Annotated in this window: 224 protein-coding genes, 5 tRNA genes, 1 other RNA gene and 1 pseudogene (1 of these 231 running past the window's edge); 98 read left to right on the top strand and 133 right to left on the bottom strand. The window is 60.6% G+C overall.

The window, feature by feature from the left end:
- The first annotated feature begins 102 nt into the window (after window positions 1-102).
- The 3 genes from parA to THALAR_RS11825 all read left to right on the top strand — a co-directional run bounded on the left by parA (window position 103) and on the right by THALAR_RS11825 (window position 2,237).
- Window positions 103-744 (top strand): ParA family partition ATPase, encoded by a 642-nt coding sequence (parA, locus tag THALAR_RS11835; protein ID WP_021101800.1) that lies wholly within the window; start codon window positions 103-105, stop codon window positions 742-744.
- 96 nt (window positions 745-840) lie between these two features.
- Complete coding sequence (locus THALAR_RS11830; RefSeq protein WP_021101799.1) at window positions 841-1,596, top strand: SDR family oxidoreductase; 756 nt, start codon at window positions 841-843, stop codon at window positions 1,594-1,596.
- A gap of 80 nt (window positions 1,597-1,676) precedes the next feature.
- On the top strand, window positions 1,677-2,237 hold the full coding sequence (locus THALAR_RS11825; RefSeq protein ID WP_021101798.1) for a type 1 glutamine amidotransferase domain-containing protein: 561 nt from the start codon (window positions 1,677-1,679) through the stop codon (window positions 2,235-2,237).
- A 110-nt stretch (window positions 2,238-2,347) separates the two neighbouring features.
- Here the strand turns inward: THALAR_RS11825 and THALAR_RS11820 are convergent, their stop codons facing one another.
- Window positions 2,348-3,118, bottom strand: a complete 771-nt coding sequence (locus THALAR_RS11820) for a transglycosylase SLT domain-containing protein (protein ID WP_083483464.1) — start codon at window positions 3,116-3,118, stop codon at window positions 2,348-2,350.
- A 199-nt stretch (window positions 3,119-3,317) separates the two neighbouring features.
- Here THALAR_RS11820 and gatB point away from each other — a divergent pair, with 199 nt between their 5' ends.
- Window positions 3,318-4,871 (top strand): Asp-tRNA(Asn)/Glu-tRNA(Gln) amidotransferase subunit GatB, encoded by a 1,554-nt coding sequence (gene gatB, locus THALAR_RS11815; protein ID WP_021101795.1) that lies wholly within the window; start codon window positions 3,318-3,320, stop codon window positions 4,869-4,871.
- A gap of 302 nt (window positions 4,872-5,173) precedes the next feature.
- Here gatB and THALAR_RS11810 read toward each other — a convergent pair whose 3' ends face one another.
- Together THALAR_RS11810 and THALAR_RS11805 are read right to left on the bottom strand one after the other, a co-directional pair.
- On the bottom strand, window positions 5,174-7,210 hold the full coding sequence (locus THALAR_RS11810; RefSeq protein ID WP_021101794.1) for a calcium-binding protein: 2,037 nt from the start codon (window positions 7,208-7,210) through the stop codon (window positions 5,174-5,176).
- A gap of 5 nt (window positions 7,211-7,215) precedes the next feature.
- Window positions 7,216-8,214, bottom strand: coding sequence for a formylglycine-generating enzyme family protein (locus THALAR_RS11805; protein WP_040818464.1), 999 nt, complete (start codon window positions 8,212-8,214; stop codon window positions 7,216-7,218).
- Between the two features lie 864 nt (window positions 8,215-9,078).
- Between THALAR_RS11805 and THALAR_RS11800 the strand changes: the two genes are divergently transcribed.
- Window positions 9,079-9,513: a DUF4177 domain-containing protein gene (locus THALAR_RS11800; RefSeq protein WP_051153734.1), complete on the top strand. Its 435-nt coding sequence runs from the start codon at window positions 9,079-9,081 to the stop codon at window positions 9,511-9,513.
- Between the two features lie 3 nt (window positions 9,514-9,516).
- On the opposite strand, the gene THALAR_RS11795 is transcribed toward THALAR_RS11800, so the two are convergent.
- Entirely contained in the window at window positions 9,517-9,774 is a 258-nt protein-coding gene (locus THALAR_RS11795) for a BolA family protein (protein WP_021101791.1), read from the bottom strand.
- 74 nt (window positions 9,775-9,848) lie between these two features.
- On the opposite strand from THALAR_RS11795, the gene THALAR_RS11790 reads away from it, so the two are divergent.
- From THALAR_RS11790 to THALAR_RS11765, 6 genes are all read left to right on the top strand, one after another.
- Window positions 9,849-10,487, top strand: a complete 639-nt coding sequence (locus THALAR_RS11790; RefSeq protein WP_021101790.1) for a J domain-containing protein — start codon at window positions 9,849-9,851, stop codon at window positions 10,485-10,487.
- Window positions 10,488-10,598: 111 nt separating this feature from the next.
- Window positions 10,599-11,585 carry a cobaltochelatase subunit CobS gene (cobS, locus tag THALAR_RS11785; protein ID WP_021101789.1) on the top strand — a complete coding sequence of 329 codons (987 nt, stop codon included), beginning with the start codon at window positions 10,599-10,601 and terminating at the stop codon, window positions 11,583-11,585.
- Window positions 11,582-12,064, top strand: coding sequence for a hypothetical protein (locus THALAR_RS11780; RefSeq protein ID WP_040818461.1), 483 nt, complete (start codon window positions 11,582-11,584; stop codon window positions 12,062-12,064). The genes cobS and THALAR_RS11780 overlap by 4 nt, the downstream gene beginning before the upstream one ends.
- Entirely contained in the window at window positions 12,061-13,941 is a 1,881-nt protein-coding gene (cobT, locus tag THALAR_RS11775; protein WP_021101787.1) for a cobaltochelatase subunit CobT, read from the top strand. The genes THALAR_RS11780 and cobT overlap by 4 nt, the downstream gene beginning before the upstream one ends.
- 169 nt (window positions 13,942-14,110) lie before the next feature.
- Window positions 14,111-15,874 carry an aminopeptidase P family protein gene (locus THALAR_RS11770; RefSeq protein ID WP_021101786.1) on the top strand — a complete coding sequence of 588 codons (1,764 nt, stop codon included), beginning with the start codon at window positions 14,111-14,113 and terminating at the stop codon, window positions 15,872-15,874.
- Window positions 15,875-15,946: 72 nt separating this feature from the next.
- On the top strand, window positions 15,947-16,291 hold the full coding sequence (locus THALAR_RS11765) for a DUF427 domain-containing protein (RefSeq protein WP_021101785.1): 345 nt from the start codon (window positions 15,947-15,949) through the stop codon (window positions 16,289-16,291).
- A 61-nt stretch (window positions 16,292-16,352) separates the two neighbouring features.
- Here THALAR_RS11765 and THALAR_RS11760 read toward each other — a convergent pair whose 3' ends face one another.
- From THALAR_RS11760 to THALAR_RS11715, 10 genes are all read right to left on the bottom strand, one after another.
- Window positions 16,353-18,059, bottom strand: coding sequence for a chloride channel protein (locus THALAR_RS11760; protein WP_021101784.1), 1,707 nt, complete (start codon window positions 18,057-18,059; stop codon window positions 16,353-16,355).
- A gap of 65 nt (window positions 18,060-18,124) precedes the next feature.
- Window positions 18,125-19,768, bottom strand: coding sequence for a DNA repair protein RecN (gene recN / locus THALAR_RS11755; RefSeq protein ID WP_021101783.1), 1,644 nt, complete (start codon window positions 19,766-19,768; stop codon window positions 18,125-18,127).
- Between the two features lie 39 nt (window positions 19,769-19,807).
- Window positions 19,808-20,686, bottom strand: coding sequence for an outer membrane protein assembly factor BamD (locus THALAR_RS11750; RefSeq protein WP_021101782.1), 879 nt, complete (start codon window positions 20,684-20,686; stop codon window positions 19,808-19,810).
- A gap of 101 nt (window positions 20,687-20,787) precedes the next feature.
- A complete protein-coding gene (gene lpxC, locus THALAR_RS11745; protein ID WP_021101781.1) occupies window positions 20,788-21,708 on the bottom strand; it encodes a UDP-3-O-acyl-N-acetylglucosamine deacetylase in 921 nt (306 codons plus the stop codon).
- Between the two features lie 249 nt (window positions 21,709-21,957).
- On the bottom strand, window positions 21,958-23,553 hold the full coding sequence (gene ftsZ, locus THALAR_RS11740) for a cell division protein FtsZ (RefSeq protein ID WP_021101779.1): 1,596 nt from the start codon (window positions 23,551-23,553) through the stop codon (window positions 21,958-21,960).
- 374 nt (window positions 23,554-23,927) lie between these two features.
- Entirely contained in the window at window positions 23,928-25,262 is a 1,335-nt protein-coding gene (ftsA, locus tag THALAR_RS11735; RefSeq protein ID WP_021101778.1) for a cell division protein FtsA, read from the bottom strand.
- 20 nt (window positions 25,263-25,282) lie between these two features.
- Entirely contained in the window at window positions 25,283-26,170 is an 888-nt protein-coding gene (locus THALAR_RS11730) for a cell division protein FtsQ/DivIB (protein WP_021101777.1), read from the bottom strand.
- Window positions 26,158-27,072 carry a D-alanine--D-alanine ligase gene (locus tag THALAR_RS11725; protein WP_211264800.1) on the bottom strand — a complete coding sequence of 305 codons (915 nt, stop codon included), beginning with the start codon at window positions 27,070-27,072 and terminating at the stop codon, window positions 26,158-26,160. Before THALAR_RS11725 ends, THALAR_RS11730 begins: the two co-directional genes overlap by 13 nt.
- Window positions 27,073-27,155: 83 nt before the next feature.
- On the bottom strand, window positions 27,156-28,073 hold the full coding sequence (murB, locus tag THALAR_RS11720) for a UDP-N-acetylmuramate dehydrogenase (RefSeq protein ID WP_021101775.1): 918 nt from the start codon (window positions 28,071-28,073) through the stop codon (window positions 27,156-27,158).
- A 147-nt stretch (window positions 28,074-28,220) separates the two neighbouring features.
- Window positions 28,221-29,810: a hypothetical protein gene (locus THALAR_RS11715; protein WP_154666799.1), complete on the bottom strand. Its 1,590-nt coding sequence runs from the start codon at window positions 29,808-29,810 to the stop codon at window positions 28,221-28,223.
- A gap of 227 nt (window positions 29,811-30,037) precedes the next feature.
- Between THALAR_RS11715 and THALAR_RS18450 the strand changes: the two genes are divergently transcribed.
- Window positions 30,038-30,439: a VOC family protein gene (locus tag THALAR_RS18450; protein ID WP_154666798.1), complete on the top strand. Its 402-nt coding sequence runs from the start codon at window positions 30,038-30,040 to the stop codon at window positions 30,437-30,439.
- A 95-nt stretch (window positions 30,440-30,534) separates the two neighbouring features.
- Here the strand turns inward: THALAR_RS18450 and THALAR_RS11710 are convergent, their stop codons facing one another.
- The 5 genes from THALAR_RS11710 to THALAR_RS11690 all read right to left on the bottom strand — a co-directional run bounded on the left by THALAR_RS11710 (window position 30,535) and on the right by THALAR_RS11690 (window position 34,934).
- Window positions 30,535-31,794: a TRAP transporter large permease gene (locus THALAR_RS11710; protein WP_021101772.1), complete on the bottom strand. Its 1,260-nt coding sequence runs from the start codon at window positions 31,792-31,794 to the stop codon at window positions 30,535-30,537.
- Window positions 31,791-32,324, bottom strand: coding sequence for a TRAP transporter small permease (locus THALAR_RS11705; protein ID WP_021101771.1), 534 nt, complete (start codon window positions 32,322-32,324; stop codon window positions 31,791-31,793). Before THALAR_RS11705 ends, THALAR_RS11710 begins: the two co-directional genes overlap by 4 nt.
- Before the next feature lie 63 nt (window positions 32,325-32,387).
- Window positions 32,388-33,362 (bottom strand): TRAP transporter substrate-binding protein, encoded by a 975-nt coding sequence (locus THALAR_RS11700; RefSeq protein WP_021101770.1) that lies wholly within the window; start codon window positions 33,360-33,362, stop codon window positions 32,388-32,390.
- 35 nt (window positions 33,363-33,397) lie between these two features.
- A complete protein-coding gene (locus tag THALAR_RS11695; RefSeq protein WP_021101769.1) occupies window positions 33,398-33,940 on the bottom strand; it encodes a 3-hydroxyanthranilate 3,4-dioxygenase in 543 nt (180 codons plus the stop codon).
- A 40-nt stretch (window positions 33,941-33,980) separates the two neighbouring features.
- Window positions 33,981-34,934 carry a dihydrodipicolinate synthase family protein gene (locus THALAR_RS11690; RefSeq protein ID WP_040818571.1) on the bottom strand — a complete coding sequence of 318 codons (954 nt, stop codon included), beginning with the start codon at window positions 34,932-34,934 and terminating at the stop codon, window positions 33,981-33,983.
- A 207-nt stretch (window positions 34,935-35,141) separates the two neighbouring features.
- On the opposite strand from THALAR_RS11690, the gene THALAR_RS11685 reads away from it, so the two are divergent.
- From THALAR_RS11685 to kynU, 3 genes are all read left to right on the top strand, one after another.
- Complete coding sequence (locus THALAR_RS11685; protein WP_021101767.1) at window positions 35,142-36,086, top strand: LysR substrate-binding domain-containing protein; 945 nt, start codon at window positions 35,142-35,144, stop codon at window positions 36,084-36,086.
- A 103-nt stretch (window positions 36,087-36,189) separates the two neighbouring features.
- Complete coding sequence (locus THALAR_RS11680) at window positions 36,190-37,620, top strand: NAD-dependent succinate-semialdehyde dehydrogenase (RefSeq protein WP_021101766.1); 1,431 nt, start codon at window positions 36,190-36,192, stop codon at window positions 37,618-37,620.
- 35 nt (window positions 37,621-37,655) lie between these two features.
- Complete coding sequence (gene kynU / locus THALAR_RS11675; RefSeq protein WP_021101765.1) at window positions 37,656-38,912, top strand: kynureninase; 1,257 nt, start codon at window positions 37,656-37,658, stop codon at window positions 38,910-38,912.
- A 50-nt stretch (window positions 38,913-38,962) separates the two neighbouring features.
- On the opposite strand, the gene THALAR_RS11670 is transcribed toward kynU, so the two are convergent.
- The 8 genes from THALAR_RS11670 to THALAR_RS11635 form a co-directional block, all read right to left on the bottom strand.
- A complete protein-coding gene (locus THALAR_RS11670) occupies window positions 38,963-40,576 on the bottom strand; it encodes a sulfatase-like hydrolase/transferase (RefSeq protein ID WP_021101764.1) in 1,614 nt (537 codons plus the stop codon).
- A 30-nt stretch (window positions 40,577-40,606) separates the two neighbouring features.
- The gene (locus THALAR_RS11665; RefSeq protein ID WP_021101763.1) at window positions 40,607-42,109 is read right to left on the bottom strand and encodes a tripartite tricarboxylate transporter permease; all 1,503 of its coding nucleotides are present in this window, start codon (window positions 42,107-42,109) and stop codon (window positions 40,607-40,609) included.
- An 11-nt stretch (window positions 42,110-42,120) separates the two neighbouring features.
- Window positions 42,121-42,540, bottom strand: coding sequence for a tripartite tricarboxylate transporter TctB family protein (locus tag THALAR_RS11660; protein ID WP_021101762.1), 420 nt, complete (start codon window positions 42,538-42,540; stop codon window positions 42,121-42,123).
- A 59-nt stretch (window positions 42,541-42,599) separates the two neighbouring features.
- Entirely contained in the window at window positions 42,600-43,550 is a 951-nt protein-coding gene (locus THALAR_RS11655; protein WP_021101761.1) for a tripartite tricarboxylate transporter substrate binding protein, read from the bottom strand.
- A gap of 818 nt (window positions 43,551-44,368) precedes the next feature.
- Window positions 44,369-44,638 (bottom strand): DUF2484 family protein, encoded by a 270-nt coding sequence (locus tag THALAR_RS11650; protein ID WP_040818454.1) that lies wholly within the window; start codon window positions 44,636-44,638, stop codon window positions 44,369-44,371.
- Window positions 44,639-44,717: 79 nt separating this feature from the next.
- Window positions 44,718-46,130, bottom strand: coding sequence for a UDP-N-acetylmuramate--L-alanine ligase (murC, locus tag THALAR_RS11645; RefSeq protein WP_021101759.1), 1,413 nt, complete (start codon window positions 46,128-46,130; stop codon window positions 44,718-44,720).
- Entirely contained in the window at window positions 46,127-47,224 is a 1,098-nt protein-coding gene (gene murG, locus THALAR_RS11640) for an undecaprenyldiphospho-muramoylpentapeptide beta-N-acetylglucosaminyltransferase (RefSeq protein ID WP_040818451.1), read from the bottom strand. Before murG ends, murC begins: the two co-directional genes overlap by 4 nt.
- Window positions 47,225-47,227: 3 nt before the next feature.
- Window positions 47,228-48,397 (bottom strand): FtsW/RodA/SpoVE family cell cycle protein, encoded by a 1,170-nt coding sequence (locus THALAR_RS11635; RefSeq protein WP_021101757.1) that lies wholly within the window; start codon window positions 48,395-48,397, stop codon window positions 47,228-47,230.
- A 132-nt stretch (window positions 48,398-48,529) separates the two neighbouring features.
- Between THALAR_RS11635 and THALAR_RS11630 the strand changes: the two genes are divergently transcribed.
- Window positions 48,530-49,126, top strand: coding sequence for a DUF6151 family protein (locus tag THALAR_RS11630; protein WP_021101756.1), 597 nt, complete (start codon window positions 48,530-48,532; stop codon window positions 49,124-49,126).
- Here THALAR_RS11630 and THALAR_RS11625 read toward each other — a convergent pair.
- The gene (locus tag THALAR_RS11625) at window positions 49,123-49,308 is read right to left on the bottom strand and encodes a hypothetical protein (RefSeq protein WP_021101755.1); all 186 of its coding nucleotides are present in this window, start codon (window positions 49,306-49,308) and stop codon (window positions 49,123-49,125) included. The genes THALAR_RS11630 and THALAR_RS11625 overlap by 4 nt on opposite strands.
- A 278-nt stretch (window positions 49,309-49,586) precedes the next feature.
- Here THALAR_RS11625 and THALAR_RS11620 point away from each other — a divergent pair, with 278 nt between their 5' ends.
- Complete coding sequence (locus tag THALAR_RS11620; protein WP_021101754.1) at window positions 49,587-49,943, top strand: DUF1428 domain-containing protein; 357 nt, start codon at window positions 49,587-49,589, stop codon at window positions 49,941-49,943.
- Here THALAR_RS11620 and murD read toward each other — a convergent pair.
- From murD to THALAR_RS11570, 10 genes are all read right to left on the bottom strand, one after another.
- Entirely contained in the window at window positions 49,940-51,343 is a 1,404-nt protein-coding gene (gene murD, locus THALAR_RS11615; protein ID WP_021101753.1) for a UDP-N-acetylmuramoyl-L-alanine--D-glutamate ligase, read from the bottom strand. The two genes, THALAR_RS11620 and murD, sit on opposite strands and share 4 nt — an antisense overlap.
- Window positions 51,344-51,406: 63 nt before the next feature.
- Window positions 51,407-52,063 (bottom strand): SDR family NAD(P)-dependent oxidoreductase, encoded by a 657-nt coding sequence (locus tag THALAR_RS11610; protein ID WP_021101752.1) that lies wholly within the window; start codon window positions 52,061-52,063, stop codon window positions 51,407-51,409.
- Window positions 52,060-53,145, bottom strand: coding sequence for a phospho-N-acetylmuramoyl-pentapeptide-transferase (gene mraY / locus THALAR_RS11605; RefSeq protein WP_021101751.1), 1,086 nt, complete (start codon window positions 53,143-53,145; stop codon window positions 52,060-52,062). Before mraY ends, THALAR_RS11610 begins: the two co-directional genes overlap by 4 nt.
- Window positions 53,146-54,567: a UDP-N-acetylmuramoyl-tripeptide--D-alanyl-D-alanine ligase gene (locus THALAR_RS11600; protein ID WP_021101750.1), complete on the bottom strand. Its 1,422-nt coding sequence runs from the start codon at window positions 54,565-54,567 to the stop codon at window positions 53,146-53,148.
- On the bottom strand, window positions 54,564-56,045 hold the full coding sequence (locus tag THALAR_RS11595; RefSeq protein ID WP_021101749.1) for a UDP-N-acetylmuramoyl-L-alanyl-D-glutamate--2,6-diaminopimelate ligase: 1,482 nt from the start codon (window positions 56,043-56,045) through the stop codon (window positions 54,564-54,566). Before THALAR_RS11595 ends, THALAR_RS11600 begins: the two co-directional genes overlap by 4 nt.
- Window positions 56,046-56,084: 39 nt before the next feature.
- On the bottom strand, window positions 56,085-57,869 hold the full coding sequence (locus THALAR_RS11590; protein WP_021101748.1) for a peptidoglycan D,D-transpeptidase FtsI family protein: 1,785 nt from the start codon (window positions 57,867-57,869) through the stop codon (window positions 56,085-56,087).
- Window positions 57,866-58,240, bottom strand: coding sequence for a cell division protein FtsL (ftsL, locus tag THALAR_RS11585; RefSeq protein WP_021101747.1), 375 nt, complete (start codon window positions 58,238-58,240; stop codon window positions 57,866-57,868). The genes THALAR_RS11590 and ftsL overlap by 4 nt, the downstream gene beginning before the upstream one ends.
- Window positions 58,240-59,229 (bottom strand): 16S rRNA (cytosine(1402)-N(4))-methyltransferase RsmH, encoded by a 990-nt coding sequence (rsmH, locus tag THALAR_RS11580; protein WP_021101746.1) that lies wholly within the window; start codon window positions 59,227-59,229, stop codon window positions 58,240-58,242. The genes ftsL and rsmH overlap by 1 nt, the downstream gene beginning before the upstream one ends.
- Window positions 59,230-59,233: 4 nt before the next feature.
- Window positions 59,234-59,746, bottom strand: a complete 513-nt coding sequence (gene mraZ / locus THALAR_RS11575) for a division/cell wall cluster transcriptional repressor MraZ (protein ID WP_040818448.1) — start codon at window positions 59,744-59,746, stop codon at window positions 59,234-59,236.
- A gap of 606 nt (window positions 59,747-60,352) precedes the next feature.
- Window positions 60,353-61,411 carry an Mrp/NBP35 family ATP-binding protein gene (locus THALAR_RS11570; RefSeq protein WP_021101744.1) on the bottom strand — a complete coding sequence of 353 codons (1,059 nt, stop codon included), beginning with the start codon at window positions 61,409-61,411 and terminating at the stop codon, window positions 60,353-60,355.
- A 337-nt stretch (window positions 61,412-61,748) separates the two neighbouring features.
- Here THALAR_RS11570 and THALAR_RS11565 point away from each other — a divergent pair, with 337 nt between their 5' ends.
- Window positions 61,749-61,961: a DUF1127 domain-containing protein gene (locus tag THALAR_RS11565; RefSeq protein WP_021101742.1), complete on the top strand. Its 213-nt coding sequence runs from the start codon at window positions 61,749-61,751 to the stop codon at window positions 61,959-61,961.
- Between the two features lie 227 nt (window positions 61,962-62,188).
- On the opposite strand, the gene THALAR_RS11560 is transcribed toward THALAR_RS11565, so the two are convergent.
- On the bottom strand, window positions 62,189-62,641 hold the full coding sequence (locus THALAR_RS11560) for an Lrp/AsnC family transcriptional regulator (RefSeq protein ID WP_021101741.1): 453 nt from the start codon (window positions 62,639-62,641) through the stop codon (window positions 62,189-62,191).
- Window positions 62,642-62,714: 73 nt separating this feature from the next.
- On the opposite strand from THALAR_RS11560, the gene THALAR_RS11555 reads away from it, so the two are divergent.
- On the top strand, window positions 62,715-63,311 hold the full coding sequence (locus tag THALAR_RS11555; protein ID WP_040818565.1) for a LysE family translocator: 597 nt from the start codon (window positions 62,715-62,717) through the stop codon (window positions 63,309-63,311).
- Here the strand turns inward: THALAR_RS11555 and THALAR_RS11550 are convergent.
- From THALAR_RS11550 to betI, 5 genes are read right to left on the bottom strand one after another with little or no spacing between them, the layout of a single operon-like run.
- Window positions 63,308-65,704, bottom strand: a complete 2,397-nt coding sequence (locus THALAR_RS11550) for an ATP-dependent helicase (protein ID WP_040818446.1) — start codon at window positions 65,702-65,704, stop codon at window positions 63,308-63,310. The genes THALAR_RS11555 and THALAR_RS11550 overlap by 4 nt on opposite strands.
- A 58-nt stretch (window positions 65,705-65,762) precedes the next feature.
- Window positions 65,763-67,421: a choline dehydrogenase gene (betA, locus tag THALAR_RS11545; RefSeq protein ID WP_021101738.1), complete on the bottom strand. Its 1,659-nt coding sequence runs from the start codon at window positions 67,419-67,421 to the stop codon at window positions 65,763-65,765.
- A 1-nt stretch (window position 67,422) separates the two neighbouring features.
- Window positions 67,423-68,877, bottom strand: a complete 1,455-nt coding sequence (gene betB, locus THALAR_RS11540) for a betaine-aldehyde dehydrogenase (protein ID WP_021101737.1) — start codon at window positions 68,875-68,877, stop codon at window positions 67,423-67,425.
- A 26-nt stretch (window positions 68,878-68,903) separates the two neighbouring features.
- Window positions 68,904-70,412: a choline-sulfatase gene (gene betC, locus THALAR_RS11535; protein WP_021101736.1), complete on the bottom strand. Its 1,509-nt coding sequence runs from the start codon at window positions 70,410-70,412 to the stop codon at window positions 68,904-68,906.
- Complete coding sequence (gene betI / locus THALAR_RS11530) at window positions 70,409-70,981, bottom strand: choline-binding transcriptional repressor BetI (RefSeq protein WP_021101735.1); 573 nt, start codon at window positions 70,979-70,981, stop codon at window positions 70,409-70,411. The genes betC and betI overlap by 4 nt, the downstream gene beginning before the upstream one ends.
- Before the next feature lie 107 nt (window positions 70,982-71,088).
- Between betI and THALAR_RS11525 the strand changes: the two genes are divergently transcribed.
- Window positions 71,089-71,658 (top strand): exopolysaccharide biosynthesis protein, encoded by a 570-nt coding sequence (locus THALAR_RS11525; RefSeq protein WP_169788538.1) that lies wholly within the window; start codon window positions 71,089-71,091, stop codon window positions 71,656-71,658.
- On the opposite strand, the gene THALAR_RS11520 is transcribed toward THALAR_RS11525, so the two are convergent.
- Window positions 71,655-72,584: a DMT family transporter gene (locus THALAR_RS11520; RefSeq protein ID WP_021101733.1), complete on the bottom strand. Its 930-nt coding sequence runs from the start codon at window positions 72,582-72,584 to the stop codon at window positions 71,655-71,657. The genes THALAR_RS11525 and THALAR_RS11520 overlap by 4 nt on opposite strands.
- Before the next feature lie 9 nt (window positions 72,585-72,593).
- Window positions 72,594-73,196: a LysE/ArgO family amino acid transporter gene (locus THALAR_RS11515; protein WP_021101732.1), complete on the bottom strand. Its 603-nt coding sequence runs from the start codon at window positions 73,194-73,196 to the stop codon at window positions 72,594-72,596.
- Window positions 73,197-73,288: 92 nt separating this feature from the next.
- On the opposite strand from THALAR_RS11515, the gene THALAR_RS11510 reads away from it, so the two are divergent.
- Entirely contained in the window at window positions 73,289-74,170 is an 882-nt protein-coding gene (locus THALAR_RS11510; RefSeq protein ID WP_021101731.1) for a LysR family transcriptional regulator ArgP, read from the top strand.
- A 55-nt stretch (window positions 74,171-74,225) separates the two neighbouring features.
- On the opposite strand, the gene THALAR_RS11505 is transcribed toward THALAR_RS11510, so the two are convergent.
- Window positions 74,226-74,966, bottom strand: coding sequence for a YebC/PmpR family DNA-binding transcriptional regulator (locus tag THALAR_RS11505; RefSeq protein WP_021101730.1), 741 nt, complete (start codon window positions 74,964-74,966; stop codon window positions 74,226-74,228).
- Window positions 74,967-75,084: 118 nt separating this feature from the next.
- On the opposite strand from THALAR_RS11505, the gene THALAR_RS11500 reads away from it, so the two are divergent.
- Window positions 75,085-76,866, top strand: coding sequence for an SLC13 family permease (locus THALAR_RS11500; protein WP_021101729.1), 1,782 nt, complete (start codon window positions 75,085-75,087; stop codon window positions 76,864-76,866).
- 6 nt (window positions 76,867-76,872) lie between these two features.
- Here the strand turns inward: THALAR_RS11500 and THALAR_RS11495 are convergent, their stop codons facing one another.
- The 4 genes from THALAR_RS11495 to THALAR_RS11480 form a co-directional block, all read right to left on the bottom strand.
- Entirely contained in the window at window positions 76,873-77,316 is a 444-nt protein-coding gene (locus THALAR_RS11495; protein WP_021101728.1) for a hypothetical protein, read from the bottom strand.
- A gap of 101 nt (window positions 77,317-77,417) precedes the next feature.
- The gene (locus tag THALAR_RS11490) at window positions 77,418-79,202 is read right to left on the bottom strand and encodes an SLC13 family permease (protein ID WP_040818443.1); all 1,785 of its coding nucleotides are present in this window, start codon (window positions 79,200-79,202) and stop codon (window positions 77,418-77,420) included.
- Between the two features lie 137 nt (window positions 79,203-79,339).
- Window positions 79,340-80,161: a TIGR00282 family metallophosphoesterase gene (locus tag THALAR_RS11485; RefSeq protein WP_021101726.1), complete on the bottom strand. Its 822-nt coding sequence runs from the start codon at window positions 80,159-80,161 to the stop codon at window positions 79,340-79,342.
- Window positions 80,158-80,745, bottom strand: a complete 588-nt coding sequence (locus THALAR_RS11480) for a 5-formyltetrahydrofolate cyclo-ligase (RefSeq protein WP_021101725.1) — start codon at window positions 80,743-80,745, stop codon at window positions 80,158-80,160. The genes THALAR_RS11485 and THALAR_RS11480 overlap by 4 nt, the downstream gene beginning before the upstream one ends.
- A 65-nt stretch (window positions 80,746-80,810) precedes the next feature.
- Between THALAR_RS11480 and THALAR_RS11475 the strand changes: the two genes are divergently transcribed.
- The 8 genes from THALAR_RS11475 to hisH all read left to right on the top strand — a co-directional run bounded on the left by THALAR_RS11475 (window position 80,811) and on the right by hisH (window position 85,598).
- Window positions 80,811-81,434 (top strand): VOC family protein, encoded by a 624-nt coding sequence (locus THALAR_RS11475; RefSeq protein ID WP_021101724.1) that lies wholly within the window; start codon window positions 80,811-80,813, stop codon window positions 81,432-81,434.
- Window positions 81,431-81,922 carry a GNAT family N-acetyltransferase gene (locus THALAR_RS11470; RefSeq protein ID WP_021101723.1) on the top strand — a complete coding sequence of 164 codons (492 nt, stop codon included), beginning with the start codon at window positions 81,431-81,433 and terminating at the stop codon, window positions 81,920-81,922. Before THALAR_RS11475 ends, THALAR_RS11470 begins: the two co-directional genes overlap by 4 nt.
- A gap of 32 nt (window positions 81,923-81,954) precedes the next feature.
- Entirely contained in the window at window positions 81,955-82,644 is a 690-nt protein-coding gene (locus THALAR_RS11465; RefSeq protein ID WP_021101722.1) for a molecular chaperone DjiA, read from the top strand.
- Window positions 82,641-83,651, top strand: a complete 1,011-nt coding sequence (locus THALAR_RS11460; RefSeq protein ID WP_021101721.1) for an endonuclease/exonuclease/phosphatase family protein — start codon at window positions 82,641-82,643, stop codon at window positions 83,649-83,651. The genes THALAR_RS11465 and THALAR_RS11460 overlap by 4 nt, the downstream gene beginning before the upstream one ends.
- Window positions 83,652-83,689: 38 nt before the next feature.
- Entirely contained in the window at window positions 83,690-83,998 is a 309-nt protein-coding gene (locus THALAR_RS11455; RefSeq protein WP_021101720.1) for a hypothetical protein, read from the top strand.
- Between the two features lie 75 nt (window positions 83,999-84,073).
- Window positions 84,074-84,148, top strand: a tRNA-Gly gene (locus THALAR_RS11450).
- A gap of 180 nt (window positions 84,149-84,328) precedes the next feature.
- Window positions 84,329-84,916 carry an imidazoleglycerol-phosphate dehydratase HisB gene (gene hisB / locus THALAR_RS11445; RefSeq protein ID WP_021101719.1) on the top strand — a complete coding sequence of 196 codons (588 nt, stop codon included), beginning with the start codon at window positions 84,329-84,331 and terminating at the stop codon, window positions 84,914-84,916.
- Window positions 84,917-84,950: 34 nt separating this feature from the next.
- Window positions 84,951-85,598: an imidazole glycerol phosphate synthase subunit HisH gene (hisH, locus tag THALAR_RS11440; protein ID WP_040818441.1), complete on the top strand. Its 648-nt coding sequence runs from the start codon at window positions 84,951-84,953 to the stop codon at window positions 85,596-85,598.
- Between the two features lie 4 nt (window positions 85,599-85,602).
- Here hisH and THALAR_RS18445 read toward each other — a convergent pair whose 3' ends face one another.
- Both THALAR_RS18445 and THALAR_RS11435 read right to left on the bottom strand, forming a co-directional pair.
- A complete protein-coding gene (locus THALAR_RS18445) occupies window positions 85,603-85,758 on the bottom strand; it encodes a hypothetical protein (RefSeq protein ID WP_021101717.1) in 156 nt (51 codons plus the stop codon).
- A gap of 132 nt (window positions 85,759-85,890) precedes the next feature.
- Complete coding sequence (locus tag THALAR_RS11435) at window positions 85,891-86,277, bottom strand: DUF2147 domain-containing protein (RefSeq protein ID WP_021101716.1); 387 nt, start codon at window positions 86,275-86,277, stop codon at window positions 85,891-85,893.
- A 118-nt stretch (window positions 86,278-86,395) separates the two neighbouring features.
- On the opposite strand from THALAR_RS11435, the gene hisA reads away from it, so the two are divergent.
- Window positions 86,396-87,118: a 1-(5-phosphoribosyl)-5-[(5-phosphoribosylamino)methylideneamino]imidazole-4-carboxamide isomerase gene (gene hisA / locus THALAR_RS11430; protein WP_021101715.1), complete on the top strand. Its 723-nt coding sequence runs from the start codon at window positions 86,396-86,398 to the stop codon at window positions 87,116-87,118.
- A gap of 3 nt (window positions 87,119-87,121) precedes the next feature.
- Here the strand turns inward: hisA and THALAR_RS11425 are convergent, their stop codons facing one another.
- The gene (locus THALAR_RS11425; protein WP_021101714.1) at window positions 87,122-87,562 is read right to left on the bottom strand and encodes a DUF302 domain-containing protein; all 441 of its coding nucleotides are present in this window, start codon (window positions 87,560-87,562) and stop codon (window positions 87,122-87,124) included.
- A gap of 120 nt (window positions 87,563-87,682) precedes the next feature.
- Here THALAR_RS11425 and hisF point away from each other — a divergent pair, with 120 nt between their 5' ends.
- Together hisF and THALAR_RS11415 are read left to right on the top strand one after the other, a co-directional pair.
- Window positions 87,683-88,447 (top strand): imidazole glycerol phosphate synthase subunit HisF, encoded by a 765-nt coding sequence (hisF, locus tag THALAR_RS11420; RefSeq protein WP_021101713.1) that lies wholly within the window; start codon window positions 87,683-87,685, stop codon window positions 88,445-88,447.
- Window positions 88,444-88,752 carry a phosphoribosyl-ATP diphosphatase gene (locus tag THALAR_RS11415; RefSeq protein WP_021101712.1) on the top strand — a complete coding sequence of 103 codons (309 nt, stop codon included), beginning with the start codon at window positions 88,444-88,446 and terminating at the stop codon, window positions 88,750-88,752. The genes hisF and THALAR_RS11415 overlap by 4 nt, the downstream gene beginning before the upstream one ends.
- Window positions 88,753-88,756: 4 nt before the next feature.
- Here THALAR_RS11415 and THALAR_RS11410 read toward each other — a convergent pair whose 3' ends face one another.
- A complete protein-coding gene (locus tag THALAR_RS11410) occupies window positions 88,757-89,806 on the bottom strand; it encodes a hypothetical protein (protein WP_407638143.1) in 1,050 nt (349 codons plus the stop codon).
- 101 nt (window positions 89,807-89,907) lie between these two features.
- A tRNA-Tyr gene (locus tag THALAR_RS18440) sits at window positions 89,908-89,991 on the bottom strand.
- 94 nt (window positions 89,992-90,085) lie between these two features.
- On the opposite strand from THALAR_RS18440, the gene rlmB reads away from it, so the two are divergent.
- The 3 genes from rlmB (at window position 90,086) to THALAR_RS11395 (ending at window position 91,914) form a co-directional block, all read left to right on the top strand.
- Window positions 90,086-90,862 (top strand): 23S rRNA (guanosine(2251)-2'-O)-methyltransferase RlmB, encoded by a 777-nt coding sequence (rlmB, locus tag THALAR_RS11405; RefSeq protein ID WP_040818439.1) that lies wholly within the window; start codon window positions 90,086-90,088, stop codon window positions 90,860-90,862.
- Between the two features lie 60 nt (window positions 90,863-90,922).
- Window positions 90,923-91,153: a hypothetical protein gene (locus tag THALAR_RS11400; protein WP_322786915.1), complete on the top strand. Its 231-nt coding sequence runs from the start codon at window positions 90,923-90,925 to the stop codon at window positions 91,151-91,153.
- A 287-nt stretch (window positions 91,154-91,440) separates the two neighbouring features.
- Window positions 91,441-91,914, top strand: coding sequence for a CoA-binding protein (locus tag THALAR_RS11395; RefSeq protein WP_021101707.1), 474 nt, complete (start codon window positions 91,441-91,443; stop codon window positions 91,912-91,914).
- Window positions 91,915-92,040: 126 nt separating this feature from the next.
- On the opposite strand, the gene THALAR_RS11390 is transcribed toward THALAR_RS11395, so the two are convergent.
- Window positions 92,041-92,454, bottom strand: coding sequence for a VOC family protein (locus THALAR_RS11390; protein ID WP_040818552.1), 414 nt, complete (start codon window positions 92,452-92,454; stop codon window positions 92,041-92,043).
- 81 nt (window positions 92,455-92,535) lie between these two features.
- Between THALAR_RS11390 and THALAR_RS11385 the strand changes: the two genes are divergently transcribed.
- Together THALAR_RS11385 and THALAR_RS11380 are read left to right on the top strand one after the other, a co-directional pair.
- Window positions 92,536-93,828 carry an O-acetylhomoserine aminocarboxypropyltransferase/cysteine synthase family protein gene (locus THALAR_RS11385; protein WP_021101705.1) on the top strand — a complete coding sequence of 431 codons (1,293 nt, stop codon included), beginning with the start codon at window positions 92,536-92,538 and terminating at the stop codon, window positions 93,826-93,828.
- A gap of 133 nt (window positions 93,829-93,961) precedes the next feature.
- Window positions 93,962-96,415: a hypothetical protein gene (locus tag THALAR_RS11380; protein ID WP_021101704.1), complete on the top strand. Its 2,454-nt coding sequence runs from the start codon at window positions 93,962-93,964 to the stop codon at window positions 96,413-96,415.
- Here the strand turns inward: THALAR_RS11380 and mgtE are convergent.
- Window positions 96,412-97,797 (bottom strand): magnesium transporter, encoded by a 1,386-nt coding sequence (gene mgtE / locus THALAR_RS11375; protein ID WP_021101703.1) that lies wholly within the window; start codon window positions 97,795-97,797, stop codon window positions 96,412-96,414. The two genes, THALAR_RS11380 and mgtE, sit on opposite strands and share 4 nt — an antisense overlap.
- 115 nt (window positions 97,798-97,912) lie before the next feature.
- On the opposite strand from mgtE, the gene guaD reads away from it, so the two are divergent.
- Complete coding sequence (gene guaD / locus THALAR_RS11370; RefSeq protein WP_021101702.1) at window positions 97,913-99,208, top strand: guanine deaminase; 1,296 nt, start codon at window positions 97,913-97,915, stop codon at window positions 99,206-99,208.
- A gap of 20 nt (window positions 99,209-99,228) precedes the next feature.
- Here guaD and THALAR_RS11365 read toward each other — a convergent pair whose 3' ends face one another.
- The 4 genes from THALAR_RS11365 to THALAR_RS11350 all read right to left on the bottom strand — a co-directional run bounded on the left by THALAR_RS11365 (window position 99,229) and on the right by THALAR_RS11350 (window position 102,260).
- Complete coding sequence (locus tag THALAR_RS11365; RefSeq protein WP_021101701.1) at window positions 99,229-99,711, bottom strand: CAP domain-containing protein; 483 nt, start codon at window positions 99,709-99,711, stop codon at window positions 99,229-99,231.
- 16 nt (window positions 99,712-99,727) lie between these two features.
- Window positions 99,728-101,071: an 8-oxoguanine deaminase gene (locus THALAR_RS11360; protein WP_021101700.1), complete on the bottom strand. Its 1,344-nt coding sequence runs from the start codon at window positions 101,069-101,071 to the stop codon at window positions 99,728-99,730.
- On the bottom strand, window positions 101,064-101,861 hold the full coding sequence (gene hisN / locus THALAR_RS11355) for a histidinol-phosphatase (RefSeq protein ID WP_021101699.1): 798 nt from the start codon (window positions 101,859-101,861) through the stop codon (window positions 101,064-101,066). Before hisN ends, THALAR_RS11360 begins: the two co-directional genes overlap by 8 nt.
- Window positions 101,862-101,948: 87 nt before the next feature.
- On the bottom strand, window positions 101,949-102,260 hold the full coding sequence (locus tag THALAR_RS11350) for a helix-turn-helix domain-containing protein (protein WP_083483461.1): 312 nt from the start codon (window positions 102,258-102,260) through the stop codon (window positions 101,949-101,951).
- A gap of 148 nt (window positions 102,261-102,408) precedes the next feature.
- Between THALAR_RS11350 and THALAR_RS11345 the strand changes: the two genes are divergently transcribed.
- On the top strand, window positions 102,409-103,368 hold the full coding sequence (locus tag THALAR_RS11345; RefSeq protein ID WP_021101697.1) for an NADPH:quinone oxidoreductase family protein: 960 nt from the start codon (window positions 102,409-102,411) through the stop codon (window positions 103,366-103,368).
- Here THALAR_RS11345 and THALAR_RS11340 read toward each other — a convergent pair.
- The gene (locus THALAR_RS11340; protein ID WP_021101696.1) at window positions 103,358-104,242 is read right to left on the bottom strand and encodes a LysR family transcriptional regulator; all 885 of its coding nucleotides are present in this window, start codon (window positions 104,240-104,242) and stop codon (window positions 103,358-103,360) included. The two genes, THALAR_RS11345 and THALAR_RS11340, sit on opposite strands and share 11 nt — an antisense overlap.
- Before the next feature lie 123 nt (window positions 104,243-104,365).
- Between THALAR_RS11340 and THALAR_RS11335 the strand changes: the two genes are divergently transcribed.
- Window positions 104,366-104,566 carry a DUF1127 domain-containing protein gene (locus THALAR_RS11335; RefSeq protein ID WP_040818436.1) on the top strand — a complete coding sequence of 67 codons (201 nt, stop codon included), beginning with the start codon at window positions 104,366-104,368 and terminating at the stop codon, window positions 104,564-104,566.
- Between the two features lie 230 nt (window positions 104,567-104,796).
- A complete protein-coding gene (locus THALAR_RS11330; RefSeq protein ID WP_021101695.1) occupies window positions 104,797-105,519 on the top strand; it encodes a Bax inhibitor-1/YccA family protein in 723 nt (240 codons plus the stop codon).
- Window positions 105,520-106,199: 680 nt separating this feature from the next.
- Here THALAR_RS11330 and rpmG read toward each other — a convergent pair.
- Complete coding sequence (gene rpmG, locus THALAR_RS11320) at window positions 106,200-106,367, bottom strand: 50S ribosomal protein L33 (RefSeq protein ID WP_011454349.1); 168 nt, start codon at window positions 106,365-106,367, stop codon at window positions 106,200-106,202.
- A gap of 178 nt (window positions 106,368-106,545) precedes the next feature.
- Here rpmG and ggt point away from each other — a divergent pair, with 178 nt between their 5' ends.
- Complete coding sequence (gene ggt, locus THALAR_RS11315; RefSeq protein ID WP_040818427.1) at window positions 106,546-108,294, top strand: gamma-glutamyltransferase; 1,749 nt, start codon at window positions 106,546-106,548, stop codon at window positions 108,292-108,294.
- Window positions 108,295-108,423: 129 nt separating this feature from the next.
- On the opposite strand, the gene rnpB is transcribed toward ggt, so the two are convergent.
- The 6 genes from rnpB to THALAR_RS11290 form a co-directional block, all read right to left on the bottom strand.
- Window positions 108,424-108,808: RNase P RNA component class A (rnpB, locus tag THALAR_RS12260), an RNA gene on the bottom strand.
- 12 nt (window positions 108,809-108,820) lie between these two features.
- Window positions 108,821-109,510: an N-acetylmuramoyl-L-alanine amidase gene (locus tag THALAR_RS11310; RefSeq protein WP_021101693.1), complete on the bottom strand. Its 690-nt coding sequence runs from the start codon at window positions 109,508-109,510 to the stop codon at window positions 108,821-108,823.
- A gap of 4 nt (window positions 109,511-109,514) precedes the next feature.
- Complete coding sequence (locus tag THALAR_RS11305) at window positions 109,515-110,213, bottom strand: hypothetical protein (protein WP_021101692.1); 699 nt, start codon at window positions 110,211-110,213, stop codon at window positions 109,515-109,517.
- Between the two features lie 34 nt (window positions 110,214-110,247).
- A complete protein-coding gene (gene gatA, locus THALAR_RS11300) occupies window positions 110,248-111,735 on the bottom strand; it encodes an Asp-tRNA(Asn)/Glu-tRNA(Gln) amidotransferase subunit GatA (protein WP_021101691.1) in 1,488 nt (495 codons plus the stop codon).
- Entirely contained in the window at window positions 111,735-112,022 is a 288-nt protein-coding gene (gene gatC / locus THALAR_RS11295) for an Asp-tRNA(Asn)/Glu-tRNA(Gln) amidotransferase subunit GatC (RefSeq protein WP_021101690.1), read from the bottom strand. Before gatC ends, gatA begins: the two co-directional genes overlap by 1 nt.
- A gap of 51 nt (window positions 112,023-112,073) precedes the next feature.
- Window positions 112,074-112,547, bottom strand: a complete 474-nt coding sequence (locus tag THALAR_RS11290) for a nucleoside deaminase (protein WP_021101689.1) — start codon at window positions 112,545-112,547, stop codon at window positions 112,074-112,076.
- A gap of 52 nt (window positions 112,548-112,599) precedes the next feature.
- Between THALAR_RS11290 and THALAR_RS11285 the strand changes: the two genes are divergently transcribed.
- From THALAR_RS11285 to THALAR_RS11240, 10 genes are all read left to right on the top strand, one after another.
- Complete coding sequence (locus THALAR_RS11285) at window positions 112,600-113,388, top strand: pseudouridine synthase (RefSeq protein WP_021101688.1); 789 nt, start codon at window positions 112,600-112,602, stop codon at window positions 113,386-113,388.
- A 162-nt stretch (window positions 113,389-113,550) separates the two neighbouring features.
- Window positions 113,551-114,432: a 5-bromo-4-chloroindolyl phosphate hydrolysis family protein gene (locus THALAR_RS11280; protein WP_021101687.1), complete on the top strand. Its 882-nt coding sequence runs from the start codon at window positions 113,551-113,553 to the stop codon at window positions 114,430-114,432.
- Between the two features lie 3 nt (window positions 114,433-114,435).
- On the top strand, window positions 114,436-115,623 hold the full coding sequence (locus tag THALAR_RS11275; RefSeq protein WP_021101686.1) for a toxic anion resistance protein: 1,188 nt from the start codon (window positions 114,436-114,438) through the stop codon (window positions 115,621-115,623).
- 39 nt (window positions 115,624-115,662) lie between these two features.
- On the top strand, window positions 115,663-116,571 hold the full coding sequence (locus THALAR_RS11270; protein WP_083483472.1) for a DUF2927 domain-containing protein: 909 nt from the start codon (window positions 115,663-115,665) through the stop codon (window positions 116,569-116,571).
- A gap of 25 nt (window positions 116,572-116,596) precedes the next feature.
- Window positions 116,597-117,712 carry an SPFH domain-containing protein gene (locus THALAR_RS11265; RefSeq protein ID WP_021101684.1) on the top strand — a complete coding sequence of 372 codons (1,116 nt, stop codon included), beginning with the start codon at window positions 116,597-116,599 and terminating at the stop codon, window positions 117,710-117,712.
- A gap of 12 nt (window positions 117,713-117,724) precedes the next feature.
- Window positions 117,725-118,834, top strand: coding sequence for a hypothetical protein (locus THALAR_RS11260; RefSeq protein ID WP_021101683.1), 1,110 nt, complete (start codon window positions 117,725-117,727; stop codon window positions 118,832-118,834).
- Between the two features lie 11 nt (window positions 118,835-118,845).
- A complete protein-coding gene (locus THALAR_RS11255; RefSeq protein WP_021101682.1) occupies window positions 118,846-119,766 on the top strand; it encodes a carbohydrate kinase family protein in 921 nt (306 codons plus the stop codon).
- Window positions 119,763-120,206, top strand: a complete 444-nt coding sequence (dtd, locus tag THALAR_RS11250; protein WP_021101681.1) for a D-aminoacyl-tRNA deacylase — start codon at window positions 119,763-119,765, stop codon at window positions 120,204-120,206. Before THALAR_RS11255 ends, dtd begins: the two co-directional genes overlap by 4 nt.
- Window positions 120,207-120,263: 57 nt before the next feature.
- A complete protein-coding gene (locus THALAR_RS11245; protein WP_021101680.1) occupies window positions 120,264-121,907 on the top strand; it encodes an AMP-binding protein in 1,644 nt (547 codons plus the stop codon).
- The gene (locus THALAR_RS11240) at window positions 121,904-122,947 is read left to right on the top strand and encodes a succinylglutamate desuccinylase/aspartoacylase family protein (protein WP_021101679.1); all 1,044 of its coding nucleotides are present in this window, start codon (window positions 121,904-121,906) and stop codon (window positions 122,945-122,947) included. Before THALAR_RS11245 ends, THALAR_RS11240 begins: the two co-directional genes overlap by 4 nt.
- Here THALAR_RS11240 and THALAR_RS11235 read toward each other — a convergent pair.
- The 4 genes from THALAR_RS11235 to THALAR_RS11220 form a co-directional block, all read right to left on the bottom strand.
- A complete protein-coding gene (locus THALAR_RS11235) occupies window positions 122,944-123,558 on the bottom strand; it encodes an AAA family ATPase (RefSeq protein ID WP_021101678.1) in 615 nt (204 codons plus the stop codon). The two genes, THALAR_RS11240 and THALAR_RS11235, sit on opposite strands and share 4 nt — an antisense overlap.
- Window positions 123,555-124,331, bottom strand: a complete 777-nt coding sequence (locus THALAR_RS11230; protein WP_021101677.1) for an ATP-binding cassette domain-containing protein — start codon at window positions 124,329-124,331, stop codon at window positions 123,555-123,557. Before THALAR_RS11230 ends, THALAR_RS11235 begins: the two co-directional genes overlap by 4 nt.
- Window positions 124,331-125,371, bottom strand: a complete 1,041-nt coding sequence (locus THALAR_RS11225; protein WP_021101676.1) for an ABC transporter permease — start codon at window positions 125,369-125,371, stop codon at window positions 124,331-124,333. Before THALAR_RS11225 ends, THALAR_RS11230 begins: the two co-directional genes overlap by 1 nt.
- Window positions 125,372-125,437: 66 nt before the next feature.
- The gene (locus THALAR_RS11220; protein WP_021101675.1) at window positions 125,438-126,457 is read right to left on the bottom strand and encodes a sugar ABC transporter substrate-binding protein; all 1,020 of its coding nucleotides are present in this window, start codon (window positions 126,455-126,457) and stop codon (window positions 125,438-125,440) included.
- A 176-nt stretch (window positions 126,458-126,633) separates the two neighbouring features.
- Here THALAR_RS11220 and THALAR_RS11215 point away from each other — a divergent pair, with 176 nt between their 5' ends.
- From THALAR_RS11215 to THALAR_RS11200, 4 genes are all read left to right on the top strand, one after another.
- Window positions 126,634-127,827, top strand: coding sequence for an ROK family transcriptional regulator (locus THALAR_RS11215; protein WP_021101674.1), 1,194 nt, complete (start codon window positions 126,634-126,636; stop codon window positions 127,825-127,827).
- A gap of 66 nt (window positions 127,828-127,893) precedes the next feature.
- The gene (locus THALAR_RS11210) at window positions 127,894-128,661 is read left to right on the top strand and encodes a LamB/YcsF family protein (RefSeq protein WP_021101673.1); all 768 of its coding nucleotides are present in this window, start codon (window positions 127,894-127,896) and stop codon (window positions 128,659-128,661) included.
- Complete coding sequence (locus THALAR_RS11205) at window positions 128,658-129,314, top strand: 5-oxoprolinase subunit B family protein (RefSeq protein ID WP_021101672.1); 657 nt, start codon at window positions 128,658-128,660, stop codon at window positions 129,312-129,314. Before THALAR_RS11210 ends, THALAR_RS11205 begins: the two co-directional genes overlap by 4 nt.
- Window positions 129,311-130,324, top strand: coding sequence for a 5-oxoprolinase subunit C family protein (locus tag THALAR_RS11200; protein ID WP_040818422.1), 1,014 nt, complete (start codon window positions 129,311-129,313; stop codon window positions 130,322-130,324). The genes THALAR_RS11205 and THALAR_RS11200 overlap by 4 nt, the downstream gene beginning before the upstream one ends.
- Window positions 130,325-130,327: 3 nt before the next feature.
- Here THALAR_RS11200 and THALAR_RS11195 read toward each other — a convergent pair whose 3' ends face one another.
- The 9 genes from THALAR_RS11195 to THALAR_RS11155 form a co-directional block, all read right to left on the bottom strand.
- The gene (locus THALAR_RS11195) at window positions 130,328-131,815 is read right to left on the bottom strand and encodes an inorganic phosphate transporter (protein WP_021101670.1); all 1,488 of its coding nucleotides are present in this window, start codon (window positions 131,813-131,815) and stop codon (window positions 130,328-130,330) included.
- A 95-nt stretch (window positions 131,816-131,910) separates the two neighbouring features.
- The gene (locus THALAR_RS11190; RefSeq protein ID WP_211264801.1) at window positions 131,911-132,324 is read right to left on the bottom strand and encodes an NUDIX hydrolase; all 414 of its coding nucleotides are present in this window, start codon (window positions 132,322-132,324) and stop codon (window positions 131,911-131,913) included.
- 155 nt (window positions 132,325-132,479) lie between these two features.
- Complete coding sequence (hemN, locus tag THALAR_RS11185; protein ID WP_021101668.1) at window positions 132,480-133,829, bottom strand: oxygen-independent coproporphyrinogen III oxidase; 1,350 nt, start codon at window positions 133,827-133,829, stop codon at window positions 132,480-132,482.
- A gap of 487 nt (window positions 133,830-134,316) precedes the next feature.
- Window positions 134,317-135,162, bottom strand: a complete 846-nt coding sequence (locus THALAR_RS11180; protein WP_021101667.1) for a hypothetical protein — start codon at window positions 135,160-135,162, stop codon at window positions 134,317-134,319.
- 103 nt (window positions 135,163-135,265) lie between these two features.
- A complete protein-coding gene (locus THALAR_RS11175; RefSeq protein WP_021101666.1) occupies window positions 135,266-136,582 on the bottom strand; it encodes an HNH endonuclease in 1,317 nt (438 codons plus the stop codon).
- Between the two features lie 55 nt (window positions 136,583-136,637).
- Window positions 136,638-137,900, bottom strand: coding sequence for a DNA cytosine methyltransferase (locus THALAR_RS11170; protein ID WP_021101665.1), 1,263 nt, complete (start codon window positions 137,898-137,900; stop codon window positions 136,638-136,640).
- A 27-nt stretch (window positions 137,901-137,927) separates the two neighbouring features.
- Entirely contained in the window at window positions 137,928-138,731 is an 804-nt protein-coding gene (locus THALAR_RS11165; RefSeq protein ID WP_040818417.1) for a hypothetical protein, read from the bottom strand.
- Window positions 138,731-139,645: a hypothetical protein gene (locus THALAR_RS11160; protein ID WP_021101662.1), complete on the bottom strand. Its 915-nt coding sequence runs from the start codon at window positions 139,643-139,645 to the stop codon at window positions 138,731-138,733. The genes THALAR_RS11165 and THALAR_RS11160 overlap by 1 nt, the downstream gene beginning before the upstream one ends.
- A complete protein-coding gene (locus tag THALAR_RS11155) occupies window positions 139,642-141,339 on the bottom strand; it encodes a competence/damage-inducible protein A (protein WP_021101661.1) in 1,698 nt (565 codons plus the stop codon). Before THALAR_RS11155 ends, THALAR_RS11160 begins: the two co-directional genes overlap by 4 nt.
- A gap of 120 nt (window positions 141,340-141,459) precedes the next feature.
- Between THALAR_RS11155 and THALAR_RS11150 the strand changes: the two genes are divergently transcribed.
- Entirely contained in the window at window positions 141,460-141,696 is a 237-nt protein-coding gene (locus THALAR_RS11150) for a hypothetical protein (protein ID WP_021101660.1), read from the top strand.
- Between the two features lie 18 nt (window positions 141,697-141,714).
- Window positions 141,715-142,152: pseudogene (locus THALAR_RS11145) on the top strand (very short patch repair endonuclease); the annotation flags it as partial.
- A gap of 277 nt (window positions 142,153-142,429) precedes the next feature.
- Here THALAR_RS11145 and THALAR_RS11140 read toward each other — a convergent pair.
- On the bottom strand, window positions 142,430-143,263 hold the full coding sequence (locus THALAR_RS11140) for a DUF3883 domain-containing protein (RefSeq protein ID WP_021101659.1): 834 nt from the start codon (window positions 143,261-143,263) through the stop codon (window positions 142,430-142,432).
- Between the two features lie 781 nt (window positions 143,264-144,044).
- Between THALAR_RS11140 and THALAR_RS11130 the strand changes: the two genes are divergently transcribed.
- The 3 genes from THALAR_RS11130 to THALAR_RS11125 all read left to right on the top strand — a co-directional run bounded on the left by THALAR_RS11130 (window position 144,045) and on the right by THALAR_RS11125 (window position 145,974).
- Window positions 144,045-145,175, top strand: coding sequence for a tyrosine-type recombinase/integrase (locus THALAR_RS11130; RefSeq protein WP_245622425.1), 1,131 nt, complete (start codon window positions 144,045-144,047; stop codon window positions 145,173-145,175).
- Complete coding sequence (locus THALAR_RS18960) at window positions 145,172-145,294, top strand: hypothetical protein (RefSeq protein WP_281177790.1); 123 nt, start codon at window positions 145,172-145,174, stop codon at window positions 145,292-145,294. Before THALAR_RS11130 ends, THALAR_RS18960 begins: the two co-directional genes overlap by 4 nt.
- 314 nt (window positions 145,295-145,608) lie before the next feature.
- The gene (locus tag THALAR_RS11125; protein WP_021101655.1) at window positions 145,609-145,974 is read left to right on the top strand and encodes a helix-turn-helix domain-containing protein; all 366 of its coding nucleotides are present in this window, start codon (window positions 145,609-145,611) and stop codon (window positions 145,972-145,974) included.
- A 31-nt stretch (window positions 145,975-146,005) separates the two neighbouring features.
- On the opposite strand, the gene THALAR_RS11120 is transcribed toward THALAR_RS11125, so the two are convergent.
- From THALAR_RS11120 to THALAR_RS18585, 13 genes are all read right to left on the bottom strand, one after another.
- Window positions 146,006-146,596, bottom strand: a complete 591-nt coding sequence (locus tag THALAR_RS11120) for a poly-gamma-glutamate hydrolase family protein (protein WP_051153731.1) — start codon at window positions 146,594-146,596, stop codon at window positions 146,006-146,008.
- 237 nt (window positions 146,597-146,833) lie between these two features.
- A tRNA-Phe gene (locus THALAR_RS11115) sits at window positions 146,834-146,908 on the bottom strand.
- A 113-nt stretch (window positions 146,909-147,021) separates the two neighbouring features.
- The gene (locus tag THALAR_RS11110; RefSeq protein WP_021101653.1) at window positions 147,022-147,240 is read right to left on the bottom strand and encodes a DNA gyrase inhibitor YacG; all 219 of its coding nucleotides are present in this window, start codon (window positions 147,238-147,240) and stop codon (window positions 147,022-147,024) included.
- A complete protein-coding gene (locus tag THALAR_RS11105; RefSeq protein WP_021101652.1) occupies window positions 147,240-148,265 on the bottom strand; it encodes a ribonuclease E/G in 1,026 nt (341 codons plus the stop codon). The genes THALAR_RS11110 and THALAR_RS11105 overlap by 1 nt, the downstream gene beginning before the upstream one ends.
- Entirely contained in the window at window positions 148,262-148,831 is a 570-nt protein-coding gene (locus THALAR_RS11100; protein ID WP_040818533.1) for a Maf family protein, read from the bottom strand. The genes THALAR_RS11105 and THALAR_RS11100 overlap by 4 nt, the downstream gene beginning before the upstream one ends.
- A gap of 23 nt (window positions 148,832-148,854) precedes the next feature.
- Window positions 148,855-149,073 (bottom strand): translation initiation factor IF-1, encoded by a 219-nt coding sequence (gene infA / locus THALAR_RS11095; RefSeq protein WP_021101650.1) that lies wholly within the window; start codon window positions 149,071-149,073, stop codon window positions 148,855-148,857.
- A 126-nt stretch (window positions 149,074-149,199) separates the two neighbouring features.
- Window positions 149,200-149,667 (bottom strand): arsenate-mycothiol transferase ArsC, encoded by a 468-nt coding sequence (locus THALAR_RS11090; protein ID WP_021101649.1) that lies wholly within the window; start codon window positions 149,665-149,667, stop codon window positions 149,200-149,202.
- Between the two features lie 4 nt (window positions 149,668-149,671).
- A complete protein-coding gene (locus tag THALAR_RS11085) occupies window positions 149,672-150,142 on the bottom strand; it encodes a UPF0262 family protein (RefSeq protein WP_021101648.1) in 471 nt (156 codons plus the stop codon).
- Window positions 150,139-151,443: a histidinol dehydrogenase gene (hisD, locus tag THALAR_RS11080; RefSeq protein WP_040818412.1), complete on the bottom strand. Its 1,305-nt coding sequence runs from the start codon at window positions 151,441-151,443 to the stop codon at window positions 150,139-150,141. The genes THALAR_RS11085 and hisD overlap by 4 nt, the downstream gene beginning before the upstream one ends.
- A 31-nt stretch (window positions 151,444-151,474) precedes the next feature.
- Window positions 151,475-151,969: a GNAT family N-acetyltransferase gene (locus THALAR_RS11075; RefSeq protein ID WP_021101646.1), complete on the bottom strand. Its 495-nt coding sequence runs from the start codon at window positions 151,967-151,969 to the stop codon at window positions 151,475-151,477.
- Window positions 151,966-152,445, bottom strand: a complete 480-nt coding sequence (locus THALAR_RS11070) for a DUF2948 family protein (protein WP_021101645.1) — start codon at window positions 152,443-152,445, stop codon at window positions 151,966-151,968. The genes THALAR_RS11075 and THALAR_RS11070 overlap by 4 nt, the downstream gene beginning before the upstream one ends.
- A complete protein-coding gene (gene murA / locus THALAR_RS11065; RefSeq protein ID WP_021101644.1) occupies window positions 152,442-153,707 on the bottom strand; it encodes a UDP-N-acetylglucosamine 1-carboxyvinyltransferase in 1,266 nt (421 codons plus the stop codon). Before murA ends, THALAR_RS11070 begins: the two co-directional genes overlap by 4 nt.
- A gap of 3 nt (window positions 153,708-153,710) precedes the next feature.
- On the bottom strand, window positions 153,711-153,881 hold the full coding sequence (locus tag THALAR_RS18585; RefSeq protein ID WP_021101643.1) for a hypothetical protein: 171 nt from the start codon (window positions 153,879-153,881) through the stop codon (window positions 153,711-153,713).
- Window positions 153,882-153,976: 95 nt separating this feature from the next.
- Between THALAR_RS18585 and THALAR_RS11060 the strand changes: the two genes are divergently transcribed.
- Window positions 153,977-154,051 (top strand) — tRNA-Thr (locus THALAR_RS11060).
- Between the two features lie 119 nt (window positions 154,052-154,170).
- Here THALAR_RS11060 and THALAR_RS11055 read toward each other — a convergent pair.
- Window positions 154,171-156,051: an acyl-CoA synthetase gene (locus THALAR_RS11055; protein WP_021101642.1), complete on the bottom strand. Its 1,881-nt coding sequence runs from the start codon at window positions 156,049-156,051 to the stop codon at window positions 154,171-154,173.
- A 214-nt stretch (window positions 156,052-156,265) separates the two neighbouring features.
- On the opposite strand from THALAR_RS11055, the gene THALAR_RS11050 reads away from it, so the two are divergent.
- Both THALAR_RS11050 and THALAR_RS11045 read left to right on the top strand, forming a co-directional pair.
- Window positions 156,266-157,183, top strand: a complete 918-nt coding sequence (locus THALAR_RS11050; RefSeq protein ID WP_021101641.1) for a LysR family transcriptional regulator — start codon at window positions 156,266-156,268, stop codon at window positions 157,181-157,183.
- Between the two features lie 152 nt (window positions 157,184-157,335).
- Complete coding sequence (locus THALAR_RS11045; protein ID WP_021101640.1) at window positions 157,336-158,196, top strand: DUF481 domain-containing protein; 861 nt, start codon at window positions 157,336-157,338, stop codon at window positions 158,194-158,196.
- Between the two features lie 123 nt (window positions 158,197-158,319).
- Here the strand turns inward: THALAR_RS11045 and lysM are convergent, their stop codons facing one another.
- From lysM to THALAR_RS11030, 3 genes are all read right to left on the bottom strand, one after another.
- Window positions 158,320-158,745, bottom strand: a complete 426-nt coding sequence (gene lysM / locus THALAR_RS11040) for a peptidoglycan-binding protein LysM (RefSeq protein ID WP_021101639.1) — start codon at window positions 158,743-158,745, stop codon at window positions 158,320-158,322.
- A gap of 85 nt (window positions 158,746-158,830) precedes the next feature.
- Entirely contained in the window at window positions 158,831-160,618 is a 1,788-nt protein-coding gene (locus THALAR_RS11035) for an ABC transporter transmembrane domain-containing protein (protein WP_021101638.1), read from the bottom strand.
- A gap of 69 nt (window positions 160,619-160,687) precedes the next feature.
- Complete coding sequence (locus tag THALAR_RS11030; protein ID WP_021101637.1) at window positions 160,688-161,710, bottom strand: GlxA family transcriptional regulator; 1,023 nt, start codon at window positions 161,708-161,710, stop codon at window positions 160,688-160,690.
- A gap of 132 nt (window positions 161,711-161,842) precedes the next feature.
- On the opposite strand from THALAR_RS11030, the gene THALAR_RS11025 reads away from it, so the two are divergent.
- Window positions 161,843-163,444, top strand: coding sequence for a thiamine pyrophosphate-binding protein (locus THALAR_RS11025; RefSeq protein ID WP_040818410.1), 1,602 nt, complete (start codon window positions 161,843-161,845; stop codon window positions 163,442-163,444).
- Here THALAR_RS11025 and THALAR_RS11020 read toward each other — a convergent pair.
- Together THALAR_RS11020 and THALAR_RS11015 are read right to left on the bottom strand one after the other, a co-directional pair.
- On the bottom strand, window positions 163,441-164,268 hold the full coding sequence (locus tag THALAR_RS11020) for a nitroreductase family protein (RefSeq protein ID WP_021101635.1): 828 nt from the start codon (window positions 164,266-164,268) through the stop codon (window positions 163,441-163,443). The genes THALAR_RS11025 and THALAR_RS11020 overlap by 4 nt on opposite strands.
- Complete coding sequence (locus tag THALAR_RS11015; RefSeq protein ID WP_021101634.1) at window positions 164,261-164,875, bottom strand: glutathione S-transferase family protein; 615 nt, start codon at window positions 164,873-164,875, stop codon at window positions 164,261-164,263. The genes THALAR_RS11020 and THALAR_RS11015 overlap by 8 nt, the downstream gene beginning before the upstream one ends.
- Window positions 164,876-165,064: 189 nt before the next feature.
- Here THALAR_RS11015 and THALAR_RS11010 point away from each other — a divergent pair, with 189 nt between their 5' ends.
- Genes THALAR_RS11010 through THALAR_RS10980 form a run of 7 tightly spaced genes read left to right on the top strand, consistent with a single transcriptional unit; the run spans window position 165,065 to window position 170,935 of the window.
- Window positions 165,065-165,769: a succinate dehydrogenase/fumarate reductase iron-sulfur subunit gene (locus THALAR_RS11010; protein ID WP_021101633.1), complete on the top strand. Its 705-nt coding sequence runs from the start codon at window positions 165,065-165,067 to the stop codon at window positions 165,767-165,769.
- Window positions 165,766-166,095, top strand: a complete 330-nt coding sequence (locus THALAR_RS11005) for a succinate dehydrogenase hydrophobic anchor protein (protein ID WP_021101632.1) — start codon at window positions 165,766-165,768, stop codon at window positions 166,093-166,095. Before THALAR_RS11010 ends, THALAR_RS11005 begins: the two co-directional genes overlap by 4 nt.
- The gene (sdhC, locus tag THALAR_RS11000; protein WP_021101631.1) at window positions 166,092-166,433 is read left to right on the top strand and encodes a succinate dehydrogenase, cytochrome b556 subunit; all 342 of its coding nucleotides are present in this window, start codon (window positions 166,092-166,094) and stop codon (window positions 166,431-166,433) included. The genes THALAR_RS11005 and sdhC overlap by 4 nt, the downstream gene beginning before the upstream one ends.
- Window positions 166,433-168,190, top strand: coding sequence for an L-aspartate oxidase (locus THALAR_RS10995; protein WP_021101630.1), 1,758 nt, complete (start codon window positions 166,433-166,435; stop codon window positions 168,188-168,190). The genes sdhC and THALAR_RS10995 overlap by 1 nt, the downstream gene beginning before the upstream one ends.
- Complete coding sequence (locus THALAR_RS10990; RefSeq protein ID WP_021101629.1) at window positions 168,187-169,146, top strand: fumarate hydratase; 960 nt, start codon at window positions 168,187-168,189, stop codon at window positions 169,144-169,146. Before THALAR_RS10995 ends, THALAR_RS10990 begins: the two co-directional genes overlap by 4 nt.
- Window positions 169,143-170,273: a CaiB/BaiF CoA transferase family protein gene (locus THALAR_RS10985; protein WP_021101628.1), complete on the top strand. Its 1,131-nt coding sequence runs from the start codon at window positions 169,143-169,145 to the stop codon at window positions 170,271-170,273. Before THALAR_RS10990 ends, THALAR_RS10985 begins: the two co-directional genes overlap by 4 nt.
- A complete protein-coding gene (locus THALAR_RS10980) occupies window positions 170,270-170,935 on the top strand; it encodes a fumarate hydratase C-terminal domain-containing protein (RefSeq protein WP_021101627.1) in 666 nt (221 codons plus the stop codon). Before THALAR_RS10985 ends, THALAR_RS10980 begins: the two co-directional genes overlap by 4 nt.
- Here THALAR_RS10980 and THALAR_RS10975 read toward each other — a convergent pair.
- The 3 genes from THALAR_RS10975 to THALAR_RS10965 are packed head-to-tail and all read right to left on the bottom strand — an operon-like array spanning window position 170,932 to window position 173,707.
- On the bottom strand, window positions 170,932-172,065 hold the full coding sequence (locus THALAR_RS10975) for a mandelate racemase/muconate lactonizing enzyme family protein (RefSeq protein ID WP_021101626.1): 1,134 nt from the start codon (window positions 172,063-172,065) through the stop codon (window positions 170,932-170,934). The two genes, THALAR_RS10980 and THALAR_RS10975, sit on opposite strands and share 4 nt — an antisense overlap.
- Window positions 172,066-172,809 (bottom strand): sulfite exporter TauE/SafE family protein, encoded by a 744-nt coding sequence (locus tag THALAR_RS10970; RefSeq protein WP_040818407.1) that lies wholly within the window; start codon window positions 172,807-172,809, stop codon window positions 172,066-172,068.
- 4 nt (window positions 172,810-172,813) lie between these two features.
- Window positions 172,814-173,707, bottom strand: a complete 894-nt coding sequence (locus THALAR_RS10965) for a LysR family transcriptional regulator (RefSeq protein ID WP_322786914.1) — start codon at window positions 173,705-173,707, stop codon at window positions 172,814-172,816.
- Between the two features lie 176 nt (window positions 173,708-173,883).
- Between THALAR_RS10965 and THALAR_RS10960 the strand changes: the two genes are divergently transcribed.
- The 3 genes from THALAR_RS10960 to THALAR_RS10950 all read left to right on the top strand — a co-directional run bounded on the left by THALAR_RS10960 (window position 173,884) and on the right by THALAR_RS10950 (window position 176,910).
- The gene (locus THALAR_RS10960; RefSeq protein WP_021101623.1) at window positions 173,884-174,861 is read left to right on the top strand and encodes a Bug family tripartite tricarboxylate transporter substrate binding protein; all 978 of its coding nucleotides are present in this window, start codon (window positions 173,884-173,886) and stop codon (window positions 174,859-174,861) included.
- A 70-nt stretch (window positions 174,862-174,931) separates the two neighbouring features.
- Window positions 174,932-175,414 carry a tripartite tricarboxylate transporter TctB family protein gene (locus THALAR_RS10955; protein ID WP_021101622.1) on the top strand — a complete coding sequence of 161 codons (483 nt, stop codon included), beginning with the start codon at window positions 174,932-174,934 and terminating at the stop codon, window positions 175,412-175,414.
- Window positions 175,411-176,910, top strand: a complete 1,500-nt coding sequence (locus tag THALAR_RS10950) for a tripartite tricarboxylate transporter permease (RefSeq protein ID WP_021101621.1) — start codon at window positions 175,411-175,413, stop codon at window positions 176,908-176,910. Before THALAR_RS10955 ends, THALAR_RS10950 begins: the two co-directional genes overlap by 4 nt.
- Here the strand turns inward: THALAR_RS10950 and THALAR_RS10945 are convergent.
- On the bottom strand, window positions 176,907-177,770 hold the full coding sequence (locus THALAR_RS10945) for a LysR family transcriptional regulator (protein WP_021101620.1): 864 nt from the start codon (window positions 177,768-177,770) through the stop codon (window positions 176,907-176,909). The genes THALAR_RS10950 and THALAR_RS10945 overlap by 4 nt on opposite strands.
- A gap of 75 nt (window positions 177,771-177,845) precedes the next feature.
- Between THALAR_RS10945 and acdA the strand changes: the two genes are divergently transcribed.
- On the top strand, window positions 177,846-179,048 hold the full coding sequence (gene acdA, locus THALAR_RS10940; RefSeq protein WP_021101619.1) for a 3-sulfinopropanoyl-CoA desulfinase: 1,203 nt from the start codon (window positions 177,846-177,848) through the stop codon (window positions 179,046-179,048).
- Here acdA and xylB read toward each other — a convergent pair.
- From xylB to THALAR_RS10870, 14 genes are all read right to left on the bottom strand, one after another.
- Window positions 179,036-180,481: a xylulokinase gene (xylB, locus tag THALAR_RS10935; protein ID WP_021101618.1), complete on the bottom strand. Its 1,446-nt coding sequence runs from the start codon at window positions 180,479-180,481 to the stop codon at window positions 179,036-179,038. The genes acdA and xylB overlap by 13 nt on opposite strands.
- Window positions 180,478-181,170: an HAD family hydrolase gene (locus THALAR_RS10930; protein WP_021101617.1), complete on the bottom strand. Its 693-nt coding sequence runs from the start codon at window positions 181,168-181,170 to the stop codon at window positions 180,478-180,480. Before THALAR_RS10930 ends, xylB begins: the two co-directional genes overlap by 4 nt.
- Window positions 181,171-181,179: 9 nt before the next feature.
- On the bottom strand, window positions 181,180-182,232 hold the full coding sequence (locus THALAR_RS10925; protein ID WP_040818524.1) for an NAD(P)-dependent alcohol dehydrogenase: 1,053 nt from the start codon (window positions 182,230-182,232) through the stop codon (window positions 181,180-181,182).
- Window positions 182,233-182,315: 83 nt separating this feature from the next.
- A tRNA-Gly gene (locus THALAR_RS10920) sits at window positions 182,316-182,389 on the bottom strand.
- Window positions 182,390-182,764: 375 nt separating this feature from the next.
- Entirely contained in the window at window positions 182,765-183,679 is a 915-nt protein-coding gene (locus THALAR_RS10915; protein ID WP_021101615.1) for a DMT family transporter, read from the bottom strand.
- 3 nt (window positions 183,680-183,682) lie between these two features.
- Window positions 183,683-184,564, bottom strand: coding sequence for an NAD(P)-dependent oxidoreductase (locus tag THALAR_RS10910; protein WP_021101614.1), 882 nt, complete (start codon window positions 184,562-184,564; stop codon window positions 183,683-183,685).
- The gene (locus THALAR_RS10905; protein ID WP_021101613.1) at window positions 184,561-185,670 is read right to left on the bottom strand and encodes an NAD(P)/FAD-dependent oxidoreductase; all 1,110 of its coding nucleotides are present in this window, start codon (window positions 185,668-185,670) and stop codon (window positions 184,561-184,563) included. Before THALAR_RS10905 ends, THALAR_RS10910 begins: the two co-directional genes overlap by 4 nt.
- Window positions 185,667-186,557, bottom strand: a complete 891-nt coding sequence (locus tag THALAR_RS10900; RefSeq protein WP_021101612.1) for a phytanoyl-CoA dioxygenase family protein — start codon at window positions 186,555-186,557, stop codon at window positions 185,667-185,669. The genes THALAR_RS10905 and THALAR_RS10900 overlap by 4 nt, the downstream gene beginning before the upstream one ends.
- A 12-nt stretch (window positions 186,558-186,569) precedes the next feature.
- Complete coding sequence (locus THALAR_RS10895) at window positions 186,570-187,610, bottom strand: Gfo/Idh/MocA family protein (RefSeq protein ID WP_021101611.1); 1,041 nt, start codon at window positions 187,608-187,610, stop codon at window positions 186,570-186,572.
- Entirely contained in the window at window positions 187,610-189,112 is a 1,503-nt protein-coding gene (locus tag THALAR_RS10890) for a UxaA family hydrolase (RefSeq protein WP_021101610.1), read from the bottom strand. The genes THALAR_RS10895 and THALAR_RS10890 overlap by 1 nt, the downstream gene beginning before the upstream one ends.
- A gap of 11 nt (window positions 189,113-189,123) precedes the next feature.
- Window positions 189,124-190,053, bottom strand: coding sequence for a phytanoyl-CoA dioxygenase family protein (locus THALAR_RS10885; RefSeq protein ID WP_021101609.1), 930 nt, complete (start codon window positions 190,051-190,053; stop codon window positions 189,124-189,126).
- A 9-nt stretch (window positions 190,054-190,062) separates the two neighbouring features.
- Window positions 190,063-191,688: a TRAP transporter large permease gene (locus tag THALAR_RS10880; protein WP_021101608.1), complete on the bottom strand. Its 1,626-nt coding sequence runs from the start codon at window positions 191,686-191,688 to the stop codon at window positions 190,063-190,065.
- On the bottom strand, window positions 191,688-192,584 hold the full coding sequence (locus THALAR_RS10875) for a TRAP transporter small permease subunit (protein ID WP_021101607.1): 897 nt from the start codon (window positions 192,582-192,584) through the stop codon (window positions 191,688-191,690). Before THALAR_RS10875 ends, THALAR_RS10880 begins: the two co-directional genes overlap by 1 nt.
- 69 nt (window positions 192,585-192,653) lie before the next feature.
- On the bottom strand, window positions 192,654-193,676 hold the full coding sequence (locus tag THALAR_RS10870) for a TRAP transporter substrate-binding protein (protein WP_021101606.1): 1,023 nt from the start codon (window positions 193,674-193,676) through the stop codon (window positions 192,654-192,656).
- Between the two features lie 231 nt (window positions 193,677-193,907).
- On the opposite strand from THALAR_RS10870, the gene THALAR_RS10865 reads away from it, so the two are divergent.
- Window positions 193,908-194,567, top strand: a complete 660-nt coding sequence (locus tag THALAR_RS10865; protein WP_021101605.1) for a GntR family transcriptional regulator — start codon at window positions 193,908-193,910, stop codon at window positions 194,565-194,567.
- Window positions 194,568-194,679: 112 nt separating this feature from the next.
- Here THALAR_RS10865 and denD read toward each other — a convergent pair whose 3' ends face one another.
- Both denD and THALAR_RS10855 read right to left on the bottom strand, forming a co-directional pair.
- Window positions 194,680-195,648: a D-erythronate dehydrogenase gene (gene denD / locus THALAR_RS10860; RefSeq protein WP_021101604.1), complete on the bottom strand. Its 969-nt coding sequence runs from the start codon at window positions 195,646-195,648 to the stop codon at window positions 194,680-194,682.
- A complete protein-coding gene (locus THALAR_RS10855) occupies window positions 195,645-196,601 on the bottom strand; it encodes an NAD(P)-dependent oxidoreductase (protein ID WP_154666797.1) in 957 nt (318 codons plus the stop codon). The genes denD and THALAR_RS10855 overlap by 4 nt, the downstream gene beginning before the upstream one ends.
- A gap of 97 nt (window positions 196,602-196,698) precedes the next feature.
- Between THALAR_RS10855 and THALAR_RS10850 the strand changes: the two genes are divergently transcribed.
- The 6 genes from THALAR_RS10850 (at window position 196,699) to THALAR_RS10825 (ending at window position 202,878) form a co-directional block, all read left to right on the top strand.
- On the top strand, window positions 196,699-197,448 hold the full coding sequence (locus tag THALAR_RS10850) for an SDR family oxidoreductase (RefSeq protein ID WP_040818404.1): 750 nt from the start codon (window positions 196,699-196,701) through the stop codon (window positions 197,446-197,448).
- Between the two features lie 84 nt (window positions 197,449-197,532).
- Entirely contained in the window at window positions 197,533-199,320 is a 1,788-nt protein-coding gene (locus THALAR_RS10845) for an IlvD/Edd family dehydratase (protein WP_021101601.1), read from the top strand.
- A gap of 12 nt (window positions 199,321-199,332) precedes the next feature.
- Window positions 199,333-200,181, top strand: coding sequence for a fumarylacetoacetate hydrolase family protein (locus THALAR_RS10840; RefSeq protein WP_021101600.1), 849 nt, complete (start codon window positions 199,333-199,335; stop codon window positions 200,179-200,181).
- Entirely contained in the window at window positions 200,178-201,134 is a 957-nt protein-coding gene (locus THALAR_RS10835) for a 2-hydroxyacid dehydrogenase (RefSeq protein WP_021101599.1), read from the top strand. Before THALAR_RS10840 ends, THALAR_RS10835 begins: the two co-directional genes overlap by 4 nt.
- Before the next feature lie 80 nt (window positions 201,135-201,214).
- Window positions 201,215-202,303, top strand: coding sequence for a mandelate racemase/muconate lactonizing enzyme family protein (locus THALAR_RS10830; protein WP_021101598.1), 1,089 nt, complete (start codon window positions 201,215-201,217; stop codon window positions 202,301-202,303).
- Between the two features lie 146 nt (window positions 202,304-202,449).
- On the top strand, window positions 202,450-202,878 hold the full coding sequence (locus THALAR_RS10825) for a cupredoxin domain-containing protein (RefSeq protein ID WP_154666796.1): 429 nt from the start codon (window positions 202,450-202,452) through the stop codon (window positions 202,876-202,878).
- Between the two features lie 166 nt (window positions 202,879-203,044).
- Here THALAR_RS10825 and THALAR_RS10820 read toward each other — a convergent pair whose 3' ends face one another.
- A complete protein-coding gene (locus THALAR_RS10820; RefSeq protein WP_021101596.1) occupies window positions 203,045-204,619 on the bottom strand; it encodes a bifunctional metallophosphatase/5'-nucleotidase in 1,575 nt (524 codons plus the stop codon).
- A gap of 144 nt (window positions 204,620-204,763) precedes the next feature.
- Here THALAR_RS10820 and THALAR_RS10815 point away from each other — a divergent pair, with 144 nt between their 5' ends.
- Entirely contained in the window at window positions 204,764-205,102 is a 339-nt protein-coding gene (locus THALAR_RS10815) for a DUF952 domain-containing protein (RefSeq protein ID WP_040818517.1), read from the top strand.
- Window positions 205,099-206,157 carry a quinone-dependent dihydroorotate dehydrogenase gene (locus THALAR_RS10810; protein ID WP_040818402.1) on the top strand — a complete coding sequence of 353 codons (1,059 nt, stop codon included), beginning with the start codon at window positions 205,099-205,101 and terminating at the stop codon, window positions 206,155-206,157. Before THALAR_RS10815 ends, THALAR_RS10810 begins: the two co-directional genes overlap by 4 nt.
- On the opposite strand, the gene THALAR_RS10805 is transcribed toward THALAR_RS10810, so the two are convergent.
- From THALAR_RS10805 to THALAR_RS10795, 3 genes are read right to left on the bottom strand one after another with little or no spacing between them, the layout of a single operon-like run.
- Entirely contained in the window at window positions 206,154-207,461 is a 1,308-nt protein-coding gene (locus tag THALAR_RS10805) for an MATE family efflux transporter (RefSeq protein WP_021101593.1), read from the bottom strand. The genes THALAR_RS10810 and THALAR_RS10805 overlap by 4 nt on opposite strands.
- Window positions 207,454-207,945, bottom strand: coding sequence for a PaaI family thioesterase (locus THALAR_RS10800; RefSeq protein WP_021101592.1), 492 nt, complete (start codon window positions 207,943-207,945; stop codon window positions 207,454-207,456). The genes THALAR_RS10805 and THALAR_RS10800 overlap by 8 nt, the downstream gene beginning before the upstream one ends.
- A gap of 3 nt (window positions 207,946-207,948) precedes the next feature.
- On the bottom strand, window positions 207,949-208,410 hold the full coding sequence (locus tag THALAR_RS10795; RefSeq protein ID WP_021101591.1) for a PaaI family thioesterase: 462 nt from the start codon (window positions 208,408-208,410) through the stop codon (window positions 207,949-207,951).
- Between the two features lie 126 nt (window positions 208,411-208,536).
- On the opposite strand from THALAR_RS10795, the gene THALAR_RS10790 reads away from it, so the two are divergent.
- From THALAR_RS10790 to THALAR_RS10750, 9 genes are all read left to right on the top strand, one after another.
- Entirely contained in the window at window positions 208,537-208,908 is a 372-nt protein-coding gene (locus THALAR_RS10790) for a MerR family transcriptional regulator (RefSeq protein WP_021101590.1), read from the top strand.
- A gap of 251 nt (window positions 208,909-209,159) precedes the next feature.
- Complete coding sequence (locus THALAR_RS10785) at window positions 209,160-209,561, top strand: MerR family transcriptional regulator (protein ID WP_021101589.1); 402 nt, start codon at window positions 209,160-209,162, stop codon at window positions 209,559-209,561.
- A gap of 32 nt (window positions 209,562-209,593) precedes the next feature.
- Window positions 209,594-211,372, top strand: a complete 1,779-nt coding sequence (locus THALAR_RS10780) for an acyl-CoA dehydrogenase C-terminal domain-containing protein (RefSeq protein WP_021101588.1) — start codon at window positions 209,594-209,596, stop codon at window positions 211,370-211,372.
- A gap of 47 nt (window positions 211,373-211,419) precedes the next feature.
- A complete protein-coding gene (locus THALAR_RS10775) occupies window positions 211,420-211,632 on the top strand; it encodes a hypothetical protein (protein WP_021101587.1) in 213 nt (70 codons plus the stop codon).
- Window positions 211,633-211,715: 83 nt separating this feature from the next.
- Window positions 211,716-212,342 (top strand): glutathione S-transferase family protein, encoded by a 627-nt coding sequence (locus tag THALAR_RS10770; RefSeq protein WP_021101586.1) that lies wholly within the window; start codon window positions 211,716-211,718, stop codon window positions 212,340-212,342.
- A 73-nt stretch (window positions 212,343-212,415) separates the two neighbouring features.
- Complete coding sequence (gene yidD / locus THALAR_RS10765) at window positions 212,416-212,901, top strand: membrane protein insertion efficiency factor YidD (RefSeq protein WP_021101585.1); 486 nt, start codon at window positions 212,416-212,418, stop codon at window positions 212,899-212,901.
- A gap of 18 nt (window positions 212,902-212,919) precedes the next feature.
- Complete coding sequence (locus THALAR_RS10760; RefSeq protein ID WP_021101584.1) at window positions 212,920-213,258, top strand: hypothetical protein; 339 nt, start codon at window positions 212,920-212,922, stop codon at window positions 213,256-213,258.
- Window positions 213,251-214,462 carry an acetyl-CoA C-acetyltransferase gene (locus tag THALAR_RS10755; protein WP_021101583.1) on the top strand — a complete coding sequence of 404 codons (1,212 nt, stop codon included), beginning with the start codon at window positions 213,251-213,253 and terminating at the stop codon, window positions 214,460-214,462. Before THALAR_RS10760 ends, THALAR_RS10755 begins: the two co-directional genes overlap by 8 nt.
- Window positions 214,463-214,473: 11 nt before the next feature.
- Window positions 214,474-216,663, top strand: a complete 2,190-nt coding sequence (locus tag THALAR_RS10750) for a 3-hydroxyacyl-CoA dehydrogenase NAD-binding domain-containing protein (RefSeq protein WP_021101582.1) — start codon at window positions 214,474-214,476, stop codon at window positions 216,661-216,663.
- Window positions 216,664-216,769: 106 nt separating this feature from the next.
- On the opposite strand, the gene THALAR_RS10745 is transcribed toward THALAR_RS10750, so the two are convergent.
- The 3 genes from THALAR_RS10745 to THALAR_RS10735 form a co-directional block, all read right to left on the bottom strand.
- Window positions 216,770-217,390, bottom strand: a complete 621-nt coding sequence (locus THALAR_RS10745) for a Hint domain-containing protein (RefSeq protein ID WP_040818397.1) — start codon at window positions 217,388-217,390, stop codon at window positions 216,770-216,772.
- A gap of 107 nt (window positions 217,391-217,497) precedes the next feature.
- Complete coding sequence (locus tag THALAR_RS10740; protein WP_021101579.1) at window positions 217,498-218,142, bottom strand: sulfotransferase family 2 domain-containing protein; 645 nt, start codon at window positions 218,140-218,142, stop codon at window positions 217,498-217,500.
- Window positions 218,139-219,065 (bottom strand): DMT family transporter, encoded by a 927-nt coding sequence (locus tag THALAR_RS10735; protein WP_021101578.1) that lies wholly within the window; start codon window positions 219,063-219,065, stop codon window positions 218,139-218,141. The genes THALAR_RS10740 and THALAR_RS10735 overlap by 4 nt, the downstream gene beginning before the upstream one ends.
- Before the next feature lie 93 nt (window positions 219,066-219,158).
- Between THALAR_RS10735 and THALAR_RS10730 the strand changes: the two genes are divergently transcribed.
- Entirely contained in the window at window positions 219,159-220,784 is a 1,626-nt protein-coding gene (locus THALAR_RS10730; RefSeq protein ID WP_021101577.1) for an AMP-binding protein, read from the top strand.
- Between the two features lie 80 nt (window positions 220,785-220,864).
- Window positions 220,865-221,689: a CPBP family intramembrane glutamic endopeptidase gene (locus THALAR_RS10725; protein ID WP_040818395.1), complete on the top strand. Its 825-nt coding sequence runs from the start codon at window positions 220,865-220,867 to the stop codon at window positions 221,687-221,689.
- Here the strand turns inward: THALAR_RS10725 and THALAR_RS10720 are convergent.
- On the bottom strand, window positions 221,664-222,518 hold the full coding sequence (locus THALAR_RS10720) for a DUF6544 family protein (protein ID WP_021101575.1): 855 nt from the start codon (window positions 222,516-222,518) through the stop codon (window positions 221,664-221,666). The genes THALAR_RS10725 and THALAR_RS10720 overlap by 26 nt on opposite strands.
- Window positions 222,519-222,681: 163 nt before the next feature.
- On the opposite strand from THALAR_RS10720, the gene THALAR_RS10715 reads away from it, so the two are divergent.
- Window positions 222,682-223,695, top strand: coding sequence for a hypothetical protein (locus THALAR_RS10715; protein WP_021101574.1), 1,014 nt, complete (start codon window positions 222,682-222,684; stop codon window positions 223,693-223,695).
- Between the two features lie 29 nt (window positions 223,696-223,724).
- On the opposite strand, the gene THALAR_RS10710 is transcribed toward THALAR_RS10715, so the two are convergent.
- On the bottom strand, window positions 223,725-224,519 hold the full coding sequence (locus THALAR_RS10710; RefSeq protein WP_021101573.1) for a hypothetical protein: 795 nt from the start codon (window positions 224,517-224,519) through the stop codon (window positions 223,725-223,727).
- 68 nt (window positions 224,520-224,587) lie between these two features.
- On the bottom strand, window positions 224,588-224,674 hold the 3' portion of the coding sequence (upp, locus tag THALAR_RS10705) for a uracil phosphoribosyltransferase (protein ID WP_021101572.1). Its footprint extends 552 nt past the window's final position; only the last 87 of its 639 coding nucleotides appear in the window; the start codon falls outside the window, past its right edge; its stop codon occupies window positions 224,588-224,590.

The raw sequence follows: 224,674 nt of genomic DNA, 5'->3' as shown, positions 1-224,674 counted from the left end.
CCAAAAGTTAACCCTAGAGAACCAAACGAGATTCGGGGACGTGCAACCCGCGCCGATCTGTGACATGCTGCATCGCAGCACAGTATATGGACGGATAACGGCATGTCAGGCACGGCGATCACGATAGCACAGCAAAAAGGCGGCAGCGGCAAAACCACGCTGACGGCCAATCTGGCCGTGGCCTTCACCAAGCTCGGCAAGCGGGTGGCAATCATAGACACCGACCCGCAAGGCAGCCTTGGCCGTTGGTTCATGGCACGATGCGAAGCGTTGGAGGACCCAGGTATGGAGTTCTCGACCGCGTCGGCCTGGGGGATCGAATACGAGGTCGGCAAGATGCTGGGCGACGTCGATCTCGTGCTGGTCGACACCCCGCCGAAAGCCGACAGCGATCTGCGCCCCGCCCTGCGCAAAGCCGCGTTGACGCTGGTGCCGGTGGCAACCAGCCATGTGGACCTGTGGGCGACCGAAGGCGTGCTGGATCTGGCGCGGCGCGAGAATACGCCTGCGTTGATGGTTTTGAACCGCACCCGCGCCGGAACCCGGCTGGGCCGCGACATTGCCGAAGAGGCCGCAAAGATCGACGCCGGACTGGCGGAGGCGAGCCTTGCCAACCGCGTCGCCTATGCCGAGACCTTCGGCCAAGGTCGCGCGGTGATGGATGGCCCCGCCAAAAGCCCCGCCGCGCTGGAAGTCGCGGCACTGGCCGAAGAAGTGCTGGCCCACCTGTCCCGACAGGACTGATTGGGGGGCCGCCCCGCCCTACTGCGCGCGCCGCCATAAATCCGCCAGATTTCGACGATTGAACGCGCGTAACATATCGCACAAGGAGACGCTTCCATGGCCCGTGAAACCAAAACAGTGCTGATCACCGGCGCAAGTTCCGGCATCGGGGCGGCGACCGCCGTTCTAGCCTCAAAAAGCGGTTATGACGTGGGCATCCATTTCAACACGGACCTGAAAGGCGCACAGCTTGTGGCGCAGATGTGCGAGCAGGAAGGCGCGATCACCCACACGTTTCAGGGTGATTTGTCGATAGAGGAGGACGTCGAGCGCGTCTTCGTAGAGTTCGACGCCGCCTTCCCGCAAATGGACGCGCTGGTCAACAATGCGGGCATCGTGGACAAGCCACAGCGGGTTGAGGAGATGTCCTACGAACGCCTGCGCCGCATGGTGGACGTGAACCTGATCGGGGCGATGATGGTGGCTCAGCAGGGCGTCTTGCGCATGTCCAAAGCGTTTGGCGGCGATGGGGGCGTGATCGTCAATACCAGCTCTGCCGCGGCGCGGCTGGGCTCGGCGGGGCAATATGTGGACTATGCCGCGACGAAGGCGGGCATCGACATCTTCACCAAAGGATTAAGCGACGAGGTCGCGCCGGACGGTGTGCGCGTAGTGGCAATCCGCCCCGGATTGATCGAAACCGCAATCCACGCCAAGGGCGGCCTGCCCGACCGCTGCGATGATCTGGCCGACACCGTGCCGATGAAGCGCCCCGGCGAGGCGGAGGAATGCGCCCATGCCATCCTGTTCCTGATGGGCGAAGGGGCCAGCTACATTACCGGCACGACGCTGGATGTCACCGGCGGGCGTTAATTAATTTCGAAACCGGTGGAACTCACAGGCAGGGCACCCGTTGTATTCGCAGACCCAATGCGAATGCAAAGGAGCACAACATGCCAAAGATCGACACATCGAAAATCCTGATCCTCTCGACCGACGGGTTTGAGCAGTCCGAACTGGAATTCCCCCGCGACCAGCTGCGCGCCAAGGGCGCGACGGTTCATGTCGCGACGCCGGACGGCGAAAACATCAAGGGCTGGGAAGGTGACGGCTGGGGCCGTGAGGCCGAAGCCGACCTGTCCATCGCAGACGTCAAGATCGAGGACTATGACTGCCTTGTTCTGCCCGGCGGGCAAATCAACCCCGACCTTCTGCGTGTGAACAAGGACGCGGTAGAGCTGGTGCGCGGCTTCGTCAAACATGACAAGATCGTCGCCGCAATCTGCCACGCGCCATGGCTGCTGATCGAAGCAGGCGTCGCCGAAGGCCGCGAGATGACCAGCTACCATTCCATCCGCACCGACCTGAAGAATGCGGGGGCAAATGTCGTCGACAAGGAGGTCGCGATTTCCAACGGTATCATTACCTCCCGCAGTCCCGAAGACCTCAAGGCTTTCGTCTCGAAGATCGTCGAGGAGGTCGAAGAAGGCGAGCACGAACGCTCCGCCGCCTGAGACCCGACACGTTCTAAACCTCTTCCTCCCCAACTGACCCGCCTCACGATGGCGGGTCTTTTTTCGGGGTGGCAATTTCTATCCTCGGGGAGGATTTGACGCAGACCGGATCAGTCGGTCGTATCAGGGCGCGTGGCGGGCTTGATCGTGGCAATCCGTTGATCCAGCGGCAACCGCTGGACAATCTCTCGCGGGCGCGGTGTTGGCTTCACATCGCTGAGCAGCTTGCAGTATTTCTGCCCGCGTAGCCATCCCGCCATCTCTTGCCGTTTTGCGGCTTTGGTCAGCGGCCCCCAATCTGCCGCAACTCCGCCCAGACTGCCATTGGCCTTGCGGGCCACCGCCCCGTCCCGCGCTACCGTGTGCGCCATGATGCGCACGGCGCAGCTAAGATTGTCGGAGCCGTCTTTCAAAGCCTCCCCGGTCCCGACGCGGCAATCATAGCCCCGCGCCGTGCCGGGCAGGATCTGCGTCAAACCGAACCACTGCCCGCCACCGCCCACAGCGCGGGGCTTCCACGTGCTTTCGTGTTTGGCCAATGCGCTGAGAAACCCGTTCCAGAAGGCCGCGCGTTTCTCGATGCCGTTGTTCTCGTAATTCGGGCACCACTCCGCGATATCGCTTGGCACGATAGTGAGCAAAGGCAGGCCATGTCCTTTGAGTGCCTCCAAGGTAGTGCGGGTCCACAGGCGTCCCTCCGGACGGAAATCCCAACGGGCGCGGGGGACGTGGTCCTTGCGGGGGATCGGGCGGACCGTGTCGGGGGTCGCCTTATGCAAGGCAGCGGGCACGACGGCCTCGGGAGACCCGGAGCCTTGATCCTGAGCGAAGGCAGAACCGGCCGCAAGCAAGGCGGCGAAAAAGAGTGCGTGGCAACGCATGGGAAATATCATGTGCAGAGAAAACTGGCCCTGACAACACACATGCGCGTTGGCGCCCCTCGCCGTTTCCAAACCCGCAACAAACCGCTCAATTCGGTGTGACTTGCCGCGATACACCCCAGTGCCTGCACGCCGCTTTGCCACCTTGCCCGACCTTCGGAATTTCACTAGAACGCGAACGACCTACTGGAGTTCCCCGATGCTTGACCTGACCTACGAGACCCCGAAGCCCAAAGTGATCCCCGGCGCGAAGCAGGATTGGGAGCTGGTGATCGGCCTTGAGGTGCACGCGCAGGTGGCGACCAATGCCAAGCTTTTCTCCGGCGCGTCGACCAAATTCGGGGCGGAGCCGAACTCCAACGTGGCCTTTGTGGACGCTGGGATGCCGGGAATGCTGCCGGTCATTAACGAGGCTTGCGTCGCGCAGGCCGTGCGCACCGGCCTTGGGTTGAAAGCAGATATTAACCTTTATTCGGCGTTCGACCGGAAGAACTACTTCTACCCCGACCTGCCGCAGGGCTACCAGATCAGCCAGTTGTATCACCCCATCGTGGGCGAAGGCGAAGTGCTGGTAGACATGGCACCGGGCATCGCCCGCGTGGTGCGTATCGAGCGTATCCATCTGGAGCAGGACGCAGGCAAATCCATTCACGACATGGACCCGACGATGTCTTTCGTGGACCTGAACCGCACCGGCGTGGCGCTGATGGAAATCGTCTCCCGCCCCGACATTCGCGGCCCTGAAGAGGCTGCCGCCTATGTCTCCAAACTGCGCCAGATCATGCGCTATCTGGGTACCTGCGACGGCAACATGCAAAACGGCAACCTGCGGGCGGATGTGAACGTGTCGATCTGCCAGCCCGGTGCCTATGAGCGCTATCAGGAAACGCAGGATTTCTCGCATCTGGGCACCCGGTGCGAGATCAAGAACATGAACTCCCTGCGCTTCATCCAGCAAGCCATCGAGGTCGAGGCCAAGCGCCAGATCGCGATTGTCGAGGGCGGTGGAGAGGTCGTGCAAGAAACCCGCCTGTATGACCCCGACAAGGGCGAGACGCGGTCGATGCGCTCCAAGGAAGAGGCGCATGATTATCGCTACTTCCCCGACCCCGACCTGCTGCCTTTGGAGATCGAGCAGGACTGGGTCGACGCGCTGAAAGCCGACCTGCCGGAGTTGCCCGACGAAAAGCGTCTGCGTTTCATGGAGCAGTTCGGCCTGTCGGAATATGACGCGTCGGTGTTGACGGCAGATTTCGTAAACGCTGACTATTTTGAGAGAATTGTTCAAGAACTCGGATATTCTGCCAACGTAGACGGCGAAACATTTGAGACTATTCCGTTCAAGAGTGCTGCAAATTACGTCGTCAATGTCCTCTTTTCATATCTGAAAAACGACGACATTGGCATTGAAAAAAGCCCCATAGCGCCTTGGCAACTGGCTTCGATCCTAAAGCTGACTGATGGCGGCTCCATTTCTAGCAAGATCGCCAAGGACCTGTTCGAGATCGTCTATACCGAGGGCGGCGACCCCGCCCAGATCGTCGAGGCCCGCGGCATGAAGCAGGTCACCGATCTTGGCCCGATCGAGGCCGCGCTGGACGAAATCATCGCCGCCAACCCCGCGCAGGTTGAGAAGGCGAAGGAGAACCCCAAACTGGCAGGCTGGTTCGTGGGTCAGGTGATGAAGGCGACGGGCGGCAAGGCCAACCCGAAAGCGGTGAACGAGCTGGTGGCGAAGAAGCTGGCTGGGTAGTCGTTTTAGGGATGAGGAGTGGTTAGCCGAAAATGATGCCGAATGGCAGCTTCGAGCCCTTATTGACCGGTGCTGCAAATTGGACAGATGGCGGCGTCCCAACAGGAAGCGGGCCTTCGCGGTTATTGCATACAAACTATTGGATGTCGCTGAAGCGGTCATTCAAATGGTGTCGTTTGCAGGAGAGTGCGAAATCCCAGGGGTTGTTTGCGTTTGCGGGAGGAGGCGAAATGACACTCAGGAATATTACTTTCTGACGAGCTGCACAAATGACAGCTCGTCCCAACCATATTTCATTAAATCTAAAGCATGAAGAACTCGGCTTCAGTCACCCCTACAAGCGTTACTGAATGGATGCCTCCGTAGCTCAACACCAAGCTACCGTCCCCAGCGGCGCTGGTCGTGTAAGCGGAGGGCAGTTCCGCTAACGTAAGCCCTGACAACGTTTGACCGTCTATGATCAGAGCATCAATGCCGACTTCGAAGTCGGTTATGACCTCAATTGCAGCTTTCGTTCCACCTGTGTATGCAAACTCAAATGTATCGGCTCCTGCACCGCCGGTGAACGTGTGGTCGCCACCTTTGTTCAAGTTGGAAAAAAGGTGATCATCGCCGGCACCGCCGTCGACGATGCTGCTATCGATCACGTAGATCGTATCATCGCCATTTTCGCCATAGATAGTTTTGGAACCACGGTCGGGGTTGATAGTGTCGTTACCATCACCCGCGTAGATCGTATCATTGCCCTTTCCAGCATTGATAATATCATTCCCATCTAGGCCAAATATGGTTTCCGCTCCGTCTGAGACTGTATCACCCTCGGCGTCGACGAATGATGCATCGATGATGTCATCTCCAGACGTGCCTACCGTTGCCGATGCGGTGATACCTGTCTCAACAAAGAACTGTTCTTGTGTTACACCACTGAGAGTGACGGAGTGGATGCCACCATAGTTCAGCACAAGGCTTCCATCTGCACTTTGGCTGGTTGTGAACTCACTGGGCAGGTCATCTAGCAGCAGTCCGGACAGGGTGTGTCCCTCGACGATGAGTGTATCTATGCCCACTTCGAAGTCAGTGATCGTTTGCAGCGCCGCCTTACTTGCGCTTGCGTATGCAAACTCAAATGTGTCAGCTCCAGAGCCGCCGGTGAATGTGTGGTCTCCGCCCTTGCTTAGATTAGAGAACAGATAGTCATCACCCGCACCGCCATCCACAACGCTGCTGTCGATCACGTAGATGATGTCGTTGCCGGTTCCTCCATCAATGACCGCCGATCCGCGCCCGGCGTCAATTGTGTCGTTGCCGTCGCCACCGTAGATGATGTCAGCACCGTTGCCGGAGTTGATCGTGTCATCTCCGCCTAAACCGTAGATCGTATCAGCTACGTCAGTCACTGCGTCGCCATCGGCGTCAACGAAAGAGGCGTCAATTACGTCTGCTGACGATGTACCATCGACGATCCTGTCGCCTTCGTTTGTCCCAAAGTCAAACGAGTTATCAAACGCGGCCTGCACGGCACCCTCTGCATCTAATATGTACACAAGCCCATCGCTCCCTTCACCCGGCTGGGCATATCCGAATCCTGAGAGAACAATAAAGGGATCGAAGCTGCCTCGTATTTCCGATGCGAGGCTTGCAGCAGGAAATTCGGCAATTGACTCACCGTCGCGGTAATAGATTTCAGCTCTCTCAAAGGGGAGGTCTTCATCATAAACAACAGCAATATAGTTTTCACCATAGATTTCAATTCTATCAACTGTCGGAAACCCGCCGATAGCATTGCTGAATATTAGGAGACCCAAGTTATCGATAACTTCATCCGGTATTTCAACGACGTCCTCAAACTTAGCTGTAAAGGTCGGGCTGGGAGGCAAGGGAGTAGAGTTAACTACAAAAACTTTACCTATGAGATTCACGGCGTCCATGCCTGCTTCAATGATTTCAGCCGCTTTTTGTGCGGTCGCAGCGTAAGCATCGCTACCTACCTGTTCGGCAACTTCTGCGACAAGTCTTGTACCAATGTCCGCGCGGCCGAAGATAAATTCGGTGCCATTAATAGTGACTAAGACAGTTTCGCCACCAAACTTTACTTCTCCCAAAGTAATGCCAATGCCTTTGAGTTCTAATTCGACGTCTCGCTCCAGCTCCAACTCACTGTCAAAGTTCCGACCTTGAGGCCCAAAGCTCAACGTGATTGAGATGCTTCCTGCAAATGGTAAATCGGCTGCCATTTTGATGTCATATACATCAGCTAAGTCCGACTTCACACGGCCCGAAAGCGTGAATATGCCCGAACTCGCATCAAGCACTCCTACATTAGCATATCTTCCCGGCATTAAATTTATTCCTTCAACATTTCTCTAACAATACGAAAACCGGTTCTTCTTGATCGGTATGTTTCTGAACCAGCACCGCGATTAGCAGGGCGGGCATATTCTGCGCTCGATTGGTATGTGCCGCCTTTGGCGACACGGCGGCAGTTATCAACTTCGTTAGCTGCGGCCAGATAATCGCTGGACTTTGACAGGCCTAGATGCCGTTCGCTCCAGCATGACATTGTCCGTTCCCGCAAATTACCCGCCAGATGGCGCAACCCCCAAGCGTTGGCGGCGTCGAGTTCATCTACGATCACAGGGGTTTTGCGATTGTCAGGGTCCGCTTTCGAGCGCCCGTCTATCCGACGAAACACACCGACATTCGCCTGATCAGTCGTCAAGCTGTCACCTTGGGCAAACTTGCTGTTGGTGCCTGCGCGCGCCGCGTATTCCCATTCGGCCTCGGTTGGCAGCCGGTAAACATCCGCACCAGCTTTTCGGTTCAACCAAGTTATGTATTCCAGCATGTCGAAATATGAGACATCGAAGACCGGATGACGCGGGTCATCGGCGTAGTAATACCCGCCTCCAAATTTGAGTATTCTAGGGTCCGGCAGATGCGAGCACCCGTTCTCTGCGACACAGGCCAGCCACTCCTCACGGGTCACTTCGTTGCGCCCCATAGCGATTGGAATGTCGATGATCACCTTATGCTCCGGGCCTTCGGTTAGCATCCCAAGTGGCTCACCCGGCTTAGGCTTGTTCCACAGCAAATATATGGCTTCTGACTGCTCCAACGGTGCGCCCATAACAAAGCTGCCCATAGGCAAGACAATCATTTCAGGGCACACATCACATTCTTGAAAAGCGTCAAGTGGCGCTACCACAAGATCGTCTGACAGGATCAACGGTTCTTTGGCAGTGGCAGCTGACGTCCCCACAATAAGCATTAAGGCAATCGCATAGCGAAGTACTTGACCGATGAATTCGGTCCGGACTCGAGAGATAATCTTAATGAAACTCACAAAAGCCACGATCTTTCTAAAGCACTAAGGTGTGGGGTCGATGGGCCACCTACACTAAATATGTGTAGTAAGGACATAGCAGAAAGTAAGGTAAACCTTACCATCAATCTCTAACGTCTATGCGACCAGCCATTCGGGCTTTTCTGCTCAGCGCGTTACTGGCCATTTGTATTCCCCGGTATGCAAGATGTGTGCCCAGCCGAGTGGTGACGTGTGAGCTGGAAGTTCGGGAAGCCGTGAAAACGAGAGGCATTTATATGGTCGGTTTGTTCTCTTAGCGACGGAGTAGGCGAATGTCCGGCCAATGGGAAGTGCGACGCAGCGGTTGTCGGTGTGTTGGAGGTCGGTTGTTTGAAAAAACCAGCCCTTCAATCAGAGGTGGCCAAAGTCCGTTTCGTCCGCAAAGCAGCCATTTGCGCTTGAAATGAGTCTCAGCGCCGAAATCCTGCTGTACGGCTTCGAAACTTGACGCCCCAAACACCTCCACCCACCAACGGCTCTGGTACCGTGGCGGGGGAAAGCGTCTCGCATCTTATTAGCGAAAGGGTGGCGCCACCTTGGGTATGCGACCACGAGCCAAGCGGTTCCCCCGGAAGGTTTCCCCTCCAGCGGCCATTGTTTCGCGAAACTCTGGCAGCCCGAACGAACTGCCGCCTGTTTCATGTGTCTTGTCTGCGAAGGATGTCAGCCCTCCGCGCGGTACCGGAGACGGGGTTTACCCCTGAGGGGTTAGCAAAACCGAAACCCTGCGTGCGCTGGTCGCCGCGCACAAGTGGCGGGATCGCACCGAACGCTGCGTGCGCTCGCGCGGTCACTGGACACCGCCTGCGGGCTTTTGTAACAGAAGGCTTCTGCTGCAAGGGAATGCGTGCTGTGCAAAACTACGAATATACCGCCGTGCCGGCACCGCGTAAGGGCAAGGCCCCGCGCAAGATCAAGGGCAACGAGGCCAAGTTTGCCAGCATCATCACCGACCTGATGAACGAGATGGCGGCGGATGGCTGGGACTACCAGCGCGCCGAGACCCTGCCCTGCGAAGAGCGTCAGGGCCTGACCGGCAAGACCGTCAAATACCACACCCTGCTGATCTTCCGCCGCGAAGTTGTTCTAAAGAAGCCTGAAGAGGTTGCCTCGAAAGCGCCGCCCGTGGTCGCCGTTCCTGTCGCCAAGGAAGCGCCCGAGCCCGAGTTGCGCCCCGAGCCGGTATTCAAGCGCACAGAGCCCGAGAAGAAGGCGGAGCCCGCCTCGGAAGGGTTCATGACCGCTGACGCGAAAGAGGCAGAGACCTCCGAGAAGTAGCCGTCAGTCGGAGATGTCCAGCGCCAGCGCGTGAATGCGACCGATCAGTTCCGGCCCCAATGCGCTATGCACCGCGCGGTGCCGTTGCAGCCGCGACATGCCTGCGAATGCAGGGGCGCGGATGGCCACGTTGAAATGACTTTCACCCCCCTCTTGAAATCCGGCATGGCCGCGATGACTTTCACTATCATCAACCACTTCAAGAAAATCCGGCGCGAAGGCCGCACGCAGTTTGTCGTCAATCTGCTGTGTAATGCTCATAATTTTTCCAAACTGCCCTTCACCTCGCCGCTCAAAACTCTAAAGTGTTCGTTCCGAGTCGAAAAGGTTAAGTCATGGCCCGTCCCCCGTTTGATCCGTTTGAGTTCGATATCTCTGCCAAGAGCGACAAAGCCCGCCGCGCCAAGGGGCGCCGGGGCATGTCGGGTGCCGTGGAGACATCGCAACGGACCTGCGAGGTGCCTGAATGTCAGGAGCCGGGCAAGTACCGCGCCCCCAAGTCGCCGGACGTGCTGGATGACTATTACTGGTTCTGTCAGGCGCATGTGCGCGAATACAACCTGAAGTGGAATTTCTTCGAGACCCACACGCAAGAAGAGATGGAGCGCCAGATGTCCTCGGACAAAGTCTGGGAGCGCCCGACCAAGCCGATGAAGAAGGGCGAGGAGCAACGCGCCTGGTCGCGCCTTGGCGTCGATGACCCGATGGCCGTGCTGGGCGAGAACGCCACCCGCAACCCGGGCCGCAACCCCAACGGTGCCGGCCGCAAGCTGCCCGCCACCGAGCGTAAGGCGCTGGAGATCCTCGAAGGCACCGTTCACATGAGCAAGAAGGACCTGCGGGCCAAATACAAGAGCCTCATCAAGGACCTGCACCCCGACATGAACGGCGGCAACCGCGCCGACGAGGAGCAGTTGCAGCAGGTCGTCTGGGCGTGGGACCAGATCAAGGTCAGCCGCAACTTCTCTGGCTGACCCCACCCGCGCGCCGGATCACGCCCGAATTCCTCCGAACGCCGGGCCTTTCCCTTGCCCTTCCCCGCAATATGTTGCATCCCGTTGGGGTTATTCTGAGGGAACGAAAATATGGCCGACGGCAGCATCGACTTGAACGCGAAACCCACCGAGGACATCTCGGTCCGCGAGGTTTTTGGCATCGACAGCGACATGAAGGTCAAGGCCTTTGCCGACCGCACCGAGCGCGTGCCGGAGCTGGACAGCACCTACAAATTCGACCGCGACACCACGCTGGCGATCCTTGCAGGCTTTACCCATAACCGCCGCGTGATGATCCAGGGCTACCACGGCACGGGCAAATCCACCCATATCGAGCAGGTCGCCAGCCGTCTGAACTGGCCCTGCGTGCGGGTGAACCTCGACAGCCACATCTCCCGCATCGACCTGATCGGCAAGGACGCGATCAAGTTGAAAGACGGCAAGCAGGTCACCGAATTCCAGGAAGGCATCCTGCCTTGGGCACTGCGCAACCCGACCGCCATCGTGTTCGACGAATACGACGCGGGCCGCGCCGACGTGATGTTCGTGATCCAGCGCGTGCTGGAGGTGGACGGCAAACTGACGCTGCTGGATCAGAACAAGGTGATCGAGCCGCACAAGTATTTCCGCCTCTTCGCCACCGCCAACACGGTGGGTCTGGGCGACACCACCGGCCTCTATCACGGCACCCAGCAGATCAACCAGGGCCAGATGGACCGCTGGTCGCTGGTCGCCACGCTGAACTACCTGTCCCACGACGCGGAAACCGCAATCGTGCTGGCCAAGAACCCGTTCTACAACACGGAAAAAGGCCGCAAGACCATCAGCCAGATGGTCACCGTCGCCGACCTGACCCGCACCGCGTTCATGAATGGAGACCTGTCGACGCTGATGTCGCCGCGGACAGTCATCGCATGGGCACAAAACGCGTTGATCTTCAACGATGTCGGCTACGCTTTCCGCCTGAGCTTCCTGAACAAATGCGACGAGCTGGAGCGCGAAACCGTGGCCGAGTTCTACCAGCGCTGCTTTGACGAGGAACTGCCGGAGAGCGCTGCGAGTGTGAGCTTGGGGTGACCGGTCGCGGCAGGACATCCACCAACGGCTTCTTGATTGCCGCAACGCTCGCCGCTGTCGCGCCTCTTTCTGCCTTCGCCAGCCCACCACTGGCCTACCCGTTTGCGCCGATGACGGATCAGAACATGATACGGATGTCTCCGCATACGGTCTTGGTCAGATGTGCTGCACTCTTCAACGCCAAAAGCGAGTATTTCAGGCTTGGCACCCCCGAGGAGCAGAGTGCATCCAAAGAGTTCAAACTTGCCAGCACGGTGCTTAATCGAATTGCTAGTCGGCATGTGAGAGATGCCAACACCGCAGAGAAACGAGCAAAAACAGTGGACCGTTTCTATTGGTTTACCGAGTTATACAAGCGCGAACTTGTTAAGACAGGGAACGGCGTTTCGTTACCCGATTGGGACAAAAGCGAAACGCTAAAGGCGGATGAAGAAATCTGCGTGTCAGACCGGCTCGACGACGTCAGGTACAGAAAATGACAAAACCATCCGACAACCCCGCCGACCCGTTCAAAAAGGCGCTGGCCGAGGCAACCAAGACCCTCGCCAACGATCCCGATCTGGGCGTGGCTTTCTCGGTCGACCCGCCGGGCATGACCAATGATCAGGTGCGCCTGCCGCAAGTGACGCGCCGTATGACCAAGCAAGAGGTGCTGCTCGCCCGTGGCACCGCCGACGCCTACGCCCTGCGCCGCCGCTTCCACAATGACACCACCGCCAACCGCTACCTGCCGCAAGGCAACATGGCGCGCGAACTTTACGACGCCATGGAAACCGCCCGCTGCGAGGCAATGGGCGCGCGCTCCATGCCCGGCACCGCGGGCAATATCGACGCCAAGATCGGCGCGGAGGCGGAGCGCAAGGGCTACGGCCAGATCACCGAGGCGGGACAAGCGCCCTTGTCGGTGGCGGCGGGCTACCTGATCCGCCATCTGGCAACGGGCCGCGACCTGCCACCGGACGCGGCCAACGTAATGAATCTGTGGAAGGATTTCATCGAAGGTGCCGCTGGCGGCACGCTGGAAGACCTGCAGGATGTGCTGTCCGACCAGACCCGTTTCGCCAAGTTCGCCCGCCAGATCATTGACGATCTGGGCTATGGCGACCAGCTGGGCGACGACCCTGACGACATCAACGAGGATCAGGAAGACGAGGCCTCCGAGGACCAGCAGGAGCAGGACGAGACCGACGACGCGAACCCCGACAAGGAGGACAACTCCGAAGAGGAAGACGCCGCCGCCGAGCAGTCGCAGGACCAGCAGGACGACGCGTCGCAAGCGACGGTGCAGCTCGACGACATGGCTGACGCGGAAATGGGCGACGAGGCGGAATTGCCCGAGGGCGAGGCCCCGATGGACCCGCCGCCCCCCGCGCCTCATTCCGACGCCGACCCGAATTACACGGTCTATTCCACCGAACACGACGAGGAAATCCGCGCCGAAGATCTGGCCGAGCCTGCCGAGCTGGAACGTCTGCGCGCCTATCTCGACCAGCAGCTGGAGCCGCTGAAAGGCGCCGTATCGCGGCTCGCCAACAAGCTGCAACGCCGCTTGCAAGCCCAACAGAACCGGTCGTGGGAGTTCGATCTGGAGGAAGGCATTCTGGACGCTGGCCGCCTTGCGCGCGTGATCGTCAGCCCGACCACGCCGCTCAGCTTCAAGCAGGAAAAGGACATGGAGTTCCGCGACACCTGCGTGACCCTGCTGATCGACAATTCCGGCTCCATGCGCGGTCGCCCGATCTCCATCGCGGCGATCTGTGCTGATGTGATGGCCCGCACGCTGGAGCGGTGTCAGGTGAAGACCGAGATCCTCGGCTTCACCACCCGCGCGTGGAAAGGTGGCCTCAGCCGTGAAGGCTGGCTTGCCGATGGACGCCCGCAGCAACCGGGTCGTCTGAACGATTTGCGCCACATCATCTACAAATCCGCCGACGCCCCGTGGCGCCGGTCGCGCGACAATCTCGGCCTTATGATGAAAGAGGGCTTGTTAAAAGAGAACATCGACGGCGAAGCGCTGGAATGGGCGCACAAGCGCATGATCGGCCGGCCCGAGGCGCGCAAAATCCTGATGGTGATCTCCGACGGTGCGCCGGTGGACGACTCAACTTTGTCCGTTAACCCTGCGAACTACTTGGAAAAACACCTGCGCGATGTGATCGCCATGGTCGAGAAACGCCGCGCTGTAGAATTGATCGCGGTGGGCATCGGCCACGACGTGACCCGCTACTATGACCGCGCGGTGACTATTACAGATGTCGAACAATTGGCCGGTGCGATGACCGAACAGCTCGCCGCGCTCTTCGACAGCGACCCACGCGCCCGCGCCCGTGTCATGGGCATCAAACGGGCCAGCTGACCTACTACTTCTACTTCTTTTTTCTAAAAATACCTCGGAGGGGTCCGGGGAGGCAGCGCCTCCCCGGCGTGGCGACGCGCCGAAGGCGCGGCGCAAACCCTGCTTTTCCACTTGCGCCACACCCCACTTCCCGAGCACCCTCACGCCGACCCAGATCGAAGGCCGCTTCATGTTTCAAAGTTTCGACGACGCCACCTCCCCCGACCAGGGCCCGCCGCGCCTCGCAGCCCTGCGCGCGGAGCTTGAGAAAGACGGCCTCGACGGCTTCCTGATCCCCCGCGCCGACGCGCATAAGGGCGAATACGTGGCCCCCGCCGACGACCGGCTGGCCTGGCTCACGGGCTTCACCGGCTCGGCAGGATTCTGCGCGGCTTTGCGTGACATAGCGGGGATTTTCATCGACGGTCGCTACCGCGTGCAGGTCAAGACGCAAGTCGATACGGATCACTTCACCCCCGTGCCATGGCCCGACACCAAGCCCGGTCCTTGGCTAAAAGATCACCTGCCAGAGACCCACAAGATGGCCTATGATCCGTGGCTTCACACCAGCTCGGAGGTGGAGGCCATTGAAATGGCTGGCGTCTCACTGGTGACAAGTGACAATCTGGTAGACCGCATCTGGACACACAGACCAGAGCCGCCGATGGGCAAGATCATGGTGCACCCGTTGGAACTGGCAGGCGAATCCCATATCGACAAACGTGCGCGACTGGCGAAAACCCTGCGCGAGGCGGGCCATGACGCCGCCGTTCTGACCCTACCGGACAGCATCGCGTGGCTCCTGAACATTCGCGGCACCGACATTCCGCGCAACCCGGTGCCGCATTGCTTCGCCATCCTGCATGCCAATGCCAGCGTCGACCTGTTCGTGGCGGCAGCAAAGCTGAGCGATATCGGAGATCACTTCAGCGGCGACATACGGCTTCATGCCCCCGACGGCTTCCTGCCTGCGCTCGCAGCCCTCTCCGGCAGCGTGCGCATCGACAAATCCTCTGCCCCTGCAATAGTGGCGCAGACCGCCACAGCACAGGTGGCCTTCGATGACGACCCCTGCGTGCTGCCCAAAGCGCGCAAGAACGCGACCGAAATCGACGGGACCCGCGCCGCCCATATCCGCGACGCCCACGCCATGGTGAACTTCCTCGCGTGGCTGGACGACCAAAAACCCGGCCTGACCGAAATCGAGGTGGTGACCGCGCTGGAAAGTTTCCGCGCCCAGACCAACGCCCTGCGCGACATCAGTTTCGACACCATCGCGGGCGCAGGTCCAAACGGTGCGATCGTGCATTACCGGTGCACCGAACGCTCCAATCGCGTGGTGCAGGATGGCGAGTTGCTGCTGGTCGACAGCGGCGGGCAATATGTGGACGGCACCACCGACATCACCCGCACCGTCGTCATGGGCAGCCCCACCCGCGAGCAGCAAGAATGCTACACGCTGGTGCTGCAAGGGATGATCGCCCTGTCCACCGCTCGGTTCCCGCGCGGGCTGGCAGGGCGTGATATCGACGCCCTGGCCCGCGCTGCCCTATGGCGGCACGGGTTCGACTACGACCACGGCACCGGCCACGGGGTCGGCGCGTATCTGAGCGTCCATGAGGGCCCGGCTCGCATTAGCCGTCTGTCGGAGGTGCCGCTGGAGCCGGGCATGATCCTGTCCAACGAGCCGGGCTACTACCGAGAAGGCGCGTTCGGCATTCGCATAGAGAACCTGATCGTGGTGCAAGAGGCCCCCGCATTGGGCGACAATCGCGACCAGTTGAGCTTCGAGACGTTGACATGGGTGCCGCTGGATCGCCGGCTGATCGCGGTCGACATGCTGTCGCCATCGGAACGCATTTGGATCGACGACTACCATGCGCAGATTGCCCGAAAGCTGGACGTTCAGGGAAAAACTACCACCTGGCTGGCCGCCGCGACGTCACCGCTGTAACTGCCTACTTCCCAAAACGCGCGGAAAGTGCAAAGTGCAGCCTAGGTTTCAACAACAATGAAAGGGCGTCCCATGACAGCCAATGATATCACTTTGCGTAACGCATCCGGCACCTACTCCATTCGCGCAGCGGGGGCAGTGCTGGGTGAAAGCAGCAATGTGATCGAGTTGGTCGAGGGAAATGCCGCGCCGGTTTACTACGTGCCGCGCTCCGATCTCGCCATGGCGCTGTTCGACAAAACGGACACGACCAGCCACTGCCCCAAAAAGGGCGAGGCGTCATACTACACACTGGAGGCCAAAAGCGGCCCGATCAAGGACGCGGCGTGGTCCTACGAGACGCCAAACGCAGGGTTGGAGCAGATTGCGGGCCATCTGGCTTTCTTCGCCGACAAGGTCACCGTCGAAGAGGTCTAGGCACGCCAGACTTTCGTGGAAAGTCTGGACACAAATCCTCGGGGAGGATTTGGCGGCGGCGTCAGGAATGTTCCTCGGCCGCCGTGGCGGCCAGCGCGCGGTTGTATTCCCGTAGCGCATCGACCTGAAACAACGCGCCCAAAATTGTGGGCGGCTCGCCTTCCTTGCCCATAGTGGCGACGGGAATGAACACTGGGTTGTCTCGCTCGAACACGGGCATGGCGTCTTCTAGAGTGGCGTTCGGCCCGATATGCGTCCCCTGCTCGATCATTGCCCAGATGTCGTCCTCCTTGGCCGCTCGGGGGTGGTCGTCCGTGCGCATGACATTTCGCACCCGAAACATCGACAGCAGATAGGCTTGCGGCCCCGCTGCCAGATGCACCCCGCGCCGCTCCAGCTGCGTAAGGAAGAAAGACCGGTCCACCAGACGGCTGGAGAGCGCCGTCGAGAGCGATACCGCCACCATCACTGCAAGGCCTGTTTGCCAGTCGCCGGTCATCTCGAACACGATCAACGTGGTGGAAATGGGCGCACCCAGCACCGCTGCCGCGACCGCGCCCATGCCGGCGAGAGCGTAAAGCGTCTCGGCACCGGAGACGTTGGGAAACACGCTGGTGGCGATGCCGCCGAAGGCCAGCCCCGTCAGCGCACCCACCATGAGCGAGGGCGAGAACACGCCGCCGCCCATGCGGCCCGCCATGGTGATCGCCACCGCGGCGACCTTGAGGATGGCGAAAACGATCGCCTCATGCAGCAGCAACTCGCCGGTCAGGGCGGCGGATGTGGTGCCGTAGCCCACCCCGATGATATGCGGAAACCAGATCGCCATGACCCCCAGAAGCCCGCCTGAACAGGCCGGTAGCAGCCAGCGCGGCATTCCGGTCAGACGTTGCACATGCGTGCCGACATTCTCGGCCCAGAAGATTGACCGCATCATCGCAACCGCGACAAGACCGCAGACAATACCCAGCATCAGGAAGGCAGGCAGCTCGACATAGAAGTCGAGCGTGTTGGTCGTCGGCAAAACGAACTCGGTCACGTCCCCGAAAGCCAGCCGGTTGATAACGGTCCCGGCAACCGAGGCGATGACGATCGGGGCGAAGGCATGCACCGCAAAGTGGCGCAGCACGACCTCCAGTGCGAAGAGCGCGCCCGCGATGGGCGCATTGAACGACGCGGATACGGCAGCGGCCACAGCGCAGCCTAGCAAGTCGCGCCCGGTGATGCCGTTGGCCTTGATTAGCCCGCAGACCCAGCTTGAGATGACGGCGGCAAGGTGGACAACCGGCCCCTCCCGCCCAGAGGAGCCGCCGGTGCTGAGTGTGATGATCGAGGCGGCGGCGGAGGCCAGACCGGCGCGTTTCTCCACCCGTCCGTCATTCAGCGCCGCGCCTTCGATCACGTCGGCCACCGCCCGCACGCGGCCGTCGTCGGTGAACAGATGCAAAATCCAGCCGGTGATCAGCCCGCCCATGATGGGAATTAAAACGATCCAGTACCAGTCCACATCGGCGACGAATTCCTGAAGCGCACGTACGTCCTTGGCGTTGTAGACCACGCCTTGGATGGCCGAGATGCCCCACCGGAACAGCAAGGCCGCCACCCCCGCCGCGATGCCGACCATCAACGCAATGAACCAGAATTGCAGCTGCGACGGACCACGATGGCGCATCACGTGAAAAGCCCGCCGCAACTCGCTGACCGCGCTTGCAAATTGATCGCGGACAAAGCCGCGATCATCGTCCTGCTGTGGTGGTTGCCCGGCCATGTGTCCCCGACGCCTTACCCTGCGTCCCACAGTCTTAGGACAACGGGCGAGGCCGGTCTATAGGGCTACACCTTCAACAACGACCGCGCGGCGTCCTTCGCGGCGTCGGTCACGGTATCACCCGAAACCATGCGGGCGATCTCGTCTATGCGGGCGGCGGGATCGAGCGGGATCACGGTCGAGAACGTCTGCTCGTCACGCACCTGCTTTTCGACGCGCCAGTGATGCCCGCCCAGTGCCGCGACCTGGGGCGAGTGGGTGACGACCAGCACCTGCGCCCCGTCGGCCAGCGCCTTGAGACGGCGCCCGACGGCGTCCGCCGTCGCCCCGCCAACGCCCCTGTCTATTTCGTCGAAGATCATCGTCACGCCTTCGGTCGTGCCGGACAGGCAGACCTTGAGCGCCAGCAGGAAGCGTGACAGCTCCCCGCCGGACGCGATCTTGTTGAGCGGGCCGGATGGTGCGCCCGGGTTGGTGGCGACCGTAAACGACACGTCGTCCTGCCCTTCCGGCCCTGCGGTCTCCGGCGTTACGTCGGTTCTGAACACCGCACGCTCCATCTTCAACGGCGCCAGTTCCGCACCCATGGCCTTGTCCAGCTTCGCGGCGGCGGCTTGGCGGGCCTTGGTCACGCGGTCGGCTTCTTCCTGATAGGCCTCTGATGCGCTGGCGACCGCGCGGCGCAGGTCGGCCAGTTCCACCTCGCCGCCATCGAGCGCGGCAAGTCTGATGCGCAACCCTTCGGCAAACTCGGCCAGATCGTCGGCAAGGACGTCATGTTTACGGGCAAGGCCGCGCAGGGCGAAGAGTTGCTCCTCGATCTGCTCCAGCTCCATCGGGTCGAAATGCAGCCGCTCCAGCACGGTTTCCACAACTTGCTGCGCGTCGCTTAGCTCGTTGACCGTGCGCTCCAGCGCGGACAGGGCGTCATCCAACTGGCCCTCGGCTTGGTCAGCCACCCCGTCAAGCCAGCGGGTGGCATCATTCACCAGCCCTTCCGCCCCGTTCATCCCAAGCGCTTGCAGCGCCTTGGCGATATCGTCGCGGATACGCTCGCCCGCCTGCATCTGGCGGCGCTTCACGTCCAGTTCCGCCTCTTGGCCCGGTTGCGGGTCAAGGACGTCCAACTCGGCGACCGCGTGGCGGAGGAATTCTTCTTCGGCCCGGATCTCGTCCATCGCTTTTTCGGCCCGCTTCAACTCGCGTCTGGCGGCAGTCAGTGCCTGCCAGCGGGTGCCGAGCTTGCCAAGATCCAGCCCCGCAAAGCTGTCCAGCATGTCGCGGTGGGCCTTCGGGTTCAGGATGCCGCGATCGTCGTGCTGGCCATGCAGTTCCACCAGCGTTTCCGACAGCACCCGCAGTAATTCGCCAGAGGCGCGGCGGTCGTTGATATAGGCTTGCTTGCGCCCGTCGGGGTAGTTCGTGCGGCGCAGGATCATCTCGCCGTCATGCTCGAACCCTGCCTCGTCCAGCACCGCCCATGCGGCATGACCTGCGGGCAAATCAAATTGCGCGGTGACCTCGCCCTTGTCCGCACCGGCGCGGACCAGTTCGGCACGGCCGCGCCAACCAAGGACAAAACCGAGCGAATCCAATAGGATGGACTTGCCCGCCCCGGTTTCTCCGGTGAGCACGTTCAGGCCGGGCTGGAACTCAAGCTCCAGCCGGTCGATGATCAGCATGTCGCGAATTTCAAGCGTGCGCAGCATCAGACACCACCTGTGCGGCGGGGACTATCCCGCCACCTGTTACAACCACTGGCCGCGGATTACCTGACGGTAGATGTCCTGCAACCAGCCCTTGCCTGCGGCCTCCGGCTCCAGACCACGCCCTTTGAGAAGGTTGTAGCTGTCCTGATAAAAGCCGGTTGACTGGAAGTTGTGGCCCAGAATTGCGCCTGCGGTCTGCGCCTCGTCCGTCAGACCCAGAGACAGGTAGGATTCCACCAAACGGTGCAGCGCCTCTGCGGTGTGGGTCGTGGTCTGGAACTCCTCCACCACCACGCGGAAGCGGTTGATGGCTGCGGGGTAATGGCCGCGCTTGAGGTAGTAGCGCCCGATTTCCATTTCCTTGCCCGCCAGATGGTCGAAGGCAAGGTCGAACTTCAGCACCGAGGATTTCGCGTATTCACTGTCGGGATAGCGCTCGATCACCGTGCGCAGCGCCTGCAACGCCTGAAAGGTCAGGCCTTGGTCGCGGCCAACTTGGTCGATCTGGTCATAGTAGCTGATCGCCAGCAAATACTGCGCATAGGGCGCGTCGTCATCTGCGGGGTAAAAATCCAGGAACCGCTGGGCGGAAGCGCGGGAATTCTCATAATCCCGGTCAGCATGGTAGGAGAACGCCTGCATGATCAACGCGCGCTTGGCCCACTCGGAATATGGGTAGAGACGTTCCACTTCGCTGAAAAGCCGGACCGCATCGTCGACGTCGCCACTTTCCAGTTCGAACTCGGCGCGTTTGTAGATCTCTTCGGGACCGAAGGTCTCCAATGGTGCCTCTTCCTTGGAGCCCCAGAAGTTCGCAAAGAACCCATCGCCGCCGCCGCGGTTGCCGCACGCGGAGACACTCAAGACCAACGCAAGCGCCGTCGCCGTTTTCAGAAATACCCTGCTGCGCCCTGTCATTGACCGCCAACCTCATTGCTTGGCCGTACCGGTGTCCGGTTCACGGCCTCTTTGGGCTGGTCTAGCACAACTCTTTGCAGGGCAAAACGCCTTTATGCCGCTTAAGCGACCAAGGCCAGATCAGCCTTGCGCACGCCAACACCGGGCAAACGGGCCGCCTGCGCGGGGGTGCAGGGTACCAAACGGAAAGAATCCGGATTTGCGAACAGCTTGCGCAGCAGCTTGTTGGTCATCGCGTGGCCTGCCTTGATGCCTGTGTAGCGTCCAAGGATCGGCGCGCCTGCCAGAGACAGATCGCCCAGAGCGTCCAGCATTTTATGACGCACCGCCTCGTCCGCGTGGCGAAGACCACCCGGGCTGAGCACATCGTCGCCGTCGACCACGACTGCGTTTTCATATGTGCCGCCAAGGGCGAGGCCCTGTTCATGCATCATGTCGATATCGGCCTTGCGGCAGAAAGTCCGGCTGTCGGACAACTCGCGCACAAACGTGCCGTTGCGCATGTCCAGCGCCTTGTGCTGGCGACCGATTGCCGCGTCGGAAAAATCTATGTGGAAGTCTATCTCCAGACCGTCGGCGGGTGTCAGCATCGCCATGGCGCCGTTTTCCTCGACCATAACGGGGGACAGGATTTCGATCGCATAGAGGCGTGCAGCCTGCTTGCGCGCGCCGACTTCAACGATAGCCCGCGCGAAATCAACGGAGCAGCCGTCCATGATCGGCACTTCCGGCCCGTCCAGCTCGACCAGCGCGTTGTGGATACCGCAACCCGCAAGGGCGGCCATGATGTGTTCAACGGTGGAGACACCTACACCGGCGGCATTGGTCAACTCGCTGCACAGCGGCTTGGTGCCCACGGCGGTATAGATCGCGCGGATCATATTGTCCGCGTCGGTGATATCGGTGCGCTTGAACCAGATGCCGGAATTCGCCGCAGCAGGGTGCACGTCCATGCGCACCGGCTGGCCGGAGTGCAGGCCAACGCCCGTGAAGCTGATCGTCTGTGTCAATGTGGCTTGCATGCAAGGCCCCCGATAAAGCCGTCATCCGGCTTCGTTTGTTTCAGTCTTTGTCCGTCGGGCCGTGTCAGGCCTCTGGAATTAAACCTAAAATATGGGTCGGGGTTCCATGTCACAACTCACTCTTTATGACCGTTTGCAACATTAGCGGTGCATTTCGCTGCAACGCGGCAAGCCTTTTGAAACAAAAGGATAAAAACGAAAAAGGCCGGGACGGACCCGGCCTTGTGACGTTGCGTTACAGGTTGTGTATCAGTTGGCCTGACGGCGCAGGAAGGCAGGAATTTCAATCTTTTCCTGCTCCGGATCCGGTTGGGCGCGCTCTTGCTGCGGCTGCGGCGCGCGGGCTTGGGACACCTGTGGCTGCTGACGCTGCGGTGCTGCATGGCTTTCGCCTTCGCCGTGGCCTGTCATGCGACCGATCAGGGAATTGATCCCGAAGCGCGGCTTTTCGGCATGGGGCTCTGCGGCTTGGCGCTGCGGCTGCTGCTGCTGCGCAGGCGCGTCCTCAGCGGGGTTGCGGTTCACTGCAGCACGCAGGCGTTGCATGGCTTCCGGCGTGGGTGTGCCGGCTTGCTGGCGCGACTGAAAAACCGGTTGCGCAGGCTCGGCTGCGGCGGCTGGCTCGAAAGCGGGCTGTGGGGATGGCGTGTAGACCGGCTCCGGCAGACCGTCCTCGGTGACGGCTTCCTCTTCCTTCTGGAATTCCTCGAACAAGGAAGGTTCCGGCGCTGCTTTCGCGGCAGGCTGCTCGTAAGTCGGCGCGGCAGGGGCCTGGGCCGCCTGCTCTTTGGGCATCGGTTGCGGTGCCGCATCGCCACGATCCATCGTCAGGGGCGCTGCCAGAGACCGGCGCGTGACCGGCTGGGACAGCAACTCTTCGGATGCTTCAATACCGGTCGCGACGACGGAGACGCGCATTTTGCCGTCCATCGTTGTGTCCAAAGTGGAGCCGACGATGATATTCGCCTCTGGGTCCACTTCCTCGCGGATGCGGTTGGCGGCTTCGTCCAGTTCGAACAAAGTCAGGTCGTGACCGCCGGTGATGTTGATCAGCACGCCTTTGGCACCGCGGAGCGAGATTTCGTCCAGCAGCGGGTTGGCGATGGCTTTCTCTGCGGCTTGAACGGCACGATCTTCGCCCTCTGCCTCGCCGGTGCCCATCATGGCTTTGCCCATCTCGTCCATCACGGCGCGAACGTCCGCGAAGTCGAGGTTGATCAGGCCCGGACGCACCATCAGGTCGGTAACGCCTTTAACGCCTTGATACAGCACGTCGTCGGCCATGGAGAACGCCTCGGTGAAGGTCGTTTTCTCGTTGGCGAGACGGAACAGGTTCTGGTTTGGAATAATGATCAGCGTGTCGACAACTTTCTGAAGGGCTTCAACGCCTTCTTCAGCTTGCTTCATGCGCTTGCCGCCCTCGAACTGGAACGGCTTGGTGACGACGCCAACGGTCAGAACGCCAAGCTCGCGGGCCGCTTGCGCGATGATCGGAGCAGCGCCCGTCCCGGTGCCACCGCCCATACCGGCGGTGATAAAGCACATGTGAGCGCCAGCAAGGTGGTCGACGATTTCTTCGATGGTCTCTTCGGCGGCGGCGGCACCGACCGAGGGACGCGCGCCAGCGCCCAGACCTTCGGTGACCTTCACACCCATTTGGATTTTCGCGGGGGCCTTGCCTTGTTGCAGGGCCTGCGCGTCGGTATTGGCGACCACGAACTCGACACCATCAAGCTCTTTCTCGATCATGTTGTTCACGGCGTTGCCGCCTGCCCCGCCGACACCGAAAACGGTGATGCGTGGCTTGAGATCTGCTTGTTCTGGCATCCGAAGATTTAGTGTCATGTGCTGGTCCGCCCGTAAGAATAAGGTGTGTGTACTTTTCACGAATGGGCCATTCGGCCCTTGTGGTTATGCCTCGTTTGCGCAAAGCCTATCGGAGGTCGGCTTGGACGTCACGCAAAAAAGGCAATTTTACCACAAAATACGGCGAGAATCTGATCGATTTCGGCATCATCTTGCCAAAACGCCAATATCTGGCGGAAAGCGATACGCCAGACACAAGACAAAGCATAAACGCTCCACATGCAGCGGGTGCATGTGGAATCAGTTGATCGTTTCGGGGGCCACTGCTCGGCCTGTCCTGCCTCTTGCGGGCAGTAACTCGAATCTAGCTCGAAACGAGCGGTTTGTCACGGGTGAACTCGCCCCTTTTATCCCTACCAATTGTCCTTGAACCACTTTACCGCCCGCTTGAGCGAACGCGCGGGATAGCCGTCCACTGGAATGTCGAAATCCCACCATTCATCCTGCGGGTGCGCCGCGAAAAGGCATGTGCCAACGGCAGAGGCGAAGCCCGGACCGGTGACGGATTGCGGCAGGCCCTGCACCCGAAGCGGACGGCCAAGGCGGACCTGCTGGCCAAGAATACGCGAGGCCAGACCGTCGAGGCCAGGAAGCTGGGATGCGCCGCCGGTCAACACGATGCGCTGACTGGGCAAATGCTCGAAGCCTGCGGCGTCAAGACGGACGCGGACCTCTTCGAGAATTTCCTCCATGCGCGGACGCATCACGCCGATAACTTCGGCGCGGCTGACCGTCCGGCGGTCATGCTCCCAGTCACCGGTGTCGGAGCTAAGGTCGATCATGTCGCGGTCATCCATGCCCGTGGCCTGAACGCCGCCGTAGAAGGTCTTGATCCGCTCCGCCGTCGGCATAGGAACCTGCAAGCCTTGGGAAATGTCGGAGGTGACGTGATCGCCGCCCATGCGCACGGTGTCAGCATAGATCATGTGTTTCTTGATGAAGATCGAAATGCCCGTGGAGCCGCCACCAAGGTCGATGCAGGCCGCACCCAGTTCCTGCTCGTCCTCGACCAGCGAGGAAATACCGGCGGCGTAGCTGGACGACGCGATGCCCGCCAACTCCAGATCGCAGCGCTTTATACAATAGAGCAGGTTTTCGATGGGCGCGCGGTCGACGGACAGCATGTGCATGTCGACGGACAGGGAATTGCCCGCCTGCCCGCGCGGATCACCAAGGCCGGAGCGGTGATCCACCGCGAAGTTCACCGGCTGTGCATGCAGGATTTCGCGGTCCGCACCATAATCCGGCACATCGCAAGAGGACAGGACACGGGCGACGCAGTTGTCCGTAACGGTGCCGTCATGCAAATCGACCGTACCGGCCAGCCCGTAGGACCGCGGCTTGGCCCCCGCGAAACAGGCAATCACGTGGTCCACACGGACGCCCGCCATTTTCTGCGCGGCCTGAACGGCGGTGCGGATGGCACGCTCGGTTTCGTGCATGGCGTCGATTTCACCAAAACGCACCCCGCGCGAACGTGTCGTCGCAGCGCCGATCACCCGGAAAGACGATTGCCCCGCCATCGACCCGATACCGTCGCTTTCGCGGAAGCTGTCGGGCCCATCAAAGCGCAGCACAAGGCAGGCGATCTTGGAGGAGCCTACGTCCAGAACGGCGACCACCCCGCGCTGCATGGCAGCCTGGCGTTTGTTTCTCATGGCGCGTTGAGATTGATACAGATCTGTCATGGAACGCTCGTCTCTCGTTATCAGTTGCTGTTCACTTTGATGCCCTGCATTTCGCGCATGGTGGCCAGCGCGTCAGAGGTCATCCGAAGTGTCGGGCGGTCGGGGTTGCGAATGTCGATATGGGTCACGTCGCGCTTCAAGAGGTCCTGCGCCTCGTTCAGCGCCAGCACGCGGTCAAGCGCCGGCTCCGCCTCTTTCGGCGGCAGCATGATGCGTTGTGCGCGGTCGAGAACCAGATCCCAGCGGCGCTCGGATATGCGCACGATGCCGATAACGCGGTCCTTGATCGGTGCGGCGCGGTCCAGCAGGGCCAGCGCTTCGGGCACGGCGGCGTTCGCCCCCTCCCCCGCGATCAGCGGAAGGTCGGGGCGCGCGGCACGACTGTCGAGCGCGGAGACACGGTGGCCGTCCTGATCGAGCAATTCCAACCCACCGGGTCCGCGCCAGACAACAGCAGGCACGCGTTCTTCGACATTGATCTGTAACAGCCCGCCCGCGCGAACACGCACATCGACGCGCTTCACCGCGTCAAGGCTTTCGACCTGCTTGCGCATCGCCTCAAGGTCCAGATCAAAACTGGACAGCGGCAGGTCGACGGGCATGACCTCGCGGATCGCGCTGTTGAGGCCCGCAGAGGCCCCGTCGATTGCCATCAGCTTGACCATGAACTCGGGACGTTCTTCGACAGAGCGCCTGATCTCCGTGTATTTGTCGGCAATTGCTTGTTGGCGGTCGGCGTTCGAAAAGTAGACGCCGAGGGACGCTACGACCAGAAAGCTTGGCATTCCAACGCGCACGATCTTGCGGAACGACGGCGTCAACCAGAGGCGCTCCATCCGGTAGGACATGCGGCTTGGTGCCGGATCGCTGCTCGACTGTTTTTTGGAGAACCGATTTAGCGGTCGCATGACGCGTCCTCCACCATCCATTTGCACAGCTCGGCCATGGACATTCCGGTCTTTTGCGCCTGCTCCGGCGTCAGCGACGTCGGGGTCATACCGGGCTGGGTGTTGGTTTCCAGCAAGATCAGACCGGCGGCGCCTTTCGCCTCGTCCCACCGGAAATCGGTGCGGCTGACACCGCGACAGCCAAGGGCATTGTGCGCGCGCAGGGCATAGTCCATGCACAGCGCGGTGATCTCTGCGGGGATGTCGGCGGGGACCACGTGGCGCGAGCCGCCTTCGGCATATTTCGCCTCGTAGTCGTACCAGCCGTCGGTCAGGATGTCGGTCACGATCAACGCGCGATCGCCGACCACGGAAGTCGTCAATTCCCGACCCGGCGCGAAGGCTTCGACCATGACGATTTCGGGCATGTCGTCGGACAGTTTCGGAGGGCTGTTGGCGCCCTCATTGACCAAATAGACACCCACGGAAGAGCCTTCGTTATAAGGCTTCACGACATAGGGCGCGGGCATGACGTGGGATGCCATGACCTCCGCCTTGGAGGCCAGCACGCTGTCGACCACCGGCAAGCCTGCCTCGCGGTAAATCTGCTTGGTGCGTTCCTTGTCCATGGCGATGGCCGAGGCCAGCACGCCGGAATGGGTATAGGGGATGCGCATCCATTCGAGCAGGCCCTGCACGCAGCCATCCTCGCCCCAGCGGCCGTGGAGCGCATTGAACACGACATCGGGTTTCAGATCGGACAATTGCGCGGCCAGATCCGGACCCGCGTCCAGTTCCACCACATCATAACCCGCTTCACGCAACGCGGCGGCGCAATCACGCCCGGATGACAGCGAAACCTCCCGCTCTGCCGAGGGGCCGCCCATCAGTACCACCACTTTGCGAATTGTCCTGCTCGACATATCCGCCTCAAATGCCCCTTTTTGGGGCTTATTTTGTGCATGGGGTCTTTGTGACCCCTATATTTGGTTAGTGCCTGCTCAGATTAGCGTTTGCCGACCCGAAGCACCTCCCATTGTAGCTCTATTCCGGAGTGTTTGAGAACCCTTTTCCGCACCAGCTCGCCCAAATCTTCCAAGTCGGCGGCGGTTGCCCCGCCTGTGTTGATCAGGAAGTTGGGATGTTTCTCGCTCATCTGCGCGCCGCCGAGGGTTTGGCCGCGCAAACCGGCCTCGTCGATGACCTTCCACGCCTTCAACTCGTGGGTGTCGTCATCGCGGCCTGTGGAGGAGAAACCGGCGGGGTTGCGGAAGGTGCTGCCAGCGGTGCGGTCCTTGGTGGGCTGGGTCGCGTCGCGTTTGGCAAGCTGGTCGGTCATGCGTTGGTGCAGCGTTTCGGGGTCGCCTTCTGGGGCCTCCAGCACGACCTCGACGATCACCATGCCCTCGGGCAAGTCGGTGGAGCGGTAGGCGAAGTTCAGGTCGTCTGCCGTCAGTGTGATAGTTTCGCCTTGTCGCGTGACAGCGGTGGCTTCGACAAAAACGTCAGCAATATAAGAGCCATAGCAGCCCGCGTTCATCCGGACCGCGCCGCCGATGGCACCCGGAATGGTGCGCAGGAAGGTCAGGTCGAGGCCCTGATCAGCGGCCTTGCGGGCCACATGGGCGTCGAGTGCGGCGGGGCCGCAGGTGACGCGGGGGCCATCGATCGTGATGCCGTTGAAGCCGCGCCCGAGCCGGATCACCACGGCGTCAAGCCCGCCGTCGCGCACGATCAGGTTGGAGCCGACACCCATGGGGAACACGGGCGTAGCGGGGTCCAGATCGCGCAGGAAAGCGGCCAGATCCTCGCGGTCGGCGGGTTGGAACAGGGCCTTTGCGGGGCCGCCGACGCGCAGCCATGTGAGGTCCGCGAGGGGGCGATCAGGCGTCAGGGTGCCGCGCGGAGTGGGGAAATCGGTCATGGATTCCGTGCTACGGAAGCGGGGCTGGATGGGCAAGGGGAAAGGCAAAAACGGCGGTCTGCAAAGCGTCGGCATTGTGTCGGCAAAACGTATGGCACGTTTTCGGGCATGGGGTGGCGGGGTGAACCCCGCCCTACGCCACAATTTTCAGAGTAGGGTCAAGATGACTTTGAGTGCGTTCTCAAGCCAGAGTGGAGAGGTGACGGCAGCAGATGCTCCGACGATCTTTCCAGCATTGACCGTCAGTTTCACCCCGCGCTCCGACCACCATTCAATTTCGCCAACGACCGACTTGCTGCCTTTGTACGCCTCGATAACACCGACGCGCAAAAGACGCGCCGCACTGACGTAAAGCGCCTCGGCCTTTTCATCGTCGGAAGCCGACGGGTCTCGAATGACCTCTGCCAGTTCGGGCATTTGTGTGGCCAAAAGGCCCTCGGATATCTCAGCCAACTGCATATCTGCTTCTGCGATGATTTCGGCGCGGTCCCCATGCAGTTCAAACGAGACCTTCGCCTTGGCGATGACGGCTTGTTTGACCTTCTCGTTCTGGCTGACCAGGTCTGAGATCACCTCCTCTACCGACCCAAGAAGGTCGAGGGAATTGGCGTCTTCCTCGGGAGTGGGACAGACTTCGTTTTGAAATTTGACGCGGAGGCGTGCCCGAGCGCGGACGCAGGTTGAATGCAACATGCGCGGAGCATCGTCATGTGTTGCGTTTGCGTTACGCAACATGTCCAGTTCTTCGCGTAACGCCGTGTATTGGTTTTCCAACGGTTCCTGAAATGCGGGAAGGCTGAGGACCGCCGACAGCTTGCCGCGCGTTTCCGCGTAGAGTTCAGCAGTGTCGGCGACAGCAGGCGTGACGCGGTATCGCCCGTTCGCAGAGTTGACTGATAGCTCCTCGCCATTAGGCGCTGCCGCCGCAGAGTGCATTCTCCAAATCTTGTTGATCTCGTCCATCAGGACCGACGCTTCACCTTCCCAGACTTTGCTGTCGAGCAGGGCGATTTCGGTGAGCATGTCCCAGCGGTCCTCGGTGCCGGTGAGGGCGCGGTCGTACCAGTCGATCCAGAAGGACCAGTCGAGACCTGTTTCGCCGCGGGCTGTGGCCTCGGAGCCTGCGGGTTTGGAGAGGTCTTTCTTCAGGGCCTCCCAAACCTGCGCGAGTGGGTTGCCGTCGCCGGGCCAGAGATGGGCGGAGGTGAAATCCTCCCCCGCCAGATATGCGCTGCAGTCGCGGCGGATGTGGGGCCAGATATTGAGGTTAATGGACGTCGAGTATTCAGCTGCCGCGACGCGCGCGATGGCAACTAAGGTGGGTTCAGCGGCGGCATCGGCGGCACCGGAGACTTTAGCAGCGTGAGAGATAGCGGACGCGGCAGCACGAGCGGCGGCAGCATCGGCGCGTGCGACCGTATCGTCTCTCGCGGCGGCGGTATCGGCGGCGGTGCCAGCGTAAGTGACCGCGACGTCGGCCGCACGAGCAGCGGCGATGGGAGCGGCCACAAAAATGGTTGCGAAGCAAGCAACCTCAGAAGTCAAAGGTGCTCTTAAAACACGCAAAGTTGCCATATCAGATTTGTGTGTGACCTTTGAAAACCACTGCCACGCAATCGGCAAAACCCGCATCGCGGCGCGATGGGCGATTATCGCTGATACGGCTTTGGGATCGTCCTGCTCCAGCAGCCACGCCTCAAGGCTCTTGCGGTCGGTTATTTCGGAAATCTCTACCATTCCGGCCACCATGGCTTGACGCGGCATGGGTGGCAAGGTGGATGGGACCGCCCACCCTACGGGGCGCGCGTGGGGTGGCGGGGTGAGGCCCGTCCTACGGGGACTTGGCAGAGGGTGTGGGGATTTCAGATTGAAGGCGGCTCTGCGGACGATTCAGACCTTTGCGGCGCGTGGCTGAATAGGAGCTTTTGAAATTGGGCCCTCTTCGATGTAGAGAGATGAGGCGTGTGGCAAAGCAGGCAGCCAGACATGTCCACCCGCTTGACCTCATCGAATTTTCAGCAGTTTATCCGGCATTGGCTGTACCAGATGTGGCTGACGCCTGTCGCTGGTACGTCGAAAAGCCGGATTTTATGGTCAGGTTTCTTTCGGGACAGCCACCAAGTCATGGCGCAATTTTGTTCGGTGCCGCTTGCCTGCATTTCCAAACCGGGGTTCCGCAACTTGGCGAGAATTGGCTCTATTTCGGTATCAGCAATTTGGATGGGATGTATCAGCGTGCCAGAAGCAACGGTGTAAACATATCAACCCCACCAAAGAACTGTCCGTGGGGCATGCGAGAATTCGATGCTATTGATCTCAACGGTTGCAATATTCGTTATGGCCAGAACTTTGAGTTGGAACCGTGACGCCCTTTGTGCAAGGCACGCGTCAAAGAGGGTCACTACCCCCCATGAAACAAAAACAATCCTTTGCGATTAAGGGCTATTTCAGCTTTTGCCACCTAGATCAGAAACGTCGACAGACTGGCGAAATAGCTCAGCAGAACCAGAACCACAGCGACAGCGAGGAGAAATGGCCATAGGGCCCTGAGAATGGCACCCGCTGATGTGTCGCTCATCGACGACGCAATATAGAGCCCGATCCCGACTGGCGGTGTCAGAAGTCCAAGGACAAGGTTCAAACACACGACGACACCAAACTGGTGCGGGCTTATGTCGTAATTGCCCGTTGCAATGGGCAACAAAATCGGGGTGATGAGAATTATTGCGGCGATGCCGTCGATCACCATTCCGACCAACAGCAAAGCAAGATTGACGATCAGGAAGAACACAAACGGATCAGACGTGATTGATGTAATGAACCCTGCAAGTTTCTGTGGCAGCTCCCCGTAGATGATGACCCAGCCAAAAACGCTTGCGGCCGAGATCATGAAAATAATCATCGACGCGTTTACCGCTGTGCGTTTGAACATCTTCGCCAATTGGCGCGGCTTCAACTCTCGATAGAAGAGCCACCCCACAAGGAAAGCGATCAAGGATGCGATGGCGGCGGATTCTGTCGGGGTCGCGATGCCAAACAAGATGCCACCGATGATCGCCAGTGGGATAAGAAGGGCGGGCATTGCCTCGAGCAGCGCTCGGCCGGCCTCTTTGCGCGACATCCACACGTCCTTTGGAAACTGCTGTTGCAAGCCGACAAGTGTGATGACCAATGCAAAAGCACCTGTCAGCAATAAACCCGGAATAATTCCTGCGATGAACATCTCTCCAATCGGGACCTGCGCCAGAACCCCGAAGATCACAAACATCATCGACGGCGGAATAACAGGCGCCAACAAACCGCCCGCCGCAGTGGTGGCCGCCGCAAATCCGCGGTTGTACCCTTCTGCTTCCATTGCAGGAACCATTGCGCGCGACATCACGGCGATCTGGGCGGTTGCCGACCCGATGATTGCCGCCATAAACATATTGGCGAGGAGGTTGATATACGCCAACCCGCCCCGAAATCCGCCGACGAAAACACGCGCCATATTGATCAGGCGTTTGGTCATCCCGCCTTCGTTCATCAATTCTCCGGTGAGCATGAACAAAGGAACTGCGAGAAGGCCGTAGTTTTCCAGCCCACCGAACATTTTCTGGGCGAAGCTGTCGTACAGAACAGTGTTTCCGCTTTCCCAAATGTACCAAGCCGCAGTGATGACGAGGACAATAGCGACCGGTACGGATAGCAGCAGCGCCACCAGGAAGACGACAGGGCTCATGATTTTTCAATCTGTGAAGGCGCGGTCATCAGGTGCATTGTGGAATGCAGCGTCGCCCCCAAGGCGAACAGCCACATGACGCTCCAGAAAATGTACTTTGGAATGCCAAGCGTGGACGTTGGCTCGGCGTAGATAAAGTTAAACGTGTTGCCCTGAAATATCTTGGTGTCAAACCCTGCCCGCGCAAGCTCTAAGGGCATGAACCACCGCCAGCAGAACCACAGCATAGCCAATGCAAAACCGAAGACGATGATGTCCACGATTTTGACGATCACGGCCTTGGTGCGCAGAGAAACTGCGTCGGGCAACAATGTAATCACCACGGAATTGCGGTAATGCAGCGCGGCGGACGCACCGAGAAATGTCATCCAGGCCATTGCATAAATTGCGAGTTCATCGACCCAGAACAGGGCGTTACCTGTATTTCGTGTCACAACATTTAGAAGAACCAATAGCGTGACGCAGACAGCCAGAACCGCTGCCGCCCAAAGTTCCACGCGCGCCCATGTTGCTGAAATACGGTAGAGCATTGTCAGTTCCCTATCAGAAAGGCGCGAGATTGCCTCGCGCCTTTCCACACAAAACCAGACGCATTACCTGGTTTCTGCCGCAACAGCGCGCAAATCGTCAAGCGACGGAGCCTTTTCGGACCAGATCGCATTCCAGTCATCAATTGCGCTGCCAAAGAAAGACGCATCGACTTTGGTATATGTTTTTCCCGTATCGGCAATTTGCGCCAACCAGCCGGCTTCTTTTTCGATATAGCTGTCGATGGTGCTGTCCACATGTTTGGCCATAAGCTCACCGATCATCGCGCGATCCTCTTCGGACAATCCGGCCCAGACCTTCGCAGAGACAAGTCCAACCATCGGGAACATCATGTGATCCGATTGGACGATTGTGTCAGCGTGATCATAGTATTTCAGAACCCAGATCAGTTCCGCATCCATATCAATCGCATCCACCTGCCCATTTGCAAGCGCGTCATAAACGGCGGGCAATGGCATTGGCGTTGGGGCCGCACCGATCGCGTTATAGAAATCCAGAATTGGCGTGAATGGTGTGATCCGCAGTTTCAGGCCCGAAAGGTCTGCTGCACTGCTTATCTCGCCGCGCGACACGATCTGGCGAAGGCCCGCCATTCCATATCCGAGCCCGACAACACCAACTTCGCCAGGCAAAGGCGCGAGCATTGATGCTGCCTTGTCAGACCGCAAGATCCGGCCGGCATGTGCGATATCATTCGCCAGATAAGGCGCATAGAACGCCCCCAGATCGACGTATCGGTTCGACACCTCTGCTACGGTCATAAAGGCCATGTCCAGGGCACCGGTTTGGAGTTGTTGAAGCATCTCGGCTTCATTGCCGAGCTGGCGGGACGGGAAAACCGATACACTATGCGCGCCACCGCTTTTCTCAGCCAGTTCTTCTCCGAAAGCACCGGCGGCTTTTGTCCAGATATGTGGCGGAGGTGTGATTAGTCCCAGACGAAACTCGTTGGCCTGCACTGCGAATGCAGACGTCACAACCAGCGCTGCAGCGGCGAGAATTTTCTTAGCGTTCTTCATGTTTTCCCCAGTCGTTCAACTTCGTTATTGATTATTCAGATCTTCACCCAACCCTCTGGCGGCTCTTTGCCGGGATGGACCGCCTTGCAATTCGGACAGGTTCTGTCCTCCTCCGAGGCGTAGAACCTGTTATAGACAGGCGGCAGGTCGTCGACAATCGATGTAAGTTGCATCTCTGCGCGGTGAACCAGGGAGCCGCATTCGAAACAGTACCATTCAACCGCGTCCAGCTCTCCGGTTTGACGCTTTGGTTCGACAACAAGGCCAATGGACCCCTCTTCAGGTCGTTGTGGCGAGTGGCGGACATGCGGCGGCAGCAGGAAGATCTCACCCTCGCGAATGGGCACATCGTAGAATTCTTCGCCATCATAGATCTTCAGAACCATGTTGCCCTCCAGCTGGTAAAAGAACTCCTCAACCGGATCATCATGGTAATCGGTGCGCTTGTTGGGGCCGCCGACCACAGTGACCATCAAATCCGCATCCTCCCAGATTTGCTGGTTTCCCACTGGCGGCTTCAAAAGATGGCGATGCTCGTCAATCCAGGCTTTGAAATTGAACGCTTTTAGTTTGGACATTGTGATCTCCCGTTTCCGAAATTTTCTATGACGTTGCCTGTCAGCGCTTTAGCCCGCACCCCTCAAAGGCGTCGCGGATGGTTGCTTTTTCTGCCTCCGTCAGTTCCAGCATCGGGCGGCGCACGCGGCCGCCGACCTGGCCCAGAAGCTCTTGCCAGTATTTCCCGAACGCTGTCGGCTTGTCCGCAGGTCTTGAGTTTTTCATCGCGTCACGGACAGGCTCAAGGCTGTCACGCACCTTCCGGGCCTCTTCGAACTTACCTTCAAAGGCAAGCTGGGTATATTCATGCATCCGCAAATCGTTGGCCGTTTGAAGCTGGTACGGCGGCGAGGAGCAGAGGTATAGCCGCCAGCCAAGTTCTTCGATGTTGTCGAGCCATTCATCCTCAGCCGAGGTCGAAACCTGAATCTTATCACCAATCATGTGGTGCAATTTCACATACATCTCACGCGGAACCGAATATTTGATCGCGACGATGTTGGGCAACTCGGCGATACGGGCACATTCCTCAGGTTGCATCAGGTAGCCGCTATCGGGGTGGCTCCACATGGCGATGCCGATGTCCAACTGATCGCAAAACGTCTTGTAATACTGGTACAGCACTTCGCCGCGATCATGCACAAAGCTCAGAACAGGCGCATGCAGGACAATGTAATCCGCACCACAATCCTGCGCGAAATGTGCAAGTTCCAGCGCTGTGTCCATGTTCTGGTCCGACACAGAAACAATGACCCCGGCCTTGCCTGCACATTCGTCCACCGCGATTTCAATGTTGCGTTTGCGTTCCGGCACGCTCATCGAAAAGAACTCGCCCTGCTTGCCTGCGACAAACAAGCCCTGAATTTTCAGATCGTCGATCCAGTGGCGGATGTTGGCTCTCAATCCGGCTTCGTTCAATGACAGGTCGTCGTTGAACGGATTGAGCGCCGCAGCCCAAATCCCTGTCATATTCTCGCGCGCATAAGCTTTGGCGTCGTGTTTGGTATATTTCATCGGTCCGACCTGTGTTGGAAAACCAGTGTTCAAGTTCAGAAGGCCGCATTGAAACAGCATTGCCAACACGAAACACCAGAACTAGATATCATTATTAGCTATATCAAGAGGCTATCAATTCCGGTTAAGTCGGCACCAACCAAGGGATAATGATATGAAAACTGGTTTCAACGAAAGGCCGGGCAGATTTGTAGAGGTGGCCTGTCAATGATCGCAAAGCATTCCCGCATAGTGGATCGCGCCTTGACGCGGCTGAAATTGCGCCAGCTCCGGCTGCTGGTTGCCGTCGGCAATCATGGCAACATCCAGAACGCCGCGCGTGAATTGAGCATATCGCAACCCGCCGCGACAAAGATGATCCAGGACCTTGAAATCGACTTCGAAGTGAAGCTCTTCACCCGCACCAATCGCGGGGTTGTGCCCACCGTCTTTGGTGAAACCCTGATCCGTCATGGCAAGTTGATCTTTGCACAAGTGTCTAACGCGGCACAGGAACTGGATGACTTGAACGAAGGCAATAGCGGACGGGTTGTCGTGGGGACGTTACTTGCGGCGTCGACAAAACTGCTACCGGCCGCAATTGCGAAAGTGCTGCGGGACCGGCCCAAGGTTGCAATCAAGATTAACGAAGGGACCAATGAAGTTCTGATGCCTGCGCTGCTATCGGGGGAAATTGATCTGGTCGTTGGGCGACTTCCGTCGCATCGGCATCGCGATAGATTGAAACAGGAAAAACTGTTCGAGGACCGTGTCACAGCGGTTGTTGGCAATGACCACCCGCTGGCTCAGGTCAAGTCGCTACCATTCAATCAAATCAAGCCGTTTGGATGGATATTGCCCCCGGTTGAGACCACCATGCGCCGCCAGATTGACCAGTTCTTTATCAGCCAAGGTCAGTATACGCCCCCGTTCGCGATCGAGTCTGTCTCCTATCTCGCCAACAGGGCAATGCTGCAATCCAGCGACTGGATCGGCTTGATGCCTGCTGAAGTCGTCCAGCAAGACGTCGATAACGGATACCTCACCGCCCTGAATTGGGACGTTCCGTTTGGCCAAAGTCCGATCGGCCTGACCTACCGCAGCGACAATAGTCTTTCACCTGCCGGACAGGCTTTCAAAGACGCGCTGCACGTTGCCGCAAAAGAAAGATGAGCTCTGGTATTCTTGAAACTGATACCAGTATCCGCTCAATTCACTTGAATTGGCCTCCAACATTGACCGAACTGGACGCGAAAAATCAAGGAGTGCGAGATCAATGTATCCAGAGCTGAAATTGTTTATAGCAGGTGAATGGAGAACCACAGGTCGCGATATGCCCGTGGTTAACCCGGCGACGGAACAAGAGCTTGGAAGGTTGCCTTACGCCGAAAAAAGCGATCTTGATGATGCATTGGACGCCGCCGAAAAGGGGTTTCGGATCTGGAGTGCAACATCCCCCCGCGAGCGTGGTGATACAATCCTGAGAGCTGCGGCGCTGATGCGTGAACGCCAGGAGGAGATTGCGCAGTCGATCACTTTGGAGCACGGAAAGCCGCTTGCGCAGGCTCGACTGGAAGTGATCCGCGGCGCCGAATTCTTTGAATGGGATGCGGGCGAAGCGATGCGCACCTATGGCCGGATCATTCCTGCGGCACGCGGTCACAAATTTTCCGTCCACCATCAACCGATCGGCGTGGTCGCGGCCTTTTCGCCATGGAATTTCCCGATGAGCCAGCCTGCGCGCAAGATTGCGGGGGCCTTGGCCTCTGGCTGCTCGATCATCCTCAAAGCGGCGGAAGAGACGCCTGCTGGCGCCGTCCATATTGCGCGCGCCTTTGAAGATGCGGGGCTGCCTGCCGGTGTGCTGAACCTTGTGTTTGGTGATCCTGCCGAAATTTCCAGCCACCTGATCCCGCAAGACCCCGTGCGCCTTGTGGCGTTCACCGGCTCGACCCCCGTTGGCCGTCATCTGACGACGCTTGCCTCCGAGAACATGACCTCTGTGCTGATGGAACTTGGTGGGCACGCGCCGGTCATCGTTTGTGAAGATACGGACGTCACAGCAGCTGCCACCTCCGGGGCGATCCGCAAGATGCGTAATGCGGGTCAGGTTTGCACCTCGCCCACACGCTTCTTTGTCAATGAAGGGATCTTTGAGCAGTTCACGGACACCTTCGTTGCGCGTGCCGCCCAGACCGTGGTCGGCAACGGCATGGAGGCGGGCGTCGAAATGGGACCGCTCGCCAATGATCGACGCGTCCCGGCCTTGACGGCGCTGGTTGAAGATGCCCGCGCCAAAGGCGCAACGGTGGCAACAGGTGGCGCACGCCTTGGCAACTCCGGCTATTTTTTCGAGCCAACAGTGCTGGTCAATGTCCCGGATGATGCGCGTATCATGCAGGAAGAACCTTTTGGGCCGGTTGCTGTTATCAACCCTGTGACGTCCCTTGATGATGCAATCACACGTGCCAATTCCGTGCCCTACGGGCTTGCCGGCTATGCTTTCACCAACCGCGCGGATTATATCGACCGCCTGATTGACGAGGTCGAGGTCGGAAACCTGTCCATCAACACTCTTGAAGCCTCGATGCCCGAGACGCCCTTTGGCGGGGTAAAGTCCAGCGGCTATGGTCGTGAGGGTGGCTCGGAAGGGCTGGACAATTACATGATCGTCAAGAACGTGTGGCATTCATCGAAGATTGTGTGACCTCAACAAAGATAACGAACATCAGGAATAGACCAATGAATGCTCATTCAGCAAAAATCACCCGCGCCGACACAATCGAAATGGACAGCGCTGACCCCATTGCCCACCTTCGCGACCGTTTTGAGTTGCCAGCTAATGATATTTATCTTGATGGCAACTCACTTGGTGCTTTGCCGCTCGGCGTGATGGAGCGGTTGGAGAAGGCGGTGAAGAAGGAATGGGGTCAAGGCTTGATCCGCAGTTGGAACGATGCCGATTGGTATCCTGCCCCGCAACGCGCTGGCGCTGCGATTGCGCGCATTATTGGTGCCGATGACGATGAGGTCATCGTGTGCGACTCCATCTCGGTCAACTTGTTCAAGCTGCTGGTCGGCGCGCTGCGGATGCGCAAGGATCGCAAGATCATCGTCTCCGAGATCGGGAACTTCCCGACGGACGTGTATATCAACACCGAAGTGGCCGAGATGATGGGCTGCGAGTTGCGGTGTGTCATGCCCGAAGAGGTGGAAAGCGCGATTGATGCGGCGGGTGAAGACCTCGCGCTCGTTCAATTGACACATGTGCATTACAAGTCGGGCCGTATCTATGACATGCCGGGCATCACCAAACGCGCCCAGGATCTTGGCGGTCTGGTTATCTGGGATCTGGCCCATTCAGCAGGTGCGTTGCCAGTCCAGTTGAACGAATGTAACGCCGATTTTGCTGTTGGTTGTGGATACAAATACTTGAACGGCGGCCCCGGCGCGCCCGCCTTCGTCTTTGTGGCGCGACGCCATTTTGACGATATGAACCAACCCTTGCGCGGCTGGCATGGCCATGCCGAGCCTTTCAGCTTCACCCAAGAGTACAAACCACACCCCACCATCGACCAGATGCTGACCGGCACGGCGTCCCAATTGGCGACGCTGGCGTTGGAAACAGCGATGGAGGCGTTCAAAGACGTGGACATGACCGTCTTGCGTCAAAAGAACATGGCGCTAGGGGATTTGTTCATCGCCCTCGTTGAGCAAGAACTTGGCGGCATGGGGTTTGAGCTTGCCAGCCCCAAGGACGCCGAGACACGTGGTTCTCAGGTGTCGCTAACCCATGAGAACGGCTATGCCATCGTTCAAGCCCTTATCGAGCGCGGCGTGGTAGGTGATTTCCGCGCGCCGGACATTCTGCGCTTTGGCTTTGCCGCACCATATGTGCGCTACGTCGATATCTGGGACTCGGTGGCGCATATCCGCGAGGTGATGGAAACAGGCGAATGGGACCGTCCGGAGTTCAAAGAACGCCGCGCAGTCACCTAATAACTGCACTCATGCATCCAACGCGCGTGGCGCGCGTTGGATGCGTGCGTTCAATCGGGTGAATTGTCCGCTTTCCAGGCGGCGAGTTCATCTTCATCCCAGAACCCAAGGTAAACACCTTCAACCGCATCATCGTGGCACATGTCGTTGTCGATCTTCTCGTCCGACAACGTGACACGGTTGTGCTGTCTGCGCGCCCAATCGAACATCGCGTTTGACAATCGCATGATCTCGGCGCTGTGATTTTCATCTGCACCAAGATCATTGAATTCATCGGGGTCTGTCTCCAGATCGTAGAGCATGGGCCGATGACCCTCGACCCAGATCATCTTCCATCGCCCGTCAAAGACCATCGTCAAGAGGCAGGACTTGGCATCGGGGCTGAGATGGCGAAGATGCGGACGGGATGAATAGTCATATTCCGAGATGACGTATTCGCGGGCGGGGCCGGCATTGCCGTGAAGTGAAGGAAGCAGCGACCGACCTTCAAGAATATGATCCGGCACTTTGCCACCAAAGAACTCCACAAATGTCGGGGCAAGATCAATTGCCTCGGTCAGATCCGTGATGACCTGCCCCCGCGTTGCATCCGCGCCTTCGCTTGGGTCGACGATGATCATCGGAATGCGGGCGGATTGATCGTGGAACAACTCCTTCTCCCCCATCCAGTGATCGCCAAGGTAATCGCCGTGATCGGAGGTAAATACGATCAGCGTCTCGTCCAGTTGGCCGCTCTGCTTGAGGTAGGTCATCAGACGCCCGATCTGGTCGTCAATCTGGGTAATCAGACCCATGTAAGCAGGAATGACGGCATTGCGCACATCATCACGACGGAACGCGTGCGAATAGCGATATCCATAATAGCCTGCCATCAAGGGATGCGGGTCTTTCAATTCAGCATCGGACCGTTTGACTGAAATGATATCCCTTTCACTGTACATATCGTGGTAGGGCGCGGGCACAATGTAGGGCCAATGCGGCTTGATGTAGCTCAGATGCAGGCACCAGCTGTCGTCCTTGGCCTGCTCCATAAACTCGATTGCGCGGGTCGTGGTATAGGGCGTCTCGGAGTCTTCCTCTGCAATTGCCGCAGGCTCGGCTGCATGCTTCAAAAGCCAACCTGACAAGATCTCGCCGTCATCGGACTTCCCCGAATTCGCCGCCGAATGCCAAGGGTTTTCGCCCCCGTAGCCTCGGGCGCGGAGATGGTCTTTGTATTTGGACGGGTTCCCGGCCGCCCCGTCCGGCACGACCCCGTCACTGCGATCCCAGACCTCAAACCCGCATTCAGCAACCAATGCGCCGATGTCGCTGGACATGTCGATGCCCAGACGCTCCATGCCCTCAAGGTCCGCGCGCATATGGGTCTTGCCGCAGAGGACAGTGCGCACACCCAGTGGCCTGAGGTGGTCTCCGAGGGTCATCTCCCCTACCCGTAACGGATAGCTGTTCCATGTGGACCCGTGGCTGCGCACATACCTGCCGGTGTAAAAACTCATCCGGCTGGGGCCACATATGGGGGATTGCACATAAGTCCTGTCGAACCGGACACCGCGCGCCGCCAATGCGTCGATGTTCGGCGTTTTGATGCTTGGGTGGCCCGTACACCCCAAATAATCAAACCGCAGTTGATCGCACATGATGAAGAGTATTTTCTTGGGCATTTCAGCTCCTGAAATTCTGGCAGTCAGAGGCTAATCTGACGCTTTCCGCCGCCTCTTTTTGATACCCAGCCAGTAGATCGAGAAAATCGACATCGCAAATAGAACGACAGCAACCGGATGGTTGGCAAGGTTCCAGACATCTCCGCGCAGGATGGTTGCGGTTTGCCCCAGAGACAGTTCAAATCTGGGTCCGAGGAAGAATGCGATGATAAAGACAACAAGCGGATATCGCAGCACCGTCATGATGACACCGATCACGGCGAACAGGATCATGACGAAAACGCCAAACGCCCCTCCCGTTGCCAGATAGACGCCCGTGACACAGAGGACGAGCGCGATGGAAAACACCACAGACTCCGGCGCAGTAATCAACTTGCTCCAAAGCCGAAGGCCAAAGAGCCCACAAAGCAGATTGCAGGCGTTGGCCATAATCATTGCACCGAATATGCCGTAAACCAGTTGCCCTTGTTGTTCGAACAGCAAGGGTCCTGGCTGAATGCCCTGGATAAGGAAGGCGCCGATCATAATGGCAGCGGACGCACTACCGGGAAGCCCCAACGTAAGCAGAGGTATAAAGTCCGCCCCAGCCACCGAACTGTTGGCAGATTCCGTAGCCGCAATGCCGCGCAGGTCACCTTTGCCAAAGGAAGATGGATCCTTTGCGGTTTGTTTGGTTGAGGCGTAACTCATAAAAGCCGCAGCGGTTGATCCCATGCCCGGAACAGCACCGATGAATGTGCCAATGAGCGACCCTCTCAAAAGAACAAACCGACAGGCCCAATATTCCGCAAAGCTGACCGACTTTTGGTCCTTGGTTTGATTCTTCGGGATTACGACAGCAGGCCGCATTTTGCCGCGCATGCGCGCGACGCGCAGCGTTATTTCTGAAACAGCGAGGGATCCGATTGCGACAGAGGCAATTGGAAACCCGTCGTAAAGCTGGAACATTCCGAACAAGAACCTTGGTGTCGAATGTTCTGGATCAAGACCGACGGTTGCCGCCAACAGGCCAAGCGCGGTTGCAATCGCACCTCTGCTTATCGAGTCCCCGATGAGGCCGGAAATTAGCGAGAACGCAAAGACCATAAGCGCGAAAATTTCAACGGGCCCCAATTGCAACGCCAAGATTGCCAGAGGAGCAGCAACCGTAATCAGAACGATATCGCTGAAGGTGTCTCCGGTCACAGACGCATACAAAGCCATTTTCATGGCTTTGAGCGGTTTGCCCTGTTTCGTCAGGGGATAACCATCAATCGCAGTTGCTGCGGCATCAGGCGTTCCGGGTGTGTTAAGCAAAATCGCAGGTATGGCCCCACCAATTAAGCCGCCCTTGTTCACACCAACCAAAAATCCTATCGCAGGCAATGGATTGAGCGCGAAGGTAAACGGGATAGCAATGGCCATTGCCATCACCGGCCCGATCCCCGGCATGGCGCCAACAAACTGACCCACAAAAACACCTGCAAGAACGAACAGCAGATTGAGAGGTGTCAGCGCGTCTGTCAGTCCCGCTATAATCGTTGCAAAGTCCATTGATAGTCCTTCTAGGGCAGGACGCGGTTAAGTACGTTCTCGACCAAGAACCAAATGCCCAAGGGCATCACGAATGCGGCGAACAAGAGCCAGTACCAACGGCGTTCGCCCATGAAGAGCATGATCGACAAGGCAAAAACAGGCGCGAAGTATTCAAAGCCGAACTTCTCTATCAACCAAACCGCCACAACAAGAATTGCAACAAAAGCGATGACGCGGAAACTATCTGCGAGATGAAGTTCTATGCATTCCTTGCTCGTAAAGAACTGCACGATGCCGGCGATGATGATGACCCACAGGGCAATCGTTGGGACGGTTGCCGGAACAATGCGCCCGTAGCCAACGCTCTCTACTTGTTGAGGCAACGCAATGAACAGGAAGCCGAGACCGAGAAAAACGAGAATTGCCGTATAGATGCGCTCTGCTGTCATGTGGCGTCCGATCTACAACATATGACCGAGCCCCAAGGCCCGGCCATAGTACGCTTCATTTACTTGGCTGCCTCAATAAGAGCGAATGCATCAGCCAAGCCACTGTTCAATTTGGCTTCGGTCCCTTCAGGGCCAAGATTGCTCGCTTTGGTTTGCATGACGTTTTCGATCAATTCATCCAAGGCATCGGACTTGATGGCCTCGTCAATCGCTGTAGCAAGCGCATCCTTGGCCTCCGGGTCCAAACCAGCCGGAGCTGCCAGATAGAAATATGGCTCAACAGAGTAAGGATACCCCTGCTCGACCAGGGTTTCGGTGTCTGGTGAATACGGATGGCGCGACTGCGTCGCGACCCCCAACATTTTCAGATCACCAGACTCGAGATACTGGATATGCTCGCCTGCGCTAAATCCGGCATCCAGTTGTCCACCAAGCAGGCCTTTGATGATTTCAGCACCGCTTTGGTTTGACACAAGCTCAACCTGACTGCCGGTTGTGTTGTTGATAGATTGCATAATCAGGCGCTGCGGTCCGCCATCAAACCCCATCAGCGAGCCGCCGTTCTCTTTGCTGAATGCAACGAATTCTGCAAACGTGTCATAAGGAGCGTCAGCGCGGGCGATGATTGACACGGGCGCCAGAACAACCGTGGCCAGATGGTCAAAACTATCAATTTTGAAAGGCAGTTTGTCGCCCCGCATCGCGAGGTTCATGATCGTTGCGACTGTGACCCCCATGCCAATTTTCGAGCCATCTGCTTCGGCATTGACCAAAGTGGACAGCATCGCGACGCCACCGCCACCGGGCTTGTTCTCGACGACCACGTCCCAACCTGTATTTTCCTCTACTGCCGCAGCAATCGCGCGACCTAGCGTATCAGTGGACCCACCAGCGCCAAATCCAATTTGCAATGTGATCGGGCCACTTGGCGCCCATTGTGCAAGTGCGGCACCCGGGATCGCGATCATGGTCGCAATCGCGGCGGTCTTCATCAGTGTCGTGAGTTTCAACTTATTTCCTCCGTTGGATTAGTCAGACTTAGTTGCGGGCTGGCGAACCTACTTCACAATTGCTGACGTGAGGATCCCGACCGCTTATCGCCGCCAAAAATGCGCGTGCTCGCCATTTCCCAGATTCACCAATTTCCAGCTGTCACCCCATGAATACCCCTGCCGCTGAAACGGCTGAGACTCCAGAGCTTCCATGATCTCGATACGAAAACCCAGTATATCGAGCCGATATGGTTATTCAAAAAAACTATACCCAATACGTACCGTACCTCTAAATCTGGCTAGCAGGCTTTGTGTTGCCGCAAAGGCGCTGAGGCCCCACATTTGGCACGATCAGCGACGTGAATCACCCGATCTCAACTACTGAAACCAACAGGACGCCGAACCAGATCGGATCAGAACCAGGGCCAGTCACGACTAGAAATGCGGGGACAACCGTTAGCAAGATCGCCGACGCGTAGTGGCGCCATGATCTCTACTTAAGACGGCCTAAAGCCGTCATTCCTATAGCATTGCGACGCTACGATTTAGCTTCCCCAAAACGGAGGTTATCGTGAGAGCGCAGCATTTAGATTGGCAAAGGTCAGCGCTGCGGGACGACGTGAGCTTTTGCTTCAGCGGCGCCAATGTCGGCTGTAATTTAGGCGGTCGACAGAACTTAATAGAACTGCCTCTATGGGCCAAAACAACCATTCTGGCGCAGACTCTTGCGGTCGGTTGTCTCGGAAATCTCTACCATTTCGTGAGGTGGCATCCGTGGCAAGGTGGGTGGGGACCACCCACCCCACGCGCGCGCGGGTGGCGGGGTGAACCCCGCCCTACTCGGCGGGCGGGGCGGTTTTGCGGGGGAGGCGGCGGCTGACGTGGCGGGCGAGGTAGCGCAGGGGCCAGCGGAGCATGCTTGCCCCGGCGGCGAGGCAGATCAGGCCGACCAGCGGGCCGTTCTCATAGGTTACCCAGCCCAAGAGCGGCACACCGATGGCGATCAGCGCGTAGGCGCGACGCCAGTGGTTGTCGCGCGACGGCAGCATCGCGAGCACATTTGCAACGATAAGCCATAGAAAGGCTCCTATCAGAGACATACTCATCACAACCCCACCCGGTTCTCGGGCATATCCAACTCCAGCCCCGCCATCATGGCGCGGCGTCGGGCATTAATAAAGTCAGTCATTTGTTACCCTTGTCGGCCAAGCGGGCGGGAAGCGCGGTGGCCCAGGCGCTGATCGTGCCTGCGCCCAGACAGACGACCATATCGCCCTCGCGGGCCTGTTCGCGCACGAGGCGCAGCAGGTCGTCCTCGTCCATCACGGCGCGGGCGTGGCGGTGGCCGTGGCGCAGGAGGCCTGCGACCAGATCGTCGCGGGAGGCGCCTTCGATGGGCTCTTCGCCTGCGGCGAAGACGTCGGCGATGCCGACCACGTCGGCGTCGTTGAAGCAGGAACAGAAGTCATCGAACAGCGAGTGCAGGCGCGAGTAGCGGTGCGGCTGGTGGATGGCGATGACGCGACCCTCGGTGGCTTGGCGGGCGGCTTTGAGGACGGCGGCGATTTCGACCGGGTGGTGGCCGTAATCATCAATGATGGTGACGCCACCCACCTCGCCCACCTTGGTGAAGCGGCGGTTGACGCCGCCGAAATTGGCCAGCGCGGTTTTGATTTCCTCGGCTTTCATGCCCAGATGGCGGGCGACAGCGACCGCGCTGAGCGCGTTGGAGACGTTGTGATCGCCGGGCATGGGCAGGGTGCAGCCCTTGATAACCGTGCCATCGTTTTGCAGCGCGATGTCGAAATGGGCGACGCCCGCCTTGTAGCTCAGGTTGACCGCGCGGACATCGGCCTGCGCGTTGAAGCCGAAGGTGACGACGCGGCGGTCGGTGATCTTGCCGACGAGGGATTGCACCTCGGGGTGGTCGGTGCAGCACACGGCGAGGCCGTAGAACGGGATGTTGGAGACGAAATCGAGGAAGCCCTGACGGAGGGTATCGAAGTCGCCCCAGTGTTCCATATGCTCGGGGTCGATATTGGTGACGATGCCGATGGTGGCGGGGAGGCGGTTGAAGGTGCCGTCGGACTCGTCGGCCTCGACCACCATCCACTCGCCCTGCCCGACGCGGGCGTTCGAGCCGTAGGCGTGGATGATACCGCCGTTGATGACCGTGGGGTCGATGCCGCCTGCGTCCAACAGGGCCGCGACCATGGTGGTCGTCGTGGTCTTGCCGTGGGTGCCAGCGACGGCGATGTTGGATTTCAGGCGCATCAGCTCGGCCAGCATCTCGGCGCGGCGGACGACCGGCAGGCCCTTCTGACGGGCGGCGTCGAGTTCGGGATTGCCGCGTTTGATGGCCGACGAAATGACGACGACGTCGGCGTTTTCGAGGTTTTCGGCGCGTTGACCCTCGAAGATGGTGGCGCCCAGCTCGGCCAGCCGATCGGTGATCTTGGAGGTCTTGGCGTCGGAGCCCTGGACGGTATAGCCAAGGTTCAGAAGCACCTCGGCGATGCCGGACATGCCGATGCCGCCAATGCCGACGAAGTGGATGGCCCCGAGTTCAAGGGGGAGTTTTGTAGCTGCTGCGTTCATGGGCTCTTCTTTGCGAGAGTTTCTACTATTTCCACCAGCCGTTCCGTCGCGTCAGGGCGGGACACGGACAGCGCGGCAAGGGTCATTTGCAGCGCCCCGTCTGGATTGGTGAGGACGGTTTCGATGCTGTCGGCAAAGCTGTCGGCGGTCAGCTTGCTTTCGGGGATCATGATCGCCGCGCCGGCCTCGACCAGCCCGCGGGCGTTGGCGGTCTGGTGGTCGGCGGTGGCGGCGGCATAGGGGATCAGGATGGACGGGCGGCCGATGACGGAGATATCGGCGACGGAGGACGCGCCTGCGCGGGAGATGACCAGTTGCGCCTCCGCAAAGCGGGCGGGCACATCGGTGAAGAAGGGCTGCACGTCGGCGTCGATGCCTGCGCGGGCGTAAATTTCCATCGCGGTCGCGGCGTCCTCGTCGCGGGCCTGATGCGAGACACGCAGGTTGGCTTTCATCGCCTCGGGGAGTTGCGTGATGGCGTTCGGCACCACGTCGGACAGGATGCGCGCGCCCTGGCTGCCGCCAATGACCACGATGCTCATCGGGTAGTCACCGGGGGGGATATACATGGCCGCCTCGCGGTCCAGCACGGCACGGCGCACGGGATTGCCGGTGAAGATGCCATCCACACCTTCCGGCAGCGCGGTCGGCCAAGTGCCGCAGGCGACGGCATCGACGCGTTTGGCGAAGGCCTGATTGACGCGGCCCAGCACGCCGTTTTGTTCGTGGATCGCGCGAGGCAAGCGCATGAGGTAGGCGGCCGAGATTGCCGGAAAGCTGGGATAGCCGCCGAAACCCACGACGACCGTGGGCCGATCGCGGCGGAACCCCATCATGGCGGACAGCACGCCGGAGGCCAGTTTGAACGGGGCGGTGAGTTTGCCTGCGATGCCGCCACGGGCGGGGGTGGCGGATTTGACCTGCTCGATTTCGACCGTATGGGGAAAGCCGCCGGTGTAGCGCGCGCCACGCGCATCGGTGGACAGTTTCACGCGCCAGCCCCGCGCCAGCATCGCCTCGGCCAGCGCTTGGGCGGGGAACATATGCCCACCGGTACCGCCTGCGGCTATGACAAGGAGGGGGGCTGTCGACATGGCTCAGGCCCTCCGGTTTTTCAGGAGGATGTCGCGCATCTCGCCTTGCGGGCGTTGCCGCGTGAAGGCCAGCAACATGCCAAGCGCGATGCCTCCCGCGATTAGCGACGAGCCGCCGTTGGACACGAAGGGCAGTGTCATGCCCTTGGCGGGCAGAAGGCGCACGGCGACGCCCATATTAATGATGGCCTGCATGGCGAACATGGCGACGAGGCCGGTGCCTGCGAGTCGAATGAATGGATCGCGTTCCTTCATCAGGCGGTGCAGGCAGCGCACCGAGAAAATCGCGTAAAGGATGATGATCGCCAGCACCATGACGAGGCCGTATTCCTCGGCGGCGACGGCGATAATGAAGTCGGTATGCGCGTCCGGCAGGGACCATTTCACCGCCCCCTCGCCCACGCCGACGCCGAAATAGCCGCCCTCGCGGATGGCGTTGGTGGCGTAGCCAAGCTGGGTGGTCGGATCGACCTCGGCGCTGAGGAAGCCGTCGATGCGGCGGGCGAAGTGTTCGGACATGGAATAGGCGGTGACGCCTGCGAAGGTCACGAGGCCCGCCATGCCGATCAGCAGGATCATCGGCGCACCGGCCACGAAATAGACGACACCCCAGCCGAACAGCACCAGGCAGGCTTGGCCAAAGTCGGGCTGCATGGCGAGGAAGCCCACGACCACCAGCGTCAGGATGAAGGAATAGAGCTTGCCGGGCGGGCCGTTGATTTCCTGACTGCCCGCGATCAGCCATGCGGAGGTGACGATGAACACCGGCTTGAGGAATTCGGACGGCTGCAAGGACGCAAAGCCCAGCGAATACCAGCGCGTGGCCCCTTTGCCAAAATCAGTGCCGAATATCGGCAGCAGCATCAGCGCGACCAGCGTGACGAGGAAAAACAAGGTGGCAAGGCGGCGGACCATGTGGGTCGACATCATCGACACCGCGATCATCACGCACATGGCGAGGCAGCCGAAGAAGGCCTGACGCGAGACGTAGTGGAACGGGTCAAGGCCGTTCTTTTCGGCCAGAGGCGGCGACGCCGCGAGGCCCAACAGGAGTCCAATGCCAAACAGCGCGAACACGCAGGTCATCGACCAGCGATCCAAAGTACGCCACCACTTGGGTAAAATCGGCTCGCCTGGATGCACCAGAGCGGTGCCATACACCATCTCAGTCATGAGAATTACCGCCTTAACTGCCTCGATCGCCCGATTGTTCGGGTCTATGCGCAAACTGTAACGGCAAATTGCCGTGCAATCCAGTCTCTAGTTGGGGCAATACTCGGCTTAAATCTGCTTGGAGGGCGGCAAATGAGCGATGATGTGACGGTGAGTTGCCAATGCGGCGCGTTTCAGGCGCGGCTGCGCGGGGCGGATGCGAAGAATGGCAACCATGGGTTGTGCTATTGTGCCGACTGTCAGGCCTTTGCGCGGCATCTGGGAAAATTCGGGGTGGTGACGGATGCGAAGGGCGGGACGGAGATATACCAGACCCAGCCCGCGCGGGTGGAGATCACGGCGGGCAAGGATCAGTTGGCCCTGCTGCAACTTGCGCCGAAGGGGCTGTACCGATGGCATGCCAAATGCTGCAACACGCCGATTTGCAACATGGTGGGCAATCCGAAGATCAGCTTTGTGGGGTTTCTGGTCGCCAATGTGGCGGAGCCGAAGGCGCTTGGTCCGACCCGCTTCCGCTACAGGCCCGAGCAGGCATTGGAGCCTGTCACGGAGCCGTCCGGCAGTATGCTGGGCTTCATCGCCCGCACCGTTCGTGCCATCGCGGCGGAGCGGATCAGCGGACGGTGGAAGCAGACGCCGTTCTTTGGCGCGGACGGGCGGGCGGTGGTGAAGCCGTATGTGCTGAATGAAGCAGAGCGCGAGGCCGCGTATGCGCGGAAGGCCGTTTAGCGGTTTTTGGTTCGTGAGACCAACAACCCCGTTATGACGAAGATCAACGCCCCGCCAAGACTGTAAGCGCCAAACGCCAGCAGCCAGCCCGCACCGAAGATCATGCAGACGCTGGCGGCAACGGCGCCACCAATCACGCTGAGGATCAGCAATAGCGGGAGGGAGGAAGAATGGTCGATCACGGAACCCCATCGAAAACGATTATGCCGACTGACCCATTACTGCCGGGGTCCAGTCCTTCTACAGCCAGCACACTGGCTTTTCGTAAGATAAACGCGCTTAAAATTCAAACGCGACGTGTCATGACCTAGCGTAAAGGCGGAACATTGCCAGATTTCTGCAACAGCCGCGTGCGGGAAACGATGGGGAGGAGGCTCGTCGCTTGCGCAGAAGAACGTAGATTTGCGCCATGGATAGTGGGACAATAACTGCGCGAGATTGCGCATAAGGGAGATACCAAATGAGCTATATTCAAGGACTGCTTATCCCCGTCCCGATCAAGAACAAGGATGCCTACCGCAAGTTGGCCGAGATGGCGGCCCCGATTTTCAAGGACTACGGCGCGCTCAGGATCGTGGAGGCCTGGGGGGACGACGTGCCCGACGGCAAGGTGACCGACTTCAAGATGGCCGTGAAAGCGGAAGACGGTGAAACGGTCGTGTTCTCATGGATCGAATGGCCCGACAAGGAAACCTACCATGCGGCTGCGCAAAAGATGCAGACCGACAAGCGTTGGGAGGAAATGTCCGAGATGCCGTTCGACGGCAAGCGCATGATGTGGGGCGGATTTGAGCCGATACTCGACACGACGGGCTAGGCTTTCGTTAGGGTTTCTACCTGCGCGATGAAGTCCTCGCCGCGGCGCTCGAAGTTGTCGTATTGGTCGAAGCTGGCCGCCGCGGGGGCCAGCAGGACGGTGTCGCCCTTGACCGCATCAGCGGCGGCGCGGGCGACGGCGGTGGCCATGTCGGTGCAGACCTCGTGGGGCAGATCGCCCAGCTGCATGGCGAAATTCGCGGCCTCGCGGCCGATCACATAGGCTTTGGTAACGCCGCCCAGATGGGGCAGCAGGCCGCCCAAGCCGCCCTCTTTCTCAAGCCCGCCGCAGATCCAGCGAATGTTGGTGAAGGCCTGCAACGCCTTGGCGGCGCTGTCGACATTGGTGGCCTTGCTGTCATTGACGAACTTCACGCCATCCTTCTCGCCCACCAGTTGGGAGCGGTGCGGCAAGCCCGCAAAGCTGTGGAACGCGGCCTCGATGACGCGGGGGGCAAGGCCCACGCTTCGGCAGGCGGCGTAGGCGGCGCAGGCGTTCTGGTGGTTGTGGGCACCGGGCAATCCAGGAACCGCGCGCAGGTCGATGGAAGCCATTTGCTTGCCCTTGCGCCATTCGGCGAGGAAGCCCTTCTTGGCGAAGACGTTCCAGCCATCGCCCGTCAGCTTGCGCCCGCTGGAGACGCGGATCACGCGGTCGTCGGTGGCGCCTCCGGCCATCTGGTTGGCGAGATATTGCCCCTCGTCCTCGTCCACGCCGATGATGCAGCGGTCGGGGCCGCCTTCGGAAAACAGGCGGCGCTTGGCGGCGAAGTAGCCGCCCATGCCGTGGTGGCGGTCCAGATGGTCGGGGGAGAGGTTGGTGAACACCGCCACGTCTGGCGTCAGCGCGCGGGCGAGGTCGGTTTGGTAGCTGGAAAGCTCCAGCACCACGACCTCGCCGTCGATGGCCGGGTCCATGTCCAGCACCCCGCGCCCGATATTGCCCGCAAGCTGGGTGGGGCGTTGGGCGTGTTCAAGGATGTGGTGGATCAGGGCGGAGGTGGTGGATTTCCCGTTGGAGCCGGTGACGGCGATGATTTTGGGGATGCGCTCGAAATTGTCCCACTCGGAGGTGGCGAAGGAGCGGAAGAACAGCGAGATGTCGTTGTCGACGGGGACGCCCGCCTCCCACGCGGCACGCACCACCTTGTTGGGCTGCGGGTAGAGATGAGGGATGCCCGGCGAGACGATCAGGACGGCAGCGCCGTCCAGTGCGCCTTGCTTGGACAGGTCGGCGATGGCGAAACCCTCGGCCTGCGCGTTATCGCGGGCGGCCTCGTTGTCGTCCCACGCAATGACCTCCGCCCCGCCCTCGCGCAGCGCACGGGCGGCGGACAGACCGGAGCGGCCAAGCCCCAGAACGGCGACGGTCGCGCCGGAATATCCTTGAACGGGTATCATGTGGCGGCCCCTTGCAGGTTGCTGTGATCGGCGAAGTATTCTATCTCGGCATGAGGCATGGAGCTACCAGTCTATCGGCTGACGGTCGCGGAAGAAGCCGCCGGTGGGGCCGGTATGCGGCAAAGTGGCGAGCCAGATCGCGGTGTCCGCTCCCTCTTCCGGCGAGCGGGTCGCGCTGGCGCCGCCCATGCGGGTTTTCACCCAACCGGGGCACATGGCGTTGATCTTGATGGTCGCAGGCAGGTCCTGCGCAGCACGGAGCGTCAGGGCGTTCAGGCCCGCCTTGGCAACCGCATAGGCCCCGCCGCCGCCGAGCCCTTCGGCAAAGCTGCCCCAGTCTGATGATACATTGACAATGCGGCCATAGGCGCTGGCTTTCATGCCGGGGAGTGCGGCGCGGATCAGCTCGTAGGGGGCTTGCAGCATGGTTTGCAGGCTGCGCTCGAAATTGGTGCCGCCGTCGAACAGCGGCACCTCTTCAAGGATACCGGCATTGTTCACCAGCACATCGAGTTGTCCGACCCATGGCCGCGCCTCGTTGATGGAGGTCGGGTCGGCGAGGTCCAGCCGTTTGTAAGTCACCCCAAGCTCGGCTGCGGCAGCGCGGCCCTGATCGGGGTCACGTGCGCCGATAATGACATGAAGCCCCGCATCACGCAGGCCCGCCGCTATCGCCTTGCCGATGCCGCGATTGCCGCCGGTGATGAGCGCCTGTTTCACCGGACTTTCAGGGTCGCAAGCCCGATCATCGCGAGGATCAGGGAGATGATCCAGAAACGGATCACGATTTGCGGCTCTGCCCAGCCCTTTTTCTCAAAGTGGTGGTGGATGGGGGCCATCAGGAACACCCGCTTGCCGGTGCGCTTGAAGTAGAGCACCTGAATGATGACCGATAGCGTCTCGACCACGAAGAGGCCGCCGACGATGGCCATGACCAGTTCGTGCTTGGTCAGGACCGCGATGGTGCCAAGCGCGCCGCCCAAGGCGAGGCTGCCGGTGTCGCCCATGAACACGGCGGCGGGGGGCGCGTTATACCACAGGAAGCCAAGGCCGCCGCCGATGAGGCCCGCCATGAAGATCAGAAGCTCGCCGGTGCCGGGGACGTAGTGCAGGCCCAGATATTCGGTGAAGTCGACGCGGCCCACGGCGTAGGCGATCACGCCCAAAGTGGCGGCGGCGATCATCACCGGCATGATCGCCAGCCCGTCCAGCCCGTCGGTGAGGTTGACGGAGTTGGCAGCGCCCACGATTACGATCATGGTAAAGGGAATGAACATGAAACCAAGGTTGATCAGCGTGTCCTTGAACACCGGCAGCGCCAGTTGGTTCACCAGATCGTCGGGGTGCACAACGGTGGCGAAATACCCCGCAACCGCGGCGATGATGAAGCCGAGGAACAGCCGGATACGTGCGGACAGCCCCGCATGGGAGTTGGACGTGACCTTGGCGTAGTCGTCGACAAAGCCGATCGCCCCGTAGGCCACAGTTACCCCGAGGACGATCCACACGAAGCCGTTGTCGAGCCGCGCCCACAGCAGCGTCGAGACGATCAGCGCGCCAAGGATCAGCACCCCGCCCATGGTGGGCGTGCCCTGCTTGGTGATGAGGTGGCTTTCCGGCCCGTCATCGCGGATCGGCTGGCCGTTGCGTTGCTTGCGTTTGAGCAGGTTGATGAGCGGACGGCCGAACATGAAGCCGAAAATCAGCGCCGTGAAGAAGGCTCCACCGGCGCGAAAAGTGATGTAGCGAAACAGGTTAAAGAAATCGCCGCCGTCTGAGAACGCGGTGAGCCAATACAACATCTAGCGGTGTCCCTCTTGATTATCGGCTACGGATTGACCCAATTTTGCGACGGCGTCAACGATCTGTGCCATTTTCATCGACAAAGAGCCCTTTATCATCAGCACATCACCCGCCCTGACGAGGGCCAGCGGGCTGTCTGCCAGCTCTGTGCTGGTGGCGGCCCAGAGGCCCTGTTTGGAGGACGGCAGCGCGTCATAAAGGTGCTTCATCAGCGGGCCGACGCAGTGGACCTGCGTGATCTCGTCCATGGCGGGGTGGCGGGCGAAGCCTGCGTGCAGCGCGATTTCGGTCGGACCCAATTCCTTCATGTCGCCAAGAATGGCGACCTTGCGACCTGCCGGATCGGGGGGCGTGGCGGCGGCGAGTACGTCGAGCGCCGCGCCGACGGAGGCGGGGTTCGCGTTGTAGGCGTCGTCGAACAGGTCGATGCCCTGCTCGGGCATTTGCGCGTCGAGATGGATGAAACGGCGTTGTCCGCGCCCTGAAGGCGGGGTCCAGTCGCTGAGTGCGACGGCGGCACGGCCAAGATCGGCACCTGCGGCCTGCGCTGCGGCAAGGCAGGCCAAGCCATTCATTGCGAAATGCCGCCCCGGTGCGCCGAGCTTGAACAGGATCGCCTCGCCAGCGTGACGCGCTCGGCAGGACGTGGCGGAGGCGGAGGTCACGGCGTCCAGCAACTGCCAGTCCGCGCCTTCCGTGGTGCCGAAAGTCTGACACGCGGCGGGGGCGAGGTCGCGCAGGATGGGCGTGGTGTCGAGGTCGGCGTTGATGATCGCGATGCCACCGTCCTCCAACCCATCGAAGATCGCGGCCTTTTCGCGGGCGATGTCTTCGACGGAGGCGAAAGCCTCCAGATGCGCAGGCGCGACGATTGTAATAAGCGCCACATGCGGGCGGGCCAGCTTGGCAAGCGGGGCGATTTCACCGGGGTGGTTCATGCCGATCTCGATCACGGCGAAACCGGTATCCTTGGGCATCCGCGCCAAGGTCAGCGGCACGCCCCAGTGGTTGTTGTAGCTTTTCTCGGCGGCGTGGATTTTGCCCTGCCCCGTCAATGCGGTGCGCAGCATTTCCTTGGTGGAGGTCTTGCCGACGGAGCCGGTGACGCCGATGATTTTCGCGTCGGTGCGGGCGCGGGCGGCGCGACCGAGCGCTTCCAGGCCGGTTAACACATCGTCTACGACGAGCAGCGGGGCGTCCGCAGGGACGCCGTCTGGGATGCGGGAAACCAGCGCACAGGCAGCGCCGTTCGCAAGCGCCTGCGCGACGAAGTCATGCCCGTCGCGCACGTCCTTGAGGGCGACGAACATATCGCCCGGCTCCAGCGTGCGGGTGTCGATGGAAACGCCGGTGGCTTCCCAAGGGGTGGCGGTGGTGCCGCCGGTGGCCGCAACGGCCTCGTCCGATGTCCAGAGCGTCATAGCTGTCCTTCCAATGCTGCCACGGCGACGCTGGCTTGCTCCACGTCATCAAAAGGTAGGATGTCGTCGCCAACGGTCTGGCCGGTCTCGTGCCCCTTGCCCGCGATGAGCAGCGTGTCGCCTGGCCCGAGCGCATCGACGCCGCGCAGGATGGCTTCGGCGCGGTCGCCCACCTCGGTGGCGCTTGGGACGGCCTCCATGATGGCTGCGCGGATCTTGGCAGGGTTTTCGGAGCGCGGGTTGTCGTTGGTCACGAACACCACGTCTGCATTGTCGCGGGCCGCTGCCCCCATCAACGGGCGCTTGCCCTTGTCGCGATCGCCACCAGCGCCGAACACGACGATCAGTCGGCCCATGACATGCGGGCGCATGGCCTTGAGCGCGGTGGCCAGAGCGTCAGGCGTGTGGGCGTAGTCCACGAAGACCGCCGCGCCATTGGCACGGGTTGCGGCCTTTTGCATCCGCCCCCGCACGGTTGTGAGCATCGGCAAGGTCTGGAACACGTCGGCGGGTTTGGCCCCTGACCCGATGGCCAGACCTGCGGCGACCATGACGTTGGAGGCTTGAAAGCCGCCGATGAGATCGAGCCGCGCCTGATGCACCTCGCCACCGAAGGAGAAACGCAGGTCTTGCCCTGTGGCATCAAAGCGTTGGTTCAGAAGTTGCAGGTCGCAGGCGTCGCCGCTGCCGACGCGCAGCAGGCGATGCCCACGCTCGTTGGCGATTGCCGCCATGTCCGCGCCTTTGGGGTCGTCCATGTTGATAACCGCGACGCCGTCTTGTGCCAGCACGCGGCGGAACAGCCCCGCCTTGGCGTTGAAGTAGTCTTGGAATGTGGCGTGGTAGTCTAGGTGATCTTGCGTGAAGTTCGTGAACCCCGCCGCCACCAGATGCACCCCGTCGAGGCGGCGTTGCTCCAATCCGTGACTGGATGCCTCCATCGCCGCGTGGGTGACGCCTTGGCCTGCCATGTCTGACAGCAGTTTGTGCAGGGTGATCGGCTCTGGCGTGGTGTGGGTCATGGCGGCGGTGTAGACGCCTTCGACGCCTGCGGTGCCGAAGTTGACCGCCTCCAACCCCAGTTCCAGCCAGATCTGGCGGGTGAAGCTGGCGACGGAGGTTTTGCCGTTGGTGCCCGTCACCGCGACCATCGTGCCGGGCTGTGCGCCGAACCACAAAGCGGCGGCGTAGGCGAGCGCTTGGCGGGGATCTTCGGTGACGATCAGGGCAGCGTTGGAGGCGGACAGCTCATCCTCGGCAATCGACGCGCCTTCGGGATCGGTCAGGATCGCGGCGGCGTCCATGCGCAAGGCGTACTGGATGAACTCCGCCCCGTGCATGTTGGAGCCGGGCAAGGCGGCAAACAGATGCCCCGGTTTGACCAAGCGGCTGTCCACGGACAGGCCGGTGACCTCTGCCTCCGCCCCGCCTTGGGCGGTCAGCCCCAATTCGTTCAGGCTTGCGCGTGTGCGTGCCATACTGCCCCTCTGGTATGCCGCCCCCGAGAGGCCTTTCGCCTATTCGGACGCCGTGTTTACGACTTCGCTCAATTCACCGCGATCAAGCGCGGGCCGCAAGCCCAAAAGGGGTGCTGTGCGACGGATCATTTCAGCGGCAACCGGAACGGCGGTCCAGCCTGCGGTGCGGCGGGGCTTGTCGCCGGAATTCTCGGACGGCTCGTCAAGGGTGACGATCAGCACGTATTTCGGGTCCGACATGGGGAAGGCCGACGCAAAGGTCGCGATCACCTTGTCCTTGTGGTACCCGCCACGCGGCTTGGGCTTGTCGGCGGTGCCGGTCTTGCCGCCGACTTCGTAGCCCTCGACGCGGGCGAAGGACGCCGTGCCCCGTTCCACCACCGAGCGTAGCATTTCGCGGGCCTGCGCGGAGGTGCGTTCGGAGATCACGCGCGGGCCTTTCTCAACGGCTTGCGTCTTGAGAAGCGTCGGTGCCACCAGTGTGCCGCCATTGACCATCGTGGAATAGGCCGCCGCAAGATGCAGCGGGCTGGCGGCCATGCCGTGCCCGTAAGACACTGTCATCGTGTGGATATCTGCCCATTTGCTTGGCAGAAGCGGTTTGGCACCGGGGGCCTCGACCAACTCGACAGGCGTGGACTCGAAGAAACCCAGCGACTTCAGGAACTCTTGTTGCCGCGTCGCCCCGATATCCAACGCCATGCGGGCGGTGCCGATGTTAGAGGACTTCACGATCACATCCGTGACGCTGAGTTGTGGGCCGTAATTGTGGAAATCGCGGATGCGGAAGCGACCCTTTTGCATCGGGCCTTTTGTGTTGATCATGGTGTTGGGGTTCACCAGACCAAGCTCCAGCGCCTGTGCGGCTGCGAAGATCTTGAAGGTGGAGCCGAGCTCGTAGACGCCTTGCACTGCGCGGTTGAACAGCGGGCTGTCGGACGGGTCGCCCTTGATCAGCCCGTTGGGGCGGGTGTTCGGATCGAAATCCGGCAGGGAAACCATCGAGATGACCTCGCCCGTGTGGACGTCCATCAGGATGCTGGTCGCCCCCTTGGCGTTCATCAGTTTCATGCCGCCTTCAAGCACCTGACGCGACGCGGCCTGAATTGTCATGTCGAGGGACAGACGCAGGGGGGCGCCGTCCATGGCCGGGTCGCGCAGGTAGGCGTCGAAGGCTTTTTCGACGCCAGCAGTGCCGATGACCTCGGCGGAATGGACGCCTTCGCGACCGAAGCTCGCACCGCCTAAGACGTGAGCGGCCAGCTTGCCGTTAGGATAAAGACGCATTTCGCGCGGGCCGAACAGCAGGCCAGGGTCGCCGATATCATGGACGGCCTGCATCTGCTCGGGGCTAAGCTTTTTCTTGATCCACAGGAACTTGCGCTTGCCGGTGAAGTCCTTTTGCAGCTTCTCCAGCTTCAGGTCGGGGAAGATCGCCACCAGTTCCTTGGCGGCGCGGTCCGGCTCGATCATCAGATGCGGCTGGGCGTAGAGCGAGTTGGTAATCAGGTTCGTCGCCAGCACACGGCCGTTTCTGTCCACGATGTCAGAGCGTTGCGCGACGATGTTCGCGCCAGAGGCAGAAGCGCGGGGCTCCACCGCCTCGGACGACGCCAGCACGGTCATTCGTGCGCCGACCATGGAAAAGGCCAGAACGAAGAACACGCCCACGAACAGCAGGCGGCTTTCGGCGCGTTGGCGCATCTTGTCGCGCATTTCTTCATGCCGCAGGCGGATGTTCTCACGCTCGATGCGGTCGGGGTTTTCACCCTTCTGTCTTGCTTGCAGAATTCGCGCCAGAGGGCGCAGCGGGGTACGGATCATGGGTATTGCTCCCCATCCTCGGCCAGATAGTTGCCGCGCACATCGACGGCGCCGTTGATTTCGTCAAGGTTCAACTCGACCTCGGGCGCGGGAAAGGTCACCTGCGCCACGTCACCGAACTGGTCGGGTGTGATCGGCAAGAGCTGTAGGTCGGGGAAGTTCAGGTCCGCCAGATCGCGCAGGCGTTCGGGGCGGTTGAGGTAGGCCCATTCGGCAGCCAGCACGGACAGGGTTTCGCGCGAGGAGCCGATTTCGCGCTGCAGACCGGAGGCCGTGCGCAGAGCGTCTTGTGTTTGGTAATTCTCGTAATAGGCCCAGTAGCCCAACCCCATGACCGCAAGGGCCGACACTGTGTAAAGTAGTCCACGCATTACAAAAGCTCCTGTCCTGTCAGTTTGGGCAGGCCCAATCCGGCCCGCCCCTTGTCTGCTGCGGGGGCGTCGGTGCGCCGCCCTATCCTCAATTTGGCCGAGCGGGAGCGCGGGTTGCGTGCCAGCTCGTCCTTGTCCGCCGTCACCGCTTTGCGGGTAATCAGCTCGAATGTCGGTTCATCGGTCTGCTGCTCGGGCGCGTAGCGGGAGCCGCCGCCGCTTTTGCCGGCGCGGGCCTGCAGGAATTTCTTGACGATGCGGTCTTCGAGCGAATGGAATGTCACCACCGCCAACTCGCCGCCGGGCTTCAGGGCGCGTTCCGCGGCTTCCAGACCGCTGATAAGCTGGCCGAATTCGTCGTTCACCGCGATGCGGATCGCTTGGAAACTTCGGGTCGCAGGATGGCTGTGACCCGGCTTGCCTTTGGGCAGAACGCTTTCGATCACCTCGACGAGTTTCGCCGTCGTGGTGATAGGGCGCGCCCCAATGATCGCCTTGGCGATGCGGCGGGAGGCGCGTTCTTCGCCGTATTGGAACAGAATGTCGGCCAGCAAGGCTTCGGAGCCTTCGTTGACCAGATCGGCGGCGCTGAGGCCGTCCTGCCCCATGCGCATATCCAGCGGCCCGTCGCGCAGGAAAGAGAAGCCGCGTTCGGCCTGATCAAGCTGCATGGAGGAGACGCCGAGATCCAGCACCACGCCGTCGACCAACTCCCCCGCGATTGTGTCGAGTTCGGAGAACGTGCCGCGTTTGAGGACCAGATCGGGGTAGTTGCCAGCCCATTCGGCGGCCATGTCGAAGACCAGCGGGTCGCGGTCGATGGCGATGACTTTGGCACCCTTGTCGAGGAACGCTTTGGTGTATCCTCCAGCGCCAAAGGTGCCGTCGACCCAGACGCCTTGCGGCGTCACTTGATCAAGGATGGCGTCAATAAGAACCGGCAGGTGCGGCGCATCGGGGTTGGTCTCACGCGGCACTCTTGCAGACATAGGCCTACTCCGCGACCGATGGCTCCGGTGCCATCTCCAACAATTCGAGCGGATCGAAATCGTCGCCCTGCTCGTCCAGCCAATCCTCGATATCCGCGTTGCGGTCGTCGAAGGCGTCCGGCGCCCAGATCTGGAACGTGTCGCCCATGGCGACGAACTTGGCCTCACCCTTGATGCCGACCTTTTCGCGCAGTTTCGCGGGTAGCACGAGACGGCCTGTGTCGTCGGTCTGCGTGGGCAGGGATTGGGCGTTGAACAGATGCTCCAGCGCGCGACGGGGCTTGGAGCCGCGTGGCAAGCGAGCGATCTTCTCGTCGACCTCTTTGATGGCCTCTTGGGTATAGGCCTCAAGGTAATTCTGGGATTTGCCGCCATATACGATGACGACATTGGGGCTGAGACCTTCGGTCCAATCGGGGTCGGAGGCCTCCAGAACACGGCGAAACAGGGCCGGGATAGACACCCTGCCCTTGCTGTCCACTTTGTGGACGCTTTCGCCTCTGAACCGTTGTGCCACTGTCCGCGCCACCCTTTTTATATTCGGCCCTTAAACGGAAAACGACGAGTTGATCTGCTGCCACTGATCAACCCGCCGCCCTCGTTCCCGTCTAGGGAGGTGTTTGACCCGCGCCACCTGGGGGGATGTCTGCTCGCGCAGAGTCAAACGTAGTTCAATGAAGATCGGTGCCTGTATGAAACCTTTTGGTCGCCTTGGGGTTCTTGGTCGCCCCTTGTTGTCGTTCCGTCCTCATCGTGGAAACTTTGTGCCATGGGACACCATGGTAATCAATGGGTTTTTACGGGACTGCGTGGGAAGTGGATGATCCCGAACCGCCACTACCAGTAGATTACGCCAAATTTTTGGCTCAATTGGTGGCATGGCGCGATATCAACACTAAATGTGGTGTAGGAATTTCTTGGAACTTTTTCCCACAATTTCCCATAATGATGTGGTTTCAGAGCTAAATCCGTAGCCGTTCCCATGAAATCCCATCCGAATCACCTCGTTTTGAGCCGATTTTGATTCGCAAAGCAAGTTATCCACAGGCCACGCGCGGAAAACCGCGCAAAGTTGCCCTTGCGCGGTTCGTCTCAGCAAAACTGAAGTTAATTCGAGGTGCGGTCAGGCCATGCCACCCTTGACCAGCCCCTCAGCCAGCCTGGCATAGGCTTGCGCCACCGGCCCGTCGCCCGCCGCGATCGGGGTGCCGCTATCGCCGGACAGGCGCACATCTATATCAAGGGGGATTTCACCAAGGAACGGGATACCCATCCGATCGGCCTCGTCCTTCACGCCGCCATGGCCAAAGATATGCGCCTCTGTCCCGCAGGTGGGACATATATACATAGACATATTCTCGACGAGCCCCAGCACGGGGGTCTTCAGGGTGTTGAACATATCAATGGCCTTTTTCGCATCGAGCAGCGCCACGTCCTGCGGGGTGGAGACCACGATGGCGCCCGTCAACTCCGACTTGGTGCAAAGGGTCAGCTGCACGTCGCCGGTGCCGGGGGGCAAGTCGACGATCAGCACGTCGAGCTCTCCCCACTCCACCTGCCCCAGCATTTGCTGCAAGGCCCCCATAAGCATGGGCCCGCGCCAGACGATGGCTTTGTCGGGGTCCATCATCAGGCCAATGGACATCATGGTGACTCCGTGGGCCTTCAGCGGGATGATGGTTTTGCCGTCCGGCGACGCAGGGCGTTTGCTGACACCCATCATGCGGGGCTGGGAGGGGCCGTATATGTCGGCGTCCAGCAACCCGACCTTGCGACCTTGCTTTGCCAACGCCACGGCAAGGTTGGATGACAGCGTGGACTTGCCCACGCCGCCCTTGCCTGACGCGACAGCCAAAATCCGCGCTACGCCTTTGGGCTTTGTGGGCCCTGCCTGCGGCTCCGGGTGCTTGCCGGCCTTCAACGAGGGCGGCTTCTTGTCCGAATGCGCGGTCAGCAATACCGATGCACCTTCGACGCCGTCCATGCGTTCCACAATCTGTTGGGCGGCTGCGCGCAACGGCTCAAGATGCTTGGCCACCTCCGGCGCGGCTTCGATGACGAAACGCACGGTGCCCCCGTCGATCGCCAAGGCGCGGATCATGTCCTTGGCGACGATGTCCTCCCCGTCTGGCAGTTTCAACACGCGCAAGGCGTCGAGAATGGCGTCGCGGGTCAAGGTCATGGGGCTTCCTGTCTTCGGTCATTTACGTCCATGCCTAAGTGAGCGCCCGCGCCGCCAAGGGCAACCCCACAAGGCAATCGGTCGCATTTGTTTCGCTGTCGCTTCTCGTGCCGCACACTGATCGGCCGCGATGGTAGCGCAAACGAAGATCACAGAACCGTTACCAATTAATTGACGTAAGGTAACAAAAACAAAGTGTTAAGCCATGCAAATGCTGCATAGCAGCATTGCCAATATGGCTATTGTTGCAGCGCAGCATTTCCCTAGATTGAAGGCAACAGAGACGAGGGCGTCAGACCGCTGACAGAGAAACCCGAGATCGAAAAGGAAAATAGACATGGCTTACACAACGAGTATCCGCACCGCACCGACACTGATCGAACGTCTGGTAGCATTCAAAAACGACCTTGCGGAACGTCACGCAAAATACCGCGTTTATCGCACGACGCTGAACGAGCTTCAGACTCTGAGCGACCGCGAGTTGGCTGATCTGGGCCTGAGCCCCTCCAACGTAAAATCGGTCGCCTATGAGGCAGCTTACAAGAATTGAGTTCGCGCTCCCGGCTTTCCTCCTCCCTTAAGCCGGGTTCGCTTTGGTGGCGGCACCTTCCTCCTCCCTTAGGTGCCGCCACTGACCAGATCGGAACAGCTTCACCTCCTCCCGAGGTTGTCCCGAAATACGGCAACGATCTTCCTCCTCCCTGATCGGAGCCGCACATAAGAACGGTGATGCGCCCTCCCTGCATCACCGTTTTTTTGTGTTTCGACTTCAGGATTTCAGGCGCGTTCGTCTTTCGGGGATCCCATCACCACATAGGACGTAAGCGACCGCACTTGTGGTAGGGCACCCAGAACATCAGTGTGGAAAAACTTGTAGGCGGCAAGGTCGGCACACTCCACACGCAACAGGTATTCGACCGTTCCGGTAACGTTGTGGCACTCGCGTACCTCGGGGCTTCGGGAAATGGAGCGCTCGAAAGCTTCTTGCGAGGTCTTTGAGTGATCGGAAAGGCCGACGCCGATATAGGCAACGAACCCCGCACCCAGCCGAGCATGATCCAGCACCGCACGATATCCCTTGATAATTCCACGGCGCTCTAGCTCTTGCACACGACGCAGACAGGCAGAGGGTGACAGCCCAACCCGATCGGCCAGTTCAAGATTGCTGATCCGGCCGTCGCGGCTCAGCTCGCGCAATATGTTGTCGTTAATCAGATACAGAGCTGTCATAAGTTGCAGAAATAGACGAAAAAGAACACAATACGCAACCTCAATGCGCGACGCAGCGCGTAGTCTTTTCGTCATGACCTACGAAATTTTCACCGCTCTCGTCATCTTCGCGTTCGTGTCCTCCATCACGCCGGGGCCGAACAACCTGATGCTGATGGCGTCGGGTGCAAATTTCGGATTCCGGCGTAGCGTGCCGCATATGCTTGGGATCAGCATCGGCTTTATGCTGATGGTTTTTTTGGTCGGAATCGGACTGGTGCAGGTCTTCGAGCTTTATCCTATCAGCCACACGATCCTGAAAGTGGCGTCAGCCGCATATATGTCTTGGCTCGCTTGGAAAATCGCCAATGCCGCGCCCCCGAAGCAGGGAGAGGCCGGCGGCACGCCGATGACGTTCCTGCAAGCCGCCGCCTTCCAGTGGGTCAACCCGAAGGCGTGGGCGATGGCGCTCACTGCCGTCACCGTCTACGCGCCGACGCAATCGGTTGCGGCCGTGGCGCTTGTCGCGGTGATCTTCGGGGCCGTAAATGGCCCGTCCGTGTCGACATGGACCGTGCTGGGCCAGCAGATGCGTCGTATCCTGACAAATCCGACGCGATTGCGGGTCTTCAACTGGGTGATGGCAACGCTGCTGATCGCGTCACTTTATCCGATACTGGCACCGGCCTAGAACGGCACATCGCCCGCGCTGTCGGCGGCAACAAGGAACTTGCCCACAACCTTCTTGTCACCCGCCTTGTCGAAGGACACGTCGAGCTTGTCGCCTTCCACGGCCATGATCTCACCATAGCCAAATTTCTGATGAAACACCCTGTCACCCACGGTGAATGACGACACCGCTTGCGCGTCGATCACCATGTTCTTGCTTTCGCGTGGCTGGGACATGCCGCGGCTGGACTGGCGCTCTTGCAGCCGTCGCCAGCCCGGCGAGTTGTAGACATTGGCTTTCGCCGCCGCGACGTGCAGATCGCTTTCCGCCATTGCCTGCAAATCGGGCGAGGCCTGGTTCATCATGGAGCCTTGGTGTCCGTATAAACCCGGAGGCGTCAGCACCTCCACATGCTCCTCGGGCAATTCGTCGATGAAACGTGACGGCAGCGCGTTTTGCCATTGGCCGTAGACGCGGCGGTTGCCTGCGAAGGAAATCGTGCACAGCTCTTCCGCGCGGGTGATGCCCACATAGGCAAGGCGGCGCTCCTCTTCCAATCCCTTGAGGCCGGATTCGTCCATGGAGCGTTGCGACGGGAATAACCCGTCTTCCCATCCCGGCAGGAACACGGCAGGAAATTCCAAGCCCTTGGCTGCGTGGAGCGTCATGATTGAGACCTTTTCCGTCGCGTCCTCGCTGTCATTGTCCATGACGAGCGCGATGTGCTCCAAGAACCCTTGCAGGTTCTCGAACTGCTCCAGCGCTTTGACCAGTTCCTTGAGGTTGTCGAGCCGTCCGGGGGCTTCCGGCGTCTTGTCATTTTGCCACATTTCGGTGTAGCCGGACTCCTCCAGCGCCATCTCGGCCACCTCAATATGCGACATATCCCCGATCCGCGCCGCTGATCCCCAACGGTCCAGACCATCGAGCAGTTTGGCAAGCTCCTTAGCGCCCTTTCCGCCAAGTCCCTTGGTCTCCAGCAGCAGCCGCGCGCCGTCCACCAGCGACACGCCATTACTGCGGGCCATGACCTGGATTTTCTGGACCGCCTTATCGCCAAGCCCGCGTTTGGGCGTGTTCACGATCCGCTCGAAGGCAAGATCATCGGCCGGACTGGTAATCAGCCGGAAATACGCCATCGCGTCGCGGATTTCTAAACGCTCGTAGAAGCGCGGGCCGCCGATGACGCGGTATGGCAAGCCAATGGTCAGGAACCGGTCCTCAAAGCTGCGCATCTGGTGTGAGGCGCGCACAAGGATCGCCATTTGATCGAGACTGATGGGTTTCATCCCGCGCGTGCCGCGTTGCATCGACTCGATCTCGTCGCCGATCCAGCGGGCCTCTTCCTCGCCGTCCCAATGGCCGATCAGACGGACCTTTTCGCCGCCCTTGGCTTCGGTAAACAGCGTCTTGCCTAACCTGCCCTTGTTGCCTGCAATCACGCCAGAGGCGGCACCAAGGATATGCTCGGTCGAGCGGTAGTTTTGTTCCAATTTGACAATTTTTGCGCCCTCGAAGTCCTTTTCGAAGCGTAAAATGTTGCCTACCTCCGCGCCGCGCCAGCCATAAATCGACTGGTCGTCGTCGCCGACACAGCAGATATTCTTGTGCGAGGCGGCCAGCAGTCGCAGCCACATATACTGGGCGACGTTCGTATCCTGATACTCGTCCACCAAGATGTAGCGGAACCAGCGTTGGTATTGTTGCAGCACGTCCGGGTGGTTCTGAAAGATCGTTACCATGTGCAGCAGCAGGTCGCCGAAGTCGCAGGCATTCAGCGTGCGCAGGCGGTCTTGGTATTGGGCGTAGAGCTTGCCGCCGAGGTTATTATACGCCGCAGCTTCCGAAGCGGGCAGCGCGTCCGGCGTCCAAGCACGGTTTTTCCAGCTGTCGATCAGCCCCGCCAGCATCCGCGCAGGCCAGCGTTTGTCGTCGACGCCTTCGGCCACGATCAACTGTTTCAGCAGCCGGATTTGGTCATCCGTGTCCAGAATGGTGAAGTTCGACTTCAACCCCACCAGTTCGGCATGTCGCCGCAATTGCTTGACGCAGATGGAGTGGAACGTGCCGAGCCATGGGACGCCCTCAACCGCCTCGCCCAACAATGCACCGACGCGATTCTTCATCTCCCGCGCGGCCTTGTTGGTAAAAGTCACCGCCAGCACTTCATTGGGCCGTGCGCGACCTGTCGTCAGCAGATGAGCGATACGGGCGGTCAGAGCCTTGGTCTTACCGGTACCCGCCCCCGCAAGCATCAGGACGGGGCCGTCCAACGTCTCCACCGCCTCGCGTTGCGCGGGGTTCAGTCCGTCCAGATACGGGGCCGCACGTGCGCCCATTGCCGCGCCCATGGCGCGTTGCGACAACGGGAGGCTCGCGGCCTCAAAGGCGTCTTCGTCGTTGAAACTGCTCATGACGCGCAAGATAGCGTGAACCGGTCCGCTAGAAAAGGGCTGTTCTCATTTCGTTCCGTCACCTTTGTTCGGTGCGCCAATTGGGATGTATCCAAGGCTCCGAGTTGTCGGCGGGGAGCGGATCGCGTCCAAGGATGTGGTCTGCGGCTTTCTCGCCCACCATTATGGACGGCGCGTTGAGGTTGCCATTGGTGATGCGCGGAAAGATCGAGCTGTCGGCGAGGCGCAGGCCATCCACCCCGATCACGCGGCATTCCGGATCGACCACCGCCATCGCGTCATTGCTGCGCCCCATTCGGGCGGTCCCGCAAGGGTGATAGGCGCTTTCGGCGTGCTCGGCGATGAAGGCGTCGAGTTGCGCATCCGTCTGCACTTCCGCGCCGGGCTGGATTTCGTGGCGGGTATAGGCGGCGAATGCGTCTTGCCCGAATATCTCCCGCGTCAGACGGATACAGGTGCGGAACTCGTCCCAATCGTCGGGGTGCGACATGTAGTTGAACTCGATCTTCGGTGCGTCGTCAGGATCGGCTGACCGCAAGGTGACCTGCCCCCGCGATTTGGAGCGCATCGGCCCGACATGGGCTTGATAGCCGTGACCCTCCGCCGCTGCCTGACCGTCGTAGCGCACGGCGATGGGGAGGAAATGAAACTGGATGTCGGGATAGCGCACGCCCGCCTTGGAGCGGATGAACCCGCCGGATTCAAACTGGTTTGACGCGCCGAGGCCCAGTTTTGCCAGCAGCCATTGCGTGCCGACCCAGCCTTTGCCCGGGATGTTCCAGTAGCGGTAGAGGCTGACCGGCTTGGAGGCGGCCATTTGCAGGTAGAGTTCCAGATGGTCTTGCAGGTTCTGTCCGACGCCCGGACGATCGGCGACGACCTCAATTCCGTGTTCGGCCAAGTGCTTTGCCGGACCAATGCCCGACAGCATCAGCAGTTTTGGGGAGTTGATCGACGAAGCGGTCAGGATGACCTCCTTGCGGGCCTCGATCACCTCGGTTTTGCCGCCACGCTTGACCTCGACACCGGTGGCGCGCCCGTCAGAAATGACAATCTTTTGCGCCAGTGCTTGAACGAGCGTGCAATTCTCGCGCTTCAACGCGGGACGCAAGTAGGCGTTCGCCGCCGACCAGCGACGCCCGTTCTTGATCGTGGCGTCGAACGGCCCGACACCTTCTTGCTGCTTGCCGTTGTAGTCCGGTGTGACCTGATAGCCTGCTTGCCGCCCCGCCTCGATAAAGGCTTTGGTCAGCGGGTTTCGACCGGGGCCGCGCGATACATGCAGCGGCCCGTCTTTGCCGCGCCAGTCGGGGTCGCCTCCGCGCCCCCCGTCGGACCAGTTTTCCATGCGCTTGTAGTAGGGCAGCACGTCGGCATAGGACCACCCATCCGCCCCTTGCTCCGCCCAATGGTCGAAGTCGCAAGCGTGGCCACGCACGTACACCATCCCGTTGATTGAAGACGAGCCGCCGACGACCTTGCCGCGCGGGGTCACCAATTGGCGATTGTTCAGGTGCGGCTCCGGCTCGGAGCGGTAGCCCCAATCGTAGCGTGACATATTCATGGGGTAGCTCAGCGCGCCGGGCATCTGGATGAACGGCCCCCAATCGGTGCCGCCGTGCTCGATCACCAACACCGATTTACCGGCCTCCGCCAGACGGTAGGCAATGGCGCAGCCGGCCGAACCAGCGCCCACGATAACGTAATCTGCCTGCATTTTAGAATTGAGCCTCGACGGGTGTCATAGCGACGTAGACGGTCTTCACCTCGGAATAGTGATTGATCGCCTCTTTCGAGTTCTCCCGCCCGACACCGGAGGCCTTCGTGCCCCCGAACGGTGCCTCCACCGGCGCGAGGTTATAGGTGTTGATGTAGCACGTCCCTGCCTCGAACCCCGCGACTACGCGGTGCGCACGGGTCAGATCGTTGGTGAACACACCCGCAGCAAGGCCAAATTCTGTGTCGTTGGCGCGCGCCATGACCTCTTCCTCTGTGTCGAAGTCGAACACGGCCATGACGGGGCCGAAAATCTCTTCGCGGGCAATGGTCATGTCGTCGGTGACGTCGGCGAAAACCGTTGGCTCCACGAAATAGCCCTCACGGTCGGCCATCTTGCCACCTGCGACCAGCGTTGCGCCTTCCTCGGTGCCTTTGTTGATGTAGCCCAAGACGATGTTCATCTGATCGGCGGAGACCATGGGACCAAAATTTGTCGCCTCGTCCATCGGATCGCCCATGACCGCGCCCGAAAGCCGCTCTTTCAGACGAGCCAAGAACGCCTGCTTGATCCCCTTTTGCACGAAGACCCGCGTGCCGTTGGAGCACACCTGACCTGACGAATAGAAATTGCCAAGGATCGCGCCGGAGACCGCATTATCAATATCCGCGTCGTCGAAGACGATGAGCGGGGATTTTCCGCCCAACTCCATCGTGACGTGCTTCATCCGCTCGGCGGCGGCGGCGTAGACCTTCCGGCCTGTCGGCACAGAACCCGTCAGCGAAACCTTCGCGACGCGCGGGTCCGTCACCAGCGACGCGCCAACGGCACCACGGCCTTGGATCACATTGTAGACGCCAGCGGGCAAGCCCGCCTCGTGCAGGATCTCGGCCACCTTGAGGGCGCAGAGCGGCGTCGTCTCGGATGGCTTGAACACCATGGAGTTGCCACAAGCCAGCGCAGGTGCGCCTTTCCAGCAGGCGATTTGCGTCGGGTAGTTCCACGCGCCAATTCCAACGCACACCCCCAACGGTTCGCGGATGGTGTAGACCCAGTCCTGGCCCAGCTGTATATGCTCACCTGTCAGAGTAGCTGCGAGGCCGCCGAAATACTCAAGCGCATCGGCCCCCGAGGTAGCGTCGGCCACCAGGGTTTCCTGCAAGGGCTTGCCGGTGTCCAGCGTTTCGAGTTCCGACAACTCGCGATTGCGCTCGCGCATGATGTCTGCCGCACGGCGCAGGATGCGTCCCCGCTCGGTGCCTGTCATCGCGGCCCAGATTTTCTGCCCTGCCTTGGCGGCGCTCAGGGCTTGGTCCACGATTGACGGCGTGGCCTCGTGCAGCGTGGCAATCACCTTGCCGGTTGCAGGGTAGACGCATTCGATCAGAGCGCCTTCGGTGTCTTCGACATAGGCGCCGTTGATGAAATGGCTGGCGGTAGGTTGTGCGTTTCGCATGGGGATAAACGGCTCCGGTCTAGTGATTATTCGCCTCGTGGAAAGCGTTGGCTTTCCTCAAGGGTGTTCAGGTCCATATGATTGCGCATGTAGCGCTCTGAGGCTTTTTGCAGCGGCTGGTAGTCCCACGGGTAGTAGCCGCCCTTGCGCAGGGCCTCGTACACCACCCAGCGACCCGCTTGACTATGGCGGACGGCGGCGTCGTAGGCGTCCAGATCCCACCGGGCCTCGGCCTTGGCTTGAAGCGAGGACAACGTGCCAGCGTGAGCGGGGTCACTCGCCAGATCGGTCAACTCGTGCGGATCGGCATCGAGGTCGAACAGCTGGTCGGGATCAAGCGCACAGCGGTTGAACTTCCACTTCCCATAGCGCAGAGATACCAGCGGCGCGTAGCTGGCCTCGGCGGCGTATTCCATGGCAACCGGCGCATCACGGCCCTCGCCATTGCCCAAGGGGACGACCGACTGGCCGTCGGTCCATGGCATAACCTCCGACATATCCACACCCGCCAGATCGCAAAGCGTCGGGCAGATGTCGATATTGGAGACAGGATCAGTGACCAGACCCGGCGTCATGTCGGGCGAGGCCACCATCAACGGCACGCGCGACGAGCCCTCGTAGAAGCTCATCTTGAACCACAACCCCCGCTCCCCCAGCATGTCGCCATGGTCGGACACGAACAGGATCGTGGCATCCTGACGGGTGGCCTCCAGCGCCTCCATCACCTCGCCGATCTTGTCGTCCAGATAGGAGATGTTGGCGAAGTAAGCGCGGCGGGCGCGGCGGATGTGGTCTTCGGTGATGTTGTAGTTATCGCGGTCGTTGGCATCCAGAATACGCTTGGAATGGGCGTCCTGATCCTCATATGGGATCGGGCCGACCTCCGGCATCAGATGTGCGCAATCCTCATACAGGTCCCAGTATTTCTTTCGCGCTACATAGGGGTCATGCGGATGGGTGAAGCTCGCCAAAAGACACCAAGGGCGGCTGTCATTGCCGCGAGCCAGATCGTAGATCTTGCGGGTCGCGTGGTAGGCGACCTCGTCGTCATATTCCATCTGGTTGCTGATCTCGGCCACTCCGGCCCCCGTGACAGAGCCCATGTTGTGATACCACCACTCGATCCGCTCGCCGGGTTTGCGGTAGTCTGGCGTCCAGCCGAAATCGGCGGGGTAGATGTCGGTCGTCAGGCGTTCTTCAAAGCCGTGCAACTGATCCGGCCCGACAAAGTGCATCTTGCCCGACAGGCAGGTCTGGTAGCCCGCGCGACGCAAGTGGTGTGCGAAGGTCGGAATGGCGGAGGAAAACTCCGCCGCATTGTCATAGACGCCGGTTCTGGAAGGCAACTGCCCCGACATGAAGCTCGCCCGCCCCGGTGCGCAGAGGGGGGACGCGGTGTAGGCGTTCTTGAAGCGGGTAGATCGCGCAGCCAGTCGCTTGAGGTTGGGCGCATGCAGCCAGTCGGCGGGGCCGTCGGGGAAGAATGTGCCGTTCAACTGATCGACCATGAAGATCAGGAAATTGGGCTGGGTCATCTTTCGTCCTCAAGATGGGGGGCGGTGAATGCGAGGATCGCGGATGCAGGATCGTTGGTTTTTACCGCACCAAGCGCCGCGCGAATATAAAGCCCGTCAATCAGGGCCGCGATGGTGTCGGCAAGCGCTTCCGGCTCACGCGCTATCGGGCGCAGCGTGTGGATCAAATTTGACCGCAGGCGATGCTGATACACCCGCAATAGGCGCATGGCGTCAGGGCTGCTGTGGGCCTTTACGTAGAAGTTAAGCCAAGCGCTGATAACTTCGGGATCAAAGCATGACTGAGCGAAGCTCGCCTCGACAAGCGCCGTCAAGCGGTCGCGTGGGGTGTCTGCCATGCTTAGACGGCTGCGCACTTCAACTGCAAAACCGGCAAGGATATGGCGCATGGCGGCAAGGAAAATCTGGTCCTTGTTGCCGAAATAATGATGCGCCAAAGCCGAGGACATGCCCGCACGTTTCGAAATCGCACTGACTGTCACGTCAAGCGACCCCGCCGCGCCGATTTCGGCTATCGCGGCGGTGACAAGCGCCTCGCGGCGTATGGGTTCCATTCCAAGCTTGGGCATGGGCCACAATTGTCGGTTTTTAATTGACGCGTCAATCAATAAACATGTGTCGTCCCCTCGGAACCATGCGTGGCCGCGTCACGTTGAACACGAAGGAGATTGGCAACGTGTCTGAAAGCGTTATCGACATCATCGACGAGCTTGAGGAAATGGATGATGGCCGTACCGTAGGCGACGTCGTCGAGCGACTTGAACATCGCGGCACTGCGCCCTTTCTGATCGTTCCGCCATTGATCGAGCTATCGCCCATAGGCAGCGTGCCCGGGGTGCCGACTGTGTTGGCCATGTTCGCCGCCTTGTTCGCGGCTCAAATCGTGCTCGGGCGTTCGCATCTGTGGATTCCGGACGTCATCGCACGCCGATCCGTTCCTGACGACAAGACGGAGAAAACGCTCAAGGCGATGCGGCCCTACGCGAAATGGGTGGACGACAAGCTGTCCGGCAAACGCTTTCACCTTTTGGTGGAAGAGCCCGCGCGACGTGTTGCTGCGACGGTGGTACTCGGGCTTTGCATGGTGGTGCCGCCGATGGAGGTCATCCCGTGGGCGTCCTCGCTGCCGATGAGCGCGATCTTGTGTATCGGGCTTGCGTTGTTGTTCCAAAACGGCGTGCTGATGCTGTTCGCGGGTGCTTTCAGCGTCGCAGCACTCTATGGCGTTTTCAGTTTGCTGACCTAGACTTTGGTCGCGGGAACCGGTGGGGTGGTCGCACGTTTCAGCATCGCCTCGCGCCATGTAATGAAGCTGACAGCGGCTAGAATGATCAATCCGCCAAAAATGACCCAGCCGTCGATCCCCTCATCGAAGACGAATGCGCCCAGAAGAACCGCCCAGAACAACTGCAAAAAGGTGACCGGTTGTGTCACCGTGACCGGCGCGGCCTGAAAGGCCAAGGTCATCGTGTAGTGGCCGGTGGTGGCAAAGCAGGCCAGCACGAACATCCAGCCAAGCTGCGCCAGCGTTGGCGTCACCCAGACCATCGCAGCCAGCGGTGCCAACCCAATGGTGACTGTGATCGAGAGCATACCGACAACGACAGCGGGGCTGACCTCATCCGCCATAACCTTGGCTGTCAGATAAGAGCCTGCGAACATGACGGCTGTCACAAGCATGGCAAGGTGGCCAGGGGACAACTCGCGAAATCCCGGACGCAAGATCACCATGGCACCAACAAGCGCGAAAACGATCGCCATGATCCTGCGCAGGGCCAGCTTTTCGCCCAAGAAAAACGCGGCCCCTATCGTGACATAGACCGGCGCCAGGTAATTCATGGCAGTTACCTCCGCGATGGAGATTTTGGTCATGGCAAAGAACCATAGCGCGACACCGATCGTGTGCATCGCACCCCGAAGCCCAAACAGCCTGAGCGCCCGCGCGCTCAGCTTGGCTCGCCGGATCGGGCCGATCATGGGGATGAGAAACACCAGACCAAGCAGATAGCGCAGAAACGCGGCCTGCGCTGCGGGCAGATCGTCACCGACATATTTCACGATGGCTGTGACCGCGACGAACATCACGCCGGTCACCAGCATCCAGAGAACGCCCGCGACGGGCCTGTTTTGCGATTGCGCCATATGGGCCACCTGACCCTTTGGCGCGGTCATGTGCAAGGGCTATCCGTTGATGAGCAAGCTCGCCGCAATTGTCCACATGGTTGCCCCGACAAGGGCATCCAGCACCCGCCATGCTTTGGGACGGGCAAACAGCGGGGCCAGAAGCCGTGCGCCGAAACCAAGCACGATGAAAAACGCGAAGGAGCCAAGCACCGCCCCTGCCCCGAACACGGCACGGTCTTCTCCGTATTGCGCGGCGATGGAGCCTAGCAGGATCACCGTGTCCAGATACACATGCGGATTGAGCCATGTCAGCGCCAACAGGGTCACTGCCACCTTGCGCCAGTCACTGCGGGCACGGCCCTCAACGGTCAGCGCGTCGGTGCTGGTCAGCGCGGACTTGAAAGATATGGCCCCGTAGACCAGCAAGAACGCCGCTCCACCGTAGCGCATGATTGGCCCCAGCCACGGCATCTGCGCGCTAAGGATGCCAAAGCTGGTCACGCCCAGCGTAATGAGCACTGCATCCGAGACCGCGCAGATAGAGACGCACAATATGACATGCTCGCGCCGCAACCCTTGCCGCAAAACAAACGCGTTCTGCGCGCCGATTGCCATGATCAGCGTGAAACTGAGGACGAGACCAGAGAGAAAGACGGGCATGTTCAGGACCTTGGAGAGAGGAATGGCTGCTACCTACGCACGCAACCCGAAATAAACTAGCTAATATTTCTAAAGTATGATTAGCGTTTCTTATGTATGATTATAGCCAGTTGGAAGCGCTCAGCGCGGTGATACGCACCGGCAGCTTTGATGCGGCCGCCGCCCAGATTGGTGTGACGCAATCCGCCGTGTCTCAGCGGATCAAGCAGCTGGAAGAACGCGTCGGCACGGTATTGGTCAAACGCGGCCAGCCGTGCTCCGGAACAGAGGCAGGCAGGCGGTTGGCAACCCACGCAGATCAGGTGCGGCTGATGGAAAAGGCCTTGGATTTCGGCCTTGGCTCGCCCTTGGAGCCTACTCCCGTGCGAATTGCCGTCAATGCCGACAGCCTTGCCACATGGCTTTTGCCCGCCTTGGCGGAACATCCGGATTTTCTCTACGACCTGATCATCGACGATCAGGATCACAGCGCCGACTGGTTGCGGGCGGGCGAAGTTGCGGCGGCGGTCACCGGCCATCCCGGACCCGTACAAGGCTGCGACAGCTATAGTTTGGGGGCCATGCGCTATTTCGCTACGGCCTCACCTGAATTCATGGCGCACCACATGCCCGACGGCCCGACACCGGAAGCATTTGAGCGCGCGCCGTCGATGACGTTCAATGACAAGGACCGGTTGCAGTCCGACTGGGCCAAGGCCGTCGCAGGTCGCCCCGTTACCCTTCCGAAACACCGGCTGGCCTCCTCCCATGCCTTCGTCGAGGCGGCCTGTCTCGGCATAGGTTGGGGGATGAATCCCGAAAGCCTGAGCCGGAAAGAGCTGGCCTCTGGCAGTTTGGTGCAGGTTGCGCCGGACGCCCCGCTCGATGTGCCGCTCTACTGGCAGGTGTCGCGACTGACGGCGGAGCCGCTGTTGCCGCTCACGCGGTCGGTTATGCGGCATGCCCGATCCATGCTGATCCAAGAGGCGGAATAGAGAAAGGGCGCAGCCGTAAGCCGCGCCCCATGTATGAGGTGTCTCTAAAGTTGACTCAGAGCTGGCTCATGACCTCGTCGCTGGCCTCGAAATTGGCCGTGACGGTCTGGACGTCGTCGTCGTCCTCCAACGCATCAATCAGCTTCATCAGCTTGGTCATGCCTTCCAGATCCAGCTCCGTCGTCGTGGTCGGCTGCCAGATGAGTTTGGTCGACTCCGACTCGCCCAACTCCGCTTCCAGCGCAGTTGCCACCGCGTTCAGGTCGGTGTCGGCGCAAATGATGATGTGCCCGTCCTCGGTGCTTTCGCAATCTTCGGCACCCGCCTCAATTGCCGCCATCATCACGGTGTCCGCGTCGCCCACCGAGGCGGGATATATCACCTGCCCCTTGCGGTCGAACATGAAGCCTACAGAGCCCGTCTCGCCCAGATTGCCGCCATTCTTCGTGAAGGTGGAGCGCACGGTAGACGCGGTGCGGTTCTTGTTGTCGGTCATCGTCTCGACGATGACAGCCACACCCCCGGGGCCGTAGCCCTCGTAGCGGATCTCATCGTAATTCTCGGCGTCGCCGCCTTGCGACTTCTTGATCGCGCGGTCGATCACGTCCTTTGGAACCGATTGCGACTTGGCCTCCTTCACCGCCAGACGCAGGCGCGGGTTCTTGTCGGGGTCGGGGTCGCCCATTTTCGCAGCAACGGTGATTTCCTTGGCAAGTTTCGAGAACAGCTTGGAGCGCAGCTTATCCTGACGCCCCTTACGGTGTTGAATGTTTGCCCATTTCGAGTGGCCGGCCACGGGTCTCTCCCATTAAATGCGGTATCGGCCCGCTTTTATTCAAGCGTCATGCAATCCGCAAGATGCCGCCGCGCATTCCCCGCTTCCGGCCTGCGCCAAAGGCCGGTAGACATGGCGAATGACACAAGATCAAATCATCCTCTTCTCGCTTTTCGGCTTCGTCTTCGCTTTGTTGTTGTGGGGCCGCTGGCGCTACGACCTTGTCGCCTTCTCCGCACTCATGGCCGGTGTGGTGCTGGGCGTCGTGGAGCCGGCACAGGCCTTCGAGGGCTTCGGGCATCCCGCAACGCTTGTGGTGGCCCTGGTGCTGGTAGTCTCGGCCGGGCTGGTACGCTCCGGCGCGGTGTTCCTGATCACGCGGACTTTGGTGGACAGCACCCGCTCCCTCGGCGCGCATATCGCGATCATGGGGGCGATTGGCGGCGTGTTGTCGGCATTCATGAACAACGTCGCGGCATTGGGCCTGCTGATGCCCGTCGACATCCAGACCGCCCGCAAGGCGGGGCGTGCGCCAAGCCTGTCGCTGATGCCTTTGTCCTTCGCCACCATTCTGGGCGGCATGGCGACGCTGATCGGCACACCACCCAACATCATCATCGCCTCCATCCGCGGGGATATACTGGGCGAGCCGTTCAAAATGTTCGACTTCGCCCCTGTGGGCGTTGTGACGGCATTGGCCGGTTTGATCTTCGTTGCAGCTATCGGCTGGCGGCTGATCCCGCAAGTTGACCAAGACGGCAAGCAGTCCAATCCAATGGATGAATTTGCCGACTACATCGCCGAACTGACGGTGCCCGAAGAGTCCAAGCTGATCGGCAAACGTCTTGGCGAGTTGCGGGAAGACGCCGACAAGGCGGACGTCGCAATCCTTGGTTTGGTGAGAAACGGCAAGCGGCGCTACGGCACGGCGCAGAATACGAGGTTGCAGACCGGCGATACGCTCGTGCTGGAAGCGACCCCCGATGCGCTGGATGAATTCCGCACCACGCTATCGCTGGACTTTACGGACGCCAAACGCGAAGAGCGCCTGCGCGCGGATGGCGATGGCCTCAAGGTGATAGAGGTTGTGGTCGCTGAGCAGAGCCGTATCAACGGCAAGACAGCCCAGAGTATCGGATTGTCATGGCGACAGCGCTCGGTCCTGTTGGGCATCTCCCGACGCGGCAAGACAATCAAGGAAGAGGTGCGCAAAACCGTTGTCGAGCCCGGCGACATACTGTTGCTGCTGGTTCCACAAGACCACGCGAATGACGTCACAGAATGGCTGGGTGTTCTGCCACTGGCAGCGCGCGGTCTGGCTGTCACCCAAGACAAAAAGACGTGGATGGCCATCGGCATCTTCGCCGCAGCGGTCGCGGCGGCGTCGGTCGGTCTGACCTATCTGCCTGTCGCATTGGGCATTGTCGTGGTGGCCTACGTGCTGGCCCGCATCGTGCCGCTGTCCGAACTATACTCCCATATCGAATGGCCGGTCGTGGTGCTGCTCGGCTCGATGATCCCGCTGGGCGCGGCGCTACAAACCTCTGGCGGGACCGAATTGATTGCGGGGGCCTTGGTGGGGCTAACCGATGGCATGCCCGCTTGGGCTGTGCTGTCGATCTTGATGGTGGTCACCATGACGTTGTCCGATGTGCTCAACAACACGGCCACCGCCATAGTCGCGGCCCCGGTGGGGATCACCATGGCCCAGACATTGGGAGTGAACCCCGACCCCTTCCTGATGGCGGTCGCGGTCGCCGCGTCCTGCGCCTTCCTGACGCCGATCGGCCACAAGAACAACACGCTGATCCTTGGTCCGGGCGGCTATAGCTTCGGGGATTACTGGCGTATGGGCTTGCCGCTGGAGATATTGGTCGTCGCCGTCTCTATCCCGGCAATCCTGACGTTCTGGCCGCTTTAGGTTGGCCTAGAACCCTGCGCCGCTCTCGAAACGGTAGGATTGACCGCTCGGGTCGGTGATCGTCACAACCGCAAGCGGGCGGAATGGCACCGTCGTGTCATCCACGATCACAGGAGCCATCACCTCCTCCAACAGCACGCGACCGGGCAAGGTGCCTGCGGCCAGGACCACCTCGTAGGTGTAAGGATACGGACACTCCACCAGCGTTCCTGTCCAGCCATTCGCAATTCCCGCAGCGCCCGCGGCACCAAGGCATTGCGTTGCATCATCCATGGCCACCAGAACGGCGTCGGCCTCCAACTCGACCGACACGGGGCGTGTCAGGCGTTCGGGTGGCAGCACTGGAGCCTCAAACGGCTCCCCTCGATCAAAGATGGTATCGCGCAGGAATCCGCAGCCCGAAACCGAGAAGGCGGTGACGGCGATAAGGCTAAAGGTGACGGCGCGCATTTGACCTCCGGCGGGTTGGTTATCCACAGCTTACAACTTACCCTTCGCAGGTTAAATCCCGGAAAACCTCACAAAACCGGATAATTGCACCTGCCGTCGCTTTATATCTGTAGTGGCCAAATCATCGGAATGACGAAAGATGCAAGCAGGCCAATCGACAGGTTCAGCGGAATTCCGACGCGCATGAAGTCCGTAAAGCGATAGCCGCCGGGGCCGTAAACCAGCATGTTCGTTTGGTAGCCAATGGGCGTGGCGAAGCTGGCAGACGCGGCCATCATCACCGCCACCACAAGGGGGCGCGGATCAAGCCCCATCGCAGATGCCAACCCGATGGCAATCGGCGTCACAACCACGGCCACCGCGTTGTTCGACACAAGTTCGGTCAGCACGGATGTCAGAAGGTAGATGCCCCAAATCACGAAGAACGGCGGCAGGTTCATCATCCAAGGTGCCAGTGCTTCCACGATGAGCGTCACTGCGCCAGATGCCTCAAGCGCCGCGCCGATGGCCAGCATCGCGAAAATAAGCGCCAGCAGACTGCCATCGACATGCGAGAATGCCTCGTCTGCATCAATGCATCGGGTCAACAGCACAACCGCAACAGCCAGTATCGACAGCAGGAAAATCGGCGCGACACCGAAACCGGCCAACGCGACCAGCGCCAGCAGCGCAGCAATCGCAATCGGCGCGTGCGAGCGGCGATATGCTCGGGCGGAAGGATGCGACACGTCCACCAGTTCCATATCGTTGGCGAGGCGCGAGATGTCCTCCTGCGCGCCTTCCAACAGCAACGTGTCGCCGACCCGAACGATCAGCTCATCCAGCTGGCGACCTATATTCTGGTTTCTGCGATGCACCGCCAGTGGGTACACACCGTAACGGCGACGAAGGCGCATGGAGCCCAGAGAGCGGCCCACCATCTTGCATCCCGGTGTGATCAGCACTTCCACCGTGGAGGTCTCGACGGCCGACAACTGGTCAACCCGCTTCAGTTCCTTGTTGTTTTGCAGCGACAGAAGTTCCGTCATCTCGGTGCGCAGCACCACGCGATCGCCGGTTTGCAGCGTGACGTTTTGCAGGTTACGACGAAGCGATCTGTCCCCGCGCACCACGTCGACCAGCCGCACGCCTTCGCGCTTGAACAACTGCACGTCGAGAACGTCCCGACCGATCAGGTTGCTTTCCGGCGGGATGGCGGCCTCTGTAAAGAACTTCATCTTCGAGCGGTCCGACAGCATCATCGCCATGCTGTCCCGATCCGGCAGCAGGCGCGGCGCGATAAACCGCAAGTAGATCATCCCCCACGCGACCAATACGATCCCCAAGGGCGTGATCTCGAAAATGGTGAAGGGTGCCAAGCCATTGCTGCGTGCTACACCGTCGACGAGCAAGTTGGTCGAGGTGCCGATAAGCGTCAGCGTGCCGCCCAATATCGCAGCATAGGACAAGGGTATAAGCAGTTTTGATGCCGATACGCCCAAGGTCCGCGACAGCTGCACGAAGACCGGGATCATGACGACAACGACAGGTGTGTTGGAAACGATTGCCGACGAAATGACCACAAAGGCGAACATTCCAGCCAGGGCCAGAGCGGGACGCCGCGCCGCGTTGCGGTCGGCTACCTGCGTAAACCACTCCAGCGCGCCCGTTCGCACCAGCGAGCCCATGATGATGAACATCGCCGCAATGGTCCAGGGAGCAGGGTTCGACAAAACGGACAGCGCGGCATCGTAGGGTAGGACGCCTGTTGCGAGCAACACTGATGCGCCTGCAATGGCTACGACCTCGGTCGGGTAGGTCTCCCGCACGAACAGAATGAACATGCCCAGAACGACCAGCAGGGCAAGAACAGCGCGCGTATTTTGGGAAAGGTCGAGAAGCTCCATCAGGTCTCCAAAGAAGTCAGGATCGGCAGGTATACCGGGCCGCACAGACGCAAGACCGTCGAGCAGTATAGCGAACGGCACCAAAACCCAAAGCGAATAGCGTATCGAGCGGGCATGTTAGGGCAATCAAACGACGCTCATCCCTGCAAGGGACCGCATTGAGACAGACGTCCGCCCTGACGCACTGGCTCGATACGGGTTGCGGCACCCGTGCGGTCGTCGGTCTCGACATAGACGCCTGATAGGGTCGCCTCCTCCATGGCCGGCGAAAACCGCCCTTTCACCATTCCGGTTACAAAACGGCGCATCGGCTCGGCTTTCTCCATTCCGATAACGGAGTGATAGTCGCCGCACATGCCCGCATCAGACAAGTATGCGCATCCGCCCGGCAATATCATCGCGTCAGCGGTGGGGACATGGGTGTGCGTTCCGACGCAAACGCTTGCCCGCCCGTCGCACCAGTGGCCCATCGCCATTTTCTCGGAGGTCGCCTCACAATGCACATCCACAAGCGACGCCTGCACCATACCGCCACGCGGGTGGGCCTTCAGGATTTGTTCCAGCTTACCAAACGGGTCCTCGAACGGGCGCTTCATGAACACCTGCCCGAGAACCTGAGTGACGAGTATCTTACGACCCCGCCCCGCATCAAAGATGCCGTGCCCGCGCCCCGGCGCGTCCTTGGCGAAGTTGAGCGGCCTGATAATGCGCGGCTCCGTCTCGATGAATTGCAACATGTCACGCTGGTCGAAGGCGTGATCCCCAAGCGTCAGGCAGTCCGCGCCCGCATCCAAAAGTGTCTTGGCGTGGGCACCGGTTAAGCCAGCGCCGGAGCTGGCGTTCTCCCCGTTTACAACCACAAAATCCAGTTTCCAGTCGGCGCGCAGTTTGGCAAGCCGCTCGACAACGGCCGCACGCCCGGCGCGCCCCATCACATCACCTAGAAACAGAATCTTCATATAGCAGACCTAGGGCGGTTGTCCTGCGGCTGCAACACGCCCTCGTCCGTCACGATCAGATCAAGAGGTTGATCTGTGGCCTCAAGCGGCAAATCCTGTGTCTCCTGAGCTGCGAACGCGTAGCCTATCGCTATGACTTCGCGTGTTTTTCGCAACTGCTCCAGCGTGCGGTCGTAGAAGCCGCCACCGTATCCAAGGCGGCCACCTGCGCGGTCGAACGCAAGCAGTGGCACGATCAACACTTGCGGCACGACCACGTCCGCCTTGGCGGGAACAAATGTGCCGAAGCCGCCATCGACCATCTCGCACCCCGGCTCCCAGCGGTGAAACTCCAAAGGCTGTCCTTTGCCCTTGATGACGGGCACGCAAACCGGCCCCCACGCGGCCATCGCAGCCATGACGGGCACGGGATCAATCTCGGTGCGAATAGGCAGGAAGCCGGACAATGGTCGGCCTTTGTGAGGGAGAACCGCTTTCAAAAGATGCTCCGCCGCCGCCGCGTCCCGCTGGGGCGTTTTAACTGCCTCTCGGCGCGCGAACGCCGCTTTGCGGGCAAGGGTTTTAACTTCGGTCAGATCACTCATGACAGTGTTGTTGCCCTGCTCTCGCCCTCTTGGCAAGAGCCGCATTCCGTGCCTAACGTAGAGACATGAACCTTCTCAGACTGGATCACCTCGCCCTTGCGGCAGAAACACTCGAAGCTGGTGCCGCGTTGGTCGAGGACGTCCTCGGCGTCGAGCTTGCCACGCGCGGCGAGCATCCGCAGATGGGCACCCACAACAAACTCTTGTCGCTGGGACCAGAGGTATATTTTGAAGTCATCACGATCAATCCGGACGCCCCTGCGCCAGACAGGCCGCGTTGGTTCAACCTCGACAATTTCACCGGCCCGCCGCGCCTGACGAACTGGATTTTGGCGACCGACGACCTTGATGCGGCTCTGGCAGCTTTGCCAAGCGGGTTTGGCGAACCCGTTGACTTGCAGCGGGGCTATTTCCGCTGGACAATGGCGATCCCCGATGACGGTGTTCTGCCTTGGGACGGCTGGGCGCCAGCATTGATCCAGTGGCACGGCCCAATGCACCCTGCGGCATCGCTGCCGGATCAAGGAGTCAGGTTGGGCTCGCTGGTTCTACAACACCCGCAAGCGGAGGAAATGGCGGCGGCTCTAGCACCGCTTCTGCCGCGCGACACCTTGTTGTTTGAAACATCTGCGACGCCGAGCCTTTCAGCCAGTTTCGACACCCCGCAAGGACGGCGCGTCCTGACATGACGGTGATACGTCCCGTCCGCAGCGAAGACGTGGCGAGCATTGCAGGTATCCTTAATCCGATCATATCAGACACCACAATTACCTTCACACCTACGCCGCTTAGCGAAGCGGACTTGCTCAAAGCATTGTCGGAGAATGAGCGCCAAGAGCGGCCCTATCTGATCGCAGATCGCGACGGATCAGTCGTCGGCTACGCGAAACTCGGCCCCTTCCGGTCGGGCGCGGGCTATGCACGTACCGCTGAAATCACGGTCCATGTCGCGCCCGAATGGCATGGTCGGGGTATTGGCCGTGCCTTGGTCGAAGCTTTGGTGGCACAAGCGCGAGCCACAGGTGTGCATAGCTTGATCGCAGGCGTATCGGCAGAAAACGCCAACGCCATAAAATTTCACGAAAAACTCGGCTTTGCACATGTCGGCCTGATCCCTGAGGCGGGTTATAAATTTGACCGTTACATTGACCTTGTGCTGATGCAGAAATTTGTCTGACAAGCTGAACCGGCTGGTTTAGTATTGACCGCATGTCAGTCTGGACTCGCATATCCAACGCACTCGCTGCACTGGCCGCAGGCGAAGGCCTGTCGGCGGTGTTCGAGCGCCTGCGCACCCCGCCCGAACGCCGTGTAGGCTTCACAATCGCCGTTATCGCTCTCGGTGCAAAAATGGCAAAGGCGGACGGGCGCGTAACCCGTGACGAGGTTGCCGCTTTCCGCGAGGTCTTCTCCATCCCCGCAGAGGATGAAGCGCACGCGGCAAGGCTCTTCAATCTGGCGCGTCAGGACGTTGCGGGGTTCGACGATTACGCGCGCAAGATCGCAGCGCTGTTCGACGACAACCACGCAACGCTCTATGACTTGATGGAAGGCCTGTTCCACATCGCGGTGGCGGACGGCAACTACCACCCGCTGGAGGACGATTTCCTTCTGGCCGTCGCCAGAATTTTCAAGATCACCGACGCGGAGTTCCGGTGCTTGCGGGCGCGTTTCGTACCGGACGCGGCCCCGGACCCCTATGCCGTGCTGGATGCGTCACCGGAAATGGCGCTGGAAGACATTCGCAAGCAATGGCGTAAACTCGTCAAGGACAGCCACCCCGACATCATGGCCGCGCGCGGCGTGCCGCGCGAAGCGGTGAGGATGGCCGAAAAGCGCCTGATCCGCATAAATGCCGCGTGGGAAGAAATTCTGGCCGAGCGAGAACCCGTCGCGTGAGAATCGCAACCTACAACGTCGAATGGTTCAGCTACCTTTTCGACGACCGCAACGAATTGGTCCATGATGACAGTTGGTCGTCCCGCCACAATGTCACGAAAGCGATGCAGGCCCAGGCTTTGGGGCTGATTTTTCAAGCCATAGACGCAGATGCTATCATGGTGATCGAGGCGCCGGACAGCTCTCCAACGCGGTCCGGCCGCGTGGCGCTTGAAAACTTTGCCGAGCATTTCGGTTTGCGCACAACCGCCGCTCTCGTCGGCTTTGCAAACGAGACCCAGCAAGAGATCGCGTTGCTTTATGATCCGGCAATCGTAAGTGCCCGCCATGATCCCGGACATTCCGACACCGCCCCACGGTTCGACAGCACCTTTCGCATGGATCTCGACATCGACGCCAAGATGGACGACGTGGTGTTCTCCAAGCCTCCGCTTGAAGTGGCGCTCACGACTGCTTCGGGGTTCGAGCTGCGCATGATCGGCGCGCACCTGAAGTCAAAAGCCCCCCACGGTGCTAAAGGCGATGCCGACGCGATGCGCATATCCATCGCCAACCGCCGCAAGCAACTGGCCCAGTGTATCTGGCTCCGCTCCCGCGTGGAGGAACACCTGACCGCCGGCGACCCGATCATCGTGCTGGGCGACTTCAACGACGGCCCCGGTTTGGACAGCTACGAGAAGCTCTTCGGGCGCTCCGGCGTCGAAATTGTGCTGGGCCGCTCCGGGGAGCCCGAACAGCTCTTGTTCGATCCACATGCCGAGGCAGTCATGACACAGCCGTTCGGCGCACGCCCAACGACATCGCGGTTCTACGTCCGCCCCGAGAAGCGGTATCTGAACGCCTTGCTCGACTACATCATGGTGTCGCCCGATCTCGCGGCGAAAAGCCCGAAATGGCACATTTGGCACCCGTTCGACGACCCTGAATGCTGGAACGCGCCAGAGTTACGCGACGCGCTGCTAATGGCCTCAGACCATTTTCCGGTCACACTGGATATTGATCTCTAGAAATTGAAATCCCGCTGCCCAATGTCCATATTGGTTTGATGAAACACCTGCTTGCCTGCACCATCGCCTTGATGCCTCTGACAGCTACTGCTGAGGAACGAGACCGGACATTCGGTCTTGATGAGCTTGCTCCACTTGCCGAGAACTTCCGCGATCTTTTTGAGGGGTTCACGCAAGACATGGCCCCGTTGATGAAGCAGCTTGCCGAGAAGATGTCGGACCTCAACGCCTATGAAGCGCCGGAAGTTTTGCCAAACGGCGACATAATAATCAGACGCAAGCCTGAACCCGAGAATGCCCCCGACGACGAGCCACATGCCAATCCCGACGGCAGCATTGATTTGTGAGTTTTTTGCCGAAACCGCAAAATTCCCTCTTGCAGGCCACGCCTGCCGTCGCTAAATCACCGAACACCAACGGATGCGGGCGTAGCTCAGGGGTAGAGCATAACCTTGCCAAGGTTAGGGTCGAGAGTTCGAATCTCTTCGCCCGCTCCAATTGGTTCAAGAAAAAGCCTCGGCGAATGCCGGGGCTTTTCTGGTTTTCTGGGTCAGGGTCTGCCTTTAGTCAAAGTGTTATTGGCAACAGCGCGACACTCCCCACGCGATTTTCGACGCCTACTTGGCCTGACGATCCGGCCTGCGTATAAGGCGACAAACCGTCCGAAGGAGATCCGCATGCGGACCGCAAAAATAACGCGTCGCACCGCCGAAACCGATATTTCCGTCGAGATCAATCTCGATGGCGAAGGTCGTTTCGACAACAAAACCGGCGTTGGTTTCTTTGACCACATGCTCGATCAACTTGCACGACATGCGCTGATCGACATGACAATTCGCGCCGAGGGCGATCTGCATATCGACGACCACCACACGGTCGAGGACACGGGTATCGCGCTCGGTCAGGCCTTGGCCGAAGCGCTTGGCGATAAACGGGGAATTCGCCGCTATGGCGAGTGTCACCTTGCGATGGATGACGCGCAGGTAAGATGCGCACTCGACCTGTCGGCGCGCCCGTTTCTGATCTGCAACCTCGACATTCCGACCGGCAAGATCGGCAGCTTCGACACCGAGCTGGTGCGGGAGTTCTTTCAGGCGTTCTCCACCCATGGCGGCATTACCTTGCACATTGATCGCCTGCACGGGTTCAACAGCCACCACATCGTAGAGGCTGCCTTCAAAGCCGTGGCGCGGGCGTTGCGCCAAGCGGTCGAAACCGACCCTCGCAAGGCCGATGACATTCCGTCGACCAAAGGCACGTTATGACGGCGCATCAAGTCGTGCGCGGGGAAATCAGGGCATGTTGACCGTTCTCGTCGACTACGATAGCGGCAATCTCCACTCCGCCGAGAAGGCCTTTCAGAGAATGGCGGCCGAAGTTGGCGGCGGTGCGGTTTTGGTGTCCTCCAAGCCCGACGATGTCGCGCGCGCTGACCGGATCGTACTTCCGGGCGACGGGGCATTCCCTGCGTGCCGCAACGCGCTGACCCGCGACCGTGCGTCATTGTTCGAGGCGATCGTGACCTCCGTCATCGACAAAGGTCGGCCCTTCATGGGCATCTGCGTCGGCATGCAGATGATGGCGACCTGGGGCCGCGAATACGAAGACACGCGCGGTTTTGACTGGATCGGCGGCGAAATTGCCAAGATCGAGCCGAACGACCCGTCCTTGAAAGTCCCGCATATGGGATGGAATGATCTCGTCATCGACGACGGCGTGCATCACCCTGTTCTGGACGGCGTCACCTCCGGCAACCACGCCTATTTTGTGCATTCCTACAGCTTTCGGGTCGATGATCCCGCCCACCGCCTTGCGCATGTGGACTATGGCGGCGATATCACAGCCATAGTCGGGCGCGACAACATGATCGGCACTCAGTTCCATCCGGAAAAAAGCCAGATCACGGGCCTTCGCATGATCGGCAATTTCCTGAAATGGACGCCCTGAGCCGCTACCAGTTCACCGCCAGCAGCGGGACACCGTGCGACTCGCTGTTCGCCAGAACTTGCAGCCATCCGTCAGCACCGGCCAGCGGAATGGCCATCTCCGCTGGCGCGCATCCCATCGCAAGCAGTCCGACACCTACCAAAATCAATACAAGTTTCATTGCTGTCTCCTGATACCGACCACTGTTTGGCCTACGGAAACAATCCGCCGGTGCACCTAAGATTCGGTGAATCCGCGCATAAAAAAGGCCGGGGAAGTTACCCCGGCCTTAAGATCATTCGTCAAACTTGATCTACTTGATGCGCTTCCAGGTTTGTTTCGAGCACAACAAACCGCCAGCAATACAGCCCGCCAGCTTCAGGCTGTTTCCCGCAAGGTCAATCTTGCCGATATAGACCTTGTTGTTTGACGGGCGCCACACTTTGCCTTCGTACTTGCCGCCACCAACCGGCTTCATCGAACGGACGATCTGCTTGCCGAGGTTCGGTGACTTGTATTCTCCGGTCTCGTTAAATGTGCGCGAAATGGTGCCGCAGACCGCCGCACCGCATTTCTTGATGGTGACATGCGCATAGGCACCGTCATCGACCTGTGTTTGCCAGACGCCCTCTGCCGGGTCAGCCAATGCCTGCCCTGCGAATGCGACTGCAAACACAGCCGCCAGTCTAAGTGATTTCATGATTTCCTCCCTATCCTGACAGCCATGGTGCGAAATAACGGGCGCAAATCAAGCGTGACGTTGGGGCGCGGATGTGGAATAGACCGCACGAATATTCCTCTCACGAAGGCAGCTGACCATGATCCTCTACCCCGCAATCGACCTGAAAGACGGCAATTGTGTGCGCCTCTACAAAGGCGAAATGGAGCAGGCCACGGTCTTCAACGACGATCCTGCCGCACAGGCGCTTGCGTTCGAGCGAAGCGGTTGCGAGTGGCTGCACCTGGTCGATCTGAATGGTGCATTCGCGGGGGAGCCGGTCAATGGTGCGGCGGTCGATGCCATTCTGGCGCAAACAACTGTGCCCGCGCAGCTTGGCGGCGGCATCCGTGACATGGCAACGATCGAGCGTTGGCTGAGTAAGGGGCTAGCTCGGGTGATCCTCGGCACCGTCGCGGTGGAAAACCCCGACCTCGTCCGCGAGGCCGCCCGCGCCTTTCCGGACCAGGTCGCCATCGGACTCGACGCCCGAAACGGTATGGTCGCAACGCGCGGCTGGGCCGAGGAAACAGACATCGAAGTCACCCACCTTGCCCGTCAGTTCGAGGACGCAGGCGTTGCCGCGCTGATCTACACCGACATCAACCGCGATGGCGCGATGCAAGGCCCGAATGTCGAGGCAACGGCGGCGCTGGCACACGCCGTCTCCATTCCGGTGATCGCCTCAGGCGGCGTGTCGTCGCTGGATGACCTGCGCGCATTGAAGGCGTCCGGCGCCCCGCTTGACGGTGCAATTTCAGGCCGTGCGCTCTACGACGGCGCAATCGACCTAAAAGAGGCGCTGGACCTTCTGAAAGCCTAGCCCCTATTTGGCGGCGGCGGCTGTCAGCTTGCCTAATGCCCCTTGCATCATCTTGACGTATTCCGCGTCTTCCGGAATGTCGAGATCATCCAGCATATCTGCGGGGTCTTCGTAGGTCAGGACAGAGCCGTTCTCGGCCTCATAAACCGCCACTTTCATCGGCAGATACAACGCCGCGCGAATATCGGCGTTCATTGCGGGCGTTCCCAGCTTGGGATTGCCAAAAATCAACACTTGCGCGGCGGGCATCTGCAAATCGACGCTCTCGGCACCTTGCTGGTGATCCACGCGGGCGAACACGGTCGCCCCGGCTTGCCCCACTGCGGCTTCCAGCGCGTCCATGGTGTCGGCAACAGGCTTGCTGGAATTCACGGTGACCAGATCGGCGGACGCGGGCAGGGCAAAGCCAGCTACCGCGATCAAGGACAGAATAGTTCGGCGCATATCTTTCTCCTTCTCAATTCATGTCGCTACACCATACCAAGCAAACGAAGGCTGCCAATCACGTCTCTGGCATCGGCGTGGGATTGCCGCTAAACAGCCCCCGACAACCGGAGCCCTACCATGCTGAAAACCCGCATCATCCCCTGCCTCGACGTCAAGGACGGTCGCGTGGTCAAGGGTGTCAATTTCATAGACCTTATCGACGCAGGCGATCCGGTAGAGGCGGCAAAAGCCTATGATGCAGCCGGCGCGGATGAGCTGTGCTTTCTCGATATCAACGCCACCCACGAAAATCGCGGCACGATGTTCGACGTGGTCACCCGCACGGCCGAGGCCTGCTACATCCCGCTAACCGTCGGCGGGGGCGTGCGCACTCACCATGATGTACGGAACCTGTTGCTGGCCGGCGCGGACAAGGTCAGCTTCAACTCCGCCGCCGTCGCCAACCCTGACGTGGTGTCCGAGGCCGCTGACCGCTTCGGCTCGCAATGTATCGTCGTGGCGATTGACGCCAAGACAGTCTCACCCGGCAAGTGGGAGATTTTCACCCATGGCGGCCGCAAGCCAACCGGCATCGACGCGGTCGAGTTCGCCAAAACCGTCACTGCCAAGGGCGCGGGCGAAATCCTCCTGACCTCCATGGACCGCGACGGAACCCGCGCGGGCTTCAACCTGCCCCTCACGCGCACCATCGCAGACGCCGTGTCCGTGCCGGTTATCGCTTCCGGTGGCGTCGGCACGCTGGACCACTTGGTCGAGGGCGTCACCGAGGGCCACGCAGACGCCGTGCTGGCCGCATCCATTTTCCACTTCGGCGAGTTCACCATCGCCGAGGCCAAGGCCCACATGGCCAAGGCGGGACTGAACATGAGGCTGGGCGCATGACCTTGAACGATCTGGAAACCATCATCGCGTCGCGCAAATCAGCCGACCCGGAGAGTTCCTGGACCGCCAAGCTGTTGTCCAAGGGCCCCGAAAAATGCGCCGAGAAATTCGGCGAGGAAGCGATCGAGGCGATCATCGCCGCAGTCAAGAACGACCGCGACAACCTGACCAACGAGGCCGCCGACGTCCTGTATCACTTGCTGGTCCTGCTGGCCGCACGGGACGTCCCGCTAAACGATGTCATGGCTGTCCTTGAAGCACGCACCGCGCAGTCCGGCATCGCGGAAAAAGCGTCGCGCGACTAGGGCGCTACCGCATCCACAATTTGGCGCGCTTGATCTGGTTGCGCATTGCCTGCTCCCGCCGGGGCAGGTTCTCGCGGTCGAACATCTCGCGCACCTTATGGCCTTTCTTCTGATAGACCATACGCCGGATCGGCTCGTATTGCTTCAGCACTTTCTTGAGCTTGTTGGGCGCAAGCACCTCTTCCAGCACCCGCACCACCTCATCGCGCTCCCGCGCATAAAGCAGCGGCAACACGCGGTAGTGGCATGTGACCTCATGGTCCAACATATCGGACACCTCCGGCACGCGCCCGCCCCCGAACGAGTGGATCACCAACGGCAACGCCACCTGATCCAACCAAGGCTTCATTTCCTGACAGACCAGTTCTTCCGGCGGCTCGTCCCGTATCAGCCGGGCATAGTCCAAAAACCGCTCCCCGAACTCTTTGGGGCACCGAAAGTAAAAGAACCCGGCGTTGAAATACAGATAGCGCCGCCAGTATTCGTCCGGATAGCTGGTATCCAGCGAGCTTTCAAAATCCAGCCCGAACTTTTCGTAGAGAGAACCCCATATCTGGTTGTACCCCGGCCCGTAAAGCTCTTGCTGGGGCCATGTATTCTCCCGCTTCATCGACGCCGTAGGCCGGTCGAAATCGAACGGCACCTTGCTCAAATCGTCGACAACCAGCGTATCGGTGTCGAGAAACAGAAACGGCTCGCCTTCAGGCAAAACCTGCAACGCCTCGATCTTGTTGCCATAGGGGTAGCCACAGCCGAACACCTTGTTCTCGAACGGCAAGATTTCCGCACCCAGCGTTTCCAAAGAAGCCCGAACATCGTGATTGCCCATGCGCGGGTCGTGGTCCCAGCGGTGGTTCTGCTGCGGCTCCGCGACGAACACGCGGCCTTTGAAGTCAGGGTTTGTGTGCCGCAACGAGGCAACAAGCATAAGCGCCTCGTATTGAAGACGACCGCCCTGCCCCACCATCATGATATTGAAACGCGGCTGTTTCGCTTTTTTTGTCGCGGGCCTGTTTGCCGGCTTGGGGGGCTGCTTCTTTGTGCTCTTGGCCATGACGTCTCTTTTTCTTGATTGCGCGCATCATACGCAAAAAAGTCAAAGCCGGAAGCCACATGCGCAATCGCGCGCGAAAAATGAAGGGTGATGGATGAAAGTGGTGGGCGACCCTGGAATCGAACCAGGCGTGCGTCTCCGCGAGGGAGTTACAGTCCCCTGCCACACCTTGCGGCCTGTCGCCCACTGGCGGGCTGGATATAAGCCCTACCCTGCCCCGTCAACATGAAAACACCCACGCGCTTGCGCTTTTCTGCGCCAGATGATCTAGACCAGCTTATGAAGCAGAAAAAACCCACATGGGTCATCCAGAAAGAACGCGACCGCCGGGCCGCCGCCGCCGAGACCGTATGGCTGTTCGGCCTGCACGCCGTCCGCGACGCGCTGGCCAATCCGATGCGCGAGCGTCTGCGTCTTGTGGTGACGAAGAACGCCGCCGACCGGCTGGCCGAGGACATCGCCAAATCCGGTATGGAGCCGGAAATCAGCGACCCGCGCAAATTCGCAGCGCCGATTGATCCGCAATCCGTCCATCAGGGTGCGGCATTGGAGGTCAAACCGCTCGACTGGGGCAACCTCACCGATCTATGCGCTCCGCGCGGCCAGAATGCCCGTGTCGTTCTGCTGGATCGCGTAACCGACCCGCATAACGTGGGTGCCATCCTGCGCTCCGCGGAAGTGTTCGGCGCACGCGCCGTGATCGCGCCACATCGCCATTCGGCCCCCGAAACCGGCGCCTTGGCCAAAACTGCCTCCGGCGCTTTGGAACGCCAGCCTTATCTGCGCATCAAGAACCTCGCCACGACAATGGAAGCCCTGCGAGAGATGGGCTACCATCTGGTAGGTCTCGATGCGACCGGCGAGACATCGCTGCAAGACATTTCCCAAGATCAGCCGATTGCCTTGGTGCTCGGTGCGGAAGGCCCCGGGCTGCGCGACAAAACCAAGGAAACCTGCGACACGCTGGCGCGCATTGACGCTGCGGGTGCGTTTGGCTCCCTCAACGTCTCGAATGCGGCGGCCGTCTCCCTATATGCAGTGGGTCGTCCCAGCTAAGAGGCCCGCATGCGTCCAAACGTCAAAATCGCCACCTGTTGCTATTGCGGCAGGCGCACGATGTTGAAACCGACCGCCCGCAATGGTCACGAGCTCGCCTGCGGCAGTTGCGGTGCCCCTCTGCACGAAATGAAATGGCTGAAATCGCCTGAACGCGAGCTCCGAAAAGCGGCACCGGCACCTCAAAAGTTTGTAAGAAAACCAAAACCAAAAAAGCGAAAACGCAGCAAGCCTTTGTGGCATCGTGCCTTGGAAGAGGTTTGGGACGAGATCGAAGACATCTTCGACTAAAGCGAAATCGGTTTAATCTGCAACAGACCGCATCACTCAACGCGTTGAAATCTTTGATTTCAGGCAGCGTTGAGTGATTCAGATTTACCGATTTCTGCTCTAGTTCACGATTTTGTAAGAACACTGGAAACCACACGCCAGCCTTCCCATCTCAATGGCATGGGCGCTGCACCGGAACTGCGCGCCCGACTACACTGTCCCTCGTTCCGTGACTGCGCCCGTGGCCCCCGCCACGGGCGCTTTTTTCTGTTCTTGCACGATCACAACCGCCAACGCATATTTCACCAATGGATTACTCCGACGAACATCTGCGCGACGTCTTGAAGTCAACCAAAGTCATCGCCTGTGTCGGGGTGTCAACCAACCCCGTCCGGCCGAGCTATTACGTCGCGCGATATCTCACGCTGAAAGGCTACACGGTTATTGGTGTGAACCCGGGCCATGCGGGCAAGACCCTGTTCGGTCAAACCATCGCGGCCTCCCTCTCCGATATTCCCGACACCGCGAATGTCGACATGGTCGACATCTTCCGCAGACCCGAGGCAGTTCCAGGCATCGTGGACGAGGCCATAGCGACCCTGCCCCACTTGCGCACGATCTGGATGCAGATCGGAGTGATCCACGCTGAGGCGGCGCAAAAGGCGGAGAGCGCGGGCCTGACCGTCATTCAGAACCGATGTCCGAAAATCGAATACCAACGGCTGTTCGGAGAGTTGCGCATGGGCGGCTTCAACACCGGCGTCATCTCATCGAAGCTCTAACGGCTTCTTTTTTCCGGAAATACCTCCCCCGGAGGGTCGGCCCGACAAAAGTCCGACATAAAGCCGACGCATCGCAGACGCCAAAAAACAGGCAAAACGGCGCGAATGCGCCTCAACCGGATCAAGCTATCCTGCGAACACTCCTGCAAGGTCTTTGAACCCCTTGATCTCGATCGGATTGCCGGAAGGATCGCGAAAAAACATCGTCCACTGCTCGCCCGGCTCACCCTCGAACCGCACCGACGGGGCCAAAACCCACTCCGTCCCTGCACCCTCCAGCCGGTCCGCAAGCGCCCGCCAATCATCATAGCCAAGGACCAGACCCAGATGCGGCATCGGGACCATGTGACCCCCCACTTTGCCGGTTAATGCGTTGGCAAACGGCTCCCCCAGATGCAGCGAAAGCTGATGGCCGAAAAAGTCGAAATCGACCCAAGTGTCGGTGGACCTCCCCTCGGCACATCCCAGCACACCGCCGTAGAAGGCACGGGCGTGGTCAAGGTCGGTCACATGATAGGCAAGATGAAATGGCGTCAACATGGTCATGACTTACATACCATTGTAGCGCGCCTGCCAAGTCACTAGTGTCCGCCTCAGCAAAAAACCCACAGGGAGATATCCATGTCTGATCCATCAAATTACGGCTTCGATACGCTGCAAATCCACGCAGGTGCCCGCCCCGACCCGGCCACAGGCGCACGGCAAACGCCGATCTACCAGACGACAGCCTACGTCTTTCGGGACGCGGAACACGCGGCCGCATTGTTCAACTTGCAGGAGGTCGGATATATCTATTCCCGCCTGACCAACCCGACCGTCGCCGTGCTGCAAGAGCGCATCGCGACACTTGAAGGCGGCGTCGGAGCCGTGTGCTGTTCATCAGGCCACGCAGCGCAGATCATGGCCCTGTTTCCGCTGATGCAGCCCGGCTGCAATATCATCGCCTCCACGCGCCTTTATGGCGGGACGGTCACCCAGTTCTCGCAGACCATCAAACGCTTTGGCTGGTCGGCCAAGTTCGTCGACATGGATGATCTGGACGCCGTGAAAGCGGCCGTGGACGACAACACACGCGCGATTTTCGGCGAGGCCATCGCCAACCCGGGCGGGCACATCATGGATGTCCGCGCCGTGGCCGACATCGCCGACGAGGCTGGCATCCCGCTAATCATCGACAACACGACCGCAACGCCCTATCTGTGCCGCCCAATCGAGCTTGGCGCGACGCTGGTTGTCCACTCCACCACCAAATACCTGACCGGCAACGGCACCGTCACCGGCGGCTGCGTGGTGGACAGCGGCAAGTTCGACTGGACGGCCTCTGACAAGTTCCCGTCCCTGTCGCAGCCCGAGCCCGCCTATCACGGCCTTAAATTCGCGGAGACCTTCGGCCCGCTGGCCTTTACCTTCCACGGCATCGCCATCGGACTGCGTGACCTTGGCATGACCATGAACCCACAGGCCGCGCATTACACGCTCATGGGCATCGAGACGCTGTCACTCCGGATGGAGCGCCACGTCTCCAACGCAGAGAAGATCGCAGAATGGCTGGAGAACGATCCGCGGATCGAAACGGTTACCTATGCAGGTTTGAAATCCTCACCTTACAACGCTCTGGCGAAGAAAGTTTGCCCCAAAGGCGCAAGCGGCTTGTTCACCTTCGCTGTGAAAGGTGGCTACGACGCCTGTATCAAGTTGGTCGACAGCTTGGAGATTTTCTCGCATGTGGCCAACCTCGGTGACACCCGGTCGCTAATCATCCACTCCGCCTCTACGACGCACCGGCAATTGACGGAGGAGCAGCAGAAGGCTGCTGGCGCGGCACCGAACATGGTGCGTGTCTCCATCGGCACAGAGAATGTGGAAGACCTGATCGCCGACCTTGATCAAGCGCTGAGCAAAGCTACCGCGTAACCCTTCGCCGCCCCCGGCACGCGATGCTTGGGGGCGGTTTGACTTTCTTCCCCCTCCGTTGTGATATATCCTTGGTCTATCAGCAGGACTGATGCTGACGTTGCAGGATAACTGACGAGATGGCCCGCCCCAAATGAAACCAAATTTCGCCCTCAACCTGTCGGAGGACGGCATCGTCCTCCTGCACCGCCATCCTTCGGGGGGTGGTTGGGTTGACGTCGGCGAAGCTCCGCTGGACAGCGATGACCTCGGAGCGGCACTTGCGGCGCTTCGCGACAAGGCAGAAGCTCTTGAAGGGCCTGGCTTTGCGACCAAGTTGATCCTACCGCCATCGCAACTGCTCTACGCAAAGATCACTGTGGACGGCGACGTCAAAACGGACGTCGAAGAGGCACTGGCAGAGCGCACGCCCTACGCGGCGTCGGAACTGAGCTACGACATTTCAGGCGAGCCGCCAGAGGTTCAAGTAGTCGCAGTCGCCCGCGAGACGCTGGCAGAAGCGGAGGCTTTTCTGGGGCCCTACAACTTCAATCCGGTCGGCTTCAGCGCGAACCCCGATCCTTCGCATTTTGTTGGCATACCAAACCTAGGCCCCCTTCCCTCCAAAGGCGGGGACGGTGTGCCGAAAGATGACAAACCATTGACGGTCTTGTCACCGGACGAAGTGGCCGCATTGGCAGCACCCGCTTCCAAGGAAGACGCCGCCCCGCGCGATCCGTTGGTGTTGAGCAATGCTGACGCACCTCCAGATAGAAGCGGCGACGATGAGCCGGTGAAAGCCCCCGCAAAACAGCCATCGGAAGACGCCACACCGACAGCGGCGGCCTTCTCATCAAGGCGCAAGCCGTCGTTGGGTCCCGCCAAGGATATCTCCGGCGAGATCGTTACATCAAAAGCGCCCCGCATTGCCGTTCCGAAAGATGAGGTGCGCAAAAGCCCTGAAGCGAAGAAACCACCGAAGGTCGAACCACGCGTCAAAACGGGCGAGGCCGCAAAGAAAAAGGCGGCCCCGCCGATCGTGCCGCCGAAAGCTGCGACGAAGAAAAACGACAAAAAGAAGAAATCCCGCAACCTTGGGACCAGCGTCGCGGCACTGCGCGGCAAATCGAAAGCTGCCGCCAAGCCAACGGAGCAACCTACGGCCACCAAGCCCATTTCCGTAAAGGATCCCATCGCAGAACTTGCCGCAAAGCAAGCCGCGGGCAAGCCACGCTTCCTCGGGTTGATACTGACCGCCATCTTACTTGTCGCACTGCTGATTTTCGCCGCGTTGTCATCGTATCTTCTGCCGGAGAACGCGGTATCGCGCCTTCTACGAGGCGATGAAACCGAGACTACAAGTCAGGATAACGTAGGCTTACAAGAGGAACCGGTCGATGTTGGCACAAGTGAGCGGCTGGCTTCGCTTCCACGCCAGGACACCGGTGACGCCTTCACCATTCCGTCGGAAGAAGAAATCGCAGAGTCCGAAGAGCCGGAGCCGGAGTTTGAACTACCGCCGACGATGTCCCGCACCGAGGCCGAAACCGCCTATGCGGTGTCAGGCGTCTGGCAGTTGGCACCTGATCTGCGCACTGAAATGACCCAGCAGGATCTCGACGATCTTTATGAAAGTTCGCTTGATCCTGATCTTACTTTTGAGGATGCGCCAGCGCTGGCAAGTTTCGACACGGCGGCTCAGGCGTTGGACTTTGAAGTGCCTTCCTCGCCGCCGGCGGCATCCATTTTGTTTAACCTCGATTCACGAGGTTTGGTAAAGCCCGCGCCTGACGGCGCCGAAAATCCGGATGGAATTTTGGTCTTTAGCGGCCCCCCACCCGTTTTGCCCTTGCAGCGCCCAGGTGGGGTCGCACCGTTGGAAACTCTGGAACCAGATGAGCCCGAGCAGGAGGCGCCTGCGGAAAATCCCTTGGCGGGTTTCAAGCCAACGCAGCGACCGTCCGATCTGCAAGAGCGGAGAGAACGCGCGGCACAAGGCGGCCTGTCCAACGCGGAGTTGGCCAGTATTCGACCGCAAGTGCGTCCTGACTCAGCGCAAGCGGTCGCCCGCGCTGAAGCCATTGCACGAGCGCTTGCGGAAGCAGAAGCAGATACCCGAGAAGCCGAAGCACAAGCAGCAGCCGAAGCCGCGGCACAGGCGGAACTGGACAGGCCGACCGCTCAAGCTGTCGCGCGTTCACTGCGACCTGACAGTCGACCTCGCAATTTTGCACGTATCGTGGCAAGAGCCCAACAGGTGCCCGCGCAACAACGCACCGCTGCGGCAGCATCTACAGCAGCGGTATCGCGAGGCAACGGCCCTGCGGTAGCACGCTCCAGTCGTGCGGCACCGACAGGGACCACGCGTGCATCGGTCGCGCGCGCCGCAACGGACAACAACGCCATATCCCTTGGGAAAGTGGCACTGGTCGGAGTCTTCGGCACCTCCTCAAACCGCCGCGCCTTGGTCAGACTGCCAAACGGGCGGTTTAAAAAGGTCGGTGTCGGTGACAGCATTGACGGAGGGCGGATCGCCGCTATTGGCGAAGGGCAGCTCAGATACACCAAGCGCGGTCGCACTCTCACCCTTGAGATGCCAAACGGCTAGACGAGCACCAGCGTCGCCAACCCGAGAAACGCAAAGAAGCCGACGACATCGGTCACAGTCGTCACGAATGCGCCAGAGGCGAGCGCAGGGTCTATCCCCAGCTTCTCGAGCCCTACTGGGATGAGTATCCCTGCCAACGCGGCAACGACCAAGTTGATCACCATGGCTACCGCGATAACCGCCCCCAGCATCGGGGTGCCAAACCAGACAACGCCAACCACGCCCATGATCACCGCGAAGATCAAGCCGTTCAACAATCCTGCAACGGTTTCCCTGCGCACAACCCGCCACATATTGGACCCAGTCAGGTCGCGCGTGGCGATGGCACGAACGGCCACCGTCAGCGACTGCGTCCCCGCGTTACCGCCCATCGACGCAACGATCGGCATCAATACCGCCAAAGCAACGATCTGCGTCAATACTTCCTCAAACTGGGAAATCACCAAACTGGCCAGAATAGCGGTAAAAAGGTTTACACCGAGCCAGGGCAAACGCTGACGCACGGTTTCCAAGGTGCGGTCCGACAGTCGTTCCTCGCCGCTCACACCTGCGAGGCGCAGAATGTCCTCCTCCGCTTCCTCGTCCAGAACGACCATGGCGTCATCAATCGTGATGACACCAACCAGTCGTTCGTCCTCATCGACGACAGGTGCAGAAATCAGGTGGTATTGATTGAACGCATAGGCCACTTCCTCTTCCGGTTGGGTTACCGGAATGGTGCGAAAGCTGTCCTCTTTTATCGAAGTCAGTTTCGTCGCACGGGGGCTGCCCAGAAGCTTGCCCAGCGTGATATAGCCGGTCGGATGATACCCCGGATCGACGAGTATGACGTGGTAGAACTGCTCCGGCAGATCATCTTCGCGGCGCAGGAAGTCGATTGTCTCACCCACGGTCCAATGCTCCGGCGCGACCACCAGTTCGCGCTGCATCAGACGACCTGCGGAATACTCCGGGTAGCTCAGCGCGCGCTCGACCGCGACGCGGTCGGCGTCTTCGAGCGCGCCGAGGATTTTCTCCTGCTGGTCGTCCTCCATGTCTTCCACGAGGTCGACCACATCGTCGGAGTCCATCTCACGAACTGCCTCGGATAGCACGCCCTCGGGCAGATAGCCGATGACCTCTTCGCGTAGGTTCTCATCCAGCTCTGACAGAATTTCGCCGTCGATACCCATCGACCAGAGCCCCAACAGCGCCCGGCGTTCACCGGAACTGATCTGCTCCAGAAGATCGGCGATGTCGGCGGGGTGCAGGGGATCAAGAGCCGCGTCGATTGCAGCTGCGTCCATCGCTTCGATCGCATCGTGAACAGCCGAGACCACTGCACGTTCAATGCGGTAGCCGCCCTCCGCCGATTCCGGCTGTTCGTTCAAATCATCGGTCATGAGTTGAAAGCTCCTGTGGCTAAATGCGGCTAGACTCGTCATACAGAACCGCTTGCAATAGCGACAGCCGCAATATGCAAATCACACTCGACCGTGAGGGGGATAGCACAGCCACATGACTGAAAAGACCGACATCTTGCTGGGGCAAACCCTCAGCTTTCGCAGCGATCCGTTTTGTAACCCTGTTGACGACGCCGTCCAGATCGAGCGCCAGGGTGCCGTGCTGATCCGCGACGGATTGGTTGTGGAGGTGGGACCGGCCGACACCATAACGCGCCCTGACCATGCAAAAGTCACCGACTACGGTGAGCACCTGATCATGGCGGGCTTCATCGACGCGCATGTTCATTACCCGCAAACGGCCATCATCGCGAGTTGGGGCATGCGGCTGATCGACTGGCTGAACAGCTACACGTTTCCCGAAGAGGCGCGGCTGGCTGATCCAGCTTACGCGGGCAAGATCGCCAAGCGGTACTTTGATCTGGCGCTCGCCAATGGCACGACGACCTCGCTCAGCTACGCGACAATCCACCCGACGAGCGTAGATACCTATTTCGAAGAGGCACACTTGCGGGGCTTGCGTGCGCTGGCCGGCAAAACCTGCATGGACCGCAATGCCCCAGACAACCTGCGTGACACGGCCCAAAGTGCTTACGACGACAGCAAAGCACTGCTTGAGAAATGGCACGGCAAGGATCGGCTAGGATACGCTATCACGCCGCGTTTCTCCCCCACCTCAACACAGGATCAGTTGACCGCCTTGGGCGCATTATGGGCGGAACATCCGGACTGCCTGATGCAAACGCATATCTCCGAACAGCACGAGGAAATCGCTTGGGTGTCAGAACTGTTCCCCGATGCCCGCGATTATCTGGACACCTATGAGCAGCATGGCCTGCTCGGCGAGCGGTCGGTGTTCGGACACGCGATACATCTGACCGAGCGGGAACAGGCCCGTATCAAAGAGGTCGGCGCCGGGCTTGTCCACTGCCCGACCTCAAACACCTTTATCGGCTCAGGCTTGTTCGAGACGGCGCGACACAAGCTGTCCGGACAAAATGTGGGCTTGGCGACGGACACCGGTGGCGGGTCGTCGTTTTCCATGCTGCGCACGATGGCGTCCGCCTACGAGGTCAGCCAGCTAGTCAGGCAGCCGCTCCATCCGGCGCAATTGCTTTGGCTAGCAACTTGCGGCTCGGCACAAACGCTTCATCTGGCGGACAAAATTGGCAATTTGTCGAAGGGTATGGAAGCTGATCTGGTCGTGCTCGATCTCGCTTCAACTCCGGCGATTGCACAGCGTAGCGAGCGGGCGGAAGACATTTGGGAAGCGATATTCCCGACAATCATGATGGGCGACGATCGCGCTATCTGTGACGTCTGGATCGCGGGGAATTTGCATCAGACCTGAGCACTCACCATTAGCGCCAGTCAGCAGCCGGGTCTAGCAAGCACAAGCACCCAGTAATCTCCCCTCGCTCGCGCGGCGCCGTATTCGGTCGCTTTCGTCGAAAGATTGTTTGCACGGTGTCCTGCGCTGTCCATCCAGCCTTGCATGACCTGTTGAGGGGTCTGCCAGCCCTGCGCGATGTTCTCTGCGACAAAACAGAAGTCGTAACCCTGGTCCACGACACGCCGGGACGGCGTCGATCTGTCGGAACCCTGATGGCTGAAGAAACCACCACGCGCCATATCCTGCGCATGAATGCGTGCCGCTGCAGTAAGCTGCGCGTTTGGCGCTAGCGGCGACAGGCCAGCCTTGGCACGGGCATTGTTGAGCAGCGCACCGATATCAGCGCGCCCGACCGTGTCATCCTTGACGGTCGTTTGCGGGGAGGTTGCCACGGCAGTGTTGGATGCGCAGCCAGCAAGGGCAAACAAGAGCATCGCTATTGAGCAAAACTGTTTCAGCATATTGCATCCTCATCTCTCAAAGGCTATCCGCCAAATTCCGCGCGAGCCTGTTTTGCTGTCGAACTGCGTCCTCTAGATCAAACTTACAGAACCGGCCATCTCGCACAATTTCGCGTCCCTCAACGATCAAATCCCGTACACGCGTCGGACCGGCAAGCAGCAAAGCGGCAGGGTCCCACGAGCCCGCGCATTCCACGCCCGTCACGTCCCAAATCGCGATATCTGCGCGGAAACCTTGGCGAAGCTGGCCGCATTCACCGCCACGCCCGAGCACCTGAGCACCACCACGCGTCGCTATTTCCAGCGCTTCCCGCGCCGACATGGCATCAGCGCCCCGCGCAACGCGCTGCAACAGCAACGCCTGACGCGCCTCACTGATCAGATTACCTGAATCGTTCGAGGCTGATCCGTCCACACCCAGCCCGACCCGAACACCGGCGTCCCGCATGGCGCGAACCGGCGCAATCCCCGAGCCGAGCCGACAGTTGGAGCACGGACAGTGCGCCACGCCGGTTCGGGTGCGCGCAAACAGGTTAATCTCCGCGCTATCCAGTTTCACGCAATGCGCGTGCCAGACGTCATCACCAACCCAACCCAGATCTTCGGCATATTGCCCGGGACGACATCCGAACTTCTCTAAGCTGTACGCGATATCCTCCTCGTTTTCCGCCAGATGCGTGTGCAGCATCACCCCCTTGTCGCGGGCCAACAGCGCCGCATCGCGCATCAACTCGCGACTGACGGAGAACGGCGAGCACGGTGCCAGACCGACGCGCACCATCGCGCCTGCCTTAGGATCGTGGAAGCGGTCAATCACGCGAATACTGTCTTCGAGTATGGCACGCTCTTTCTCGACCAGCGAGTCTGGCGGCAATCCGCCATCACTTTCGCCGATACTCATCGCCCCCCGCGTGGGATGGAAGCGCAGACCGATCTCATTTGCGGCAGCCACTGTATCGTCGAGGGTTGAGCCATTGGGGTAAAGATAAAGATGATCCGACGTCATCGTGCAGCCTGAGAGCGCCAGCTCCGCCAGCCCAACCTGCGCGGAGACGAACATTTCTTCAGGACCGAAGCGCGACCAGATGGGGTAGAGGGTCTGAAGCCAGCCGAACAGCAAAGCGTCCTGACCTCCGGGAACCGCACGGGTCAGCGTCTGATAGAGATGATGGTGCGTATTCACCAAGCCGGGTGTGACAACGCAGCCTTCCGCATTGATGACGCGCCCGGCTGTTTCAAGGCCACTTTCAACTTCGACGATCACCCCGCCGCGGATCAAGACATCAGCGTCCCGCAACTCTCGTCGGGTGTCGTCCATCGTCAACACAGTGTGCGCGTTTTCGACGAGCAGCTCAGACATAAGGAAGCAACCTCTCAAGGGCAGCTGCGTGTAATTCTGGCGTCGCGGCGGCGACGATGCGCCCGCCTTGATCCGCAGGACCGCCTTGCCAATCCGTGACGATCCCGCCTGCGGCTTCGATCACGCCAAGCGGTCCTTGAATATCGTAGGGGGCAAGTCCCGCCTCGACAACAAGGTCGATCTGGCCAAGCGCCAGCAATGCGTAGGCGTAACAATCCATACCGTAACGGGTCAATTGGCATTGCTGCGCAACGGCGCGGAAGCCTTGGGCATCCGCATCTGTGCCCACCTCAGGGAAGGTGGTGAAGATCGTGGCATTCGCCAGTTGCTGCGTTTTCGACACCCGCAGCTTCGCTTTGCCATGCGGCCCCGTGAACTCCGCTTGCCCCAAGCCGCCCAAGAACCGCTCGCCGATATAGGGTTGATCAATCAGCCCCATAATGACGCTCTGACCATCGTGCAGCCCGATGAGCGTGCCCCATGTCGGCGTGCCAGAGATATATCCACGCGTCCCGTCGATCGGGTCCAACACCCAGGTCAGCCCCGACTTGCTGGCCTTGTTTCCAAGCTCCTCGCCCAAAAGGCCGTCATCGGGTCGCGCCGTCTCAATGAGATCGCGCATAGCACGTTCTGCGGCGCGGTCTGCTATCGTCACGGGATCAAAGCCTGTTTGCAGCTTGTTGGCTGCTTCTAGCCCGCCCGTGCGAAAATGCTGTAACGTTTCCGTTCGCGCTACGTCGGCCAACCGATGGGACAGCGCCACCAATTCTGCTCTCAATTTGTCGTTCATGGCAGCCTCTACGCAACATGGGATGCGTCCTTGTCGCGTGGGAACACTTGAGGATCAAGGGGCAGACCTCATGCGCGCCTTGTGCCGTCAGCCTGTCATAGCTCGAACGGTCGGATGCGCACATGGCTTCGCCGTGCTTCCTTGTGTGTTCTGTCCTTCTTTACCCGCGCCCGCCCCCTCTTGCTCCAGACCCTCGAAAAAATAGCCCACGGACACTGACAACGCCTGCGCAATGTCCCAAAGACGCGACGCGGATATCCGATTGGCACCGGACTCGTATTTCTGGACCTGCTGAAACCGGATGCCCAAGGCTTCAGCCAATTCGCCCTGCGTTTTGCCGACCAGCCAGCGCCTTTGGCGCACGCGTCTGCCCACGTGAATATCAACCGAATGCACCATGTCACATACTCCCGACCTGTTCAGGACAGTCTGTGGGTCAGAATGCAAAGAAATTGTTAATATTCAAACCTTCGCGAGCCTCGTTTTGCTGTGGTCACTTGACCTCTGCGTCGGTAGTTTTGTTGCGATCAAAGTCAGGAGCTGCAAGATGCGCGCTTATCAAGTCACGGAATATGGCCACCCTCCCGTATTGCAGAATGTCCCTACCCCCGAGCCCAAGCCGGGCGAAGTTCTGTTGAAAATCGAAGCCTGCGGGTTGAACTTCGCTGACTTGCTGATGGTGAAAGGCACCTATCAGGAACGCCCTGCTCTCCCGTTCACGCTGGGCATGGAGGTTGCGGGCACAGTCGTTGCGCTTGGGGAAGGTGTAGCCAGCCCCGGCATCGGATCTCGGGTGGCTGTCTTCGGAGGAAATGGCGGGCTTGCAGAATTCGGCACATTTCCCGCCGCGCTTTGTGTGCCCCTACCCGACAGCATGGGTTTCGAGGCCGCTGCGGCATTTCAAGTCGCATATTCGACCTCACATGTAGCTTTGGACTACCGCGCACAGCTGAAGCGAGGCGACACGCTTCTGGTGCTCGGTGCCGCTGGCGGCGTCGGTCTCACCGCAGTGGAGCTTGGGAAACTAATGGGGGCCACAGTTATCGCTTCGGCCCGTGGGCAAGCGAAGCTCGAAGTGTGTCGCCAAGCCGGCGCGGACCATCTGGTCGATTCCGATACCGATGATCTGCGGGAGGTGGTGAAATCTCTTGGCGGGGCCGATGTCGTGTATGATCCCGTCGGAGGCGATCTGTTTGCTGACGCCTTGAGGGCCTGCAAACCGGAAGCGCGGGTTCTCACCATCGGCTTCGCTTCAGGTGTCGTGCCACAGATCCCGGCCAATCACCTGCTGGTAAAGAACATCAACGTAATCGGCTTTTACTGGGGCGGCTACCTGCGCTTCAAACCTGAGGTTCTGACCGACAGTCTAAAACAGCTGTCGCATTGGTATTCCGAGGGTAAGCTGCACCCCCACATCAGCCACACCCTGTCGCTGGATAAGGCGGCCGAAGGGCTGGAGTTGCTGCGCTCCCGCCAATCCACCGGAAAAGTTGTCATTACGCCGTAAGTTGCGCCTTCTCGCGTGGAGACCATTCGGAAAGATAAGCCCCTCGTATCATATCACGGAGCGCCGTCAGCACCGGATCTTCCTCTGCTTGCAGATAAAGGACAATCCTGGACTGACCGGGGTCAGGCAGCACACCATCATGCGCGATCGGGCCTGTCTGGTGCGGGTAGACGCCCTTGATCGCAGCGGTGATCGCCAGATCGGCGCTCACCACGGCTTCCACCGCGTTGTCCAGATCGGAGTCAACCACCATTTCCCAATCGAACCCCGCCTCGTCCAACCGTTTCAACACGCCGGAGCGGAAAATGCAGTTCTTGCAGAATGCCACAGGCAAAGGGCGCGCTTTCCATGCCGACCCGCCCAGTGCTCCGATCCAAACCAACGGCAGCGTCACCAAAGCCTCTCCGCCCGGTCCGGGATGCTCTTCGGTGGTCAGGATCACATCGCATTCCCCCCTGCCGAACATCTCGCGCAGGCGACGGGTCGGGGCCGATACCAAGCGCATCTGAACGCGCGGAAAATCTGCGGCGAAGCTGCGCAGGATGGGTGGAATGTAGGGATAGATGATGTCGTGCGGCACACCGAGTGTGATTTCACCTTCGTACTCTTTCGCAGTGAGCCGCGTGTAGGCCTCGTCGTTCAAGGCCAACATTCGCCGCGCATAGCTTAGCAACTGCTCGCCTTCCGCCGTCAGAGAGACCGTGCGGTTTGATCGATCCAGTAGCGAGACGTCCAGCGACTCCTCCAAGCGCTTCAACTGCATTGACACCGCGGACTGGGTCAAATGCAGGTAGCCGGCCGCTTTGGTCACGCCGCCGCTATCGGCAACCGCGATGAAGGATCGCAAAGACGTGATATCCAAATTTCGCGCCATATCAATTCCTGTGATGTAAGAGGCAAAAAGCATTCATTTCAAAAATGAAGCACGATCAGGCATGTATATCAACATAAATGATCCAAAAACGGATTTTCATCACAGTTGTCGAAGGATGCGACCATGACTGATCTCACCTGCACCACCCCGCTCCGCCGCACGGATCGAAGAATTGGCTTCATGGGGTACTTTGCGCTGTATCGGCAGCGGAAGGCACTAGCGGCGTTGGATGACACGAGTTTGACGGATATCGGCCTCACCCGCGCGGAAGCCGACGCCGAAGCCCAACGCCCTGTTTGGGACGCTCCTGCACATTGGAGGTAAACGCTGTAAGCCAGTGGTTTTTCTGGGTTTCAGTTAATAATATCTCTGCTGAGCCATTGATCCACAATATCTCAACGGGGTGAAGCATCGTCTTTGAGATAAATCGCGGATATTTGTGACCAAAACACTTCGGAATTACTTGAAAACGCACGCCGTGTGCCCCACTTTAACAGCATACAGTGCCGGATTTTATCCGGCTTGCTTCAACTTGCCTGAAAGGGAGTGTTTTCATGGCTGAATACAAGACGATGGGGTCAGTCGGCGTAGGTAGCCGCGCGGCCGCCATCGACGAGGGCCTCAGGGCCCATATGAGTAAAACCTACGGCCTTATGTCGATCGCCATGTTGATCACCGGGGCCGTGGCATACATTGTCGGGAACAACGACGCGATGCTGGCTGCGATCTTCGGCACTCCGCTGAAATGGGTCGTCATGTTTGCGCCGCTGGTTGTGGTCTTCGCCTTCAGTGCGATGATCAACCGCTTGTCGGCAGGTGCCGCACAGTTGGTATTCTGGGGTTTTTCCGCGTTGATGGGGTTGTCGATCAGCTACATCTTCGCTGTCTATACCGGCATCTCTATCGCGCAGACCTTCTTGGTCACGGCTATCGCCTTCGCCAGCCTTAGTTTGTGGGGATATACCACCAAGAAAGATATCTCCGGCTGGGGGTCGTTTCTGATCATGGGCGTGATCGGCCTGATCCTCGCGTCGATCATCAACATCTTCCTCGGCTCCCCCGCGATCCAGTTTGCGGTGTCCGCTTTGGGTGTGCTGATCTTCGCAGGCCTCACGGCTTATGATACGCAGCGTCTGAAGAACGAGTATATTCAGATGGCGCAATATGGCGAAAGTGAGTGGCTTGCCAAATCCGCGATCATGGGCGCGCTGAGCTTGTACCTGAACTTCCTGAACATGTTCATGTTCCTGTTGCAGTTCATGGGTGCGCGCGAGTAATCGCGCTTCCAGACCTCATGGAAAAGGGCCAGCAGTTTGCTGGCCCTTTTTTTATTGCTCTTGCCCCTAGTTGCATCTGCCTAGATTGCTGACACATCAGCGCTATTGGACATATTCCGTCTCTACGACTGCTTTGCGCCGCGGCGTTCCGTAAGTGTAAGTTTTCACGGTGGTATTCCCGACCTTGCGAACCTTGACCGTTTGGGTCTCCGAGACTTGAACCAATGCCTCGGTCTCACTGTAGAGTCCTGTGCGAGAAGACGCTGTACCCTGACGAATGACCCCGTCACTCGTTGCCGCGCCCGATGCTATACGTTCCTGCTCAGTATAGACGGAGTATCCGGTTGGGGCAGGAAATACGCCCGGCTCCCCGCGCTTTGCACGCGCGTGGAACTCAGCCGCCGTGTTTGGCGCGAACCGTGCGCCTTGCGACCAGTCACCATGTACGCCGGGCTGAGAACACGCAGCCAGCCCCAATACCGACAGTATCAATAGATTTCTCACGTCAAGCACCCCCAATATGTTGTGGGAGAGGGTAGAGATGCGCGCTGAGTCCATCAAGAGAAAAACCCTGCAATTTTTCAGCTTATATAAGTCGCTTGGTCAAAGCGCTCTCCTGAAACGCAAAAACCGCGCTCAAGAGCGCGGCTTTGTCTGTCGTCATGGACTTGAGGAAGATCTTACTTGATCTTGCCTTCCTTATATTCGACGTGCTTGCGCGCAACGGGATCGTATTTGCGCACGACCATCTTCTCGGTCATGGTGCGGGCGTTTTTCTTGGTCACATAAAAGTGGCCCGTGCCAGCGGACGAGTTCAGGCGGATTTTGATCGTGGTTGGCTTCGCCATCTCACTTCTCCTCTGGGTCGGACGCACAAAAACAACGCGCCCGGAAATTCGGTTGAAGCCGCCTTTTACGCGCTTGGTGGCCCGAGTCAACCGCGAAAGAGGGTCAGGCCATGCCCACTTGCCAATCAACGACGCAAAGTCATGATTGAAGTAGTTTTTACCCAACCCGGAGGCCCTCATGCGCCTGTTACCCCTATTCCCCCTATTTCTCGCGGCACTTCCTGTGTCAGCACAAGAGGCTGCCGACGCCTTTGCGCCAGAGGCGGCGACCGCGCAATCCACGAAAGACAGCGGTGCGCCCGTTTCCGCTTCAAAATGGATGGTCGCAGCCGCGAATCCACTGGCTGTCCGCGCAGGTGCGCGCGTTCTGGCAGACGGTGGCACCGCCGCCGATGCGATGGTCGCGGTGCAAACCGTTCTGGGGCTGGTGGAGCCGCAAAGCTCCGGCCTCGGAGGCGGGGCATTTCTGGTCTGGTATGACGGTGCCACGGGCGAAATGACCACATTGGACGGGCGCGAAACAGCCCCAATGGCGGCCACTCCGCTTCTATTCCAAGACGAAAACGGTGAGCCGCTACAATTCTTCGATGCCGTGGTAGGCGGCCTTTCGGTCGGCACTCCCGGCACTCCGGCTTTGCTGGAAAAAGCACATGCAAAATGGGGTCGCGCGGATTGGCCGACGCTGTTCGCCGATGCCATCGACCTCGCGGAAAACGGCTTTGAAGTGTCACCGCGTCTTGCCGCGCTCGTGGATTCCGATCAGGAACGGCTGGGCCGCTTCGCCCGAACCGCGTCCTACTTCTTGCCGGAAGGCGCACCGCTGGCCGAAGGGTCCACCTTGCGAAATCCGGCCTATGCGCAGACCTTGCGGGCCATATCGACCGGTGGCGCAAAGGCCTTCTACAACGGAGAAATCGCCCAAGGGATCGTGGATACCGTTGCGAATGCTGAAGGAAACCCCGGCGTCCTGTCCACCACTGATCTGTCAATCTACAAGGTCAAGGAGCGCGCACCGGTCTGCGTCACCTATCGCGCGCACGAGGTTTGCGGCATGGGGCCGCCATCATCCGGCGCCCTGACGGTGGGTCAAATCCTCGGGATGCTCGAAGGCTACGACCTCGCCGCGCTCGGCAAGGACAGCGCCGATGCATGGCGGCTGATTGGGGACGCCTCCCGCCTCGCCTTTGCGGATCGGGGCAGATACATGGCCGATAGCGACTTCGTGCCTATGCCGACCAAAGGTCTGGTCGATGCGGATTATCTGGCATCCCGTGCGAAGACCCTATCAGGTGAGACCGCCCTTACCGACGTGGAGGCGGGAGAGCCTCCATTTGACCATGCGTTGCTTTGGGCCGATGACCAGAGCATCGAGCTGCCATCGACCTCGCATATCTCGATTGTCGATCAGTATGGCAACGCGCTGAGCATGACCACGACCATCGAGAACGGGTTTGGCTCGCGACTGATGGCACCGGGTGGCTTCCTGCTTAACAACGAACTGACGGACTTCTCCTTCGCAACCCATGATAACGGGGTACCGATTGCAAACCGGGTGGAGCCGGGCAAACGTCCTCGCTCCTCCATGGCGCCTACAATCGTGTTGAAAGACGGCAAGCCGACGCTGGTTGTAGGCTCGCCCGGCGGGTCGCGCATCATCGGCTATGTGGCCAAAACCATCATCGCGCATCTGGATTGGGGACTTGATCCACAAGCGGCAATCGCGTTGCCGAATTTGGTTAACCGTTTCGGGACCTATGATCTGGAGGAAGGCACTGACGCCACCCGATTTGCCGAACCACTGACAGCTATGGGGTTCGAGACAAACGCGCGAGCGTTGACGTCGGGCCTGCATGCGATCGCATTGTCCGAGGACGGCCTGCTGGGTGGTGCCGACCCCAGACGCGAAGGCATCGCGTTGGGCGAGTAACCCGCGGCGTTTGAATAATCCCGCCGGTAGTGCCGAGCCTGATGGGCGGAGCCTCCGGCGGGAATATTTTTGCCAAGATGAAGCCAGAAATTGCCGCTTACAACCCCTGAAAAATGTGGTGGATCGAATATGCGCGGAGGGCTTGTAAGCCGGATTCTGTCCACGGCGGGTTACCCCGCCGATAGATGACCATTCCTCTCAAGCCACGGTTGCCCGTGGCCCTCTAGCTGCCAACCCGAACCTGCTGGGGACAAAGCACCCCCGAAGGCCGAAGCCTCCACGCGGTTCCTATTTGGCATTGCTCCCGGTGGGGCTTGCCGTGCCACCCCTGTTGCCAGCGGCGCGGTGGGCTCTTACCCCACCGTTTCACCCTTACCCCCGCATGCGAGGGCGGTCTGTTTTCTGTGGCGCTTTCCGTCGGATTGCTCCGCCCGGGCGTTACCCGGCACCGTTGCTTTGTGGAGTCCGGACTTTCCTCGCACCCCGGAGGGCACGCGGCCATCCGGCCCTCCGCGCAATATCCCAGTTAAGCGCCCGCGCCTGTCCGGTCAATGCCGAACTCGCGCGTCAGTGCTTCGGCCATCGCCACATCGCGTTCGGTCACTGCGCCCTCTGCGGTCGGGTTGAACCGGAGCCGGAAGCTTGCAAGGAGGGTCTCCGTGTCGGCATCTTCGGGATAGCCAAAGGCGGTCGCCGCAACGACGAACCGGTCGAGATCCGCCTCGACCTTTTGCAAGCCGTCTGGCCATATCGCCAGCCCCTGCCGCGCCAAGCGCTGCCAGTCGAACCGCCGGCCAGGGTCAATCTTGCGGCCCGGCGCGAAATCCGAATGTGCGATCACACCGGACGGAGATATGTCCCAACGCGCCATAATGCCCTTTAGCACGGTCTCCAAGCTATCCATCAGCGCCGCCGGGAACGGCGCGAAGCCCGTATTCGACATCTCGATCCCGATAGAGCGCGAATTCACGTCGCCGCGCCCCTGCCATGTACCGGCACCCGCGTGCCATGCCCGTTTGTCCTCCGCGACCAGCTGAATGACTGCTCCGTCCTCACCAATCAAATAGTGAGCGGATACTTCGTTGTCAGGGTTGCACAACGTGCGACACGCCGCCTCGCAGCTTTCCATCGCGGTGTAGTGCAAGACGACAAGTTGAGGGACGGCCCCATCCTTGCGATCGCCGAAATTTGGCGAAGGACGCCACTCCGGCGTCATGGCGCTAGCCCTTTTTCACCAACCCGCGATACTTTGCCGGATTCCAGCCACAGGCATATCCGTCACCATCCGGATCGACGCCCAGCTTGTCTTTTTGCGGCCCGCCAGCTTTGAGAAACGCATCCTGCGCGAGTTCAACCGAGCTGAAGCCCGAGCAAGCCTTGGCTGTCTTACCCGAGGCAAGGATCGAGCGGCGGTAGACCTTCTGGCCGACGGGATGACTCGTTTGCAGGGCAAACTCCACGGGGGTCGGCGCATCATCACCGGGACGGCGCGGCAGCGCCGTGGGAGCGATCACTTGGTACTCGGCGCTTTGCGCGCGGCGACGCGCTGCATCGCTCTCGATGGTTTGGCGGCTCGAGACGGCTTGGAAATCCTGCTCGTCCGAAATCGAGGGATTGTCGAGATCAGGTTCAGGCACCGCAATAGGTGAGGTATTCTGGACACCCGCCGGAACGCTTTCGCCCCGTGCCGGCTGGCCCCCGGTGCCGCGAACGGCGGCCACGGCGGCATTTGCCGTTTCCTGTTCGGGCGTCATCGCTTGGGCGCTGGAGCCTTGATTGCGCAACTGCGCATCCCGCGCCTGCTGTTGCGACAGATAGGTGTCGTAGTCGTCAAAGCCCACGCCTGCGCCGCTGTCGGGGACCGTCGGCGCACATGCTGCCACACCCGCAACCATCAAAACTGCACAAAAACCACGCATCAAAAGCCTCATTTCTTCTTAGCTGCGGCGGAGCCTACCACCATTTGGCGGGCTTCGCCACAAAACCGGCCGCCTGCTCAAGCGCATAGGCGGTGTTGAGCAGATCGCCCTCTTCCCAAGGGCGCCCGATGAGTTGCAAGCCCAGCGGCAACCCCTGTTTATCAAGACCAGCAGGCACCGCGATGCCCGGAAGGCCTGCGAGGTTGACTGTGACGGTAAAGACATCGTTGAGATACATCTGCACCGGGTCCGCGTCCGCCATTTCGCCCAATCCGAAAGCGGCGGACGGCGTTGCGGGGGTCAAAATAGCATCCACGCCTTGCGCGAACACGCCCTCGAAATCCTTCTTGATCAGCGAGCGCACCTTGCGAGCACGGTTGTAATAGGCGTCGTAGAAACCGGCGCTCAGCACATATGTGCCGATCATCACGCGGCGCTGCACCTCGGGGCCGAAGCCTTCGGCGCGCGTTTTCTCGTACATTTCGGTAATGCCGTCGCCTTGGCTGAGCTTGGCGCGGTGGCCGAAGCGAACACCGTCATAGCGGGCAAGGTTCGAAGATGCCTCTGCAGGGGCCACCACATAGTAAGCTGGCAGGGCGTATTTGGTGTGCGGCAGGGTGATATCCACGATCTCCGCACCTGCATCCTTCAGCATTGCGGTGCCATCAGCCCACAGTTGCTCGATCTCGGCAGGCATACCTTCCATGCGGTATTCTTTGGGGATGCCGATCTTCTTGCCGCGAATGTCGCCGGTCAAAGCGGCCTCGAAATCCGGTACAGCCAGTTCGGCACTTGTCGAATCCTTCGGATCATGCCCTGCCATAGCGCCCAGCATAATCGCCGCGTCGCGCACCGATTTGGTCATCGGTCCTGCTTGATCCAGCGAGGATGCAAACGCCACCACGCCCCAGCGAGAGCAGCGCCCGTAGGTCGGCTTCAAGCCTGTGATGCCAACGAACGCCGCAGGCTGGCGGATCGAGCCGCCGGTATCCGTACCGGTTGCCGCCATGCACAAGTCAGCAGCCACCGCGGAGGCAGAGCCACCAGAGGAACCACCCGGTGTGAGCGCAGCATCCGAGCCTTCGCGCCGCCACGGGTTCACCACGTCACCATAAACCGAGGTCTCATTGGAAGACCCCATGGCGAATTCGTCCATGTTCAGCTTGCCCAGCATGACCGAGCCAGCGTCCCACAATTGCTGCGTGATGGTGCTCTCGTATTCCGGCTTGAACCCTTCCAAAATGCGCGAAGCCGCTTGCGACGCTACGCCCTTGGTGCAGAACAGATCCTTAATCCCCACCGGGATGCCGCACATGTCTGGCGCGTCACCCGCCTTGATCCGTGTGTCGGCAGCTGCTGCCTGCTCGCGGGCGATTTCCGGCGTGTGGTGCACAAACGCGTTCAGTGCGCCCGCATCTTCGATCGCGCCTAAACAGGCTTCGGTTAGCTCCACAGCGGTCACATCGCCTTTGCGCAGGGCGTCGCGGGCTTCTGCGATGCCGAGTTTGTTCAGGTCAGCCATTATTCCACCACCTTCGGCACTGCAAAGAAGCCTTCACGCGCGTCCGGCGCATTGGCAAGAACGGCCTTCTGCTGGTTGCCATCGGTGACCACATCCTCACGGCGTTTCAGGCGCTGCGGCGTAACCGAGGTCATCGGTTCAACGCCGTCCACATTCACCTCATTGAGCTGCTCCATGAAATCCAGAATTCCGGACAACTCATCCGCCAGCTTTGGCAAATCCTCTTGCGGCACCGCGATGCGGGCCAGCTTTGCCACGCGAGCGGCGGTTGCTGTGTCAATGGACATGAAGGTCTCCTTGCCAAACTTGCCCCCGTTTAACGTCGCACATGGCGGGCTTCAAGCGTCAGAGTGGCCAGACAAGCGTCGCCGTGCAGTAAAGAACTCGGTCAAAAGCGCTTCGCAGGCTTTCGCGTCTATGCCGTCGTATATTTCGGGCATGTGGTGTGCCTGAGGATGAGAAAACACGCGCGCCCCATGCGCCGTGCCGCCCGATTTCGGGTCAGACGCACCATAGTAGACCCGCGCAATCCGCGCCGCTGCGATGACCCCGGCGCACATCGCGCATGGCTCCAGCGTCACATACAGATCGCAGCCTGTCAGGCGTTCTGTTTCCAAGCGCGCGCAGGCCTCGCGGACCGCCAGCATCTCGGCATGGGCTGACGGGTCGTTCAACTCCCGTGTCCGGTTGCCTGCTTTTGCCAATACCTCGCCCGCAGGCGACACCACGACTGCACCCACCGGAACTTCGCCGCACGCGGCAGCCAGTCGCGCCTCTTCCAGCGCCAATTCCATATGAGACGTGAATACCATGGCCCCCGATACCCCCTTCACAACGCCGCGCCAAGAGCGTAGGCCAAACCGCATGAGCACCAAGACACCAAAAGGCGACCGCATCGCCAAAGTTCTGGCCCGCGCGGGCGTGGCGTCCCGCCGCGCCTCCGAGGCGATGATCGAAGCCGGCCGCGTCACTGTGAATGGCAAGCAAATCCTGTCCCCCGCCCTGAATGTGACGGATAGAGACGAAATCGTCGTCGATGGAAAACCCCTCGCCGCTCCCGAACCCACACGTCTGTGGCGCTACTACAAACCCATCGGGTTGGTCACGTCCGAGTCCGACGAAAAGGGCCGCGACACGGTGTTCGAGGCGCTTAAAGACACCCTGCCCCGCGTGGTCAGTGTCGGTCGTCTCGATATCAACTCCGAAGGTTTGTTGCTGCTGACCAATGACGGTGCGATCAAACGCCAGCTTGAACTGCCCTCCACCGGTTGGCTGCGTAAATACCGCGTGCGGGTGAATGGCACCCCCGAGGACAGCACCCTTGAGCCGCTGCGCCGTGGCGTCGTCGCCGATGGCGAGAAATTCCAGCCGATGGAGGTCACGCTCGACCGCCAGCAGGGCGCGAACGCTTGGCTTACCGTGGGCATCCGCGAAGGCAAGAACCGCGAGGTGCGCCGCGCCATGGGAGAGGTCGGACTAAAGGTAAACCGCCTGATCCGCATCAGCTACGGACCGTTCCGACTGAACGACCTGAAGCCAGGCGAGGTCGAGGAGGTCAAGGGCCGCGTGCTGCGCGAACAGCTTGGCCTGCGGGAAGACAACGAAAAACCGATGCTGAAGAAAAAGCCGCCGCAAAAGCGCCGTCGCCAGTAGCGCCACGCAACATCTGGTAAGTTGAACTGCAAGCGCCTATGTTGCGACGTAAGTGTTTGTTACAACGACCATCGGGGGTGGCATGTCCGCCAGCGTTATACAAAAGATCGCCTATGTCCTGCTGTTGTTGCTTGTGGCCATGGCATCTGTAGGCGCGATCTGATGGCCCGGAAGTATGGCGGGCAGTATAGCCCCAACGCAAGCGGCACGCCGCCCAAACCCTCGCCCTTGTCAGGCAAAAAGCCCGCGAAGGGTCGCACCCGTGCCAATCTGCTGTTTCTTGTAGCCCTACCCATCCTGTTCACCTCAATTGGCGACGGCGCAACGGAAATGGCAATTGCCGTCGGTGCCTTTGCACTCATGGCGCTTGGGGCGTGGCTGACCCGCGAAGGCATCGACGCGCAAAACGCGTATGAAGCCCGCACCATTGCCCGCCGCCCGGCCATTCCGCGCAAGCTGTTCGGCGCGGTCGCGCTTGGGCTGGGGGTCGGCGTCGCGACCTTTGACACAAGCCTGATGGACGGCGTCATTTACGGCATCCTCGCGACGATCCTGCATGTGGCCTCCTTCGGTCTCGACCCGATGCGGGACAAGGCGCTGGAGGGTGTGGACACGTTCCAGACCGACCGCGTCGCCCGCGCCGTGGACGAGGCGGAACGGCACCTGCGCGCGATGACCGATGCCATCACGGCCGCAGGGGATCGCACCATGATCGCGCGCGTTGAGCAATTCCAGGCCACCGCCCGCGCGTTCTTCCGTACGGTCGAGAACGACCCCCGCGATCTGACCTCCGCGCGGCGCTATCTGGGCGTCTATCTGCTGGGCGCCAAGGACGCGACGATCAAGTTCGCCAAGCTCTACGCCCAAGGGCGCGACCCGTCTGTCAAGGCCGACTACGCTGCGCTTCTTGACGATCTGGAGGCAAATTTCACCGCGAAAAATCAGGCACTTCTGTTGGATAATCGCACCGATCTAGATATTGAAATCGACGTGCTGCGCGACCGATTGCAGCGCGAAGGCATCCGCCTTCCGAAGGGAGAATAACACATGTCCGATACTGTCCGCCAAAAGGCAGAACAATCCACCCAGGCGCTTGAAGAACTGACCGCCGTGGTGCTCAAAGAGCCGTCCACCGAGTTGGTTCCGCTGGAAAAGGCCCCGCCCCCGGTCGCCGCCGAAATCCGAAGCCGGATGAACGAGATCGACATGACGGACACGAATTCCATCGTGTCTTTCGGCTCCGGCGCCCAAGCAGGCTTGCAGGAAATCAGCCAGTCCATGCTGGCCGACGTGAAGAACAAGGATGTAGGCCCCGCGGGCAACTCCCTGCGCGATATCGTCACCACGATCCGCGGTTTCTCCATCTCAGAGATGGACATGCGCCGCGAGCGGTCATGGTGGGAAAAGCTGCTGGGCCGCGCCGCGCCTGCCGCCAACTTCATGGCCCGCTACGAGAGTGTGCAGGAACAGATTGACCGCATCACCGACAACCTGCTGGGCCATGAGCATGTGCTGCTCAAGGACATCAAGTCGCTTGATGTCCTCTATGACCGCACGCTGGATTTCTACGACGAACTGGCGCTCTACATCACTGCGGGCGAGGAGAAAGTCGCCGAACTGGACGCCAAGGACATTCCCGCCAAGGAAGCCGCCGTCGAGGCCGCTGCGGAAAACGATAAGGTCATGGTCGCCCAGGAGCTGCGCGACTTGCGCGCCGCACGTGACGATCTGGAACGCCGCGTCCACGACCTCAAGCTGACCCGTCAGGTCACCATGCAATCCCTGCCCTCCATCCGGCTGGTGCAGGAAAACGACAAATCGCTCGTCACCAAGATCAACTCCACCCTCGTGAACACCGTGCCACTATGGGAAACACAACTGGCGCAGGCGCTGACGATCCAGCGCTCCTCCGAGGCGGCAGCCGCCGTGCGCGACGCCAACGACCTGACCAACGAGTTGCTGACCGCCAATGCCGAAAACCTACGCACCGCCAACAAAGCCGTGCGTCAGGAAATGGAACGGGGCGTCTTCGACATCGAAGCCGTGAAGAAGGCCAATGCGGACCTTATCGGCACCATCGAGGAGAGCTTGCAGATCGCCGATGAAGGCAAGCGCAAGCGCGCCGAGGCCGAGGTCGAGTTGAAAAAGATGGAAAGCGAGTTGCGCGACACCCTTGCGGCCGCATCCGCCCGCGACACCGGATCGGGCCACAACATCGGCTCGTCCGCAGGCTGATCGGTGCGGGGCGCGTTTCATATCGCAATTGCTGGGCTGATGGCGGTGACGCTGTCAGCCTGCGACGCGCCTGTGAGCAGCCCACGCCCCGAGCAACGGGCACTGCCGCCCAAACAGGTGCCGAAGCAGGTCGAGCCCTCCGCCCGCTCCAAGGAGCTTTCGGCTTATTATGCGCAGGTCCAGATCAATCTGCGCTCGCAAGGTCTGCTGCGCACCGATGGCGGCGGGAGGGACACCCCGTTCTCCAAGTTCCAGCTGGTCAACAACTTCATCCAGATCGGGGTTTTCAACGAATTCACGCTTGTCGACGGTCTCTACACCAACGCGCGTTCCGAAGGACGCGTGCAGCGGTGGGAGAAACCGGTAAACATCTCCCTGACGTTTGGTCCCGCCGTGTCGCAAGACATTCGTACCAAGGACCGCAAGACGGTAGCCAATTACGCCCAACGCCTGTCGCGGGTCACCGGCGCGGATATCGGCATGACGCGCGGCAAGGGCAACTTCCATGTCGCAGTGCTGACGATTGACGAGATCGAAGCTTTCGGCCCGCAACTGATGAAGCTGATCCCGGGGCTCGATTCCGGTATTGCATCGCAAATTACCAGCATGCCACGCCCCATCTACTGCGCGGTTTATGCCTTCTCGGACGCCGACAGCCCCAACAGTTTTCATTCCGCTGTGGCCATCGTTCGGGCGGAGCATCCCGACCTTCTGCGCCAAAGCTGCTTCCACGAGGAAATCGCCCAAGGCCTTGGCCTGAGCAATGACAGCCCCGCCGCGCGGCCGTCAATCTTCAACGATGATGACGAGTTCGCCCTGCTGACGCGCCACGACGAACTATTGCTGCAAATCCTGTACGACCCACGCCTGCCGCTTGGCGCAGGCCCCCAACAAGCCCGCCCCGTGGTCGACGTGATCGCCTCGGAACTGCTGGGCGGCTCAAGCTAACCCCGGACTATTTAGTGAGGACCACATGGGTATTTTCGATTTTCTGACCGGCGAGTTCATCGACGTCATCCACTGGACCGACGACACTCGCGACACGATGGTCTGGCGGTTCGAGCGTGAAGGCCACGAGATCAAATACGGCGCCAAGCTGACCGTGCGCGAGGGTCAGGCAGCGGTCTTTGTGCATGAGGGCCAGCTGGCCGATGTATTCACGCCGGGCCTGTATATGCTCGAGACGAACAACATGCCGATCATGACGACGCTGAACCACTGGGATCACGGCTTCAAATCGCCGTTCAAGTCCGAGATTTATTTCGTCAACACCACCCGTTTCAACGATCTGAAATGGGGCACCAAGAACCCGATCATGCTCCGCGATCCCGAATTCGGCCCTCTGCGCATCCGCGCCTTCGGCACCTACTCCGTCCGCGTCACCGATCCGGCAGTGTTCCTGCGCGAAATCGTCGGCACCGACGGCGAGTTCACTATGGACGAAATCAGCTACCAGATCCGCAACATCATCGTGCAAGAATTCTCCCGCGCGATTGCAAGCTCGGGTATCCCCGCGCTCGACATGGCCGCGAATACCGGCGATCTGGGCAAACTGATCGCTGCTGCCATATCGCCCATCGTGGCACAGTATGGGCTGACGATACCGGAATTCTATATTGAAAACATCAGCCTGCCCGCCGCTGTTGAAGCAGCGCTTGATAAACGCTCCTCCATGGGCATCGCCGGTGATCTGGGCAAGTTCACCCAATACAGCGCCGCCGAGGCGATGACCGCCGCCGCGTCCAACACAGGTGCCGCCGGTGGTGGCATGGGCGCTGGCATCGGTGCGGGACTGGGCATGGCAATGGCAGGCCAGATGGGGCATTCCGGCCCGTGGGGTCAAGCCCCGCAGACCCATGCCGCCCCACCCCCGCCACCGGTCGAGCATGTCTGGCATATCGCCGAGAATGGCGCGACCAAGGGGCCGTTTTCCAAAGCCTCCATGGGCCGGATGGCCGCCGATGGCAGTCTGACACGCGACACCCAGGTCTGGACCGCAGGACAGGACGGCTGGAAGCGTGCCGAGGACGTGCAGGAACTGGCGCAGTTGTTCACCATTCTGCCGCCACCCCCGCCCCCACCTGCGTAAGTTCACCAGCCCATGAACGCCAACCCGTTGGACAAAACCTCACCCGAGTTCGAGCAAAGGTTTCCTTGTGACACCTGCGGCTCCGACCTGCGCTTCGACCCAGAAGACAACGCGTTGAAGTGCGACCATTGCGGAAATGTCCAACCGATGCTGGAGGCAGTCCATTCCTCCATCAGGGAGCTGGATTTCCAAAGCGCCCGCAAAGGCGCGCTGGACGAATCCGAGATGGAGGAGACCCGCGTCTCCCGCTGCCCCAACTGCGGGGCGCAGGTTGAGTTTGATCCCGACACCCACGCCGCCGAATGCCCTTTCTGTGCAACCCCCGTGGTGGCCGACACCGGCACTCACCGTCATATCAAGCCCCGCGCAGTCCTGCCCTTCGAGATCGCAGAACGGGACGCCCAGAAAGCCATGGTCGATTGGCTTGGCAAGCTTTGGTTCGCACCCAATGGGCTGAAGGAATACGCCCGCAAGGGCCGCAGACTTGACGGCATCTACGTCCCCTACTGGACCTACGACGCCGACACCAAGACCAGCTACACCGGTCAGCGCGGCAAGATTTACTACGAGACCCGCACCGTTATGCGTGACGGCAAGCGTCATCAGCAACGGGTCGCCAAGACCCACTGGTCCGCCGTCGGTGGCCGCGTCGCGCGGTTTTTCGACGACGTTCTGGTGCTGGCGTCAACCTCGCTGCCCAAGGCCTATACCGACGCCCTTGCCCCGTGGGACTTGTCGCGACTGGCGCCCTATACGCCCGAATACCTCGCTGGCTTTCGCGCCGAAGGCTACACTGTCGATCTGGAACAGGGGTTCATCGAGGCGCGCGCCAAGATGGACGCGATGATCACTCGCGACATCCGCTTTGATATCGGCGGCGACAAACAGCGCATCACCTCGGCCAACACCACGGTGAAGGATGTGACCTTCAAGCACATCCTGCTGCCAGTCTGGATGGCCGCCTACAAATATCGCGGCACCACCTACCGCTTTGTGGTCAACGGCCAGACCGGTACGGTTAAGGGCGAACGCCCATACTCTTCCGTCAAAATCGCGATTGCGGTGATCGTTGGCTTGATCGTGGCACTGGCGGTTGGCTATGGAATGGCCCTGAACCAATAAGGACGCGAAACATGATCCTGTGCTGCGGCGAAGCCCTTATCGACATGCTGCCCCGTGTGACGGCCGGGGGCGAGCACGCTTTTGCCCCCTATGCCGGAGGTGCGGTATTCAACACGGCCATCGCTCTGGGGCGGCTCGGCACCGCGCCGGGCTTTTTCTGCGGCCTTTCCACCGACCTTTTCGGGGAGTTGCTGGAAACCAAACTGGCAGAGGCAGGCGTGTCCTCCGCCCTTGCCCCCCGCTCCGACCGGCCCACGACACTCGCGTTCGTGCGCCTTACGGACGGTCATGCCACCTATACGTTCTACGATGAAAACAGCGCCATGCGGATGATGACCGAGGCCGATCTGCCCGCACTGCCGGACGACATTTCTGCCCTTTTCTTCGGCGGCATTTCCTTGGTGGGGGAGCCTTGTGGCACCGCGTTCCAAGCCCTCATGGCCCGCGAGGCTGCATCCCGTGTGACCATGATCGACCCCAATATCCGCCCCTCCTTTATTACCGACCGCGCCGCCTATGTTGCGCGGGTCAAGGACATGATGGCGCTTTCAGACGTGGTGAAGCTCAGCGACGAGGACATGCACTGGCTGGAAGGCGACGGCGATCTGGCCGACCTAGCGCAAGACCTAATCGCGCGCGGCACCAAGGTCGTCCTGATAACCGAAGGCGCTAAGGGCGCGACGGGTTATACCGCCGCGCATACGGTTTTTGTGGCTGCCAACAAAGTGGAAGTCGTGGACACGGTCGGCGCAGGCGACACGTTCAATGCGGGCTTTCTGGCGGGCCTGCAAAAGGCGGGCGCTCTCGACAAGGCCACACTAGCTGACCTTTCCCAAAACGTTCTGCACGACGCGCTGTCGCTCGGCATCCGCACCGCCGCAATCACGGTTTCCCGCGCGGGTGCCAACCCGCCTTGGGAGAATGAGCTGTGAGAGCACTGATCCAGCGGGTCAGTCAGGCGTCTGTCTCGGTCGACGGGCAGACCATCGGCCAAACCGGCCCCGGCCTGCTGATCCTGATCTGCGCAATGGCGGGTGACGCGCCGGAGCAGACCACCCGTATGGCCGCCAAAATCGCCAAGCTGCGCATCTTCAAGGATGACGCAGGCAAGATGAACCGCTCACTGCTGGATACCGACGGCGCGGCGCTTGTGGTCAGCCAGTTCACACTGGCGGCCGACACACGCAGCGGCAATCGTCCGGGGTTCTCCACCGCCGCACCGCCCGATGAGGGCCGCGCACTCTACGAAAAATTCACGGGCGATCTGCGCGCGCTCGGTATCACGGTAGAGACAGGCGAATTCGGCGCGGAGATGGCCGTGAGCCTGACCAATGACGGCCCTGTCACGATCTGGCTCGACGACGCACATTAGGGGCATTGGCGGCAGCCCGGCAAATGCGTAGGCTCCGGCAAACGCGAGGAGAATGCCATGACCGACAGACGCCCCATTGACGGCCTATCCCATGTAAAGGGCGCGACCGACACGCCGCTGCTTGAACTGACGATCCCCGCCTTGCTGGCCCGCACCGTCGCGCGTCTGCCCGACCACGAGGCCTGCATCTTCCCCCAACAAAACATCCGCTGGACCTACGCCGAATTTGCTGCCCAAGTGGACCGCCTCGCCGCCGGTTTTCTGAACCTCGGACTTGGCAAGGGCGACCGCGTCGGCATCTGGTCGCCCAACCGCGTGGAGTGGTTGCTGACCCAGTTCGCCACCGCCCGCATCGGGGCCATTCTGGTCTGCATCAATCCCGCCTACCGGCAGTCCGAGTTGGCCTTCGCGCTGGACAAGGTCGGTTGCGCCGCGCTGGTCACCGCGCAAAACTTCAAGTCGTCAGACTACATCGCCATGGTCCGCGCGCTTGATCCGCGCCCCGCGTCCCTGCGCCACCTCATCGCTATGGGCGACGCGGCGGACGGGTTTCTGGCCTTCGATGACATCCTGTCCGATGACACCGACCGGCTTGATGCGATCAGTGCAACGCTCGACCCTCACGACACAATTAACATTCAGTACACCTCTGGCACGACAGGCAGCCCAAAGGGCGCTTGCCTGACACATCGCAACATCGTCAACAACGCCTATTTCACCACCGCCACCATGGCCTTCACCCAAGACGACCGGCTGTGCATCCCCGTCCCGTTTTACCACTGCTTCGGCATGGTCATGGGGACGCTCGGTTGCGTGGCGCATGGGGCCACGATGGTGATCCCCGGCGAAGGGTTTGATCCCCGCGACACGTTGCAGGCGGTCCATGACGAGAACTGCACCGCGCTTTACGGCGTGCCCACAATGTTCGTCAACGAAATGGCCCTGCCGGAGTTCGACCGTTTCGACCTCAGCCACCTGCGTACTGGCATCATGGCGGGCGCCCCCTGCCCGCGCGAGGTTATGAAACGGGTGCAGCGTGACATGCACATGACCGGGGTGACTATTGCCTATGGTATGACCGAAACCTCGCCCGTGTCGTTCCAGTCCGGCCTTGACGACCCGCTCGACAAACGCGTCGGCACCGTGGGCCGTATCCATCCGCGTGTGGAGGTGAGGATCGTCGACGAGACCGGCGCGACCGTTCCCGTTGGCACGCAAGGCGAACTGCTGACCCATGGCTATTCCGTCATGCAAGGCTATTGGGGGGAGGAGGCGAAAACCTCCGACGTGCTGCGCGACGGCTGGATGCACACGGGCGATCTGGCGACGATGGACGACGAAGGTTACGTGATGATCACCGGACGCCTCAAGGATATGATCTGCCGGGGCGGCGAGAACATCTACCCGCGCGAGATCGAGGAGTTCCTGTTTACCCACCCGGACGTGGCACAGGTGCAAGTTTTTGGCATCCCCGACGACACCTATGGCGAGGTGGTTTGCGCATGGCTGGTGTTGCGCGACGGGGCCGAGGTGACCGCCGATGACATTCGCGCCTTTTGCAAAGGCCAGATCGCGCATTACAAGCTGCCGGTGCATATCCACTTCAAGGAAGAACTACCGATGACCGTCACCGGAAAACCCCAGAAATTCATCATGCGCGATGTCATGATAGCCGATCTGGCGCAGGTAGACCCTGAATGACCAAGCGCGCGCCTTACAAGATCGGCGGTGTCGAGATCGCCGCAGGCACGCGCCAGACGGTGAACCTGCCGATTTCCACCCTGTCTGACCACACGCCGGTGACCATGTCGGTGCATGTGATCCACGGCAAGCGGGAGGGGCCGACCATGTTCGTGTCGGCGGGCATCCACGGGGACGAGGTCATCGGTGTGGAAATCCTGCGCCGTCTGCTGCGTACCAAGGCACTTGGGTCGCTGCGGGGAACCTTGCTGGTGGTCCCCATCGTCAATGCGTTCGGATTCCACAACCATTCGCGCTATCTGCCGGACCGGCGCGACCTGAACCGATGCTTTCCGGGGTCACCCACCGGGTCGCTCGCCTCGCGGCTCGCCCACGACTTCATGACCCGCGTCGTCGAGCGATGCAGCTTCGGGATCGACCTGCACTCCGCCGCGATCCACCGCACGAACCTTCCGCAAATCCGCGTCTCTGGCGCAGCGCCCGAGATGATGACACTGGCACGATCCTTCGGTGCACCGGTCATTTTGACCTCTGCCTTGCGTGACGGGTCTTTGCGAGGGGCAGCGCGGGATCGGGGCATCGACGTGCTGCTCTATGAGGCAGGCGAAGGTCTACGTTTTGACGAAATGTATGTGCGTGCGGGTGTCGCAGGTATTCTGCGCGTGATGGCTACCCGCGAAATGCTGCCGCGCAAGGCAGTGGCCCCCGCGAAGGCTACGTCCATCCTGTGCAAATCCTCAAAATGGGTTCGTGCCCCAGCGGGCGGACTATTGCGCGCGTTCAAGAGCGAGGGGGACGTGGTCGAGGACGGCGAATTGCTTGCCGCCGTGTCCGACCCGTTCGGCGAGAACGAGGTGGAGCTGTTTGCCTCTTTCGACGGCATCATCGTGGGGCGTGCAGTCATGCCCATCGTCAACGAGGGCGACGCGATTTATCACATCGCGGAGGTCGTCTCAAACGCCCGCGCAGAAACAGCGGTGGAGGATTTGTCGACGCAGCTGGAGGAAGACCCGCTGTTCGACGAGGACGAGATTATTTAGGCGTCCTTGACGATATGCGTCGCGTTCTTGGCGCTTTCCAAAACCACCTGCGCGTTGGGCAGGTCGTTGGATTCCGCTTTCGCCAATGCGTCCGCTTCCGAATACCCGTGGTCGCGCCAGCGTTGCAGCAGGCGTTCGCGTAGTGCAGTTAAAGGCACATCAAGAAAGAAGCTGACGTCCCACAGGTCGCGCAACTGGTCCCACGGGACGGCGTCCAGCAGCAGGTAGTTACCTTCCACGATCACCGTTTTGCAGTCCGGCGCGACGCTGCCGCCATCGGGCACGACGCAATCTCGGCTGCGATCAAAGGTGGGGTAGGACACAGCGACCGGCTCTCGCAGCTTTCTGACCAGTGCCACGAAGCCTTGCGCATCGAATGTCTGTGGCGCCCCTTTGCGGGCCAGAAGCCCGCGCTCCGCCAAGGTGTCGTTGTCGAGATGGAAGCCGTCCATCGGCACCACCGCCGCATCCGGCAAGGTTTCGGCGAGTTGTTCGGCCAGTGTCGACTTGCCGCTGGCGGGTGGGCCCGCAACTGCGATCAGGCGACGGCCTTGCGTTTTAGGCAGATCGCTGATCAGCGCCAGAATCTCCGGCGGGACCGGATGCGTCACGCGGCCTCCGTTTGTGCAGGAGCCTCCTTCGCGCCGGTCATGAAGGCCACCGCATCGGACATTGTGTAGTCCTTCGGGTTGATGACGCAAAGACGCTTGCCCAACCGGTGGACGTGGATGCGGTCGGCGACCTCGAATACATGGGGCATGTTGTGGCTGATCAGAATGATCGGAATGCCACGCGACTTCACGTCCTGAATAAGCTCCAGCACCTTGCGGCTTTCCTTGACCCCCAAGGCAGCGGTCGGCTCGTCGAGAATGATGACCTTGGAGCCGAAGGCCGCAGCACGGGCCACGGCGACACCCTGCCGTTGGCCACCGGACAGCGTCTCGACCGCTTGATTGATATTTTGAATCGTCATCAGCCCAAGCTCGGTCAGTTTCTCGCGGGCAAGACGCTCCATCTTCGCGCGATCCAATTGGCGGAGCCATTTGCCCATGAAGCCCGGTTTGCGTAACTCGCGCCCCATGAACATGTTGTCTGCGATCGACAAGGCGGGCGACATGGCGAGGGTCTGGTAGACTGTCTCGATCCCCGCCTCGCGCGCTTGGATGGGGGACGTGAAGTGGATTTTCTGGCCTTCCAGAAAAACCTCTCCCTCGTCCGGCACGACCGCGCCCGAGACCGCCTTGATCAGCGAGGATTTTCCCGCGCCGTTATCCCCGATCACCGCCAGAATTTCGCCCGGCATCAGGTCGAAGTCGCAATGGTCGAGTGCGGTGACCTTGCCATAGCGTTTGACGAGGCCGCGTCCTTTGAGAATGGGTTCCATTACGCTGCCACCTTTCTGATCCATTGGTCCACGGCCACAGCCGCAATGATGAGCACGCCAATCAGCAGATAGGTCCACTGCGCGTCGGCGCCCATGAGGCGCAGGCCGAGGGTGAAGACCCCCACGATCAGCGCGCCGAAGAACGTGCCGAGGATGGAGCCACGCCCGCCGAAGAGCGAAATACCCCCGATCACCACAGCGGTGATGCTCTCGATGTTGAGAAGCTGGCCGGACGTTGGTGACACAGACCCGATACGTCCGATCAACGCCCAGCCAGCGAAGGCGCAGATCAGCCCCGCAACGGCGTAGACGGAAATGATCGTGCCTTTGACATTCACACCGGATAGCTCTGCGGCTTCGGCATCGTCGCCCACGGCGTAGACGTGGCGGCCCCAAGCGGTGTGGCGAAGAACGTAGGCCAGCACGAGGACCAGCAGCACCATGAACAGCACACCCACGGTGAAGACCGCGCCGCCGACACTGAACTTCGCGCCCAGCAGTTGCAGCATCGCGGCGTTTTCCGCGATCTCCTGAGACCGGATCGTCTCGTTGGCGGAATAGAGAAAGTTGGCGGCTAGCACGATTTGCCACATTCCCAGCGTCACGATGAAAGGCGGCAGTTTCATGGCCGCGATCAGCCAGCCGTTCACAGCACCAATGGCGGTGCCAAAAAGCAGGCCGCAGGCGATGGAAATCTCCACCGGCAGACCGTAGCGGAAGGTAAACTGCCCCATCACAACGGAGGAAATCACCGCGATGGCTCCGACGCTGAGGTCGATACCCGCGGTCAGGATCACCAGCGACTGCGCGGCGGCGACGATGCCGACGATCTGCACCTGTTGAAGGATCAGCGTCAGAGCGAAGGGCGAGAAGAATTTTGAGCCCAGGAGCAGCCCGAAGACCACGATGGACGCCACAAGGACGATCAGCGGCACCAGTGCCGGATTGACATGGAGCCAGTGCTGGATAGTTCCTAGAAAGCCCCTGTTGGGCTGCACGAATTTGGCGACCCCGTCATCTGCTGTGTCTGCGCTCGACATCGTTCCCTCCCGTTGAAGACGAAGGGGCGGTTTGATCCGCCCCTTGCTTTTGGTTTAGTCGTGGGCTTAACCCCAGCATAGCTCCATGCCTTTGGCGACGTCGATGCTTTCAACGCCTTCGGCGGGCTTATCAGTGACCAGCGACACGCCGGTGTCGAAGAAGTCCTTGCCGGGTGTCGGCGCAGGCTTGGTGCCATCCTTTGCCCATGCGGCAATCGCCTCGACGCCTTTGGACGCCATTTGCAGCGGATACTGCTGCGAGGTCGCGCCAATCACGCCGTCCTTGACGTTTTGCACACCGGGGCAGCCGCCATCGACGGACACGATCAGCACGTCGTTCTCACGACCAAACGCTTTCAGCGCCTCATAGGCACCCGCGGCGGCAGGCTCGTTGATGGTGTAGACCACGTTGATTTCGGGATCTTTCGCCAAAAGGTTCTCCATCGCCTTGCGGCCACCCTCTTCGTTGCCTGCGGTGACGTCATTGCCAACGATGCGCGGGTCGGTTTCGTCACCCCATTTGTTGGGGTCGCCGAGGTCAATACCGAAGCCTTGCAAGAAGCCCTGATCGCGCAGCACGCCTACGGTGGGCTGGGATACGCCAAGGTCGAGCATGGCGATTTTGGCGTTCGCGGCCTCATCGCCCAACGTCGCGGCCGCCCATTGGCCGATCAGTTCACCTGCAAGAAAGTTGTCAGTCGCGAACGTCGCGTCGGCGGCGTCAATCGGCGACAGCGGCGTGTCGAGCGCGATCACCACGAGGCCCGCGTCACGGGCTTGCTGGACCGAGGACACGATGGAGGACGTGTCGGAGGCGGTCAGCAGGATGCCCTTGGCACCATCCGCGATGCAGGTCTCGATTGCTGCGACCTGCGTTTCATGGTCGCCATCAACCTTGCCCGCAAAGGATTTCAGCGTCATGCCAAGCTCAGCCGCTTTGGCCTCCGCGCCTTCCTTCATCTTTACGAAAAACGGGTTGGTGTCGGTTTTGGTGATCAGGCAGGCCGTAACAGCGTGGCTATCTGCAAGTGCAGCGCCGGACAGGGCGGTCAGCGCGACGGCCGAGGTAGCAAGTAGTTTTTTCATGATGTCCTCCCAGACATGTTGTGGTCCGTCAAACGGATCAGAACCCCGCCCTCCCGGCGGAACTGACGCTAAGGAAACGCGATTCGCATTCTTGGGTCAATAAATAAATAAACTTGATTTATTAATTCAGCGTGCGATGCTTTTTGATGATGATGCCGCAAACAGGGTCCCAGAGCATGGATGGGTCCAAGATCAGATCGCTCAGCGGTGGCGCAAACCAAAGCGGGTTGCGCAACTATAACGAGCGCCTGTTGCTGTCGATGTTGCAGCGTGGCGGAGCTATGCCCGGTAGCGATCTGGCGCGCATTGCGGGGCTGTCGCCACAGACCGTGTCGGTCATTTTACGTAAACTGGAGAAGGACGGACTGCTGACACGCGGTGCCCCGGTGCGCGGCAAGGTCGGCAAGCCATCGGTGCCAATGGCCCTGGCGCCGGACGGTGTGTTTTCACTGGGCGTTAACATTGGCAGACGTAGTGCCAAGGTTATCTTGATGGACTTCACCGGCGTTGTCCGTGCCGAGGTCTCGACCAGCTTTCCCTACCCCCTGCCTACTGAAATCTTTGCATTTCTGGAAAGCGCGTTTGACGAATTGACCTCCAAGCTTGAGCCTGCGCTGCAAGAACGGCTGTGCGGCATCGGCGTCGCGGCGCCTTTCGAGTTGTGGAACTGGCACGACATGGTCGGAGCCTCTGCCGAAGAATTCGCCAGTTGGAAAGGCACCAGCTTTCAGGAGGAAATTGCCGAATTCAGTGACCTGCCCGTAGTTGTGGTCAATGACGCCACGGCTGCCTGCCGCGCCGAACATGTATACGGGCGCGGCAAGGAATTCCGCGACTACGCTTATTTCTACATCGCAGCCTTCGTGGGCGGCGGCATTGTGTTGAACCATTCAGTGTTCGAGGGCCATCAGGGCAATGCGGGGGCCTTAGGCTCCTTGCGCAGCGTCGGCCCGAACGGTGAAAGCCGGCAACTGATCGACATTGCCTCCATCCATCTGCTTGAAGCCCGACTGCTGGAGGTCGGACTTAACCCAAGCGGATTGTGGAACAGCGACGACTGGAGCCCTTATGCCCGTTACGTCGAGCCGTGGATCAGGCAAACCGCGCAGGAACTGGCAAAGGCGGCGCTATCAACCTGCGCCGTGATCGACTTTGAGGCGATCCTGATCGACGGAAGTCTGCCGCCCGATGTGAAGGAAACACTTGTCGAGAGGACGCGGCGCTATCTATCCACCCAAGACATTCGCGGACTGATCGCCCCTCAGGTCGAAGCCGGGCAAATGGGCCGCAAAGCCCGCGAGATCGGGGCGGCGTGCAGCCCCATATTTTCGCAATACCTGCTCAATACCAACGCTGGGTTGTCGCTCTAAGCCCCCTTACATAATATCGCAAACCCTCTAATCTGCGGAAGAACCTGTACGAATTGAGGACCCGCCATGTCACGCAGCATCGACCTTAACTCCGATCTGGGCGAGAGCTTCGGGCCGTGGAATATGGGCGACGATGCGTCGATGCTGTCGATCGTCTCCAGTGCCAACATCGCCTGTGGCGGTCATGCCAGCGACCCCGAAACAATGTTCGAGACCTTGCAACTCGCCAAGGAAAACGGCGTTACGATTGGCGCGCATCCGGGTTATAACGACCGCGAGGGCTTCGGCAGGCGCATCATTCCGATGACACCACCTGAGATCGGCCGCATGGTCACCGCGCAAATCGGCGCACTACAAGCCTTGGCCACACTCGCGGGCACCGAGGTTTCTTATGTGAAGCCACATGGCGCCCTTGGCAATCTGGCTGCTGCCGACCGCGACGTGGCGGATGCCGTAGTGGACGCTGTGCGGCGGTTGGATACCCGTCTGTCGATCCTCGCCATTTCAGGGATGCAGCTAGAACACGCCGCGCGGGACGCGGGCGTTCCTGTCTATTCGGAGATCTTCGCCGACAGGGGGTATCTGTCCAGCGGCCAGCTTGTGCCGCGCGGGCAGGATGGCGCGATGATCCACGACCCGGATAAGGCCGCCGACCGGCTTCTTGCGTTTCTGGACAGCGGGTTGATGCCGGTGATCGACGGTGATCCGATAGAATTGAACGCGCAGTCAATCTGCGTGCATGGCGACAGTGACGGGGCCGTGGCCATGGCCCGGACAATCCGGAAGCGATTGACCGACGCCTCTGTGACGATCAACGGGTTTATCGCCCGATGAACGCTCCCACATTCAAACCCGTGGCCGATTGCGCCCTGCTGGTGGAATACGGCACCGAGATCGACGACGAGATAAACCGAACCGTCATTGCGCTGGACCATGCGATTGCCGCCGCTGAAATCGCGGGCGTGCAGGAGGTCGTTCCCGCGCTGGTCAATCTGCTGGCGGTGTTTGACCCGCTTCAAACCGACCACGTGCAAGTCGAGGCAGCGATCCGCGCGTTGCTGCCAGTGAGCCCAGCAAGCGACGCCGAAGCGGCTCACCATACTCTTGAGGTCTGCTACGAAGATGCCCCCGATTTGGCCGCGGTCGCAAAAGCCTGCGACATGAGCGCGGAGGCGGTGATTAACGCCCATTGCGCCGCGACGTACCGTGTGGGCATGTACGGGTTCGCGCCTGGCTATGCCTATCTGGCAGGCGTGCCGCGCGATATTCAGGTGCCACGCAAATCCGCTCCGGTGCGCGATATTCCGGCTGGCAGCGTGATGATCGCCGGACCCCAATGCCTTGTGACGACCATCAAAATGCCGACCGGATGGTCGATTATCGGGCAGTCGTCCGCCCGCATCATGACCGGAGATCCCAACCGTCCGTTTTTGTTCGAGGTGGGCGATACCGTCTCGTTCAAACGCATCCGCCGCGAGGCGCTATGAGCCGCGTCCGTCTTCGCGTGAGCCATGCAGGGCCACTGGTATCCTTTCAGGACGGCGGGCGTCCCGGACATATGCGGTTCGGCGTGTCGGCGTCAGGCCCGATGGATCGTTTCGGGCTGGCCGTTGCCAACACCGCATTGGGCCAGCCTACGGGTGCCACAGGGATCGAGGTGTCACTGGGCGGGTTGGTGCTGGAATGCCGCGAGGGTGAAGTTACGTTTGCCGTTGCCGGAGGCGGGTTCACCATCGACGGCGCAGGCGTCAAATCCAGTGGCTGGACCGTGCGCACGCTGCATGCAGGCGAAACGCTTGCCATCCGTGGCGGAGCGTGGGGAAGCTGGGCCTACCTCGCCTTCGCCGGAACCATAGAGGCTGACAAATGGCTGGGCCACACGGCGACGCATTCTATGTCAGGATTTGGCGGTGGCACGCTGCGCAGTGGCGACCTGATCGATATATCAGAGGCTCAGATTCGTGAGGATCGCATCGGTGACCTGCCCTGCCCTGCCTTCGCCAAGCCGGATGGAACCGTTCACGTTGTCATCGGCCCGCAAGATCAGCACTTCGCACCATCATCTGTGGAGTCATTTCTGAGCACTCCGTTCGAGTTGACAGACGCGTTTGACCGGATGGGGGTTCGCCTGAAGGGTGAGCGGCTGGAACTCTCAGAGGCCTTATCCATCCCGTCGGAACCCGTGCTGCGTGGCTCGGTCCAGGTGGCGGGGGACGGTGTTCCAACGGTGTTGTTGGCGGACCATCAGACGACCGGCGGCTATCCCAAGATCGCCACCGTACTGTCGCACGACGTTGACCGCCTGGCACAGATGCGGGCGAAGGACAGCCTTCGTTTCACGGCAGTGGACGCAGCGCAGGCGGTGGCTTTGACGCGGGCGCAAGCGCAGGCGCGCCGCGCCTACCTTGAGGAGATTGCGAAGCCGCGCCCCAGCCTGAACGAGCGGTTGTTGCGAGAGAACCTCATAGGCGGTGTCGTGAAGGGAGACGAAACCTAGTCCTTAAGTCATGATCGCGTGAATTCCCAGGAAGATCACGCCGGACAGGATCGCAGCTGCCGGAACGGTAATCACCCATGCGGCAATGATCGTCATGAAATGCGAACGGCGCACCAGTTTGCGGCGGCGGCGCTCTTCCGGGGCAACACTCGGCCGGTCAGGCATTGCCAGACGGGCATTCTTGATCCGGCGCTCCGCGTCCCACTCGCGGAAAAAGCCCACGCCAAACACGCCACCCACCGCGATGTGGGTGGAGCTGACGGGTAGCCCCAACCAACTGGCAACAATAACGGTGATTGCCGCCGACAGGGCCACGCAATAGGCGCGCATAGGGTTAAGTTTGGTGATCTGGCTACCGACCATCCGGATCAGCTTGGGACCGAACAGGAACAAGCCGAAGGAAATTCCGAATGCGCCGATGATCATGACCCACAACGGAATATTCACCGCATGGGTGAAATCGCCCGATTGCGACGCCTGCACGATTGCGGCCAGCGGGCCAACCGCGTTGGCGACGTCATTTGCACCGTGGGCAAAGCTCAGAAGTGCCGCCGACACGACGAGCGGGATTCCGAATAGAACCTTCAGCGACTTGTTGCGGTTCTCCAGCCCTTCGGACTGCTTGCGAATTGTCGGGATCATGATCGCCCATGTTACGACACCGATGGCCAAGCCGATCAGCAGCGCCATGGACATGTCGATCTTGACCAGCTTCTTCAGGCCCTTAAGGGCCAGATAGGCGGAAAACGCGCCTGCCATGATTCCAACCAGCACAGGCACCCATTTACGCGCAGCCGCAATCTTGTCGTCGCGGTAGATGATGCGGGACTTGATTAGCCACAAGAAGCCGGCGGCAATAAGGCCACCCAACAGCGGTGAAATAACCCAACTGGCGGCAATTGCCCCCATCGTCGACCAGCTTACCGCCGCAAGGCCCGCCGAGGCGATACCCGCCCCCATCACACCACCCACAACCGAGTGCGTGGTCGATACAGGTGCGCCAACCCAAGTCGCAAGATTGACCCACAGCGCGGCGGATAACAGAGCCGCGAGCATGGCCCACATAAACGTTTGCGCGTCCCCCATGCTTTCCGGCGCGATGATACCCTTGGCGATGGTAGACACCACGTCCCCGCCCGCGATCAGTGCCCCTGCGCTCTCGAAAACGATGGCAATGGCGATGGCTCCACCCATGCTCAGTGCATTTGCACCAACAGCAGGCCCCATGTTGTTTGCGACGTCATTGGCGCCGATGTTGAGGGCCATATACGCCCCGAAACAGGCCGCGACGATGACGATGATGGAGTTGTTCGCCTGACCGAACAGCATGGCGGCAAACATACCGGCCATCATGATGAACACAAAGGCGATGCCTGGCCCGACCATTGGCCGCGACACATAGCTTGTCGCCATCTCCAGACTTGAATAGCGATCCAGATCGCGATCTAGCGTCTCCAGATGGCGAGCATCGCCTTGTGGTTCTTCCGCCATTATCCGTCCCCGTTTAATTTTGGGGGAGTAGTCACCCAAACCGCAGGTGAAATCAAGCGTCAGGATTCAGTCTTTGGTAAAAGCTCCGCAGCGCTTCACCACTCGCGCAATATGGTCTTGAGCTCGCTCTCCCGCACCATCCCGGCGGCGTCCGCGGGGCTGACCCAACGTCGTCGGCGTTCATGGGATTCGGGAAAGTCTTCGGCCAGATCATCGACCGCCAGCGGATAGACCAACGTCTCGACCGGCACGGGCAGGCCGGAGCGAAGTGTCTTGTCGTAGGAGTACGTACCGATCGACTTGGGGTTCATGCGTCCCTTGGAGACGCCAGCCTCCTCCCAGGCCTCCTGCATGGCGGCTTCGGGGGAACTCAGGCCGCGAATGGGCCACCCTTTCGGAATGATCCAGCGCCCGCTGTCACGACTGGTCACAAGCAGCACTTCGCGGTCAGCGCCGCGACCGCGATAGCAGAGCGCTGCGACTTGCAGCCGCTTTGGACGCCGCAACATGGGGGACAGGAAACTGCCCCAGAAATTCTGGACAAGTTTGATCAAGGTGAAACCGCTCAAGCAATTTTTTTGGTTGTTTCCCCTAAGATAGGGAAAACAGTGCAAAATTGCAAATCAGCGGCCCACAAGCCGACAGATCATTGCCGCTCCGGCTCTTAGACAGCGACCGCGTGTCGTGCGGGGCTCGACGAGAAATAGGCGTCAAACGCCGAGGCAACGACACGAACAACCTGCATGCCGCGCTCCGTCACCTTCAATTTGCCACCTTGTCGCGTGATCAGGCCGTCGGCCTGCAAAACGATCAGTTCCGCCTCATGCTCAGCATACCAGTGTCGGGGGGCGTCAAAGCAGCGTCCTGCGTCGTCCAGATCGACCTCGCCGATGCACATGAGCCGCTCGATGACATGCCCGCGCAAGGCGTCCTGATCCTTGAACGCGACCCCCTTGCCTACCGGAAGCTCCCCCGCTTCGACCGCACGCGCCCATGCGCCGGTCTCCGCAATGTTCTGGAAATAACCCGACGGCGTGCGCCCGATGGATGTGACACCAACGCCCAGCATCGTCTCGGCACGGTCGGTGGTGTAGCCTTGGAAGTTGCGCCGCAGGGTCCCGTTAGCGGCAGCCTGCGCCATGGCGTCGTCCGGAAGTGCGAAGTGGTCCAGACCGATGGCCACATATCCCGCATTTACCAACGCCTCTGCCGCCGCCTGCGCCTGCGCCAGACGCGCCTCAGGCCCCGGCAACGCGGCCTCGTCAATCAGTCGTTGCTTCTTGGCCATCCATGGAACGTGTGCATATCCGAAAAGTGCGATCCGGTCGGGGCGCATCTCGGCGCACAGGCCGATCGTTTCAAGCAGCGTCTCCACCGTTTGATGGGGCAGCCCGTAGATCAAATCGAAGTTGATGCTATTTACGCCTGCCTCGCGCAAACCGTCGACCGAGCGGCGCACCATGTCGGGGGGTTGGATCCGGTTGATCGCCTTTTGTACCTTGGGGTCGAATTCCTGCACGCCGAAGCTGGCACGGGTGAAGCCGAGTTGCCCGATCCGCGTGATCATTTCGGAGGTCAGCGTCCGCGGATCGCTTTCAATCGCAAGCTCTGCGCCGTCAATGATATCAAACCGAGCGCGCACTTCGTTCATCGCCCGTTCCAAATCGTCCGGTTTAAGCGCTGTCGGCGTGCCACCACCCCATGCGAGATGCGACACTTTCATCCGCTCTGGAAGATGGGCTGCCAGAACCGCAATTTCTTGGGTCAACGTGGCAGCGTATTGCGCCACGGGGGCGTCTTTCTTGGCCAGCTTCATGTTGCAACCGCAATACCAGCACAACTCGCGGCAATAGGGCACGTGCAGGTAGAGCGACACCGGATCGTCCGGGGAAAGCTCGGCCAACCAGGCAGCGTATTCGCGCGCACCGACGTCTTTGGAGAAATGCGGCGCGGTTGGGTAACTTGTGTAGCGCGGAACATTCCGGCTCATGTAGGTCTTCATCGGGTCGGTCATGACTGTTTCGCTTTTCATCTGGCAAGCGGCAAATCGAGTATGCCGCAGTTGACCCTTTTCTGAGACAAAACGGAAAGCTGAACTTTGATCAAGATCACACTTCAAGTAGTTTTGTGAGGACGCTGCTGCGACGGAAACTCGCCATCGGTCAAACCGGCAGAGATCAAAACACATAGCTGCAAACGTTCAGACCGTAGCAACCGGCCCGCCAAACTTACAGCTTTTGAAAAATGGTGCCCAGGGGCGACATAACCTCTTGTTTTTATTGTAATAAGTTACGAGGCGGTGAGACTTTTTTCTTTCACCATGTTAATTGGATTTTTTCGGATTTGTGTCCCACTTTTTCGAAGAGTTCAACGGCGCCGCGCATGTGATCTCGGAGGCCTGCTTCTTCAGATAGTGAAAGGAGTAAGCAGCTTGAGGCAGCGGCCAGGATACACCCAGAAAACCTTCTCTTGCTGAATGTCTGCGGTGGTGTGGGTTTCAGTCATGAATCCTGACCTTTGAGTTTAGCAATACGACCTGAAATGAGAATGCGTAGTCGGATCAGGTTTCGAACTTGCCCGGGCAATTGCATCACATCCGGGAACGGTGCTCCGTGGGCGACGTTGTTACGAAAGATCCTGATTTCGTGGCGCTCTTGAAGAGCCCAAGACTTATTCCGCGCCCCCTCGAAACAATGGGCAAGTAGGTCGAGTTTCACACCGAAACCAACGGAGAGAATTGCATGACCGGAACTCTCTGCGCCACGGGCGCGCGCCAGACCTGTTTGTAACTCGCTGCGAAGGTTGGGCGAGATCAACCTTTCCCATTCAACGGTGTCAGGAAAGCGTTCGCGTATCAGGTCGCCTATCAACCGTTCAACATTGATGATCTGGGCGAACAGAGCGGTTCTCACGGGAAGGCGTTCAAGGTCATATGGCGTCACCAGACCGACAATTTGACCATCTTCTTGAACGAACTCGACCGGATGACCGCTCAGATCATGAATATAGACAAGAAGGTTGCGGTTCGAAGGATGCGCTTGGGTGATCGCAGATGCGTCAGCGCAGTCAGCGGCACGAATGCTCTTGTTCCTGAACGGAATGTGGTCGCGATGAAGAAGACCGATAATCGGGGCAGATGTATCTGTCGCGTCCGTGGAGTCGATTACGGGAACAGCATCAAAGACTGCCGGAATACGTTCCATAACACCTTGCGCGGGTTCATTGGCAGTGCAGCATATGAACTCGTGGCGCGGCGTCATGATGTTGGAAAGGGTCAACTGACCCTGAACGCTTTTCAGATCGTTCAGGTGGCGTTGCTCAGAGAACTCAACCACTCCTGCACTCACGCGCTCATCTCCACTTGAAACGCGTCGAGAAGTTGGTCGGCGGCGCTTGAACCGGCGCGGGTCTCCGTTTCGATCCGATCCGCGAAGGTGAAACTGGTCGCCGTCATACGTTACCCTTCTTGAACTGCCTGAAATGAACTTCGAGCAATGCCGGTGCGACCTGATGATCGATCTCGCGCCCGTCGAGTTTGCCATAGGTCGTCGTCTTCAAACGCTCCGCCATGCGCATTCTGTTGTTCTTTGGATCGATGCTCCAAAGCATCGCATCGAACAGCGAGTGCAGGTCGCGACGAAGCAGCATCCCGTTGTCGGGATGGTCCCATTTCGGATCGCCGGTGTGTGGCATGATATGCGCCGCCTCCAACGCTTCTGAGATGGCGCATCTCGTTATGACGCACCGCCCCATGTATCGCTTCATCAGCGCGTCCCTGAACTGCGCCTGACCCGATCGTGCCTTCTGTGTCGAGGTCTTTCGGTCCTGTAATCCCGCCAGCAGGTCGTCTTTATGGGTCAGGACTTCACGTTCCCAACCTTGGGCGTAACTCTGGCGAATGTCTTCGGGCAACTCGTGGGACTTTGCGTCAACGACCTTCCGAAAGTCCGCATAGTCATCATCTTCGATCAGATATGCCTGATGATGGCGGTGCGCCCTCGTGTGATTGAGAAGACGACTGCCCGTCTCGCCATCACCGAGATCACGCAGACCGAAGGGGCGCGGCAGTCGTTCAACGTCCCGCAAGGTGATCGCGATGAAGTTATCCTGTTTTCGTTGCGGACCTGCCGTTGCCTTTGCCGTCAGACCCCAACCGCGACCAAACTCGTCGTCTTCGTGCGTCCAGATCCAGAGTTCGTCACCTTGTTGAATCTCTGGCGCGTTCGGGCGAGATCCTTCGACCGCGTAGATGGGACCGCTGTCGGGGATGAGCACTTCGCCACCGTCCCAGTCAGAAGAGGCAGCGGGGCGGCAAATGCTCTTTGGACAATGCAACTCACCGTTCACCTTCAGGAAATAGCGGCGCGTCGTGCGACCTTCGAACAGTTGGTCAAGGATCTCATGCGCCGCGTTCTTCGACTTGACGCCAAAGCGCACAAGGTCATGGCCGACGAAGTCTTCGTATCCGCCAAGATTACTATTTGCGCCTTTATCGTCCGCGCTCTTCCACTCTATCCCATTCCAGTTCTTCTTGGTCACCTTCACATCTGGTGAGGCGACAGTAATCGTGTCTGCAGCGCGAACCCAGATGATTTGCAGCGTCTCCTTGTCGAACTCGACACCAATCGGTTTGCCGTTCCGCGTCCGATAGACTGCAAGATGCACCTCGTCGGAGTTACCGCTCTTGGGTGTTACCTTATCCACGGACGAATGACCGCCGAGGTAATTGCGCAGGTATTCGCGGAGGTCGTCGATTTCCTTCGTCACGGGCGTGTACCCTCTTGAATGGCGTCGAGACGGCGTTGGGGGGTGCCGGATTTCGCTATCCAGCTTCCCAAGGAACCTTGGGAGCAGCGCCCGTCAAGACCGACAGAGCCGCACAAACGGCTGACATGCCGAGGTAGGGAGGCACTGCGTCACCGATCCATTTCGCCAATGCTTTTCGAGGCGTCTCGCCATCTCCCCCCATGAAGCCGTAGCCATCGGGAAAGGACTGAATACGAGCGGCTTCATGCGGCGTAATCAGGCGACGCCGGGTCGGGTGGATGAACCTTCCTTGACCAGGTGTACCGATGCCGGTCGTGATCGTCGGTGCGGGCCGGTCAGGGTGCATTCGACCATAGACCGACGTGTAAGTCGTTCCATCTTTGTGGCAGTCGGGGCGTTCGCTGTTTGGGAGATCGTAGATACCCTCGTCGAAGAGGAAGTCTATCCGCCGAATGTTCTCAGGCCCCTGGACCGGCGACGTGTCGAAAACCGAATTGCCCCCGCTGTTCTCAAGGTCAGCGATTGCCCAAAGAACATCAAGTGGCTCCCTTTTCGAGAAACATGTTCCAGAACCTTCAGTCGCCAAGTGGGTCAGAGTATCCTGCAAGAGCCCTTGCTCGGCGCCTTTGACTGCGATCATGAAATATCGCGCGCGGGTCTGCCATCCGCCCAGATCGTCCATCCTAAGGACACGATCGGCCACAGCATAGCCCTCTGAAGTCAGCAGACGACGCGCGAGTTCGACGACGTCGCTGTGGGAACGAACCACGCCCGGAACGTTCTCAATGACAATGGCCTTCGCCTCTAGAGCGACCGCGATCGCCGCCGTCGCGACCAACAAGTCGTTCCTAGGATCATTTCGACGCGTATGATTGTTTAAGTTTGAATGCCCTTGGCATGGCGGCCCTGCGATAAGCAGGTCCGTCTTTCCCACCTCCACGGCGAGGTCATGTTGAATTATTTCCGGGGGATAGTCGAACTCGGCGGTATCACCCATTTCATAGACCGAGTAGTCCACGATCGTCGCGAGAGAGTCGGCGATTTTCTTTCTTACCGGCAAGGACCGGCCATAGACCTCCATCGCGGAAACGTCCGCGTCGGCGATTGCGTGGAAAACGGCACGGCTATCGAAGCAGCTGGCTGCAAGGGCTGCCCCCAATCCGAAGCCACCGGAACCGCAGAACAAATCGACAACCGACAATTGCTTCTTGGTGGGATCATCCCAAAGATGATCTCCCCGTAAGAAACCCCGCCACCATTCCGAATGCGCCGTATCGGCTTCGGAAGAGTGGCGATCCGTTGCCACTTCTACGTTCATACCACCACTTTCGCTACGACAGGCCGGTCAGTCTTTGACCCAAGCCCGAGCACTGGACGTTCTTGCCCATACGCGTTCGATGAACGCTTTGCTCTGGTTCCTGTCGAGTAACTCAACGGACACATTGGCACAAGCCTTGGCCAAGTCTTTGGCAAGCTGACGTATCTCGGGAATGGTTAGCCTTGGCTTGTCCCGATCCGGCCCGGGAAACTGGAAATCGACGAAAGCTTGAAGAAACGGGCGGTGTTGCGCGTAAAGCACCCGCAGAAGATGGCTTCGCCAGAACTCGACAGATCCACCCCTAGCATATTCGTAAACCTTCGAAGCATCATCAGCCCCATCAACCAACCTTCCCATTTCGGCTCTGATCCAAAGCCGGAAGAAGAGCACTTCTTTCGCGTGCTGACCAACGAAGTTGTTGCGGCCCGGAAGATAATTCGGTGTTTTCCGTTCATTGTCCTCCAATTCAAGATCAACTTGGGTCTTTTCCTTGAATGGGTATCGACTTTCGACCAGCGACCGACCTGGTACAATCGCGAACCAATACCAGAACTCCGGATCACGCAATGCCTCATGATCCGGGAGGGCTTTGTGCAGCAAAACGGCACCTTTCGACTCGAAGGCTTTTTCACCCTCGTTCTCCAAAAGGGCCGCTAGACTGTCGACGACCGCTGGAATCTCCATTTCCCAATCGAAGTCATCTCCTATTGGTTGCTTTTCGACCTTGGGAGGTTCAATGGGCGATATTCTGGCCGACGCTTCCTCACAAGCATCTTGCCACTTCTTGAACCAGCCCTTGGCTGATTCCTCGGATACGATCGGATAGGGCATCAGACTTTCTCCAAGTCTTTGACTAGACCACGGCTGTCATGGACTGCAGCGCGCAATCGTACCGGGTCTTTGATGAGTTTCTTCAGTTCAGAAAGCGACAAAGACTGATCCGCCCGCAGGTTTTCCAGGATCGCCTCTAGTGGGCTCCCTCCAGTAACCTCTTCGGCATCGCTGACACCGTTTCCGTCCGCCAACAGAATTGCAGATGCGATATCTGACCATATCAGTGCGGCGACGGCGGCCGCCGACTTCCCAGCCGCGGAACTCAACAGAACTTTTTCCGAAACATACGCCGTCGCGCACGAAGTTCCCTCATCATAGACGGTGTTCAGGTCTTCAATATCATCGACATACACAAAAGTGCCTTTCGGCAAATGCAAGCTCTTGGCCAACTCCTCAGTGAGGGGGAGGATGCGGAAGGCCGACTGCCTACGATCCAGGCCGATCGTGTAGACCTCCTTTGCCACCCAGCTTCCCAAATGGTTTGGCCATCCCGGGCCGAGATCGACGTCCTTCGAAAGACAGATTGAAACGCCAAGTTCGAAAAGGCCCGTTAACTTTGCATCCTTGAGCATGTGTTGAGGAACCTCAATACATTCCGGTGCCTCTTCCCCAAGCGAAAACCTTTCCACAAGCTCACGGCGCAGCATCTGCGGAGTCCTAAGAGTGACGACCAGATCGAAGGCGGACCGTCGCTCTCCGAATACGGCATTGATCCGCTCTTCCGATAGCTTCGGGTACAAGCGCGGAGCCATGTCCGCCATTTGGCTATCATCGACGATCAGTCGGTTTCCCTGTACTGGTGCATCCCCGAACTTCAGGAACAGCTCCATTTCGTCGAGCAAACCTTCGGCCGCTTGCGCACCGAAATAGGGGCGGAGCGTCTTTGGTTGTGATCTGACCCACGCGTTCATGCCTTGCCCTCCACACCGAGCGGCTTGACCCGAGGCACGAAATCCACGGTCCAATCCGGTTCGTAAACCGCGCTTTCCACCTCCACATCGACCTTCTCGCCAGGCGATAACCTCAGATGCCACTCCGCTTCATCGACCTTTTCGACGTCGGCACCATTGAACGACGCCGTCAACGCAATCGGATCAAGGTGACGGTGGCCTTCGTCGATCGAACTCAGCCGCATCGTCACGATCACCGGCAAATCACCCTCGTGGTCTTCCTTGAGTTGGATCGTCACTTGGCCTTTCACCTTCAGGCCATCCGCAGCTTGTTCGATCAGGACATCGGGCCTCAGCGAAACCGGGGTCTCACCCTTTCCCCCGCCGATCGGCTCCCGTTTGCCGGTTGGGCCAAACAGCTTCGCAAGCTCACGCTCCAGTTGGAGAAAACGATTGCCATCGGATTTCTCCGGCGGGCGCGCAAATTTTTGGAAAGTTCGCAACTCTCGCCAAATGCGCGCATGGACTGACTGGACGATTTCGCTTTCCTTACTCGAAGGATCCAATCTGTCGGCATTCGCATCCCACTGGTCATGTTCCGGTGGCTCTGATCGACGTAGAATGTCGTCGATATCGTCGTCTGCCAGAAACACACCGACAACAGGCGGATGACTTGGGAAACCACGCCGGTAGTATTGAACGACCATACCGGGCGAACGCACCAAAGCGATTGTGTCTCGCCGGTCGATCTGGTCGGACATTTCATCCGGCTCTTGCTCATCCACCAATGCGAACAGCCCGAGTTGACCGATTTTCTTTCCATCCAATTTGTTGAAGTCAGCCTTCCGCCGTGACTTTCCACTTTGTTCCGGCGAACGGCCTAGAGCGACATCGAGTGCATCGATGAATGGCCTCAACTCAGGATCTTGAAGAGGTCGCAAGTGCAGCCGCTGTCCGTCTTCATCGGTGATGTTTACGCGGAAATTTTCGCGACGGATCTTCGGCCACCACGAGCGTTCGACGCCTCGTTTGATGTCCTCCATCTTGAGCGGACAATCCACGATGGCGATCGTCGTGCCGATGTCTCCTTCTTCACGCGACATGTTGAGTTCCGCCGCCAACTCGTCGGCTTCATCTCCAACGAAGGGATCGTGTCGGATAGGAATGCCATGTTCCTCGATCCGCTTCCCGAAGAACGCGCGGCCGCTCGTGGTCTGTCCATCGAATTCGTGCTCTCGATGATAGGCACACCCCATCAGAACCGAGAGTGGTTGCCCACTTGCATCATGTGTCCGAGAGTAAGCAAAGATCACAGCAACTCGGGATGATGCGCTGTAAACCGCTTTGCCGAAACCATAAGAACCACCGGAATTCTTATCTTCGACAACCTTTTGACTGCCCCCGATTTCCATAAGCAGCTTGCGCATCTTCGAACTCGGAGACGTCGGATCCCCTGCCAACCCGGTTGTGCCGGAATCAACGACATGCAGAACACGAAGCGTCTCCGGTTTCGCCTCGAAAGCGTTGCCTGAGTGCAAGCCGAGAACTCCGACCCTTGCGGTAAACGCATCCAAGCCAGCGCCATGCCAGAAACGATCCAGATCGGCACCCGAATAAGCGTGCATCCGCAACGCAACTTGCGGTGTTTCACCTTCTCGCGCCGCATCGACGCTGTTTTGCAGCGCCTCGCGCGCCAGGCGTTCGGCGGCGTCCAATCCACTGCCGTTGAAAATCGACTTGAAGACTTCTCCGCCAGCGCCGCCGTCTTCGCTTTGTGAATCCGCTGCAAATGGTTAGGCTAAACCATAGTGTCAGCCAAGGAGGATCGAGCGGAAATGGCCGTGGTCAAAGAAATCAAAAAAGACGACTCAAAAGACTATCCCGTCAGCCGAACCACATCCCGTTGCACCTACACTGTCGTGCATTCGGGCGAAGAGCCATATCTTGACCTTCGCACCTACGGTTCTGAAACTAGGATGGTCGAAGGACATGCAAGCCAAGTCATGCAATTCGATCGAAATGCCGCGCGAACGCTCTATCGCGCCCTGAGGGAGACTTTCGACTTCGACTAGCGCAACGACACCGTCTGCAGCGAAGTTAGATCGAAGACCATGTCACGGGTCCGTAGCAAGGACTCGAAGGCGGAAGTGACGCTTCGCAAGGCGTTCCACGCACGGGGCTTTCGGTACCTTGTGAACCGACGCGGACTTCCGGGAACGCCGGATCTCGTATTCCCGCGCCGCGGGGCGGTCTTGTTCGTTCATGGCTGTTTTTGGCATCGACACGACGGGTGCCGACGGGCAACGACACCAGCAACCAACGAGGCCTTCTGGACCGAGAAGTTCGAGCGGAACATCGAGCGCGACGCTCGCAAGATCGCAGAATTGGAGGCCTTGGGTTGGCGCGTCGGCGTCGTTTGGGAATGCGAGATCTTACGACAACCCCTCGGCCCCTTGCTGGATAGCGTCGCGGCATTTTTGACTGACCCTGAGGGCATACTGGAACCCATTGACCGGGATAGGCCCTAGTGTTTCATCCTGGCAAGCGATCAAGATCGAAGCTTGGTGGAACATCGCAACCTGGGCTGTTCGATCGTGCCTCCGACGGGCATTTGGCGCAGTCCAGATCCTGGCGATCGAAAAGGGCGAGATAAAAGCGCCTGCCACGAACGCCGCAAGTCACTGACGTGACTGGTGTTTTCGCGTGCATGCAAATCGGTCGTGTGCAGGTTTTGCGGATTTCTCCAATGATATCAATCTGCCAGCATGCACAGTGGCAACTGGAACGAAGCCCCGCGTCGATGAGTCAGTGAAAGCTTGCCTGAAACGATGTCGCGGTCAGTGACACATGAGCGTCCAGCGGAGGACGCAGTTCGAAGGCACGCGGTTGACGGGAAAAATCCCACAGCCGAAGCAAGCACCATTCCGAGCGCCTGGCATCCGCCACGGCCAGTTCATTCCTCGTGATGTGGAATGGGGTTCGCTCCCATCCATTCGTTGCCTTGACCTCGATCAGTCGGGCACGACCTTCCGGTGTGAAGCTTTCGATGTCGTAGCCTGCCCCGTCACCATCCTCTTCGGAAACCCAGCGGACCTTGCGAGCCAGATCATCACGACCGGCATCGCGCAGCGTGGCTCGTTCGTGCTCGATGGTGCGTTCCTCGCCCGCCTTCCCCAAGGCGCGGTTCCGTTCATCACGGCCCGCAACATCGAACTTTCGTGCGACTGCCAGCATCTGTTCCAACTCGTCCGGAGGCGGCTGGTTCGAAAGCGTCGGTGGTGGCCCGACCCAGAGTCTTCCCGCTTCTTGCATCTCGCGTGCCGCTCCTCCCCCCGGGATCCGCATGGTCCAACCAGGATTGAAGGCAAGCCAGCGCGCGACAGCGTCTACCAATGACATCTGGAAATTGAAGGCGGGTTTGTAGCCGGGGATCCATGCTTCGCCCAGTCCCTTCAAAACGGCGCTGATATTCTGATGCTTGAACTCGATGGAACTACGCCCGCGAGGGATGATCTCTTGCAGACGCCTGTTATGTGCAGCTTTGTTGTAAGGCTGTCCGTCGACGTCTTCCGCGAGCATCGCGAAGTAGTCCGCGACGATAAGGTCGTTTTCTTCGTCAGTCCATGGCTCCCCCGACATCGGGCCAGGTTACCGTCGATGAATTGGATTGTCATCCATCCACTGATCTGAGGCTTGGGAAATCGACAAAGAGTTTTCGGCCGCTATCCGAGGATCGTCAGCTCGACTGGATGCATGCATTTGGGGAGGTCAGAATTCCGGCACTCGCGCTCAGCAATGGGAGCGCGAGATAAAAGAGGTGCCGCACGGCTACCTCAAGTTTCTGTTGTTTGAAGAGATTATCCGCCGCACTCAAGCAGGCATTGCAGCATCAAATTCACCAAGAGACTGTTTTCAAATCGATTTTCGCGCGGCACAATGCCGATCCCACGACAAAATGCGACTACCCCAGCCCAGCCAGGAGATCGCCCCACTTCCCCACACCCGCCGCCCGCCTGTCATTCCCCGCCACAGGCCTACCCCGCCCGCTCTAGGCTTCGTTCCTCCCTCCTTTTCCGGCATCCTCGGAGCACCCGAAACTCTGACCAACTGCCCATGCCCAGGCGCCCTGCCATCCTGCCTCCCACTCTCCCTCCCCGCGGTCTCTCGCGGACCGAGGCCGCGGCCTATATCGGGGTCTCGCCCACGCTCTTCGACCACCTGGTCAGCGACCGGCGCATGCCGCCGCCCAAGCGGATAAATGCCCGTACGGTCTGGGACCGGAAAAAACTTGACCGGGCGTTCGAGCTGATCCCTGATGGGGATCACTCCGACCACAATCCCTGGGACGACTGACGGCTGACGAAAGGCAGCGCGTGACATGCCCACATTCAGGATGAGAGACGGTTCGGGCAGCATTCGCTTGAAACACGTCATCGAGGACACCGACCGGCACGGGAACGTGCGCGTCTACCTGCGGCGGCCCGGCCACCTGAAGGTGCGGCTACGGAGCCAGCCGGGGACGGAGGACTTCCTCGCCGAATACCGCGCCGCGATGATGGGCGCGACGCCGCGCGCGCCGACCGGACCTCTGGAACGGCGCGGATCGAAGGGCAGTTTCAAGTGGCTCTGCGAACAGTACTACGTCTCGGCCGAATACCAGCGCCTCAGTGGCCGCACAAAGTACGTCCGGCGCGGCATCCTCGACCGGATCTGCAAGAAGAACGGATCGAAGCCCTACGCGCTGATGGAGCCCCGCCATGTCCGGCGCATGCGCGACAAGATGGCCGACCGGCCCGAGGCGGCCAACGGCTTCGTCAAGGCGCTCAGGCAGGTCTATGCCTTCGCGGTCGAATACGAGCTAGCGCAGCGAAACCCGGCCCGTGACGTGCCCTACCTCAAGGCCAAGGGGGACGGCTTCCATTCCTGGACGATGGAGGAGGTCCGGCAGTTCGAGGGGCATCATCCGATCGGCAGCAAGCCGCGCCTCGCATTGGCACTCATGCTCTACACCGGGCAGCGGCGCTCGGACATCGTCCGGCTCGGGCCGCAGCACATCAAGGACGGCTGGATCACCCTGACCCAGGCCAAGAACCGGGACCGCAAACCCGTCACCCTCTCCATCCCGGTCCTGGCGGAGTTGAAGGCGGTACTCGACGCGACGCCCACCGGCAACTTGGCCTTCCTCGTCACGGCCTTCGGCAAGCCCTTCACCTCGAACGGATTCGGCAATTGGTTCCGCAAGCAATGCGATGAGGCCGGGTTGAAGCACTGCTCCGCCCCCGGGCTTCGCAAGGCCGGCGCGGCGCTGGCGGCCGAGAACGGGGCGACCGAGCGGCAGTTGATGGCGATCTTCGGCTGGACGACCATGAAGGAGGCCTCGCGCTACACCAACGCCGCGCGCCAGAAAGTCTTGGCGGCGACCGGGATGAAGCTCTTGTCGCGGGATGGGGGCGGGCCGGGAAGGGGGAAGCGCGGGGTGGCGAAACGTGATACACCGCATTCCTCGCCAAGTCTGAAACGACCAAGAAGAACACAATGGAGGCAGTCATGACAAAGACCGAAAAACTGAAGCTGGACGAAGGCGAAACCTCGACGCTCCCGCCCGAGGCGTTCGCCGAGTTCCAGCGAGCGACGGATGCCCCAGGGGCGCGGATAACCGGCCTCGCTTGAGCGGCGGAAAAGGCACTGCGGCTGCTCAAAGATGCAGACTGATCCTCGCCCCGCGCCTGCGGAAGCGACGCTATTGCCCCGCAGCCCGTTCTTGCAAAATTAGTTCTTCAAGGCTATATAGCTTCAAGGAAGTATTCGCCTGATGCCGTGGACCGTATCCTTTGTCGAGGAATTTGAGCCGGAATTCGATGCCCTGCCACAAGAGGTGCAGGACGCGATCCTCGCCCGGGCGCTGTTGCTCGAGCGGGAAGGCCCCATGCTCGGGCGGACGACCGCTTCGACCGCCATCTGGAGAGACGGAAAGGATAACGACGATGGCCCGAAGCCTGAAGGACAAGCTGGCGACCCTCGACCCCGCCCGCCGCGCAACGATCGAGGCCGAGGCGGATAGGCTGCATGCCGAGTACCTGACGCTGCAGGAGCTGCGGAAGGCCAAGCACTTGACCCAAGTGCAACTGGCCGAAACCCTCGGAGTCCAACAAGCCACCGTCGCGAAGTACGAACGCCAGAGCGACCTCCTGCTTTCGACGCTGACGAGCTACGTCCGCGCGATGGGCGGAGAGCTAAAGCTCATGGTCGAGTTCCCCGGGACGGCTCCAGTGGCGCTGGAAGGGTTGGGAGAGACAGAAGAACCGCGACGAGCTAGGGGCGGGAGAGCGCAACGCGCCAGTCTTTCGTAGGCACGGGATCGGTGCGGCGCCCCAAGTCTGGCTAGTTCGCCGCTGCGAGAGCATTGCGCACAGCAGTCGCGAATTGAACCAAGCAGTCTTGCTCTTTCAACAATCGGTTTCTCAAGGCTCTCGGCAGCTCCAGCTGCACACCCCTGCCACTTCGCGCACGATTGCAAATGTTGTTCGGATGAGTTCCGGCGAGCTCACCCTTTTGCAGCCTACCGACGAAATCCGCTTGCACGATATGATCCAAGATCAGCTCACTTAGGTCTGTGTCGAGGCCTCCGATCCATATTGTCTCGGCGTCGTCTCGATCAGCGCGGCCATGAAATGCAACCAAGCGATCGGTTCGAGCTGCAATTTCGAGGGCGAGGGGTTCATCGTAGAGGTGGGAAGTCACGTGCAACTCGTGATGCCTTAATCCGGCCCTCACTCCTTCAAAGAGATAGAGCGACTTGTCATTTAGGGCCACACTTCGCGCAATCTCGGAAGTACCGGGTTCGATCCGCCCGCCGTGGGGCGCCATAACCAAGGCTGAATTCGTCACATGACGGGCTTCAATGCGATAATCGCTTCCTGCCGTCTCGTGACTGAGAAGCTCCGAAAAGGTCGAATAGCGATCCGCTGGCATTGTCATCCTCAACCTAGATTATGCGAGCAAAATAAGCCTCGCATCCTCTACCAATAATGCTCGGGGGCGTCCCAGCACATATCCTGCCGTCCCGATCACGTCTCAATGCGTCTCTTGGACGAAAACTCGACCGCGACCGAACCGCGAACAAAAAAGTCCCACTTTTGCCCCGGCGCGAAAACGGTGGGACAATTTTTCCCCATAACTCATTGATATCATTCACACTATGAGGTTCATTGGTGCCCAGGGGCGGATTTGAACCACCGACACGAGGATTTTCAATCCACTGCTCTACCCCTGAGCTACCCGGGCACCGGGTGTTCGCATAGGGTGTTTGCCTGCGAACGTGGGCCTATTTAGGCCAGTGATTTGTTGCTGTCCAGAGGGTTGTGCAGGAAAATTGCCGCAACCCCGAACACTACAGGTCAATGCGGCTTGGAACCACCGTCGTTTTTGCCGTTGGCAGCGATTTCGCCCAGCGTTTTCTCCAGCTCTTCCATCAACTCTTCATCGTCGACCGGATCTTCGCTCGGCAGCGCGTAGGCTCCTGTCATCCAGCGCCCAAGGTCAATGTCGGCGCAGCGTTTGGAGCAAAAGGGGCGGAACTTTTCCACCGTGTCTTTGGAGCAAATGGGGCAGCTCATCACACCAGTCCTTTCGGTAGCGGCATCCGCTCTCGCTTGCGCTGGAGCTCGAAATGCCCGAGTGGCGTCCAGCCGACCAAAGAGGTCTCTATCGGGTCTGCGCGAAACGCGTTGCGCAAAGCCAACTCGAATTGCTTGCGGTCTTTCTTTGGCATCGGTGCCAGATCAAGGGTAATCTGCCCACCCAGTCCCCGCAACCGCAACTGACGCGGGAGTGCCTTGGCGGCGGCGAGATTGACTTTCAGTCCTGCGGCGGGCGAAAAATCTCCACCCGTATTCACATCAACCGCCACCAGAGCCCGGGTCGGCTCGATAAACATCGCACCCTGACCAACCGACACTTCATCGCTATCCAGTGCCGCGAGCGCGTCGAGAACACCATGCGCCTCGAATCCTTCGACGGTGCCATCGCCATGCGGCCAGTCGCGCCACGCCAGATCATGCGGTCCGGGGGCGTCGACCAGCAATTCCGGCGGACCATCCGCGTCTGTCAGAACTGCATCCGTTAGATCCAGCAGGCTGTCTGCCTCCTCCGCGATATCATCCGCATCAAGACCGACCGCGCCGGTTCGCAGGATCACGCCATGACCTGCCTCCGGCGCGCGGGAACGGTGCAGCGCCGCCAGCAATGTCTCACGCATATCGTCGTCGCGGACCTGACGCGACACGTTCAGGCCCTTGGCACCCGGCGTCACGATCACGCTGCGCCCTTTGAAGATCAGCCGGTCCGTGACCGGCACCGCCTTGTGGGCCTCGGAATACGATGTCACTTGCACCAGCATCGTGGTGCCGGGCTTCAACCCCTTGGCCCCGCGAAACAGCGCGGTTTGTCCGTCCGGCAGCGCCAGCATCATGCCGCCCTGCCCCTTTAGCGGACGATCCGCGACGGCGCGAAATATCGCGCCCGGCGCAGGTGGGGCATCGTCGTCCGGGGCCAGCAGCAAGTCGTCCAGCTTACCGTCTACGATGCGCGCCGCCGCTTGACGGCCCGCCAGTTCACCCAGCACGATCAATGCCCCCTTCATGGTCGCGCCTCGTAGCCTGCCGCGCGCAACATCGTCGCGGCTTCGGCGACGGGCAAGCCCATCACGCCGGTGTAAGACCCTTGTATCCATGGGATAAACGCCCCTGCCGGCCCTTGAATGGCGTATCCGCCTGCCTTGCCCTGCCAGTCATCGGTGGCCAGATAGGCGTTCAGTTCCTCGTCCGACAGGTTCTTCATCCTGACCATTGTCACCACATCACGCTCCCAAATGCGGTCGCCGCGCTTTACCGCCATGGCTGTGATCACCCGATGCCTGCGCCCGGACAGCTTGAGCAGGAATTGCGCCGCCTCAGCTGCGTCGGCGGGTTTGCCAAGAATGCGGCGACCCAGCGCAACGGTGGTATCGGCACATAGCGCGACTTCGTCGTCGCCGAGGGTCAACGCCTCCGCTTTACTACGCGCTATACGGCGGCAGTAATCACGCGGCTTCTCGGCTGGCAGCGGATCTTCGTCGATATCGGGGGGGCGGATGTCGTCAGGGGTAATCCCCAAGGTCGCCAAAAGCTCCAACCGCCTTGGCGAGCCGGAGCCAAGCACAAGCTTCAACCCGGCATCCCGGGTCAGAGCGGTCACTTGAATCGATAGTTGATCCGACCCTTGGTCAGATCATAGGGGGTCATCTCGACCTGCACCTTGTCGCCTGCCAGAACACGGATGCGGTTCTTACGCATCTTGCCTGCCGTATGCGCGATAATCGTATGGCCGTTTTCAAGCTCGACCAGAAAAGTCGCGTTAGGCAGGAGGTCCTTCACGACGCCGGGGAATTCGAGCAGTTCTTCCTTGGCCATGTTCACTCCGTTGTTATGCCCACCAAAGCGCAGGCGTGCACTAGATGCGCCGGGTCTTGGGGGTTTTCAAGGGTTAAGTGGGTTTGGCCACGGCGTCACACCGGATTTATCGGTGATTTGGTGCGGTTAGGCCTCAGCATCCGCCGTCGGAGGCCCGAAACGCGCCAGAATCCGGTCTTTGATCTGGTCGCGGGCCATGCGGTAGGAGTTCAGCTTCTCCTCGCGCCCCTCGCCCAGACCGGTGGGGTCCAGAATGGGCCAGTATTCAACCTGAAGGTGGTACACCCGCGTCAATTCCAGCGCTTGGCGCTGTGACGCGGGGCTAAGTGCCACAATGAGGTCGAATCCCGAAAGGTCGTCGCCCCATTCCTGCATTTCCTCGAAGGAGCGCGTGCGGTGGCGCGACAACTCAATGCCCGACTCCTTGCACACGGCCACCGAGAAGCCGTCGATATCCAGATCGTTTTTGACACCAGCCGATTGCACATAAATGTCGGTGCCGTAGAATTTCTTCATCAACCCCTCAGCCATGGGCGAGCGCACGGCGTTGTGGTCGCAGCAGAACAAGACCGATTGTGGTTGCTCCGCGCTCACGGCCTCAACCTCCGAAATGCAGGACGCAAATAAGGGTGAACAACCGCCGCGCGGTGTCGGTGTCGACGTCGGCCTTGCCTTCCAGTCGGTCCTCCAGAACGCGGGCACCTTCGTTGTGGATACCCCGCCGCGCCATATCTATGGTCTCGATCTGGCTGGGTGGCAGCTTTTTCACCGCGTCGAAATAGCTTTCGCATATCTGGAAGTAGTCCTTTACCACTTGCCGGAACGGGCCGAGCGACAGGTGGAACTCGGCCGCCTTGTCGCCGCCTTCGGTATGCAGGTCGAACACCAGCCGCCGCTCGCGGATCGAGAGCTCCAGCTTATAAGGCCCGTCCGGCGCACCCTCTTGCGGCAGTACAAAAGAATTGTCTTCCAGCAGGTCGAAAATCGCAACCTTCCGCTCCTGCTCGATCTCCGCCGTGGGAACCGGCAGGCCGCTGTCGTCAATGGAGACGTCGCAAAGTTTGGTCATTGTTCATTCAACCTGTTCAAACGGGCACGGACCGAAAGCCCGTGGGCTTCAAGCCCTTCGGCCTTTGCCAAAGTTTCTGCGGCGGGGCCGATGGCTTTTAGGGCTTCGGGGGTCATGCGGGCCAGCGTCGTGCGCTTGACGAAATCCATCACCGATAACCCGGACGAGAACCTCGCAGAGCGGGCGGTGGGCAGCACATGGTTCGGTCCGCCGATGTAGTCGCCAATCGCTTCGGGTGTGTAGGAGCCGATAAAAATGGCGCCTGCATGGCGCACTCGGGCAGCCAAATCATCGGCATTTTCACATGCAATCTCAAGATGTTCAGGGGCGATCCTGTCAGACAGGTTCAACGCCTCGTTCATATCGCGCACGATAATCACCGCGCCGTAGTCACGCCAGCTTGGGCCGGCAATAGCGCGGCGCTCCAAGGTTTCCAGCCGCGCCTCGACTGCATTGGTGACCTCCAGCCCGAAGGCGGCGTCATCGGTTATCAGGATGCTTTGCGCGCTCTCGTCATGCTCCGCCTGTGACAGCAGGTCCACCGCGACCCAGTCCGGGTCGTTGTCCTTGTCGGCGATCACCAGAATCTCCGAAGGTCCTGCGATCATGTCGATCCCCACACGTCCAAACACGCGGCGCTTGGCAGCGGCGACGAAGGCGTTGCCCGGCCCGGTGATCTTATCCACAGCGGCAATGGTTTCGGTGCCATAAGCCAGCGCCGCAATCGCCTGCGCGCCGCCTATGCGGTAGACGGTCTCCACGCCGGAAAGACGCGCCGCCAGCAGTACCAACGGGTTCGCCACACCGTCCGGCGTGGGGGCGCAAATCACCAACCGCTCGACCCCTGCCACCTGTGCAGGGATGGCATTCATCAGCACGCTCGACGGATAACTGGCCAACCCGCCCGGCACGTAAAGCCCCGCCGCCTCTACGGGCGTCCAACGCCAGCCGAGCATCTCGCCATGGGGGCCTTCCCATGCCTCGTCCTGCGGCAATTGGCGGTCGTGGTAGGCGCGGATGCGCTCTGCGGCCAAAGCCAGCGCGGCGCGTTCTTCAGCAGGAACCTTGGCAATTTCGGCGTCCATTTCCTCGCGGGTGAAGGCCAGCGTATCCGGCGTCAACTCCATCCGGTCAAACTTGGCCGTCAGCTCGATCAGAGCCGCATCGCCGCGGGACTGCACATCCGAGATGATGTCCGCCACGACGGCGTCCACATCAGGGCTGTCCTCGCGCTTCATGGTTAGAAGCCGGGCGAATTGGGTGTCGAAATCAGCGTCAGAGCTGTTGAGAAACATAGGCATGACGCCTCCATACCCCGCAGGGGCGGCAGGCTCAACGATCCAAAGCGCGGACCATGAAGAAATCGTCGCAAGGCTGGCCGTCAATAATGACGGAGCGCGGGATCACCCCCGTCTGCACGAACCCGTTGCGCATGTAGAACCGCTGCGCACGCGGGTTGCCGGACCAGACGTAGAGTTCAAGTTGCAAAACGCCCAACTCCTGCGCACGGATCACCAAGGCGTCCATAAGCGCCTGCGCAGCACCCTGCCCTTGAAACTCGACGCTCACATAAAACGGCCCGACCAGCGCACGGTGCTTGGCCGACGCAAAGCCGTTCTGCGCCAAGCCTGCAAAGCCGACCAGCGTATCACCCGCGAAGGCGCCTATCATCTTTCCGCTGTTCAGCGTCCGCGCCGTCATCTCTTCACTGGTGTTGCGCACCTCGTCCAGCGAGCGCAGGAAGGCAGTGGGATAATTCGTCACCCCCTCGACATGCAGCGCGCAATAGGCGTCCGCGTCTGCCTCCGTCAGGGCGCGGACTTTCATTCCGGGTGTTTGGGCGCTTTGCGTGACGGCGCGATATAGGGGCGGGTGACGTCTTGCAGGATGACGTTGACGCACTCCGCTTCCAGCGCGATTGCGCCGTCACCCGCGAGGGTCAACTCGAACCGCCCTGCGCCGTCTTCCAGCGGCTCCCAAGTGATCGAAAGCAGGGAGAGCACGATATCGGGGTCCGAACGGTCCAGACCGCTCGACGACACCTTGGTGACATCGTCAAATGCCAAAACCGCCCGCACACGCTCGAAATCGCGACCACGACGCTCCGCCGCGGGCAGGTCTTCCCAGCGAAACCGGTTCAGAAGCAACGCAAAGCGACGCCGGGACGGCTTCCACGCGATCTCCGCCATTGGGAACACTGCGTCTTGCGCCAACGATGACAGCACCGTGACGTCCTCGGCTCCCTCGGCCTTCAGGCGCAATGGGCGTTCCGCCCCGTCTTCGAAACTTGCGTCACGGTTCATGCCGACACCCGCTTGATCAGAGCGCCGATGCCGCTCAGTTTTTCCTCGATCCGCTCGTAGCCGCGATCAAGGTGATAGACGCGGCCGACGGTAGTTTCGCCCTCGGCTGCAAGACCCGCCAGGATCAGCGACACCGAAGCTCGCAAATCCGTCGCCATCACTGGCGCACCGTTCATCTGTTTCACGCCCGTCACCGTTGCATGACCGCCATGCACGTCAATTTTTGCGCCCATACGGATCAATTCAGGGGCATGCATGAAGCGGTTTTCAAAAATGGTCTCGTGCAGCTTCGAGGTGCCGTCGGCAAGGCACAGCGCCGCCATCATCTGCGCTTGCAGATCGGTCGGGAAGCCGGGAAACGGCTCTGTCTCCACGTCAACGGGCTTCAGGCGGTCGCCATTGTGAGACACCTTTAAGCCGCGATCTGTCTCGGTGACGACAACGCCGGTTGCCTCCAGCTTCTTGCAGAACGCATCGACAAGATCACGGCGACCGCCGATCAGTTCGACCTCGCCGCCCGCGATCGCAGGCGCGATCATGAACGTGCCCAACTCGATCCGGTCGGCGATGACCTCATGTGTGGCGCCATGCAGCCGGTCAACGCCTTCAATGGTAATCTCCGAGGTGCCAGCGCCGGAGATTTTCGCACCCATTGCGCTGAGGCATTTGCACAAATCTACCGTATCCGGCTCCCGCGCCGCGTTCTTGATGACTGTCGTGCCCTTCGCCAGCGTGGCGGCGGTAATCGCGTTTTCGGTGCCGCCTACGGTGACAAACGGGAACTCGATAACAGCGCCCGTCAGCCCGTTCGGGGCGGAGCAATGCACATACCCCTCGTCCAGCGTGATCTCGGCGCCCAGCTTTTCCAGCGCCATCAGGTGCAAATCCACCTTGCGCGCGCCAATGGCGCAACCCCCGGGTAGCGATACGGTCGCCTCGCCCTCCCGCGCGACCAACGGCCCCAGCACGTTGAACGACGCCCGCAGCTTGCGCACCATCTCGTAATCCGCCTTGCGGTTGGTGATCTTGCCTGCCGACAGCACCATGACATTGCCACCGTTCAACAACGCCACTTCGCAGCCCAGCGACTCCAGCAACTCCGACAACGTCCCGATATCCGACAGGCGCGGCACATTTGTCAGGGTCAGCGGCTCGTCGCTCAACAAGGCGGCTGTCATCAGTTTCAAACAGGTGTTCTTCGCCCCCGAAATTGCAATCTCACCCTTGAGCGGGCCATTGCCCGTGACGACGATCTTATCCATGCTCTACTGCCCTTTTTTCTCGTTATTGCCCGCATCTGCGGGGGCTTTTCTGGCGCGTGCCTGCTGCTTCCTGCGTCCCATATTCGCCTTGAGCGCCGCCTTCAACCGCGCCTCACGCAACTGCGCGGCGGTTTGTGGCTTGGACGGGTCGTTTGGGGACGTCTTGTCGCTCATGCCCCCGTCTTAACGCAGGGCGCGAAAAGGGTCCAGATTAGGGTTGCGCCGAGAGGAATTTCGCCCTAATACCCCGCCCACACGCAAGTGTAGATGCTGTGGTAGCTCAGTGGCAGAGCACACCCTTGGTAAGGGTGAGGTCGAGAGTTCAATCCTCTCTCACAGCACCATCTCCCGAACACGACTCTTGTGAAGTTCTCAGCCGCTTGCTTGCGAACGCTGGAGCTATCCAACTATCCATTAAACTGCCCCACCTATCAGGCAGGCGGGGCAGTGTAATACAGGTGGCTTAGTCCACCCATTCCCAAGGGCGTGTGAACGAGCCGAGGACGTGTTGCACCGCCTCCTCCGTAACGTCGCCGCGTTTGGCGACTTTGGCGACGAGACCGCGTTTCTTATCCTCCAGAACCGAGACCACTTCCGCCGCAACATCGGCCTTCTTCAGCGCCTCGTTGTAAATGCGGGTGATCGCCATCTTGCGCAGCTCCGGCTTGAAAATCTTGCCGACGGCTGTCTTCGGCAACTCGTCCATCAGTTCGATATACCTGGGATGGGCCGCCCGCTCGTGGACCTTTTCCTTGGCGAAGGTCATCAACTCGTCCACCGTCGCCTTGCCGCCATCGACAAGTTCCACATAGACGCACGGGATTTCACCGGCATGCGCGTCCGGTTGCCCGATCGCGCCCGCGAAGGCCACGTCGGGGTGGCCGGCAAGGGCCTCCTCGATCTCGGCGGGGTCAATGTTGTGGCCGCCGCGGATGATCAAATCCTTGGCGCGGCCCGTGATCCACAGATAGCCGTCCGGGTCCAGGCGCCCCAAATCGCCGGTGCGCAAGAAGCGTTCGTCATAGTAGAGATCGACGTTCTTGTCGGCCTCTGTGTACGTATTTCCCACATAGACACCGGGGTTGCTGACGCAAATTTCCCCTATCTCGTCCACGCCACATTCCGTCCCATCCGTCACTGCCCGGATAGTCACATCCGTGTAGGGGAACGGGATACCGATTGAACCGACCTTCTTTTCGCCCGATGGCGGGTTGATTGACACCAGGCAGGTGGCTTCGGTCAGTCCATATCCTTCGACGATAGTCACACCGCAGGCTTTCTCGAAACGGTTATACAGCTCGACCGGCAGTGGCGAAGAGCCGGAGAACGCGATCTGCAAGCTGGAAATGTCGGCATTGACCGGCCGCTGCATCAGCGCCGATATGGCGGTCGGCACGGTGATCATGAAGGTCACCTTGTAGCGCTCTATCAGCTTCCAGAAATTGTCGAACACGCCGTCGCCACGATAGCCTTGCGGGGTCGGGAAAATCACGTGCGAGCCGGAGGCGATCACCGACATCAGCACCACATGCGACGCGAAAACGTGGAACAGCGGCAACGGGCACATCAGCACGTCTTTCTCGGTGAACAGCAGCTTGCGCCCCAGCCAGCCGTTATAGACGACGCCGGAATACTTGTGCTGCGCCACTTTGGGCATGCCGGTCGTACCGCCGGTGTGGAAGTAGAACGCCACACGGTCGCCCTTGCTGTCCTCGAACACCAACTCGCGGGGCTGCTTGTTCAGTTCAGCATAGAAATCCAGAACCTTGGCATGATGCATAGCATTCACCTTCGGGCGGATGAACGGCACGATGAATTTCTTCAATCCCGTCAGATAGCGCAGCAGGTCAACTTCCAAAACGTGTTTGACGTTCGGCGCATGGCCCACCGCTTCGGCCACTTTCTGTGCCAGATCCGTCTTCGGGAAGGCCTTGAGCGTCACCACCACCTTTGCGTTGGTCTCCCGCAGGATGGCGCTGATCTGCTCGGGTTCCAACAGGGGGTTGATCGGGTTCACGATCCCCGCGATGGAGCCGCCCAAAAGCGTGTAGGCGGTCTCGGTCGCGTTGGGCAGCACGAAGGCAACGACGTCCGTCTCACCAACACCCAGCGACCGGAACAAATTTGCGGCCTGACAGCACCGGCCGTGTAATTCGTTCCATGTCAGCGTCTCGTTCTTATCGGTCGCACCGGAGGTCAACTGATAGGAAAACGCGTTCCGTTCGCCGAATTTATCCTTCGTCGATGTCAAAAACTGATACATCGTCCGCGGCAACGCGCGGTCGTCCCAAGCGCTCTCGGCCTCAATTGCGTCGCGATCTGCCTTGGTGGCGAAATTACCCATAGTTTCCTCCCTGATGGGCCGGTTAGCCGGCCCTTATTGGTTCTCCCATATTTCAAGGTGGGAGGAAACGCGGATTTGCGCAAGTCTGACGCAACGATACAGGCGATTTTTCATGTCCGTCGGGCTTCGGGACCCAGTGCTAGCGGCCGGTTTGACATCAGATATAGTAGGATCAACGTCACATGATCTGAACTACTCTTATTGCTGAGGCCCTATGGACATCACCTTGATACGCTCGTTCCTTGAAGTCGCCGCCACAGGCTCTTTCGTCGCCGCGTCCGAGCGCTTGTTCGTCACTCAGTCAGCGGTGTCCCTGCGCATACAACGCCTCGAAGACCTGCTGGGCCGACCTTTGTTTACACGCTCCAAGGCAGGGGCGGAACTGACGCAGGCAGGTCTGGAATTCGAGCGCTATGCGATCTCGCTGCTGCGGGTCTGGGAAGAGGCCCGCCAGCAGGTCGCCTTGCCGGAGGGCTTTACCCGCCGTCTTTTCATAGGCGCGCAATACTCGCTCTGGCCACGCATGGGGTTTCGCTGGATCGACGGTCTGCGCGCGTCGATGCCGGACCTCAACATACGTGCCGAGTTGGGTATGCCCGACCGGTTGACACGCGCGCTCAGCGAGGGGGGCTTGCAGGCGGCACTGCTATACACGCCGATGCTGAGGCCCGGCTTGGCCTCCCACCAGATCAGTGAGGAATCTCTGGTCCTGGTCGCGGGCTACGAAGACCCGACCCTTGATCTGGCTGACCGATACGTATTTGTCGATTGGGGGCCGGAGTTCATGCGCACCCACGCAGCCGCCCTGCCGCATCTGACGAATACGGGCCTCACCTTCGGGCTTGGCGCACTGACCGCCGATTTCATCAAGCGACGCGGGCTCGCGGCCTATCAGCCTGCCCGCTATGTCAAACGCGAAATCGACGCCGGCAATCTGTGGCTGGTGCCGGATGCGCCGGTTTTTCCATATCCCGTTTACGTCGTCTGGCGTGAGGATATCGACGAAGATCTCTGGGGCGGCGCGATGGAAATCCTCGAACAGGTTGTCGATCAACTGGTCCATGAGCAGGAAGAGGTGGTGGCGGCATTGGATGATATTTCGCACCATGATGATCCCATCAGCTCGCTTTGACTCTATATATTTGTAGAACTCGTTTTATATATGATTATTTTGAATTTTCTTTATTGAAGGCAATGCCCTAATTCTCCCCTCAGCAGAGATGCTTCCGATCCTTCGCCAAAGCGCTGGAGGACGGATCACCTTTTTGGGGAAAGGATTGTCCCATGAAAAACACTCTGAAATTGGCTTCCGTATCTTTGGTCGCCCTGATGCTTGCATCGCCCGTAGTCGCGCAAGGCGCACTTGTCGGCACCGAGGCACTCGACGACCGGATCGACGACATCACTGATGACGTCAACGAAGACATCGCCCGTGGCGACGACGACGAGCGTTTCGGCCCGAATGGCGTGGCCCAAGGCTTCCGCGGCTCTGTCGCGCTGACCGCATCCGGCGCGTCCGGCAACACCGACACCGGAGAGCTGTCCGGCGCTGGCCGCCTGTCCTATGGCATCGGCAACTGGAACCACTCTGCCGGTTTCGCGGTGGAATATGGCGAAGCCAACGGCCTGAAAAACGAAGAAAAATTCTTCGCCACCTACGAGGCAAGCCGCTACTTCACGCCGAAATTCTACGCGTTCGCAATCGGTCGCTACGAATATGACGGCTTCTCGGCACCAGCCACCCCAGGCGGCGCACCCGTTGCCGGTAACGCAACCGACGCCTTCATCGGCTTTGGCCCCGGCTACCGCGTCATCAACGACGAGACCCAAGCATGGCGTGTGCAAGCAGGCCCCGGCGTCCGCTACACCAAAGACTTCGCCGGTGTGTCGGAAACCGAAGCAGGCTTCATCGCATCGTCGCGCTACTACCTGAAGCTGACCGACACCATGTCGCTGACCAATGACACCGACATCCTCGGCTCTTCGGCGAACACTGTCGTGTCCAACGATTTGGGCGTGAACTTCAAGATGTCCGATACGCTCGCAACCCGCGTGTCATACCGGACCGACTACAACTCCGACCCTGCGATCGGTCGCAAGAAGACCGACAACACCGTCGGCCTGTCACTGGTTCTGGGCTTCTAGGGCCGCTGGTGGACTCCCCGTTCGGGCTGGGGGCTTGCACCTCGCCGCTTTCACGAACGGAACGCCAAACGGAAAGGGACGGCCAATGGCCGTCCCTTTTTGCATGTGTTCAGATGACTGGTATCAATCCTGCGGAATACGCAGCACCTGACCGGGGTAGATTTTGTCGGGATGGGTCAACATCGGCTTGTTGGCCTCGAAGATCTCCTCATACCGCGCGCCGTTCCCAAGGGTCTTGGCCGAAATGGCCCAAAGCGTGTCGCCCTTCTTGACCGTGTGGAAAACGGGATCGCCGCCGGAGACTTCGTCCTCGACCTCGGCCACGCCTTCGACATTGCCCACCGCCAGAATGATCTTTTCCTTGACCTCCTGGCTGACCGCGTCGCCCTTCACCTTGACCTTGTCGCCCTCGACCGAAATATCCAGCCCGCTCGCATCCAACCCCAGATCCGAGATTTCCTTTTTCAAAGTGTCCGCATCCGGCTCCGCTGCTTCCGCAGCCCCGAACAGCGATTTACCGGCGTCTTTTACAAAGCTCCAAAGGCCCATATCGTGTCTTCCTTTTGATTAACCAAAGATCGACACAAACGATGATCCCAGCGGCATCGTTTGGCAAGGCGGGAGTTGCGGGGAATTATTCCGCCGCAATCCCAGCGGTGAACTGCAAATTGGCAAGACGGGCGTAAAGCCCGCCTTCCGCCACCAGCGCGTCATGGGTGCCGGTCGCCACAATGCGGCCATCCTCGAAAACAACGATCCGGTCGGCCTTCTTCACCGTCGCCAGACGGTGCGCCACAACCAGCGTGGTGCGGTCGCGGCTCAGACGCTCGACCGCCTCCTGCACCAATGCCTCGCTTTCGGCATCCAGCGCCGAGGTCGCCTCGTCCAGCAGCAGGATCGGCGCGTCGCGCAGAATGGCCCGGGCAATGGCGATGCGCTGCTTCTGCCCGCCCGACAGCATCACGCCCCGCTCGCCCACATAGGAGTCGTATCCGTCCGGTAGCTTACTCAGGAATTCATGTGCTGCAGCGGCCTTCGCGGCCTCCTCCACCTCGGCATCCGTCGCGTCAGGGCGGCCAAAACGGATGTTCTCGCGGGCGGAGGCGGCAAAGATCACCGGATCCTGTGGCACCAGCGCGATGGATTTGCGGAACTCGGCCCGCGCCATGTCGCGCAGGTCATGCCCGTCCAGCCGGATTGCGCCGGATGTCGGGTCATAGAACCGTAGCAACAGCTGTATGATCGTTGTCTTCCCGGCCCCCGAAGGCCCGACCAGTGCCACGGTTTCCCCTGGCGTCACATCCAGCGAGACGCCATCCAGCGCCGCCACGTCAGGCCGCGCGGGGTAGCGGAAGCTCACATTGTCGAACTGCACCGCACCGGTCAGACGCCCCACTTGAGTGCCGCTTTCAGGGTCCTTCACCGTATCCTCAGCGTTCAGCAGCTCCACCAGACGCTCGGTCGCTCCGGCAGCACGTTGTAATTCGCCCCATATCTCGGACAAGGCGGCCACGCCGCCCGCCACCAGAATGGCGTAGATCAGGAACTGCACCAGCTCGCCAGCGGTCATGATCCCCTCGCGCACATCGCGCGCGCCCATCCACAGCACGCCGACAACGCCTGCAAACACCAGAAAAATCACGATCACCGTCATCACAGCACGGGTGCCGATCCGCTTGCGCGCCGCCTCGAATGCAGCCTCCGTGAAGCCTGCAAATTTGGCCCGCGACGGGGCCTCGTTGGTGAACGCCTGCACGGTCTGCACCGCCAGAAGCGTCTCCGACGCGTTGCCTGAGGAAGCGGCGATCTGGTCTTGGTTCTCGCGCGACAGCACGCGCAAACGGCGGCCCAGCACGATAATCGGCACGATGACCGCAGGCACGATCAGCAGCACCATCATCGTCAGCTTGGCCGAGGTCAGCAGCATCAACGCCATGCCCCCGATCAGGATCAGAAGGTTGCGCAATGCGATGGAAACCGACGAGCCGATTACCGACAGGATCAACGTCGTGTCCGTGGTGATGCGCGACAGCACCTCGCCGGTCATGATCCGCTCGAAGAAGGCCGGGCCCATGCCGATGGTCTTGTCGAACACCGCGCGGCGGATGTCGGCCACCACACGCTCGCCCAGACGGGTCACAAGGTAGTAGCGAAAGCCGGTCCCGACAGCCAGCAACGCGGCCACGGCCAGCGCCGCGCCGAAATACTGGTCCAGCAACGCCGCCTCGTCGGTGCCAAACCCGTCGACCACGCGGCGCACCGCCATGGGCAACAGCAGCGAGACACACGCCGTCAGCGTCAACGCAGCTAACGCGGCTATCATCAGACCCAGATAGGGTTTCATGAACGGCCAAAGGGACGCTAGAGCACCAATCTTCTTGGACTTCTCGCGCTCTGCCTCGCTGCCTAGTGCCTTCGCCATGATGCCTCCATTTGTCGTCGGCATGGCTTACCGGAGGGGCGCAGGGGCCGCAAGCGCCCAGAGGCCGCATTAGCCATCGCCGCTTGCATCCCGTTTGTTGTCGTCGTCAAAGGCCAGCAGGTTGATCCTGCGCCGCGCCCGCATCTTGGACGGCGTCATGCCGTATTCGTCCTTTACCGCCTTGGCCAGCGTGTTGACCGAGCCGAAGCCCGTCGCCACGGCGATCTCGACCATGGGCATCAGCGTTTCCTCGATCATTGTCCGCGCCCGCTTGGCCCGCAGCTTCTTGTAGAACCGCGCCGGACTGTCGTCGAACACCTTGCGGAACACCCGTTCCAGATGGCGGGTCGACAGCCCCACCTGCGCGGTCAGCTCCGCCATGGGCATCGGGTCGGCGATGGTGTCCTCCATCAACCGGATAGCCTGCGTCACATGCACGTCGAACAGACCTTCATTGTCGGCAATGTCCTTCGGCTGCTCCGCATCGCTTTTGCGGATCGTGTGCAGCAGCAGCCGGTTGCCCAGTTCGGCGATCTGGGGGGCCGACAACTCGCTGGCGATCAGCCCGATCAACAGCTCCGCCGTAGCCCCTGCCCCCGCCGCCGTAATGATCCCGTCGCTGACCTCAGAGAACCGCGTGCTGAGGTTGGGATGATAGCCGCTTTCCTGCAATGCCGAAATATCGCGCCAATGTGTTGTGACAGCGCCCGCAGGGGACGTAGTCGATTTGATATAGGTTGTCGCCGCGTCCGACAGCAGCACAACCGGCCGCCCCAGCCGCTGCATGGCCCGCGCGCGACGAAGCCACGCGGGCTTGTCGCCATGCGGACCGCCAACCACGATCATCACGTCCGAGAAGCCGTAATCGTCAATCGCAGGCTCCGCCCGCACGGTCAGCCCGCCTGCCCCCCGCACCCGCCCAGGTGTGTCCGAAACAAACCGCCACGAAAACCGCTCTTCGGCCAATGTGTCATTCGCCTCCGCCAGTGTGTGGGTAACCGATGCGACTTCCAAAGCCGAGAACCCGCGCGCCACGAAAACCTCAAAGGCGCGGCGCGGCGCAGGGCCGGTTGAAGCGGGTTTTCGGTCCATAAAGAATGTCCTGCGGCTCGGGTTCAAACTGTAGTTTGGGTGCTAATGGCTTCGGCATCAACTGTCACGCTGGACGCCCACGCCAAGATCGGCTCAGATGGCCCGACGACATTTCACACAAGGACGACATATATGAGAGGCGCAGACCTTCTGGTAAAAACGCTGGCCGCAGCAGGCGTCACGCGCATCTTTTCGCTGTCGGGCAACCAGATCATGCCGGTCTATGATGCCTGCTTTGATGTAGGGATCGAGATCACCCACACCCGTCACGAGGCCGCCGCGGTGTTCATGGCCGAGGCCTACGCGCAGCTGACCGGCACCGTCGGCGTCGCCATGGTCACCGCTGGCGCGGGCGCTGCGAACGCATTGGGACCGCTGTTCACGGCGTCCGAGTCGGAAACCCCCGTCCTGCTGCTCACCGGCGACTCGCCCCTTGGCCAAGACGGCAGAGGCGCGTTTCAGGAACTCGACCAAGTGCCGATGACCACGCCCGTCACCAAGCTGTCCTTCCGCCCGACCCGTGCCACCGATTTCGGCACCGACACCGCCCGCGCCTTGCGCATCGCTTTGTCCGGCAGGTCCGGCCCCGTGCATATGGCCCTGCCCTTCGATCTGGTCGACGCAGATGCGACGGGCGGTGAGATCCCTTCGGCGCTCGGCAAAGAGCCGATGCCCCTGTCCGACGCCGACCTCCAGAACATCACGCAGGCCATCGCCAAGGCGAAACGCCCGCTGATCCTGTGCGGCCCCTCCATGAATGACACGCGCAACCGCGGCAAACTCGCCGCGTTGCAGGATGCGTTGGGCGCGCCCGCGATCGCGATGGAAAGCCCGCGCGGGCTGAAAGACCCAGCCTTGGGCAATGTCGGCAAAGCCTTGGCGCAGGCCGATTTGATCGTGACCTTGGGCAAACGCATCGACTTCACGCTGGGGTTCGGCGGCACAAACGTCGTCGCCGCAGCCTGCGACTGGATCGTCGTTCAACCCTGCGCCACCGAGCGCGACCGCGCCCACCGAAACCTTGGCACCCGCCTTCAAGCCTGCTTCGCCGCCGATCCGCGGGATAGCATTGACGCGCTTGTCAGCGCGGGCCAAGGCGGCCATGACGCTTGGCGCAAAGAGGTCGCAACCCATATCGCCGCTCGCAGCTTCAGCGAGGGCGACACCGTGCCGTCCGGCAAGATCACGCCCGCCCAGCTTTGCGCCGCCGTGCAGCGGCAAATCGACAAGGCCGAGCACTCGGTGATGATCTGCGATGGCGGCGAGTTCGGCCAATGGGCGCAAGCCGCCACGAATGCCGATCTCCGCGTCACCAACGGCATCTCCGGCGCTATCGGCGGCGGGCTGTGCTACGGGATCGGCGCCAAAGCCGCCCACCCCGACGCCACTGTGTTCGCCCTGATGGGCGACGGAACCGTGGGATTCCACTTCGCCGAATTCGAGACCGCCGCCCGTGTGGGTCTCCCCTATGTGGTCGTTATCGGCAACGACGAGCGCTGGAACGCCGAGCACCAAATCCAGCTGCGCGACTACGGCCCCGACCGCCTGATCGGCTGCGAACTCAGCGGTGCGCGCTACGACGAGGCAGCGAAAGGCTTGGGTGCGCATGGCGAATACGTCACGGACTTGGCCGACCTCGACGCAGCCCTCGACCGCGCGGTGCAAAGCGGCAAACCCGCCTGCGTCAACGTCCAGATCGAGGGCCTGCCCGCCCCCAGCGGGGCGGCGCACTAGTCCAGCTTGAAGCCCTTGGCCTTGATGAAAGCCCCGAAGTCCACCCGCTCGGGCAGGCTATACTGGCGGGCCTTGTCCATCGACCACGTGTAAGCGTCACTGCTGCCATAAAGCGGCGTACTGCGCTGCGTCCGGTAGGGCTGCACCTGCGCGCGGTGGGCATCGTATTCTTCCACATCCCGCGCACGGTCTTCGCTGAACCGGTCCACATGCACCGTCGCCCGCAAGGGCAATCGCGGGCTGATCGGCCCCTCGCTCGCAGGATACCCCAATGCCAAGGCCGCCACCGGAAACACATGGTCCGGTAGGCCCAACAACTCGCTCGCCTCCTGCGCGTGGTTGCGGATGGTGCTGATCGGACAGCAGCCCAAGCCAGCCGCCTCCGCCGCGATGACGAAGCTTGCCAAGGCGATCCCCGCATCAACACTGGCGTTGAAAAACGCGTCCAGATGGTCGTTGGCGAAATCCAGCCCTTGCATCGCATGCAGCTGCCGCTGGCGGCAGTTGTTGGCGCAGATGACCACCAAAGACGGCACGCCCGCAATCCAAGCTTGCGCAGACACAAGCTCCACCAGCCGCGCCTTCACCTCCGCATCCTCGACAATCACGATGTCGCGCTGTTGCAGGTCGCTTTTCGACGGGGACGACAGCGCCACAGCGCTCAGCGCTTTCAGCACCTCCAACGGAACCGGCTCGGACAGGAACGCCCGACACGACGCCCGCCCCGCGATTCTTCGCAACACAGCGTTGTCCTGCAATTCCTCTGGCACGTCAGGGGCATCCATGAACCGCGCGGCCAGAATGTCGGACAGCCCGTCAGTCATGGTGTTTCAACACCGCCTGCACCGCCGGACGCGCCTCCATTCTCGCACGGTGCGCCAGTATCTTCGGAAACACACTCTCGTCCACGCCGTCCCCCTTCAGCCACCGCGCCACCAAGAACAGATACGGATCGCAAACCGTATACTGCTCGCCCATCACCCACGGTCCTTGCAGATAATGCGTCTCGATCAGTGTAGCGCATTCGGTCATGTTTGACGCCACCTTCGCCCGCATCGCCTCATGCGAGGCCGCATCATTCGACCACCGTGCCCCGCGGTGTTTATGAGCGTGCGCCACATGCACAGTCGCCGCCAGATACAGGTTGAATTCCTGCGCCTTTGCGAAGCCGAACGGCGTTTCGGGGATCAACTTAGCTGCCTCGAACACCTGCCCGATATACGCCAGCAGCGCCGGCGTTTCGGTCAGCACGCCCTCCGGCGTGACCAGAACCGGCACACGGCCCTTGGGGTTAATAGCCAGATAGTCCGGCTCCAGCTGGTCCTTGTTGGCAAAGTCCAGCAGGCGCAGATCATACTCCGCCCTTGCCTCCTCCAATGCGATATGAACCGGCAAGGCGGCGGTCCCCTTGGCATAGTAGAGCGTCAACATCCCCGTTCCTCCCCTGACATTGCCATCCGACAATAACGGCGATGCGCGGTTTGGGAAGGTGCAACCGGTGTAATTATAACTTACAGAATGGGTAAGTCATTATTCCTTTATGTTAGCAAAACCTGCATCTATATTTGCGATGCGTCGGTCAATCCAAGGGGGAGCAACGCTTTGCCAAAAGAGCAGCAGATGTCCGTATCCGTCTGGCGTGGCGGGGCTGCGGGGGCTTATCAGCCCTTCGATGTGAAGATGGAGGATAACCAGACTGTCCTAGACGTCGTCGCGTGGATCCAGCAATACGCCGACCCGACGCTCAGCTACCGTTATGCGTGCCGCGTCGGCATGTGCGGCTCTTGCGCGATGATGGTGAACGGCGTGCCGCGCTGGACCTGCCGCACTCACGTTAAAAAGGTGCTGAAAGACGGCCATATGGAAATTGGCCCTCTGCGCAACCTGCCCGTCATCAAGGATCTGGCCACCGATATGGACCCGTTCTTCGACAAATGGGTCGCCGCCGAAGGCCTGCACCACCCGACCCAGACCCGCCATGACCCGATCGAGGCTATCGACCCCGACAGCGCCGGGCGCGTGGAAGCCAATGCCGGGATCGAGTGCATCAACTGCTCCGTCTGCTACGCCGCGTGCGACACGGTCGCGGGCAATCCCGACTACCTCGGCCCCGCTGCCCTGCAACGCGCGTGGAGCGTCTACAATGACAGTAAGGACGCCAACAAGCAGACGATTTTGGATGCGGTCTCGGGCGTGGGAGGCTGCCACAACTGCCACAGTCAGGGCAGTTGCGCGGTGCATTGCCCCAACGAGCTGAACCCGATGAACGCCATCGCGGGCCTCAAGCGCGGGACCGCCCGCAACTTCTTCAAGAGGCGCAAATGACGCTGAAGCTCTACATGGCGCAGCGCATCACTGCGCTGATTATGGCGCCGCTGGTGCTGATGCATATTGCGGTGATGATCTACGCCATCCAAGGCGGCTTGTCGGCGGCGGAAATCCTTGGCCGCACCCAAGGCAGCATCCTGTGGTTTCTGTTCTACGGCACCTTCGTCGTCGCCGTGTCCATCCACGCAGCCATTGGGTTGCGCACGGTGCTCTCGGAATGGGCAGGCTTGTGCGGCACGGGCTTGAACGCGGCCGCGTGGACCATCCTCGCCCTACTCCTGATCCTCGGGATGCAGGCGGTCTACGGGGTGACGGCAACATGATACACGGCCACCGCACCCACACGCTCTGGATCGCGTTCCTGCTGCACCGCATCTCCGGTGTGGCACTCGCTTTGTTTCTGCCCGCCCATTTCTGGGTGCTGTCCTACGCGCTCAACGCGCCGCAAAAGCTGGACGGGTTCCTGCATTGGGCGGAAACCCCTATCGTCAAGTTCGCAGAATTCGGCCTCGTCTTCCTGCTCTCCGTCCACATGCTGGGCGGGTTGCGCTTGATGGCGCTGGAGTTCCTGCCATGGACCTCCGGTCAAAAAACCGCCGCCGCCAGCGCCGTCGCGGCGTCGACATTCCTTGCGGGCATTTTCCTTCTGAGGGCCATCTGATGCAGATCGAGAGACACGACACCGACATCCTGATCCTCGGCACCGGCGGCGCGGGTATGTTCGCCGCGCTGCACGCGCAGCAAAGCGCACCGGCAGGCACCAAAATCACCATCGCCGTCAAAGGCCTGATCGGCAAGTGCGGCTGCACCCGCATGGTGCAAGGCGGCTACAACGTGGCCCTTGGCGGCGGCGACACGGTCGAGCGGCACTTCATGGACACCATCCAGGGCGGCAAGTGGCTGCCTAATCAAGACATGGCGTGGAAGCTGTGCGAGCAGGCCGTGGTGCGCATCCGCGAGCTGGAAAACGAAATCGGCTGCTTCTTCGACCGCAACCCCGACGGCTCCCTGCATCAAAAGGCCTTCGCGGGCCAGACCGCCGACCGCACGGTCCATAAGGGCGATTTGACAGGGATCGAGATCATCAACCGCCTGATGGAGCAGGTCCTGTCCCGCCCCGTCGAAAAGCTGCAAGAGCACCGCGCCATCGGGCTGATCCCGACCAAGGACGGCTCCGCGCTGGCGGGCGTTCTGATGATCGACATGCGCAGCGGCAAGTTCCGTTTCGTGCGCGCCAAGACGGTGCTGATGGGCACCGGCGGCGGGCCGACCATGTATAAGTACCACACGCCCAGCGGCGACAAGACGATGGACGGCCTCGCCATGGCCCTGCGTGTTGGCCTGCCCCTGCGCGATATGGAAATGGTGCAGTTTCACCCCACCGGACTTTTGGCGGGCGACCATACCAAGATGACCGGAACCGTTCTGGAAGAAGGCCTGCGCGGCGCGGGCGGGCAATTGCTCAACGGTGCCGAAAACCGCTTCATGTTCGACTACGACGCCAAGGGCGAACGCGCCACGCGCGATGTGGTCAGCCGGGGCATCTTCGCCGAGATGCGCAAGTCGAACACGACGACGCCCAATGGCGGCGTATACATCTCCATGTCCCATCTTGGCCCTGAAAACGTACGCGCCAAATTCCCCGGCATGGTCAAGCGCTGCGCCGATTCAGGCTTCGATCTGGCCGCCGGGCTGGTCGAGGTCGTGCCCACAGCGCATTACTTCATGGGCGGCGTCGTGGTCGACCCCGACACCCGCACCGCGCTGGAAGGTCTCTACGTGGCGGGCGAAGACGCGGGCGGAGCCCATGGCTCCAACCGTTTGGGCGGCAACGGCGTGGCGAACTCCACCGTTTATGGCGGCGTCGCGGGCGACGTGATGGGCATGGATATTCGTAACATGGGCGCGCTCCGCGACCCTGACGAGAGCGTTTTGGAAGCCGAAATCACCCGCGCCCTACGCCCGTTGCAAAACAAGATCGCCCCGATCCAGCCCTTACGTGACAAGCTGCAAGAAGCCATGTGGGAAGATGTCGGCGTGATGCGCACCGAAACGGGGATGGAGCGCGGCCTGACCCGCATCGCCGACATTCAGGCGGAGCTGTTGGAGGCTGGCGTCGCTGGCGACAACCTCGCCTTCAACCTGACATGGCACGACTGGCTGAACCTCGCCTCGCTGTGTGAAGTCTCCGAGGTCATCACCAAGGCGGGCCTCGCCCGCGAAAACTCCCGGGGCGCGCATTACCGCGAGGACTTCCCTGACAGCGGCTCGATGGAAAGCAGCTATTTCACCGTCGCCCGCCAAACAGGCGACACCCTCGACGTCACCCGCGAGGACGTCCAGTTCACCATCGTCAAACCGGGCGAGACGATCCTGCCCGAAGGCGAACCCGTCTCATTAGTGGAGGCCGCAGAATGATCCCCATCGACATCATCCAGAAAACCGCCGAGACCCTGATGGACAAGGCCGCCATCGAAATCCCGCAAGACTATCTCGACGGTTTGCAAGCCGCCGCAGACGTGGAAGACGGCGACCTGTCCTCCTTCGTGTTGCAGGCCATGCTGGAAAATTACGAGGCCGCCAAGGAAGACCGCCGCGCCATGTGCGGCGACACCGGCACCCCGCGCTGGTATGTCAAAATGGGCAACGAAACGCAGATTGAAGGCGGCCCCATCGCACTGGAAGCCGCCCTGCGCCGCGCCACTGCGAACGCCACCAACGGCGTGCCCTTGCGCCCCAATCGCGTGCATCCGCTTTGGCGTACGGACCACAACAACAATGTGGGCATCGGCGCGCCGGAGATCGAGTATGGCTACGAGCCGGGCGGTGAATGGATCGACCTGATTACTGTGCACAAGGGCGGGTTGTTCGGCACCGATTACCGGATGCTCTTCCCCTCAGACGGGATCGAGGGGATCAAGCGCTTCTACCTCGACAGCCTCGTGGCGTTCGGCAAACGCGGCCTTGCCTGCCAGCCTGCGATCATCGGCATCGGGCTTGGCGGCTGCAAGGATACCTGCATGGTCTTGGGCAAACGCGCCGCCTGCCTGCGCACTGTGGGCAGCGAAAACTCCGACCCGAAAATCGCAGCGCTGGAGCGGGAGTTCAAGGAGATCGGCAACTCTATCGGCATGGGCGCCATGGGCTTCGTCGGCAAATCCATGGTCGTCGATTGCAACATCGAAGTGGGTTATTGCCATACCGGCGGCATGCAAATGTCGGTCCACGCCTTCTGCCTGTCGTCACGCCGCGCCGTGGCGCGGGTATTCGCGGATGGTCGGGTGGAATACCGCACCGACCCCGACTGGTTCACCGACTACCAACGCCGCGAAACCGTCGAATGGGACGCCCCCGCGATGGAGGCGGCGGAATGACCCAGCCCCTGTCGGGCATAAGGATTATCGACCTCACCCATGTGCTGGCGGGGCCTTATGCGACGGGCCAACTGGCGCTGATGGGCGCAGAGGTGATCCGCGTAGAGCGTCCCGGCGGCGACGATTTCGTGCGCACCCATGGCGGCACGCAGGCAATGCGCGACGCAGGGTTGGGCGCGTCGTTCCTCAGCCAGAATTCCGGCAAGAAATCCGTGGTGCTGGACCTGAAATCCAAGGCCGGACTGGACGCCGCTTTGTCGCTGGTGGCCGAGGCAGACGTACTTGTTCAGAACTTCCGCCCCGGCGTGGCCGACCGCCTTGGCCTCGGGTTTGACGCTACAACAAGCCGCAAGCCCGACCTGATCTATGCCAGCCTGTCGGGCTACGGTCCCGACGGCCCCCTCGCCTCCCGCCCCGCTTATGACCACATCCTGCAAGGAGTCAGCGGTTTGATGGCGATGACCGGAAGCCCTGAAAGCGGCCCCCTGCGCGTCGGCATACCCATCGTGGATTACGTCGCGGGACAGTCGCTGGTTGCCGCCATTCTCGCAGCCCTGCTCCAACGCGCCAAACAACCGCTGAAGCCGCAGGAGTTGCATGTCTCGATGCTCGACGCGATGACCAATCTGATGGGCGCCTACGCGGTGAACCACCAGACCACCGGCGCGTTGCGGGGCCTCGACGGCAACCGCGCGTTCTCGGATTCGCCGTTCTCCGGTCGGTTCGACTGCGCCGAAGGCCAGCTTGTCATCACCGCCAACACGCCCGCGCAAACCAGCCGTTTGTGCCTCGCGCTCGGTCGCCCCGAACTGGCGCAGGCGGACGCAGACACCGTCACGCAAACCCTAACGCAAATCTTCGCCACGCAGCCCGCCAGCCACTGGGACACCGTGTTGGCCGAGGCTGACGTGCCCGCTGGTCCGGTCCTCAGCTTGGGCGAAACACTGGTGCATCCGCAGATGCAAAACTCCCCCTGTTGGCATGACCTGCCCGTGCCGGAACTGGACCAGACGGTCCGCGCCCCGGGCCTCAGTTTCCGCGCACCATGGGCACCCACGAAACTTGATCCCGCGCCCACATTCGGGCGCGACACGGACGAAATCACATCACCGGAGGCCGCCCAATGAGCCCGCGCAAAATCCGCCTCAGCACGACGCCCACGCAAGAGGCGCTTGACGATCTGCAACTTGGCGACATCGTCTATCTGGACGGGCTGATGTATACCGGCCGTGAAGGCGTCTACAAACGCGGGTTGGAGGAAAAGGCCAATATCCCCATGGAGTTGCCCCGCGACTCGGCGGCCAATTTCCACTGCTCCCCCGCCGCGCGGATCAACCCTGATGGCAGCTTCGAAATGGGCGCCGTCACGGCCACCGCGTCCTTCCGCTTCGCCAAATGGCTGCCGGAATGGATGGAGAAGACGGGCGCGAAGCTCATCATCGGCAAGGGCGGCATGACGTCGAAGGACTACAAGTCCTATTTCGTCCCCAACGGTGCGATCTACCTGTCCACCGTCGGCTACGGCACCGGCGCATTACTGGGGCGCGGGGTCGAGAAGGTGGAGGCCGTCCATTGGAACGAGGAACTGGGCCTCGCCCAAGCCATGTGGGTCATCAGGTGCAACAATATGGGGCCGTTCATCGTGGCCTCTGACAAACACGGCGACTGCCTGTTCGAGCGCGAAAACGCCAAAATCGCCGAGAATCTGCACCGCGTCTACGAAGGCACCCGTCCCGCGACGCTCAAGCGATACGGCGAGACCGACGACCGCAGCGACGAGGTAATCTAGGCGCGTGCTTCCAGCGCCAGCGTCTGGAACTGGGCCAATTCTTCGGGCAAGTCGTCGATGCCCAGACCGGGCGCGTCTGCAACGGCGAACACGCCACCCTCCACCAGCGCCCCACCAAACGCATCGCGCAGCGGGTTGGGGTTCACGTCGACCTCCAAAAGCCCGTCGCCGCCAACCGCCGCCAGCAAATGCCCGGACGCAATCAGCCCGATGCCGCCGCCCAGAAAATGCGGGCAGTAGCGCAGGCCCGCGTTGCGAACCTTGCGGGCGACGGCGGCGCAGCCGCTCAACCCGCCCCATTTGACGATGTCTGGCTGTATCACCGACAGATGCCGCGCGGCGATTGCGGCGTCGAAATCCGCATGGCCGGTGATGTTCTCGCCACCCGCCAATGGCGTGACGAAGGCATCCGCCAAAGCCGCCCAATCCGATGCAGGCAAGTCGGCGCGAACAGGCTCCTCCAACCAGCCCAAACCCACAGTGTCGATCCCGTCCGCATGTGCCAGCGCCTGCTCCACGGACCACGCCTGATTGACATCGGCCATGAGCGCCTCGCCCTCATGCAAACTGCGCGCCACGTCCCGCAAATCGTCCATGTCACCCGCGCCGAAACCGATCTTCACCTTGAACGCATCATGTCCCGCTGCGCGGGCTTGGGCGATAAGTTCCGGTGCCGCATTAATGGCAATGCCGCTGGCATAGGTCGGCACGCTGTCTGCTGCCTTGCTGTTCAGAAACCGCGCCAGCGAGACTCCGTCCCGCCGCGCAAACATGTCATGCAGCGCAATATCCAACCCCGCGATCACTTGCCGGAACGGTCCCCATTCGCCCGATTGCAACGCGCGGATATGGGTCTGCGCGGTCAGTTGTTCGAACAAGTCGCCCGCCTGCGCCACGTCCGCCCCCACCACCAGATCGCAAATGTCGCGCACCAGAAGCTGCGCACGGTGTTCGGCGGCGGCAGCGGGCCAATTGGCGAAGATCTCGCCCCAGCCGAAGCATCCGTCCTGATCGGTCAGCTTCACAAACACCGCCGGACGGTCCCGCATCACGCCGAATGACGTCGCCACCGGCACCTTCACCGGCACGCGGTAGCACAACACCTCGACCCGTTCGATCACGTGCGCCATCTAAAACACCTCCCGCGCCAGCAAGACCAGCCCCGAGACCAGCATCATCGCGATCAGCAACCGGCGGAACTGGTCGTCGGTCAGCCGCTTGAACACCGTGATGCCGATCTGCGCGAAGATCATCGTCACCGGCAAGGCCACCGCGATATAAGTCAACGTTTGCGTCGTGTAGGCCCCCTTGAAGGCGAACACCAAAGCCGTGACCCCCAGCACCACCACGTTGAAGGGTTGCAGCACAGCCCGCGTTTCGGATTTGGGCCATGGACGCATGGCGCACCACATCGTCGGCAGGGCCCCCGACAGGGACGCGGCCCCGCCCAGGATGCCACCTGCGAAGCCGATCAAACCGTCGATCACGGGCGTCGGGCGCTCCAGCTTCGGCAGGGCCGAGCGCAGCGTGAAGAACCCGCCGTAAAGGATCAGGAACCCTGCGATAATCAGCTTCAGCACGACAGGCTCCAGCACCGACAAGGCCGCCACACCCAAGGGCACACCGACCAGCGCAGGCAACAGGAACCGCGCCAGCCTGCGCGGCTGGTCAAGGATCGAGCGGCGCACCAGCCACACCCCTTGCAAGCCCGAGATGACCGACATGACGACCACGATCGACACCGCCTGCGCGGGAGGCATGATTTGCAGCCAGAAGCCCAAGGCGAACAACGCGGTGCCGAAGCCCGCCAGCCCGTTGATAAAGCCGCCAGACGCGGCCCCGATGGCGAGGATAAGCAGGAAATCGGTCTCCATCACGCTATACTACCGCCTCTGGAAACGGATCGAACCGGCCCACCTCGACCGCATGCAGCAGCTCGGTCTCGACCTCTTGCAGCACCCGCAGCTTGACCGTGTTGGCCAGCGACATCAGCCCCAATTCGCGCACGGGTGCGCCCTCGCCCAATGGTATGTGGCGCAGTGGCAGCGGGTTCGGCGGCAGCACGCAACGGCGCGGAACGATGGAGACCCCCAGATCGGCATGGACCATGCTGGAGATGATCTCCAGATTCTCCAGCTCCATCGTGTCCTTCACGGTGATGTTCTTCTCTTGCAGCCAGTTGTCGATGAAGTCGCTCAGCAGCGCCTTGCGGGTGAAGCGGATATAGGGCTGCATCGCCAGTATCTCGAACGGGTCGTCCGAGATGACGTTGACCGAGGTCAGCAGTTCCATCGGTTCCGTCGCAATCGGCACCCAGCGCATGTTGCGGGGGACGACATGGGGCTTGGTAATCACCGCCGCGTCCAGCACGCCGCGTTCCAGGTCGATCAACAGCTCCTTGGTCTGGTTCGGGGTCACGCTGACATGCAGCTCGGGAAACCGCGCCTTGATAGAGGTGATCGCAAACGGGATCAGGCTGGTCAGCGCCGTCGGCACGCCGCCCAGTTGCAACGTGCCGCGCAACCCGTCATCCCCCATGACCGAGGGCAGCAGGTTGTCATAGGCCGCCACGATCTCGCGCGCTTTGGTGACCACCGCGCGGCCCACTGGCGTCAGTTCCGGCGTGCGCTTGGAGCGGTCGAACAAAGTCACGCCCCAATCCGCCTCCAGCGCTTTCATCTGCTGGCTGACGGCGGCGTGGGTGACGAACACCGCTTCCCCCGCCGCGCTGAAGGTGCCGTGCTCCTCGACAGCGATCAAAGTTCGGAGCATTCTGATGGACATGGGCGGGCTTACTTTGTGTTAGCTTGACTTTCGGTAATTGTAATCAATTGCCGCTTTATACAAGAATGACTTACCAATAGGATTTGTCAAGAACCGGCACTGTCGCTAGCATGTCGGTAACATAGGCTGCACAGACACCAGCCAACAGTTTTTGGGAGGAAACTATGAAATTTGCGAAATTCAGCGCCGTGAGCGCAATGATACTGGGGCTTGCCACCGCCGCCTCCGCTGCGGACTATCCCGAGCGGCCGATCAACATGGTCATCCCCTACGGCGCAGGCGGGGCCACCGACATTTCCGCCCGCACCATCGCAGAACCGCTGGGCAAGGCGGTCGGCCAGTCGCTGATTATGGCGAACGTCACAGGTGCCGGCGGGGCGACCGGCTCCGTCGCGGTCAAGAACGCCAAGCCGGACGGCTATACCATGCTGTTCGCCCGCGTGGGGTCCCACTCGGTCAACCCGGCGATGAAGGCCACCCTGCCCTATACGCTGGACGATTTCCGCTTCGTGACGGTCTACGAGATCAACCCCTTCGCCTGCGCGGTGGAGGCAAATTCCGACATCAATTCGATGGAAGACCTGATCGCCAAAGTAAATGAGGGCGGGGTCAGCTACTCCTCCTCCGGCGTGGGCTCCGGCCTGCATCTGGCGGGCGCGATGGTGCTGGACGAGTTCGGCGTCGAGGACCCGATCAACGCAGCCACGCACATCCCGCAGAAAGGTGGCGGCGAGGCGGTGACGGCGGTGCTGAACGGCACCGCGACCTTCCTGTGCACCAACTCGTCGGCGCTGGCCAGCTTTGTGGCCAACGGTCAGATGAAGCCACTGATGGTCACAACGGCGGAACCGGTGGTCGGCTTCGACGCGCCGACCTCGAAGGACCTCGGCAAGCCCGCGCTTGAACAGCTGGTCGGCTGGACCGGCATTGCAGGACCGGCCGGGATCTCTGACGAGGTGGCCGCGAAATGGGGCGAGTGGATGGCCGCCGCAGCGGGTGACGAGGAATTCGTCAGTTCGATGGAGGCACGTGGCTCTATCATCAACGTGATGAGCCCTGAAGACGCAAATGCGTTCATCCAGGAGCAATACCAGACCTTCAAGGCGCTGGTGGATAAGCTGGGCATGCGCGTAGAAGGCTAAGTCCGTGATTTGACCGGCGCGCGTGGCATCCCCATCGCGCGCCGTTTTTCTATCTTGCAGAGGCGCCCCCATGCAGAACCTTCACCGGCAAACGCTCATCGGCATCGTCGCCATCATTGCGGGGCTTTTCCTGATGCTCGTCGCAATACCCAACTGGGTGTCCTCTCCAAGCAATGTGCGCAACATCATCCTGTCTCCGGTCTTCTGGCCCTACACGCTTGCGGCCCTGACGATCCTGACCGGCATCGGGTTGACCGTCACCGGCCACTTCTCCTCTGAAGACCTGACGCCCGCGCCCGCCGAGGTGTCCGGCGGCTATGGCCGCCTGCTGATCATGGCAGTCGTCATGGTGATCTACATGTTCGGCCTGCCGCGCCTTGGCATGGTCTGGACCTCCATGCTGGCCTTCGTGGCCACCGCCTTTCTGGTCCGCACCTCGCACCCCAAAACCGCGCTGATCTGCGCGGTCTGCGTGCCGCTTGTGCTCTATGTCTTCTTCGCCCATATCGCCAGCGTCGCGATCCCGCAGGGCAACTTCGTGAGGCTGCCATGAGCTTTGTCGACAGCATCCTCGCGGGTCTGTCCCTCGTCGGGAATTTCGAAGCGTTTCTGGCGCTGTTCGCAGGGGTCGCCATCGGTACAATCGCAGGTGCAATCCCCGGTATGTCCGCCACCATGGCCGTGGCCCTGACCCTGCCGTTTACCTTTTCCATGCAGCCGATCATCGCCATCCTGCTGCTGCTGGGCGTCTACAAGGGCGGCATCTTCGGCGGCTCCATCCCCGCAATCCTTATCAAGACCCCCGGCACCCCCGCCTCCAGCGCCACGGTGCTGGACGGCTATCCGCTGGCCGAGAAGGGTCAGGCAGGCAAGGCGCTTGGCATGGCGCTCTGGGCGTCCTGCACCGCCGATCTGATCTCCAACCTCGCGCTGATCCTGTTCGCCGGCTGGCTCGCCTCCTTCGCGCTGAACTTCGGCCCGCCGGAATTCTTCACCCTGATCCTGTTCTCGCTGACCATCATCGCGGGTGTCTCCGGCGCCAGCCTGTTACGCGGGGCGCTGTCGGCCATGCTGGGGCTGTTGCTGGCAACCGTTGGCCTTGATCTCGTCTACGGCACCAACCGCTTCACCTTCGGTGATCCCAGCATGATGGGCGGCCTCAACTTCATCGCAGTCCTCATCGGGCTGTTCGCTATCCCCGAGGTGCTGGCCATGGTCTGGGACCCCAAGCCGCATAAGGGTCAAACCCGTAGTCTGGGCGACAACAAGGTCACCTTCGGCGAGTATAAACGCTGCTTCAAATCCATCGTCCGCGGCAGCTTCATCGGGGTGTTCCTCGGCTCCATCCCCGGCATCGGCGCGGCCCCGTCCGCTTTCCTGTCCTACAGCGAGGCGCGGCGCAAATCACCCAACCGCGACAATTTCGGCAAGGGCGAACTTGAGGGCGTCGCCGCCTCCGAGGCAGGCAACAACGGCGTTGCTGGGGCGACCCTGATTCCGCTTCTGGCGCTTGGCGTGCCGGGCGACGTGATCACCGCCATCATCATCGGCGCATTCATGGTCCACGGGCTCCAACCCGGACCGATGATGTTCATTCTCAATGTCGATATCATCTACGGCTTGTTCATCGGCCTGATCGTCAGCTCCGTCTTTCTGCTGTTCATCGGCTCCGTCGCCATTCGCGGGTTCAAATACGTGGCCGACATCCCGCGCGGGGTTCTCTTCCCCGGTGTTCTGGTGCTCTGCGTCTATGGCGTGTTCGCGGTGAATAACAACATCTTCGACGTGGGCGTGATGTTCGTCATGGGTTGGGTCGGGTTCCTCATGATGCGTAACGACATTCCCGCAGCCCCCTTCCTGATCGCCTTCATCCTCGGGCCGCTGCTGGAAGACAACTTCCGCCAAGCCATGCTCATGTCCGGCAGTTCACCCGCGATCCTGTTCCGTGGCCCGATCACATGGTTCTTCTGGGGGCTGACGGTGCTGACGGTGATCGCCATCATCCGCGCAGGCATCCGAGCCACGCGGACCCTGAAACGGCGGGCCTAAGCCGCGTCCCTGACCAGCGACAGCAGTCTGGGCCGCCACCGCTGCGCCTGCGCGTCGTCGCGGGTCAGCATCACCAGATCGCGGGTCAGCCCTTCCATCGCGCCCTCCACCACATGCACCCGACCGTCCGCATAACGGCGAATGTCGGGCAGCGGAAGAACGGTATAGCCGACGCCTTCCTTCACGCATTCCATGCAGGCCTCGATGCTGTCGAGAACCAGAGTGTTTTGCGGCGGCACTTCTGCCCCCAATGATGCCGCGATCAGCTTGCCGATGCCGGTGCTGGGGCGGAAATGGATGAACGGCACCTGCTGCGAAAGCTGCACCGCATCCAGTTGGGCCAGTGCAACAGGCACCGCCAACGCCATCGGCTCCGACGCGATCAGGTCCACATGCAACCCCCGCGCCCCGCCCTCGACCCGCGTGACAATCGCGGCGTCGAGCTGCCCCAACGCCACCTGCTCGGTCAGCGCCTCTGACAGGTTGGAGCTGTATCGAAAGCTCGCCCTCTTCTCCCGCTCCGCCGCCAAGGTCACAAACTTCGGCAAAATGCGAGCGCTGGCGGACTGGATGAAGCCAAGTTGAAACGACCCGCTCAAGCCGGCCCCTGCATTGGCCAGTTCGTGCAATTCGGCCACACCGCTGATGACCCCCTTCGCCTGTTCCGCCACCTTCCGCCCCAAGGGCGTCAGCCGTGGCGGGCGGAAGCTGCGGTCGAACAGTTCCGCGTCCAGTTCCGCCTCCAGCGCTTTCATCTGCATACTCAACGCCGACAGCGTCATATTCTGCAACTGGGCCGCCTCGCCAAAGGACTGCACCTGCAAAATTCTAACCAAGGTCTCCAGCGCGCGGGTTTGCATTAATTCAATCTACCTGAACTTAGATTTCATTCTTATTAGATTGTTTTGGAAAAGCATAGACCTCACACTCGCGGCATGAAACACACATCGTCCTCCGAATCCTTTCGCGCCATCGCGCGCGATCTTACCACCAAATTCGCCCCCCGCGCCGCGAAGTGGGATCAGGAGCGGACCTATTGCTGGGACAACATCGCCGATCTGACAAACGCGGGCCTGATGGGCATGACCCTGCCGACCCGTTACGGCGGCCAAGGCGCGTCATGGCTGGACACCGTGATCGTGGTCGAGGAGCTGGCCAAAGCCTGCACCCTGACCGCCCGCATCGTGGTCGAGGCCAATATGGGCGGCATCAGCGCGATCATGGCATACGGAACCGAGGCGCAAAAAGAATTCGTCGCGCCTTACGTGCTGGCAGGCGACAAGCCCGCGATCTGCATCAGCGAGCCGGATGCGGGCAGTGCGGCCACCCAGATGACCACCACCGCGCGGCGCGTGGATGGGGGCTACGTGCTGAACGGCACCAAGCACTGGATCACCGGCGGCGGGGTCTCCAAGCTGCATCTGGTCTTTGCCCGCGTGCTGGACAAGGCAGGCGAGGAGCAGGGCATCGGCGGCTTCATCATGTGCCAAGACCCAGAGAACGGCATGGACCATGACGGTTTCACCGTCGTCAGCCGCGAGCGCACCATGGGCCTGTGCGGCATGCCGGAGACGACTTTGAAATTCGACGAGGTGTTCATCGAAGACGCCCATGTGCTGCGCCCGCCGTCGGGCTTCAAGCGCGGCTTTGCGGACCTGATGAACGCCTATAACAGCCAGCGCGTCGGCGCGGGCACCATCGCCATGGGCGTCGCCGCAGGCGCGCTCGACCATGCCAAACGCTACCTGCTGGAGCGTGAACAATTCGGCCGCACTCTGGCGGAATTCCAAGGCTTGCAATGGATGCTGGCGGATATGGACGCATCTGTCCACGCGTCGCGGTTGATGCTGCACGAGTCCGCGCAATCGCGTGGCCCGAACGGGTCCCCCTTCCCCGACATCGCCATGGCAGCGCGGGCAAAGCTGTTCGCGTCCGAGGCGGCGATCAAGGTGGTCAACGACGCGCTGCAAATGTTCGGCGCACGGGGCTACGGCGCGGAGGAGCCGTTGGAGCGGATGTATCGCGACGTGCGCATGTTCACCATCGGCGGCGGCACCGCGCAGATCCTGCGCACGCAGGTCGCAGGCAGCATTCTGGGCATCCGCACGCCGCAAACGCGCGGCGGCTACTGCGCCTGACGGATCAACTGATAGGCCGCGCGGAAGGCTTGGTAGGCCGCGTCATACTCCGCCTGCAACGCACGGTCCGGCTGGATCACCTCACGAATTTCCGGCGCGGTCACGATCTGGGCGAGAGGCATTCCCGTTGCCGCCATCCCCAACCGTGCGCCTCCCAGCGCAGCCCCGAACTCACCGCCCGCAGGTAACGCCAACGGCACGCCCAGCACCGTCGCGATCACGCGCAGCCAGTAGCGCGAGCCGGTGCCGCCGCCGATGGCGATCAGCTGGTCGAGAGACGCGCCGCTGACCTTCAGCGCCTCGAAGCTGTCGCGCAGCCCGAACGCCACGCCTTCCAGCACCGCGCGAGTCATGTCGTCGCGCGTGGTCCCTGCTGACAGCCCTGTAAAGCTGCCTCGAATGTTCGCGTCGTTATGTGGTGTGCGCTCACCGGACAGATAGGGCAGGAAGCTCACTGAGCCGGGCTTTTGCAGCTCCTCGCCCAAGTCCGCCGTCAGTTCTTTAGGCGAGGTTCCGGTTATCCGCGCCAGCCAGTTCAGGCTGTCCGTGGCCGACAGCATCACCCCCATCTGGTACCAGCGATCCGGCACCGCATGGCAAAAGGTGTGCAGCGCTGTTTCCGGCGCAGGGCGGTAGCCGTCCCGCGCCGCCAACACCACGCCGGAGGTGCCCAACGACACGAAACCCTGCCCCTCGTCCATCGCGCCGATCCCACAAGCGGCGGCGGCGTTGTCGCCAGCACCGCCCGCAATCGTCACGTCCGACACACCCCATTTCGACGCAAGATCATCGCGCAACAAACCCGCAGGTTCCGACCCTTCCACCAGCCTCGGCATCTGATCGCGGCGCATGTGGCCGGCCTTCAGCAGGTGATCCGACCAGTCGCGTTTGCCCACGTCGAGCCATGCAGTGCCCGCGCTGTCGGACATGTCGGCCACGTAGTCTCCAGTCAGGTAGTAGTTGAGGTAGGCGGCGGGCAGCAGCACGCGGGCGGTCTTGGCGAAAACCGTCGGCTCGTGGGTGCGGACCCAATCAAGCTTGGGGGCGGTGAAGCCCGGAAAGACGATATTGCCCGATAACTCGCGTACCTGCGCGGCGCCATCCAGCCGCGCGGCCTCTTTCGAGGACCGCGTGTCGTTCCACAAAATGCACGGACGCAGCACCCTACCCGCTTCGTCCAACAGCGTCGCGCCGTGCATGTGGCCTGCCACACCGATGCCCTTGAGGGAGGCAAACTCAGGATGCGCCGCCCGCAGCTCCGCCACCGCGCCTTCCAGCGCCGTGATCCAATGCGCCGGGTCCTGCTCGGACCAGCCTGAATGCGGGTGCATCGCCTCGTAGTGCCGTTCTGCCGCGCCAATGGTCGCGCCGTCCGCGTCCACCAGCAACGCCCGCAGACCGGAGGTGCCGAGATCGAAGCCGAGATACGTCATTGCTTTTCCACCCACAAAGCCGAAAGAACCCCGTCCATATCGGTGGCCACCGTGGCCGCCCCCTTATCGCGCAAAAGCTGCGTGTGAGCGTCGCGCATGCCGTCCAGATGCGAGCCGCCGGTGAAGCCAGCCACGCGCATCCCTGCAGCCACGCCGCCCGCAACCCCATGTGGCGAATCCTCCAACACAGCGCAGTCGGTCGGGGCGACGCCTAGGCGATCCGCGGCGAACAGGAACAGGTCCGGCGCGGGCTTGCCGCGTGCCACCTGATTGGCGCTGAATGCCCTGCCCTCGAATCGCGCCGACAAACCGCTGACCGCCAGCGCCTGCGTCATCCGCTGGATCGAGCCGCCCGTGGCAATCGCAATCGCAACGCCGCGTTCGGCCAAGGCGTCGAGCATACCCAGCACGCCGTCAATCCTCTGCAACCGGCCTACGAACGCATCGCACAGGCGCGTGTCGACGCGGGTGATGAAGTCGTCCGGGATGGGGCGTCCGGTGCCTTGTGCCGCCGCATCCCAGATCGCGGGCATCGGCATACCCAGAAACCCCGCGCGAATGTCGTCGAAGGCGAGTGTGTCCAGCCCTTCGGCACGCAACTCCTCGACAATTGCGCGGATCACCAGCGGCTCGCTATCCACAAGACAGCCATCAAGATCAAAGATCACCGCCGCAGGACTCGGGCCCATGTCACACCTTCATTGCGGCAGTTCGATCTGCATCTTCACATCGCCCGCAGGGGCCGACGCGGCCACCTCAAAGGCATGCACACTATCGTCGAAACTGAACGTCCGCGTAATCAGCGGTTTGACGTCGATGGCCCCGCTGGCAAGCATGCCGACGCAGCGGGGGAACACATGGGCATAGCGGAAGATGTTCTCCACCCGCGCTTCGCGCACCATCGCCGCGCCTGCGTCATAGCTGATCGGGTCTGGCTGGCCGCCGATCATCACGACGCAACCGCCGGGTGCAAGCGGCTCGAACACCTGCGCGGCGGCTTGCGGGCTTCCCGTGGCCTCGAACACGATATCCGCGCCCCAGCCGTCGGTCTCGCGCTGCACCGTCTCAACCAGATTTTCCGACCGGATATTGACCGGCGTGATTGCCTGGCTCAGGGAGGCGGCAATTTCCAGCTTTGCGTCGGACAGGTCGCTGACATAGACCCGCGCACAGCCAGCGGCGAGCGCTGACAGCGCCGTAACCAAGCCAATCGGCCCCGCCCCCATGACGACCGCAACATCGCCCGGTTTCACCCGTGCCTTGGTGGCGGCGTGGACGCCGACGGCCAGCGGCTCGACCATCGCGGCCTCTGCAAAGCTGACATTGTCGGGCAACTTGTAGGTAAACGCCTCCGGATGCACACAGGTCGGGCGCAGGATGCCGTGGACCGGCGGCGTGGCCCAGAAGCGCACGGCGGGGTCTACGTTATACATGCCCAAACGGGTGGCGCGGCTGTTGGGGTCGGGGATGCCCGGCTCCATGCAAACGCGGTCGCCTTCCTTCAGCGTCGTGACCTCCGCACCCACCTCGATCACCGTACCGGAGGCCTCATGGCCAAGGATCATCGGCGCGTTGACCACGAACGGACCAATGCGGCCATGGGTGTAATAGTGCACGTCGGAGCCGCAAATCCCGACCGTGTGCAGCTTGACGCGCACGTCGCGGGGGCCAAGCGCCTCTTCGGCGCGGGAAATTTCGGGAAAGTCGCGCAGCGACAGCGCATCTTTACGTTCCAGAACAAGGGATTTCATCAGACCGGCCTTTCGCTTCTGCGCACGCCAATCAATGGCACCTGAGCGGCTGCGCATCAAGTCCGGCGATCTTTAGGAAGGTCTGGAGCGGGTAGCGGGAATCGAACCCGCACCTTAAGCTTGGAAGGCTCTTATGATACCATTTCACCATACCCGCGCCGTGGCGTTTGACTATGCCAAGCCAAGGGCGTGGTCAAGCGGGGTTCGGCGCCTCGGGGCGCATAAAGACGCCAACGGCACAAGCCCCCGAGCTGGTATGAAACCATCGAAGGTGGGCAAATGCTCTGGCTGGGAAGTAGTAAGGGTGGCGGCGCCGCCGAAGCGTGGTGTGCTGCCGGACAGGGTTTTACCCCTGCATCCCGTCCGGGTTTGGCTTTCGCCGCCTCCGGTCAATAATCGCGCGATCTGAAAGGATGTCCCGCTGCCCATGCTGGTCGCGGCCGGCTGGCAGGATCCTTGTAAACCACTCTTGTGACGTCGAAAGCGGTTCTACGCCCCAGCCGTTGAGACCGCGTTAACCCTGCGTGCGTTGCTAGACCCCCGGCGGCGTGCGCAGCACCGCGCGCTTGCGTGTGCGCATCCAGATCAGCAGGCCGGAAGCGATGATGATCGCCGCCCCGATCAGCGTTGCCGCGTCGGGGATATGGCCCCAGATCAGGTAGCTGGAAATCGACAGGAACAGCAGGAAGAAATACGCATAGGGCATCAGTGTGTTGGCCGTGGCGAAGCGGTGGGCGCGGGTCAGCAGCTCGTGACCTGCCCAGCCGAAAAAGCCCAGCAGGAACAACAGCACCCAGTCCAGCGCGGTCGTCGGGTTGGTCCATGTGTATATCGCCGTGGGCAGCAAGACCACCGTGCCGAACAGCCCCATATAGAACTGCATGATCTCGGTCGACACCACCCCCGACAGCTTGCGCGTCAGGATCGAATACAGCGCCATCGCCAGCGCGTTGTTAAGCGACAGAAGCATGGCCCAGTGGAACTCCGCCCCGAAGGGTCGCATCACCACCAGCACGCCGACGAAGCCCAGCAGGATACCGAAGATACGCCATGGCCCCGCGCGTTCGCCCAATAGTGGCCAACCGAGCAGGCACACCAGAATGGGTGAGGTGAACATGATCGACGCGGTGACCGTCAGCGGCAGATAGAACAGCGCGATGAAGTTCAACGCGGTCGACGAGGTCAGCAAAAAGGCGCGAAACAGGACCAACCCAAGGCGGTCGGTCTTGAAGCGCTCCACATCCATGCCGCCGCGCGCCACGGCCCAGGTGGAGATGACGAAATGCCCAACATAGCGCATGAAGGCCAGCTGCAACGCGGGCAGCCCCGCCAGCACCAACCACTTCACCGAAGTGTCGATCATCGAAAAAAACAGCCACGCCGCCAGCATCATTCCGATGCCAAGGGTTGCGCGATCTTCCAGCGCTGGAACAGCGACGCGGCTCATGGGCTACGGTTTCAATTTCGCGACGTAGAAGTCGAGCATCTGGGACACCATGTCGTCGCCGCGCCCTTCGTCGCGGGCGGTCTGCAACGCGCTCAGGGTGCATTTCGACATGATCGAATCCACCCCGGCGTCATCTGCCATCTGCGCGTAATACCCGACATCCTTCGCCGCGTTCTTGATCGCGAAGGCCAGCTGGTTCGGGTCACCATCCACGCCGTAGCCCTTGACGAAATCCATCATGCCGGAATGCAGCGGCCCCGCGCTCATCACGTCATAGAGCGCCTTTCGGTCCACGCCTTGCACATCCGCCATGGCGAACGCCTCGGCCATGGCGTTGGCCACGGTCATGCCGAAGAAGTTGTTGATGAGCTTGATCGTGTGGCCTGAGCCAAGCGCGCCCAGATGGAAGACGTTTTCGCCCAGATCGTCCAGCACGGGTTTGACCTTGTCGAACGCCGCCTTGTCGCCCGCGCACATGATATTGAGCAACCCGTCCTTGGCGTGGGACGGCGTGCGCCCCAGCGGCGCGTCCAGATAGGCCCCACCTGCGGCCGCGACCTCCTCGCCCAGAGCCTTGGTGGACGCAGGCAGCGAGGTGCCAAAGTCGATCACCACCGCACCGGGTTTCAAACCTGCGATGACACCGTCCGCACCGCGCATCCGGCCTTCCACCTGATCGGAGGTGCCCATGCAGAGCATGATGATATCGCAGGCTTCGGCCACCTCTTTTGCGGTGCCCGCCTCGGTCGCGCCACGGCTCAGGGCGGCGTCGATATAGGTGCGGTCGCGGTTGCCCAAGACCACCAGATCGTGGCCCTTGTCCTGCAAACGTCCCACCATTGCGCCGCCCATCAGGCCAAGGCCGATAAATCCGATTTTGCTCATGCTGTTTCTCCTGTTTTTTCCAGTATCAAAGCCGCGCCAAGTCGGCCTGTTTCGTCACTACACTTCGCCCCTGCCCCGTTGCCGCCAGTGCAGACCGCCACGCGGTCGGACAATCGGCCAATTTCGGGCAGGCGGTCTTTCGTCCACGAGGTCACGCAGGCCTCCATGCTCACCGCTCGAATGTCCAGATCGGGCATCAGTTGGCGGATCATTCCATGCAGATGGTCGCGCACCTGCGGGTTGCCGCCCGAGCGGAACCAGTCGCCGATATCTTCCTGGCCGACCAATGGCACATCCTCCGGGTCGCCGCCCAGCTTGATGTAGAGCTTGCCGTCAGGATAGCGGATCGGAGGCAGCAAATACGGGTCTTCCGGCGTGTCATAGACCAGCGTCGGCATGGTGCTTAGGCGAGCCGCCTCGGCCTCGCTCACCTCGAAAAACGCGACTGTACGCGCGTAGACGTCCAGCTTTGGCGCACGCGCCAGAACCGTGTCGGTGTTGTAGCCAGCGGCGACCAGAACCTGGTCGAAGCGGTGGCGGTCCTGATCGGTGGTCACCTCTACATGATCGCGGCGCTCCTCCAGCCCCGTGACCGTTTCCTCCAGCAATGCCGCCCCGAAGCAATGCGCCGCCTTCGTTTGGGCCGCGACCAGATTGCGCGGGCTGACATGGCCAGCCCGTGTGGACTCGTGGTAGCCGGTGAAATGGTCGGGAAAGCGGAAGAACGGGAACCGCGCCGCCAGCGCTTGGTGGTCCAGCGCGTCGCATGGAACATTGTGCTTCAGCCGTCCCACATCCACACGGGCCATGAACTCCTCGCCTCCCGCCATCACGGCACCAGTTTCCGTGTAAAAGCGGATGCCGCTTTGGCGCTCGATCTCGCCGTAGCGGTCAATCGCCGCCGTGGACACACCGACCCAGTATTCGTCCAGCGCGTTCTTGCGGGTGATCCGCCCCTCGTCGTAATGCGAGCCGAACACGCCTTCGTGACCACGCTTGTCGCGCGGCTCGGGCGGGCCGATCAGCGTCACGTTCTGCCCCGCCATCGCCAGATGCCGCGCCGCCGCTGCACCCCAAAGGCCGCGACCGATGACGGCTATGCTCACTTGGCGACCTCGAACGACCGGGCGTGAAGGCGCTTCTGGATTTCGTAAATGGTGAAGTTGTCCGTCGGCAGCGGTGCAGGAATACGCGCGCCGATGCTTTGCACGCGCGGCTCCAGCGTCGGCTCACCGCAGAGCATCCGTTCGTTATACTCCTTGATGTCGCTCCAGCGGGTCATCGAGCCCATGATCGGGAACGCATCCGCCGCCATCATCTCGTAGAACAGCAGGCGGCGGTCCTGCGTGGATTTATTGAGCGACGAGCCATGCACGATCCGCCCGTGATGGATCGACACCGAGCCCGCAGGCCCCTTCAACTCCACCGCATCTTTCATGTCAAAGCCGCAGGCCGCAAGGTCCATCGCGCCTGCAAATACCCCGTCGACATGGTGGTCGTAGATCTTGTGTTTGTGCGATCCCGGAAAGACCATCAAAGGACCGTTCTCGCTGTCCATGTCGTCAAGGATCACCGCAATCGCCAGCACGTCGTCATTGGTGTGCGGGTAGAAGGCGAAGTCCTGATGCCACTCCACCGCCGCGCCGAAGCCCGCGGATTTCATGTTCAGCTTGGTTGTGTGCAGCCGCAGATCCGGCCCGATCAGGTCGCGCGCCGGGGCGAGGATCAGGTCGGAATACATCAGATCGCGCATCACCTTGTTATGCGTGTGCGGCAGCTTGATGCGCCTGACGCGCGGGGTTTCCGGCGTGTGGCTGTCCTCCAGATCAATCTGGTCGGTGCTCTCGGTCAGGCTTTTGGCCTGTTCCTGGTACTTGGCGATCTCCGCATGCAGATTGGCCATGATGTCATCGGGAATGCGCTTTTCGAGGATCAGATAGCCCTCTTCGTCGTAGAAGTCCTTTTGCGCTTGGGTCAGGGTCTCGAAACTCATGTCGTCTCCTTTCTAGGCGGTTGAACGGGATGGCGCGGGCGGGTGGGCCGAGGCCGCAGGCGAGGTCAGCCGCTCGCGGTCAGGCGCGACCGCCGCTTCAATCGCCAGCGTCACCTCAAGCGTTTTGCGCCCTTCCAGCGCGCAAACCAGAGGCGCTGCGTCTCCGGCACAGACCTTCGCAAAATGCTCCAGCTGCGCAACCAGCGGCACATTGGGGGTCACGCCATGCTCCGCGCGTTGGGGCTCTTGCGACCAGTCCACCGCCCCCGACCAGACAGTCAGCGACGGGAAGGCGATTGCGCCCCCGGTGCCGCAGATTCGCAGGTAGTCCTCACCCGTCGTGGCGATGTTGGGGTTTTCGCCCGTCCCGGCCTCGAAACTGTCTGGCGATGCCGTGGTGTCGGCAAAGCTGATGCTCGCCGCCAGCCCGCCCTCGAAGCCAAGAAGCGCCGCGCCGCTTTCCACCCGCGCCGCCCCGCGCTGAGTGTTCGAGCCTATGCCTTGCACCGAGGTTACCTCGCCAAACAGATAGCGCAGCAGGTCGACCTCGTGGACGAGGTTTATCAAAACGGGCGAGCCGTCCGGGCCTGCCCTCCACGGAACCTCGAAATAGGGATCGGGCTTTTTCACCGCCCAGATCATCGACGCCAACACCGGCGTGCCAATCGTGCCCGCGCCGAGCAACGCTTTCAGCTTGGCAACAGCCGCATGGTGGCGGCGATGGTGGCCCACCAAAGTCTGCACCCCTGCCTGCTCCGCCGCCGCGACGATGCGGTCGGCGGCGTCCAGCGAATGGGCCACGGGTTTTTCGATGAGCATATGCCACCCCCGCGCCGCCGCCTGTTCCCCGTGGTCGGCGTGCAGATGCGAGGGCGTAGCGATCAGGATAGCATCGGCGTCCACATCCACCGCGTCGATACTGTCGAAATGCGGCACATGGCTTTGCGTCAGTTGCGGGTCGATGACGCCGACCACGTCGACCTTCGGCATCTCCAGCGCATGCGCCAGATGCCGCGCGCCGATCAGACCTATGCCCGCAACCAGCAGCCGCATTACATGACCGCGCCGATCTGCCATGGCACAAACTCGAAGTCGCCCAAGCCCTGCGCCTCGGATTTGGAGACCTCGCCCGACGCCACGCGCAGGATCAGGTCGTAAATCTCACGGCCTTTTTCCTCCAACGACACCCCAGCGGTCAGCATGTCGCCCGCGTTGACGTCCATGTCGTCGGTCATGCGCTTATACATCTCGGTATTGGTCGACACCTTGATGGTCGGGCTGGGCTTGGACCCGAAGGCGGAGCCGCGTCCGGTGGTGAACACCACTACCTGACAGCCGCCCGCAATTTGCCCCGTGACGGAGGCCGGATCGTAGCCGGGGCTGTCCATGAAGGTGAACCCTTTGGCGGTCACAGGTTCGGCGTATTTATAGACGCCGGTCAGCGGCGAGGTGCCGCCCTTGGCCGCCGCGCCCAGCGACTTTTCAAGGATCGTGGTCAGCCCGCCTTTCTTGTTGCCGGGGCTTGGGTTGTTGTCCATGGAGCCTTTGTTGCGCTCGGTGTAGTCCTTCCACCACTCGATCAGGCCGATGAGTTTTTGCCCCACTTCCGGCGAGACCGCGCGGCGGGTCAGCAAATGTTCGGCGCCGTAAATCTCGGGCGTTTCGGCCAGCACACCGGTGCCGCCCTGGGCCGCGAGCAGGTCGCAAGCGTAGCCCAAAGCCGGGTTCGCCGTGACGCCGGACCACGCATCCGAGCCGCCGCATTGCAGGGCGACTTTCAGCTCGGAGACGGGACACTCGCTGCGCGTCGCCTGATTGGCAATGGGCAGCATCGCCTCGACCTTCTTGATGCCCAGTTCAATGGTCTTTTGCAGGCCCGCGACGCCTTGAATGTTCATCACCTGAAACGTCTCCGATTGCTTCAGCCCGTAGGCGTCCAGCAGCCAGTCGATCTGGTTCATCTCGCAGCCCAGCCCGACCATCAGCACGCCCGCGTGGTTCGGATGGCGGGCATAGCCCCACATGACCCGCTGCAAAGCCTCGAACCCGTCGCCGTCGCCCGCCATGCCGCAACCGGTGCCGTGCACGAAGGCGCAGACGCCGTCGACATTAGGGTAGTCTTTCAAGCGCTCGGGCGTGAAGTAATCAGAGATGCGCCGCGCGGCGGTGGCGGAGCAATTTACCGAGGTGACGATGGCGATGTAGTTGCGCGTGCCCACGGAGCCATTGTCGCGGCGGTAGCCCATGAAGGTGTCGCCCGTCGCGGGCGTGACGGGGCGCATGTCGGTGCCGAACTCGTAGTTTTGCGCGGTCGGCACGAAGTCGCAATTGTGGGTGTGAACATGATCGCCCGCCGCGATGTCTTGCGACGCCACGCCGATCATCTGCGCGTATTTGCGGATCTGCTCGCCCTTGGCGATGGCGCGGGTGGCGATCTTGTGGCCCGACGGGATCAGGCCGGTGGTGGTGACGTCCTCGACGGACGCCCCCGCTTCCAAGGCACGGGTGGCGGTGACGACATTGTCGTCTGCATCTAGGCGGATGGTGTCTTTCATGGGGTCTACTTTCAGGCGCAATAGGGCGCGTCGGAGGTCCAGCGGTGAATGTCGATATGAGGCTCGGCGGCAAGGCGTGCGCGGGCGTCTTCCCACATGCTGCGCCATGCTTTCCAGTCATGCAACTCGGTCTCGGGCCGCGCGCGGGAGCGGGCTATGAAATCGGGGAAATGGCTGCGGCCGGTGGGCTGGCCCGTTTTGTTGAAGCGCAGATCGAAAGACCAGCGGATTCCTTGCGAGGTATTTGGCAAGGATGCGTGCGGGACCAGCGGGTGGAACAGAACTGCGCCGCCGGATGGCACGGGCAAAGGCACCGCGCCATCCTCGTTGATGAACGCGTCGGCGATGGCGGTCTGCTTTTTCGGGCAATGGGGCAGAATGTCTTGCGGGCCGTTGAAAGGCTGCACTTTCAGGCAGCCGTTCTCGATGGTGGCGTCGGTGACGGCGAGCCAGACGGTGACCATGTCGGTCTCATCCGCCTCCTCCAGTGCCACCGCGCGGTCCTGATGCCAGTCGGTGGAGGTGATATGCGCGCGCACCTCATCGTCGTTCAACTCGGTCGCGGGGGGCTTGATGCGCACGTGCTGGATCGGGTTGGAGGTGATCTCCGGCCCGATCAGGTCCTCGACCATGTCCAGCAGACGGGGATGCGTCGCCATCTCGAACACGGCGGGGCCGAAATGCATGGGCGTGTCGGCTTCGATGCGGTCGCCGGGCAGCGATATATCCATCGGCTGGAACCAGTCGCGGCCCGCGCGGTAGGCGGTGACGAGCTTGTCCTCGAAACTGGCCGCCGCAGGCAAACCCCATGCTGCATAGAGGTCATCCAGAAGCGCTGCGTATTCCGCCCGCACGCGGTCCAGCACATCTTGCGGCACCACGTCGGGGACGACCAGATAGCCATCCCGAGTGAACGCGGCGATCTGGTCGGGGCTGAGCATAAACCTCTCCTATGGCAACAGGATTGAGACGATGGGCGGGTAGATCAACAGCACCGACAGCGCCACAAGCTGGATGCAGATAAAGGGCAGGAAGCCTTTGAAGATATCCGTCAGCGAGATATGCGCGGGCGCAACCGACTTGAGATAGAAGGCGGCGGGACCGAAGGGGGGCGACAGGAAGCTGACCTGCATGTTCATACAGAACACCACCCCGAACCAGATCGCCACATGGCGCGGGTTCAACTCGCCCAGCAGGCCAATCTCCTCCAGCGGCAGGCGCTGCACGATGGGCAGGAACACGGGGATGATGAGCAGCACGATGCCGACCCAATCCATGAACGCGCCCATGAACAACAGGATCAGCATCATCATGAGGATGATGCCCATGCTGGGCAGGTCGGAGCCGACCACGAGGTCCGCCACGAAGACCGGCCCGCCCGCGATGGTGTAGGCGCCTGCGAGGGCCGCAGCGCCGATGGTCACCCAGATGATCGTGCCGGTGGATTTGAGCGTGCGCATCAGCGAGTCCCAGACCAGATCGAACGACGCCTCGCCGCGCAGGGCAGACATGACCAACACGGCGACCGCGCCCATGCCTGCGGCTTCGGTGATGCCGGTGATGCCCATATAGATCGAGCCCAGAACCACGCCGATGATGATGATCGGCGGCACGAGGCCCTTGCCCATTTTCCAGCCCAGACGCGACCGCTCGCGGCCGAAGACGAAGTAGCTCAGCAGCAGCGTTATCACGACCGCACCGCCGAACCACGGGGCGTAGTCCATGGTGCCGAAGCGTATGTCGGCGCCGGTGTTGGAGGCGTTCTGGCCGGAGAACTCGAAGAACAACACACGCAGGAAAAAGAAGATGGCGAAGCCGCTGACCAACCGCGACAGGAAGGCGAGGAACAGCATCAGCTTCTCGCGGCCCTGCGGCTCGCCCTCGACCGGCTCGGGAAGCGGCGCGTGAGAGGGATTCAGCTGCGTGCGGATAATAATGTAGATGATGATGAACGACGCCAGCATGAAGCCCGGCAGGAAAGACGCGGTGAACAGCGCCTTGATCGACGTCTCCGTGATCAACCCGTAGATAATCAGTACGATGGAGGGCGGGATCATGGTGCCAAGGCACCCCGACGCGCAAATCGTGCCGATGGCAAGGTTCTGGTTGTAGCCCAAGCGCAGCATTTGCGGCAGCGCGATCAGGCCCAGCAGAACCACCTCGCCGCCGATGATGCCGGACATTGCGGCCATGATCACGGCCATAATCGAGGTGACGATGGCAATGCCGCCGCGGGTGCGGTTCAGCCAGACGTTGAGCGAGGAATACATATCCTTGGCGATGCCGGAACGTTCCAGCAGCGCGGCCATGAAGATAAACAGCGGGATGGATATGAGGACGTAATCCGTTAAAAGCCCGTATATTTTCTGCGCCAGAATGTTCAGCGGGCCGGAGCCGGGTCGTCCTGTCAGGACGCCCTCGCCGAAGGTGAACGGGTTGGACAGCAGCGTCGGCTCGAACTTCATCACCAACACCAGCACGGCGAGGATGGCCGACGCGAAGCCCAGCGGCATGCCGATGGCCAGCAGGACCATCAGGCCCAGCAGCAGCACCATTGAGATCGTTCCAATATCCATCAGCCCTGCCCTGCCTTGCCGTGTTGTATAGCGCTGCGGGTGACGTCCATGTCACCCACGCCCTCGGAGCCGACGGCCTTTTTCAGCCGCTCGATCTCGTCGGGGTCAATATCGTCGGCGGCAGTGTGGAGCACCGGCTCTTGGTTCCAGTCGGTGATCAGGTTGATTACCGCCTGAATTGCCACGAGCCAGACCAGCAGCAGCACCGCGGGCTTCAATGTGGCCGGAATGGGCGGATCGAAGGCCGTGCCGAAGGTTTCCCACCGCATGAACTTGGCTGTTGCCTCGCCGTAGCCGCCGTAGAACAGGAAGAACGCGAAGGCTATGATCAGCAGGGTAGAGACGATGTCACACACCCTTTGCACGGTTCGGGGCATCATGTCGTAGAGCAGAAAAATCCGGATATGGCTGCGCTGCTGCATGGCGTAAAGCCCGGCGCACAGGAACACAAAGCCTGCCAACCAGAGCGATAGCTCGTTTGCCCAGATGGTCGGTTTTTCGAAAACGTAGCGCAGCACGACCTCGTAGATCATCACCGAAGTGAGCAGGACCACCAGCATCATGGTGACCCGCCCGATAAACACGGAGCCGCGGTCGATCACGTGCCCGCTTTGGTATTCCATTGGCGCCCGGCGCACGGTCATGACGCCAAAGATAAACAGGACAGGGGACAGAATGAGCGCCACGTAGTCGATGATATCGCCGAACTCGAACAGCGGGGGTATGTTGGGTGTGATGTCGGTGCGCGCGAATTGCGCTGCAAGCTGGCCGTTTTCGGGGCCGAAATCGAGGATGTAGGCTGGCCCGTGCCAGACCACCCATCCGAAGACGAAACTAAAGGCCAGCGGGATGAGCCACTCAATCGGCGTAACCGGCTTGTGTTCGTTGATGCTCATCTGTTTCCCACCTGCCAGACCCTAAAAAATGGCGGGCCGGAAACAACCGGCCCGCCAGAACGGGTGTTCTTATTCGGAGATCACACCGATTTCCTTCAGGAAGGCGAGATGGCTTTCCACCAACGCCTGGGCTTCCGGAGTGGTGGCGAACTCGGGCCAGGTTTCCTGCGCTGCGGCCTTGAACTTCGCACGGTCCTCAGGCGACCAGTCGTAGATCGACACGCCTTCGGCACGCAGCTCGTTTGCCGCCTGCGCGTTGGCTACGTCACCCGCGATACCCTGACGCAAGGCCAGCTTTTCCATCGCGACTTCCATGATCCGGCGGTGATGGTCGGGCATGGCGTCCCACACGGCCTTGTTGCAAGCCAGATGATCCGACGGCATTGAGTGGAAGCCGGGGAAAGTGGCGTGCTTGGCGATGTCGTAAAGCCCCATGGACTTGTTGTTGGCCAGGATCGAGGCATCGGCCCCGTCGATGATACCGGTTTCCAGCGCGGTGAAGATTTCGGTGAAATCCATCACGATCGGCGAGGCACCGAGCTTGTCGAAAATCTTGGTTTCCATGCCGGGGGGCGAGCGGAATTTCCAGTCCTTGAAGTCCTCGGCATTGCGGATCGGTTTGGTCGAGGACATGGCCTCCTGACCCACGACCCACCAGCCGACAAGCTGCATGTCATACTGGTTGTAGAGCTTTTGGGCATCTTCCATGCCGCCGCCGAGCAGGAGCCATGACAGCTGTTGGTAAGGCGTGTCATAGCCGCCCATGATGTCGCCCACGAACTGGAACGCGGGGTTTTTGCCGGTCTGGTAGGCGCCACCGGTCATGTCGCAATCAAGAATACCCGTGGCCGCCGCGTCGAAGGTTTCCACCGACTTGACCACCGAGGAGGAGTAGAACATCTCCACCTCGATCTCGCCGTTCGACATGGTCTGGATGTCGTCGATGAACGCGGCAGCGTTCTTGCCGGAGAGCGATTCTGGCGCGTAGTGGGTTTGGATGCGCAGCTTGGTGACTGCGTCCTGTGCCAGCACGCCGGTGGTGAGCAGAGCTACAGCCGCGACAGAGCTTGCAGCGGTTTTCATAAACTTCATGATGTCCTCCCAGACGATTAATCTCGTTTTCGCTTGGCGGGTCAGACGGGGATTCCCCCGCAGTGACCCTGCGTCCGGAAAGCGTAGCAATCGAAACCGGACCTGCCAACATAAATTCTTTTTTTCTTATAATTTTGAGATTATCTTGTAATTTCAAAATTTATTATGCTACCAGATTTTGGTTAGCCGCTTTGCTGACGCGCGACCGGGCCCTGCAGGCAGGAGATGCGAATGCCAGACACATCCGTGAAAATGGACACGCCGGACATCTATGACGACCTGCACCGCAAGCTGGTCACCGCCCAGTTCGACCATGGGGAAAAGCTGAAGTCCGAGGAGTTGCGCCAGATCTACGGCTGCTCTGCCAACACCATCCGCGAAGTGCTGTTCAGGTTGTCCACGGTCGGTCTGGTGGCGTTCGAAGAGCAGCGCGGGTTTCGCGCCCGCCGCACCTCGCCGGAGCGTCAGCACGACCTGACCCAGTTCCGCATCCTGCTGGAACAGGAAGGGGCCAGCCTGTCTATGCGCCATGGCGACATCGAATGGGAGGCCCGGCTGTCCGCCGCCCATCACAAGCTGAGCCATATCGAAAGCGAGGTCCGGCGCAGCGGAACGGTGGAACCTGTATTGCCGCTATGGTCCAACGCGGAATGGGAATTCCACGACACGCTGATATCGGCCTGCAACTCGCCCCTGCTGCGCGAAACTTACAAGACGATCTACGACCAATTCCGCCAGCAACTCGTGTCACGCGCCAGCAATTACGGCTACTACGGCGACAACGTGAAAGAGCATCGCGCCATTCTGGACGCGGCTTTGGCGCGGGACGAAGCGTTGTGCCGCCAGCATATCCACGACCATCTGGCGCGGAACCTGATCGGCGTGACCTGAAGGTGCCTTCGGCACGAGATTATTGGTTGGGGCTCTGCCGTCGCCATTGTCTCTCGGACCAATGGCGCAACAATAACGACCCCCGAGGTATTTTTTGGAAAAAAGAAGTCGTTTAGTGCTTTGGAAAATCGTCGTCGAGGTAGACTTGGATGATTTGCTTGAAGCTGGATTCGGCTTTGAAGCCGAGTGCTGTGGCGCGGTCTGATGCGAAGTTGCGCGGCCAGCCTTCGACGATTTTTTCGATGACGGGATCGGGTTGCGGCTTGATGAGCTTGACCACGTCATTACCTGCAAGGTCGCGCAGGGCCTCGATTTGCTCAGCCACGGTGCAGCTGACGCCGGGAAGGTTTAGGGCTCGACGACCTTGCAGCTTTTCGGTGTCGAGTGTAGCGGCATGGGTCAGGAAGCCGGTCGCGGAGCGCGGGCTGGCATGCCAGTGGCGGGTGGTATCGGCCACCGGTAGAATGGCCTCCTGCCCGTTCAGCGGCTCGCGGATGATGCCGGAAAAGAACGAAGACGCGGCGGCGTTGGGCTTGCCGGGGCGCACACAGATCGTGGGCAGGCGGATGGAGATACCGTCGACGTAACCTTTGCGCGAGAAGTCGGAGATCAGCGTTTCGCAGATCGACTTTTGCGCCCCGTAGCTGGTTTGCGGCGCGGACAGGAAGTCGTCGCTGATTTTGTCGGGATATGGCCCGCCGAACACGGCGATGGAGGACGTGAAGACGATGCGCGGGCGGTAGCCCGGGTCCGCCTCATGCTCGGCCCTGAGCGCTTCGAGCAGTGCCCATGTGGGGTGCATGTTGATGGCCCAGCCTTTGGCGAAATCGGCCTCGGCCTCGCCCGAGACGATGGAGGCGAGGTGGAAGATCACGTCCGGCTTGGTTTTGGCGAGCGCTTCCGGCGTGCCTGCATCGGCGATGGAACCTTTGATCTGCGTGGCACCGGCGATGGCGTCCGGCGGGAAGGCGATGTCGTGCAGGGTGATGTCGACCTGTTGGCCGTTCAATCCGTTTGCCGCGAGATGGCGGGCCAGCTTCTGGCCGACCATGCCGCCACCGCCGAGGATAAGGGCCCTCATGCGCTGAGCCCGTTGCGCTTCAGGAGTTCGAGATAGAGGCCGGAATGGTCCTTGTCGGCGCCGTCCATGTTCTCGACGAAATCAGCGAAGCGGTCGCGGGTCATCTCGGAGACGGGGAGTTTCAGGCCAAGCTGGCCGCTCTCGTTGAGCAGGTTGTCGAGGTCCTTGAGTTGGAATTTGGACAGACCGCCGGGCGTGAAATTGCCTTCGGTCATCCGCGCGCCGTGCTGTTGCAGGATGGTGCTGTCGGCAAAGCCGCCTTTGAGCGCGGCGCGGACGGCGGCGGGATCAGCGCCGCCTTTTTCGACGAGCAACATGGCCTCCGCGACGGCCGCGATGGTGACTGCGACGATGGCTTGATTGGCGAGCTTGGACAGTTGGCCGGAGCCGGTGGGGCCCACATGCACGGGGCGGCCCATGGCTCTCAGGACAGGCTCGGCGCGGCTGAACGCATCCGCGTCGCCACCCGCCATGATGGCGAGCGTGCCGGCCTCCGCGCCTTTGGTGCCGCCGGAGACCGGGGCATCGAGGTGCTGGAAACCGAGCTTCGCCAGATGCGCGGCTTGCGCACGGGCCTCTTCCGGTTTGGCGGAGGACATGTCGATCCAGAGCGCGCCCGGCTTCATCGCGCCGGTCACGGCGGGATTGTTGACGAGGCTGCCGACGACGATACCGTCGGCCAGCATGGAGATCACGATGTCGGCGCCCGCGACCGCATCTGCGACCATGTCATGCACGGTGGCACCGACCCCGGCCAGAGGCTCTGCCTTGTTGCGGGAGCGGTTCCAGACCGCGAGGGTGAACCCGGCCTTGGCGATGTTTCGCGCCATCGGAGCGCCCATGAGGCCGGTGCCGAGAAGGGTGATTTTCTGGTTTTGCATGAATGTCCCCGTGGAAGCCGTAATTTGTTGTTTGCGATAACAGTAGGCCAAGGCCTTAGCCGTGAAAAGCATTGAAGCCCGCTAAATTTGGTTCTAGGCATTGACGTATGACGCAAGGTTATCTGCCTGAACCGGCGTCGGAGAAGCATTCGATTTTGGGGGATTTAACTTGGAACGTCAAAGACTTGCAGGGAAGCGTGTTATTGTGACTGCCGCGGCGCAGGGGATCGGACGCGCCTCGGCGCTGGCGATGGCCGACGAGGGGGCAAAGGTTTTTGCCACCGATGTGAACGCGGATGCGCTGGCGGATTTGATACATGACAACGTGGAAACTTTCGTGCTGGATGTGCGTGATGCCGCATCGGTGAAAGACGGCGTGGCGCGGGCTAATCCGGACGTGTTGTTCAACTGCGCGGGGTTCGTGCATCACGGGACCGTTCTGGACGCGACGGACGCGGAATGGGACTTTGCGTTCGACCTGAACGTGCGGGCCATGTGGCGGATGATCCAAGCGGCGCTGCCGGGGATGCTGGAGCGGGGCGGCGGCTCGATCGTGAATATGTCAAGCGCGTGCTCGTCGATCATCGGGGCGCCGAACCGGTTCATTTATGGCACCACAAAAGCGGCGGTGATCGGGATGACCAAGTCGGTGGCGGTGGACTACATCACGAAGGGCATCCGGTGCAATTGCATCTGCCCGGGCACGGTAGAAAGCCCGTCGCTTGAGGACCGGCTGCACGCCTTGGGCAAGCAAGTGGGTGGCTATGAGGAAGCGAAAAAGCAGTTCGTGGCGCGCCAGCCGATGGGACGGATCGCGACGGCGGACGAGATCGCGGCGCTGGTTGTTTATCTGGCCAGCGACGAGAGCGGGTTCACGACGGGTCAGCCGCATATCATCGACGGCGGGTGGTCCGGCTAGGGTCGGGAATTTGAGTATTTTTGACCAAATGGAAACAAGGGTGTTGCCACGGGCGGCGCGCGTTAACCTTAACGGGATGTGAAGATGGCGGATAAGTCGAAGCTGAGATCGCAGAAGTGGTTCAACAACCCTGACAATCAGGAAATGACCGCGCTTTATCTGGAGCGGTATCTGAACTACGGGCTGACCCGTGAAGAGTTGCAATCGGGCAAGCCGATTATCGGGATTGCGCAGACGGGGTCCGATTTGTCGCCGTGTAACCGCCACCATATCGAGCTGACCAAGCGGGTGCGCGACGGGGTGATTGCGGCGGGCGGGACGGTGATCGAGATACCGGTGCATCCCATTCAGGAGACCGGCAAGCGGCCTACCGCTATGCTGGACCGGAACCTTGCATATCTGTCTTTGGTGGAGACGCTGTTCGGCTATCCGATCGATGGCGTCGTGCTGAATATCGGATGCGACAAGACCACCCCTGCCCTGCTGATGGCGGCGGCGACAGTGAACATACCTGCGATTGCCCTGAGTGTGGGCCCGATGCTGAACGGCTGGTTCAATGGCGAGCGCACGGGTTCCGGCACCATCGTTTGGAAGGCCCGCGAGATGCAGGCGGCGGGGAAAATCGACGATGACGGGTTTATGGATCTGGTGGCGTCCTCAACGCCCTCTGTCGGGTACTGCAACACCATGGGGACGGCCACGACGATGAACTCCTTGGCGGAGGCTTTGGGAATGCAATTGCCGGGCTCTGCGGCGATCCCTGCGCCTTACCGCGAGCGGGGGCAGATCAGCTACCACACCGGTCAACGCATCGTCGAGATGGTGCATGAAGACCTAAGGCCGTCTGACATCATGACCCGCGAAGCCTTTGAAAACGCTATTGTTATCAACTCGGCCATTGGCGGATCAACCAACGCACCGATCCATCTGAACGGGGTGGCAAAACACTTAGGTATAGAGCTAACAAACGACGACTGGCAGGGCATCGGACATAAGGTGCCGTTGCTGGTAAACTTGCAACCCGCGGGCAAATATCTGGGCGAGGATTATCACCGCGCGGGCGGCGTGCCTGCGGTGATTGGCGAGTTGTTGAGGGCGGGGCTGTTGCCTCATCCGGACGCGGTGACCGCCAATGGCAAGACCATGGCGGAGAATTGCGGCGGGATGCTATCCGGCAATGACGACGTGATCTATTCGATTGACGCGCCGATGTTGAAGGATGCGGGCTTCATCAATCTGAAGGGCAACCTTTTCGACAGCGCGATCATGAAGACCAGCGTGATTTCCGAAGAGTTCCGCACACGGTATCTGTCCGACCCTGATGATCCTGACGCCTTCGAGGGCCGCGCCATTGTGTTCGACGGGCCGGAGGATTTCCACCACAAGATCGACGACGTGAGCCTTGGCGTTGACGAGCATTGCATCCTGATCATGCGCGGTGCGGGACCGAAGGGCTATCCGGGCGGCGCGGAGGTGGTGAATATGCGGCCACCATCCTACCTTTTGAAAAAGGGGATACATGCCCTGCCCTGTGTCGGTGACGGGCGGCAATCGGGAACGTCGGGGTCGCCGTCGATCCTGAACGCATCGCCCGAGGCGGCGGATGGTGGCGGATTGGCCTTGGTGCAGACCGGCGACCGTGTGCGGATTGATCTGCGTAAATGCACGGCTGATATGCTGGTGGATGATGCCGAGTTAAAGCGCCGCGCGGAGAAACTGGTGAACGGCTCCATCGAGGTGCCGGACAGCCAGACCCCTTGGCAGGAGATTTTCCGTGCCATGGTCCGTCCGTTCTCGGAGGGAATGACGCTGGAAGGTGCCACGAAATACCAAGACATCGCGCGCAAATACATGCCGCGCGACAACCATTAAGGGAGATGCGAGATGAAACTGGTTCGATACGGAAAAAAAGGCGACGAAAAACCCGGTATGATTGATGCCGATGGTGTGCTGCGTGATCTGAGCGGCCATGTGAAGGATATCGACGGCGCACATCTGGGGGACGCGGTGCTACATGCGCTGAGCAAGGTGAAGCCTGACCACCTGCCCGAGGTCAAAGGCAACCCGCGCCTTGGGGCCTGCGTCGGCAATATCGGCAAGTTTTTGTGCATCGGGCTGAATTACTCGGACCACGCGGCAGAAACCGGCGCTGCGATCCCCGAGCATCCGATCCTGTTCTTCAAGGCGAACTCTGCCATCGTCGGGCCGAATGACGACGTGATCATGCCTCGCGGCTCCACCCATACGGATTGGGAGGTCGAGCTGGGTGTGGTCATTGGCAAGCAGTGCAAATACGTCTCTGAGGCCAATGCGCTGGACTATGTGGCGGGCTACTGCGTGGTCAACGACGTATCCGAGCGGCACTTTCAAACGCAGCTGACCGGCCAGTGGACCAAGGGCAAATCCTGCGACACCTTCGGGCCGACAGGGCCGTGGCTGGTGACCAGAGACGAGGTAGACGACGTGCAGAACCTTGCCATGTCGCTGGACGTGAACGGGAAGCGGATGCAGACCGGAAATACCAACACGATGATCTTCACAGTGGCGCAGATCATCGAGCATCTGTCCGGCCTGATGACGCTCTATCCGGGTGACGTGATCACCACAGGCACGCCGCCGGGTGTGGGCATGGGGATCAAGCCGGAGCCGGTATATCTGAAAAAGGGCGACGTGATGGAGCTAACCATTGAAGGCCTGGGCACGCAGCGCCAGACCGTGGGCGAAGACGCGTGAGCCAGCCGGAACTGTTGCAGATCGGCGGGGCCACCGCCGAGATGCGCGCGCGGCTGGATGCGGAATTCACCGTGCATGTGCTGTCGGAGATCGACGATTTCGACGCGTGGGCCGCCACGCATGGCGCGGGCGTCGAGGCGGTCATGACCAACGGGCATGACGGGGTTCCAGCGCATGTGATGGAGGCTCTGCCCAACCTGAAGGTCGTTTCGGGTTATGGCGTCGGCTATGACGCGGTCGACACGGATACCTGCGTGGCGCGGGGCATCAAGGTGTCGCACACGCCGAATGTGCTGAACGGCGAGGTGGCGAATACCACGCTGCTGCTGCTGCTGGCAGGTCTGCGCAACTTCCGGCATGACGAAGCGTGGGCGCGGTCGGGGGATTGGGAGGCAAAGGGCAACGCGCCGCTGTCGACCTCGCCCGATGGCAAGACGATCGGCATTCTTGGCTTGGGCCGTATCGGGCAGGAGATCGCGGACCGGCTATTCGTGTTCAACCCGGAAATCGTGTATCACACCCGCACCAGGAAAGACGTGCCCTATACCTACTACGCTGATCTGGTGGAGATGGCGCGGGCCTGCGACGTGCTGGTCTGCATCACACCGGGCGGGGCGTCGACGAACAAGATCGTGAACAAGGATGTGCTGGAGGCGTTGGGGCCGGAGGGCATGTTGATCAACGTCTCACGCGGCTCGGTCGTGGATGAGGATGCGTTGATCGCGGCCTTGGACAGCGGCAAGTTGGGGATGGCCGGATTGGACGTGTTCGAGCGGGAGCCGCATATACCGGACGCGCTGAAGGCGTCGGACCGGACGGTGTTGCTGCCGCATGTCGGCTCTGCCACGCATGAGACGCGGGCGGCGATGGGGGCGCTGACTGTGGACAACCTGTTGCAGTGGAAAGCGGACGGGACGGTGAAGACGCCTGTGCCGGAATGTGCGCATCTGTGAGGTCAATGAGCCTTCGGCCCGACATTTTTTGATGGGGGCTCTGCCCCCAAACCCCCGAGGTATCTGAGGAAAAAAGAAGCATGAAGATTGCGGCGGTCGAAGTGCGGTTGTTCCACATACCTCTGGACGAGGTTCTGGTGGATGCCAAGCATGGCGATCACCACTTCTTCCAGCTTGTAACGGCAACCGTGCGGTTGGAGAATGGCTCGGAAGGGACCGGATACACCTATACCGGCGGCAAAGGTGGCACGGCGATTGCGGCGATGATCCGTGACGACCTGGCGCCGTATTTGATGGGGCAAGATGCGAGCGAGGTCGAGGCACTATATGACGCGATGCAGTGGCATGTTCATTACGTGGCGCGGGGCGGGATTGCGTCCTTCGCCATTTCCGCCGTGGATATTGCATTGTGGGATTTGCGCGGCAAGGCGCGTGGCGCGCCGCTTTGGCAAATGGCGGGTGGCGCGTCGGACCGGTGCCGCGCCTATGGCGGCGGGATTGACCTGGGGTTCCCGCTGCCCAAGCTGTTGGACAGCGTTCAGGCCTTTCTGGATCGCGGATTGAATGCGGTGAAGATCAAGATCGGGCAACCGACGCTGACCGAAGATTTGGAGCGCATCAGCGCGGTTCGGGAGATGATCGGACCGGATATAGGGTTTGCGGTCGATGCCAACTACTCGATGACGTTGGAGCAGGCGATTGAGGCGGCGCTTGCCTTCAAGCCCTTTGACCTGATGTGGTTCGAGGAGCCGACGATCCCCGACGACTACAAGGGCTTTGGCCGCATTGCCGAGGCGACAGGGATACCGCTGGCGATGGGGGAGAACCTGCACACGATCCATGAGTTCGAGTATGCCGTGGCGGATGCCAGGTTGAGTTATCTGCAGCCAGACGCCTCCAACTGCGGCGGGATTACCGGTTGGCGTCAGGTGGCGGCGCTGTGTCGCGAGCATGGAATACCGCCCTGCTCGCACGGGATGCAGGAGTTGCATGTGAGCCTTGTGGCCGCCCAACCCAATGCGGGCTGGATCGAGATGCACTCGTTTCCTATTGAGCAATATACGAAACGGCCCGTGGTGATCGAGGATCATCTGGCGGTCGCACCGGACACACCTGGTATTGGTGTGGAGTTCGACTGGGGCCGACTGACACCTTACGAGCAGGCGTAAGCCGCTTGCCTTTGTCTTGGAATTGGCAACGAGCTGTTTCCAAACAACGGGACTAGTGCCCAAGAATCGCCCAATTCATTTGTCATTAACTGACCCCAGATATTTGGCGAGAGGTCGCCGACAGGTAACCCGTGAGGAATTGAACCATGCGTAAATTTGTAGTGAGCTGTGCAGCATGTGCTGTAGCCTTGTCAGCCGGAATGGCCGGTGCAACCGGCGATGTCGGCGAAGGTGATGTCGGAGTCATCGATCCGATGGACGAGCGGCGCGTTGACATCAAAGGTGGCGTTTTCTTCCCTCCGATGGTTTTGGCCGCGGCTGGTGAGACAGTTTTCATCCGCAACGAAGAAGATACCGTCCATGACGCGACAGCGATCGACGGCACCTGGACGACCGGGCCCATTCAGCCAGGGCAAGTGGTCTCGGTGCTTGTCGGCGCAGAGATGGCTTTGTGCTTCGAGTCGAGCTACAATGCGGAATATAAAGGCGCTTTCGGATCGCCCGAAACGGGCGAAGCGCCAGAGTGCTTCGAGCTGTCCGGCGCCGGTGATGGCGACAATCCTGTTCAGGAATGATCTTCTCATAAGTCATGCAAAAAAAGCCCCGCCAGACACGGCGGGGCTTTTTTCGTTTGCACAGTGATGGTCCCTGTCGCCATTAGCAAGTCACGCTCAAGACTTTGACTGGCGTGCCGCATTGGTTTGGGGCAAATGCGGCGGACAGTATCCGCCGCGCCTGCTATCATTTCTTGACGATACGACCGTCAGTGTAGGGCTTAACCGGCCCCGTTTCGGCCATGTACTCAGCCAGTACGTCCGCGACGTCAGGCCCGAAATCATAGGCGTTTTGCGCTGTCGTGAACATGCTGAAGCCGTCACCGCCGCCGCGCACGAAGTTGTTAGAGACCAGCTTATAGGTGGCCTCCGGGTCGATTGGCACCCATGCGTCACCCTCCTTCACCGAGACATCCTGAATGCGGCCCTCGTTCGGTGCGACGGATGGGTCCCAGCTGAATTGCAGCCCTGCCACCTGCGGGAAGCGGCCCTTTACCTCTTCGACCTGGCTTACGCCATTCTCCAGAGCGTCGATCACCGTCTGGCCCGATACCTCGAACGTGGATAGCGTGTTCTGGAACGGCAACACGGTCAGCACCTCGCCCATGGTCACCTCGCCCGCGTCGATGGATGCGCGGATGCCGCCGGAGTTGGCGAATGCGATCGTCACGCCCTGATCCTTGACGCGATCGAGCATGGCATCGGCGATCAGGTTGCCCATCGAGCATTCCTCGACGCGGCAGACGTCGCGGTCGCCGACAATGGCGTCAGCCGCCTCGGCCACGACCTCGTTGCGGATTTCATCCAGTGGTTGTGCAAGCTCGGACACACGCGCAACGATGGCATCGTCCTCGACAACCTTGCCGTCGATCAGCAGCGGCTCGCCCTGTGCTTCCATCACTTTCCCCTCATCATCGAAGGTCACGTTCAACTCGCCCAGAAACTTGCCGTAAGCATAGGCCTGTACGATAGCCGTATCGCCGACCGTGACTGGATAAATGTCAACGGCGTTTTCCTGCGTGTTGGACAACAGCGTGTTCGAGTGGCCACCTACAATGACATCAACGCCGGTTGTGTTGGCGGCAATCACTTTGTCGACCTCGAAGCCGGAATGGCTGAGCACGATGATCTTGTTCACACCCTGCTCGGTCAGTTTGTCGACCTCACCCTGCACTGCCTCGGACGGATCGGTGAAGATGATGTTCTTGCCGGGCGACGCGAGATCAGGCGTGTCTTGCGGCGTCAGGCCGATCAGGCCCAGCTTTTCGCCGCCGCGCTCGATCACTGTGGACTTCATCAGCTTGTCGGCCAGCGCAGGCTCGCCGGACACATCGGCGTTGGACATGAGGACCGGGAATTCGACCGAATCCATGAAGCCGGCCAGAACTTCCGGGCCGTCGTCGAATTCATGGTTGCCGACGGTCATGGCATCATATTGCAGGCCGTTCATCATCTCGGCCGCGACCTTGCCTTTGTAGTAGGTGTAGAACAGCGTGCCCTGGAACTGGTCACCGCCATCCACAAGAATGGCGTTATTGGAGCGTGACCGCGCGTCTTTGACGACATTCACCAGACGCGCCCAGCCGCCGAAACACTCGCCCGCGGTGTTGTCCTCGGCAGAGCAGCCGGAGTCGTACTTGCTGATAGGCTCGAACCGGGCGTGGAAGTCGTTTGTGTGCAGGATAGTCAGCGAATAGTCGGCTGCGGCGATCCCTGATGTCAGGGTCAGCGCGGCAGCGCTTGCGAGAAGGGTCTTGAGCATTTGGTTGGTCCCCCAATTGAATAACTGAAACCAGAGTGGCGCTATTGCCGCGCGGAGTCAAAGGCCAGTCGCAGGATTGCGCAACGTCATCTTCGGGACGCTCTATGACTTGACCAGCCGACAGGCAGCGGGCATGTGGGCGGCATGCTGATTTACAAGATATTCCGAGAGCACGAGTTTGCCGATCTGCTCAAAAACGGCGAAACGCAAGGGGCACCGATTGATGTCGCCGACGGCTATGTTCATTTGTCGACTGGCGATCAGGTTGCCAGCACTCTTGCCAAGCATTTCGCGGGTGAAAGCGGCCTGACGCTATTGGCAGTTGAAGCCGACTCACTGGGGGGCGATCTAAAATGGGAAGTGTCACGCGGCAACTCGCTGTTTCCGCATCTTTATCGCGCTCTGACGACTGACGATGTGGTTTGGTACAAGCCGCTGAAGGATTCGGACCACCCGTCCGGCTTCACCCCGATCTGGATATGAGAATGTTGGAACGTCTGGTGCTTGCGGGCATGCACCGCGTTGACCCGGAGCGTGCTCACGGGCTGGCAATCGGCGCCTTGAAGTTAGGCTTGGGCACCGGAAACGGCCCCGTGCGTACGCCCCGTTTGAAGACGTCGCTTGCCGGAATGGAGCTAGCCAACCCCGTCGGCCTCGCGGCAGGCTTCGACAAGAACGCCGAAGTGGTCGGCCCGCTGGCACAGGCGGGGTTCGGCTTCATCGAAGTCGGAGCCGCTACCCCGCGTCCGCAGCCCGGCAACCCGAAGCCACGTCTTTTCCGGCTGACCGAGGACCAAGCGGCAATCAACCGTTTCGGCTTCAATAATGAGGGCATGGACGTGATCGCCAAGCGCCTTCGGTCGCGCGTGGTCGGCGTGCCGGTCGGTCTCAACCTAGGGGCGAACAAGGACAGCAAGGACCGCGCGAAGGATTTTGCGACCGTCCTGCGCCACTGCGGGCCACATGTGGATTTTGCGACCGTCAATGTGTCCTCGCCCAACACGGAGAAGCTACGCGATCTTCAGGGGCGCGCGGCCCTGTCGGCGCTTCTGGCGGGCGTGATGGAGGCGCGGTCCGAGTTACGGACAGCGATCCCGGTGTTCCTGAAAATCGCCCCTGATCTGGACGACGACGCGCTGGCCGAAATCGCTGAAGTCGCGCTTGAGGCGGGCCTTGCGGGAATTATCGCGACCAATACCACACTGTCGCGCGACGGACTGAAATCTCCCCATAAGAACGAAGCGGGCGGATTGTCCGGCCAGCCCTTGTTCGAGAAAAGCACGCGTGTTCTGGCACGCCTGTCGGAACTGCTGGACGGGAAAGTGCCGCTGGTTGGCGTCGGCGGCGTCGGGTCTGCGGAGCAGGCCTATGCCAAGATCCGTGCCGGAGCCTCGGCAGTGCAGATATATACAGCGATGGTTTATGGCGGGTTGTCATTGGCAGGCGAGATCGCCACGGGACTGGACGCATTGCTGGAACGCGACGGGTTTGCAACGGTCGCAGACGCAGTTGGCACCGGACGCGGCGACTGGCTCTAGGCGGCTTCCGCCTCCAGTGCGGGGTATTTCAGACCCAAAGTTACCCCACGGGCCACGAACATAATCAGCAGGCTCAGCCACAACCCGTGATTGCCCAGAAACGGCATCAGAACCGCCAGCGACACGGCATAGACGGCGAAGGACACTGCCATCATGTTGCGCATGTCGCGGGTGCGGGTCGCACCGATGAAGACTCCGTCCAGCATCCATGCCGCCACGCCGACCACCGGGGCGAATATCATGTAGATAAGATAGGTTCGCGCCTCGGTCTGGACCTCGGGCGCTGTGGTCATGATGTCGATGATCGTGCCGCCGAACACCGCAAATGACAACGCCAGTCCGATGGTGACAATCAGCCCCCAGAAAGACGCCAGATAGGCGCCACGCCGCAACCGCAGCCGGTTGCGTGCGCCGAAGGCCTGACCGACCAGCGCCTCTGCCGCGAAGGCGAAGCCGTCAAGCGCATAGGCGGTGATGTGCAGAAATTGCAGCAGGATCTGGTTGGCGGCCAGTGTCACGTCGCCGAAATCCGCACCGAAGAACAAAAAAGAGATGAAGGCGGCTTGCAGGAGGACAGAACGCACCATGATGTCTGTGTTGACCGCCGCCATGCGCTTGAGCCTTGTCCGATCAAACACGCGCGGCCAGTCTTTCCAAGCGGGCGAGGCAAACGCATCGCGACACAGCCACAAACCCAACGCCAGGCCGGACCATTCTGCAAGAAAGGTTGCGAAGGCCACGCCCTCGACGCCCCAGCCGAGTTGCAGGACAAACACCAAGTCGAGCACGATATTCAGCCCGTTCATCCACACCTGCATGACGAGCACCGCACGGGTTCGTTCCAACGCAATCAGCCAGCCGGTGATGCCGTATATCGCAATCGCCGCTGGTGCGGAGAAGACGCGGATGCTCATGTAGTCCCGGGCGAGGCTTTCGACCTCGGGGCTGGCGGGTGAAAGCTTGAACGCGCCCCAGAAAAGCGGGATTTGCAAAGACATGATGACCAGCCCCGCCGCGACGCCGATCATCAGCGAGCGCGACAGCATGGCCGAAACTTCGCCCGTCTGCCCTGCCCCGTGCGCCTGCGCGGTCAGCCCGGCTGTCCCCATGCGCAGAAAGCCGAACAGCCAGTAGAGCCCGGACAAAATGATCGCCCCGATCCCGACTGCGCCGATGGGAGCAGCCAGCCCCATCTGGCCAACCACGCCGGTATCGACCGCCCCCAGAATGGGGACGGTGGCGTTGGAGATAACGATGGGAATGGCGATCTTCAGGACGCGCCGATGCGTCAGGTTGTCAGCCATCTTCGCGGGGTGGCATCAGGAAATGGCCTGTGGCTTGCGCGAAAATGCGGTCGTGGTTGTCCTGCCATGCCTCGACATGCACCGAGGCGTAGCGCCGACCGGAGCGGTTCACCCGTGCGCGTGCATAGGCGTCGCGCGGCAGGCCGGTGCGCAGGTAGTCTACGGTGAAGTCGATGGTCTTGGGCATCGGTGGCAGGGTGTCGCCGTTTAGCTTGCCCTCCTCCATGTCGGACCATTGGGAGGACCATGTCAGCTCGATGATCGAGGTGATCTCCAGAAACGCGGCGGTAACGCCGCCATGGATGGCTGGCAGCAGCGGATTGCCGATCAGGTCTTCGCGGTAGGGCAAAACGGCGGTCAGCTCGTCGCCGCGTCGGTCGAACTGCACGCCCAGATACTGGATATAGGGCACGCTTTGCACCAGACGGCGCAAGGCGGCGTCGCGGCGGGTCTTGATAACCTGAACGGGTTCGGGTTTGCGCATGGTTCAGGCCTCCTTGGCACGCTGGAACGTGAACGCCCCTGTCGCGGCGGCGACGGGGTTGTCATCGTCGTCGTCCAAGGCTGTCGCCCTCACAAAGGCCACGGCGCGGGTAACGTGATAGCATTCCGCGCGTGCGCGGATGCGCTGGCCGGGTGTCGCGGCGCGCATGTAGTCGATGCGCAGGTCAATCGTGGCCGTGCCGACCGGCGCATCAGGATGCGACATCACCGCCGCCCCGCCGCAGGTATCCATCAACGCCGACACCGCGCCGCCGTGAATAACACCCGTTGAGGGGTTGCCGACGAAACGTTCGTCATAAGGCATGGAGATGATGGCGATGCCCTCGCCGATCTCCTCCAGCTCCATCCCCAAGGCGCGGGAATGGGGAATGGCTTCGATGAACTGGCGGGCGAGCTTGGTGCGGTCTGTCTTGCTGGTCATGGCCACATCTGTGGCAGCTTTCATCAGCCGATCCAAGAGACGGCGTACCGGCAAGGTGGAAAATTTGGTAGCAAAGGCGGCTGGATTGGCGCGGACAGCTATGCGATGGTAACCCCATCGCCACTTGTTTCAAGGGAATGGGTCATAGTCATGGCATCTGACAATCGCCTCACTTTCAAGGAAATGTGCGCTGAGTTCGATGTGACGCCCCGCACGCTTCGCTATTACGAGTATATTGAGTTGCTCAGCCCCGAGCGCGATGGCCGCGCCCGGTATTACCACCCGCGCGAGGTGGCACGGATGAAGCTGATCATGCGTGGCCGAAAGTTCGGGTTCTCACTGGAAGACATCCGGCAATGGCTGGACCTCTATGATGCCGACCCGGAAAACCGCGTGCAAATGGAGGCGTGGATCAAACTGGCAGACCAGCAACTTGGCGAACTCGACAACAGACGAAAGCAGATTGACGAGTCAATCGCGGAACTTCGGGCCTTGCGCGATCAGGTCGCCAAGGGGCTCTGACCCAGCCACACGAAATCATGCGCACCCCTTATTTTAAGAAGGTTGCGGGGAAATTTGCGCCACTTTCGTCAAAATTCAAAGCGCTTTGGCTTTTCGAAAATTGCGCGAAACCGACCCTTACCTTTCCTTACATTACGTCACCCTGCCTCTGACGCCACGTTACATTTACGTTAACGTCAACAATGCTTGTAAGGTGAGGGGACGACCAACCATGTCCATCACATCGAAACCGCGAAGTGGAGGACACCACAATGACTGAGGAAACCATGACCATTCGAGAAATGTGCGATGCTTTCGGGGTCACCCCGCGCACCTTGCGTTTCTACGAAGCCAAGGAGCTGCTGTTCCCGATCAGGGAAGGCCAGCGCCGACTATTCACCAAACGTGACCGCGCCCGGCTGAAGCTGATCCTGCGCGGCAAGCGCTTCGGGTTCTCGCTGGAGGAAATCCGCCAGCTTCTGGACCTGTACAACATTGGCGACCAGCAGGCGACGCAGTTGGCGCTGACCTATGAAGTCGGCCAGAAGCGTCTGTCTGACATGATCAAGCAGCGCGACGAGCTAAATGAAGCCATTGAAGAGCTGACGGCTCAACTGAACTGGGGCGAGAAGATGATCGCATCGCTCCACATGCCAAAGGCAGCAAACAGCTAACCCCGAATTCCAACTTTCGCAGAGAGACACACATGCCCAGCTACACCGCTCCAGTAAAAGACATGCAATTCGTTCTCCATGACGTCCTGAAAGTGACCGAACAGGACATCCCCGGCTATGACGAATTGGAGGCCGATTTCACCTCCGCCATTCTGGAAGAGGCGGGCAAAATCTCGTCCGAAGTGTTGCAGCCGCTGAACGTGGTGGGCGACAAAGAGGGCTGCGTGTTGGAAAACGGGGTCGTCCGCACGCCTACAGGTTTCAAGGAAGCCTTCGAGCAGATGAAAGAAGGCGGCTGGACCGCGCTGGATTGCGACCCTGAATATGGCGGCCAAGGCATGCCGTATATCATGGGCACCGCGGTGGGCGAGATGATGGTCTCGGCCAACATGGCGTTCAACATGTATCAGGGCCTGACCCACGGCGCCTATTCCGCCATCCACGCCCATGGCACGGACGAGCAGAAAGCCACGTATCTGCCCAAAATGGTCAGCTGCGAATGGACCGGCACCATGAACCTGACCGAGCCGCATTGCGGCACCGATCTGGGCCTGATGCGCACCAAAGCCGCGCCGCAGGACGACGGAAGCTACAAAATCACCGGCCAGAAGATCTTCATCTCGGCGGGCGAGCATGATCTGGCCGACAACATCATCCATCTGGTGCTGGGCAAAATCGAAGGTGGGCCGGAAGGCATCAAGGGCGTGTCGCTGTTCATCGTTCCGAAGTTCCTTGTGAATGAAGACGGCTCGCTTGGCGCGCGCAACGGCGTGTCCGTCGGCTCCATCGAGGAAAAGATGGGCATCCACGGCAACTCCACCTGCGTGATGAACTATGACGAGGCCACCGGCTACCTGCTGGGAACCGAGCACAAAGGCATGCGTGCCATGTTCACGATGATGAACGAAGCGCGTCTGGGTGTGGGGTTGCAAGGCTACGCGCAAGCCGCCGTCGCCTACGAGAACGCGGTGATCTACGCAAATGACCGCCTGCAAGGACGTGCCGTGACCGGTGCAGAAAACCCTGACGGACCGGCCGACCCACTGATCGTGCACCCCGACATTCGCCGCAACCTGATGGACCAGAAATCCTTTGTGGAAGGAGCCCGCGCGTTCACCTTCTGGGGCGCGCATCTGATCGACCGCCATGTGCGTGGTGGCGACGAGGCGGCTGACGGCCTGATCTCGCTGCTGACACCCGTTATCAAGGGCTTCCAGACCGACAAGGGTTTTGAGTATGCAGTTGCGGCGCAGCAAGTCTATGGCGGCCACGGCTATATCGAAGAATGGGGCATGTCCCAATTCGCCCGCGATGCCCGGATTGCGATGATCTATGAGGGTGCCAATGGCGTGCAAGCGCTCGATCTGGTTGGCCGCAAGCTGGCGCAGGACGGCGGCAAGCATGTGATGGCGTTCTTTGATCTGGTGAAGAGCTTCATCAAGGAAAATGCTGGCAACGAGGACTACGACAAAGCTTTCCTTGAGCCATTGAAAGCCGCATCGAAAGACCTGCAAGCCGCGGGCATGTACTTCATGCAGAACGGCATGAAGAACCCGAACCATGCCTTGGCTGGCTCATACGACTTCATGCATATGTTCGGCCATGTCTGCCTTGGCCTGATGTGGGCGAAGATGGGCAAAGCTGCGATGGATGCCCTGGAGGGCGGCGCATCGGACAAGGCGTTCTACGAGACCAAGATCGCGACCGGCAAATACTACATGGCCCGCCAACTGCCAGCGACCGGCATGCATCTGGCCCGCATCGAGAGCGGGGCCGATACGGTTATGGCGCTCGACGCGGCGAATTTCTAAGGTGGCGGCGGGGTAAACCCCGCCCTACCCATTTTTCGGAGACGCCAATGCCCAAACGCCTGAAACTGACCCGCCGTGTAAATATCGCTATGACCGAAGACGCATGGCGCAAGTTGAAGAAGTTCAGCGCGGAGGCGGGATTGGACGAAGGCGAGGCACTGTCGTTTCTGTTCGAGAATTTCAGCAGCGTGACGGATGAAAGCAACCTCACCCACCGCCTTCGGATCTTCAATTCCGAGCTGGAGGCGCGGAAAAAGTAACGGCGCGCGGTTTGCGAGGTTGGATGCCTCCGGCGGGAATATTTCTGCCAAGATGAAATCACAGGGTTAAGGGAGATCCGGCGATGACAGCGAAACTTTACTGCTTTGGCGAAAGCGGCAATGCCTACAAGGCGGCGCTGACTATGGATCTGGCCGGGTTCGACTACGAGCAGGTCTTTGTGGATTTCTTCAAAGGGGAGGCCCGCACTGACGCGTTCAAGGCAATCAACCCCATGGGCGAAGTGCCGGTGCTGGTTGATGGCGATATGACGCTGACCCAATCCGGTGTGATCCAGCAATTTGTTGTGGACCAAACGGGCAAGCTGGGTGGCACTGCGGCGGACAAATACGAAGTGCTGCGGTGGGTTCTTTGGGACAACCACAAGCTGTCCTCGCAGGCGGGCATGACACGGTTTTTGATGCACTTCCTGCCCGAAGATAAACGTCCGCATGAGGTGATCGCGTTCATGCAAGGGCGCCTGAAGGCGGCCTACAGCGTGCTGGACGCCCACCTAGCGGGGAGGGACTGGGTGGCAGGCGACAGCCTGACCGTCGCGGATCTGTCCTGCTGCGGCTACCTGTTCTACGAGGAGCCGTTCGGGTTTGACCGCGCCGAGTGGCCGAATATTGACGCATGGTTGACGCGTATCAGTGAAACGCCGGGCTGGAAGCACCCCTATGATTTGATGCAACGGGCGTTGCCTGCATGATCGCACGCACCAACATTTTGCTGGATATCCGCTGTCTTGACCGCAATTATGCGCGTCAAGAAACGGAGAAGTCATGTTCAGCAAAATGGCCCTTGGTGGCATCTGGGCCTACCAGCAATACCTGTCGCCAAACAAAGGTTTCCGCTGCGCATACGCGGTGCGTCATGGCGGCACGGGCTGTTCCGGCTACACCAAACATGCGATCCGCGCTCTTGGGCTGTGGCGGGCACTGCCAGCCATCCGCCAGCGTTTTCGGGACTGTCGCGCAGCACACATGGCCATCAAGGCGGACTGCGTCTGCAATCAGGCACCGCTCGACGAAGACGAGCGCGCCGAGTTGGACCGCCGCCGCCGCGACGACAGATGGTACAACAAATGCGACTGCTGTAGCGCTGGCGCCTGCGAATGCGGCTCCGCTCCGCTTGGCTGTTTTGGCCGCACGGGCGCAAGCAAAGCCGCGGCCAGCAAAGGTTGCGATGTCAATCCGTGTGACGGGGATATCGGCTTTGGTGGCTGTGACTGCGCGTCCTGCGACTGTGGGGGCTGCTCCTGCGGCTAGTGCCTTGGAGGGTCAGATATGATCCTCGCAGCATTCATCATCGGCATGGCCCTGTGTGGCGTCACCCTTGCGCTGATCCGCGCGGAGGACACGTTCGACAAGTTCGGCTCTGCCGCTGCGATGTTTTCCGCGTGGTGCGCCTTCGGCATGTTGCTGATGGCGGGTGTTTACGGCTTGGGGCTGGTTTTGCCCGCAATTGCAGGCGGCATCGTGCTGGCGCTGCGAACTCAGAAATTCGGCCAACGGCTTGGTGCCTTGGCCTCGTACAAACTCCCGTTCGGGGTTGGGGCGCTGGTTTGCAGCGTTGTGGCCTGGATCGGGGTCCTGAATCTAATGGAGGATATTCCCTATGGCTGAAGCCTATATCTATGACGCCGTGCGCAGCCCGCGCGGCAAGGGCCGCAAAGACGGCAGCTTGCACGAGGTGACCGCGGCGCGTCTGTCTGCAAACATCCTGAACGCAATCAAAGACCGCAACGGCCTTGAGGGCCACGCGGTCGAGGACGTGATCTGGGGCAACGCAACGCAAGTGATGGAGCAAGGCGGCTGCCTTGCGCGGACTGCCGTTTTGGCGTCCGAGCTCGATCAGCGCATTCCTGGTCTGTCGATTAACCGTTTCTGCGCATCTGGCATGGAAGCTGTGAACCTTGCGGCCAACCAGATCAAGGGCGGCGCGGGCGATGGCTACATCGCGGGCGGCGTGGAGATGATGGGCCGCGTTGCCATGGGCTCTGACGGGGCGGCGATTGCGGTGGACCCTTCGATTGCCATGGAGACCTATTTTGTGCCACAGGGCATTTCGGCTGACATCATCGCAACCGAGTATGGCTTCACCCGCGAGCAGGCCGACGCTTTGGGTGTCGAAAGCCAGCGCCGTGCCAAAGCGGCGTGGGACGACAATCGTTTTGCCAAGTCGATCATCACGATCCGCGACCAGAACGGTTTGGAAATCCTGAGCCATGACGAATACATGCGGCCCCAGACCGACATGCAGAGCCTCGGCGGTCTGAACCCTGCGTTCCAAGCCATGGGCGAGGTGATGCCGGGCTTCGATAAAGTCGCGCTGATGAAGTACCCGCATCTGGAGAAGATCAACCACATCCATCACGCGGGGAACTCGTCGGGCATCGTGGACGGCTCTGCTGCTGTGCTGATCGGCTCCAAGGAGTTCGGTGAAGCACACGGGCTGAAGCCCCGCGCGCGCATCCGTGCGACGGCCAAGATCGGCACGGACCCGACCATCATGCTGACAGGTCCGGTTCCGGTAACCGAGCATATCATGAAGCAATCGGGCATGAGCATTTCCGACATTGACCTGTTCGAGGTCAATGAGGCGTTCGCCTCCGTTGTGCTGCGTTTCATGCAGGCCTTTGATGTGGATGACAGCAAGGTCAATGTGAACGGTGGTTCAATTGCGATGGGTCACCCGCTGGGAGCCACCGGCGCGATCATAATCGGCACGCTGCTGGACGAGCTGGAGCGTGCGGACAAAGAGGTGGGCCTCGCCACGCTCTGCGTCGCCTCCGGCATGGGTGCCGCCACCATCATCGAACGCGTTTGAGGATTAGGGATATGACTGACTTCACTATGAAAACAGACGCTGACGGCGTCGCGACAATCACTTGGGACACCGTTGGAAAGTCCATGAACGTGATGAACCAGCAAGGGTTTTACGACCTTGATGCGCTGGTTGATCAGGCGCTGGCGGATGATGCCGTCAAGGGCATCATCATCACATCCGGCAAGCCGGACAGCTTTGCGGGCGGGATGGACCTCAACATCATCGCGAAGATGAAGGAAAGCGCGGGCGACAACCCGGCGCAGGGCCTAATGGACGGGCTGATGGCGACCCATGCTGTCCTGCGCAAGATCGAGCGCGGAGGCATGGACGACAAGAACAAGGGCGGCAAGCCGATTGCCTGCGCCATGCAAGGCACCGGCCTTGGCATTGGCTTCGAGATCCCGCTGGCGTGTCACCGCATCTTCGTGGCCGACAATCCGAAGGCCAAGATCGGCCTTCCCGAAATCATGGTCGGCATTTTCCCCGGCATGGGCGGCACCACCCGCGTGACCCGTATGCTGGGCGCGATGGGCGCCTCGCCGTTCCTGCTGGAAGGCAAGCTGTCCAATCCGCAGAAGGCCAAGGCCGCTGGTTTGGTCCACGAGGTTGTGCCTGCCGACGAGCTGTTGTCTGCCGCGAAAGAATGGGTTCTGTCCGAGCCGAAGATTGTGAAACCATGGGACGAGAAGGGCTACAAAATGCCAGGCGGCGCGCCGTATCACCCCGCAGGCTTCATGACCTTTGTTGGCGCATCCGCTATGGTCAACGGCAATACCAAAGGGGTCTACCCTGCCGCCAAAGCGTTGCTGTCTGCGGTCTATGAAGGTGCAATGGTACCGTTCGACACCGCCCTGAAGATCGAGGCGCGCTGGTTCACCCACGTGTTGTTGAACCCAAGCTCCGCCAACATGATCCGAACGCTTTTCATCAACAAGGAAGCGCTGGAAAAAGGTGCTGTGCGCCCCGACGTGCCGGACGAGAAGGTCAAGAAGGTCGGCATCATCGGCGCGGGCATGATGGGGGCTGGCATCGCGCTGGTATCTGCCATGGCAGGCATCGAAGTGATATTGATCGACGCGAAGCAGGAGTCGGCAGACAAGGGCAAAGCCTACACCGCTGACTACATGGACAAGGGCATCGCGCGCAAGAAAGCGACGCCGGAGAAGAAAGAGGCCGCGCTGGCCCTGATCACCGCGACAACCGATTACGCCGCGCTGAAAGGCTGCGATTTGATCGTGGAAGCCGTTTTTGAGGACGTCGGCGTCAAAGCCGAGGTGACCAAGAAGGTGCAAGCCGTGGTCGGCCCAGACTGCATCTTTGCCACCAACACCTCGACCCTGCCGATCACCGAGCTGGCGAAAGCCTCCGAGAGCGCCGAGAATTTCATCGGCATCCACTTCTTCTCGCCCGTCGAGAAGATGATGCTGGTCGAGATCATCAAGGGCAAAAGCACGGGCGACCGCGCGGTGGCCAAGGCGTTGGACTTCACGCGCCAGATTCGCAAAACGCCGATTGTGGTCAACGACGCGCGGTTCTTCTACGCCAACCGCTGCATCATCCCCTACATCAACGAGGGCATCCGCATGGTCAAAGAAGGCGTGAAGCCTGCTTTGATCGAGAACGCGGCGAAACTGGTTGGTATGCCTTTGGGGCCGCTGCAACTGGTGGACGAGACCTCTATCGACTTGGGTGTAAAGATCGCCAAGGCCACCAAGGCCGCCATGGGCGACGCGTATGACGACGCGGTGGACGAGCTGTTGTTCTGGATGGCCGACGAGGGTCGCTTGGGCCGTAAGACCAACGCGGGCTTCTACGAGTATGACGACAAGGGCAAACGCCAGTTGCTGTGGGATGGCCTCGCCGCCAAATACCCCGTGGCCGACGACCAACCCGACCTAATCGAGGTGCAAAACCGCCTGTTGTTCGCGCAGGTGCTGGAGGCTGTGCGTGCCATTGAGGAAGATGTGCTGATGGACATCCGCGAAGGTGACGTCGGCGCCATTCTGGGCTGGGGCTTTGCGCCTTGGTCCGGCGGGCCGCTGTCATGGCTCGACATGGTCGGCACGCCTTGGGCGGCGGAAACCACGAATGCGTTGGCCGACAAATACGGCGAACGGTTCAAGGCACCCGACCTGTTGGAGGATATGGCAAAGAAGAACCAAAGCTTCTACGGCCGGTTCGATCCCGCAAAAGCAGCCTGATAGGAACACGAGAAAGCCCGGCACACCGCCGGGCTTTTTTTGTTGAATGGGCCCAATTTCTCGCTGAGAAGTTCAATCCCAAGTTTCTAAGAAACTTGGTGCCGCCTTAAATCCAACCCGCCGCCACTGGACGAGCGCGGCTCTTCCGATCGGCCTCACCCATGTTGCGCACAAGCAGACGCGACTGGCGGTCATTCAAGGGCGTGAAACGTTGCAACCCGTTTGGCGCAGGAATGTCGATGAAAACGCCGCCTTCGACGACCAGCGTTTGCGCGTCCTCAAAACGGATTGTCACGTGGGTCAGCTCACCTTTTACGCGAGCGCGGGCGATGCCGCGATAGCCGATCAGCGTTTCGGCCCGCACGGTCACACAAGCCTCGCCGAACAAGACGCCGGCGGCGTCGTGCTCAATCACCAGACGCGTATCGGGGGACACCAGCATCGCATGTTCGTTTCCGATGGCACCTTCAGGCACCAACAGAGGCCACTGACCTGCATTCGCCCGGGCCGAGGTCAGAGACAGCGTCGACACCTCAAGCTGCGTAATGACTTGTTCACCATTTTCAGCGGTCAGGACTTTGTCGCCAACCGACAATTGCTCTACCGGCGTCCAACGGTGACGCGTGGCAATTTTTGTGCCTGCGAAAATACCCGCGCTCGGAGCGATCGAGAGAACCAGTGGTTCGATGTTGGTGGTTTTGCGGCTGGATTTGAAAAACATGTCCATCACCTGTCGGTTTGTTTCTAATTCAGGTGACGTTGCGATCAGCCCGCGTCAGGGATTGGACCGCAAAAAGGTCATTTTTTGGCGAATTGTGTTCGAATTGAGAACAATCAAAACCGATAGTTGAAACGCGCAATATCAGATGCACAAATCTCGGTGACAAGATCGCGGTCGGCGGAGCTGTATTCGCCGCGGTAATCGCCGCGCTCAGAGCGGTTGCTATGGGGGAACGCACCCAGCTTGCAGCCGATCAGCGTCTCCAGTTTGGGCAGATCTTCGTCCAGATGCTCCAGTCTTACGAACAATGCGCAGTGTTCATGACCGCTCGCAGGGGTGACGTAGGAGCCGTAAGGCGACGCCCGAAGGGACGCCACCGTCTGAGGATGGTTCAGGAAATCACTGAAATCGAGTTGTTGCGCCAGTTCCACCGCCGGATGCTCGAACGACTGGACGCGCAACCAATGATAGTAGCTCACCACGCGATCCCATGGGTTGCGGACCATGGTGAAGACGTTCGCAGCCTCGATCTGGGTCTCCGACACCAGCCCGACAATGTCGCGCAACGTGGAGTGTTTCCACAACCGTCCCGCCGCCCGCACATCACGCACCCGTCTCCGGCGCTTCAGCGCCTTTGGCGTGTCACCCAGCATGATGTCGTCGGCCTTCGCCTTCCCCTCAAGCGCCAGCGCCATGGAGGTGCCGCCGGTCTTCGGGATATGCACAAAGATGTAATTCCGGCCCGGCGAGATAATCATGCAGCCCCGCTGCGCTTGATGATGACCACTCCGGCAGCAATAATGAACGCCATGCCCAAAAGCGCAAAGGCGTCCGGCACCTGCCCCCAAAGCATGTAGCCCCAGAATGCTGCCGCGACGATAAACGCGTATTCAAACACCGCAACGTGGCTCGCCTCGGCCAAAAGGTAGGCGCGAAATAATGACCCGATCCCAATCACCGAGACCACTGCCTGCCAGAAGGTCCAGAACAGCGCGTCGCTTGTCCATGTTTGCAAGCCGGTGCCGAAAAAGCCGTCAATCGCAGGGTCTGTGACCGTGCCCGCCAGCACGAGCAGACCGACTACGCCGAACAATCCGGACGTTCCGAAAAACCCCGCGACCAGCACGGCCTCATTTTCGTCGGCACAGTAGCGCCGCGTGGCGACTGCCCCCAAGGCGTAAAGTAGCCCCGCAAAGAGCGGGACGACATTCAACACGCTGAGCGTGTCGCCAGACGGACGAAGCACAAGCAGCACCCCGGCAAAGCCGAGTGTGACCGCCAGCCACCTCCACTTCCCGATTTCGGCACCGTAAAAGCCCCAAGAGATGAGCACTACGAAAATGGGTGAGCTCAACAACCCCGCCGCCACCTGCGACACGGGCATCGTTGCTGTCGCGCCGAAATAGAGCATCATCGCAGACGCGATGCAAAAGGACCGCCACGCCACCGCACGCCAGCTACGCGGCCGCAGGCGCCAGCCCATCAGCACTGCCAGTGGCAGCAACCCCGCAAGAATCATCGCCGAACGGGCTGCATGGAACTGCCACAGCCCTATGTCACGCGCGATCACCGGCACGAAGTTGTCGATGAAGGCAAGGCAGCTCATTCCGAACACGGCCAGCATGGCGGCTTGGCGGGGATCGTAGCGTGTTGGCAAAGGGTGCCCCGTGTCGGTTGTCATGCCATTTCCCCTCGTCACGGATTTTTTCTTCCCAAGCGCATCTTGCTTCGGCAAGGTTCGGTGGCAGAGTTGCCTGCAACGGAGGAAAAGACAATGGGCTGGATGTCGGATGAAACAGGGCTGGACAAGCGCACTGCGAACTACGTTCCGCTCACGCCATTGTCGCACCTGCAACGCGCCCGCACAGCGTTCCCGACGCGGGAGGCGTTGGTATATGGCACCCGCCGATTGACCTATACGGAATACCACGCCCGCGTGTCCCGCCTCGCCTCCGCCCTTGCCAAACGTGGCATCGCTCCCGGCGACGTAGTCGCAACCCTCATCCCCAACCTGCCCGCGCAGGCGGAGGCGCATTTCGGCGTGCCTGCCTGCGGGGCTGTGCTGAATACCATCAACACACGTCTGGACACCGGAACCGTCGCCTACATCTTCGAGCATGGCGAAGCGAAAATCGTCCTGTGCGACACCCAGTTTCTGCCACTTGCCGAAGCCGCCAAGGCGGCTTGCGAGGGCGAAGGCCCCGAGATTATCGAAATACCCGACGACCAAGCGGGCTATCCCGCCACTGGCCGCCATGTAACCTATGAGGATTTGCTGTCCGAAGGCGACCCGGATGCGCCTTGGCACATGCCCGAAGACGAGTGGGAAAGCCTCGCCCTCAACTACACCTCCGGCACCACGGGACGGCCAAAAGGCGTCGTCTACCACCATCGCGGGGCCTATCTGATGACCATGGGGACGGTGGTGTCATGGCGGATGCAACTCTACCCGAAGTTCCTTGCGATCGTGCCGCTGTTCCACTGCAACGGCTGGAACCATACTTGGATGATGCCGGTTCTGGGCGGGGCGGTGCATTGCTGCCGCGATATCACCGCCGAGGCGATCTACACCGCCATTGCGGACGAAGGCGTGACCCATTTCGGCGGCGCACCCATTGTGCTGAACATGCTGGTGAACGCGCAGCCCGAGGCGCGCAAGACCTTCGACCACACCGTCGAGGTCTTTACCGCAGGCGCCCCCCCTGCCCCTGCGACACTGGCGGCGATAGAGGCACTCGGGTTCAACGTCACGCATGTCTATGGCCTGACCGAGACCTATGGCCATGTCACCGAATGCCTGTGGAACCCCGATTGGGACGCGCATGATGATCCCGACAAGGCCGCCATGAAAGCGCGTCAGGGCATCGCGATGCCGATGATGGAATATGTTACGGTCGTCGATGAGCACAACCGCCAAGTCCCTATGGACAAGACCACCCAAGGCGAAATCGTCATGCGTGGAAATTCCGTGATGAAGGGATATTTCAAGAACCCGCAAGCCACCGAGGAAGCCTTCGCAGGCGGCCATTTCCATTCAGGCGACATTGCGGTGCAACACCCTGACACACATATCCAGATCGCCGATCGCGCCAAGGACATTATCATCTCCGGCGGCGAAAACGTATCCAGCGTGGAGGTCGAGGGCGTGCTGATGTCCCACCCTGCCGTCTCGCTCTGTGCAGTGGTGGCCAAGCCCGACGCCAAATGGGGCGAGGTGCCGTGCGCATTCGTCGAACTGAAATCGGGGGCACAAGCGACCGAGGCCGACCTTATCGACCACGCCCGCGCACAATTGGCTGGATTCAAAACGCCCAAACTGGTGGTCTTCCAAGAGCTTCCCAAGACGTCCACCGGCAAGATCCAGAAGTTCGAGCTGCGGGAACTGGCGAAAATGCTCTAAGGGTTGTCCGGTATTGATCCGCCGCAACGCGAGATCTCTCAAAAGTTGCTAACCTTCTCCGGTATTCAGAAGGATGTAAAATGGCACGTCGCGCCCTTGCGCCCTATAGAGTTCCGACCTCCGCGCTACTGCCGTTCTTTGCTATAGCGTTCGGACTGGCGTGGAGCTCACTCGCGGTCCTGATCTATTTTAGCGATACGGTTGCCCGACTATTCGGCGAGGTTAGTGCAAGCAATCCGTTATTCATTCTTGCGGTGTACTCCCCAGCAATCGCGGCCGTCAGCCTCGTGTTGCGATATGCGGGACGGGCAGGTTTGACGGGCTTCCTGTCACGGCTACTGCTGTGGCGCTGCTCTTGGGGATGGGCCGCGTTCGTCGTATTTACGATTCCTGCAATCTACTATGCGGGAGCTTTTGTGAAAGGGGCAACAATCGAGGCTCCCTTTCCGTCTCCGGGCGCCGCGATTGCCGCTATGGGATTCATGTTGGTTCTAGGGCCAATGGAGGAATTCGGCTGGCGCGGTCTGGCACTGCCGTTGTTGCAGCGCAAAATGGCTCCGATTTGGGCCGGCCTGCTGCTCGGAATCATATGGGGCGCTTGGCACCTGCCTGCATTTTTTCTCAGCGGCACGCCACAAAGCGCGTGGGGCATATCGCCGTTTATCATCGGCTCAATCGCGGTCAGCGTCATTCTTACACCGCTGTTCAATGCATCAGGCGGCAGCATCCTTCTGGCTGCCCTTTTCCACTTCCAACTCAACAACCCGCTTTGGCCGGACGCCCAGCCCTATGACACGATCTTTTTCGTGTTGGCCGCCGCAATTGTCGTATGGGTCAACCGCGATGCAATGTTCGACCGGAATTCGGGCCATACCGCAGTCATCGCGACACGGGCGGAAACCTGAGCTTCGTGACATTGATCAAATAAAAAGGAAAATACTCATCAGTGCCAAACTGGTTGCCCGCCTCCACATGCATGGGTAACCGAAAGCCTTGAACCTCACGGAAATCTGACAGATATCCGCCAAACGGCTGGATGCGGTAGGTCTTTTCAGGGTTCGCGTCGCTCCAGCGAGGAAATACCACCTGCGTCGGGCGGCCATCCTCATCGACATGGATATCGACCGCTTGCTCAAGTCCCTTATGCCGCACCACGACGCGCGCTGTCGTCTCATCAACGTGCTGCCACTCAATGCCTTCACGCGGCAAAAGGGCCGCAGGTGTCCAGAACACCGCTTCTGCCACATACCGGCCAAAGGCGGCCTTGCGATGGTCGGGATTGCCACCTAGCCGCGCAACGGGAACAAATCCTCCGAGCCAAAAGCGCGTCCAGTACCCACTGTCCGATCCGGACAGTCGCATCAGCCCCAAACCGCCCGACATCTTCCAAACGAAGCCTTCCGGTGCGGCGAGAACCTGCTTTGAACTTATGTCTGTGTAATTGGGTGCCTCCTTCGAGCCGAGACTGAACTTCCCTGACATCTCGATTTCCGCCACCGTGTACAATGGCGTCCCTTCTGAGATCGCGAACGCAAAAAAGCGGCGCGCGGGCTCTGGCAGGTCTGCCACAACGTCCATCGAGAATATCGGTGGATTGGTCGGTTGCTGCTGCAAGAGGCGCTTCATCTCCAGCCTGTCAGCCCTATGATCAACATGCCGCCAGATCAGCAAGCAAAGCAAACCGATGGCGAGCAGAATAATGCCAATATCGAAAAATATCCTCATATAGTCCATGTTGCCCTCACTTAGCGGCCGCTGGCGCTATTATACTCCCAAAATGCCATGCCTCGTACTTCTTGCGCGAAAAGCCCGACTACCCTGAGCAAACACATTGAGCCAGAATCACTTTCAAGCTATCCTCCTTTGACACAACAAAAAGAGCAGGCAGCCGCAGGCAATGACGGCGTTGAAAGAGTATGATCGTCTGGAGTCTACAGGCATCTGGCGCGAAAGCCCCGATGCCCAGAGGCGTGACGTGATCGTGTCATTCGGGAACGCCACTCTGATCATCCGGGACAAGGCCGACACCGCGCTGGCACACTGGTCCCTACCGGCAATCGAGCGCTTGAACCCGGGTGCCCGCCCCGCGTTATTTCGCCCCGGACCCGAAGCGGGCGAGGAGTTGGAGCTGGATGATGCTACCCTTATAGACGCGATTGAGAAGGTGCGCCGGACCGTTGCTCGCCGACGCCCTCAACGTGGGCGCTTACGACTCTACATCTTCGCCAGTCTGATCGCTGCAATTGCAGCACTAGGCTATTTCTGGCTTCCAGGCGCGTTGGTGCGCCACACGATAACCGTCGTTCCCGACAGCAAGCGGCTGGCTATTGGAACTGCGCTTTTGGGGCATCTGACCCGGCTGACAGGTGATACCTGCCGATCAAACCTTGGCGCGGCAGCGCTTGCGCGACTGAAGGCCCGCGTTTTGGGCGACAGGGTTCGAAAGGCCTATGTGGTGCCGTCCGGGCCAGAAGCGCTTTACCTTCCCGGCGGGCTGCTTTTGCTCAACCGCACGGTGGTAGAGGATCACGATTCCGCTGATGTAGCCGCAGGCTATATGCTCGCCGCGTCCGAGAGGAACCGCGATGTCGACCCGTTGGCGCGTCTACTATCTGATGCCGGAGGTGCCGCAACATTGCGCCTGCTGACCTCGGGCCAAGTCAGCGACGACGTGCTGCGCGACTACGCAGAGACGTTGTTGGCCACACCCCAGGCAGCCCCCGCCGCCGACTTGCTGCTCGACCGGTTTGCGACCGCAAAAGTCGCGGCCAGCCCGTACGCTTATGCCGTGGATGTAACCGGAGAAAGCACGCTGGAATTGATTGAGGCGGACCCCTACCGAGGCGTCGAAGCACCCCGCCTGTTATCCGATGGGGACTGGATCAGCCTTCAGGAAATTTGTGCCGAGTAGCAGTTTTTGAAACTGCTCAGAACGCGCTTCTACTTGGCAGTTGCGCGTTTACCGGTCGCCGGATCAATCAGATATCTCGGAACCGTGTTGGACCAGACCAACTGCATTTGCGCTTTACCTGATGTCGTTCCGACCCCGCGAAGCGGATTTAGACGCCCGTCTTCCCAGACACGCTTGTACCCTTTGGCAACGGGCAGACGTGCCTCTGCAATCCGGCGGTTGGCACCTTTTGGACCAAGCAGCTGATTGTTGCTTTGCGGGGAAACCTCCTCACGGATGATGCTTCGCGGGGTTCCCTGCTGAGGTCCGCAACGTGCGCCCTCATTGATAAACCGGGAGCTGAACTCGCTGGCACCGCAGCGGTAGAGAACGCGCGGTTGCGCCGTGCCACGCTTGGGGTCGACCTGTGCGCGCGCCGGTGCGACGGGTTGGGCCTGCGGTTTCTGGCGCACAACCTTGCGCACGACGCGGGTTTGCGCCTTTGGCTCGGCTGGGGCGACATTGGCTTTACGCTTCACCACCTTCGCGCTTGCGGCAGTGCGCGTCGCAGTAGCGGACTTGGACGCGGTCTGCGGCGCGAGGCTTGGACGCTGGCCACACAGGACTTTCCGCGAGCGGCTTACACGCGGCACCCAGTTGACCTGTCCTGCATAGCCAGCCCGGATATAAACGCAGCCTTGACTGTCTACGTATTGATTGCCCTTAAAGGACGCAGGCGGAGTTTCCGCCGGTCCGTTATCGCGGCGCAGGCTTTGTGCATCGGCACCAATCAGCCCCATGCTCAGCGCCAATATTGACACAGACAGCAATCGCAGAAGTCGCATATCAGTCCCCACTAAATATAGTGGTTACTCTGCAACAGAGACACTACCAAGTAAAGCCGGAAACTACCTTATTTTGTGCCGTACATGCGGTCTCCCGCATCCCCTAGCCCTGGGACAATATATCCATTGTCATTCAAGTGGCTATCTACCGAAGC

Source organism: Litoreibacter arenae DSM 19593 (assembly GCF_000442275.2).
GTDB classification, from domain to species: Bacteria; Pseudomonadota; Alphaproteobacteria; order Rhodobacterales; family Rhodobacteraceae; genus Litoreibacter; species Litoreibacter arenae.
The sequence above is the reverse complement of the archived record's forward strand: the minus strand, read 5'-3'. Positions and strand labels throughout refer to the sequence as shown.

Bases quoted from the DNA above. Each gene is read 5' to 3' on its own strand.
- THALAR_RS11475 (WP_021101724.1), top strand. From the start codon at position 80,811: ATGAACCTTCTCAGACTGGATCACCTCGCCCTTGCGGCAGAAACACTC.
- THALAR_RS11385 (WP_021101705.1), top strand. From the start codon at position 92,536: ATGTCTGATCCATCAAATTACGGCTTCGATACGCTGCAAATCCACGCA.
- THALAR_RS11520 (WP_021101733.1), bottom strand. From the start codon at position 72,584: ATGACCGCGCCAAAGGGTCAGGTGGCCCATATGGCGCAATCGCAAAAC.
- THALAR_RS10790 (WP_021101590.1), top strand. From the start codon at position 208,537: ATGGCATCTGACAATCGCCTCACTTTCAAGGAAATGTGCGCTGAGTTC.
- THALAR_RS11275 (WP_021101686.1), top strand. From the start codon at position 114,436: ATGTCCGATACTGTCCGCCAAAAGGCAGAACAATCCACCCAGGCGCTT.
- THALAR_RS10965 (WP_322786914.1), bottom strand. From the start codon at position 173,707: ATGCTCCGAACTTTGATCGCTGTCGAGGAGCACGGCACCTTCAGCGCG.
- THALAR_RS11705 (WP_021101771.1), bottom strand. From the start codon at position 32,324: ATGCTCTACCGTATTTCAGCAACATGGGCGCGCGTGGAACTTTGGGCG.
- cobT (WP_021101787.1), top strand. From the start codon at position 12,061: ATGACAAAACCATCCGACAACCCCGCCGACCCGTTCAAAAAGGCGCTG.
- THALAR_RS11435 (WP_021101716.1), bottom strand. From the start codon at position 86,277: ATGAAATCACTTAGACTGGCGGCTGTGTTTGCAGTCGCATTCGCAGGG.
- THALAR_RS10735 (WP_021101578.1), bottom strand. From the start codon at position 219,065: ATGACAACCGACACGGGGCACCCTTTGCCAACACGCTACGATCCCCGC.
- THALAR_RS10975 (WP_021101626.1), bottom strand. From the start codon at position 172,065: ATGGCGCACGTGATCGAACGGGTCGAGGTGTTGTGCTACCGCGTGCCG.
- murD (WP_021101753.1), bottom strand. From the start codon at position 51,343: ATGATACCCGTTCAAGGATATTCCGGCGCGACCGTCGCCGTTCTGGGG.
- THALAR_RS11140 (WP_021101659.1), bottom strand. From the start codon at position 143,263: ATGTCGGGGGAGCCATGGACTGACGAAGAAAACGACCTTATCGTCGCG.
- THALAR_RS11285 (WP_021101688.1), top strand. From the start codon at position 112,600: ATGAGCACCAAGACACCAAAAGGCGACCGCATCGCCAAAGTTCTGGCC.
- THALAR_RS18585 (WP_021101643.1), bottom strand. From the start codon at position 153,881: ATGAGCGACAAGACGTCCCCAAACGACCCGTCCAAGCCACAAACCGCC.
- THALAR_RS11210 (WP_021101673.1), top strand. From the start codon at position 127,894: ATGTCACGCAGCATCGACCTTAACTCCGATCTGGGCGAGAGCTTCGGG.
- THALAR_RS10865 (WP_021101605.1), top strand. From the start codon at position 193,908: ATGCCAGACACATCCGTGAAAATGGACACGCCGGACATCTATGACGAC.
- THALAR_RS11685 (WP_021101767.1), top strand. From the start codon at position 35,142: ATGATCGCAAAGCATTCCCGCATAGTGGATCGCGCCTTGACGCGGCTG.
- THALAR_RS11075 (WP_021101646.1), bottom strand. From the start codon at position 151,969: ATGAAAGTCCGCGCCCTGACGGAGGCAGACGCGGACGCCTATTGCGCG.
- infA (WP_021101650.1), bottom strand. From the start codon at position 149,073: ATGGCCAAGGAAGAACTGCTCGAATTCCCCGGCGTCGTGAAGGACCTC.
- THALAR_RS11830 (WP_021101799.1), top strand. From the start codon at position 841: ATGGCCCGTGAAACCAAAACAGTGCTGATCACCGGCGCAAGTTCCGGC.
- xylB (WP_021101618.1), bottom strand. From the start codon at position 180,481: ATGACGTATCTCGGCTTCGATCTCGGCACCTCCGGTCTGCGGGCGTTG.
- THALAR_RS10780 (WP_021101588.1), top strand. From the start codon at position 209,594: ATGCCCAGCTACACCGCTCCAGTAAAAGACATGCAATTCGTTCTCCAT.
- THALAR_RS11495 (WP_021101728.1), bottom strand. From the start codon at position 77,316: ATGCGCGCCGTCACCTTTAGCCTTATCGCCGTCACCGCCTTCTCGGTT.
- mraY (WP_021101751.1), bottom strand. From the start codon at position 53,145: ATGTTGTATTGGCTCACCGCGTTCTCAGACGGCGGCGATTTCTTTAAC.
- THALAR_RS11240 (WP_021101679.1), top strand. From the start codon at position 121,904: ATGACCAAGCGCGCGCCTTACAAGATCGGCGGTGTCGAGATCGCCGCA.
- THALAR_RS11710 (WP_021101772.1), bottom strand. From the start codon at position 31,794: ATGAGCCCTGTCGTCTTCCTGGTGGCGCTGCTGCTATCCGTACCGGTC.
- betI (WP_021101735.1), bottom strand. From the start codon at position 70,981: ATGCCCAAGCTTGGAATGGAACCCATACGCCGCGAGGCGCTTGTCACC.
- THALAR_RS10870 (WP_021101606.1), bottom strand. From the start codon at position 193,676: ATGAAGTTTATGAAAACCGCTGCAAGCTCTGTCGCGGCTGTAGCTCTG.
- THALAR_RS10810 (WP_040818402.1), top strand. From the start codon at position 205,099: ATGAGAATGTTGGAACGTCTGGTGCTTGCGGGCATGCACCGCGTTGAC.
- THALAR_RS11380 (WP_021101704.1), top strand. From the start codon at position 93,962: ATGAAACCAAATTTCGCCCTCAACCTGTCGGAGGACGGCATCGTCCTC.
- THALAR_RS11795 (WP_021101791.1), bottom strand. From the start codon at position 9,774: ATGAGCATTACACAGCAGATTGACGACAAACTGCGTGCGGCCTTCGCG.
- THALAR_RS11005 (WP_021101632.1), top strand. From the start codon at position 165,766: ATGACGCTGAAGCTCTACATGGCGCAGCGCATCACTGCGCTGATTATG.
- THALAR_RS11730 (WP_021101777.1), bottom strand. From the start codon at position 26,170: ATGCGACCGCTAAATCGGTTCTCCAAAAAACAGTCGAGCAGCGATCCG.
- THALAR_RS11265 (WP_021101684.1), top strand. From the start codon at position 116,597: ATGGGTATTTTCGATTTTCTGACCGGCGAGTTCATCGACGTCATCCAC.
- THALAR_RS11760 (WP_021101784.1), bottom strand. From the start codon at position 18,059: ATGGCCGGGCAACCACCACAGCAGGACGATGATCGCGGCTTTGTCCGC.
- THALAR_RS11790 (WP_021101790.1), top strand. From the start codon at position 9,849: ATGGCCCGTCCCCCGTTTGATCCGTTTGAGTTCGATATCTCTGCCAAG.
- THALAR_RS11455 (WP_021101720.1), top strand. From the start codon at position 83,690: ATGAAACACCTGCTTGCCTGCACCATCGCCTTGATGCCTCTGACAGCT.
- THALAR_RS10950 (WP_021101621.1), top strand. From the start codon at position 175,411: ATGAGCTTTGTCGACAGCATCCTCGCGGGTCTGTCCCTCGTCGGGAAT.
- THALAR_RS11470 (WP_021101723.1), top strand. From the start codon at position 81,431: ATGACGGTGATACGTCCCGTCCGCAGCGAAGACGTGGCGAGCATTGCA.
- THALAR_RS10995 (WP_021101630.1), top strand. From the start codon at position 166,433: ATGCAGATCGAGAGACACGACACCGACATCCTGATCCTCGGCACCGGC.
- THALAR_RS11055 (WP_021101642.1), bottom strand. From the start codon at position 156,051: ATGGGTAATTTCGCCACCAAGGCAGATCGCGACGCAATTGAGGCCGAG.
- THALAR_RS10875 (WP_021101607.1), bottom strand. From the start codon at position 192,584: ATGAGCATCAACGAACACAAGCCGGTTACGCCGATTGAGTGGCTCATC.
- THALAR_RS11225 (WP_021101676.1), bottom strand. From the start codon at position 125,371: ATGTCGAGCGCAGACACAGCAGATGACGGGGTCGCCAAATTCGTGCAG.
- THALAR_RS10980 (WP_021101627.1), top strand. From the start codon at position 170,270: ATGAGCCCGCGCAAAATCCGCCTCAGCACGACGCCCACGCAAGAGGCG.
- ftsA (WP_021101778.1), bottom strand. From the start codon at position 25,262: ATGACAGATCTGTATCAATCTCAACGCGCCATGAGAAACAAACGCCAG.
- THALAR_RS11120 (WP_051153731.1), bottom strand. From the start codon at position 146,596: ATGCCAGCGGATCGCTATTCGACCTTTTCGGAGCTTCTCAGTCACGAG.
- hisH (WP_040818441.1), top strand. From the start codon at position 84,951: ATGTTGACCGTTCTCGTCGACTACGATAGCGGCAATCTCCACTCCGCC.
- THALAR_RS10725 (WP_040818395.1), top strand. From the start codon at position 220,865: ATGGCACGTCGCGCCCTTGCGCCCTATAGAGTTCCGACCTCCGCGCTA.
- THALAR_RS11770 (WP_021101786.1), top strand. From the start codon at position 14,111: ATGTTTCAAAGTTTCGACGACGCCACCTCCCCCGACCAGGGCCCGCCG.
- THALAR_RS11410 (WP_407638143.1), bottom strand. From the start codon at position 89,806: ATGGCCAAGAGCACAAAGAAGCAGCCCCCCAAGCCGGCAAACAGGCCC.
- gatC (WP_021101690.1), bottom strand. From the start codon at position 112,022: ATGTCCATTGACACAGCAACCGCCGCTCGCGTGGCAAAGCTGGCCCGC.
- THALAR_RS11050 (WP_021101641.1), top strand. From the start codon at position 156,266: ATGGACATCACCTTGATACGCTCGTTCCTTGAAGTCGCCGCCACAGGC.
- THALAR_RS11550 (WP_040818446.1), bottom strand. From the start codon at position 65,704: ATGAGCAGTTTCAACGACGAAGACGCCTTTGAGGCCGCGAGCCTCCCG.
- THALAR_RS11630 (WP_021101756.1), top strand. From the start codon at position 48,530: ATGAGCGATGATGTGACGGTGAGTTGCCAATGCGGCGCGTTTCAGGCG.
- THALAR_RS11030 (WP_021101637.1), bottom strand. From the start codon at position 161,710: ATGGACCGAAAACCCGCTTCAACCGGCCCTGCGCCGCGCCGCGCCTTT.
- THALAR_RS11255 (WP_021101682.1), top strand. From the start codon at position 118,846: ATGATCCTGTGCTGCGGCGAAGCCCTTATCGACATGCTGCCCCGTGTG.
- murG (WP_040818451.1), bottom strand. From the start codon at position 47,224: ATGTCGACAGCCCCCCTCCTTGTCATAGCCGCAGGCGGTACCGGTGGG.
- THALAR_RS11490 (WP_040818443.1), bottom strand. From the start codon at position 79,202: ATGGAGCTTCTCGACCTTTCCCAAAATACGCGCGCTGTTCTTGCCCTG.
- hisF (WP_021101713.1), top strand. From the start codon at position 87,683: ATGCTGAAAACCCGCATCATCCCCTGCCTCGACGTCAAGGACGGTCGC.
- THALAR_RS10945 (WP_021101620.1), bottom strand. From the start codon at position 177,770: ATGCAAACCCGCGCGCTGGAGACCTTGGTTAGAATTTTGCAGGTGCAG.
- THALAR_RS10730 (WP_021101577.1), top strand. From the start codon at position 219,159: ATGGGCTGGATGTCGGATGAAACAGGGCTGGACAAGCGCACTGCGAAC.
- THALAR_RS11650 (WP_040818454.1), bottom strand. From the start codon at position 44,638: ATGAGTATGTCTCTGATAGGAGCCTTTCTATGGCTTATCGTTGCAAAT.
- THALAR_RS11365 (WP_021101701.1), bottom strand. From the start codon at position 99,711: ATGCTGAAACAGTTTTGCTCAATAGCGATGCTCTTGTTTGCCCTTGCT.
- acdA (WP_021101619.1), top strand. From the start codon at position 177,846: ATGAAACACACATCGTCCTCCGAATCCTTTCGCGCCATCGCGCGCGAT.
- THALAR_RS10815 (WP_040818517.1), top strand. From the start codon at position 204,764: ATGCTGATTTACAAGATATTCCGAGAGCACGAGTTTGCCGATCTGCTC.
- THALAR_RS11555 (WP_040818565.1), top strand. From the start codon at position 62,715: ATGACCTACGAAATTTTCACCGCTCTCGTCATCTTCGCGTTCGTGTCC.
- THALAR_RS11170 (WP_021101665.1), bottom strand. From the start codon at position 137,900: ATGAACGTAGAAGTGGCAACGGATCGCCACTCTTCCGAAGCCGATACG.
- THALAR_RS11330 (WP_021101695.1), top strand. From the start codon at position 104,797: ATGGCTGAATACAAGACGATGGGGTCAGTCGGCGTAGGTAGCCGCGCG.
- THALAR_RS11350 (WP_083483461.1), bottom strand. From the start codon at position 102,260: ATGGTGCATTCGGTTGATATTCACGTGGGCAGACGCGTGCGCCAAAGG.
- THALAR_RS10820 (WP_021101596.1), bottom strand. From the start codon at position 204,619: ATGCTCAAGACCCTTCTCGCAAGCGCTGCCGCGCTGACCCTGACATCA.
- THALAR_RS10855 (WP_154666797.1), bottom strand. From the start codon at position 196,601: ATGCTTTTCACGGCTAAGGCCTTGGCCTACTGTTATCGCAAACAACAA.
- THALAR_RS10985 (WP_021101628.1), top strand. From the start codon at position 169,143: ATGACCCAGCCCCTGTCGGGCATAAGGATTATCGACCTCACCCATGTG.
- THALAR_RS11620 (WP_021101754.1), top strand. From the start codon at position 49,587: ATGAGCTATATTCAAGGACTGCTTATCCCCGTCCCGATCAAGAACAAG.
- THALAR_RS11565 (WP_021101742.1), top strand. From the start codon at position 61,749: ATGGCTTACACAACGAGTATCCGCACCGCACCGACACTGATCGAACGT.
- hemN (WP_021101668.1), bottom strand. From the start codon at position 133,829: ATGACCGACCCGATGAAGACCTACATGAGCCGGAATGTTCCGCGCTAC.
- THALAR_RS11305 (WP_021101692.1), bottom strand. From the start codon at position 110,213: ATGCGTGGTTTTTGTGCAGTTTTGATGGTTGCGGGTGTGGCAGCATGT.
- THALAR_RS11665 (WP_021101763.1), bottom strand. From the start codon at position 42,109: ATGGACTTTGCAACGATTATAGCGGGACTGACAGACGCGCTGACACCT.
- ggt (WP_040818427.1), top strand. From the start codon at position 106,546: ATGCGCCTGTTACCCCTATTCCCCCTATTTCTCGCGGCACTTCCTGTG.
- THALAR_RS10890 (WP_021101610.1), bottom strand. From the start codon at position 189,112: ATGAAAGACACCATCCGCCTAGATGCAGACGACAATGTCGTCACCGCC.
- THALAR_RS10955 (WP_021101622.1), top strand. From the start codon at position 174,932: ATGCAGAACCTTCACCGGCAAACGCTCATCGGCATCGTCGCCATCATT.
- THALAR_RS11215 (WP_021101674.1), top strand. From the start codon at position 126,634: ATGGATGGGTCCAAGATCAGATCGCTCAGCGGTGGCGCAAACCAAAGC.
- THALAR_RS10710 (WP_021101573.1), bottom strand. From the start codon at position 224,519: ATGCGACTTCTGCGATTGCTGTCTGTGTCAATATTGGCGCTGAGCATG.
- THALAR_RS11165 (WP_040818417.1), bottom strand. From the start codon at position 138,731: ATGCCCTATCCGATCGTATCCGAGGAATCAGCCAAGGGCTGGTTCAAG.
- THALAR_RS10900 (WP_021101612.1), bottom strand. From the start codon at position 186,557: ATGAGTTTCGAGACCCTGACCCAAGCGCAAAAGGACTTCTACGACGAA.
- THALAR_RS10800 (WP_021101592.1), bottom strand. From the start codon at position 207,945: ATGCGCAAACCCGAACCCGTTCAGGTTATCAAGACCCGCCGCGACGCC.
- THALAR_RS11290 (WP_021101689.1), bottom strand. From the start codon at position 112,547: ATGGTATTCACGTCTCATATGGAATTGGCGCTGGAAGAGGCGCGACTG.
- THALAR_RS11425 (WP_021101714.1), bottom strand. From the start codon at position 87,562: ATGCGCCGAACTATTCTGTCCTTGATCGCGGTAGCTGGCTTTGCCCTG.
- THALAR_RS10930 (WP_021101617.1), bottom strand. From the start codon at position 181,170: ATGGGCCCGAGTCCTGCGGCGGTGATCTTTGATCTTGATGGCTGTCTT.
- THALAR_RS11190 (WP_211264801.1), bottom strand. From the start codon at position 132,324: ATGTTGCGGCGTCCAAAGCGGCTGCAAGTCGCAGCGCTCTGCTATCGC.
- lpxC (WP_021101781.1), bottom strand. From the start codon at position 21,708: ATGCAAGCCACATTGACACAGACGATCAGCTTCACGGGCGTTGGCCTG.
- THALAR_RS11510 (WP_021101731.1), top strand. From the start codon at position 73,289: ATGTATGATTATAGCCAGTTGGAAGCGCTCAGCGCGGTGATACGCACC.
- THALAR_RS11570 (WP_021101744.1), bottom strand. From the start codon at position 61,411: ATGACCTTGACCCGCGACGCCATTCTCGACGCCTTGCGCGTGTTGAAA.
- THALAR_RS10825 (WP_154666796.1), top strand. From the start codon at position 202,450: ATGCGTAAATTTGTAGTGAGCTGTGCAGCATGTGCTGTAGCCTTGTCA.
- THALAR_RS10880 (WP_021101608.1), bottom strand. From the start codon at position 191,688: ATGGATATTGGAACGATCTCAATGGTGCTGCTGCTGGGCCTGATGGTC.
- THALAR_RS11280 (WP_021101687.1), top strand. From the start codon at position 113,551: ATGGCCCGGAAGTATGGCGGGCAGTATAGCCCCAACGCAAGCGGCACG.
- THALAR_RS11700 (WP_021101770.1), bottom strand. From the start codon at position 33,362: ATGAAGAACGCTAAGAAAATTCTCGCCGCTGCAGCGCTGGTTGTGACG.
- THALAR_RS11480 (WP_021101725.1), bottom strand. From the start codon at position 80,745: ATGAGTGATCTGACCGAAGTTAAAACCCTTGCCCGCAAAGCGGCGTTC.
- THALAR_RS11360 (WP_021101700.1), bottom strand. From the start codon at position 101,071: ATGTCTGAGCTGCTCGTCGAAAACGCGCACACTGTGTTGACGATGGAC.
- THALAR_RS10830 (WP_021101598.1), top strand. From the start codon at position 201,215: ATGAAGATTGCGGCGGTCGAAGTGCGGTTGTTCCACATACCTCTGGAC.
- THALAR_RS10840 (WP_021101600.1), top strand. From the start codon at position 199,333: ATGAAACTGGTTCGATACGGAAAAAAAGGCGACGAAAAACCCGGTATG.
- THALAR_RS11340 (WP_021101696.1), bottom strand. From the start codon at position 104,242: ATGGCGCGAAATTTGGATATCACGTCTTTGCGATCCTTCATCGCGGTT.
- THALAR_RS10755 (WP_021101583.1), top strand. From the start codon at position 213,251: ATGGCTGAAGCCTATATCTATGACGCCGTGCGCAGCCCGCGCGGCAAG.
- THALAR_RS11110 (WP_021101653.1), bottom strand. From the start codon at position 147,240: ATGAGCTGCCCCATTTGCTCCAAAGACACGGTGGAAAAGTTCCGCCCC.
- denD (WP_021101604.1), bottom strand. From the start codon at position 195,648: ATGAGGGCCCTTATCCTCGGCGGTGGCGGCATGGTCGGCCAGAAGCTG.
- THALAR_RS11025 (WP_040818410.1), top strand. From the start codon at position 161,843: ATGAGAGGCGCAGACCTTCTGGTAAAAACGCTGGCCGCAGCAGGCGTC.
- kynU (WP_021101765.1), top strand. From the start codon at position 37,656: ATGAATGCTCATTCAGCAAAAATCACCCGCGCCGACACAATCGAAATG.
- THALAR_RS10895 (WP_021101611.1), bottom strand. From the start codon at position 187,610: ATGCGGCTGCTGGTTGCGGGCATAGGTCTGATCGGCGCGCGGCATCTG.
- THALAR_RS18960 (WP_281177790.1), top strand. From the start codon at position 145,172: ATGACAAAGACCGAAAAACTGAAGCTGGACGAAGGCGAAACCTCGACG.
- THALAR_RS11595 (WP_021101749.1), bottom strand. From the start codon at position 56,045: ATGGCACGCACACGCGCAAGCCTGAACGAATTGGGGCTGACCGCCCAA.
- THALAR_RS11010 (WP_021101633.1), top strand. From the start codon at position 165,065: ATGTCCGTATCCGTCTGGCGTGGCGGGGCTGCGGGGGCTTATCAGCCC.
- THALAR_RS11195 (WP_021101670.1), bottom strand. From the start codon at position 131,815: ATGGCGGAAGAACCACAAGGCGATGCTCGCCATCTGGAGACGCTAGAT.
- THALAR_RS11160 (WP_021101662.1), bottom strand. From the start codon at position 139,645: ATGAACGCGTGGGTCAGATCACAACCAAAGACGCTCCGCCCCTATTTC.
- rsmH (WP_021101746.1), bottom strand. From the start codon at position 59,229: ATGTCTGCAAGAGTGCCGCGTGAGACCAACCCCGATGCGCCGCACCTG.
- THALAR_RS18445 (WP_021101717.1), bottom strand. From the start codon at position 85,758: ATGAAACTTGTATTGATTTTGGTAGGTGTCGGACTGCTTGCGATGGGA.
- THALAR_RS10775 (WP_021101587.1), top strand. From the start codon at position 211,420: ATGCCCAAACGCCTGAAACTGACCCGCCGTGTAAATATCGCTATGACC.
- THALAR_RS11085 (WP_021101648.1), bottom strand. From the start codon at position 150,142: ATGACCAAACTTTGCGACGTCTCCATTGACGACAGCGGCCTGCCGGTT.
- cobS (WP_021101789.1), top strand. From the start codon at position 10,599: ATGGCCGACGGCAGCATCGACTTGAACGCGAAACCCACCGAGGACATC.
- THALAR_RS11695 (WP_021101769.1), bottom strand. From the start codon at position 33,940: ATGTCCAAACTAAAAGCGTTCAATTTCAAAGCCTGGATTGACGAGCAT.
- THALAR_RS11500 (WP_021101729.1), top strand. From the start codon at position 75,085: ATGACACAAGATCAAATCATCCTCTTCTCGCTTTTCGGCTTCGTCTTC.
- THALAR_RS11015 (WP_021101634.1), bottom strand. From the start codon at position 164,875: ATGTTGACGCTCTACTATGCCAAGGGGACCGCCGCCTTGCCGGTTCAT.
- THALAR_RS11670 (WP_021101764.1), bottom strand. From the start codon at position 40,576: ATGCCCAAGAAAATACTCTTCATCATGTGCGATCAACTGCGGTTTGAT.
- THALAR_RS11260 (WP_021101683.1), top strand. From the start codon at position 117,725: ATGAACGCCAACCCGTTGGACAAAACCTCACCCGAGTTCGAGCAAAGG.
- THALAR_RS11800 (WP_051153734.1), top strand. From the start codon at position 9,079: ATGCGTGCTGTGCAAAACTACGAATATACCGCCGTGCCGGCACCGCGT.
- gatB (WP_021101795.1), top strand. From the start codon at position 3,318: ATGCTTGACCTGACCTACGAGACCCCGAAGCCCAAAGTGATCCCCGGC.
- THALAR_RS11600 (WP_021101750.1), bottom strand. From the start codon at position 54,567: ATGACGCTCTGGACATCGGACGAGGCCGTTGCGGCCACCGGCGGCACC.
- THALAR_RS11690 (WP_040818571.1), bottom strand. From the start codon at position 34,934: ATGAAATATACCAAACACGACGCCAAAGCTTATGCGCGCGAGAATATG.
- THALAR_RS11270 (WP_083483472.1), top strand. From the start codon at position 115,663: ATGGCGGTGACGCTGTCAGCCTGCGACGCGCCTGTGAGCAGCCCACGC.
- THALAR_RS11825 (WP_021101798.1), top strand. From the start codon at position 1,677: ATGCCAAAGATCGACACATCGAAAATCCTGATCCTCTCGACCGACGGG.
- THALAR_RS10785 (WP_021101589.1), top strand. From the start codon at position 209,160: ATGACTGAGGAAACCATGACCATTCGAGAAATGTGCGATGCTTTCGGG.
- THALAR_RS11395 (WP_021101707.1), top strand. From the start codon at position 91,441: ATGGATTACTCCGACGAACATCTGCGCGACGTCTTGAAGTCAACCAAA.
- hisD (WP_040818412.1), bottom strand. From the start codon at position 151,443: ATGCCTATGTTTCTCAACAGCTCTGACGCTGATTTCGACACCCAATTC.
- THALAR_RS11660 (WP_021101762.1), bottom strand. From the start codon at position 42,540: ATGACAGCAGAGCGCATCTATACGGCAATTCTCGTTTTTCTCGGTCTC.
- THALAR_RS11205 (WP_021101672.1), top strand. From the start codon at position 128,658: ATGAACGCTCCCACATTCAAACCCGTGGCCGATTGCGCCCTGCTGGTG.
- murC (WP_021101759.1), bottom strand. From the start codon at position 46,130: ATGAACGCAGCAGCTACAAAACTCCCCCTTGAACTCGGGGCCATCCAC.
- THALAR_RS11045 (WP_021101640.1), top strand. From the start codon at position 157,336: ATGAAAAACACTCTGAAATTGGCTTCCGTATCTTTGGTCGCCCTGATG.
- ftsL (WP_021101747.1), bottom strand. From the start codon at position 58,240: ATGCGTGGACTACTTTACACAGTGTCGGCCCTTGCGGTCATGGGGTTG.
- sdhC (WP_021101631.1), top strand. From the start codon at position 166,092: ATGATACACGGCCACCGCACCCACACGCTCTGGATCGCGTTCCTGCTG.
- THALAR_RS11390 (WP_040818552.1), bottom strand. From the start codon at position 92,454: ATGTTGACGCCATTTCATCTTGCCTATCATGTGACCGACCTTGACCAC.
- THALAR_RS11200 (WP_040818422.1), top strand. From the start codon at position 129,311: ATGAGCCGCGTCCGTCTTCGCGTGAGCCATGCAGGGCCACTGGTATCC.
- hisB (WP_021101719.1), top strand. From the start codon at position 84,329: ATGCGGACCGCAAAAATAACGCGTCGCACCGCCGAAACCGATATTTCC.
- THALAR_RS11485 (WP_021101726.1), bottom strand. From the start codon at position 80,161: ATGAAGATTCTGTTTCTAGGTGATGTGATGGGGCGCGCCGGGCGTGCG.
- yidD (WP_021101585.1), top strand. From the start codon at position 212,416: ATGTTCAGCAAAATGGCCCTTGGTGGCATCTGGGCCTACCAGCAATAC.
- THALAR_RS10805 (WP_021101593.1), bottom strand. From the start codon at position 207,461: ATGGCTGACAACCTGACGCATCGGCGCGTCCTGAAGATCGCCATTCCC.
- guaD (WP_021101702.1), top strand. From the start codon at position 97,913: ATGACTGAAAAGACCGACATCTTGCTGGGGCAAACCCTCAGCTTTCGC.
- THALAR_RS10885 (WP_021101609.1), bottom strand. From the start codon at position 190,053: ATGCTCAGCCCCGACCAGATCGCCGCGTTCACTCGGGATGGCTATCTG.
- THALAR_RS11035 (WP_021101638.1), bottom strand. From the start codon at position 160,618: ATGGCGAAGGCACTAGGCAGCGAGGCAGAGCGCGAGAAGTCCAAGAAG.
- THALAR_RS11245 (WP_021101680.1), top strand. From the start codon at position 120,264: ATGACCGACAGACGCCCCATTGACGGCCTATCCCATGTAAAGGGCGCG.
- THALAR_RS10745 (WP_040818397.1), bottom strand. From the start codon at position 217,390: ATGGACATGTTTTTCAAATCCAGCCGCAAAACCACCAACATCGAACCA.
- THALAR_RS11680 (WP_021101766.1), top strand. From the start codon at position 36,190: ATGTATCCAGAGCTGAAATTGTTTATAGCAGGTGAATGGAGAACCACA.
- THALAR_RS10740 (WP_021101579.1), bottom strand. From the start codon at position 218,142: ATGATTATCTCGCCGGGCCGGAATTACATCTTTGTGCATATCCCGAAG.
- THALAR_RS11345 (WP_021101697.1), top strand. From the start codon at position 102,409: ATGCGCGCTTATCAAGTCACGGAATATGGCCACCCTCCCGTATTGCAG.
- lysM (WP_021101639.1), bottom strand. From the start codon at position 158,745: ATGGGCCTTTGGAGCTTTGTAAAAGACGCCGGTAAATCGCTGTTCGGG.
- THALAR_RS11070 (WP_021101645.1), bottom strand. From the start codon at position 152,445: ATGAACCGTGACGCAAGTTTCGAAGACGGGGCGGAACGCCCATTGCGC.
- murA (WP_021101644.1), bottom strand. From the start codon at position 153,707: ATGGATAAGATCGTCGTCACGGGCAATGGCCCGCTCAAGGGTGAGATT.
- THALAR_RS11220 (WP_021101675.1), bottom strand. From the start codon at position 126,457: ATGAAAAAACTACTTGCTACCTCGGCCGTCGCGCTGACCGCCCTGTCC.
- THALAR_RS10715 (WP_021101574.1), top strand. From the start codon at position 222,682: ATGACGGCGTTGAAAGAGTATGATCGTCTGGAGTCTACAGGCATCTGG.
- hisN (WP_021101699.1), bottom strand. From the start codon at position 101,861: ATGAACGACAAATTGAGAGCAGAATTGGTGGCGCTGTCCCATCGGTTG.
- THALAR_RS10990 (WP_021101629.1), top strand. From the start codon at position 168,187: ATGATCCCCATCGACATCATCCAGAAAACCGCCGAGACCCTGATGGAC.
- THALAR_RS11635 (WP_021101757.1), bottom strand. From the start codon at position 48,397: ATGACTGAGATGGTGTATGGCACCGCTCTGGTGCATCCAGGCGAGCCG.
- THALAR_RS11230 (WP_021101677.1), bottom strand. From the start codon at position 124,331: ATGGAACCCATTCTCAAAGGACGCGGCCTCGTCAAACGCTATGGCAAG.
- rlmB (WP_040818439.1), top strand. From the start codon at position 90,086: ATGAAGCAGAAAAAACCCACATGGGTCATCCAGAAAGAACGCGACCGC.
- THALAR_RS10970 (WP_040818407.1), bottom strand. From the start codon at position 172,809: ATGGAGACCGATTTCCTGCTTATCCTCGCCATCGGGGCCGCGTCTGGC.
- THALAR_RS10750 (WP_021101582.1), top strand. From the start codon at position 214,474: ATGACTGACTTCACTATGAAAACAGACGCTGACGGCGTCGCGACAATC.
- THALAR_RS11150 (WP_021101660.1), top strand. From the start codon at position 141,460: ATGGCCGTGGTCAAAGAAATCAAAAAAGACGACTCAAAAGACTATCCC.
- THALAR_RS10925 (WP_040818524.1), bottom strand. From the start codon at position 182,232: ATGAAATCCCTTGTTCTGGAACGTAAAGATGCGCTGTCGCTGCGCGAC.
- THALAR_RS11715 (WP_154666799.1), bottom strand. From the start codon at position 29,810: ATGGTAGAGATTTCCGAAATAACCGACCGCAAGAGCCTTGAGGCGTGG.
- THALAR_RS10760 (WP_021101584.1), top strand. From the start codon at position 212,920: ATGATCCTCGCAGCATTCATCATCGGCATGGCCCTGTGTGGCGTCACC.
- THALAR_RS11400 (WP_322786915.1), top strand. From the start codon at position 90,923: ATGTTGAAACCGACCGCCCGCAATGGTCACGAGCTCGCCTGCGGCAGT.
- parA (WP_021101800.1), top strand. From the start codon at position 103: ATGTCAGGCACGGCGATCACGATAGCACAGCAAAAAGGCGGCAGCGGC.
- THALAR_RS11020 (WP_021101635.1), bottom strand. From the start codon at position 164,268: ATGACTGACGGGCTGTCCGACATTCTGGCCGCGCGGTTCATGGATGCC.
- THALAR_RS11590 (WP_021101748.1), bottom strand. From the start codon at position 57,869: ATGATCCGTACCCCGCTGCGCCCTCTGGCGCGAATTCTGCAAGCAAGA.
- recN (WP_021101783.1), bottom strand. From the start codon at position 19,768: ATGCTGCGCACGCTTGAAATTCGCGACATGCTGATCATCGACCGGCTG.
- THALAR_RS10960 (WP_021101623.1), top strand. From the start codon at position 173,884: ATGAAATTTGCGAAATTCAGCGCCGTGAGCGCAATGATACTGGGGCTT.
- THALAR_RS11560 (WP_021101741.1), bottom strand. From the start codon at position 62,641: ATGACAGCTCTGTATCTGATTAACGACAACATATTGCGCGAGCTGAGC.
- mgtE (WP_021101703.1), bottom strand. From the start codon at position 97,797: ATGACCGATGATTTGAACGAACAGCCGGAATCGGCGGAGGGCGGCTAC.
- THALAR_RS11725 (WP_211264800.1), bottom strand. From the start codon at position 27,072: ATGTCGAGCAGGACAATTCGCAAAGTGGTGGTACTGATGGGCGGCCCC.
- THALAR_RS11810 (WP_021101794.1), bottom strand. From the start codon at position 7,210: ATGCCGGGAAGATATGCTAATGTAGGAGTGCTTGATGCGAGTTCGGGC.
- betB (WP_021101737.1), bottom strand. From the start codon at position 68,877: ATGCGAAACGCACAACCTACCGCCAGCCATTTCATCAACGGCGCCTAT.
- THALAR_RS10720 (WP_021101575.1), bottom strand. From the start codon at position 222,518: ATGGACTATATGAGGATATTTTTCGATATTGGCATTATTCTGCTCGCC.
- gatA (WP_021101691.1), bottom strand. From the start codon at position 111,735: ATGGCTGACCTGAACAAACTCGGCATCGCAGAAGCCCGCGACGCCCTG.
- murB (WP_021101775.1), bottom strand. From the start codon at position 28,073: ATGACCGATTTCCCCACTCCGCGCGGCACCCTGACGCCTGATCGCCCC.
- THALAR_RS11765 (WP_021101785.1), top strand. From the start codon at position 15,947: ATGACAGCCAATGATATCACTTTGCGTAACGCATCCGGCACCTACTCC.
- THALAR_RS10910 (WP_021101614.1), bottom strand. From the start codon at position 184,564: ATGAGCAAAATCGGATTTATCGGCCTTGGCCTGATGGGCGGCGCAATG.
- betC (WP_021101736.1), bottom strand. From the start codon at position 70,412: ATGACCCAGCCCAATTTCCTGATCTTCATGGTCGATCAGTTGAACGGC.
- THALAR_RS10915 (WP_021101615.1), bottom strand. From the start codon at position 183,679: ATGAGCCGCGTCGCTGTTCCAGCGCTGGAAGATCGCGCAACCCTTGGC.
- THALAR_RS11515 (WP_021101732.1), bottom strand. From the start codon at position 73,196: ATGCCCGTCTTTCTCTCTGGTCTCGTCCTCAGTTTCACGCTGATCATG.
- THALAR_RS10795 (WP_021101591.1), bottom strand. From the start codon at position 208,410: ATGAAAGCTGCCACAGATGTGGCCATGACCAGCAAGACAGACCGCACC.
- THALAR_RS11415 (WP_021101712.1), top strand. From the start codon at position 88,444: ATGACCTTGAACGATCTGGAAACCATCATCGCGTCGCGCAAATCAGCC.
- THALAR_RS11335 (WP_040818436.1), top strand. From the start codon at position 104,366: ATGACTGATCTCACCTGCACCACCCCGCTCCGCCGCACGGATCGAAGA.
- THALAR_RS11465 (WP_021101722.1), top strand. From the start codon at position 81,955: ATGTCAGTCTGGACTCGCATATCCAACGCACTCGCTGCACTGGCCGCA.
- betA (WP_021101738.1), bottom strand. From the start codon at position 67,421: ATGCAGGCAGATTACGTTATCGTGGGCGCTGGTTCGGCCGGCTGCGCC.
- THALAR_RS11310 (WP_021101693.1), bottom strand. From the start codon at position 109,510: ATGACGCCGGAGTGGCGTCCTTCGCCAAATTTCGGCGATCGCAAGGAT.
- THALAR_RS10845 (WP_021101601.1), top strand. From the start codon at position 197,533: ATGGCGGATAAGTCGAAGCTGAGATCGCAGAAGTGGTTCAACAACCCT.
- THALAR_RS11750 (WP_021101782.1), bottom strand. From the start codon at position 20,686: ATGACAGGGCGCAGCAGGGTATTTCTGAAAACGGCGACGGCGCTTGCG.
- THALAR_RS11125 (WP_021101655.1), top strand. From the start codon at position 145,609: ATGGCCCGAAGCCTGAAGGACAAGCTGGCGACCCTCGACCCCGCCCGC.
- ftsZ (WP_021101779.1), bottom strand. From the start codon at position 23,553: ATGACACTAAATCTTCGGATGCCAGAACAAGCAGATCTCAAGCCACGC.
- THALAR_RS11820 (WP_083483464.1), bottom strand. From the start codon at position 3,118: ATGCGTTGCCACGCACTCTTTTTCGCCGCCTTGCTTGCGGCCGGTTCT.
- THALAR_RS10770 (WP_021101586.1), top strand. From the start codon at position 211,716: ATGACAGCGAAACTTTACTGCTTTGGCGAAAGCGGCAATGCCTACAAG.
- THALAR_RS11105 (WP_021101652.1), bottom strand. From the start codon at position 148,265: ATGAAGGGGGCATTGATCGTGCTGGGTGAACTGGCGGGCCGTCAAGCG.
- rpmG (WP_011454349.1), bottom strand. From the start codon at position 106,367: ATGGCGAAGCCAACCACGATCAAAATCCGCCTGAACTCGTCCGCTGGC.
- hisA (WP_021101715.1), top strand. From the start codon at position 86,396: ATGATCCTCTACCCCGCAATCGACCTGAAAGACGGCAATTGTGTGCGC.